189 protein-coding genes, 2 tRNA genes and 2 pseudogenes (2 of these 193 running past the window's edge) are annotated in these 230,686 nt (G+C 64.8%); 54 read left to right on the forward strand and 139 right to left on the reverse strand.

Going from position 1 to position 230,686, the window contains the following annotated elements; genetic code table 11:
* Positions 1 to 801, reverse strand: partial view of a nucleoid-associated protein gene (locus tag B5D13_RS03455; RefSeq protein WP_078686940.1) — the 5' portion only. Its footprint begins 303 nt before the window's first position; only the first 801 of its 1,104 coding nucleotides appear in the window; its start codon is at positions 799 to 801; its stop codon lies beyond the left edge, outside the window.
* A gap of 345 nt (positions 802 to 1,146) precedes the next feature.
* Between B5D13_RS03455 and tatA the strand changes: the two genes are divergently transcribed.
* Positions 1,147 to 1,335, forward strand: a complete 189-nt coding sequence (gene tatA, locus B5D13_RS03460; protein ID WP_078686941.1) for a twin-arginine translocase TatA/TatE family subunit — start codon at positions 1,147 to 1,149, stop codon at positions 1,333 to 1,335.
* On the opposite strand, the gene B5D13_RS03465 is transcribed toward tatA, so the two are convergent.
* Entirely contained in the window at positions 1,332 to 2,240 is a 909-nt protein-coding gene (locus B5D13_RS03465; protein WP_078686942.1) for a LysR family transcriptional regulator, read from the reverse strand. The genes tatA and B5D13_RS03465 overlap by 4 nt on opposite strands.
* Positions 2,241 to 2,345: 105 nt before the next feature.
* Between B5D13_RS03465 and B5D13_RS03470 the strand changes: the two genes are divergently transcribed.
* On the forward strand, positions 2,346 to 2,795 hold the full coding sequence (locus tag B5D13_RS03470) for a protease inhibitor I42 family protein (RefSeq protein ID WP_159443979.1): 450 nt from the start codon (positions 2,346 to 2,348) through the stop codon (positions 2,793 to 2,795).
* 287 nt (positions 2,796 to 3,082) lie between these two features.
* On the forward strand, positions 3,083 to 3,412 hold the full coding sequence (locus tag B5D13_RS03475) for a hypothetical protein (protein WP_143327743.1): 330 nt from the start codon (positions 3,083 to 3,085) through the stop codon (positions 3,410 to 3,412).
* Positions 3,413 to 3,528: 116 nt separating this feature from the next.
* On the opposite strand, the gene B5D13_RS08825 is transcribed toward B5D13_RS03475, so the two are convergent.
* From B5D13_RS08825 to B5D13_RS03495, 5 genes are all read right to left on the reverse strand, one after another.
* Positions 3,529 to 3,657 (reverse strand): hypothetical protein, encoded by a 129-nt coding sequence (locus B5D13_RS08825; RefSeq protein ID WP_255375258.1) that lies wholly within the window; start codon positions 3,655 to 3,657, stop codon positions 3,529 to 3,531.
* A 175-nt stretch (positions 3,658 to 3,832) separates the two neighbouring features.
* The gene (locus tag B5D13_RS03480; protein ID WP_078686945.1) at positions 3,833 to 6,043 is read right to left on the reverse strand and encodes an ATP-dependent helicase; all 2,211 of its coding nucleotides are present in this window, start codon (positions 6,041 to 6,043) and stop codon (positions 3,833 to 3,835) included.
* A gap of 116 nt (positions 6,044 to 6,159) precedes the next feature.
* Positions 6,160 to 6,837 carry a GNAT family N-acetyltransferase gene (locus B5D13_RS03485; RefSeq protein WP_234970667.1) on the reverse strand — a complete coding sequence of 226 codons (678 nt, stop codon included), beginning with the start codon at positions 6,835 to 6,837 and terminating at the stop codon, positions 6,160 to 6,162.
* A gap of 170 nt (positions 6,838 to 7,007) precedes the next feature.
* Positions 7,008 to 8,399, reverse strand: a complete 1,392-nt coding sequence (locus B5D13_RS03490) for an ATP-binding cassette domain-containing protein (RefSeq protein ID WP_159443980.1) — start codon at positions 8,397 to 8,399, stop codon at positions 7,008 to 7,010.
* A gap of 1 nt (position 8,400) precedes the next feature.
* Positions 8,401 to 9,465, reverse strand: a complete 1,065-nt coding sequence (locus B5D13_RS03495) for an ABC transporter substrate-binding protein (RefSeq protein ID WP_234970670.1) — start codon at positions 9,463 to 9,465, stop codon at positions 8,401 to 8,403.
* Between the two features lie 818 nt (positions 9,466 to 10,283).
* Between B5D13_RS03495 and B5D13_RS03500 the strand changes: the two genes are divergently transcribed.
* Together B5D13_RS03500 and thpR are read left to right on the forward strand one after the other, a co-directional pair.
* Positions 10,284 to 11,765: a DUF1846 domain-containing protein gene (locus B5D13_RS03500; protein WP_078686947.1), complete on the forward strand. Its 1,482-nt coding sequence runs from the start codon at positions 10,284 to 10,286 to the stop codon at positions 11,763 to 11,765.
* A gap of 32 nt (positions 11,766 to 11,797) precedes the next feature.
* Positions 11,798 to 12,469, forward strand: a complete 672-nt coding sequence (gene thpR, locus B5D13_RS03505; protein WP_078686948.1) for an RNA 2',3'-cyclic phosphodiesterase — start codon at positions 11,798 to 11,800, stop codon at positions 12,467 to 12,469.
* On the opposite strand, the gene B5D13_RS03510 is transcribed toward thpR, so the two are convergent.
* From B5D13_RS03510 to B5D13_RS03535, 6 genes are all read right to left on the reverse strand, one after another.
* Positions 12,439 to 12,975, reverse strand: coding sequence for a hypothetical protein (locus tag B5D13_RS03510; protein ID WP_078686949.1), 537 nt, complete (start codon positions 12,973 to 12,975; stop codon positions 12,439 to 12,441). The two genes, thpR and B5D13_RS03510, sit on opposite strands and share 31 nt — an antisense overlap.
* Positions 12,976 to 13,025: 50 nt before the next feature.
* The gene (locus B5D13_RS03515) at positions 13,026 to 13,871 is read right to left on the reverse strand and encodes a DegV family protein (RefSeq protein WP_078686950.1); all 846 of its coding nucleotides are present in this window, start codon (positions 13,869 to 13,871) and stop codon (positions 13,026 to 13,028) included.
* Positions 13,872 to 13,940: 69 nt separating this feature from the next.
* Complete coding sequence (locus B5D13_RS03520) at positions 13,941 to 14,372, reverse strand: MarR family winged helix-turn-helix transcriptional regulator (protein ID WP_078686951.1); 432 nt, start codon at positions 14,370 to 14,372, stop codon at positions 13,941 to 13,943.
* A gap of 227 nt (positions 14,373 to 14,599) precedes the next feature.
* Positions 14,600 to 15,169 carry an isopentenyl-diphosphate Delta-isomerase gene (gene idi, locus B5D13_RS03525; protein WP_078686952.1) on the reverse strand — a complete coding sequence of 190 codons (570 nt, stop codon included), beginning with the start codon at positions 15,167 to 15,169 and terminating at the stop codon, positions 14,600 to 14,602.
* A gap of 61 nt (positions 15,170 to 15,230) precedes the next feature.
* Positions 15,231 to 17,606 carry a ferrous iron transport protein B gene (gene feoB, locus B5D13_RS03530; protein ID WP_234970671.1) on the reverse strand — a complete coding sequence of 792 codons (2,376 nt, stop codon included), beginning with the start codon at positions 17,604 to 17,606 and terminating at the stop codon, positions 15,231 to 15,233.
* A gap of 133 nt (positions 17,607 to 17,739) precedes the next feature.
* Positions 17,740 to 18,780 carry a GGDEF domain-containing protein gene (locus B5D13_RS03535; protein ID WP_159443981.1) on the reverse strand — a complete coding sequence of 347 codons (1,041 nt, stop codon included), beginning with the start codon at positions 18,778 to 18,780 and terminating at the stop codon, positions 17,740 to 17,742.
* 272 nt (positions 18,781 to 19,052) lie between these two features.
* Here B5D13_RS03535 and B5D13_RS03540 point away from each other — a divergent pair, with 272 nt between their 5' ends.
* Positions 19,053 to 20,528, forward strand: a complete 1,476-nt coding sequence (locus B5D13_RS03540) for a L,D-transpeptidase (protein ID WP_143327744.1) — start codon at positions 19,053 to 19,055, stop codon at positions 20,526 to 20,528.
* 114 nt (positions 20,529 to 20,642) lie between these two features.
* Here B5D13_RS03540 and B5D13_RS03545 read toward each other — a convergent pair whose 3' ends face one another.
* The 5 genes from B5D13_RS03545 to B5D13_RS03565 all read right to left on the reverse strand — a co-directional run bounded on the left by B5D13_RS03545 (position 20,643) and on the right by B5D13_RS03565 (position 25,763).
* A complete protein-coding gene (locus B5D13_RS03545; RefSeq protein WP_078686955.1) occupies positions 20,643 to 21,068 on the reverse strand; it encodes an amino acid-binding protein in 426 nt (141 codons plus the stop codon).
* Between the two features lie 4 nt (positions 21,069 to 21,072).
* Entirely contained in the window at positions 21,073 to 22,371 is a 1,299-nt protein-coding gene (locus tag B5D13_RS03550) for a phenylacetate--CoA ligase family protein (RefSeq protein WP_078686956.1), read from the reverse strand.
* Between the two features lie 192 nt (positions 22,372 to 22,563).
* Positions 22,564 to 23,565 (reverse strand): inorganic phosphate transporter, encoded by a 1,002-nt coding sequence (locus B5D13_RS03555; RefSeq protein ID WP_078686957.1) that lies wholly within the window; start codon positions 23,563 to 23,565, stop codon positions 22,564 to 22,566.
* Complete coding sequence (locus B5D13_RS03560; RefSeq protein ID WP_078686958.1) at positions 23,558 to 24,181, reverse strand: DUF47 domain-containing protein; 624 nt, start codon at positions 24,179 to 24,181, stop codon at positions 23,558 to 23,560. The genes B5D13_RS03555 and B5D13_RS03560 overlap by 8 nt, the downstream gene beginning before the upstream one ends.
* Positions 24,182 to 24,473: 292 nt before the next feature.
* Positions 24,474 to 25,763, reverse strand: coding sequence for a CPBP family intramembrane glutamic endopeptidase (locus B5D13_RS03565; RefSeq protein ID WP_159443982.1), 1,290 nt, complete (start codon positions 25,761 to 25,763; stop codon positions 24,474 to 24,476).
* Between the two features lie 276 nt (positions 25,764 to 26,039).
* Here B5D13_RS03565 and asnA point away from each other — a divergent pair, with 276 nt between their 5' ends.
* Positions 26,040 to 27,041: an aspartate--ammonia ligase gene (gene asnA, locus B5D13_RS03570; protein WP_078686960.1), complete on the forward strand. Its 1,002-nt coding sequence runs from the start codon at positions 26,040 to 26,042 to the stop codon at positions 27,039 to 27,041.
* Between the two features lie 141 nt (positions 27,042 to 27,182).
* Here the strand turns inward: asnA and B5D13_RS03575 are convergent, their stop codons facing one another.
* Positions 27,183 to 28,508 (reverse strand): M18 family aminopeptidase, encoded by a 1,326-nt coding sequence (locus B5D13_RS03575; protein ID WP_078686961.1) that lies wholly within the window; start codon positions 28,506 to 28,508, stop codon positions 27,183 to 27,185.
* A 373-nt stretch (positions 28,509 to 28,881) separates the two neighbouring features.
* Between B5D13_RS03575 and B5D13_RS03580 the strand changes: the two genes are divergently transcribed.
* From B5D13_RS03580 to B5D13_RS03595, 4 genes are all read left to right on the forward strand, one after another.
* Positions 28,882 to 29,136, forward strand: a complete 255-nt coding sequence (locus B5D13_RS03580) for an HPr family phosphocarrier protein (protein WP_078686962.1) — start codon at positions 28,882 to 28,884, stop codon at positions 29,134 to 29,136.
* Positions 29,137 to 29,267: 131 nt separating this feature from the next.
* Positions 29,268 to 30,701, forward strand: coding sequence for a nucleoside hydrolase-like domain-containing protein (locus B5D13_RS03585; protein WP_159443983.1), 1,434 nt, complete (start codon positions 29,268 to 29,270; stop codon positions 30,699 to 30,701).
* Between the two features lie 62 nt (positions 30,702 to 30,763).
* Entirely contained in the window at positions 30,764 to 33,622 is a 2,859-nt protein-coding gene (locus tag B5D13_RS03590) for an alpha-L-rhamnosidase (RefSeq protein ID WP_143327745.1), read from the forward strand.
* 99 nt (positions 33,623 to 33,721) lie between these two features.
* Positions 33,722 to 33,994, forward strand: a complete 273-nt coding sequence (locus B5D13_RS03595) for a type II toxin-antitoxin system RelB/DinJ family antitoxin (protein WP_078686965.1) — start codon at positions 33,722 to 33,724, stop codon at positions 33,992 to 33,994.
* A gap of 43 nt (positions 33,995 to 34,037) precedes the next feature.
* Here the strand turns inward: B5D13_RS03595 and B5D13_RS03600 are convergent, their stop codons facing one another.
* The 6 genes from B5D13_RS03600 to B5D13_RS03625 form a co-directional block, all read right to left on the reverse strand.
* Entirely contained in the window at positions 34,038 to 35,645 is a 1,608-nt protein-coding gene (locus B5D13_RS03600) for a glycoside hydrolase family 140 protein (RefSeq protein ID WP_078686966.1), read from the reverse strand.
* 116 nt (positions 35,646 to 35,761) lie between these two features.
* A complete protein-coding gene (locus tag B5D13_RS03605) occupies positions 35,762 to 37,189 on the reverse strand; it encodes a PTS transporter subunit EIIC (RefSeq protein ID WP_078686967.1) in 1,428 nt (475 codons plus the stop codon).
* 272 nt (positions 37,190 to 37,461) lie between these two features.
* On the reverse strand, positions 37,462 to 38,967 hold the full coding sequence (locus B5D13_RS03610) for an FGGY-family carbohydrate kinase (protein ID WP_078686968.1): 1,506 nt from the start codon (positions 38,965 to 38,967) through the stop codon (positions 37,462 to 37,464).
* Between the two features lies 1 nt (position 38,968).
* Positions 38,969 to 39,916: a transketolase family protein gene (locus tag B5D13_RS03615; RefSeq protein WP_078686969.1), complete on the reverse strand. Its 948-nt coding sequence runs from the start codon at positions 39,914 to 39,916 to the stop codon at positions 38,969 to 38,971.
* The gene (locus tag B5D13_RS03620; protein WP_078686970.1) at positions 39,909 to 40,748 is read right to left on the reverse strand and encodes a transketolase; all 840 of its coding nucleotides are present in this window, start codon (positions 40,746 to 40,748) and stop codon (positions 39,909 to 39,911) included. Before B5D13_RS03620 ends, B5D13_RS03615 begins: the two co-directional genes overlap by 8 nt.
* Before the next feature lie 3 nt (positions 40,749 to 40,751).
* Complete coding sequence (locus tag B5D13_RS03625) at positions 40,752 to 42,167, reverse strand: L-fucose/L-arabinose isomerase family protein (protein WP_078686971.1); 1,416 nt, start codon at positions 42,165 to 42,167, stop codon at positions 40,752 to 40,754.
* Positions 42,168 to 42,373: 206 nt separating this feature from the next.
* Here B5D13_RS03625 and B5D13_RS03630 point away from each other — a divergent pair, with 206 nt between their 5' ends.
* From B5D13_RS03630 to B5D13_RS03640, 3 genes are read left to right on the forward strand one after another with little or no spacing between them, the layout of a single operon-like run.
* Positions 42,374 to 43,399: a LacI family DNA-binding transcriptional regulator gene (locus B5D13_RS03630; RefSeq protein ID WP_078686972.1), complete on the forward strand. Its 1,026-nt coding sequence runs from the start codon at positions 42,374 to 42,376 to the stop codon at positions 43,397 to 43,399.
* A 55-nt stretch (positions 43,400 to 43,454) separates the two neighbouring features.
* Complete coding sequence (locus B5D13_RS03635; protein WP_078686973.1) at positions 43,455 to 43,973, forward strand: PTS sugar transporter subunit IIA; 519 nt, start codon at positions 43,455 to 43,457, stop codon at positions 43,971 to 43,973.
* A 22-nt stretch (positions 43,974 to 43,995) separates the two neighbouring features.
* Positions 43,996 to 45,432: a glycoside hydrolase family 1 protein gene (locus B5D13_RS03640; protein WP_078686974.1), complete on the forward strand. Its 1,437-nt coding sequence runs from the start codon at positions 43,996 to 43,998 to the stop codon at positions 45,430 to 45,432.
* 205 nt (positions 45,433 to 45,637) lie between these two features.
* Here the strand turns inward: B5D13_RS03640 and B5D13_RS03645 are convergent, their stop codons facing one another.
* Entirely contained in the window at positions 45,638 to 46,963 is a 1,326-nt protein-coding gene (locus tag B5D13_RS03645) for a carboxylesterase family protein (RefSeq protein ID WP_078686975.1), read from the reverse strand.
* Between the two features lie 254 nt (positions 46,964 to 47,217).
* On the opposite strand from B5D13_RS03645, the gene B5D13_RS03650 reads away from it, so the two are divergent.
* On the forward strand, positions 47,218 to 48,183 hold the full coding sequence (locus tag B5D13_RS03650) for a 3'-5' exonuclease (RefSeq protein WP_078686976.1): 966 nt from the start codon (positions 47,218 to 47,220) through the stop codon (positions 48,181 to 48,183).
* A gap of 2 nt (positions 48,184 to 48,185) precedes the next feature.
* On the opposite strand, the gene B5D13_RS03655 is transcribed toward B5D13_RS03650, so the two are convergent.
* The 3 genes from B5D13_RS03655 to B5D13_RS03665 form a co-directional block, all read right to left on the reverse strand.
* The gene (locus tag B5D13_RS03655; protein WP_078686977.1) at positions 48,186 to 49,418 is read right to left on the reverse strand and encodes a glycoside hydrolase family 3 protein; all 1,233 of its coding nucleotides are present in this window, start codon (positions 49,416 to 49,418) and stop codon (positions 48,186 to 48,188) included.
* Positions 49,419 to 49,489: 71 nt separating this feature from the next.
* Positions 49,490 to 51,469 (reverse strand): molecular chaperone HtpG, encoded by a 1,980-nt coding sequence (gene htpG, locus B5D13_RS03660; protein ID WP_078686978.1) that lies wholly within the window; start codon positions 51,467 to 51,469, stop codon positions 49,490 to 49,492.
* A gap of 194 nt (positions 51,470 to 51,663) precedes the next feature.
* Entirely contained in the window at positions 51,664 to 52,536 is an 873-nt protein-coding gene (locus B5D13_RS03665; protein WP_159443984.1) for an exonuclease domain-containing protein, read from the reverse strand.
* A gap of 235 nt (positions 52,537 to 52,771) precedes the next feature.
* Between B5D13_RS03665 and B5D13_RS03670 the strand changes: the two genes are divergently transcribed.
* Positions 52,772 to 53,179 carry a pyridoxamine 5'-phosphate oxidase family protein gene (locus B5D13_RS03670; protein ID WP_200802603.1) on the forward strand — a complete coding sequence of 136 codons (408 nt, stop codon included), beginning with the start codon at positions 52,772 to 52,774 and terminating at the stop codon, positions 53,177 to 53,179.
* An 81-nt stretch (positions 53,180 to 53,260) separates the two neighbouring features.
* Here B5D13_RS03670 and B5D13_RS03675 read toward each other — a convergent pair whose 3' ends face one another.
* Entirely contained in the window at positions 53,261 to 53,974 is a 714-nt protein-coding gene (locus tag B5D13_RS03675; protein WP_200802604.1) for a class I SAM-dependent methyltransferase, read from the reverse strand.
* Between the two features lie 226 nt (positions 53,975 to 54,200).
* Here B5D13_RS03675 and B5D13_RS03680 point away from each other — a divergent pair, with 226 nt between their 5' ends.
* A complete protein-coding gene (locus B5D13_RS03680) occupies positions 54,201 to 54,887 on the forward strand; it encodes a hypothetical protein (RefSeq protein ID WP_078686980.1) in 687 nt (228 codons plus the stop codon).
* Between the two features lie 91 nt (positions 54,888 to 54,978).
* Here the strand turns inward: B5D13_RS03680 and B5D13_RS03685 are convergent, their stop codons facing one another.
* From B5D13_RS03685 to B5D13_RS03720, 8 genes are all read right to left on the reverse strand, one after another.
* Complete coding sequence (locus tag B5D13_RS03685; RefSeq protein ID WP_078686981.1) at positions 54,979 to 55,884, reverse strand: SPFH domain-containing protein; 906 nt, start codon at positions 55,882 to 55,884, stop codon at positions 54,979 to 54,981.
* Between the two features lie 158 nt (positions 55,885 to 56,042).
* On the reverse strand, positions 56,043 to 57,017 hold the full coding sequence (locus B5D13_RS03690) for a Gfo/Idh/MocA family protein (protein WP_078686982.1): 975 nt from the start codon (positions 57,015 to 57,017) through the stop codon (positions 56,043 to 56,045).
* Between the two features lie 182 nt (positions 57,018 to 57,199).
* On the reverse strand, positions 57,200 to 58,387 hold the full coding sequence (locus tag B5D13_RS03695) for an ABC transporter ATP-binding protein (RefSeq protein WP_078686983.1): 1,188 nt from the start codon (positions 58,385 to 58,387) through the stop codon (positions 57,200 to 57,202).
* Between the two features lie 2 nt (positions 58,388 to 58,389).
* On the reverse strand, positions 58,390 to 59,877 hold the full coding sequence (gene malQ, locus B5D13_RS03700; protein ID WP_078686984.1) for a 4-alpha-glucanotransferase: 1,488 nt from the start codon (positions 59,875 to 59,877) through the stop codon (positions 58,390 to 58,392).
* A 2-nt stretch (positions 59,878 to 59,879) separates the two neighbouring features.
* The gene (locus B5D13_RS03705; RefSeq protein ID WP_078686985.1) at positions 59,880 to 60,743 is read right to left on the reverse strand and encodes a carbohydrate ABC transporter permease; all 864 of its coding nucleotides are present in this window, start codon (positions 60,741 to 60,743) and stop codon (positions 59,880 to 59,882) included.
* Entirely contained in the window at positions 60,743 to 61,645 is a 903-nt protein-coding gene (locus tag B5D13_RS03710) for a carbohydrate ABC transporter permease (RefSeq protein WP_078686986.1), read from the reverse strand. The genes B5D13_RS03705 and B5D13_RS03710 overlap by 1 nt, the downstream gene beginning before the upstream one ends.
* Positions 61,646 to 61,771: 126 nt before the next feature.
* The gene (locus tag B5D13_RS03715) at positions 61,772 to 63,088 is read right to left on the reverse strand and encodes an ABC transporter substrate-binding protein (RefSeq protein ID WP_078686987.1); all 1,317 of its coding nucleotides are present in this window, start codon (positions 63,086 to 63,088) and stop codon (positions 61,772 to 61,774) included.
* Between the two features lie 44 nt (positions 63,089 to 63,132).
* A complete protein-coding gene (locus B5D13_RS03720) occupies positions 63,133 to 64,143 on the reverse strand; it encodes a LacI family DNA-binding transcriptional regulator (RefSeq protein WP_078686988.1) in 1,011 nt (336 codons plus the stop codon).
* Positions 64,144 to 64,420: 277 nt separating this feature from the next.
* On the opposite strand from B5D13_RS03720, the gene B5D13_RS03725 reads away from it, so the two are divergent.
* Complete coding sequence (locus B5D13_RS03725) at positions 64,421 to 65,710, forward strand: alpha-amylase family glycosyl hydrolase (RefSeq protein ID WP_078686989.1); 1,290 nt, start codon at positions 64,421 to 64,423, stop codon at positions 65,708 to 65,710.
* On the opposite strand, the gene B5D13_RS03730 is transcribed toward B5D13_RS03725, so the two are convergent.
* The gene (locus B5D13_RS03730) at positions 65,688 to 66,656 is read right to left on the reverse strand and encodes a helix-turn-helix transcriptional regulator (protein WP_234970673.1); all 969 of its coding nucleotides are present in this window, start codon (positions 66,654 to 66,656) and stop codon (positions 65,688 to 65,690) included. The two genes, B5D13_RS03725 and B5D13_RS03730, sit on opposite strands and share 23 nt — an antisense overlap.
* A gap of 175 nt (positions 66,657 to 66,831) precedes the next feature.
* Between B5D13_RS03730 and B5D13_RS03735 the strand changes: the two genes are divergently transcribed.
* Both B5D13_RS03735 and B5D13_RS03740 read left to right on the forward strand, forming a co-directional pair.
* Positions 66,832 to 69,126, forward strand: a complete 2,295-nt coding sequence (locus B5D13_RS03735; RefSeq protein ID WP_078686990.1) for a glycogen/starch/alpha-glucan phosphorylase — start codon at positions 66,832 to 66,834, stop codon at positions 69,124 to 69,126.
* A 251-nt stretch (positions 69,127 to 69,377) separates the two neighbouring features.
* Positions 69,378 to 69,887: a YbhB/YbcL family Raf kinase inhibitor-like protein gene (locus B5D13_RS03740; RefSeq protein ID WP_078686991.1), complete on the forward strand. Its 510-nt coding sequence runs from the start codon at positions 69,378 to 69,380 to the stop codon at positions 69,885 to 69,887.
* Between the two features lie 1,016 nt (positions 69,888 to 70,903).
* On the opposite strand, the gene B5D13_RS03750 is transcribed toward B5D13_RS03740, so the two are convergent.
* The 8 genes from B5D13_RS03750 to B5D13_RS03785 form a co-directional block, all read right to left on the reverse strand.
* A complete protein-coding gene (locus tag B5D13_RS03750; protein WP_078686993.1) occupies positions 70,904 to 72,376 on the reverse strand; it encodes an ABC transporter ATP-binding protein in 1,473 nt (490 codons plus the stop codon).
* Positions 72,373 to 73,092, reverse strand: coding sequence for an energy-coupling factor transporter transmembrane component T (locus B5D13_RS03755; protein WP_180363871.1), 720 nt, complete (start codon positions 73,090 to 73,092; stop codon positions 72,373 to 72,375). Before B5D13_RS03755 ends, B5D13_RS03750 begins: the two co-directional genes overlap by 4 nt.
* Before the next feature lie 31 nt (positions 73,093 to 73,123).
* Positions 73,124 to 73,741, reverse strand: a complete 618-nt coding sequence (locus B5D13_RS03760; RefSeq protein ID WP_078686995.1) for an MptD family putative ECF transporter S component — start codon at positions 73,739 to 73,741, stop codon at positions 73,124 to 73,126.
* Between the two features lie 259 nt (positions 73,742 to 74,000).
* Entirely contained in the window at positions 74,001 to 74,747 is a 747-nt protein-coding gene (locus tag B5D13_RS08735) for a MarR family winged helix-turn-helix transcriptional regulator (protein ID WP_200802605.1), read from the reverse strand.
* 180 nt (positions 74,748 to 74,927) lie between these two features.
* A complete protein-coding gene (locus B5D13_RS03770; RefSeq protein ID WP_078686996.1) occupies positions 74,928 to 75,596 on the reverse strand; it encodes a queuosine precursor transporter in 669 nt (222 codons plus the stop codon).
* A 108-nt stretch (positions 75,597 to 75,704) separates the two neighbouring features.
* The gene (gene queC / locus B5D13_RS03775; protein ID WP_078686997.1) at positions 75,705 to 76,403 is read right to left on the reverse strand and encodes a 7-cyano-7-deazaguanine synthase QueC; all 699 of its coding nucleotides are present in this window, start codon (positions 76,401 to 76,403) and stop codon (positions 75,705 to 75,707) included.
* Positions 76,403 to 76,891, reverse strand: a complete 489-nt coding sequence (gene queF / locus B5D13_RS03780; protein WP_078686998.1) for a preQ(1) synthase — start codon at positions 76,889 to 76,891, stop codon at positions 76,403 to 76,405. The genes queC and queF overlap by 1 nt, the downstream gene beginning before the upstream one ends.
* A 122-nt stretch (positions 76,892 to 77,013) precedes the next feature.
* Positions 77,014 to 77,526: a KDGP aldolase gene (locus B5D13_RS03785; RefSeq protein WP_234970675.1), complete on the reverse strand. Its 513-nt coding sequence runs from the start codon at positions 77,524 to 77,526 to the stop codon at positions 77,014 to 77,016.
* Here B5D13_RS03785 and xerC point away from each other — a divergent pair, their 5' ends adjacent.
* Positions 77,527 to 78,627 (forward strand): site-specific integrase, encoded by a 1,101-nt coding sequence (gene xerC / locus B5D13_RS03790; RefSeq protein ID WP_143786724.1) that lies wholly within the window; start codon positions 77,527 to 77,529, stop codon positions 78,625 to 78,627. It begins immediately after the preceding gene.
* Positions 78,628 to 78,640: 13 nt separating this feature from the next.
* Here the strand turns inward: xerC and B5D13_RS03795 are convergent.
* Positions 78,641 to 78,717, reverse strand: a tRNA-Met gene (locus B5D13_RS03795).
* A 371-nt stretch (positions 78,718 to 79,088) separates the two neighbouring features.
* Here B5D13_RS03795 and B5D13_RS03800 point away from each other — a divergent pair.
* The 5 genes from B5D13_RS03800 (at position 79,089) to B5D13_RS03820 (ending at position 86,562) form a co-directional block, all read left to right on the forward strand.
* Entirely contained in the window at positions 79,089 to 81,221 is a 2,133-nt protein-coding gene (locus B5D13_RS03800; RefSeq protein ID WP_078687001.1) for a HelD family protein, read from the forward strand.
* Positions 81,222 to 81,392: 171 nt separating this feature from the next.
* Positions 81,393 to 82,379 (forward strand): LacI family DNA-binding transcriptional regulator, encoded by a 987-nt coding sequence (locus B5D13_RS03805; protein WP_078687002.1) that lies wholly within the window; start codon positions 81,393 to 81,395, stop codon positions 82,377 to 82,379.
* Between the two features lie 371 nt (positions 82,380 to 82,750).
* Complete coding sequence (locus B5D13_RS03810; RefSeq protein ID WP_078687003.1) at positions 82,751 to 84,172, forward strand: PTS transporter subunit EIIC; 1,422 nt, start codon at positions 82,751 to 82,753, stop codon at positions 84,170 to 84,172.
* Positions 84,173 to 84,353: 181 nt separating this feature from the next.
* Positions 84,354 to 85,772 carry a glycoside hydrolase family 32 protein gene (locus B5D13_RS03815; RefSeq protein ID WP_078687004.1) on the forward strand — a complete coding sequence of 473 codons (1,419 nt, stop codon included), beginning with the start codon at positions 84,354 to 84,356 and terminating at the stop codon, positions 85,770 to 85,772.
* Between the two features lie 169 nt (positions 85,773 to 85,941).
* Positions 85,942 to 86,562: a glycerol-3-phosphate acyltransferase gene (locus B5D13_RS03820; protein WP_078687005.1), complete on the forward strand. Its 621-nt coding sequence runs from the start codon at positions 85,942 to 85,944 to the stop codon at positions 86,560 to 86,562.
* A 56-nt stretch (positions 86,563 to 86,618) separates the two neighbouring features.
* Here B5D13_RS03820 and B5D13_RS03825 read toward each other — a convergent pair whose 3' ends face one another.
* From B5D13_RS03825 to B5D13_RS03840, 4 genes are all read right to left on the reverse strand, one after another.
* Entirely contained in the window at positions 86,619 to 87,152 is a 534-nt protein-coding gene (locus tag B5D13_RS03825; RefSeq protein ID WP_078687173.1) for a hypothetical protein, read from the reverse strand.
* Positions 87,153 to 87,370: 218 nt separating this feature from the next.
* Positions 87,371 to 88,624, reverse strand: a complete 1,254-nt coding sequence (gene pepT, locus B5D13_RS03830) for a peptidase T (RefSeq protein WP_078687006.1) — start codon at positions 88,622 to 88,624, stop codon at positions 87,371 to 87,373.
* A gap of 177 nt (positions 88,625 to 88,801) precedes the next feature.
* Positions 88,802 to 93,571, reverse strand: coding sequence for a 2-hydroxyacyl-CoA dehydratase (locus B5D13_RS03835; RefSeq protein WP_078687007.1), 4,770 nt, complete (start codon positions 93,569 to 93,571; stop codon positions 88,802 to 88,804).
* Positions 93,564 to 94,280, reverse strand: coding sequence for a TetR/AcrR family transcriptional regulator (locus tag B5D13_RS03840; RefSeq protein WP_078687008.1), 717 nt, complete (start codon positions 94,278 to 94,280; stop codon positions 93,564 to 93,566). Before B5D13_RS03840 ends, B5D13_RS03835 begins: the two co-directional genes overlap by 8 nt.
* A 360-nt stretch (positions 94,281 to 94,640) precedes the next feature.
* Here B5D13_RS03840 and B5D13_RS03845 point away from each other — a divergent pair, with 360 nt between their 5' ends.
* Both B5D13_RS03845 and B5D13_RS03850 read left to right on the forward strand, forming a co-directional pair.
* Complete coding sequence (locus tag B5D13_RS03845) at positions 94,641 to 95,504, forward strand: ABC transporter substrate-binding protein (RefSeq protein ID WP_078687009.1); 864 nt, start codon at positions 94,641 to 94,643, stop codon at positions 95,502 to 95,504.
* A gap of 99 nt (positions 95,505 to 95,603) precedes the next feature.
* A complete protein-coding gene (locus tag B5D13_RS03850; RefSeq protein WP_078687010.1) occupies positions 95,604 to 96,449 on the forward strand; it encodes an ABC transporter substrate-binding protein in 846 nt (281 codons plus the stop codon).
* A 162-nt stretch (positions 96,450 to 96,611) separates the two neighbouring features.
* Here B5D13_RS03850 and B5D13_RS03855 read toward each other — a convergent pair whose 3' ends face one another.
* Both B5D13_RS03855 and B5D13_RS03860 read right to left on the reverse strand, forming a co-directional pair.
* Positions 96,612 to 97,334, reverse strand: coding sequence for a DUF554 domain-containing protein (locus B5D13_RS03855; protein ID WP_234970676.1), 723 nt, complete (start codon positions 97,332 to 97,334; stop codon positions 96,612 to 96,614).
* A 254-nt stretch (positions 97,335 to 97,588) separates the two neighbouring features.
* Positions 97,589 to 100,843: a DEAD/DEAH box helicase gene (locus tag B5D13_RS03860; protein WP_078687012.1), complete on the reverse strand. Its 3,255-nt coding sequence runs from the start codon at positions 100,841 to 100,843 to the stop codon at positions 97,589 to 97,591.
* Positions 100,844 to 101,251: 408 nt separating this feature from the next.
* Here B5D13_RS03860 and B5D13_RS03865 point away from each other — a divergent pair, with 408 nt between their 5' ends.
* Together B5D13_RS03865 and B5D13_RS03870 are read left to right on the forward strand one after the other, a co-directional pair.
* Positions 101,252 to 101,944 carry an iron-sulfur cluster assembly scaffold protein gene (locus B5D13_RS03865; protein ID WP_078687013.1) on the forward strand — a complete coding sequence of 231 codons (693 nt, stop codon included), beginning with the start codon at positions 101,252 to 101,254 and terminating at the stop codon, positions 101,942 to 101,944.
* A gap of 19 nt (positions 101,945 to 101,963) precedes the next feature.
* Entirely contained in the window at positions 101,964 to 102,980 is a 1,017-nt protein-coding gene (locus B5D13_RS03870) for a GGGtGRT protein (protein WP_078687014.1), read from the forward strand.
* 171 nt (positions 102,981 to 103,151) lie between these two features.
* Here the strand turns inward: B5D13_RS03870 and B5D13_RS03875 are convergent, their stop codons facing one another.
* The gene (locus B5D13_RS03875) at positions 103,152 to 103,919 is read right to left on the reverse strand and encodes a MurR/RpiR family transcriptional regulator (protein WP_159443985.1); all 768 of its coding nucleotides are present in this window, start codon (positions 103,917 to 103,919) and stop codon (positions 103,152 to 103,154) included.
* A 210-nt stretch (positions 103,920 to 104,129) separates the two neighbouring features.
* Between B5D13_RS03875 and B5D13_RS03880 the strand changes: the two genes are divergently transcribed.
* The 6 genes from B5D13_RS03880 to B5D13_RS03905 all read left to right on the forward strand — a co-directional run bounded on the left by B5D13_RS03880 (position 104,130) and on the right by B5D13_RS03905 (position 113,470).
* Positions 104,130 to 105,455: a 6-phospho-alpha-glucosidase gene (locus B5D13_RS03880; protein ID WP_078687016.1), complete on the forward strand. Its 1,326-nt coding sequence runs from the start codon at positions 104,130 to 104,132 to the stop codon at positions 105,453 to 105,455.
* 63 nt (positions 105,456 to 105,518) lie between these two features.
* Positions 105,519 to 107,090, forward strand: a complete 1,572-nt coding sequence (locus B5D13_RS03885) for a PTS transporter subunit EIIC (RefSeq protein WP_078687017.1) — start codon at positions 105,519 to 105,521, stop codon at positions 107,088 to 107,090.
* Between the two features lie 9 nt (positions 107,091 to 107,099).
* Positions 107,100 to 107,615, forward strand: coding sequence for a PTS sugar transporter subunit IIA (locus B5D13_RS03890; protein WP_078687018.1), 516 nt, complete (start codon positions 107,100 to 107,102; stop codon positions 107,613 to 107,615).
* Positions 107,616 to 107,857: 242 nt separating this feature from the next.
* Positions 107,858 to 109,768: a fructose-1,6-bisphosphatase gene (locus B5D13_RS03895; RefSeq protein WP_078687019.1), complete on the forward strand. Its 1,911-nt coding sequence runs from the start codon at positions 107,858 to 107,860 to the stop codon at positions 109,766 to 109,768.
* A gap of 120 nt (positions 109,769 to 109,888) precedes the next feature.
* A complete protein-coding gene (locus B5D13_RS03900) occupies positions 109,889 to 111,943 on the forward strand; it encodes a YgiQ family radical SAM protein (protein ID WP_234970678.1) in 2,055 nt (684 codons plus the stop codon).
* Positions 111,944 to 111,946: 3 nt separating this feature from the next.
* Entirely contained in the window at positions 111,947 to 113,470 is a 1,524-nt protein-coding gene (locus tag B5D13_RS03905; RefSeq protein ID WP_078687021.1) for a hypothetical protein, read from the forward strand.
* A 42-nt stretch (positions 113,471 to 113,512) separates the two neighbouring features.
* On the opposite strand, the gene B5D13_RS03910 is transcribed toward B5D13_RS03905, so the two are convergent.
* The 4 genes from B5D13_RS03910 to B5D13_RS03925 form a co-directional block, all read right to left on the reverse strand.
* Positions 113,513 to 115,486: an EAL domain-containing protein gene (locus B5D13_RS03910; RefSeq protein ID WP_143327746.1), complete on the reverse strand. Its 1,974-nt coding sequence runs from the start codon at positions 115,484 to 115,486 to the stop codon at positions 113,513 to 113,515.
* A gap of 197 nt (positions 115,487 to 115,683) precedes the next feature.
* Positions 115,684 to 116,526, reverse strand: coding sequence for an HAD family hydrolase (locus B5D13_RS03915; protein WP_078687023.1), 843 nt, complete (start codon positions 116,524 to 116,526; stop codon positions 115,684 to 115,686).
* 140 nt (positions 116,527 to 116,666) lie between these two features.
* Positions 116,667 to 117,896, reverse strand: a complete 1,230-nt coding sequence (locus tag B5D13_RS03920) for an iron-containing alcohol dehydrogenase (protein WP_078687024.1) — start codon at positions 117,894 to 117,896, stop codon at positions 116,667 to 116,669.
* A gap of 135 nt (positions 117,897 to 118,031) precedes the next feature.
* Complete coding sequence (locus B5D13_RS03925; protein WP_143327747.1) at positions 118,032 to 118,883, reverse strand: class I SAM-dependent methyltransferase; 852 nt, start codon at positions 118,881 to 118,883, stop codon at positions 118,032 to 118,034.
* Between the two features lie 117 nt (positions 118,884 to 119,000).
* Here B5D13_RS03925 and B5D13_RS03930 point away from each other — a divergent pair, with 117 nt between their 5' ends.
* On the forward strand, positions 119,001 to 120,842 hold the full coding sequence (locus B5D13_RS03930; RefSeq protein ID WP_078687026.1) for an elongator complex protein 3: 1,842 nt from the start codon (positions 119,001 to 119,003) through the stop codon (positions 120,840 to 120,842).
* A gap of 93 nt (positions 120,843 to 120,935) precedes the next feature.
* Here the strand turns inward: B5D13_RS03930 and B5D13_RS03935 are convergent, their stop codons facing one another.
* From B5D13_RS03935 to B5D13_RS03960, 6 genes are all read right to left on the reverse strand, one after another.
* Positions 120,936 to 121,919 carry an AEC family transporter gene (locus B5D13_RS03935; RefSeq protein ID WP_078687027.1) on the reverse strand — a complete coding sequence of 328 codons (984 nt, stop codon included), beginning with the start codon at positions 121,917 to 121,919 and terminating at the stop codon, positions 120,936 to 120,938.
* A gap of 225 nt (positions 121,920 to 122,144) precedes the next feature.
* Positions 122,145 to 122,771, reverse strand: a complete 627-nt coding sequence (locus B5D13_RS03940) for a uracil-DNA glycosylase family protein (RefSeq protein ID WP_078687028.1) — start codon at positions 122,769 to 122,771, stop codon at positions 122,145 to 122,147.
* Positions 122,772 to 122,905: 134 nt separating this feature from the next.
* Positions 122,906 to 123,277, reverse strand: coding sequence for a P-II family nitrogen regulator (locus tag B5D13_RS03945; RefSeq protein WP_078687029.1), 372 nt, complete (start codon positions 123,275 to 123,277; stop codon positions 122,906 to 122,908).
* A 69-nt stretch (positions 123,278 to 123,346) separates the two neighbouring features.
* On the reverse strand, positions 123,347 to 124,585 hold the full coding sequence (locus tag B5D13_RS03950; protein WP_078687030.1) for an ammonium transporter: 1,239 nt from the start codon (positions 124,583 to 124,585) through the stop codon (positions 123,347 to 123,349).
* Positions 124,586 to 124,924: 339 nt separating this feature from the next.
* Positions 124,925 to 126,205, reverse strand: coding sequence for a DNA (cytosine-5-)-methyltransferase (gene dcm, locus B5D13_RS03955; protein ID WP_078687031.1), 1,281 nt, complete (start codon positions 126,203 to 126,205; stop codon positions 124,925 to 124,927).
* A gap of 118 nt (positions 126,206 to 126,323) precedes the next feature.
* On the reverse strand, positions 126,324 to 127,655 hold the full coding sequence (locus B5D13_RS03960) for a Sau3AI family type II restriction endonuclease (protein WP_078687032.1): 1,332 nt from the start codon (positions 127,653 to 127,655) through the stop codon (positions 126,324 to 126,326).
* A 244-nt stretch (positions 127,656 to 127,899) separates the two neighbouring features.
* Between B5D13_RS03960 and B5D13_RS03965 the strand changes: the two genes are divergently transcribed.
* Together B5D13_RS03965 and B5D13_RS03970 are read left to right on the forward strand one after the other, a co-directional pair.
* Entirely contained in the window at positions 127,900 to 129,027 is a 1,128-nt protein-coding gene (locus B5D13_RS03965; RefSeq protein ID WP_078687033.1) for a GGDEF domain-containing protein, read from the forward strand.
* A gap of 9 nt (positions 129,028 to 129,036) precedes the next feature.
* Positions 129,037 to 129,834 carry a Nif3-like dinuclear metal center hexameric protein gene (locus tag B5D13_RS03970; RefSeq protein WP_078687034.1) on the forward strand — a complete coding sequence of 266 codons (798 nt, stop codon included), beginning with the start codon at positions 129,037 to 129,039 and terminating at the stop codon, positions 129,832 to 129,834.
* 144 nt (positions 129,835 to 129,978) lie between these two features.
* On the opposite strand, the gene B5D13_RS03975 is transcribed toward B5D13_RS03970, so the two are convergent.
* Complete coding sequence (locus B5D13_RS03975) at positions 129,979 to 130,377, reverse strand: hypothetical protein (RefSeq protein WP_078687035.1); 399 nt, start codon at positions 130,375 to 130,377, stop codon at positions 129,979 to 129,981.
* Between the two features lie 424 nt (positions 130,378 to 130,801).
* On the opposite strand from B5D13_RS03975, the gene B5D13_RS03980 reads away from it, so the two are divergent.
* The 4 genes and pseudogenes from B5D13_RS03980 (at position 130,802) to B5D13_RS03990 (ending at position 133,041) form a co-directional block, all read left to right on the forward strand.
* Entirely contained in the window at positions 130,802 to 131,587 is a 786-nt protein-coding gene (locus B5D13_RS03980; RefSeq protein WP_078687036.1) for a class I SAM-dependent methyltransferase, read from the forward strand.
* 113 nt (positions 131,588 to 131,700) lie between these two features.
* Entirely contained in the window at positions 131,701 to 132,210 is a 510-nt protein-coding gene (locus B5D13_RS03985; protein WP_078687037.1) for a flavodoxin family protein, read from the forward strand.
* A gap of 219 nt (positions 132,211 to 132,429) precedes the next feature.
* Positions 132,430 to 132,495 (forward strand): annotated as a pseudogene (locus tag B5D13_RS08890) (zinc-ribbon domain-containing protein); the annotation flags it as partial.
* Between the two features lie 63 nt (positions 132,496 to 132,558).
* A complete protein-coding gene (locus B5D13_RS03990) occupies positions 132,559 to 133,041 on the forward strand; it encodes a hypothetical protein (RefSeq protein ID WP_078687038.1) in 483 nt (160 codons plus the stop codon).
* A 33-nt stretch (positions 133,042 to 133,074) separates the two neighbouring features.
* Here the strand turns inward: B5D13_RS03990 and B5D13_RS03995 are convergent.
* A pseudogene (locus B5D13_RS03995) lies at positions 133,075 to 133,860 on the reverse strand (amidohydrolase); the annotation flags it as partial.
* Positions 133,861 to 134,029: 169 nt separating this feature from the next.
* On the opposite strand from B5D13_RS03995, the gene B5D13_RS04000 reads away from it, so the two are divergent.
* Positions 134,030 to 134,479, forward strand: a complete 450-nt coding sequence (locus B5D13_RS04000) for a helix-turn-helix transcriptional regulator (RefSeq protein WP_078687040.1) — start codon at positions 134,030 to 134,032, stop codon at positions 134,477 to 134,479.
* Positions 134,480 to 134,612: 133 nt separating this feature from the next.
* Here B5D13_RS04000 and B5D13_RS04005 read toward each other — a convergent pair whose 3' ends face one another.
* The 6 genes from B5D13_RS04005 to B5D13_RS04030 all read right to left on the reverse strand — a co-directional run bounded on the left by B5D13_RS04005 (position 134,613) and on the right by B5D13_RS04030 (position 139,363).
* Positions 134,613 to 135,602 (reverse strand): ribokinase, encoded by a 990-nt coding sequence (locus B5D13_RS04005; protein ID WP_078687041.1) that lies wholly within the window; start codon positions 135,600 to 135,602, stop codon positions 134,613 to 134,615.
* Between the two features lie 166 nt (positions 135,603 to 135,768).
* A complete protein-coding gene (locus tag B5D13_RS04010; RefSeq protein ID WP_200802607.1) occupies positions 135,769 to 136,656 on the reverse strand; it encodes a PTS system mannose/fructose/sorbose family transporter subunit IID in 888 nt (295 codons plus the stop codon).
* A complete protein-coding gene (locus B5D13_RS04015) occupies positions 136,653 to 137,474 on the reverse strand; it encodes a PTS mannose/fructose/sorbose/N-acetylgalactosamine transporter subunit IIC (RefSeq protein WP_078687042.1) in 822 nt (273 codons plus the stop codon). Before B5D13_RS04015 ends, B5D13_RS04010 begins: the two co-directional genes overlap by 4 nt.
* A 42-nt stretch (positions 137,475 to 137,516) precedes the next feature.
* Entirely contained in the window at positions 137,517 to 138,008 is a 492-nt protein-coding gene (locus tag B5D13_RS04020) for a PTS sugar transporter subunit IIB (protein WP_078687043.1), read from the reverse strand.
* A 22-nt stretch (positions 138,009 to 138,030) separates the two neighbouring features.
* Positions 138,031 to 138,486 (reverse strand): PTS sugar transporter subunit IIA, encoded by a 456-nt coding sequence (locus B5D13_RS04025; RefSeq protein ID WP_159443986.1) that lies wholly within the window; start codon positions 138,484 to 138,486, stop codon positions 138,031 to 138,033.
* 19 nt (positions 138,487 to 138,505) lie between these two features.
* Positions 138,506 to 139,363 (reverse strand): class II fructose-bisphosphate aldolase, encoded by an 858-nt coding sequence (locus B5D13_RS04030; protein ID WP_078687045.1) that lies wholly within the window; start codon positions 139,361 to 139,363, stop codon positions 138,506 to 138,508.
* A 322-nt stretch (positions 139,364 to 139,685) separates the two neighbouring features.
* On the opposite strand from B5D13_RS04030, the gene B5D13_RS04035 reads away from it, so the two are divergent.
* A complete protein-coding gene (locus B5D13_RS04035) occupies positions 139,686 to 140,543 on the forward strand; it encodes a MurR/RpiR family transcriptional regulator (RefSeq protein WP_078687046.1) in 858 nt (285 codons plus the stop codon).
* Positions 140,544 to 140,653: 110 nt separating this feature from the next.
* On the opposite strand, the gene B5D13_RS04040 is transcribed toward B5D13_RS04035, so the two are convergent.
* The 10 genes from B5D13_RS04040 to B5D13_RS04090 all read right to left on the reverse strand — a co-directional run bounded on the left by B5D13_RS04040 (position 140,654) and on the right by B5D13_RS04090 (position 152,614).
* Positions 140,654 to 141,394: an SIS domain-containing protein gene (locus tag B5D13_RS04040; protein WP_078687047.1), complete on the reverse strand. Its 741-nt coding sequence runs from the start codon at positions 141,392 to 141,394 to the stop codon at positions 140,654 to 140,656.
* 95 nt (positions 141,395 to 141,489) lie between these two features.
* Positions 141,490 to 142,764, reverse strand: coding sequence for a PTS ascorbate transporter subunit IIC (locus B5D13_RS04045; protein ID WP_078687048.1), 1,275 nt, complete (start codon positions 142,762 to 142,764; stop codon positions 141,490 to 141,492).
* Positions 142,765 to 142,816: 52 nt separating this feature from the next.
* Positions 142,817 to 143,104 carry a PTS sugar transporter subunit IIB gene (locus tag B5D13_RS04050; protein ID WP_078687049.1) on the reverse strand — a complete coding sequence of 96 codons (288 nt, stop codon included), beginning with the start codon at positions 143,102 to 143,104 and terminating at the stop codon, positions 142,817 to 142,819.
* Positions 143,101 to 143,577, reverse strand: a complete 477-nt coding sequence (locus B5D13_RS04055; RefSeq protein WP_078687050.1) for a PTS sugar transporter subunit IIA — start codon at positions 143,575 to 143,577, stop codon at positions 143,101 to 143,103. Before B5D13_RS04055 ends, B5D13_RS04050 begins: the two co-directional genes overlap by 4 nt.
* A gap of 12 nt (positions 143,578 to 143,589) precedes the next feature.
* Positions 143,590 to 145,290: a BglG family transcription antiterminator gene (locus B5D13_RS04060; RefSeq protein WP_159443987.1), complete on the reverse strand. Its 1,701-nt coding sequence runs from the start codon at positions 145,288 to 145,290 to the stop codon at positions 143,590 to 143,592.
* Positions 145,291 to 146,402: 1,112 nt separating this feature from the next.
* Entirely contained in the window at positions 146,403 to 146,738 is a 336-nt protein-coding gene (locus tag B5D13_RS04070; RefSeq protein WP_078687053.1) for a nucleotide pyrophosphohydrolase, read from the reverse strand.
* Positions 146,739 to 146,786: 48 nt separating this feature from the next.
* Entirely contained in the window at positions 146,787 to 148,862 is a 2,076-nt protein-coding gene (locus B5D13_RS04075) for a DUF2075 domain-containing protein (RefSeq protein WP_078687054.1), read from the reverse strand.
* Between the two features lie 136 nt (positions 148,863 to 148,998).
* Positions 148,999 to 150,405 (reverse strand): sensor domain-containing diguanylate cyclase, encoded by a 1,407-nt coding sequence (locus B5D13_RS04080; protein WP_159443988.1) that lies wholly within the window; start codon positions 150,403 to 150,405, stop codon positions 148,999 to 149,001.
* A gap of 191 nt (positions 150,406 to 150,596) precedes the next feature.
* A complete protein-coding gene (locus B5D13_RS04085) occupies positions 150,597 to 151,385 on the reverse strand; it encodes a dimethylarginine dimethylaminohydrolase family protein (protein WP_078687056.1) in 789 nt (262 codons plus the stop codon).
* A gap of 185 nt (positions 151,386 to 151,570) precedes the next feature.
* On the reverse strand, positions 151,571 to 152,614 hold the full coding sequence (locus tag B5D13_RS04090; protein ID WP_078687057.1) for a Gfo/Idh/MocA family protein: 1,044 nt from the start codon (positions 152,612 to 152,614) through the stop codon (positions 151,571 to 151,573).
* Positions 152,615 to 152,805: 191 nt separating this feature from the next.
* On the opposite strand from B5D13_RS04090, the gene B5D13_RS04095 reads away from it, so the two are divergent.
* Positions 152,806 to 154,479: an HD-GYP domain-containing protein gene (locus B5D13_RS04095; protein ID WP_078687058.1), complete on the forward strand. Its 1,674-nt coding sequence runs from the start codon at positions 152,806 to 152,808 to the stop codon at positions 154,477 to 154,479.
* Between the two features lie 40 nt (positions 154,480 to 154,519).
* On the opposite strand, the gene B5D13_RS04100 is transcribed toward B5D13_RS04095, so the two are convergent.
* The gene (locus tag B5D13_RS04100; RefSeq protein WP_078687059.1) at positions 154,520 to 155,428 is read right to left on the reverse strand and encodes a ketopantoate reductase family protein; all 909 of its coding nucleotides are present in this window, start codon (positions 155,426 to 155,428) and stop codon (positions 154,520 to 154,522) included.
* Between the two features lie 365 nt (positions 155,429 to 155,793).
* Here B5D13_RS04100 and B5D13_RS04105 point away from each other — a divergent pair, with 365 nt between their 5' ends.
* Positions 155,794 to 156,954 carry an FprA family A-type flavoprotein gene (locus tag B5D13_RS04105; protein ID WP_078687060.1) on the forward strand — a complete coding sequence of 387 codons (1,161 nt, stop codon included), beginning with the start codon at positions 155,794 to 155,796 and terminating at the stop codon, positions 156,952 to 156,954.
* 192 nt (positions 156,955 to 157,146) lie between these two features.
* Here B5D13_RS04105 and B5D13_RS04110 read toward each other — a convergent pair whose 3' ends face one another.
* The 5 genes from B5D13_RS04110 to B5D13_RS04130 form a co-directional block, all read right to left on the reverse strand.
* On the reverse strand, positions 157,147 to 158,052 hold the full coding sequence (locus B5D13_RS04110; protein ID WP_078687061.1) for a carbon-nitrogen hydrolase family protein: 906 nt from the start codon (positions 158,050 to 158,052) through the stop codon (positions 157,147 to 157,149).
* A gap of 234 nt (positions 158,053 to 158,286) precedes the next feature.
* Positions 158,287 to 159,366 carry a MupG family TIM beta-alpha barrel fold protein gene (locus B5D13_RS04115; protein WP_078687062.1) on the reverse strand — a complete coding sequence of 360 codons (1,080 nt, stop codon included), beginning with the start codon at positions 159,364 to 159,366 and terminating at the stop codon, positions 158,287 to 158,289.
* A gap of 129 nt (positions 159,367 to 159,495) precedes the next feature.
* On the reverse strand, positions 159,496 to 160,977 hold the full coding sequence (locus tag B5D13_RS04120) for a PTS transporter subunit EIIC (RefSeq protein WP_078687063.1): 1,482 nt from the start codon (positions 160,975 to 160,977) through the stop codon (positions 159,496 to 159,498).
* Positions 160,978 to 161,216: 239 nt separating this feature from the next.
* Positions 161,217 to 162,116 (reverse strand): N-acetylmuramic acid 6-phosphate etherase, encoded by a 900-nt coding sequence (murQ, locus tag B5D13_RS04125; RefSeq protein ID WP_078687175.1) that lies wholly within the window; start codon positions 162,114 to 162,116, stop codon positions 161,217 to 161,219.
* A gap of 3 nt (positions 162,117 to 162,119) precedes the next feature.
* Positions 162,120 to 163,037 (reverse strand): MurR/RpiR family transcriptional regulator, encoded by a 918-nt coding sequence (locus B5D13_RS04130; protein ID WP_078687064.1) that lies wholly within the window; start codon positions 163,035 to 163,037, stop codon positions 162,120 to 162,122.
* Positions 163,038 to 163,445: 408 nt separating this feature from the next.
* Between B5D13_RS04130 and B5D13_RS04135 the strand changes: the two genes are divergently transcribed.
* Both B5D13_RS04135 and B5D13_RS04140 read left to right on the forward strand, forming a co-directional pair.
* Entirely contained in the window at positions 163,446 to 164,744 is a 1,299-nt protein-coding gene (locus B5D13_RS04135; RefSeq protein ID WP_200802608.1) for an aspartate aminotransferase family protein, read from the forward strand.
* A gap of 103 nt (positions 164,745 to 164,847) precedes the next feature.
* Positions 164,848 to 165,867 (forward strand): C-terminal binding protein, encoded by a 1,020-nt coding sequence (locus B5D13_RS04140; protein ID WP_078687065.1) that lies wholly within the window; start codon positions 164,848 to 164,850, stop codon positions 165,865 to 165,867.
* A gap of 271 nt (positions 165,868 to 166,138) precedes the next feature.
* Here B5D13_RS04140 and B5D13_RS04145 read toward each other — a convergent pair.
* From B5D13_RS04145 to B5D13_RS04185, 9 genes are all read right to left on the reverse strand, one after another.
* Positions 166,139 to 166,214, reverse strand: a tRNA-Gly gene (locus B5D13_RS04145).
* A 165-nt stretch (positions 166,215 to 166,379) separates the two neighbouring features.
* Entirely contained in the window at positions 166,380 to 167,984 is a 1,605-nt protein-coding gene (locus tag B5D13_RS04150; protein WP_078687066.1) for a putative ABC transporter permease subunit, read from the reverse strand.
* A 3-nt stretch (positions 167,985 to 167,987) separates the two neighbouring features.
* A complete protein-coding gene (locus B5D13_RS04155; protein ID WP_078687067.1) occupies positions 167,988 to 168,701 on the reverse strand; it encodes an ABC transporter ATP-binding protein in 714 nt (237 codons plus the stop codon).
* 269 nt (positions 168,702 to 168,970) lie between these two features.
* The gene (locus B5D13_RS04160) at positions 168,971 to 169,594 is read right to left on the reverse strand and encodes a TetR/AcrR family transcriptional regulator (protein WP_159443989.1); all 624 of its coding nucleotides are present in this window, start codon (positions 169,592 to 169,594) and stop codon (positions 168,971 to 168,973) included.
* Positions 169,595 to 169,836: 242 nt separating this feature from the next.
* Positions 169,837 to 170,886: a selenide, water dikinase SelD gene (gene selD / locus B5D13_RS04165; RefSeq protein WP_078687069.1), complete on the reverse strand. Its 1,050-nt coding sequence runs from the start codon at positions 170,884 to 170,886 to the stop codon at positions 169,837 to 169,839.
* A gap of 64 nt (positions 170,887 to 170,950) precedes the next feature.
* Positions 170,951 to 171,187 carry a putative Se/S carrier protein gene (locus tag B5D13_RS04170; RefSeq protein ID WP_078687070.1) on the reverse strand — a complete coding sequence of 79 codons (237 nt, stop codon included), beginning with the start codon at positions 171,185 to 171,187 and terminating at the stop codon, positions 170,951 to 170,953.
* Positions 171,177 to 172,385 carry an aminotransferase class V-fold PLP-dependent enzyme gene (locus B5D13_RS04175; protein ID WP_078687071.1) on the reverse strand — a complete coding sequence of 403 codons (1,209 nt, stop codon included), beginning with the start codon at positions 172,383 to 172,385 and terminating at the stop codon, positions 171,177 to 171,179. Before B5D13_RS04175 ends, B5D13_RS04170 begins: the two co-directional genes overlap by 11 nt.
* Positions 172,386 to 172,428: 43 nt before the next feature.
* Positions 172,429 to 173,043: a sulfurtransferase-like selenium metabolism protein YedF gene (gene yedF, locus B5D13_RS04180; RefSeq protein ID WP_078687072.1), complete on the reverse strand. Its 615-nt coding sequence runs from the start codon at positions 173,041 to 173,043 to the stop codon at positions 172,429 to 172,431.
* Between the two features lie 177 nt (positions 173,044 to 173,220).
* Entirely contained in the window at positions 173,221 to 174,510 is a 1,290-nt protein-coding gene (locus B5D13_RS04185; RefSeq protein ID WP_078687073.1) for a double-cubane-cluster-containing anaerobic reductase, read from the reverse strand.
* 147 nt (positions 174,511 to 174,657) lie between these two features.
* Between B5D13_RS04185 and B5D13_RS04190 the strand changes: the two genes are divergently transcribed.
* Positions 174,658 to 175,437 (forward strand): acyl-CoA dehydratase activase, encoded by a 780-nt coding sequence (locus tag B5D13_RS04190; RefSeq protein ID WP_234970681.1) that lies wholly within the window; start codon positions 174,658 to 174,660, stop codon positions 175,435 to 175,437.
* Between the two features lie 35 nt (positions 175,438 to 175,472).
* Here the strand turns inward: B5D13_RS04190 and B5D13_RS04195 are convergent, their stop codons facing one another.
* From B5D13_RS04195 to yqeB, 10 genes are all read right to left on the reverse strand, one after another.
* Complete coding sequence (locus B5D13_RS04195; protein WP_078687074.1) at positions 175,473 to 176,042, reverse strand: MogA/MoaB family molybdenum cofactor biosynthesis protein; 570 nt, start codon at positions 176,040 to 176,042, stop codon at positions 175,473 to 175,475.
* Positions 176,043 to 176,076: 34 nt separating this feature from the next.
* Entirely contained in the window at positions 176,077 to 177,120 is a 1,044-nt protein-coding gene (locus B5D13_RS04200; RefSeq protein WP_078687075.1) for a molybdopterin-binding protein, read from the reverse strand.
* Positions 177,121 to 177,187: 67 nt separating this feature from the next.
* Positions 177,188 to 177,652, reverse strand: a complete 465-nt coding sequence (locus B5D13_RS04205; RefSeq protein ID WP_078687076.1) for an MOSC domain-containing protein — start codon at positions 177,650 to 177,652, stop codon at positions 177,188 to 177,190.
* Between the two features lie 2 nt (positions 177,653 to 177,654).
* Entirely contained in the window at positions 177,655 to 178,131 is a 477-nt protein-coding gene (moaC, locus tag B5D13_RS04210) for a cyclic pyranopterin monophosphate synthase MoaC (protein ID WP_180363873.1), read from the reverse strand.
* 2 nt (positions 178,132 to 178,133) lie between these two features.
* Positions 178,134 to 179,081, reverse strand: a complete 948-nt coding sequence (moaA, locus tag B5D13_RS04215; protein WP_078687078.1) for a GTP 3',8-cyclase MoaA — start codon at positions 179,079 to 179,081, stop codon at positions 178,134 to 178,136.
* Positions 179,078 to 180,208, reverse strand: coding sequence for a sulfate/molybdate ABC transporter ATP-binding protein (locus tag B5D13_RS04220; RefSeq protein ID WP_078687079.1), 1,131 nt, complete (start codon positions 180,206 to 180,208; stop codon positions 179,078 to 179,080). Before B5D13_RS04220 ends, moaA begins: the two co-directional genes overlap by 4 nt.
* Positions 180,208 to 180,903 carry a molybdate ABC transporter permease subunit gene (gene modB / locus B5D13_RS04225; RefSeq protein ID WP_078687080.1) on the reverse strand — a complete coding sequence of 232 codons (696 nt, stop codon included), beginning with the start codon at positions 180,901 to 180,903 and terminating at the stop codon, positions 180,208 to 180,210. Before modB ends, B5D13_RS04220 begins: the two co-directional genes overlap by 1 nt.
* A 19-nt stretch (positions 180,904 to 180,922) precedes the next feature.
* Positions 180,923 to 181,807, reverse strand: a complete 885-nt coding sequence (gene modA, locus B5D13_RS04230) for a molybdate ABC transporter substrate-binding protein (RefSeq protein ID WP_078687081.1) — start codon at positions 181,805 to 181,807, stop codon at positions 180,923 to 180,925.
* Between the two features lie 279 nt (positions 181,808 to 182,086).
* Positions 182,087 to 183,157 (reverse strand): XdhC family protein, encoded by a 1,071-nt coding sequence (locus tag B5D13_RS04235; RefSeq protein ID WP_078687082.1) that lies wholly within the window; start codon positions 183,155 to 183,157, stop codon positions 182,087 to 182,089.
* A 57-nt stretch (positions 183,158 to 183,214) separates the two neighbouring features.
* The gene (gene yqeB / locus B5D13_RS04240) at positions 183,215 to 184,060 is read right to left on the reverse strand and encodes a selenium-dependent molybdenum cofactor biosynthesis protein YqeB (protein WP_078687083.1); all 846 of its coding nucleotides are present in this window, start codon (positions 184,058 to 184,060) and stop codon (positions 183,215 to 183,217) included.
* 360 nt (positions 184,061 to 184,420) lie between these two features.
* Between yqeB and yqeC the strand changes: the two genes are divergently transcribed.
* Positions 184,421 to 185,134: a selenium cofactor biosynthesis protein YqeC gene (gene yqeC / locus B5D13_RS04245; RefSeq protein WP_078687084.1), complete on the forward strand. Its 714-nt coding sequence runs from the start codon at positions 184,421 to 184,423 to the stop codon at positions 185,132 to 185,134.
* A 9-nt stretch (positions 185,135 to 185,143) separates the two neighbouring features.
* Here yqeC and B5D13_RS04250 read toward each other — a convergent pair whose 3' ends face one another.
* From B5D13_RS04250 to dpaL, 13 genes are all read right to left on the reverse strand, one after another.
* Positions 185,144 to 185,809 carry a hypothetical protein gene (locus B5D13_RS04250; protein ID WP_078687085.1) on the reverse strand — a complete coding sequence of 222 codons (666 nt, stop codon included), beginning with the start codon at positions 185,807 to 185,809 and terminating at the stop codon, positions 185,144 to 185,146.
* Positions 185,810 to 185,912: 103 nt separating this feature from the next.
* Positions 185,913 to 188,477, reverse strand: a complete 2,565-nt coding sequence (gene xdh, locus B5D13_RS04255; protein ID WP_078687086.1) for a selenium-dependent xanthine dehydrogenase — start codon at positions 188,475 to 188,477, stop codon at positions 185,913 to 185,915.
* Between the two features lie 78 nt (positions 188,478 to 188,555).
* Positions 188,556 to 189,374, reverse strand: a complete 819-nt coding sequence (locus B5D13_RS04260; RefSeq protein ID WP_078687087.1) for an FAD binding domain-containing protein — start codon at positions 189,372 to 189,374, stop codon at positions 188,556 to 188,558.
* Entirely contained in the window at positions 189,368 to 189,841 is a 474-nt protein-coding gene (locus tag B5D13_RS04265) for a (2Fe-2S)-binding protein (protein ID WP_078687088.1), read from the reverse strand. The genes B5D13_RS04260 and B5D13_RS04265 overlap by 7 nt, the downstream gene beginning before the upstream one ends.
* A complete protein-coding gene (locus tag B5D13_RS04270) occupies positions 189,842 to 191,968 on the reverse strand; it encodes a xanthine dehydrogenase family protein molybdopterin-binding subunit (protein ID WP_090991431.1) in 2,127 nt (708 codons plus the stop codon).
* 20 nt (positions 191,969 to 191,988) lie between these two features.
* Positions 191,989 to 192,597, reverse strand: a complete 609-nt coding sequence (locus tag B5D13_RS04275) for a nucleotidyltransferase family protein (RefSeq protein ID WP_078687089.1) — start codon at positions 192,595 to 192,597, stop codon at positions 191,989 to 191,991.
* A gap of 362 nt (positions 192,598 to 192,959) precedes the next feature.
* On the reverse strand, positions 192,960 to 193,913 hold the full coding sequence (locus B5D13_RS04280; RefSeq protein ID WP_078687090.1) for an NTP transferase domain-containing protein: 954 nt from the start codon (positions 193,911 to 193,913) through the stop codon (positions 192,960 to 192,962).
* Positions 193,914 to 194,009: 96 nt separating this feature from the next.
* A complete protein-coding gene (locus B5D13_RS04285; protein WP_078687091.1) occupies positions 194,010 to 194,390 on the reverse strand; it encodes a RidA family protein in 381 nt (126 codons plus the stop codon).
* A 58-nt stretch (positions 194,391 to 194,448) separates the two neighbouring features.
* Positions 194,449 to 195,855: a dihydropyrimidinase gene (gene hydA / locus B5D13_RS04290; RefSeq protein ID WP_078687092.1), complete on the reverse strand. Its 1,407-nt coding sequence runs from the start codon at positions 195,853 to 195,855 to the stop codon at positions 194,449 to 194,451.
* 61 nt (positions 195,856 to 195,916) lie between these two features.
* Complete coding sequence (locus B5D13_RS04295; RefSeq protein ID WP_078687093.1) at positions 195,917 to 196,855, reverse strand: NTP transferase domain-containing protein; 939 nt, start codon at positions 196,853 to 196,855, stop codon at positions 195,917 to 195,919.
* Between the two features lie 87 nt (positions 196,856 to 196,942).
* The gene (ygeW, locus tag B5D13_RS04300) at positions 196,943 to 198,145 is read right to left on the reverse strand and encodes a knotted carbamoyltransferase YgeW (RefSeq protein WP_078687094.1); all 1,203 of its coding nucleotides are present in this window, start codon (positions 198,143 to 198,145) and stop codon (positions 196,943 to 196,945) included.
* A 91-nt stretch (positions 198,146 to 198,236) separates the two neighbouring features.
* Positions 198,237 to 199,619, reverse strand: a complete 1,383-nt coding sequence (locus B5D13_RS04305) for a YgeY family selenium metabolism-linked hydrolase (RefSeq protein ID WP_078687095.1) — start codon at positions 199,617 to 199,619, stop codon at positions 198,237 to 198,239.
* A gap of 393 nt (positions 199,620 to 200,012) precedes the next feature.
* Complete coding sequence (gene dpaL / locus B5D13_RS04310) at positions 200,013 to 201,239, reverse strand: diaminopropionate ammonia-lyase (RefSeq protein ID WP_078687096.1); 1,227 nt, start codon at positions 201,237 to 201,239, stop codon at positions 200,013 to 200,015.
* Positions 201,240 to 201,529: 290 nt separating this feature from the next.
* Here dpaL and B5D13_RS04315 point away from each other — a divergent pair, with 290 nt between their 5' ends.
* Complete coding sequence (locus B5D13_RS04315) at positions 201,530 to 202,036, forward strand: hypothetical protein (protein ID WP_078687097.1); 507 nt, start codon at positions 201,530 to 201,532, stop codon at positions 202,034 to 202,036.
* 754 nt (positions 202,037 to 202,790) lie between these two features.
* On the opposite strand, the gene xdhC is transcribed toward B5D13_RS04315, so the two are convergent.
* The 13 genes from xdhC to ssnA all read right to left on the reverse strand — a co-directional run bounded on the left by xdhC (position 202,791) and on the right by ssnA (position 223,188).
* Entirely contained in the window at positions 202,791 to 203,294 is a 504-nt protein-coding gene (xdhC, locus tag B5D13_RS04320) for a xanthine dehydrogenase subunit XdhC (RefSeq protein WP_078687098.1), read from the reverse strand.
* A complete protein-coding gene (xdhB, locus tag B5D13_RS04325; RefSeq protein WP_078687099.1) occupies positions 203,294 to 204,175 on the reverse strand; it encodes a xanthine dehydrogenase subunit XdhB in 882 nt (293 codons plus the stop codon). The genes xdhC and xdhB overlap by 1 nt, the downstream gene beginning before the upstream one ends.
* Positions 204,175 to 206,517: a xanthine dehydrogenase subunit XdhA gene (gene xdhA / locus B5D13_RS04330; protein ID WP_078687100.1), complete on the reverse strand. Its 2,343-nt coding sequence runs from the start codon at positions 206,515 to 206,517 to the stop codon at positions 204,175 to 204,177. The genes xdhB and xdhA overlap by 1 nt, the downstream gene beginning before the upstream one ends.
* A gap of 338 nt (positions 206,518 to 206,855) precedes the next feature.
* On the reverse strand, positions 206,856 to 208,253 hold the full coding sequence (locus B5D13_RS04335; protein WP_078687101.1) for an amidohydrolase family protein: 1,398 nt from the start codon (positions 208,251 to 208,253) through the stop codon (positions 206,856 to 206,858).
* Positions 208,254 to 208,342: 89 nt separating this feature from the next.
* Positions 208,343 to 209,779, reverse strand: a complete 1,437-nt coding sequence (locus B5D13_RS04340) for an NCS2 family permease (RefSeq protein WP_078687102.1) — start codon at positions 209,777 to 209,779, stop codon at positions 208,343 to 208,345.
* Positions 209,780 to 210,418: 639 nt separating this feature from the next.
* Positions 210,419 to 211,516 (reverse strand): BMP family lipoprotein, encoded by a 1,098-nt coding sequence (locus B5D13_RS04345; RefSeq protein WP_078687103.1) that lies wholly within the window; start codon positions 211,514 to 211,516, stop codon positions 210,419 to 210,421.
* 148 nt (positions 211,517 to 211,664) lie between these two features.
* Positions 211,665 to 212,600, reverse strand: a complete 936-nt coding sequence (locus tag B5D13_RS04350; RefSeq protein ID WP_078687104.1) for an ABC transporter permease — start codon at positions 212,598 to 212,600, stop codon at positions 211,665 to 211,667.
* Positions 212,600 to 213,691 carry an ABC transporter permease gene (locus tag B5D13_RS04355; protein ID WP_078687105.1) on the reverse strand — a complete coding sequence of 364 codons (1,092 nt, stop codon included), beginning with the start codon at positions 213,689 to 213,691 and terminating at the stop codon, positions 212,600 to 212,602. Before B5D13_RS04355 ends, B5D13_RS04350 begins: the two co-directional genes overlap by 1 nt.
* A gap of 12 nt (positions 213,692 to 213,703) precedes the next feature.
* On the reverse strand, positions 213,704 to 215,215 hold the full coding sequence (locus B5D13_RS04360) for an ABC transporter ATP-binding protein (RefSeq protein ID WP_078687106.1): 1,512 nt from the start codon (positions 215,213 to 215,215) through the stop codon (positions 213,704 to 213,706).
* A 124-nt stretch (positions 215,216 to 215,339) separates the two neighbouring features.
* Positions 215,340 to 218,126 carry a selenium-dependent xanthine dehydrogenase gene (gene xdh, locus B5D13_RS04365; protein WP_078687107.1) on the reverse strand — a complete coding sequence of 929 codons (2,787 nt, stop codon included), beginning with the start codon at positions 218,124 to 218,126 and terminating at the stop codon, positions 215,340 to 215,342.
* Positions 218,127 to 218,142: 16 nt separating this feature from the next.
* A complete protein-coding gene (locus B5D13_RS04370) occupies positions 218,143 to 218,676 on the reverse strand; it encodes a 4Fe-4S binding protein (protein WP_159443990.1) in 534 nt (177 codons plus the stop codon).
* Positions 218,677 to 218,766: 90 nt separating this feature from the next.
* Positions 218,767 to 221,775, reverse strand: a complete 3,009-nt coding sequence (gene ygfK / locus B5D13_RS04375) for a putative selenate reductase subunit YgfK (protein WP_078687109.1) — start codon at positions 221,773 to 221,775, stop codon at positions 218,767 to 218,769.
* A 57-nt stretch (positions 221,776 to 221,832) separates the two neighbouring features.
* On the reverse strand, positions 221,833 to 223,188 hold the full coding sequence (ssnA, locus tag B5D13_RS04380) for a putative aminohydrolase SsnA (RefSeq protein WP_078687110.1): 1,356 nt from the start codon (positions 223,186 to 223,188) through the stop codon (positions 221,833 to 221,835).
* A gap of 768 nt (positions 223,189 to 223,956) precedes the next feature.
* Here ssnA and B5D13_RS04385 point away from each other — a divergent pair.
* Together B5D13_RS04385 and B5D13_RS04390 are read left to right on the forward strand one after the other, a co-directional pair.
* Positions 223,957 to 224,622, forward strand: a complete 666-nt coding sequence (locus B5D13_RS04385; protein ID WP_078687111.1) for a helix-turn-helix transcriptional regulator — start codon at positions 223,957 to 223,959, stop codon at positions 224,620 to 224,622.
* 1 nt (position 224,623) lies between these two features.
* A complete protein-coding gene (locus B5D13_RS04390) occupies positions 224,624 to 225,835 on the forward strand; it encodes a M20 family metallopeptidase (RefSeq protein WP_078687112.1) in 1,212 nt (403 codons plus the stop codon).
* 255 nt (positions 225,836 to 226,090) lie between these two features.
* On the opposite strand, the gene nagA is transcribed toward B5D13_RS04390, so the two are convergent.
* From nagA to B5D13_RS04415, 5 genes are all read right to left on the reverse strand, one after another.
* Positions 226,091 to 227,284 (reverse strand): N-acetylglucosamine-6-phosphate deacetylase, encoded by a 1,194-nt coding sequence (gene nagA, locus B5D13_RS04395; protein ID WP_078687113.1) that lies wholly within the window; start codon positions 227,282 to 227,284, stop codon positions 226,091 to 226,093.
* Positions 227,285 to 227,295: 11 nt separating this feature from the next.
* Positions 227,296 to 228,462: an AgaS family sugar isomerase gene (locus B5D13_RS04400; RefSeq protein WP_078687114.1), complete on the reverse strand. Its 1,167-nt coding sequence runs from the start codon at positions 228,460 to 228,462 to the stop codon at positions 227,296 to 227,298.
* A gap of 35 nt (positions 228,463 to 228,497) precedes the next feature.
* Positions 228,498 to 229,226 carry a GntR family transcriptional regulator gene (locus tag B5D13_RS04405; protein ID WP_078687115.1) on the reverse strand — a complete coding sequence of 243 codons (729 nt, stop codon included), beginning with the start codon at positions 229,224 to 229,226 and terminating at the stop codon, positions 228,498 to 228,500.
* Positions 229,227 to 229,402: 176 nt separating this feature from the next.
* A complete protein-coding gene (locus B5D13_RS04410) occupies positions 229,403 to 230,473 on the reverse strand; it encodes a PTS system mannose/fructose/sorbose family transporter subunit IID (protein ID WP_078687116.1) in 1,071 nt (356 codons plus the stop codon).
* On the reverse strand, positions 230,463 to 230,686 hold the final stretch of the coding sequence (locus B5D13_RS04415) for a PTS mannose/fructose/sorbose/N-acetylgalactosamine transporter subunit IIC (RefSeq protein ID WP_078687117.1). Its footprint extends 577 nt past the window's final position; 224 of the gene's 801 nt are visible here — the last part of the coding sequence; its start codon lies off the right edge, out of view; its stop codon occupies positions 230,463 to 230,465. Before B5D13_RS04415 ends, B5D13_RS04410 begins: the two co-directional genes overlap by 11 nt.

Below are 230,686 nucleotides of genomic sequence, written 5' to 3' on the forward strand. Positions count from 1 at the left end.
ACTGGAGCGGACGACTGCCTTTGCCTGGGCCACGGCCTCCGTGACGTTGGCGCCGTACTCCTCGGCGACGTCGGCCACGATCTTCTCGACCGCCTCGACGACCTCCTTGCTGGACGCCTGGACGGAGCACTGGAGCAGGCCGTCGGGGATGACCATGCGCTCCTGGGAGCCGACCGTGCGGACCTTGTCGTGGAAGTCGATGGAGAAGTCGGACAGGTCGACGACGACGTAGCTGTCGACCTTCTGGGTCGGGTTGGGAAGCGTGGAGTCATGCCTGAGGATGCCGTTGGAGGGAGCCCCGACGGCGTCGGAACCGAGCTCGTGGACGAAGGCCTGACGACGCGGCAGCAGGACGGCCGCAAAGAACTCTTGCGAGAGGTCCTCGAACCCATCCTCGCCCTCGTTTGCGGCCTCGACCATGGCCTCCGCCACGGCGCCGTTTCCGGCCTCCTCGGCGCGGACCTTCATGTCCTTGGTGTCGGTGAAGTCGCACACCAGCAGGTCGCACTCCTCCAGGTCGTCGCAGCGGCGCAGCTCCTCCCACAGGTACTGCGCGACCTGCTGGGAGATCTCGACGAAGTCGATCTGCCCGCCTACGTAGCCGTGGAGCGCGTCGGCGAACCCGCTGCCCTCCGAGAACTGGCCGTGCTTGTTCTCGACGCTCGAGCTGATCTTGCGCATATGCCTCTGGACGTACGACTTGATGGCGCGCTCGGATACGTCGAGCTCGCGCTGCGAGAAGGAATAACTTCCGCTCTCGAAGTCGAAGGCGTGCAGAATGGCATGACTGATTCGCATCATGGGAGACTCACCGTCAATCCTTTGGCGCGCAGGGCGCCCGTCCGTACGTGCTTGCGTGGCGCCCGCGCAGGCGAGCGCTCGAAAAGTCTACCGCACCCAGGGGCCCAAGGAGGGCCAAGGAGTGCGCGCTCCACATGTTGAGGGCATGTCGCGAAGCGGACGCCGGGCGGCGCCGAACTTCGACCTGACACCGACGACGACCTGCCGTGATTCAAGCGTTGAATACGCGCCCAGAGAGATATGTATTTAACATGTCCGCAGGTGCGAACTAGGATTTGCCACATGCCCGGCGTGGCTGGGCACTCCGTCCGGGCGCCATGCGCCACAGCAAAAAAGGAGAGCAACATGATAGCCGGACTCGGCGTACCAGAGATGATCGTCATTCTGTTTGTGGCCCTGCTGATCTTTGGGCCCCAGAACCTTCCCAAGCTCGGAAGCGCCCTTGGAAAGACCGTGAAGAACATCCGCGAGGGCATGGAGGAGGAGGGCGAGAAGGACACGGCCCCAAAGTCCTCGCAAGAGAGCGAGGACTAGTCCTCACCCGTCGGCTCGCCGCCGCCCGCCCCCTGCGCGTCGGCCTCGAACAGCTCGACGAATCGCTCCACCAGCGGCGAGACGTAGCGTCCGCGGCGCCACACCACGGCCATGCGCGTGACGAGCTTCTCGCAGTCGACGACCTTGACCGAGGCGCGCTCGACGCGCGTGGTGGAGAGGAACGACTCCGGAACCAGCCCTATGCCCATGCCCCTCGACGCCCACACGCAGGTCGTGCGGGCGTCATCGCTTACGCAGGAGGGGGTCAGCCGCAGCCCCCTCTCTTCCATCAGCTCTGAGATAACCTTCTCGAAGCGGCGGTAGATAGCCAGTGGCTTGCCCGAGAGGTCCTCGAGCGCCACACGCTTGGGGTCGCGTCCGCAGCTCATCTGCTCGGGAATAATCGCGACCATGTTCTCGGGCTTGGCGTAGCGGCACTCGAGGTCGCCGACAAGAAACGGCGTGCGCACCACGCCCACGTCGACCACACCGCGCTCGAGCATGTCGAGCACCTCGTAGGTGTTCCCCTCGCGCAGCTCGAAGCTCACGTCGGGGTAGTCCTCGGCGAAGCTGCGCATGCTCGGCGTGGGGAACAGCCCTCCGGACGACGAGATGATGCCGATGGAGAGCGTGCCACGCGAGCCCTTGCCGAAGCTCTTCACCTCGCGCGTGGCGGAAGTGGTCGCGTCGATGATCTGCGCGGCCCTGATGTAGAGCAGCTTTCCCGCGTCGGTGAGCTCCGCCATGCGGGGCCCGCGGTTCACGAGCCGGACCCCCAGCTCCTTCTCGAGCTGCTGGAGCTCGTAGGAAAGCGGCGGCTGGGTGATGTGAAGGCGCTTCGCGGCAGCGGTCAGCTGGTGCTCCTCGGCGATGGCCATAAAGTACTCGAGTTGTTTCAGGTTCATGAGGCCCCTCCACGACGCCGACGTGCCATGCGACGCAACTATAATGGGAACTTGCTGCCGCTGCCGGCAGCCTGACGTCTGTCTTTATACCCGAGGGAGAAGAACGTGAGAAGCCTCCATGCCGACATAACACTTTCCCGCCGCGCCTTCGTCGCTATTCCCGGCACCATCGCCCTTGCGGGTCTCGTGGGCTGCGCGGGCGGATCCCAGAAGCCCACCTCAGGCAAGAACGTCCAGATAACACTTCCCAACGGCGCCGGGACCGGATACAACTGGATGTGCGAGACGGACAACTCCATCCTGGAGCTCATAACGCAGGAGACCGTCGACAAGTCCGACAAGGACGTGGACGGAGGGAGCCTCGAGGACACCTTCCACTTCTCGACCGTGAAGAAGGGCAACGTCACGGTCAAGTTCACCTTGGCCCGTGCCTGGCAGGAAGACGCCGTGCGCAAGACCTGCTCGTACAGCTTCACGGTGGACGAGAACAAGAACGCCACGCTAACGGGCTACGAGGGTCCCGACGACTGCAAGGACCGTGCCACCATCTCGTAGCGTCCCACGGGCCGTGCGGCTCACGCAAGGCCACATCCGCACAGGCGCAAGACCGCACCTGGGCCCCGGCTGTCGTCGGGGCCCAGGTTTAGTATGCACTTCTCCCCAAGTGATATCGCATATTATTTGATAAGTTTTGGATATTGGAACGACAACCCATCCGCTTACCGATGTATCAATTCCGTTTGCAAGCGCATGAGATCCCCAACCTCGCCATTTTTCTCGTGGCCTGTAAGCAAGGTGCTAAAGTAGACATGAAACAACTGATGCCTATGTCTGGATGCGGAATGAGGATTCTATATTATGAGGGGTCTGAGGATGACCCAAATATCCAATTTATAGACGCTTCGCTTGAGGGGCTGGGTGAGAGCGCCCACATCGAGGTCAACAGTGAGCGCGTAGAGCTGAGCGAGGTCGAGAGCGTCGGAATCTCCTCTCTCGCGGACATGCGCTCCGTCGCCAGGGTTGCGCTGACCAGCGGAAGAACCATTTGGCTGTACGTTCCGCGCGTGTTCCCCGGCGGCATCGCGGACGTCATGATCAACAACATCCCCGCCACCGAGCGCGTCGTGAGGCAGCTGGACGAGCTCGCTGGGTCGAGGGACGGGGCCGAGTAGGCCGACCCCGGACGCGTCCGCGTGGACGCCACAAGAGGCCGCGCGCCGGCACCGGAGCGCGGCGGCCGTCACGGCAGGCCCGAAGCTCAGTCCTCGGGCATATGGCGAAAGTCGTCCTAGTGGCTGAAGGCTGCGACGACGAACGCGAGGCCACTGGCAAGCCAGAGGGCGAGCACCAGGAGGGCGGCACGATAGAGCCAGGGAGCCCTCGTGGCACGCTTAGAAACGCTGTGGGGTGCTGGCATGCGAATACCTGCTTCGTTTTAGGCGCGTGTGGATACGTACAAACATGCGTATAGATAATTTAACATATCGCACGGCATGTCACCAGCTCGGACGCGAGCGGCAAGCGCTCAGGAGCAAGCGGTAGCCCCAAGCGCAAGGCCAGCGTACCAGACAGGCGTGCCAGGCTAGCGCCCCCTACTCCACCCGCTCGAGCGGTACGCGGAAGGTGATGGTCCGCATGGTCCCCATGTCGTCGAACTTGACGAGGTAGGCGCGGCGTCCCTCGTCGACCTCGCGCACGCTCCCGACCCCGAAGACGCGGTGCCGGATGCGCTCCCCCACCTTGAAGCGCGGAGCCGACCTCAGACGTTCTGCGGCGGCGATTTTGCTGTCAGAGAGCCTGTAGTAGTCGCGTGCCTCAGCCACGAGCGAGTCGGGCAGTGGCTCGTCGAACTCCACGAGGCCTGGCTTCAGGTCGAGCATGAAGCGCGACGGATAGCGGGGTATCCCCTCCTGCGCGGCACCCTCGGCGTCCACTAGGTAGAGCCCCTTGCAGGCGCGCGTCATCGCGACGAAAGCGAGCCTTCGCTCCTCCTCCATCCCCTCTCGCGAGCGCACCTTGCGCGAGGGAAAGACACCCTCGTTGAGCGCCGCCACGAAAACGTGGGGAAACTCGAGCCCCTTGGCGGCATGCACGGTCATGAGCCTGACCTTGTCGCGCTCCATCCCCTGGTCGATGTTGGAGAAGAGCGCGACGTGCGTCAGGTAGCGCTCGAGTGTGGCCTCCTCGCCGCAGCTGGTCTCGTACTCGTATATGGACTGGCGAAGTTCGGCCAGGTTGTCGAGCCTCTCCTGACTGCCCTCGGTCCTGAGCGCGAGCTCGTAGCCGCTCTCGTCCAGAAGGCGTGCCAGGAGCTCGGAGACCGTCCTGTGGCTGGCGTCGGCCGAGTACCTGTCGACCATCTGGACGAACTCGCGCGCGGACGTGCCCCTGAAGAAGGGGTCGTCCAGGCTTCGCCGCAGCGCCTCGAGCAGGCTGATGCGCTGCCCCGCCGCGAACTCGCGCAGAAACCTCATGCGCTGCTCGCCGACGTTTCGCTTGGGGCGGTTCACGATGCGCATGAACGAGAGGTCGTCGCGGTAGCAGACCACGCGCAGGTAGCTGAGGGCATCCTTCACCTCGCTGCGTTCGAAGAACTGCACGCCAGAGTAGATGACGTAGGGAATCTTCCTCTTGACGAGAGCCTCCTCTATCGCGCGGGTCACGTAGTGCGCACGATAGAGGATGGTGATGTCGCGATAGTCGACGGGGTTTCTTCCCTCCTCGAGGCTTCCCGCGTGGAGCTCCGCTATCCGCTCGGCGATCCAGGCGGCCTCGTCGGCGGAGCTGTGGGCGTGGTGCCCCCTCACCGCAAGGCCGGACGGAGTAACGGTGCTCAGGGTCTTCCTGTAGCGGATGGTGTTCTTCGAGATGAGGTCGTTGGCCACCGAGACGATCTGCGGCGTCGATCGGTAGTTGCGCTTCAGCTCGATGGTCTTGCAAGGAGAGAACCTGTCGGCAAACTCGAGCAGAAAGCGGATGTCTGCGCCGCGCCAGGTATAGATGGTCTGGTCGGGGTCGCCCACGACGAACAGGTTGCGGTGGTGTGCCTGGAGGACCTCCATCAGCTCGTACTGCAAGGGGTCGATGTCCTGGAACTCGTCGACCATGATGTACTCTAGGCGGCCCTGCCACTTGCCGCGCACCTCCGCGTTGCTCGCGAACACGTGCAGAGTGAAGACGATGAGGTCGTTGTAGTCCAGCCCGAAGCACTTCTTCTGCTGGTAGAGGTAGCCGTAGAACAGGATGTCCTCGACCTTGGTCGCCGAGAGGTAGCGCTCGTGGAGCTCGTCGGCGCTGGGTCCGACCATCAGTCTGAAGTAGTCGCGCTCGCTCACGCACTTGCGCATCTCGAACATGTCGCGTGCGCGGGAGAAGGTCATGTCGCGCAGGCTGAGACCGCGCTCCTCGTAGATGATGCGCAGCATGGCGTCGATGTCCGAGTTGTCGAGCACCAGAAAGTTCTTGGGGTAGCCAACGGCGTACGAGTCCTCCTGCAGGACGCTCACGCAGAAGCCGTGGAAGGTGTTGACGTATCCGGTGTCGTCGTCGCCCGTGAGTCGATGTATGCGCTGGCGCATCTCGTTGGCGGCCTTGTTGGTGAAGGTGACGCACAGGATGTTGCCGGGAAAGATGCCAAGCTCGTTCACGAGGTAGGCGAAGCGGTGGCTCAGGGTTCGCGTCTTGCCCGTCCCGGCGCCAGCGATCACGCGCACGTAGCCCTCGGTGGTCGTGACCGCCTCGAGCTGCTCGGCGTTGAGCCCGCGAAGTGCGTCCTCGCCCATGGGCCCCAAGTCCTTCTCCATAGCAAACCCCCTGCAAACTAGAACACGCGTTCTATTTTGCAGGGGGATATCGATTTGGTCAAGTGCCCGACGGCGACGTTCGCCGGGGCCGCACTGGAAGGCATCGGGGAGAAGGGCTACAGCCTTCGCCCGTACAGGTAGATCGACCCCTTGTCGCTCTTGCGCGAGGGACCCTCCTTCTTCTGGATGAGGTCGAGGCCGCGGTGCTCGACGAAGTCAAAGTTGGGGACGTCGGAGATCATAGTGAAGAAGCCATGGGCGCCGTGCTCGCAGAAGTTCATGACGGCGGCCTCGAACAGCCTGCTTCCGATGCCCTTTCCCTGATCGGCCGGGTTGACCACCAGAAGGTTGAGCTCGGCCTCGGCGTTGGAGTAGCCGCGAGAGATGAAGACGTCGGCCGTGGTGTACATGCGCAGGCGGCGGAAGAGCATCTCCTCCACGTCGGGCCCGCCCAGCTTCGCGCGCTTGCGGGCGGCCTCCATGAGCCTGGCATAGGTCTCGTCCATGCTGTGGTCGTGGATGATGGATCCGTCCTTGGCAAAGCCGCCCAGACAGGCACCCACGACGTGCAGGCCGCGGACCGCGACCATGGCGAACTGGGAGCGCTTGAGCGAGCCGGCGGTCATGACGCGGCCGAAGGTGATGCGGTCGAAGTAGCCCTCGACGTTGGGGACCCATATGCGTGCGCAGATCTTCGCCACGTCGTCGAAGTCCGCGTCCTGGTACGGACGAAACGTTATGGCGGGGTCGACCTCATACTCATTTGCAGCAATCTGCATAATCTGGTCCGTCATTGTCACATCCCTGATTCGTTTACAATACTGGGACACTTTAACGCATAAAGTCACATAGCCACGGCAACAATTGGGCACGCAGCAGCATGTGGCCCCCTATGGTGCATCGAACGATCCAAGCACACCAAATCGCCACGTCCTCACGCGACCGCCGACGCTGGCCGACGGCCCTAGGCGACGTGCTCGGACGAGGGACCTCCGAGGCTGAACTCGCGCGCCCCCAGACGCTCGACGTCCAGGCGATCGTGCGTCGCGACCACGAGCGTGCGGCCGCGGCGGTGCTCGAGCAGGAACGAGACCGCGCGCAGGTGGCTGGCCTCGTCGAGCGCGGAGAACGGCTCGTCCAGGAGGAGCGCGTCCCCCTCTGCCGCAACGGCACGCGCGAGCTCGACCCGGCGACGCTCCCCTCCCGAGAGCCTGCGGACCGGGACGTCCAGGCACTTCTCGTCCAAAAGATCGCGGAGAAGGGCGCGCGCACGGGGTCGCAGGCGGGCACCTCCCATGACGAGCGCGACGTTGTCGACGGCACTCATGTCCTCTATGAGCCGAGCCTCCTGGAAGACCACGCAAGGCGCCTGCGCGGGAAGGACCTCGCCCGCAACAGGCGGCAAGAGGCCCGCGAGCGTGTGGAGGAGCGTCGTCTTTCCGGCGCCGGACTCGTCGCAACACGCCAGGGCACGTCCATCGGCGAGCCCGAGCGAGAGGTGGGCGCGAACGACAGACCGGCCGTGGCCGAGGCTCACGTCCGAAAGGGCAAGGTGCGCGGGCCCCTTGGGAGCCGGGCGGGCGGACGCGAGGTGAGGCGCCAGGAGGGTTGTCCAGCGACCGGAGCGCTCGAGCAGGAAGACGAAGGCGGCCCCGCAGGCCCAGGAGCACGCGACGATGACTGCCGTCCAGGCAAGGAGGTCGGCAGTCTCGAGCGTGACCTTCGCCTGGTAGATGCGCTCGCCGATCGATCCCACGGGACTTCCGATGAGCTCCGCCGCCACGGCAGCCTTCCAGGCCATGCCGCAGACGTTTCTGCTGACGCCCACCAGCGCGGGCAGCACCTCGGGCCACGTATGGGCCAGAAAGCGCGTCCTCCTTGGCACGTCAAACGAGCGAAGCATCTCCCCCACCTTGGCGTCAACACTGTCCAGGGCCTCGAGGTATGCGTGGTAGATGGCCGGAAACACGGCCAGAAACACGGCTATGCCGGAGACGCCCCGAGAGCCGACCCGCATCAGCAGCAGCACGATCACGCAGACGATCGGCACGCTCCGAAGCACCGAGACCGCGGGGCCAACGAGCGCGCGAGCGAGATCGCTCTCGTGGGCCAGGCAGGCGAGGCCTATGGCCAGTGCAAATCCGGCGACGAATCCGCAGGCGATGCGCGAGAGCGAGAACCAGACGACGCCAGGCGTGGCCGAGTCGGTCAGGAGCAATAAGAGGCGCGCGAGAGCCTCTGCAGGACCCGCCAGCAAAATGGCGTTTCCGACAGCTATGCTGGCAAGCTGCCACGCGGCTAGCCAGAAGAGCACGGCGACCGCGCAGCGCAGGGCGGATGAAGCTCGCTCAGACAACCTACTCACCCAGATAGTAGAAGTCGTCCGCGGGCATGTGCCCGCCGACAGAAGTGGGGTCGGCATCGAACAGGACCTGCAGGTAGCCCTCGAGGGCGTCCTTCATCTGGGTTCCGGTCAGGCACACCACGTTGCAACCGGGAATGGCCTTCTTGGCAATGGGCTCCTTCGCGACGATTCCCGCCTTCACCACGAGCTTCGCGGCGGCTTCGGGGTCGTCGTTCACGGCGTCGACCGAGGCGGCATGCCTCTGGAGGAAGTCTCTCACCACCTCGGGGTGGTCCTTCGCGAAGTCGGAACGCACGACCGTGACGCCCATGACGAACTGGCTCCCGTCGTCCACGTAGCGCTTCCAGACGTCAGTCAGGCTCACGACGGACGAGACAACGGGATTCTTGGCGATGGTGGCCGTGGCGAAGGGCTCGGGCAGGATGCCGACAGCGTTGGCATCGTTCGCCAACACGGCCGCGACCTCCTCGTGCTCGCTCTTCCACTCGACGCTCACCTTGTCCGAGATGCCGGCCTTGCCCAAGAGGTAGTTCAGGGTGTACTCGGGACTCGCGCCCTTGCCCGAGACGTACACGGTCTTGCCCGCAAGTGCCTCGAAGTCCGTGACGGAGGCGTCTCCCGTCACGACGGACAGCACGCCAAGAGTGTTGACGTCGATCGTCTGGACGCCGCCCTTCGTCTTGTTGTAGAGCACCGCGGCCGCGTTGGAGGGAACGAGTGCGATGTCGACCGATCCCGAGATGACCTGGGGCAGGACCTCGTCCGGAGAGGCCGAAATTGCGTACTGGTAGCTAACACCATCCCCTGCGGAGCTATCCGACTTCTCGTCGTCCTGCGAGGAGTCCGCCTCGGGAATGCCGGAGGTCTGGTCCATCATCGACACCAGCCCGATAGTCGTGGGCCCCTTGAGGGACGCGACACGCACGGTGACGTCCTCCGGCTCCGCCGAAGGTGCGGGGTCGCTCGAGACGGGCGAGCAGGCGGCAAGTGCAAACGCCCCTCCCAACCCAAGGCCTGCGGCAAAAAGTTGACGGCGAGTGAGGTTCATCGTGCTCATGTGGTGCGTCCTCCCATTCGTGCTACGGCATTGCAATTCAAAAATTCAGTCAATGGTACCAGTGTCCGAGGCCTTCGTTCCGCACATCGGCCAACGTGCAGCAAACGGCCGTCCCCGCGGCACAAAAAACGGGCGGCCCGAAGGCCGCCCGTGCCGGGTAACTCGTTATGTACCCTTTGGACTCTCCCCCTTAAGTCGGGTAGTCCTCGCGTGAGGTAGAACCCATCCTATAGATACGGAGAACAAAAACGGCGCCTTATCGATTGGCGCCCACGGTCCGCTGTGGCATGTCACCGGTACTTCCATCTGTCTTCTCGGAGACTTGTACGGCGCTTGTGCCGCTTACCTGGCCTCTAGGTCTATGGCCTGCGGGAGTAGACGGGACTCGCGATGCCTGCCACAGCGGACTTGGTAGCTGAATCTATGCGGTTCTAAAGGTTTGCCCTGAGAAGAACCAGTGCTTCTTCTGTTGACTCAATCCTACCCGATTGCGTCCGGCTATTGCACGCAAATGTACACGAGATAGTAGTCCTTTGAGTAAGCGGTATATATGTGAGCGCAAACGGCACAATTTGATTTAATACATTCGACTTTTCGATATCGTACTAGCCTCACATTTGAAACCAGACGGCGCGAGGGGGCGACGCGAGCGAGCCACACGCGAGCAGAGCACGGGCTCGAGCGCGAGGGAACGCAGGTCAAACCCCATGTCACTTTATAAAAGTCCCATGTGAATACCGCCAGAAGGCATTCCCAAAGCATTGCCGGCCAAGGTACCATCTGTACATATTTTGCAACCATCGTCAGCCGGAGGACCCATGCAGATTGGCTTCGACAACGACAAGTACATCGAGATGCAGGCAAGGCACATCCGCGAGCGCATCGCGCAGTTCGGCGGAAAGCTCTACCTGGAGTTTGGCGGCAAGCTCTTCGACGACTACCACGCGAGCCGAGTCCTGCCCGGGTTCGCCCCCGACTCCAAGGCCCGCATGCTCGAGCAGCTGGCCTGCGACGCCGAGGTCGTCTTCGCCATCAACGCAAACGACATCGAGCAGGGCAAGCGCCGCTCGGACATCGGCATCACCTACGGCGAGGACGTCCTTCGCCTGATGGACGTCTTCCGCGGCATGGGCCTCGCCATCGGTGGTGTCGTCATCACCCGCTTTGCGGGCCAGCCCAAGGCGGTCGCGTACGAGAGCCGCCTTTCCCAGATGGGCATCAGCGTCTACCGCCACTACCCCATCGCGGGCTATCCGACGGCCGTCGACCTGATCGTCTCGGACGAGGGATTCGGCAAGAACGACTACGTCAAGACCAAGAAGTCCCTTGTCGTCGTGACGGCACCGGGCCCCGGCTCGGGCAAGCTCGCCGTCTGCCTGTCGCAGCTCTTCAACGAGCACAAGCACGGCGTCAAGGCGGGCTACGCCAAGTTCGAGACCTTCCCGGTGTGGAACCTCCCCCTCAAGCACCCAGTCAACGTCGCCTACGAGGCGGCGACCGCCGACCTGGACGACAACAACATCATCGACCCCTACCATCTGGAGGCCCACGGCGAAGTCACGGTCAACTACAACCGCGACGTCGAGACCTTCCCCGTCCTGAAGGCCATGATGGAGAGCATCCTGGGCGAGAGCCCCTACCAGTCCCCCACCGACATGGGCGTCAACATGGTCGGCAACTGCATCTGCGACGACGAGGTCTGCCAGGAGGCCAGCAAGAACGAGATCATTCGCCGCTACTTTCAGGCCGCCGAGAAGATCGAGCGCGGCGGGCAGTGCGAGGGCGAGCTCGCGAAGATCGGCCTTCTCATGCGCGAGGTCGGAGTGGACGAGAACTACAACCCCGCGCATGCGGCCGCCCTCCTCAAGGAGGAGGCGTCCGGCCTGCCCGCCGGTGCCATGATGCTCCCGGACGGGTCGATCGTCACCGGCAAGACCACCGAGCTGCTCGGCGCGGCCTCGTCGCTCCTGCTCAACGCACTCAAGCGCGTGGCCGGCGTCGCGGACGAGACCTACGTCGTCTCCGACGAGGCCCTCTCGCCCATCGGCCACCTCAAGACCTCGTACCTGCGCAGCCGCAACCCACGCCTGCACTCCGACGAGACCCTGCTGGCGCTCTCCATCAGCTCCGCCACCAACCCCCTGGCCCAGAGGGTCATCGCCGCCACCAAGGAGCTCAGGGGCTGCGACGCGTACTTCTCGGTCATCATCTCGCGCACCGACGAGGCCGTCTACAAGAAGCTCGGCATCAACGTGTGCTGCGAGCCCAAGTTCGAGCGCGGAAGCTTCTACCACAGGTAGGCCCCACGACACCCAGGCGGAATCGAGGTCCCATGAGGGAGCCGAACCACCCAGAGACCGCAGAGTCCCTGCGCCGCAGGCTCTTCGTGGCGCTGACCCTTGACGAGTCGACGCGCGACGAGCTCGAACGCGTGCAGGGGCTCCTTTTGCCCGACCTTGCGCACCCCCACCTGACGTCGCGGCACAACCTGCACCTGACGCTTGTCTTCCTGGGCGAGCAGACACTCCGGCAGGAGGCGGACGCGACGAGGGCAATGCGCGCGGCCACGCGGGCGTTCGCGGACGCCGGAGGGACGAGCTTCCGGCTGAGCCTGGGCGACCTGGGTTGCTTCGAGAGGCGCAGCCGCTCCGTGGTCTGGATGGGTCTCAGGCGCACGGGCAGCGCACGGGCGGGCTACGGAAGCCTCATGAAGCTTCAGGCTCTACTTGAGGCTGAGCTTGTTCTGACAGGACTCAAGACCGAAAGACGCCCGTTCAGACCCCACATCACGCTGGCACGAGGCTGTCGTGTGGCGCCGGGGACGGGCGAGAAGAGCATGGAGGACCTTCTCCTTAGGAGGAGCCGCGAGTTCGGCCTTGCCGCAGAGGTGGGCGCGGACGAGAAGTGCCCGTCGTTTGGCGTAGACGGGATCTCGCTCATGTGGAGCCACCATCCGGCGGGCGGCGCCCTCGCCTACTCCGAGCTGTCGCGCTGCTCGCTGTAGCCGCCCAGCATGGTGTAGTCGGCGGACGCCGCAGCGAGCCGACCGACCGAATTCCAGAAGCGCTGCCCCTCTGGGGCATGCTCCTCGTCCCCCTCGACGGGAACGTGCAAGGCGGCCGTGGCGATGACGCGCTCGCGCCGCGCGGACTCGAGTTCGGGGTCCGCTTGGCCGGCGATGCCCTGGAGGACGCCCTCCTGGGCAAGAATGGCATGCGCCGCGAGGGAGAGCTCGTCTTGTGCGCGCAGGACGGATGCGGCCGCCTCCCGGGCGCTCTCGTGCTCACCGAGGGTCGAGCCCTCGGCGCGCTGGACCTTGGTCTCGCGGCGGCGGAGCTCGTCGGCGTTGGCCTCGACCGGCATTACGGGAGCACCGGTCGCCGCGGCTGCCACCAGGGCGCCTGCGGCGACGGCACCGCCAAGGCGAAGCCCCGCCTCGCCGGCCGCCTGTGCCGGCGTTTCGGCGGGTGCCTTCGCCCGAGGTTCCTCTGTGCCGCTGCGCTCAGCCATATCCTGAGGATAGCAGGAACGGCAGGGGCCTCGCGACTTCTGGGTCCACCCTACTTGTGGAAATAGGCCAGCGCAATCGCGCCGGGGCCCACGTGTGTGCCGATGGCGGCACCCACGCTCACGCACAGGAGGGCGTCGGTGTAGTCCTCCCAGAGGTAGCGGCTGTCCTCGACGTACTTGTCGAGCAGCTTGGTCGACAGTCCGGTGTATCCCAGGGACAGGGGCATGTCGAAGTCGATGCCGCCGCTTTTCTCGACCGCTTGGTTGAGCAGGTTCTTGCCGTTCTTGGACCCGCGGGCCTTGCCCAGGATCGCGACGGCACCGTCGTCGATGGTGATGACGGGCTTGATGGAGAGCATTGCGCCCACGGCGCCGGCCGCCGACGAGATGCGGCCGCCCTTGCGTAGGTACTCGAGCGTGTCGAGAAGCGCGACCAGGCAGATGTCGCCCTTGCGGCGATCGAGCTCCTCGGCGATCTGGGCGGCGGACTTGCCCTCGTCGACGAGGCGCAGGGCAAGCTCGACCAGGCAGCGCTCGCCGACCGTCGCGTTGAGGCTGTCGACCACGTGCACATTGCCCCTCGCGGCGTCTGCCGCCATGCAGGCGCTCTGGTAGGTTCCGGAGAGCTTGGACGAGATCGTGATGACGACAACCTCGTCGCCCGCACCCTGGGCTTCCTCGATGGCCTGCGAGAACTCATAGGGCGTTGCCTGGCCCGTCGTGGGCAGGCCGTCGCTCTCGATGAGCATCTCGTAGAAGCGGTCGTGGTCGAGGTCCACGCCATCGAGGTAGACCTTGCTTCCGAAGGTGATGGAAAGCGGCACGACCGTGAGGTTTGCGGGACACTCCTCGGGCGTGATGTCCGACGCGGAGTCGGTGATGATGCGAACTGACATGCTTGCTCTTCTCCTCTGGCTGATCGTTGGGGCCGCACGGCGAGCGATGGCCGCGGGCGGCATCGGAATCTAGATGTGAGACAGGTTCTTGTTGATGATCGAAAGGGCAAAGTACATGGCGTCGCGCGTCTCGAGGTCGAGACCCTTGCCGGCGCTCTTGACGACGTTGCCCAGGAAGTCGTCGCACTCTTGGATGACCTGGTCGCCCTTGTCGGTCAGCAGGATGGGCTTTCCGCCGCGCGCGCCACCGACGGGATCGACGGTCACGAAGCCGCCCGAGCTGAGACGCGAGATCGAGCGCGAGACGACCGCGCGGTCGACGCTCATCATGCGCGCGAGCTGGGCCGAGGTGACGCCCGCGGGCTCCTTCTGGAGGTAGTAGAGGGCGATGCCGTCGGTGCCGTGGAGGCCGTAGCGACGCATCTCGTCGGTCTTGATGCGGGTGACCTCCTTGTTGATGGCCGAGATCAGTCCCACGAAGTTCTCGAAGCGCTGGCTCATACGATGATTCTCCAAGGTGAGTCGGGCACGCGCGGATGCGTGCGGTCGCCAAGAAACGGGAATCAGTGTACGGCAATATGTTGACGTGTCAACACTGAGATGAAAAATACTGGCGATTTGTCAACTTGAATTCGAGCAGCGGACGCGATTGCTTCGTGTGCGAGGGAAAACAGGCGTTTTTCGGCGGCCCCGTATGCCGACGGGAGGGCGCCACGCGGGACCGCCCCCTACGCTCGGCTCCCCCACAGCCAGCGCGCGACCATGGGACACGCCGTGACGAACCACGCGGTGTAGCGCCTGGGATGCAGGCGAAGGTCCTCGAGGACCTCGTCGAGCAAGACCCAGGCGACGGACTCGGCCTCGTGGGGGTCGGGCCTGACCGGGCCGTCGTAGCGCCCCACGAACACGTGGTCGTACTCGTACTCGACAAGGTGGTTGGGGAGAGCCGCCCGGTACACGAAGGAGCCGACCTCAGCGCACTCGGCCCCGCTGACGCCGAGCTCCTGCTGCAGGCGTCTGGCCACCGCTGCGCCGAGCTCCTCGCCTGCACGCGGGTGGGAGCACACCGAGTTGGTGAGAAGCCCGCCCGAGTGGTACTTCTCGCGCGCGCGGCGCTGAAGCAGGACCTCGACCCCGAGCTCCCCGCTCCGTACGAGGAACACCGAGAACGCGCGATGCAGGAGGCCCTCCTCGTGCACCGCAAGCTTGGGCATGGTGCCGACCTCGCGGTCGAGCATGTCGACGAGGACGAGCGAGTCCTCCTCCTGATTTGACAGCAGCTCAGCGAGCGATGCCATGGGGCCTCCCAACAGCCGATCAAACGACGCGGTCTCGATTGTACCTGGGAAGGGGCCCGCGTCAGCCAAGGCCCAGCAGGACCCCGGCCACGTGGACGAGAAGGGCGACGACATACGCCACGACGCACTGGAACGCCACGATGCCCACCGCCCACCTGCCGCTGAGCTCGCGCCTGATGGCTGCGATGGCAGCGACGCAGGGCGTGTACAGGAGGCAGAAGACCATGAGCGTGAAGGCGCCCAGCGGGGTCAGGACGGCCAGCAGCTCTGCCGTGGTGCCGAAGAGCACCGTGAGCATGGCGACCACGACCTCCTTGGCCATGAAGCCCGCGATGAGCGCCGTGGCGATGCGCCAGTCCCCAAAGCCAAGGGGCGAGAACAACGGGGCAAGCCCGGAGGCGACGAGGGCGAGGATCGAGTCGCCGGCGGAGTCGACCAGCTGGAGCGAGGGGCTGAAGCTCTTGAGGAACCAGACGGCCACGGCGGCCACGAAGACCACGGTGAAGGCCCGGGTCAGGAAGTCCTTGGTCTTCTCCCACACGAGCATGAGGACGGACTTGGCGCTGGGCAGGCGATAGTTGGGAAGCTCCATCACGAAGGGCACGGCCTCGGACCTGTCAACGGACTTGTGGACGACGAGCGCGACCAGGACGCCCACGAGGATTCCCAGGAGGTAGAGGGCGCACATGACGAGCCCGCCGCACCCCGGGAAGAAGGTCGCGACGAAGTAGCCGTAGATGGTGATCTTGGTCGAGCAGCTCATGAAGGGCGTGAGGGCGATGGTCAGCTTGCGGTCGCGCTCGGAGGGCAGGGTGCGCGCGCTCATGACCGCGGGAACGGTGCAGCCGAAGCCCACGAGCATGGGGACGATGGAGCGACCTGACAGGCCGATCTTGCGCAGGAGCTTGTCCATCACGAAAGCGACGCGCGCCATGTAGCCTGTGTCCTCCAAAAGCGACAGGAAGAAGAACATGGTGACGATGATCGGCGCGATGGGAAGCACCGTGCCGACGGCGTTGAGGACGCCGTCGACGATAAGGGAGTGTACCACGGGGTTGGCACCAACCGCCGTGAGCCCCTCGTCCGACGCCACCGTGAAGAGGTCGACGCCGCTGGATACCAGGCCCTGGAGGAACGCGCCGATGACGTTGAAGGTCAGCAGGAACACGCCGAGCATGATGAGGGCGAACGTCGGAATGGCCGTCCACTTGCCCGTGAGAACCCTGTCGACCGCGCGGCTGCGCTCGCGCTCGCGACTCTCGCGCGGCTTCACCACGGTAGCGGCGACGATACGCTTGATGAACGAGAAACGCATGTCGGCGATGGCCGCTGAGCGGTCAAGGCCGCGCTCCTCCTCCATCTGGGAGACGATGTGCTCGACCATCTCGAGCTCGTTGGCGTCAAGCTCGAGGGCGGCCGAGACACGCTCGTCTCCCTCGATGAGCTTGGTCGCCGCAAAGCGCGTGGGGATGCCCGCGCGCTGGGCGTGGTCCTCGATCAGGTGCATGGTGGCGTGCAGGCAGCGGTGGACCGCCCCGCCGTTGTCGTCGGGAGCGCAGAAGTCCTGGCGAGCGGGAGCCTCGCGGTAACGTGCGACGTGCATCGCGTGCTCGACGAGCTCGGCGACGCCCTCGTTCTGGACGGCCGAGATGGGAACGACCGGGATTCCCAGGATGTCCTCGAGGGCATTGACGTCGATGGTCCCGCCGTTGCCCTGGACCTCGTCCATCATGTTGAGGGCGAGCACCATGGGAACGCCCAGCTCCATGAGTTGCATCGTCAGATAGAGGTTTCGCTCGATGTTGGTGGCGTCGACGATGTTGATGATGCCGTGGGGGTGCTCCTCCAGGATGAACTCGCGGCTCACAATCTCTTCGGGGCTGTAGGGAGACAGCGAGTAGATTCCCGGCAGGTCGGTCACGTCGGTGTCGGGATGGCCCTTGATGGGACCGCTCTTGCGGTCGACCGTGACGCCCGGGAAGTTGCCGACGTGCTGGCTGGCGCCGGTAAGGTCGTTGAAGAGCGTGGTCTTTCCGCAGTTCTGGTTGCCGGCAAGCGCGAAGGTGAGCACTTCTCCCTTGGGAACGGGGTTGGAGTGGTCGCTGGTGCGCGCGTCTGCGGCCGCCTGCGGCGAGTCCGTCTCGCCGAGACCAGGGTGGTGGGTGACGCGCTGCGAGGGCGCGTCAGGATAGGCGTGGCGGCCGACCGCGGGCCTGGTGGCAATCTTCTGCGCGTCGGCGACGCGCAGGGTCAGCTGGTAACCATGCACGCGAAACTCCATGGGGTCACCCATGGGCGCGTATTTCTCAAGCGTGATGTGGGCGCCGGGGATGACGCCCATGTCCAAGAAGTGCTGGCGAAGCGCGCCGTCGCCACCCACCCGGGCGACCTCTACGGTCTCGCCGATCTCAGCCTGCGCAAGTGTCATGTCCGCCATGCGATTCTCGGTTTCTCTAACGGGGTCTCGCCCCATGGCTAGTGTCGGGTCTCAATAATCGCGCCGAGAAGGGCTCGCCGTTGCGGGATGGCAGGAAAAAACCATCACCGCACATCGGGCGCGGGGCACGCCCTCAGGCGTCGTCCTCGCCGGTGTAGCACGAGGAGACGATGCGGCTCTTGCCGGCACCCTTTGCCTCGTACAGGCGTGCGTCGGCCGCGCGCAGGAAGTCGCGGAGGTCCTCCGCGGACGAGCAGAGGCCATAGACGTAACCCATGCTGCATGTGACGCGTGCCCCCTCGCAGTCCCCGCTTTGGGCGCAGAACTCTTCCAGGACGCGGTGGGCGCGCTCGTCGAAGTCGCCCGAGTCGATCTTCGAGATGACGAGGAACTCGTCGCCGCCGTAGCGGTAGCAGCAGGAGTCACCAAAGTGCAGGCGCATGAGGTCGGCAAGCGCCACCAGGAGGTGGTCTCCCGACTCATGTCCCGAGGTGTCGTTCACGCGCTTGAACTCGTCGATGTCGGCAAGCATCACGCAGATTTCGAAACCCTCGTAGCCCTCGAAGTCCCTGCGCAGCGAGTAGCGGTTCAAGAGGCCCGTGAGCGCGTCGCGCCTCGAGGTCATCTCGAGCTTGCGGTTAAGCATTCCGAGCTCGTCGTTGGCTATGCGAAGCTGCTTCTCGGTGCTGAAGAACTGCAGCGTGGTCATGTAGCGGATCATGGAGGCGATTGAGACGCAGGTGCCAAGAATGGCCATGCTGCTGACGCGCACCTCGTCAAAGACCCCGGTTTCCGCGAAGTGAATGCAGCTCGAATAGATAAACGCAATGGAGGGGACCGCGAGGACGGGAGGGACGAGGAATATGCAGTAGGCCCAGACGGTCATTGCGATCAGCACCATGAAGTGATCGCCCTCGCCCGTCCTCACGATGGAGAAGAAGATGCCGTACATGACGCTCGCGCTGATGTAGAGCGCAAGCGCGGCGGTGCAGAGACCCAGGCGCTTGCGCGTCTGGCGATAGTAGACGGACGCGACGATGAGGGCGATGCCCGTGACGGACGTCAGGAGGTAGATGGTATGCCCCTCGAGCGGAAAGAACAGGGCGCCGACAACCGAAGCCACCGTGGTAAAGATGGCCATGAGGGCGCCCACGCCCAGGTTTTGCTCGGACATCCCGCGCGCGACGTACTCCTCGCGCCTTCCCAAGCCAAGGTACAACGCGATTTTTCGAGCCTGACTGGAATCCAATTCCCGACCCATCGAAAGTGACCGACAGTTTCATTAAGTATAAATGTTCTAAGGGACATTAATTCCATTCCGCTCCTCTGGTTAACGAATACGCAGCAAGAGCATGCCGTAGTGACACTTTGGATAATCTGTGATGTAGAATCTTGCCTTAGGCACAAAGCCACAGCGAGCAAACACCATGCACATCGGAGAAGACATTGTCACAAACGCAGCAGATGGACCGAATCGCCACCGCAGCCCTCACCCCCGAAACCGACAAGACCGGCGCGGGCAAGCCCGATCCCAGGGGTGACGCCCAGGCCACGAAGCGCCCCAAGGGGAAGGCCCCGCGCATCTATCTGGCCGTCGCCGCGGCGCTCATTGCCGTCTGGGGCATGGGATGCGCGTACTTCTCGTCGCACTTCGTGCCCGGAACGACCGTCAACGGGCGCGACGTCTCGAACATGTCGGTAGAGGACCTCGCGAAGGCCGTCGACGGGGACGCGACGACGTGGAAGGCCAGCGTCTCGGGGGACGGCATGAGCCTCGAGCTCAGTGCCACGGACATCGGCCTGAAGGCCGACGGCGACACGCTGGCGCAGGACGCCCTCGAGGCCACCGACGCGCGCGCCTGGCCCATCAACCTGATAAGCCACCAGCAGATTCGCACGGAAAGCGGCATGAGCGTGGACGACGGGAAGCTGCTGGAAGCCATCGCGGCCGCGGTCGACGTGCACAACGCGGATGCGACCGGGCCAATTAACGCCACGGGTGCCTACAACGGAGACACCAGGCAGTTCGAGGTCGTGGAGCAGAAACTGGGAACCGCGGTGGACGCCGAGCGTACGGCGAGCAAGGTCGCGGCTGAGGCGAAGGCGCTCTCCCCCTCCGTCACGCTGGGAAACGACGAGCTGGTGCAACCGACCGTAAGCGCAGACAGCCCGGAGCTCGCCAGCGCCATCGAGAAGGCAAACGCCATGCTTGCCGTCGAGATTCCGCTGACCAAGGACGGCACCGAGGTCGCGCGCGTCACGAGGGACAGCTCTAGCTCGTGGATCTGCATCGGCGAGGACCTCTCCGTCAGCGTCAGCCAGGAGTCCGTCGCACAGTGGGCCAACGACTCGCTCGCCGCCGAGGTGGCGAAGTCGGACGAGGTGAACGACTACGCGCTCGACGCCGCCGGCATCGCGCAGTCCGTTGCCGCAGGCATAAGGGACCTCAAGTCGGACTCCATCGAGATTCCCCTGGCCATCGTGAACTCGCGCCCTCCCGAGTCCGAGGGGCACGAGACGCGCGGACGCCACATCGACGTGAACCTCACCACCCAGTACGCGCGCTTCTACGACAGCGACGGCACGGTCATCTGGCGCAGCTACCTGGTGTCAGGCAAGGTCAGCGAGGGCAGGTCAACGCCCACCGGAACCTACCGGATCAACGCGAAGCGCCAGAACGAGACACTCGTCGGCGCAGACGAGGACGGGGACGGCGAGCCAGACTACCGCAGCCACGTCACGTACTGGATGCCCTTCATCGGCAACGCCGTGGGCCTCCACGACGCGAGCTGGCGCAGCAAGTTCGGCGGCACGATCTACGTCTACGGCGGAAGCCACGGCTGCGTCAACCTGCCGACGGACGCGGCCGCCCAGCTCTACTCGCTGGTCAAGGTCGGCGACACCGTGTACGTGCACAAGTAGGACGCGCCTCGCGCAAAGCGACAAGCGGTAACGACGAAGACGGGGTCACCGGATGCGCCCAAGAGCGCCCGGTGGCCCCGCGTCCTTTCGTTTGGGAACGCCCGGGAGAAGTGCCTACACCTCGGATTGCGCGAGCACCCTGAAGCCGGCCTCCTCGAGCTTCTGGACCGCCCTGTCGGCCTCGGAGGAGACCTTGACCTTGAGGATGTCCACGGCCCGATCGCCCTTGGTCGAGAAGCAGTAGCCGTACTCGACGGGAATGTCGAGGTCGTCGAGTACGCCCAGGAGGTCGGCGAGACCGCCGGGGCGGTTCGCCACCTCGATGGCAGCAACCTTCGTGACCATGGCGCGCCAGCCCTTCTCTTGCAGCTCGTCGCGCGCGCGGGCAGGGTCGTCGCAGATGATGCGCACCACGCCGTACTCTGCGGTGTCGGCGATGGTGAGCGCCTTCATGTTCACGTCGGCATCGGCGAGCGCGCGGCACAGCTTTGCCAGGCGCCCCTCGGTGTTTTCCAGAAACACGGTCAGCTGGTCAATCATGTGGCTACCCCCTCAGATCGATGACGCGCTTCGCCTTGCCCTCGGAGCGCGAGATGCTCATGGGCTCGACAAGCCTCACGCGGACGCCCACGGAGAGTGCCGTCTTGAGCCTGGCCTGGATGGACTTCTGAAGCTGGTCGATAGCGCCGGTTGAGTCGAAGTCGAACCTGGGGTCGACCTCGGCCTTGAGCGTTACGACGTCGAGCGAGTTGCTGGTGGTGAGCTCGATCTGGTACCAGCTGGACACCTGGTCGAACTCGCGCATGACGTTCTCGATCTGGCTCGGGAACACGTTGACGCCGCGGATGATCAGCATGTCGTCGGTGCGGCCATGGAGCCGGTCGATGCGGCGGTGGGTCCTTCCGCAGGCGCAGGTGCCCGGAACAATGCGCGTGATGTCGCGCGTGCGATAGCGCACGACCGGACTGGCCTCGCGGTCGAGCGTGGTGACCACGAGCTCGCCCCACTCCCCGTCGGGAAGGGGCTCTCCGGTCTCGGGGTCGACGATCTCGCAGTAGAAGTGGTCCTCGGCAATGTGGAGGCCATCCTGCTCGAGGCACTCGACCGCGACGCCAGGCCCCATGGTCTCCGTGAGGCCGTAGACGTCGAGCACCTTGTAGCCGAACTTCTGCTCGAGCTGCGCCCTGAAGCCGTCCGAGAACGCCTCGGCGCCGTGAATGCCGACCTTGAGGTTGAAGTCCCGCACGGGGTCGAGCCCCATGGCGATGGCGGTGTCGGCGATGTGCATGGCATAGCTGGGCGTGCAGCACAGGATGGTGGAGCCCATCTCGCGCAGGACGCGTATCTGGCGCTCCGTGTTGCCCGCGCTGATGGGAATCGTGGTCGCCCCCGAGGCCAGCGATCCGTAGTGGGCGCCCAGGCCACCCGTGAAGAGGCCGTAGCCGTAGCAAATCTGGCAGACGTCGCCCCTGCCGCAGCCCGCGTAGCTGATGCCGCGCGCGAAGCAGTCTCCCCAGAAGTCGAGGTCGTGGTCAGTGTAGGCGCCCACCGTGGCCACGCCGGTGGTGCCGGAGGACATGTGGATCTCCCTCACGTCCTCCATCGGGACGGCGAGCATCCCATAGGGATAGTTGTCCCTCAGGTCCTGCTTCGTGACGAAGGGAGCCTTCCTAAGGTCATCAAGCGACTTGACCCCATAGGGGTCGAAGCCGGCCTCATCAAAGCTCCTCTTGTAGAACGGAACGTTCTCGTAGCAGCAGATGACTGTCTTCTTGATGCCCTCGAGCTGAAGCGCCGCAATCTGGTCGCGTCCCATCGTAAGGACGTCGTCTTTCCTTGCCATGGACCACCCCTTTCGCGAGGTCCGAGCCTCGCACGAATCGTGGGGCCATGGTAACAACCAAAGCGTTTCGACACAGTTACCGCCTCAAAGGTGGCGGCGAACGGTCGGCACAAGAAAGGCCCCGCGGCATTGCCGCGGGGCCAGGGTCGCAAGGGAGCGGAACAGGGAGGACTTCTCGCCCTCGTCGCAAGACTAGGCCATGCCCAGGACGCGACCGATGAAGAAGGCGCTCAGGCCACCCAGCAGGATGGTGATCGGCAGCGTGATGAACCAGGCCGCAATGATCTTGCGCGCCGCGCCCCAGCGAACGGAGCTGCGACGGCGGGCGGAGCCTGCGCCCATGATAGAGGTAGTGACGACCTGCGTCGTCGAGACGGGAGCGCCGAGCGCGGTCATGAGCTCGATGGCGACGGTCGAGGAGGTCTGCGCGACGAAGCCGATGACCGGGGTCAGCTTGGTGACGCCGTCTCCGACGGTACGCATGATGCGCTGGCCGCCGATAGAGGTTCCGATGGCCATGGTGACGGCGCAGGTGATCTTGACCCACAGGGGAACGCCGAGCGCTGGGTCAGCCAGGCCGGCCGAGACGAGCGCGAGCGTGATGATGCCCATGGTCTTCTGTGCGTCGTTGTTGCCATGGCTGTAGGCCATGAACGCGGACGAGACGATCTCGAGCTTGTGGAAGAGGCCGTTGGCCTTGTGGGGCGTCCAGTTGGCGAAGAGCTCGAACACGAGCTTCATGATCAGGAAGCCCAAGGCCATGCCGATGAGCGGCGAGGTGAACAGGGGGATGACGACCTTGCCCACGACGCCGTCCCAGATAACGTGCTGCGTGGTGCCGGTGTGCACGATCGTCGCGCCGATGAGGCTGCCGATGAGCGCGTGCGACGAGGAGCTGGGGATAGAGCGCCACCAGGTGAAGAAGTCCCAGACGATAGCGCCGATGAGAGCCGCCAGGATGACGTAGAGGTCAAGCTGGATGTCCACGAGGCCCTTCGAGATGGTGAGGGCAACCTTCTCGCTGGTGAGCGCGCCGACGAAGTTCATGACGGCGGACATGGCGATTGCCGTCCTGACGGGAAGCGCCTTGGTGTAGACCGTCGTGGCGATGGCGTTTGCCGTGTCGTGGAAGCCGTTGATGAACTCGAAGACGAGGGCGGCGACCAGAACACAGACGAGAAGTGCGCTAACCATTTTTCACGATGACATTCCGGATGTCGTTGGCGACATCCTTGCAGGCGTCGAGGGTGTCCTCGATCTTGTCGAGAAGCGACTTCCACTTGACGACCTCGATGGTGTCGCCGTGCTCACGAAAGAGCCTCGCGAGGGCGTCGCGGTAGACGATGTCGCCCTCGTCCTCGACGTCGTTGGCGGCCTTGGTGTGCTTCAGGATCGAGGCGTCCTTCTTGAAGTCAGGGAACTTCTCAAACGCGATGTCCAGGTGCTTGGTCGCGTTGACGATCAGACGGGCCATGTCGACCGCCTCGGGTCGGATGGCGTCGATGTCGTAGAGCTTGAAGCGGGCGGCAACGTTCTCGAGGCCGTCGACAATCTCGTCCATCTGAAGTGCGAGCGCCGAGATGTCCTCTCGGTCGAACGGCGTGATGAAGGAAGAGTTGAGAGTGGTCATGATCTTCCCGACCTCTTCGTCCCCCTTGGTCTCGTACTCCTTGACCTCGGGAATCAGGTCGGCCTTTTCGGAGTAGTTCTCGACGATGTCGAGGAACAGCTCTGCGGCTGAAACGGTAAGCTCGCTGAACTCCTTGAACTGGGTGAAGAAGATGTCTTCCTTACGCTTTACTCGACTCATATGCCATGCCCTTCCAAAGCATCTATGGCCATAGTTGAACAACAGAGGTCGGCAAAGGCCTGTTTAAGCTACGTTAAAGCCGCCACGCCCATGTTAGCAGTTTGTTAAGACGCAGCCACAAGCAGTTTTACCGTTCGCAGAATACCACGAATAAACGGGCGAGAAGTGCATTCCTTCTCGCCCGTTCTCCTACTTTTATCTGCGATTCTTCGACGGTTTGAGCGTGCCGTCAACAACCTGCGCCCATCGGCTCCGCAAGGGCTCCGTCGCGGGCGTGCGGCCGTCGAGAACCCTAGCGTGCCCACCCCAGAGGAGGCGTGGGGAGGCCGGAGCTTGCGGCGTCCGGATGCGCCTGGGGCGGCACGGGCGGCTGCGGGCGCACGAACGCCACGGGCGCGGGTGCCTGCGTCGCGGCGACCCGAGTCGGATTGGGGACATACCCCTCCGGGGGAACGGGCATGACGCGCATGGGCTGGCCAACAGGCGCGACAGGAGCCTGATGTGCCGGATGGGCAGACGAGACCTGCTGGGGCTGCGCCGGCCAGGCCTGCCGCGCCGCCGGAGCCTGCTGTGCAGCCCAAGTCTGCTGGCCCTGGTACGCCTCGAGGGACTTGTAGTAGGCGACCCACTGGTCAAAGTAGGACCTGGCCACCGCGCGGTCCGCAGAGCGCGCGTCGACGACGGCGCGATAGGCGACCTCGAGCTCCCTGGCGGGAAGGGCCCCCTCGCCGTAGAGGCCGCCCCTGCGGGGAAGCGGCATGATGATCAGCGCGCGCAGCGCCTTGATGAACGAGGGGAGGTAGAGCAGGACGAGCACGACGTACATGCCGATCATCAGCGCGCCGTCCTCGCCCGACGAGACATAGTTGGTGTCCTGCTCGACGCCGAACAGAACGTACGGGCCGAACATGACCAGGAAGTCGTCAAGCCCGTGGAAGAAGGCCGCGCCGGAAAGGCGGTTGCTCTCCAGGATGGCGGCGCTCAGACAGACGCTGTACATGCCCGTCTGGGCCATCTTCAGGAGCGCCTGCGCGAGCTGGGAGGCGCTCGAGAAGTCAAGGGCGCCCCACGAGATGTGAAGCGAGCCGAAGAACACGGCGGTCGCGAGGACCGAGCCCATGAACCCCGCGCGCGTCCTGCCGAACGCGCTCAGGAGCCCGCCCAGGGCGATGCCGCGGCAGTAGGACTCCTCGTAGAAGCCGATGCCGAGGCACAGCATGGTATACAGCGCGAGCTTCGAGAGCCAGTAGGGCGAGACCTCCGTACCTGACGAGACGTACTCGAAGATCGAGAGCGCGCCCATGACCAGGGAGACGACCATGATGGGGCCGGTGTACTTCCACACGCGGGCGAAGTCGCCCCTCTCGTAGTCGAGCATGTGCGTCCCGCCCAGGAGGCACAGGGCCCCGACCGACATGGAGGCGACAATGAGCTCTACCAGGAGGCTGAGCGAGTCGCTGTCGTTGGCGTAGTCGACGAGCGGAAAGATCACGAGGCTCGGAAGGACGTAGAGGGCGGCCAGCGCTACTACGGCGCCCACGAGCTTGCCGACGCCCGAGCGTTCGGTGGTGCCAGAAACCATGTAACTCCTCCATCGGACAGGGCCTCGCGGGCGAGGCGCCAACCATTTCCGGCCAATTGTAACAGCAAGTGACAGATTGACGTGGTCGCCAAATGGCGCCTGGCAACCGACCGATAGCATCTACCTCGGCAGATTTCGATACACGCTCTTCTCCCCTGCCTAAACGTTGCGGCTATGTAAGGTGGGGGTAAACAACGACAGGCAAGGGGCGAGCCACCGGCAAAGGTGGGATATGCTGCGCTTGTCCTGTAGTACCGACAGAAGAGGAGTGGGAACATGATCAGTATCCCCGACGGGTACGTATCGCAGCTCGATACGTATGACACTCAGCGCGCCATCGAGCGCATCAAACACATCTTCCTTGCAAAGCTTTGCGCCGCACTGCACCTTGTGCGTGTGACGGCCCCGCTTGCAGTCGACCCCGCTACAGGAATCAATGACAATCTCAATGGCGTCGAGCGTCCCGTCGGCTTCGACGTCCCTGCGATTGGCAAGGATGCCGAAGTAGTTCACTCGCTCGCCAAGTGGAAGCGCCTCGCTCTCAAGCGCTACGACTTCAAGGTAGGCAAGGGCATCGTCACCGACATGAACGCAATCCGTCGTGACGAGGAGCTCGATAACCTGCACTCCATCTACGTGGACCAGTGGGACTGGGAGAAGGTCATCTCGCTGGAGGACCGCAAGATCGAGTACCTGCAGGATACCGTCCGTCGCATCGTGACCGCCATCTGCGGCACCCTCGACGAGCTCAAGTGGACCTATCCGCAGCTCGACGTCGACCTTGACCGCGACGTGACCTTCATCACCACGCAGGAGCTCGAGGACCTCTATCCCGAGCTTGCCCCGAAGGAGCGCGAGAACCGCTTCGTCGCCGACCACCACACGACGTTCATCATGGGCGTCGGCGCCCCGCTTGCCAGCGGCGAGCCCCACGACGGCCGTGCTCCCGACTATGACGATTGGGGCCTCAACGGCGACCTGCTGTTCTGGAACGAGACCCTCGGCTGCGCCTTCGAGGTGAGCTCCATGGGCATCCGCGTCAGCCCCGAGTCGCTCGACAAGCAGCTCACCATGGCCGGCTGCGACGACCGTCGCGAGCTCCCCTTCCACAAGGCCCTGCTCGCCGGCGAGCTCCCCTACACCATCGGCGGCGGCATCGGCCAGAGCCGCGTCTGCATGCTGCTGCTCGCAAAGGCCCACATCGGCGAGGTCCAGGCATCCCTCTGGGACGAGGAGACCACCGAGGCCTGCGAGAAGGCCGGCATCATGCTCCTCTAGTTCCCGACGGGAACGCGAGGCGGCAGGAACAAGCGCTCGCAGACATGAGGGGTGGTGCATCGTTGATGCACCACCCCTTTTCTTGTGCGTCTAGGAGTCAGGCACCGGGCCCACCCTGTGGCGACGGGCCCACGCGGCCGCCTAGATCCGAGCAGACTCGAATCCGTCGATCAGCAGGTTGGTCGAGAAGAACGCGGCAAGCGCGTTGATGGCGTAGGCCGTGTCGAGCGCGCCCGCCGTCTCGAAGCTCGAGTGCATGGCGAGCTGAGCCAGCCCCATGTCCACGGCATGGACGCTCACCTGGGTGTTCGAGAGGTTGCCGAGCGTGGAGCCACCCGCGGAGTCGCTGCGGTTGGCGAAGGTCTGGACGGGGACGCCGGCATCGGTGCACACGGCCGAGAAGAGCGCGCGACTGAAGGCGTCGGTCGTGTACTTCTGGTTGGCAGCCTCCTTGATGACGACTCCCCCGTTGAGCACCGAGCAGTTGATGTCATCGGTCTTCTCGCCGTGGTTGGGGTGGACCGCATGGGCGTTGTCACAGCTAACCAGGAACGAGCCCGCGACCGCGCGGTAGTAGTCCTGCACGTCCTTACCCAGGGATAGGTTCAGGCGCACCAGCGCGTCATGCAGGAACGTGGACATGGCGCCCTGCTTGGTGTTCGAGCCGACCTCCTCGTTGTCGAAGCACGCGAAGACGTTGACAGCATGCTCGTTGCGGGCCGCGAGGAAGCCCTTGAGCGACGAGAACGCGCACTGGAGGTCGTCGAGCTTGGGGGCGGAAACGAACTCGTCCTCCCAGCCCCAGACGCGGCCCTCCTGGCGGTTGACCAGGAAGAGGTCCTTGGCGATGACCTGCTCGGGCTCGACGCCGAGCTCCTGGGCGACCATGGCGTCGAAGGCGCCGCGCTTGAGCCTCCCCGCCGAGAACAGCGGGCACAGGTCAACCTGGCGGTTGAGCTCGATGCCCTTGTTGACGTCGCGGTTCATGTGGATGGAGACGTTGGGGATGACGAGGATGTCGCGGTCGATGTAGAGCAGGCGGCTCTGGATGCGCGAGCCCTCGCGCACCAGGACGCGGCCGGCCACGCTCAGCGGGCGGTCGAGCCAGGTGTTGTCAATCATGCCGCCGTAGCCCTCGACGTCCAGGCGAAGGTACTCGCCGGGTCCCTCGAGCTCGGGCACGCTCTTGACCTTGTACGTGGGAGAGTCCGAGTGCGACGCGGCAATCTGGAAGTGGTAGTCGTCGAGCTCGGTGCCGACGGTAAAGGCGACGATGCTCGAGCCGTTTCGCACGGTGTAGTACGAGCCGCCACGCTCGACGCTCCAGGGCTCGCCCTCGGGCAGGAAGGCGAAGCCCTTCTCGTCCAGGTACGCGCGAACGGTAGCAATCGTATGGAACATGCTGGGGCTCCTGCCGATGAAGTCGACAAGCTCCCGCGAGGCCTCAACGCCCACGGTTTCTGACATGTGGTATCTCCCGACGTTCGGATTCCATTGGTGTGGCCGCCGCGACGCAGCGGCGCCCCCAAGAGTGTAGCGCCGGGGCGCGTCGGACCCCGCCCCATCAGCAAACGCACGCAGACCTCACCCTTTCCGCTTGGAGCGCAGGACCGGCGGCAGGTGCTCGCTCGGGCAAGCGCCCACGGGGAGAAGTGCGCGCCATGCGGCCCGCCGACGCGTCGGCGGGCGCGGTGCCACGTTGCTAAATAATCCTAAATGGATTTACTAGACCGGGTTCTCGCACGTATAACCAGTCGTCTGACGCGGCGCGTCGAAGATACTGTTAGGCAAGACACCAACCGGGGCGGAGCGTCCCGAAACATACGCGAGGGAGACAACGATGAAGACGATCACCCATGTGCTGAAAGACCCCAGCGGGCTTCACGCGCGCATCGCATCGACGATCACGGCCGAGGCCAACAGGTGGAAGAGCAACGTGACCATCGTCACGCGTGGCGTCCGCTCCAACGCGACGGACATGATGGGCCTCATGCTGCTCGACGTCCGGGAGGGCGAGAGGATCGAGATCGTGGTCGAGGGAGAGGACGAGGACCAGGCCGCCAAGGCGTTCGAGGGGCTCGTCATTGGGCTGTAGAGCAGGCCAAACCCAACGCCCATACGAGGTGGGCATTTACTAGACGAAGGTTTAGTAAATTTCGAACTCGCAGCTAAACGCCCACGCCGGACCGACAATGGTGAAAAACGCGACGGCGATTGGATATGCCCATGAACAGCAAGAAGGCACGCGCCATCTTCACCAACGATGGCGAATGCGACGACATGAACTCCTTTGTCCACCTGCTTCTCTACGCGAACGACATCGACATCGAGGGGCTCGTGGCGTCGAGCTCGATCTTCCACTACGCGGGCGACCCCGAGCAGGGCATCGAGCCCAAGCGATGGGCCGACCCGAAGTGGATGCTCGAGGACATCGACGCCTACGAGAGGGTCTACCCCAACCTCGTGGCGCATGACCCCAGCTACCCCACGCCGGAATACCTCCGGAGCGTGACCGCGGTCGGCAACGTCAAGACGATCGGCGAGATGTCGGAGGACACCAAGGGCTCCGAGCTCATCAGGAAGGCACTCCTGACCAGCGACCCCAGACCCCTGTGGCTCCTGGCCGGAGGCGGCACGAACACCATCGCCCGCGCCCTCAAGCACATCGAACTTGACTTCCGCGGAACCGACCAGTGGGACAGTGTCTATCGCCAGGTCTGTCAAAAGGGCATCATCTTCATGGTCGTCACGCAGGACGACACCTACCGCGACTACATCTGCCGCACCTGGCCTGACCTGCGCATGCTGCACTGCACGTCGATCCAGGGCATTGCCTTCATGTTCGACGAGACCGTAATCCCGCCCGCCGACCTGAGGATGTTCCGGGGCAGCTGGATCAAGCCCAACCTGCTGGAGAAGGGGCCGCTGCTCGCGCGCTACCACACCTGGGGCGACGGCCACGTCTACCCCGGCGAGGAGGACCGCTCGCAGTTCGGCTCGAACGCCGAGCTCATGGGCGGCAACTGGTGGGGCAAGCAGCCGCGCAACCGCTACGACATGATCTCGGAGGGCGACTCGCCGTCGTTCTTGTACCTGATCGACAAGGGCCTGCGCAGCCTGGAGGACCCGACCTTCGGCGGCTGGGGCGGACGCTTCGTCCGCAACGCCGAAAACGAGTTCAACCCCGATGCCGACTACTGGCAAAACGCCACCGACGCGGCGCAGGGCCCCACCAAGGGAGACGCCCTGCAGCTCACGCGCTGGATCGGCGACTGGATGAACGACTTCGCCTCGCGCGCGACCTGGTGCACGACGCCGGACGAGAAGAGCGTGAACCACGCCCCCGAGGTCAGCGTGGAGGAGGGCGTCGACGTGGTCGCAGCCCCCGGTCAGGAGGTCACGCTGCACGCTCTCGCGACCGACCCCGACGGCGACGAGGTGTGCGTCACCTGGACGCGCTACGCCGATGCCGACGGATACGAGGGAGAGCTCGTCCTCGACGTCGAACGACGGGAGGACGGCGCGTGCGTCAGCCTCACCGTCCCCGCAGACGCCAAGCCCGGCGACACCATCCACCTCGTCGCCCGCGCGTCCGACGAGCCGAGCAGGGAGACCTACATGGTCAACTACCGCCGCGTCATCATCACCGTGGGCGCGTAGGAACAAAGAAGACGACCGGCGCCCCGCTCATGCGGGGCGCCTTTCTTGAGAGGCAGGCATGCATGAGAGTCCGCTCCTGCAGGGTGAACCACATGGACGAGCCCCTGGGCTTCTACCTGGGAGAGGCGACCTTCTCGTGGGTCGTCGACGACGAGGGCTGGGTCGCACGGGGCCGCATCGAGTCGCGGCTCGTCGTGCGCTCGGAGGCGGGCGCCGTCTGCGACACCGGCTGGGCCGAGCTTGACTGCGCCGCCACGAGGCCGGGGCTCGCTCTTCTCCCCCGCACGCGTTACACCTGGCAGGTCAGCGTGCGCGACGAGGCGGGACATGTTGCCGAGGGCGGGGAGCACTCCTTCGAGACCGGCAAGATGGGCGAGCCGTGGCAGGCCGCGTGGCTCTGCTGCGACGAGGCCGACGGACGCCACCCGACGCTCGCGCGCACCATCACGACGCGGCCGGGCGCGCCCCTCGCGGCGGCGCGCGCCTACGTGTGCGGCCTTGGCCTCTACGAGGTCGAGGTCGACGGGCGACTCGCCTCGACCGAGCACCTCGCGCCCGGCACCTGCGCCTACGACAAGTGGCTCCAGGTAGCGACGATCGACCTGACCGGCGCGCTTGCGGCGCCCGGCGAGCACGACCTCCGCGTCACGCTGGGCGACGGCTGGTACAAGGGGCGCTTCGGGTTCATTCCCACCAGGGGCGGCTACTACGGCGACGACTGGTCGCTCATCGCGGAGGTCCACCTGACCTACGCCGACGGCACGCACGAGGTCGTCGCGACCGACGAGTCGTGGCAGGTCGGCCGCTCTAACGTCACGTTCTCGAACATCTACGACGGCGAGCGCGTCGACGCGACCCTGCCGGCCGTCGCGCCCGAGCCGGCGCGACCGCTCGATCCCGAGGAGGCCGCGGCGCGCACCGCGAGGCTCTGCGACCGGCTCTCCCCCGTCGTCTCAGAGCATGAGCTCTTCTCGCCCACGCTGATCGAGACGCCGGCGGGCGAGAAGGTCCTCGACCTCGGGCAGAACATCGCCGGCGGCTTCAGGATGCGCGTGCACGAGCCGGCTGGAGCGACCGTGCGCCTGCAGTTCGGCGAGGTGCTGCAGGAGGGCAACTTCTACCACGACAACCTGCGGAGCGCCGAGGCAGCCTACACCTTCGTGAGCGACGGCGAGCCGCACGTGCTGCGGCCGCGCTTCACCTACTATGGCTACCGCTACGTCAAGGTCGAGGGCGTGCGCAACCTCAGGCCCTCCGACTTCGAGGGCGTCGCGTGGTACAGCGACATCGACACGGGCGCCGGCCGCATGCGCACGGCAAACCCGCTCGTGAACCGGCTCGTGGAGAACACGCGCTGGGGCATGCGCGACAACTTCGTCGACACGCCGACCGACTGCCCGCAGCGCGACGAGCGCATGGGCTGGACCGGCGACGCGCAGATCTTCAGCCCAACGGCCTGCTACCTGGGCAAGCCCTACGCGTTCTTCCACAAGTACCTGCACGACATGGCGCTCGAGCAGCGCGCCCTGGGCGGAGCCATGCCCATGGTGGTGCCGAGCTTTGGCGTCGTGGGCGCGGGCTCGGTCTGGGGCGACGCGACCGTGGTCATCCCCTGGAACCTCTACCTGTTCTCGGGAGACGACGCGGTGCTGCGCGAGCACTGGGGCGCCATGCGAGCGTGGATGGACCACGTGGCCGCGCTCGACGGCGACGACCACGGCTGGCCCAGCGCCGCCGCGCACCTGGGCGACTGGCTCGCGCTCGACTCGCGCCCCGGTAAGGACGAGCGCTTCGGCGCCACCGACGAGGGCTTCGTCGCCTACGTCGCCTACTTGCAGAGCGCCCGCATCATGGCGCGGGCGGCCGCGGTGCTCGGCGAGGGTGCTGACAAGGCGCGGTTCGAGGCGCTGGCCGAGGCTCTTCTCAGCTGGATCCGCAGCGAGTACTTCTCGCCCAACGGCCGCTGCTGCATCGATACGCAGACGGCCCACGCCCTCACGATCGTGCACGGCCTTGCCGACGCGCGCCGCGCCGGGCGCGCCCTCCACGACCTCGTTCAGGCCATGGGAGGCCAGCTCACCTGCGGGTTCGTGGGAACACCCGTCATCTGCGAGGCCCTCTGCCGCACCGGCTACGAGCGCGACGCCTACCAACTGCTGCTGCGCGAGCGCCAGCCCGGCTGGCTCAACCCCGTCATCCAGGGCGCCACGACCATCTGGGAGCGCTGGGACTCCCTCGACGAGGACGGCCGCATCACCGGCACGAGCATGAACAGCCTCAACCACTACGCCTACGGCTCGATCTGCGCCTGGCTCTTCGGCTGGGCCGCCGGCCTGCGCCCCGACGCCGCAGCCCCCGGCTTCGCGCTCGCCACCGTTGCACCGCACGTAGACTGGCGCCTGGGCGAGCTCGAGGCGACCTACGAGTCGGCCCACGGAACCTGGCGCGTCGCCTGGTCCGTCTCGGGCGAGAGGAGCGTTCACCTCGAGCTTGTGGTCCCCCTTGGCTGCACCGCGCGCGTGAGGCTGCCGCACGCCCCCGGGGGCGCAGCCCGCACGCTTGCGGCAAGCGGCGGCGTGACCGTGGAGGTGACCACAGGCGACGCGGCCGGCGAAGCCGTCGTGGAGCTTCCGCACGGCTCTTACGCCGTCGACTACGAGGCCACAATCGCCCTGCGCCACGCACTGTCGCTCGACTCGCCCCTTGCGGACGTGCTCGAAAGCAGCGCCGCCGTCGCCGCGATCGAGGGCATCGTGCCCCACCTCCACCTGACCATAACGCCGATGGAACTCCACGCAACACCCCTGCGCGACCTGCCATGGCAGGACCTCTGCCACCGTCCGCTCTCGGCCGAGCAGCAAAGGGCGATCGAGGCGGCGCTCGAGGGCCTCTCCGACAGGCGCTACGGCGAAGAGGACTAGGGCCGTCGCAGGCGAATCCTCGCAATAATCGACCTGAGAGCGAATAGATCGGTTTCCTTGCAATACATGAGATGTACTCTGCATTACAAGGAGGTTGTCATGGGCACCATTACCACAAGCATCAGGACGGACGCAGCACTCAAGCGCGAGGCAGATCGGCTTTTTGCCGACCTCGGCATGAACTTCTCTACCGCCGTCAACACGTTTCTCCGCCAGGCCGTACGCGAGCAGGGCCTTCCCTTCAAGCCCTCTCGCAATGTCCCCAATGCGGATACGCGTGCGGCGATGATCGAAGCAGACCACATTGCCACAGACCCCAACGCCCACGGCTATCACAGCGCCGACGAGCTCTTTGAAGACCTGGACGCATAGCGACCTGTTTGACGAGTAGGCGCCCGGGGCCCACCCGCTAGCCCTATCCCCTCGCGCGGGCCACGAGCGCCCAGTCCTCCATGTCGGGCCTCTCGGGCAGCTCGAGCACGCCGTCGACCGCCTCGAGCGAGAAGGGCTCGCCGTAGCGCCCCTCGCGCGGGTCGAACCAGCGTGCCTCCCAGGCCCCCGGCTCGACGCCCTCCACAGACAGACGCTTGCGCACGTTCGACGCATAGTAGGCCACCACCTCTCGGCCGTCGGGGGCGACCGTCACCAGGGGACGGTGCCTGCCCAGAAGCGCCGACCCACCGGAGCCGTAGGGCCGCATCCGCCACCAGCCCACGTCCTCGCACAGGCGCCGCAGATGACCCATCTGCTCGGCGCCCGGCGCGTCGATCGCCTCGTCCCAGGTCACGCCAAAGCGATTGAAGACCTGCGCCACCATGCGGGCCATGGGGTCGGCGGGCAGGCCCTTCTCCCAGGCGTTGTCCCAGATGCCCTGCGCCCCGTAGGTGTAGCCGGCGCAGCCGCACTGGATCGCCATGTACGCCACGCGGCGCACCATGGCCGCGTCGACCTTGCGCGGCCCCATCTCCTCGAGCGACGAGCACAGCTCGTAGAGGGCCTCGCCCTCCACCAGCGGCTTGCCCTCATGGCGCGCCAGCCACGCGCGGTAGTCGCCCTCGGCCACCACGTAGTCGCCGTGGCCTGCCTGGTTGAGCGCGAAGTCGAACCACGGCTCGTCGAAGTAGTAGTCGGCAAAGGGGCGCTCGTTGGTGTAGTGCGCGGTGGCGAGCTGCCCGTAGCCGTCGCGGCGCTCGATCTCGAGGGCGACCTCGCGCCACCCCGCGATCAGCTCGTCGCGCGCGGCGTCGTCGTAGCCGGCCACCTCGCCGGCGAGAGTCCACACCACGGGAAGCGCCCCGTAGCGCGCGACCACGTAGCGCGCCAGCTCGCACATGTTGTCCACGGTCGTGAGGCCGCGCCCCAGGTTGAACCCCCACGCGATGCCGAGCGCGTTCACGAGGCCGGCGTCGGCCACGTAGGCCATGCGCCGGTCGAGCTCGTCCGCAAAGAACTCCACGTTGGGCACCGGGCCGCGCGCCCCGTCGAGCTCCCGCCAGAAGCGCCCCTCGCCGGCCAGGTCCGCGCGCAGGTTGGTCTGGTACACGGTGAAGCCCTGCGCCACGCGCCGGTCCACCATGCCGCGAAACTGGCTCGCCATGCCCGGATGGCTCGACTCGTCCCAGCGCTCGCCCCACGCGAACTCCCAATGGGTGTCGCCCAGCCAGAAGAACGGCGTCCCGTCCGCGTGCTCGAAGTGGCGACCGCCGGCGCCCACGCGCAGGAACCCATGGCGAAAGACGCCCAGCTCACCCTCGTACGCCGCCGAGAAGAGCCTGCCCTCGCGCCCACGCAGGCCCGAGTCCGCGGGCGCCTCGACCTCCCAGCGCCAGATGCCGTCGGCGGTGGGCGCGAAGCTCACGCGATAGGTTGCCCCGCCGTCCCAGTAGGCCTCTCGCACGACGCGCGCGCCGCCCTCGTGCTCGAAGGTCACGCTGATGCGGCAGTCCCTCACGGGGTCGGGGTAGGCGTGCGCGGCCTCGAGGTCGATGGTCGTCGCGCGCCAGGTCACGGCTCTCTGGCACATGGGTGGCTCCTCTCGTCGATGTGATAGAGAAAAAGGGGCGGTCGAGGTCTCCCCCGGCCGCCCATGCAGTGTAGGCACTGCTGGATGCATGTCCAAGCCGCTTGACGTGGCAGGAACTACTTGTTGTCGAGCTCGGCGAGCTCCTCCTTGCTGAAGCCGAAGAGGAAGGTGACGATCGTCGAGACGATCATGGCCACGACCATGCCGATGATGGCGTTGATGGTGTTGCCCATGCCGCCCTGCATGTAGCCGAGGAAGATCAGGAAGTTGGTCGCCATGGCGCCCGGGTAGAGGGTGACGCCGAGGACGTAGGAGACCAGCGCGCCGGCGGCGCCGCCGCAGATCATGCCGAGCATGGTGCGACGGAAGCGGAGCACGGTGCCGAAGAGCGCGGGCTCGGTGACGCCGCCCACCAGGGCGGAGACGACGTAGCCGGCAGCCATGCCCTTCTCCTGCTTGTTGCGGATGCGCAGGAAGGCGCCGAGCGCGCAGCCCCAGACGGCGGTCATGGCGCAGTTGGTGGAGACGAAGAGGAACGGGTCGTAGCCGACCTGGAGGATCTGGACCTGGGCGAGCATGATGACGGGCATGTGCATGCCGGCCACAACGAACAGCTGCCAGAAGGCGCCGAGGAGGGCCATGGCGATGCCGGTGCCGAAGAGGCCGAGGCTCTGAAGGCCGAAGAGGAGCTGCGCGATGCCCTGGCCGAGGAGGTTACCGAGCGGCGCGAGCACGACGAGCATGATGGGGACGACGATGATCATCGTGAAGAACGGCGCGAAGAGCGTGGAGAGGACGTCGGGGACGTGCTTCCTCATAAACATCTCGACCACGGCGAGCACCGGGATCGTGAGGATGATCGGCAGGACGCTCTGCGAGTAGTTGGCCGCGGCGATCTGGATGCCATAGACGCTGATCTGGGCACCGTCGGCGGCTGCAGACACGATCGAGGGCGCCACGAGGATGCCGCCGCAGAGCATGCCGAGAAGCGGGCTGCACTTGAGCTTCTTGGCGGCGCAGTAGCCGAGGTAGATCGGCAGGAAGTAGAAGCCGGCCTCGTAGAGCGTCGTATTGAAGAACGTGTAGGTGGGGTCGGTGTCGGAGACGAGGTGGAAGACCTCCGGCCCGAGCAGGACGGCGAAGGTGCGGAAGAGGCCCGCGGCCATGACGACCGGGATCAGCTGCACCATGGAGCCCGATAGGTAGTCGAGGATCGCGTTGCCGACCTTGGCGGGCGTCAGCTTCTCCTTGGGCAGATCCTCGTCGAGGTTCTCGTCGATAGAGCCCGCGCCCGAGACGCCCAGGGCGACGATCGCGTCGTAGACCTTGGGCACGTTCTGGCCGATGATGACCTGAAGCTGCTCGCCGGCCCAGTTGATGCCCAGGACGCCGGTGATCTTCTTGATCGAGTCGCCGTCGACCTTCTCCTTGTCGGAGATCGTGAGGCGCAGTCGAGTCATACAGTGGGTCGCAGACGCGATGTTCTGGTCGCCACCGACGAACTCGAGCACCTCCTTGGCGATCTTCTCGTTATCCACTGCCATGCCTTCCTCCTTGTTGTCCAGAACACTTATATACGAATCTGTCTTGTGGTGCCTCTCAAGGCGTCATGCCCGGTGCCTTGTCTTGCTGAGAAGAGAATAGAATCGTCACATTTGGAAAACCGTGCGATGGGGGTTTAATAAATCCTTAAGTCCCGTCTAGTTTCGAGTCCTTCTCCGGATGCCGGAACACCGCTCACGAGCAGGCATTCCGACACGCTTGCGTCCACGCGGGCGCCCACGCGGCGGTTTAGTCGCGTAAAGCGCGGCCATCGCTAGGCGCGAGACGACCGAACCCGCGAGAGCGCGTCGTGCCAGCCGTCCAGGCGCCGGGAGCGCTCCGCGTCGCCCATCTCGCGCGAGTAGGACCCGTGCGAGACGCGCTTGTAGATCGCGTTGCCCTCGTACAGGCCGCACGAGAGGCCGGCCACGTAGGCGGCGCCTGCCGCGGAGAGCTCCTCCAGGCTCGACGTGACGACCGTAAGGTCCGCGGCGTCCGCCTGCAGCTGCATGAGGTAGCGGTTCCTGGTGACGCCGCCGTCAGCCCGAAGCTCCCCTATCGCAAGCCCCGAGTCCTCGCGCAACGCCTCGATGACGTCGGCGATCTGGTACGGGATGCACTCGGCGCAGGCCTTGACCATCTCGGCGCGTCCCGTGGTGCGCGTGACGCCCGTTAGCATGCCGGTGGCGTCAGCGTCCCACCAGGGTGCGCCGAGGCCCGTGAACGCCGGCACGAAGTACGCGCGGTCGTCCGGGTTGGCGCGCGCGATGACGCCCTCGACCTCGCCCGGGTCCGAGATGAGCTCCATGTCGTCCTTCAGCCAGCTGATCACGGCTCCCGTGTAGTTGAGGTTCCCCTCGAGCACGTAGGAGCGCGTACCGCCGACCTCCCAGGCGATCGAGGAGACCAGCCCGTGCGAGCTCTCGCGCGGGCTCTCCCCCACCTGCATCATGACCGACGAGCCGGTGCCGTAGGTCGCCTTGAGGTCGCCGGGCGCGAGGCAGTTCTGCGCCGCGAGCGCGGCCTGCGAGTCGCCCAGGATGCCGCAGACGGGCACGGCCTGTGAGAAGAGCCCGCCCATGGTCGTGTGGCCGAACACGGAATCCGAGGGCCTGACCTCGGGCAGGCAGTCGATGGGCACACCGAACAGGTCGCAGAGCTCCTGGCTCCAACGGGCGTCCCCCAGGTCGAGCAGCTGCGTGCGACAGGCGTTCGAGGGCTCCGTCGCGAAGGCGTGCTCCTCGGTGAGCTTGAACGTGAGCCACGAGTCGATGGTGCCCAGGCAGAGCGTGCCGCGCTCGAGTGACGCGGCGACCTTGGGCTCGTTTTCAAGGAGCCAGGCGAGCTTGGGTGCCGAGAAGTACGGCGAGAGCGCGAGCCCGGAGAGCTCCCTCACGCGCTCGGCCATGCCGGCGTGCCGTGCGGCGAGCTCCTCCAAAAGGCCCTTGGCGCGGCCGCACTGCCAGACGACTGCGTCGGCAAGAGGCTCGCGCGTCTCGCGGTCCCAGGCGAGGCAGGTCTCGCGCTGGTTGGAGATGCCCACGGCGACGACCTCGCCCGAGACCACCCCAGCACGCTTGCACGCGTCGCGGGCGACCGCGAGCACGTTGGTCATGATCTCCTCGCCATCATGGCTGACCCAGCCCTGCTCGTTCACAATCTGGGTGTGCGGACGTGCGCACTTCTCGACCGCGTTTCCCTCGGCGTCGAAGAGGACGGCCTTAGTGCCCTGCGTGGACTGGTCGATCGCGAGGACGAGGGAGCGCTTGGCGGTGCCCATGCTAGTCGACCGCCTTCTGGAGCAGCTCGAGCGCGGAGGCGGCGATGCCGTCGGCGTCGAGGCCGTAGTGTGCGAAGACCTCCTTGGAGGTGCCCGTCACGACCGGGGCGTCCGGGAGCGCGAGATTCCTCACGAGGCGGGGGCAGGACTCGCCCACGATCTGGGCGACCTGGGAGCCGAGGCCGCCGAAGGGGCTGTGCTCCTCGACCGTGAGGACGACCTTGCAGCGGGCGGCCGCGTCGCGCACGGCGTCCGCGTCGATAGGCTTGACGCAGTACATGTCGAGCACCGTGGCGGAGACGCCCTTGTCCTCGAGGGACTTGGCGGCCGCGAGCGCCGGGGCGACCATCTCGCCGCAGGCGATGATGGCGACGTCGTCGCCCTCGGCGAGGGTGGTCGCCTTGCCCATCTCGAAGGGGCAGCCGTCGGCCGCGTAGACATCCTCGACGGGGTTGCGGCCCACGCGGACGTAGGCGGGCTTCTCGTCGGCAAGGAGTGCGTCGATGAGGCACGCGGTCTGGAAGCGGTCGCTCGGCAGGTAGACGCGCATGTTGGGGATCGCGCTCATGGCGGCGATGTCCTGCGCGGAGTGGTGGCTCATGCCGAGGGCGCCGTAGGAGACGCCGCCGGAGATGCCGATGAGGGTGACGTTGGTGTCGGAGTAGGCGCAGTCGACCTTGGCCTGCTCATAGGAGCGGGTGGTGACGAAGGAGGCGGGGCTGGCCGCGAAAACCTTCTTGCCGCACGAGGCGAGGCCGGCGGCGATGCCCACGAGGTCCTGCTCGGCGATGCCAACCTCGACGGACTGCTCGGGGAAGGTCTCGAAGAAGGGCGTGAGCGACGCCGAGCCGCGCGAGTCGGAGCAGAGGACGACGATGTCGCGGTCGAACTGTGCCCTCTCGAGCAGGACGTCGCAGATCGCCTTGCGGTTTGCGATGGTGTTAGGCATTGCGCTCAGCCTCCTTGTGGGCCGCGAAGTCGGCCGAGATCTGCTTGTACTCCTCGTCGTTGGGGAGGTGGTGGTGCCAGGACGCCTTGTTCTCCATGAGGGAGGAGCCGAGGCCCTTGGTGGTGTTGAGGATGATGACCGTGGGCTTGCCCGAGGTCTGCTCGGCGAGGGTCAGCGCGGAGTCGATGGCGCGGACGTCGTTGCCGGGGATGGAGATGACGTTCCAGCCGAAGGCGGCCCAGCGCTCCTCCTGCGAGTCCTGCGCCATGACGTCCTCGGTGCCGCCGGAGATCTGCAGGCGGTTGCGGTCGACGAGGGCGCAGAGGTTGTCGAGCTTGTAGTTGGCCGCGCTCATCGCGCCCTCCCAAACGGAGCCCTCGGCGAGCTCGCCGTCGCCCATGATGGCGTAGGTGCGGTAGCTCCTGGAGTCCATGCGGGCGGCGAGCGCCATGCCCACCGCGACGGGGAGGCCGTGGCCGAGCGAGCCGGAGTTCATCTCGATGCCGGCGAGCTTGTTGTTGGGGTGGCCGATGTAGGGGCTGCCGAACTTGGAGAAGCGGTCGCGCACGTCCTCGTAGTCGAGGAAGCCCTGCTCGCAGAGGACCGCGTAGTAGGCCTCCATGGCGTGGCCCTTCGACAGCACGAAGCGGTCGCGGTCGGGGTCGTCGACCTTCTCGGGGGACACGTTGAGGTGGTTCTTGTACAGGACCATCAGCGCGTCGATGACGGACATGTCGCCTCCGATGTGGCCGCCGCCACCCGCCATAATGATGTCGACGCAGCGCTGGCGAAGGTCCCAGCGCAGGGACTCGAGCTCCTCAATGCTAGTCATTCTCTACTCTCCCCTCAGGTATGCCTTGACGTCTTCCTCGATCGGGTCGTAGAGGTCGGGCTGGATGCCCAGGTACTTGCAGGCCTCGTACAGCACGGGGACGACGCTGGCGTGGATTGCCGCGCAGTGGTGGATGTAGGGCCCCTCGACGACCTTGGCCTCGAGGCGCTTGATGTTGTCGACCTTGATCCAGAGGTAGGTGCCCATTCCCTTGGGACCCTCGATGCCCTCGGCGCCTCCGAGCAGGAGCGAGTAGTCGCCGTTGTCGCCGTCGAAGCGGGCGATGGTGACGTCGCCGTGCTTGGCCTCGGCCGAGACCGCGCCGTTGTGGTCGAAGGCCAGGGGCACGCAGATCTTGGGTCGCTGGCAGGCGACGCTGCAGGGCCACGGCCCGCAGTGCTGGAGCAGCTCGCCGTTGGGCTCGTCCGGGTGACGGATGGTCCAGTCGGCGAACATGGCGCGCTTCTCGCCCATCGTCGCGGCCTCGACCATGAGGGTCGTGATGGCGCCGTGGACGTCGGTCTCGCAGATGATCGGCGTACCCTCCTCGTTGAGGATGGAGTTGGCGGCGCAGGGCATAATGCCGAGCTCGCTCTGGAGCTCGTTCCAGCACTGGATGACGCCGGCGGTGCAGTGGTACTTCTTGAGCATACGGCGGATGGAGACGGCCATGGCGGCGACGGTCTTGACCTGCTCGCGGGTGCAGTCGATGTCGTAGCGCTCCTCGATCCAGGCGAGCTGGCGCTCGACGTCGGAGGTGCCGTCACCGGAGGCCTCGGCCTTCGCGTCGGCGACGCCGCGCGTCAGCTCGGGCAGCGGCACGGGGACGCACTCGATGTTGAAGCGCTCGAGCAGCTCGCCCTCGTTGAACATGGTGGAGTAGAACTCGTAGGGCCTGGGGCCGATCTGCAGGATGCGGGCTGCGCGTAAGGTCTTGACGACGTTGCAGACCGCGATGAAGTCGCGCAGGCCGCGCTCGAAGACGGGGTCGTCGACGCGGCAGTTGGTCATGTAGGTGAAGGGCACCTGGAAGCGGCGCAGGACCTTGCCGGTCGCGAACAGGCCGCACTGGGTGTCGCGCAGGCGGGTGCCGTCGGGCTCGGGGCGCTCGTCGAGCGGGCCCCAGAGCAGGACCGGCTTGCCGAGGTCCTTGGCGAGGCGTGCGCAGATGAACTCGGTGCCGAAGTTGCAGTGCGGCAGGAAGAGGCCGTCGACGCCCGCGGCGCGGAACTTCTCGAGCGCCTTGACGCGGTCGTCCTCGTCGAAGAGGAGGCCCTCCTCGTTGATGTCGTCGATGTCGACGAACTCGATGCCGAGCTCGACGAGCTTGTCGGCGATGATCTTGCGGTACTTGCGCGCGTCGGGCGCCGAGAAGATGCTGCGGCGCGTGGGCGCATAGCCGATCTTGATGGTGTCCATCCCTCTCTCCTAACTAAACTTTCCGACCTGCGATTCCGTTCGTTTAACGGCTGTTCGCAGACTTTGTTTTGCCTGTCTACGTTGCGTTTCCGATAATAGGAAGAGAGCAGGGCCCGACCGTCGCCAATCGGATTTACTAAATCTTTCGAACTAAATCGAACGGCGTTTTACAGTCGGGCTAGAACACGAGGGAAAGGATTGGGCTCATGAAGGTGACGGCACGCGACGTGGCACGCGAGGCAGGGGTCTCCCCCGCCACCGTCTCGCTCGTCTTCAGGAACAAGCCCGGCGTCGGGCGCGAGACCCGCAACCGAGTCATGAAGTGCGCACAGCGCCTTGGGTTCGAGTACGACGCACCCGACCAGATGCGCTCGACGAGCACGATTCTCTTGATCGTTTACAAGCGCCACGGCGAGGTCGTCGGCGACACGCCGTTCTTCGAGACGCTCATCAAGGGCGTCTCAGACGCGACCTACAAGCACGGCTACCACCGCCTCTCGGTCTCGTACTTCTACGCGCACGAGAACGAGCGGGAGCAGATCAAGGCGCTGCGTTCGGTCAAGTGCGCGGGCATCATCCTACTCGCCACCGAGGCCCTGGCGCCCGACATCTCCCAGTTCGAGCGTCTGGGGGTGCCCGTCGTCCTTCTCGACAGCTGGTTCCCGACCAAGCGCCTCGACTCCGTCGTCATCGACAACACGCGCGCGGCCTGGGAGGCCGTCCGCTACCTCTCCGCCCGCGGCCACCGCTCGATCGGCTACCTGCACGCAGGCGTCTCGATCCGCAACTTCCTCGAGCGCCAGGAGGGCTTCTACTCCGCCGTGCGCTCGATGGAGGTCGAGGACAACGCGCCCATGCACGTGGTACGCGTCGGCGCGAGCACCGAGAGCGCCTACGACGGCATGAACGCCTACCTCGACACCAACCCCGAGCTCTGCACGGCCTACTTCGCCGACAACGACATCATCGCGGTCGGCTGCATGCGCGCCCTGCAGGAGCACGGCATCCGCATCCCCGAGGACGTCTCGATCATCGGCTTCGACGACACCATCCACTGCACCATGGTCACCCCGCACCTCTCGACCATGGGCGTGTCGAAGGAGGCCATGGGCGAGCTCGCCGTGAAGCGCCTGGTTGACCGCATCAAGGGCGACATGCTGGGCGAGGTCATCCGCGTCGCGGTGCTGCCGACCATCGTCGAGCGCGAGAGCGTCTGCACCCTAGCCGAGTAACCACCGGGGCCGCGCTGCGCCCGGCGAAGCATACGAGAGAAGGAGACAGGAGAACATGGGATTCATCAGCAACCTGCTTGAGCGCAGCAAGGCCCCCGAGCGCCCGGCCGCGCTCGACGTCGAGCCCGGCGAGAACATCGTGCTCGCGCCCGTCAGCGGCCGCGTCGAGGGAGTCGAGACGCTGCCCGACCCGGTGTTCGCGGGCGAGGTCATGGGGCGCACTCTGGCCATCTGGCCGAGCGAGGGCAGGCTCTTCTCGCCCGTTTCGGGCACCGTGGTGAGCGCCATGCCGCACGCCGTGGGCATCGCGGGCGACGACGGCGTCGAGGTCCTCATCCACGTGGGCATCGACACCGTCGAGATGGCCGGCGACGGCTTCACTCTGTTCGCGGGCAAGGGCGACCACGTGCGCGCCGGCGAGCCCCTCATGTGCTTCGACCGCGAGAAGATCCAGGCGGCCGGCCACCACGACGTCATCATGACGATCGTGACCAACTCCGACGAGTACCCCGAGGCCGCCGTAGTCGCCACCGACACCGTGACGGCGGGCTCCGCGGGCATCAAGACCAAGTAGACGGACGAAAGGGACACGACAGATGGGATTTCCCAAGGGATTCTATTGGGGCGGCGCGACGGCCGCCAACCAGTACGAGGGCGCATGGAACGTGGACGGCAAGGGCGACAGCCTGCCCGACCACATGAGGGGCGGCAGCTTCGAGACGCCGCGCCAAATCGACGCCACACTTGACGCCGGTGCGCTCTACCCGAGCCACGAGGCCACCGACTTCTACCACCACTATGAGGAGGACATCGCGCTCTTCGCCGAGATGGGCTGGAACATCTTCCGCATGTCGATCAACTGGACGCGCATCTTCCCGACCGGCGAGGAGACCGAGCCCAACGAGGAGGGCCTCGCGTTCTACGAGCGCGTGTTCGACTGCTGCCTCGCGCACGGCATCACGCCGCTCGTGACCATCTCGCACTACGAGCTGCCCTACCACCTCGTCGAGAAGTACAACGGCTGGGCGAGCAGCGAGCTCATCGACCTCTACTTCCGCTATGGCAAGTCCCTTCTCGACCGCTTCAGTGGCAAGGTCAAGCACTGGCTGACGTTCAACGAGATCAACGTGGCGGGCGCACCCTTCGGCGCGGCGCTGTCGCTGGGCACCGTGCAGGGCTACACCGGCACGATGGCCGACCTGCCCAATGACATCAACCTGCGCATGAACGCCCTGCACAACCAGCTGGTGGCATCGGCGAAGCTCGTCAAGTACGCCCACGAGGCGCACCCCGGCACCATGATGGGCAACATGGACTGCTTCATCCTGAGCTACCCCGAGACTTGCGACCCCGCCGACCAGTGGGCCAACCTCGAGGGCATGCGCTACTTCAACTGGTACTCCTCCGACGTCCAGGCGCGTGGCGCGTACCCCTCGTGGGCGAGGCGCATGTGGGCCGAGCGCGGCATCGAGATCGAGATGCAGCCCGGCGACGAGGAGCTGCTGCGCGAGGGCACGATCGACTTCTACACGCTCTCGTACTACATGAGCAACGTCGTGGGCACGCACGGCACGCTTGAGGAGTCGGCCGGCAACATGACCCAGGGCGGCAAGAACCCGTACCTCGAGAGCTCCGAGTGGGGCTGGCAGATCGACCCGACGGGCCTGCGCATCGCCCTCAACGAGATCTGGGACCGCTACCAGCTGCCGATCATGGTGGTCGAGAACGGCTTCGGCGCGAAGGACGAGGTCGAGGCCGACGGCTCGATCCACGACGACTACCGCATCAGCTACCTGCGCAAGCACGTGGCCGCCATGCGCGAGGCCGTCGACGACGGCGTGGGGCTCATCGGCTACACCTGGTGGGGCCCGATCGACGTCGTGAGCGCCGGCACCGGCGAGATGCGCAAGCGCTACGGCTTCATCTACGTCGACAAGCACGACGACGGCACGGGCACGCTGGCCCGCAGCCGCAAGGACAGCTTCTTCTACTACCAGAAGGTCATCGCGAGCAACGGCGAGGACCTGGACTAGCGCTGCCGAGAAGAGCATGCGCCCTTGCTGGGGGCCGGCCCGCGTGGTTGGCCCCCTTTTCATATGACGGCGCGGTGCGGGGCACGGCGGCACGCTCCTCTCGCCCGGTCGACATAGGAGTCGGCGGCGCCACCGGGAGGAAGGTGACGCCGCCAAGGAGTGGAGGGCGATGTTGCGAGCGCGGTCGCGCCAGGGGCCGGGGTCGCTACTGCGACTTTCGCTGGAGGCCGCACCACTGCCAGACGGTGACGGGGCGGCCGTCGACCATGACGCGCGAGCCGTCGAGGTCGGTCTTGGGGTAGTCGTCGTAGAGCGGGACCCAGACCATGTGTCCCATGTGGCGCAGGTGGCAGCCGTCGTCGTCGGTGTAGCGGCCGGAGAGGTCCTCGACGTGGTCGTAGTAGGTGAGGTGGACGTCAGTCGCGCCGGCGGCCTTGAGGCGGTGGTAGATGGGAAGGGCCGTCTGCGTGGGATCGACGATCTCGTCGTCGTCGCTGTGGACGAACCAGATGTGCTGGCCCTTGAGGCGGTCGAGGTACTCGTCGGTGACGTTGCGGCTGTAGAACGGCGAGCACGCGGGCACGGCCGCGGCGTAGAAGTCCGGGTAGTCGATGATCTGGCGCATGGTCATGAAGCCGCCGTTGGAGTCGCCGCCGACGTAGATGCGGTCGGGGTCGATGTCGTGCGAGGCCACCACCGCGTCGACGCAGGCCTTGACCGCCTTGGTGTAGATGGAAACGTTCGTCTGGGCGATGGGCGTCACGCCGTCGTCCATCCAGTACGTGGGACAGGTCGGCGCCAGCACGTAGGCGGCCCCGCCCATGACGTCCTGCACGTGCTCGGACGAGAGGCCCGTGACCTTGTTGCCGCAGATGGTGACGAACGGGTCGTCGCCACCCTCCCCCGCGCCGTGAAGCCACACGATGAGCGGGAGCTTCTGGGGAAGCGGCTCCTTGGCGCCGAAGGGCGAGGCCGTGCGACGCGCGTTGACCTTCTGCACGTCGGGCGAGAAGAGCGCGTAGTGCATGTCGATGCCGTCGAAGGTGCCGAAGCCGGTGGTATCCCAGCCTTCGAGCTCGGGGAAGATGTCGCCCGCGCACTCGTCGAACACGAGACCGACGACCTTCTCGCCGGGCTCGCTTCCCGGCAGGGCCTTGAGCTGCGTGATGCGGTAGTTGGCAATCCTGCGCTTGGTGCCCATCACGTTGCCGTCGAAGCGCTTGGAGAGGCGCTCCTCGATCAGGTCGAAGGCCACGTGCGAACCCCTGTCCGCGGGCCTTCCCGCCTCGTCGCACACGTAGGCGGCCTCGACGGTGGGATATCCCTTGGAGGGTCGGGCCACCGGGTCGCCGTGATGCTCCCTCGAGAGGGCGACCTCGCCGGTCTCGGGGTCGATGCGCTCCACGTAGACCCCGAAGCTCGCGTCGTCGACGTCGTTCGCGCCGACCTCGACGGGCAGGTCGACGATGACCTTCCTGATCCACGCACCCATGTCTCCCGCAACGCTCAGCGTCTTGTATGTCGCGCCCATGCATGCCTCCGTATCCGCGCGCCTTGGCGGCGCCCGCTCGATGTGACCCTTTAGGAACAGCCCCTACACTACGGGAAGGAAAGCCCTTCTCAAGCGTCTGCTTAAGTTAAGACTGCATTTTAGTAAACGTCGTAGTGACACGTGCGGGATGTTCGGCGCAGTATCGCGTGCGCGGGGTGCGAGCCACCGGAAGTGCCCTAAACTGTTGTCCCTAAGACAACACCGGCCTTACGGCCGCACACGATAGGACCAGCATGAACCTCGCACAGGCACTCGAACACGCAAACGCCCTCGCCTTCCCCGGCTTCCTCATGGATGACGGCGCGCTCACCGACGAGCGCAGGAAGAACGAAGAGGCCATCACCGCGCTTCTGGACGCCTGGTGGAGCGCGCCAGCGGGACAGGAGCCCTTCTCGTTCGGCATCATCCAGAACCTCGCAGACCAGAACCGCATCATCTGCGACAAGTACGGCGCCAGCCGCCTGCGTGACACCAACGGCTCGAACCTCGCCCGCAAGCTCTCCGACGAGGACCTCATCCGCTCCGTGGCGACCATGCAGCACCGCAGCATGGATGAGGTCGCCGCGACCGCTGGCCCCATGGTGCAAGACCTCGGCATCGCCTACACCGAGGCGCCCGTCTCGGGAACCATCATGGGCATCGACATCGAGACCACCGACCGCTACCCCGACCGCGGCTACATCATCAACCTGGGCATGGAGTTCATGGACCTCACCCCCAAGGCAAAGCCGCACGACGGCCACACGGCCTACTTCGGCATTCCCGCCCAGTACGAGCAGGAGGGCGTGCCCCTGTCCGACATCCACCAGATCACCTGGTCGGACCTCAAGGGCAAGCGGCCCTTCCGCGAGGCCAAGCGCGAGCAGGAGGCGCTTCTCACCGCGTTCAAGGCGTTCCCCATCATGGCGCACAACGCCGCGTTCGAGGACTCCTGGCTCTGCATGCACCTCAACGGCTACGCAGAGGCGCGCAAGTCCGGCCAGATCGTGATTATCGACTCACGTGACATCTGCCGCCGCTGCGACCCCGAGTACAAGACCCTGCCTCACGACTCCCGACCGGCGGCGCTCGAGAGCTGGGCCAAGAGGCGCGGCGTCCTGGGAGCCGACGAGGCCGAGCGCCACTTGGGCCTTGACGACGTCGACCTCATGTTCAAGACGGTACAGGCCGAGTTCAAGGAGAGGAACATGTTCCTCTAGGGTCAGGCATCCTCCGATACCAGAGAGAACCGCAGCTTGAGGGCGATTATGCGGCGCACGGACTCGTCCAGGCGCTCCTGCGAGAGCTCGCCCGAGTCAAGAGCGTCGAGCACGCCCCGGTAGGCCTCGTCGAAGTCGACAGGGGTCAGGATGAGGTCACATCCCGCCGCCAGCGCGGCTACGCCCTGGCAGTCCTTCCTGACCCACGTCGCAACGGCACCCATGTCGAGCGAGTCGGTAATGACGACGCCCTCGTATCCCATCTGGGACCTCAGGAGGCCCTGCACCATGACCGAAGAGAGCGATGCGGGCGTCTTGTCCCCCACGACCGCGGGACAACTGAGGTGGCCCACCATCACCATGGGAACGTCGCTCTCGATGGCGGCGGCGAACGGCCTCAGCTCGAGCGCCTTGAGCTCGTCGAGGTCCTTGCCCAAGGAGATCATCTGCTCGTGAGAGTCGCCCTGGGCGTTGCCAATGCCGGGAAAGTGCTTGGCGCAGCAGCAGATGCCACCCTCGCAGAAGGCCTCGATCTGCGCCGAGGCCATCGCCGACACCACGTCCGGGTCCGACCCGAAGGAGCGTAGCGCCATGCTCGAGTTCGCCGGGTCACTCACCACGTCACACACCGGGGCGAAGTCGACCCCGAAGCCGTAGCCGCCCAGGTAGGCGGCAATCGTGGCCGCCGCGTCGCGCGCGCGGGCGGGATCTCCCGTCTGCCCGACGTCGCTCATGTTGCCGACGTTGGCGATGTCGAAGGCCGGGTTCGAGGCAACGCGTGAGACCGTGCCTCCCTCCTCGTCCACGGCAACGAGCGGCACCAGACCGGCGGCAGCCTCGCGCCCCAGGGACTTGAGGCGCGCGACCAGCTCCTCGGTCTGTGCGGGATCGACAAGGTTCGAGGCCGAGAGAATCAGGCCTCCCACGGGATGGGCGCCCAGTGCCTCGCGCGTCGCGTCGCCGGCGGAGGTCTGCGTGCCCACGCCCGTGAGCGCCTCGGGATGGACCACGAACAGCTGCGCGACCTTCTGCTCGCGCGAGAGAGAAGAGAGGAGCCGCCCGACCTTCTGGTCGAGAGGCTCCCCCACCTCGCCGCCCTCACGGGCGTCCTCGGCGTCATTCGCATTCTGTCCGCAGGCGCTCAGACCGCAGGTCGCGGCCGTGGACGCAGCAAGCGCGGATGCCGCCACGAAGCTCCTGCGGGATAGTGACCATGACGTGGCGCTGTACTGCATGACCTGCCTCCTGACGGACGCGGCGGCCCGTCCGGCCGCCACGACCACCAGTCTAGCAAACGATCTTCGCCCTACATGAGCTCGCTGACCTCGCGCGCGAACTCGACGGGGTCGTCAATCGGCATGCCCTCGACCAGCAGCGCCTGGTTGTAGAGGATGTCGCCGTAGAGCTTGAGGCGGTTCTCGTCGCCCGCGTCCTTGGCGGCGACGAGCTTGCCGAAGACGGGGTGAGCGGCGTTGAGCTCGAGCACGCGCTGGGCCTTGGGAGCCTTGCCGGCATCGGGACCCTGCTCGAGGACGCGCTCCATCTCGAGCGAGACGGGGCCCTCGGACGAGATGCGGGCGGGCGCGTCGCCCAGCTGGGCGGCAACCTTGACGCTGGAGACCTTGTCGCCCAGGTCCTTGGCCATCTGCTCGAAGAGGTCCTTGTTCTTCTCGCTGGCCTCCTCGGCCTCCTTCTTCTCCTCGTCGGTCGCGAGGTCGAGGTCCGCGGCGCTCACGTTGGCGAACTCGACGTCACGGGCGTCGGTGCCCTTGTTCTCGGAGTCGCCGGCGACGGCGTCCACGTGGTAGCTGCGCATGAACTGGAACATGAACTCGTCCACGTCCTGTGTGCACAGCAGGACGTCGTAGCCGTGGTCGAGCGCGGTCTTGACGATGGGCATCTTCGAGAGGCGCTCGCGGTCGTCGCCGGCGGCGTAGTAGACCTTGTCCTGGCCGTCTGCCATGGCGGCGGCGTACTCCTTGAGCGTCACCATCTTCTGCTTGCGCGCGGACCAGAAGAGAAGCAGGTCGGCAAGGTCAGACGCCTTCGAGCCGTAGCTGCTGTAGATGCCGAACTTGAGGCCGCGACCGAAGTTGTCAAAGAACTTCTCGTATGCCTCGCGGTCGTTGTCGCGCATGGACTCGAGCTCGGAGTGGATCTTCTTCTCGACGCGACGGGCGATGGCACGCAGCTGGGAGTTCTGCTGCAGGGTCTCGCGGCTGATGTTGAGGGTCACGTCGGGGCTGTCAACGATGCCGCGGACGAAGTTGTAGTAGTCGGGCAGGAGGTCTGCGCACCTCTCCTGGATCAGGACGTTGGAGGTGTAGAGCGCCAGGCCCTTCTCGTAGTCCTTGCTGTAGAGGTCGAACGGGGCCTCGGACGGGATGAAGAGCAGCGCGTCATAGCTCAGCGCGCCCTCGGCGTGGAACGAGACCGTGCGCGCGGGGTCGCTCCACTCGTGGAAGGTCGACTTGTAGAACTCGTTGTAGTCCTTCTGCTCGACGTCGGAGGAGCGCTTCTTCCAGATCGGGGTCATCGAGTTGATGGTCTCGAGTTCCTCGTAGCTCTCGTACTGGGGCTTGTAGTCGTCGCCGGCATCCTCGGGCTTGGGCAGCTCGCGGGACTTCTGGACCATCATCTGGACCGGGTAGCGCACGTAGTTGGAGTACTGCTTGACCAGCTCGCGGAGCTTCCACTCGCTCAGGTACTGGTCGGTGTCGTCCTCGTCGGTCGACGGACGCAGATACAGGGTGATGACGGTGCCGTGGGCACCCTCGCCGGAGAGGTCCTCGGGCAGCTGGTCGGCAGCAACCTCCTCGATGGTGTAGCCCTTCACGCCGTCAGACTCCCAAGCGTGGGCGACGTCCTCGCCATAGGCGCGGCTGACGACGCGCACCTTGTCGGCGACCATGAAGCTGGAGTAGAAGCCGACGCCGAACTGGCCGATGATGTCGACGTCCTCGCCCTGGTGGTCGGAGTTCTCCTCCTTGAACTGCTCAGATCCGGAGTGCGCGATGGTGCCCAGGTTCTTGTCGAGCTCGGCCTCGGTCATGCCGATGCCGTTGTCGCTCACGCTGATGGTGCGGGCGTCCTTGTCAAACGCCAGGCGCACGGCCAGCTCACCCTCAACGTTGACGTCCTTCTGGGTGAGGCTCTCGAACGAGAGCTTGTCCAGCGCGTCGGACGCGTTGGAGATGAGCTCCCTCAGGAAGATCTCCTTGTTGGTGTAGATCGAGTTGATCATGAGGTCGAGGAGCTTCTTGCTCTCGGTCTTGAACTGCTTCATGCCGCACTACTTCCCTTCAACAGCGATTCCAAGTACGCGCAGCCCCTGGCATGGGCGGCGCGAGGCGTATACGCAATGACAAATACCCCACTTGGAAAATCGTATACAGAGGAGAAGATAAAATCTATGTCACTTGCACTTAGGTCTGCAACGCGCGAGCGTCGGGCACGCGGTCGCGAGGCGCGGGCTGCGACCTAGCGCGGCAGGACGGGAGGACGACGCAGATCCTCGGGGGCAAGCCCGATCATCTTGAGGAAGGCCGCGCCGCTGACGATGGCGGTGCCGTACTGGCGCGCCTTGCGGACCTTCGCGCTCTCGCGGCCCTCGAGGTCAACCAGGAGGGTCACGCGCTTGGTCACGCCGTTGTGCAGCTTGCCGCCGTGCTCGAGGGCCAATATCTCGCAGTCGCGCTTGGGAAACTCGAAGGTGTTGCCCGTGAAGCAGAGCAGCTGCCCGTCGAGCTCGTGGGCTATGGGCTCGGCCGAGAGGTCGCGCGCGTCGACGGAGCGCGAGGCCGCGTCGCGGATGATTGCCTGGTAGCAGTCGCTGGTGGCGCGGGCGTCGGCCCACGCGCGGTGCGCCTCCTCGTTCTGGATGCCGTAGTACGCGCAGATGGCGTTGAGGTTTGAGGGCCGTCCCACGAGCCTTCGGTAGAGCACCATGGTGTCATGCGAGCCGTTCTGGGTCACGCGCGGCATGCCCAGGCGCTCGGCCGCGCGGTCCATGAACGGGTTGTCGAACGAGACGATGTTCTGCCCCACGAGAGGAAGCTCGCCCACGAAGTCCAGAAACGCCGCGTACACCTCGGCTTCCGTCGGGGCGCCCACGAGCATCTGGTCCGAGATGTGGTTGACGGCGTAGGCGCCCGGGGATACGCACATGCCCTCGGGCAGCGCCACGAAGCTCGAGAAGACCTCGTCCTCGTAGCCGTCGATCACGCGGACCGCGCCGACCTCGATGATGCGGCAGTCCGAGCCGAGCCCCGTGGTCTCGAGGTCATAGCAGACGTACGAGCGTGGAAGCGAGCGCGCGTTGACGGTCTCGTACCGTCGGATGCTGTAGGGCATGGGACTCCTCCTGTCGTCTTCTGGGCACATTCTGCCACAAGGGGCCGACATAAAAGGAGTGCGCCCGTGCGGGGTGTTGGCACGGGCGCAAGCGATGCTAGTTTACGGCGCGCCTCAACGACGGAATCGGACAATTCCTTTAGGCGGCAGAACATACCCCTTACGCGGTAACGTGACGCGGCGAGTGGCAGACCCCTATAATGCAACAGGAACCACGACCCGAAGGGACATTAATATGGCAACCATCGAAGACGTATACGACTTCCTCAAGAACGAGTCCCCCACCTACTTCCTGGCAACCGCCGACGGCTCGCAGCCGCGCGTGCGTCCCTTTGGCACGGTCGACCTGTTTGAGGGGCACCTGTACATCCAGACCGGCAAGTCCAAGGACGTCTACAAGCAGATCCTCGCGAACCCCAAGGTCGAGCTCTGCGCCTGGAAGGGCCCCAAGTGGCTGCGCGTCTCGGGCGAGCTCGTGCCCGACGACCGCGTAGCGGCCAAGCGCCACATGCTCGACGCCTACCCCAGCCTGCGCGACATGTACGACGAGAACGACGAGAACACCATCGTCCTGTACTTCAAGGACGCGTGTGCGACTTTCAGCACGTTCGGCCCCGAGCCGAACGAGGTCGCAAGGTTCTAGCCTCGCGATCCACGGACGCGAACGGACGACGGGGCATGCGAGGGGGTGCTTCCCCAAGAGGCGCGACCGTCCTGGCCCGCGCTAGGCGACGCCCTCCACGCAGATCCAGTCGGTCCCGGGCCTCACGTGCACAGTGACGTCGGAGAACCCGGCGGCCACGAACAGGTCGCGATACTCCTGAGGCGTCAGCACGGTAAGGTGGTACTTCTCGATGTTGTCGAGCACCTGGCGGGACAGGCCCTCCTTGCGGTAGACGTCCGCGACCAGCATGAAGCTTCCCTCCCGCTTGAGCACGCGGCGCACCTCGCGGAGGCTCTCGAGGGGGTCAGGCCAGAAATAGAAGCTCTCGACGGTCGTGATGAGGTCGAAGCTCGCGTCGTCGAATGGCAGGTCCTCGACGGAGGCCTGGACCACGCGCATGCTGCCCGCCTCGATCATGTCCGCGTTGAGGCGGCGGGACTCCTCGCAGGAGACCTCGCTGTAGTCGACGCCCACGACGACCCCGCTGCCCGGCCCCATCCTGTCGAGGATGCGGCGCATGGTGGCGCCACCGCCGCAGCCGATGTCCAGGGCGGTCGCGCTCGAGTCGAAGTCGAGGTAGTCAAGGGCCCAGTTGGTCACGTCCGCATGGCTCCTGTTCATGCGCTGGAGCATCATCGAGCCGCTCTCCCCCGTAGGGCGGGCGGGGTTGCCCTCGTCGGTAACGCGACGTTCCTCGGCGGTGCGAAGCGCGTCGAGCTCGGCGGATCCCGCCCGCTTGCGGGCCTCGGGTTCCTGTGAAGTCATCTGGGTCATGCCACTCCTTTCAGGGTAGACAACGTGATTCTATACGACGCGCCATCCCAAGTCGCCAGCATTCGCAGGGAAGGCGCGAAGCCGCCGAGGTCTACGACGGAACCCGCGTCGCCTTGCAGGCAGCCCTCCGCGACGGCCTCGCGCCAGACTGGCGCCCCAGTTTTGAGAGCAACCCACAAGGTCACCGTGCAAGAATCACCTCTCCGCAACGACGAAGGGAGCAGAGATGATTCTGTACAAGAGCGAGCAGCGAGTGCTGGGCAGGAGCGACTGCCTGCAAATTCTTTCGCAAGCCGAGAAGGACCATCCCGACGCCTTCGAGCGTGCTCGTGACCACTTCGTGGCCTTCGTCGACCCCGCGGCGTACTACAAGCCCTACCCCACCGTCGCGGAGATAAACGCCGTGAACTCCGCCTTCACCGAATGGGTTCTGTTCGACTTCGACTTCGCGCAGGCCACAGCCGCTGAGCGCGCGGGCGAGCCTCTCCCGGAGGCGCCCCAGACGCTCGTCGAGGCGTACGCGCAGGGCGACGCCACGGTGAAGGAGCTGGCCAGGACGCAGTTCTTCTCGACGTTCTGGGTCATCGCCCAAGACCCCAAGCGCAAGCTGAGCGTCATGAGGGAGACGCGGACCTGCCGCGACTTCGAGGTCTCGTGCGACCTGATCTCGACGAGGCGCAACTGGACCTCGGGGACGGTCAACGCCCGCATCGCCAGCGTGGGAGGGCGCTGGGTCTCGTGCGGGCGCTGCCTCTCGCACGACAGCGCCCCCTCCGAGCCGCAGCCGGCGTGCATGACGCAGACCGATCCCGAGCGCGAAAGCTCGCGCTTCATCGAGCTCGTGCGGGAGCTCGAGGGCGTGAACGGCCGCTTCGTGGCAACGGCGCGCGCAGAGTCCTTCTGGCCCGCTTAACGCGCGGCACGAAAGGGCCCGGCGGCCGCCGCGGGGCGTACCGTCGGGCCTGGGACCCTGCCTATGTCAGCGTGTCCGCCTAGGGACGCCCCTACAGGTTGCCCGCATTCACCACGGGCTGAGCCTCGGACTCGCCGCAGAGGACGACCATGAGGTTGGTCACGAACTGCGCCCTGCGCTCGTTGTCGAGCTCGACGACGCTCTCCTCAGACAGCCTCTCGATGGCCATGTCGACCATGGAGACGGCGCCCTCGACAATCTTCTTGCGCGCGGCGATGACGGCCTCGGCCTGCTGGCGGCGCAGCATGGCCTGGGCGATCTCGGGCGCGTAGGCAAGGTGCGTCAGGCGGGCGTCGTCGACGGCGACGCCCGCGGGGGCGAAGCGGATGCTCAGCTCCTCCTTGAGTGCAGCGGAGACCTCCTCGATGTTGCTCCTCAGCGTGATGGATTCGGCGTTCTCGTCGTCGTCCTCCATGTGGTCGTAGGCGTACACGCTGGCGACGTGGCGAAGGGCCGTCTCGGTCTGCATCGCAACGAAGCTCTCGTAGTCGTCGACGTCGAACAGGGCCTTGGCGGTGTCCTGGACGCGCCAGACCACGACGGTCGCGATCTCGATGGGGTTGCCCATCTTGTCGTTTACCTTGAGGGGCTCGCCGTTGAGCGTGCGGGCGCGCGTCGAGACCTTGGAGCTCCCGTTTGCGCCCAGGCTCTTGGCGTAGAACGGGTTGGCCCAGCGCAAGCCCTCGTCACGCACGGTGCCCACGTACTCGCCAAACAGGACGCAGGCGCGCGCCTGACCAGGCTGCAGCGTGAAGAAGCCGTTCGACACCAGGAAGGACGCGACGAGGAACACCAGGAATATCAGGAGGTAGAGGAAGTCGTCCCCGTCCGAGGCGATGAACCTGAGGAAGCTCACCACCGTCGCAAGGAACAGGACGACGTTCGCGAAGAGCATGAGCCATCCGCTCTCGCTGTCGAGGTGCCTTTCATTACTCATATCAAATCACTCCTTTTGGCCGGCTCCCGAACCGCCTCGTGCGGAGGGGCGACCGGCTTAGGTCAGACAAGGATTCTAGCGAAGCGGTAATCCGCGCGCCATATGACTTTTGTCACAGAAGCCTTCCGGGCTCCCGCACGCCCACCGGCTCGCCCGCGTTAGTCGGCGGGAAAGACGATACCGGCCGACTGGCGCGCCCTGGTCTGCACCCTGCTGACCGCAAGCGAGAGCTCAAGAGCCTCGCGCGAGCGAGAAAGGCCCGCATTCCCGGCCGCGTAGTCTTCTGCGAATTCGAGGAACTCCGACTCCCACTGGATCTGGGGGTTGCGGTCGACGGTCTCCTCGCGGCCGTCGTTGAGGCACAGCGTCACGGGGCCCACCTGGCTGGGAGGCGTCCGGAGGCTCAGGTAGCCGTCGTCGCCCTGGATGGTCTGGACGAGCGGGGCGGCGCTGTCCTTCGCGCAGGCGCAGACCGCCTTGAAATCACCGTAGTCGAGCAGCGCAACGCCCGAGGTGTCTATCCCCCGCTGGACGTTGGCTTCGTAGCGAACGCCAGATGGCTCGCCGAACAGCCCTACGGCAAACGCGAGGCAGTACAGTCCCAGGTCCATCAGCGCACCGCCGGACTTCTTCGGGTCGAAGACGGGAAGCACTTCTCCCCTGCGGAAGGCGTCGTAGCGGCTGGAGTACTGGCTGTAGTTCAGGAGGGCCAGGCGCACGCTGCCGATGCGTGGGAGCAGCTCGCGCAGCGCCTTGAAGTTGGGCTGGTGGTAGACGGTGGTCGCCTCCCACAGGAAGAGCCCGCGCTCGCGGGCCTCGCGGGCGAGGTCCTCGGCCTCCCGGGCGTTGGACGCGAGAGGCTTCTCGACGATGACGCTCTTGCCAGCGCGCAGGCAGCGAAGGACGTGCTCGTGGTGAAGGTGGTTGGGCGTGGCCACGTAGACGACCTCGGCGCAGGTCAGCGCGAGCATCCGTCCGAGGTCGACGTGCGGCTCTCCCCCGAGCTCCTGGGTGACCGCCTGCGCCTTTTGGAGGGACGTGCCCGCGACGTCGGACACCTCCCATCCCCACGAGGCCAGGTGCGGCCCGACCATGCGGACGATCATTCCCGTTCCTACGACGGCGACCTTCATGGGGACTCCTCTCGACTGGGCTGCGTGGTGATCATGCGACGATTATCCCATGGCCGGCGGCGCGACAAAGCAAGAAGGACACGGAAGAGCGGCCCCGGCGGCAACTGGAATGAATTCGCCGCCGGGGCCGTGGATGCCTCGCGCCGAGCTGCGGCACGAGGCGAAGAAAGAGGGGGCTCTCTCTAGAACTCCAGGTTTGTTCCGCTTTGCTTGTCGAAGAGGTGAATGGCGTTGCCGGAGAACGCGTAGTTGACGGACTCGCCCACGTTGTGGCGATGCGCGACGGTGGGATCGGTCGCGTCCATGGTGTTGACCACGGCGACGACGTCCTGTCCGAGCGAGGACATGTGCAGGTGCACCGAGGAGCCCATCATCTCGGACACGTCGACGGTACCGGTGAGCGAGGGCATGTCGGGCGTGGCGAGCGTGATGTGCTCGGGACGCACGCCCAGGGTAACCTTCTGGGAGCCGACGCCCTTGGCCCTGAGATTGCCCTGCTTCTCCTCGCTGGGCGCGACCTCGAAGCCACCGAGCCTGACGACATAGGAGTCGCCCGTGCGGACCAGGTCCGCGTCGAAGAAGTTCATCTGCGGGACGCCGATAAAGCCTGCGACGAAGAGGTTCGCGGGGTGGTCGAACACCTCGTGCGGGGTGCCGATCTGCTGGGCAATGCCGTCCTTCATGATGACGATGCGGTCGCCCAGGGTCATGGCCTCGGTCTGGTCGTGTGTGACGTAGATGAAGGTGGTGTCGATCTTCTGGCGCAGCTTGATGATCTCGGCGCGCATCTGGTTGCGCAGCTTGGCGTCGAGGTTCGAGAGCGGCTCGTCCATCAGCAGGACCTTGGGCTCGCGGACGATGGCGCGGCCGATGGCGACGCGCTGGCGCTGGCCGCCCGAGAGCGCCTTGGGCTTGCGATCGAGGTACTCGGTGATGCCCAGGGTCTCCGCCGCCTCGCGCACCTTGCGGTCGATCTCGTCCTTGGGGAGCTTGCGCAGCTTGAGTGGGAACGCCATGTTCTCGTAGACGGACATGTGGGGATAGAGGGCATAGCTCTGGAAGACCATGGCAATGTCGCGGTCCTTGGGGGCGATGTCGTTCACGACCTTGCCGCCAATGGCGATCTCGCCCGCCGTGATGTCCTCCAGGCCGGCGATCATGCGCAGCGTGGTCGACTTGCCGCAGCCGGAAGGTCCGACCAGCACGATGAACTCGCGGTCGGCGACGTCCAGGTTGAAGTCCTTGACGACCAGGACGCCCTCGTCGGTGACGTTCGCGGGCCTTTCGGCCTTGGCGCCCCTGCCCTTGCGGCTCTTGCGCTCGTTGTTCGGATAGACCTTCTTGATGTGCTTGAAGCTCACCTCTGCCATGGCTAGCTCGCGCTCCTTCCATACATGCGAGTCATCGAGGCAATGCGCTCGCTGAGCTCTGACGTTATCTGACCCGGCAGCAGTCTCCACTGCCAGTTTCCCCCAAGCGTGCCGGGGGTGTTGGTTCTGGCCTCGGTGCCAAGACCGAGGTAGTCCTGCATCTGCGCGACGAAGAGCGTGGCGACGCTCGACATGCCGCCCCTCACAAAGCCCCAGACAAAGCCCTCTTCGGCGTTGAGCCCCAGATACCTCTGGGCACGCTCGACGTCGGCGGGGTCGGCCTCCTCCCTCCAGCCCATGAGCGTCTGGTTGTCGTGCGTGCCGACATAGCAGGTGCTGTTGCGCTCGTAGCTGTGGGGAAGAAAGAGGCTCTGGTCGCGCGAGTCGAAGGCGAACTCGAGCACCTTCATGCCGGGGAAGCCGGAGTCCTCCAGAAGTCGCTCGACCTCGGGCGTGTGGTAACCCAGGTCCTCGGCGATGAACTCGACCTTGGGAAACGCCCTCTTGAGCGTCCCGACCAGGCCCATTCCGGGCCCCTTCACCCAACGGCCCCCGCGCGCCGTCTTCTGGCCGTAGGGCACGGCGTAGTACGACTCGAAGCCGCGGAAGTGGTCGATGCGGATCACGTCGTAGAGCCTGGAGGCACCTTCGATGCGACGCTTCCACCAGCCGTAGCCGTCGGCCTCCATCGCGTCGTAGTCGTACAGCGGGTTGCCCCAGAGTTGCCCGTCGGCGCTGAAGCTGTCGGGCGGCACGCCCGCGACCTCCACGGGGATGTTCTTCCGGTCGAGCTGGAACCACTGGGGCTCGGCCCAGACGTCGGAGGAGTCAAGCGCCACGTAGATGGGAAGGTCGCCGATGATGCCGACGCCCTTCTCGCCCGCGTAGGAGCGCAGCGCCTCCCACTGGCGGAAAAACAGGTACTGGACGTACACGTTGAAGTCCACCTGGTCGGCGAGCTTCGCGCGGTAGCCCGCGACGGCCTCGGGCTCGCGCATGCGGATGGCCTCGTCGGGCCACTCGAGCCACGAGACCATGCCGAAGTGGCGCTTGATGGCCATGAACAGGGCGTAGTCCTCGAGCCACGACACGTTCTTCGAGCGGAAGCGCGTCACGTCCCCCCGGTCACGCTCGAAGCCGCGCTCGAAGGCAAGCCTCAGGACGGAGGCGCGGCTCTTGTAGAGAAGGGCGTAGTCGACGCTGCTGGGGTCGTCTCCCCAGTCGGGGGTGTCTGCCTCCTGCCGGGTCAGCAGGCCGTCCTCCACGAGCATGTCAAGGTCGATGAGGTAGGGGTTTCCCGCGAAGGCCGAGGGGCTCTGGTAGGGGGAGTCGCCGAAGCTCGTGGGGCCAACCGGAAGCAGCTGCCACCAGGCCTGGTGTGCGTCGGACAGGAAGTCCACGAAGTCGTAGGCGGCCCGACCCAGGGTGCCGATGCCGTGGGGAGACGGCAGGGCGTAGATTGGCAGGATGATTGCGCTGGATCTTCTCATCTCTACCCCTTAACTGCGCCGGCGGCGACACCCTTGATGATGTGCTTTTGGCAGGCCAGATAGAAGATGATGACAGGGATGATGCTCATCAGGATGAGCGCCATGGTCGCCCCGAGGTCGACGGTGCCGTACGAGCCCTTGAGGTACTGGATGTGGATGGGGATGGTGCGGTACTCGTTGATGTCGAGCACGAGGTACGGCAGGAGGTAGTCATTCCAGACCCACATGATCTCGAGGATGCCGACGGAGATGAGCGTGGGCTTGAGCATGGGAAGCACGACGCAGAAGAAGGTGCGGACGGGCCCGCAGCCGTCGATTGCGGCAGCCTCCTCTATCTCGAGGGGGATGGACTTCACGAAGCCCACGAACATGAAGATTGCGAGCCCGGCGCCGAATCCAAGGTACACGATGGGAATCGTCCACGGGGTGTTGAGGTCGAGCGTGTCGGCGGTCTTCGAGAGCGTGAACATGACCATCTGGAAGGGCACAACCATCGAGAACACGCAGAGGAAGTAGACGACCTTGCAGAACTTGGAGTTCACGCGGGCGATGTACCACGCCGCCATGGAGCAGCACAGCAGAATCAGGAAGGTCGAGGAGACCGTGATGATGACGCTGTAGAGGGCGGACTTCCAGAACGGGTAGTTGCCGAAGGTCATGCCGTTGACAAAGTTGTCCCAGCCGGCGAAGCTCTCGCTCGTGGGGAGCGCGAAAGTGTCGGTCTTGACGAAGGTGTTCAGCTTGAACGAGTTGATGACGACCGCGACGACCGGCAGGACGTAGATGACGCAGATGACGGCCAGCACGACGGACATGATGGTCTTGCGACGCTTCTCGGAGGCGAGCGTCTCTTCCTTGGTTGCCATTACTGCTGCACCTCCCTCTTGCGGGTGTAGGCGAGCTGCGCAAGGCCGAGACCGGCGACGAGGATGAAGAACAGGACCGCCTTGGCCTGGGCGACGCCGCGCACGGCCGCACCCGTGGTGTAGAACGTGTTGTAGATGTTGAGGGCGAGCATCTCGGTCGTGTTGATGGTGCTGCCGTTGGGCTGGATGATGTAGGGCAGGCCTCCCGTAAGCGCCAGGTTCTGGTCAAACAGCTTGAAGCCGTTGGTGAGCGAGAGGAACGTGCAGATGGTAATCGAGGGCATGACGTTCGGGATGATCACCTTGAACAGGACCTGCCACTTGTTCGCGCCGTCGATCTTGGCGGCCTCGATCATGTCCTCGGGCACGGCCTGGAGGCCGGCGATGTAGATGATCATCATGTAGCCGATCTGCTGCCAGCACATAAGGATGATCAGGCCCCAGAAGCCGAGCGTGGTGTCAAGCAGAATCGAGGTGCTGTAGGCCTGGAGGATGCCGTCAAAGATCATCGACCAGATGTATCCCAGGACGATGCCGCCGATGAGGTTCGGCATGAAGAACACGGTGCGGAAGATATGCGAGCCCTTGATGTTCTGGGTGAGGACGTAGGCGACGGAGAACGCGATCACGTTGATAAGGACCAGGCTGACGATCGTGGTGGCCGCCGTGTACCAGAACGAGTGGGCGAAGCTTGCATCTGAGAGGGCCGCGACGTAGTTGTCGAGCCCGACGAACGTGGCCTTGGAGACCAGCTTGAAGTTGCAGAACGAGAGATAGATTCCCTGGATGAAGGGCCAGACGAAGCCGATGCAGAACGCCACGAAGACCGGGCAGATGAACAGGCCCGCCCATCTGCGGATGGAGTTCTGCCGGATGCTGCCTCCCTTTGCTTTCTTACTCATGGTTGCCCCTAACGAGCCTTTTGAAAGGAGGCCGGGAGGGCGGACGCCCACCCGGCCTCTCCTGCGTGCGAAGGTACTGCAAAAGTGCGAGGTAGTACGAATGGTTTGAAAGGAAGCCGGCGCGCGCTACTCGCTGGACTTGCCGTAGTTCTGGGCCCAGCCGTCGACAAAGGCCGTCTTGAAGGCATCCCAGTTCGCGTCAGAGGGATCGGCGGTGTAGGAGTTGAGGGCGGAGACCAGGGCGGCGCGGTAGGTGTTGACGTTGGGCTGGTAGTTGGTGGCCCAATCCATCGTGTAGCAGCCGTTCTTCTCGTACTCCGCGGCGTCGTTCAGGTACGGGTTCGAGCCCTCGGGTGCGTCGTTGAAGGGAAGGATGCCGAGCTCGTCGACCATGGTCTTGGAGGCCTCGGGGTCGGTGACGAGCCAGAGCGCGAAGTCCAGGGTCGCCTGCTTGTCCTCGTCGGAGGCATTGTCGTTGACGGCCCAGCAGTTCTCGGTGCCGCAGTTGAGGCCGGCCTTCTCCTCGCCGTCGACGCCGCAGTAGTACGGGATGCAGGAGGTCTTGGAGACGCCGTCCTTCACGTCGGCGTAGCCGAAGGAGCCCGAGAAGATGAACGCGGCCTTGCCGGTGGAGAACTCAGTGACGGGGTCGTGGCCGCCGGTCGCGAGCGTGTTGGGAGCGACGGTGCTGTTGTTGATAGCGAGGTCGAGCAGGTTCTTGTACTGCGGCAGGAACTCGCCGGTGATGGTCTTGGGGCACTCGTCCCAGGCGCTGCCGGACTTCTTCTCCTCATAGAAGTACTCAAGGTTGGCAAGGTGGCCGGTGACGCGCCAGGAGGAAGCGTCGTCGAGGTCGGTCGCGACGAAGGCGTCGAAGCCGAGCTCGGAGGCGCGGCTGTGGATGTCCTCGACAACGGACTTGAGGGACGCGAAGTCCTTGATGTCGTCCTTGCTGTGGCCGGCCTTCTCGAGCAGCTCGTCGTTCACGCAGATGCCATAGCACTCGTAGCAGTAGCCTGCCGCGACGACCTTGTCTCCGTCCTTCAGGTTGTACTCGTCGGTGCTCTGGGCCTTGACGAGGTCGGTGTCCTTGAGGTCCATGGCGTAGCTGCCCCACTCCTTCACGGCAGCCTTGTTGCCGATGACGAACAGCGTCGGGGCGGCATCCTTGTCCATCTCGGAGGTGAGCGTCTGCTCGTAGGTGCCCGAGGCGGCGGTGACGACCTTCACCTTGACGTCGGGGTACTTCTCGGTGTACTTCTTGCCGAGCTCCTGGGCGGCCTCGTCCAGCTCAGGCTTGAAGTTGAGCCAGTAAACGCTGCCCTTGCGAGAGTCGCCAGAAGAAGCCTGGCTGCCAGAGCCGCCGCTGCATGCGGTGAGACCGGCAATGGCGGCCGCAGAGGCGGCGCCACCGAGGAAAGACCTACGCGTAATTGCCTTCATAATCAAAACCTCTTCTCTTTCTTCGCTTACCTTCAGCGAAACCGCTACCTACTCCCTACGGTCCCTCCGACACGCAGGGTAGTTTCCAACCTGAGGTGCTCGTTTTGGGCACCGTCGTTCAAGACGCCCATCAGCACCTGAACCGCAGTCTTTCCGAAGGTCTGCTGCGGCTGGCAGAGCGTGGTGAGCGTTGGAACCGTGTAGAGAGAAGACTCGATGCCGTCGATGGCGATGACCGAGACGTCCTCGGGCACGCGGCGGCCAAGGTCAGAGATGGCCTTCATCGCGGCAACGGCCATGGAGTCGGAGATCGAGAAGATCGCGCTCACGTCCGGACGCCTGCCCAGGAGCGCGAGGGTCTCATCGTAGGCGGAGGACATGGAGAACCCGCCCGTCTGGACCACAAGGTCGCAGTCGACGGGGACGCCCGCATCCTTGAGGGCGGCGCAGTAGCCGCTGTAGCGCAGCGCGCCGACGGAGTTGGAGTCGACGGAGTCCAGCAGGATGGCAATCTTGCGGTGCCCGTGCTCCAAAAGGAACTCGGTTGCCTTGAGGGCCTCCGCCGCGTCGTCGATGGAAACCGACGAGAAGGACGACTCGTCCAGGTCGCCGAACTGGTTGTCGAAGGTGCAGCAGACGAAGGGGACGCCGATGCTGGCGATCTCGTCTTGTGTGTAGTCGAAGCGACCGCCCAGGAAGATGATGCCCTTGAGGCGCTTGGAGCGCACGAACTCCGCCGCGGCCGATATCTCGTTGTCGCGGTCGGAGATGAGCTCGGAGATCAGGGTGCAGTCGTGCTTGTCAGCCTCCTCGTCCATCGCGTTGATGATGGGGGTGAAGAAGGGGTTGCCGCTGCCGCGGATGACGACGCCGATGGCGTTCATGGGGGCGGCAACGAGGTCGCGGGCGCTCTTGTTGGGAACGTAATGCAGGGTCGCGATGGCCTCCTGGACCCTGGCGCGAACCTGCTTGCTCACGTCCGGGTGGTTGTTGAGGACGCGGGAGACCGTGCTGACGGAAACGCCACAGTAGCGAGCGACATCCTTGATGGTCATCCCGTCTCCCCTTTCGTTATTGAAATTGGCTATAGCGGCGAAAACGATTCCGGAAACGTTACTGGAAACGTTTCCGGCTTCCCGCTGACATCGTTATAGCCCGCCTCGGAATCGTCTGGAAACGTTTCCGAGACTTTTTGCTGTGAGCGAAGCGAATTTGGCCGCGAGCGGTATCTTGCCGACGGGATGCGTTGCCAAGGTGCTCGGCTATGCGATAAAACCGCCGCGGACACCACCCCGCACGCTGGGGCACGCCAACCGTCAAGAAAGGACTGTCATGCCGCATACGTGCAGAGATACAATATCGAGCCAGGTCATCTACTCTGTCTTCGTGCGAAACCACACGCAGGAGGGAACCTTCCGCGCACTCGAGGGCGACCTTGGGCGCATACGCTCGCTCGGCGCCGACTGGGTCTGGCTCATGCCGATCCACCCCATCGGAGAGGTGAGCCGGAAGGGGACGCTTGGCAGCCCGTACGCCATTCGCGACTACCGCGCCGTCAACCCCGAGTACGGCGACCTCGACGACCTCAGGCACCTCGTGAACGCGATTCATCAGGCTGGAATGCGCTGCATGATAGACGTTGTCTATAACCACACCAGCCCCGATTCTGTCCTCTTCGAGGAGCACCCGGGCTTCTTCTGGCACACCGCCACGGGCAAGCCGGGCAACCACGTGGGCGACTGGACCGACATAATCGACCTCGACTACAACGTCGGTGCCCTGTGGGACTACCAAGTCGAGACGCTCTGCTCGTGGGCCCGCATCGTCGACGGCTTCCGCTGCGACGTCGCCTCGTTCGTGCCCGTCGACTTCTGGAGGCGCGCCCGCGCGGAGGTCGAGCGCGTCCACCCCGGCTTCGTCTGGCTGGCCGAAACCGTGCATCGCTCGTTCGCCCAGGCCGCGCGTGCCCGGGGCATGTACTGCGCGCGCGACAGCGAGATGTTCGACGCCTTCGACATCGAGTACTCCTACGACGTTCAGGAGGCCTTCGACGACTACCTGGACGGCAAGGCGACCCTCGCGCACATTCTTGACCTCTTGGACTACCAGGACTTCGTCTTCCCCGAGGGCGCGAACAAGATGCGCTACCTCGAGAACCACGACCTGCCGCGCATCGCCTCGCGCCTTGGCGGCCACTCGCTGGGCAACCTGACGGCGCTCGCCTTTGTGCTGAAGGGCACGACCCTGCTCTACGCCGGACAAGAGCTCTGCGCGACCCACCAGCCCAGCCTCTTCGACAAGGACCCGATCGACTGGGAAGCGAAAGACGACATCTCAGGCCTGCTCGCGCTTCTCGCCCGCATAAAGCACGAGACGCTCGCGGGCCTCGAGACGCAGACGCTTTCGGCCGAGAAGGACGTGGCCGTCGTGGGTCGCGGCCGCGTCGGGGACCAGCATCCCTCGGTGGTGGCGGTCCTCTCGCTCACGGGCGAGGCGGCGGAGGTCAAGGTCAGCCTTCCCGACGGACGCTACCGCGACCTGGTCTCGGGAGGGCGAGCCGAGGTAAGTGACGGCGTCGTGCGCAGCGCGGGCGAGCCGCTCATCCTCCAGGCGCAGCCTTAGGCGCGGGTTCGGCCGCGGCCGCCGCCCACCTCTTGCGGTAGGCGAGCGGCGCGCAGCCGTAGGCGGCCCTGAAGCTGCGGGTGAAGTACGGCACGCTGTCGAACCCGCAGCCCTCGGCCACCGCCGAGATCGGCTCGGATGTGCGGCGCAACATGGCCTCGGCCTCCGACAGGCGGTATGCCCTGAGGTAGCTCACGAAGGTCTGGCCCGTCTCGCGACGGAAGACCCGCATGAAGTGCGCGGCGCTGTAGCCGGCGAGCCCCGCCGCTTCGCGCACGCTGATGGGCTTGTCAAAATGGAGCTTGACCTCGCGCAGCACCGGCTTCAGGCGCTCGGCCACCGCGTTGGGCGCAACAGCGGCGCCACGCTCCGCGTGCGCGTAGAGCGCACGAAAGAACAGGTAGACGCTCCCCTTGACCGCAAGGGTGTAGCCCGGCCCGCGCTCGGCGGATGCGGCATCGGCCGCGTCCAGGGCACGGGCCGCCTCGTCGTGCAGGGCGCCGCCGGGCCTGAGCACGCAGTCGAACGAGAGCGTCCCCTCGCGCAGGGGCACCAGGACGTTGTCGCGGCACCAGTCGTCCTCCATGCGCGAGTCGAAGGCCTCCAGCGAGAAGATGATGTTCTCGTACTCCATGCGCTCGCCGGGGACGCCCTCGATCGCGTGGACGCGCCCGGGGCACACCACCACGATGGTCCCGGCCCCCACCTCATGGCGCTCGAAGTCCAGCGAGACCACGCCGCGGCCCGCCTTGACGTAGATGACCTCCATCTGGTCGTGCCAGTGCTCGGGCACGCGGTCGAAGTCGAGGGGGATAGTGCAGAGGTAGGTGACGTAGGCGAAGCCGGGGCGCTCGTGCAGCTTGCGTTCGCGAAAGCGCTCGTAGTCGGTCCCGGCGGCAAGCCTGGCGGACCTCGCGGGACCCTCGATCGCGGCGGATTCGGCCACGTGCGGCCTCCCCTTCCGGGCGAGCGGACGACGCGAACGCCGCGCACTTCTCCCCTTTTTCTGCTTGTAGCTGCGAAATGATAGCTTAGTGCAAATTCTTGCTGCTATCTGGCAGCATAATAGCGCTTCGACGCAACTATAGTGCCATTAGTTCCGACGAGCGAAAGGAAGAACCATGGCAGATGCAGTAACCCAGACGCGGGACGCCGGCACGGGCATCGCGCGCTACGCGGGCAAGCCCATCGCGAACTGCACGAACCTCGAGCTGTTCAACGCGCTGCTGCGCATGGTGCGCGACGCTGCCCAGGCGCGAGGAACGAACCAGGGCAAGAAGCGCCTGTACTACGTCTCGGCGGAGTTCCTCATTGGCAAGCTGCTCAGCAACAACCTTATCAACCTGGGCCTCTACGAGCAGGTTCGCGCAGAGCTCGCGGCGGCGGGGCGCAGCCTGGCGGAGCTCGAGGAGCTCGAGAGCGAGCCCTCCCTGGGCAACGGTGGCCTGGGCCGTCTGGCCGCATGCTTCCTGGACTCGTGCGCAACGCTCGGCCTTCCCGCCGACGGGATCGGCCTTGCCTACCACTGCGGCCTGTTCAGGCAGAGCTTCCTGGGCAACAAGCAGTGCGAGACGCCCGATGGCTGGCTTACCTGGGGTCAGGAGAGCTGGATGAGAAGGGCATCGCTCCACCAGACCGTGAGCTTCGGCGACTTCGACGTCACCAGCACCCTGTACGACATCGACGTCACCGGCTACGGCAGCAAGTGCGCGCGCCTTCGCCTGTTCGACGTCGACAGTGCGGACGAGCGCCTGATCAAGGACGGCATCGCCTTCGACAAGAGGCGCGTCGCCCAGGGCCTGACCCTCTTCCTCTACCCCGACGACTCCGACGACGAAGGCCGCATCCTGCGCGTCTACCAGGAGTACTTCATGTGCAGCAACGCGGCCCAGCTGATTCTGGCCGAGTGCGAGGAGCGCGGCAGCAACCTGCGCGACCTGGCCGATTACGCGGCGGTCCAGATCAACGACACGCATCCCTCGATGATCATCCCCGAGCTCATCAGGCTCCTGGTCCAGAGGGGCATCGCGTTCGACGAGGCCAGAGGCATCGTACGCGACGTCTGCGCCTACACCAACCACACCATCCTGGCAGAGGCCCTCGAGTGCTGGCCCAAGTCCTTCCTGCAGAGGGTGGCGCCGCAGATCGTTCCGATCATCGAGCGCCTCGACGCGGACGTGCGCAAGTCCTGCAAGGAGCCCTTCGTGCAGATCGTGGACGAGCACGACAACGTGCACATGGCCAACATGGACATCCACCTGTCGCACTCCACCAACGGCGTCGCGGCCCTGCACACCAAGATCCTCGAGGACGTCGAGCTCGCACCCTTCCGCAGGCTCTACCCCGAGCGTTTCAACAACAAGACCAACGGCATCACCTTCCGTCGCTGGTGCATCGCCTGCAACCCCGAGCTCGCGGCGCTTGTCGACAGGACCATCGGCGACGGCTGGAGGCACGACGCCACGCAGCTGGAGCGCCTCCTCGAGCACGAGGACGACGCCCTCCTGGGCGAGCTTGCGGCCATCAAGCGCCGCAACAAGGAGCGCTTCGCGACGTGGATCGAGCGGCACCAGGGCGCCAAGGTCGACCCCGAATCCGTCTTCGACGTGCAGTCCAAGCGACTGCACGAGTACAAGCGCCAGCAGCTCAACCTGCTCTGGGCCATTGACGCCTACCTGGGCATCAAGGCCGGCAAGCTCCCCCGCCGCAAGGTGACGGTCATCTTCGGCGCCAAGGCCGCGCCCGCCTACACCATCGCGAAGGACGTCATCCACGCCATACTCTGCCTGAGCCAGGTCGTCGCGGCCGACCCCGTCGCCAACAAGTGGCTGCAGATCGTCATGATCGAGAACTACAACGTGACCGCGGCCGAGAGGCTCATCCCCGCAGCCGACATCTCGGAGCAGATCTCGCTCGCCTCGAAGGAGGCCTCGGGCACGGGCAACATGAAGTTCATGCTCAACGGCGCGCTCACGCTCGGCACCATGGACGGCGCGAACGTCGAGATCGCAGGCCTCGTCGGCGCGGGCAACATCTTCACCTTCGGCGAGAGCTCCGACGAGGTCATCGCCCGCTACCAGCGCGGAGACTACGACCCGATGTCCTACTACCAGGACGACGAGCGCATCAAGGCCGCGGTCGACTTCCTGCTGAGCCACGACATGCTCGCGGCCGGCGACGGCCACAGTCTGGACCGCCTGGCCCACGAGCTGATGTGCAAGGACTGGTTCATGACGTTCCCGGACTTCGACGCCTACCTCGCCGAAAAGGACCGCATGCTCGAGGCGGCGGAGGACGAGGCTACTTGGCAGTCCAAGTGCCTCGTCAACATCGCGAAGGCCGGGTTCTTCTCGTCCGACAGGACCATTGCCGAGTACAACCGTGACATCTGGCATCTGACTCCCGACGCAGACTAGCACGATCGGCGTCACTGCACCCCCGCCGATCCCCCTAGTCGACTCCCCTTAGGTGGCGCCGCCCTCATCCGCCCAGACGGCGCCACCGCCCCACATGCAGAGGCGCCTCGCCTTCAGGCGGGGCGCCTCGTTTACATATCGGCTGAAGCGCGGTCGGCTGCCGTGGGATATCCTCTAGGACAGACAACCGATGCGGCGAAGCGCAGGGTAAAGGGACTCCGCGGGCATGCCGCACAACCGAGGGAGGACCCATGGACATCCAGATGCAGCTCGAAGACGGTTACCTTTCCGAGCGCTACGCCAAGCGCAGCGACGTGATGGACCGCGAGGGCTGGGCCTGCCGCAGATCGTTCCCGTTCGCAGTCACCGGCATCCCCGAGGGCACGAGGGCCCTAGGCATCCTCTACATGGACTGGGACTCCATTCCCGTGTGTGGCTTCCCCTGGATCCACTGGTGCGCCGTCGCGACGCCCGCGCACGCGGACTTCGACGGCACCTGGGAGGCGCCCGACGACCTGAGCCGCGGCTGCGCCGCCCGCATCGAGCAGGGCTACAACTCTGCCTGCAAGTCCGAGCCGGAGATCGGTGTTGGCTACGTGGGCCCATGCCCGCCCGACGCGGACCACGGATATACCCTGACAATCTTCGCGCTCGACGAGGACCCGCAGCTGGGCGAGCCGTTCTGGGCCAGCGAGCTGGTCGACCTCGCCCGCGAGCACGCGCTCGAGGAAGTCAGTCTTACCATGATGGCCTCCTGCTAGAGACGTAGAAGATTGAGTGCGAGCCGCCGGCGGCATCAGTCACATCGGCAGAGGCCAGGACATCCCGGCTGGGGATGAAAGCGATCCAAGAGCCGTCATCAAGCACGTACCACGTCAGGGGACGAGCCTCGCGCACATTAGAGGTCCCTTTTGTCACGGACTCGTTCCCGTATGCCACGTCGACCCCATAGAGTTGCGTCATCGCCTCCCCACAGGCAGGCAGCCGATTCCGAGAGGAGCAATTCCCGACGGCTGCGACAAGAACGCTTGAGGAAGTGGATCCTCCAGAAACGCGAAGGCTGGTTCGTACGCCAGATTCGACGATGAGGCAAATGGCATCGGAAAGAAAAAAGGAGAAGTAGCAAGAGCGTTGCAAGAACGGCCATGCGTGGCATGGGAAGCGAGCCATCTGCGAAGATGTGTCTTTTCATCAGCAACCTCAACCCCACGCCAATTCCCCAGAGCGAATACTCCTGAAGAGGTGCGGGCCTTTAATAAACCGTGAGCGCGGGGTTCAACCGTTTCGCCACGATGGTCGAAAGAATAGGCAAACTGACTGGCGGGAAACTACTTGCGGCGAAGCCTCCTCAAGACAAGAGCAACGTAGACCAGGAGAAGAGCGGATGCGGAAGCGCCGAGGGTCAAAACGGTAGAGGATGAATAATCGCCAGCCACATTTGGCTCTTCCGGTAACGCAATGCTGTCATCCACAGCGTTATCAACGGACGACACCAAAGTGGCGGAATCCACATCGTCCGCCTCAGCAATTGCTCGGACCGGAACTCCCGCGAGAATCAAGGACATCGAAACCGCCAACGAAGTCACCTTTGTAAACGTTCTTCCCAGAACGCCATCGTGCCTAGCGTCAAGTCCCATGGCCAACCCTTTCCCTTCGCAGCAATCCATATTGCATGCGGCTATTCGCAGCCTTCTTTGCCATGAGCTATATAAAACAAGGAAAGAAGTCACAGGAAAGAGTCGTTGTCACTATTTGAGAGTGTTATAGTTACATATATTCACTTCCAGCACATACCAAAGAACGCATCGAGCCGTCTTCGGCCCGCGGCATCGATGGCGTAGGTCTCCCTGACCGCGCCGCGCTCCATGCGCATGACATGGGAGCAGCACGCCTGCACAAAGTCGCGGTCGTGCGTCACCACGAAGACGCTCGCGCGGTCCTCGAGCGAGCGGATCAGGCGGGCCGTCGCCAGCATGTTGCGCAGGTCCTGCCCGCTCGTTGGCTCGTCGAACACCAGGATGTCCTTTCCGGCCAGAAGTGCCGAGGCGATGGCGACGCGCTGCCTCTGGCCGCCCGAGAGGCTCAGGGGATGGCGCTCCTCCAGTCCGCGCAGCCCCAGCTCGCCCAGGATGCGGCTCACGTCCGCTTCGCGCGAGGGGTCCATGCCCAGGCGGACCTCCTCCTCCACGCTCTCGCAGAACAGTTGGTGGTTAACGTCCTGCATAACGAGGTAGCAGCGCTTGAGCAGCTGGCGGGGACGCAGTCGCTCACCGCCAAGGAGCACTTCTCCGCCAAAGCGGCGCATGAGCCCGCAGAGGCAGGCCGAGAAGGTCGACTTTCCCGCCCCGTTCTCGCCAATCACGGCAACAACCCGCCGTGCCGGGAGGCTCAGGTAGGGCACATCGAGGGCTGGGCACGCATGGCCATAGGAGTACCTGAAGTTCCGCAGCTCGAGCACATCGCTTCCGGCCGTGGGCGAAGGGCACGGCCGCTCGCTCCCGTCGAGGGCGTCAGGCGAAAGCGGCCTCAGCCCGTGTGCGATCCTGAAGCCATCACCCAACGCGACGAAGTCATCCATCGGGCCGTCCCATGCTATGCGCCCGCCGTCCACGACAACCACGCGGTCGCAGACGTCCCGAAGCCACGCGAGCCTGTGCTCGGCCACCACGACGGACCGGCCCATCTGGCGCCAGCGCTCAATCACCTGGCGGAGCATGCCTATGGTCGGCGGGTCGAAGTTCGAACTCGGCTCGTCGAGCACGAAGACCCTGGGCCCCATTGCGTCCACCGACGCGCAGGCCACCCTCTGCTTCTGGCCGCCGGAGAGCCCGAAGATGCTCTTGCCCATGATGTCGCCAAGCGCCATCTGGCGAGCGGTCCGCTCGACGCGGCGTCTGACCTCGTCGGCGGGCATGCCCATGTTCTCGCAGCCGAACGCCACCTCGCTTTCCACGTCCACGCAGAAGAACTGGCTGCGCGGGTTCTGGAAGACGTTCCCCACCACGCGGCCCGTCTGGCAGAGGGGTGCAATAAGGACGTCGGATCCATCGACCGCAACGCTGCCTTGGACCGTGGCCTGGTCGAAGTGCGTGGCCAGCCCATTTATCAGGCGCGTGAGCGTGGTCTTGCCAGCTCCGGAGGCACCGCAGACCAGAACGGCCTGGCCATCGGGGATGGTCAGGCTGATGCCCTTGAGAACGGGGCTCGCGGCCCCCTTGTACGTAAGCGTAACGTTGTCGAAGACGATCACTTGAGCGCTCCCAGGAGCTCTGCGGCAGTCAGGACATAGGGTGTCGCGCACATCAGGAGCACCGCGGCGTCAAAGGCCCCGAAACCGATCTGGCACACGTTGGTCCTCTTGGCCTCGCCTCCCAGGCCACGCGTCAGGGCCGCGGCGGAAAGCTCTTCTCCGATGCGGGCCGTGCACACGAGCAGAGGGACGAGGCGGTATTCCACGATGCGCGAGGGCCTGCCGCCGCCCAGGGCGACGCCCCTCATGCGCATCGCGGCGCTTATAGAACGGCGTTCGTCGGCGATGGTGGGAAACATGCGGAACATGACCGAGAGCGGAATCACGATCTTGTCGGTGACGTGCACGCGGCGCATGGCCGCGCAGAACTCGCTGACGCGCGTCGTGGACGTGAGGTAGGCTGCCGCGAAGGCGCTGGGCACCAGGCGCGCCGCGATGCCCCCAAACATGAGGGCGAAGAAGTAGGGCGCCCCGTCCAGGACGGGGACGAGGGCGAAGAGCGTCACACAGGCCAGCAGGTAGGCCAGGGCGTAGGCCACCACGCGGCGCCAGTTGCGCTGACTCAGCATGAGTACAAGCACGATAAGCGCCATACCGTGCTGCACGACGGGCTCGGGAGAGGCGCCCCCGAGCAGGAAGACGCTAAGCGTGAGCATCACGGCCATCTTCGTCCGGGGGTCAAGCGAGAGGGCGCGGGGCTCGCTCCGCTCGGCCATGGCGCCCCCTGCCGCCGCGCACGTCGCCATGTTACAGAATCCCGGCCTTCTGGAAGTGCCTCCTGAGCACGGACCTGCCAATCAGGCCACCGACCAGGCCGGAGACGAAGCACGCGACGGCCTCGGCAGGAATCAGCCAGCCCTGGAGAAAGGGCCTGATGGCCTCGACGTAGCCCTGGCCGATCTTCTGGCCGGTGGAGCTCAGGTAGCTGGGATCCAGGAAGAACGGCAGGTAGTTGCCGACGATGAACACGCTGAGGACTGCGTAGGCCAGAACGGCTGCGACGGAGCTCCTGTAGCCGCCGGCGCGCCACACGAGCTCGGCTGCGATGCCAGTGGCGACGCTCACCAGGGGCGTGTAGAAGCCCATGCCGGTCAGCCACATGAAGAGGCCGGCGAGCACGTTGAAGATCAAGATCATGCCGGGTTTCTTGGCCCTCGTCATGAACATCATGAACGGGATGCCGCAGATCAGGGGACACAGGACGCTCAGCAGGAACATGACGATGGGAATGTAGCCGAATATGCCGACCACGGTCATCGCGACGCAGTAGAGCGCGGCGTAGATGCCGATGTTGATGAGGTCGCGACCACCCAACCTGCCGCCAGTCGCGGGAGCGGACCCCGTGGTCATCTGAGAGCCAACCATTGCTTCACCTTTCGACTTCGCCCAATGCGGACCATTTTGTTAGCTTTGGTGAACAATAAGCATGGCCCGGCAGGCGGTCAAGCAGAGCAGCGAATAAGTCAAGAAACGCGCAACGCCCGACAAACAAACTTTGCCTAGCGTAGCGCCCGCGCAAGGGAGAAGGGCAACCGCCCCAAGGCCGCCGCCCTTCTCGCATGCGCTCTGTGAATCTCGCTTGGAGGCAGAGGCCACGCGCCTCCCGCCCTAAGCCGTCTGGCGACTAGTCGTCGCGGCGACGGTTGCCGCCGCGAAAGCCGCCGCGGTCGTCGCGGCCGCCACGGAACCCGCGGCCGCCACGGTCACGGTCGTCTCGCCCGCCACGGTCCTCGCGGAAGCCCCTGCCGCCGCGGTCGTCGCGCCCGCCACGGAACCCGCGGCCGCCACGGTCACGGTCGTCGCGGCCGCCACGGAACCCGCGGCCACCACGGTCGCGGTCGTCTCGGCCGCCACGGAACCCGCGGCCACCGCGGTCGTCACGGCCACCGCGGTCGAAGCCCTTCTTCTGGAACTTCTTGGCCTTGCGCTCCTCCTCGCGCTCGCGCCAGTCGGCGCCGATCTCGCCGGTGAGCGACGTCTCGATGCGCTCGAGCAGCCCCATCAGGGCATCGACGTCCTCGTCGCCGAAGCCGTCCAGCGCCACATCGGAGAGCTCCTTGGCCTCGGCTTGGTAGTCGCGGCCCTTCTCGGTCAGCGTGACGGACTTGGGGCCCTCTCCCTCGGCCGCGGAGAGCTCGACCAGGCCGGAGGCGACCATGGACTCGAGCGTCGTGCCCATGGCCTCGCTGTCGACGCCCAGGACCATGCCCATCTCGCGCGTGGAGATGCCGTCCTTGATGCGCAGCATCGCCAGGATGCGGCCGACGTTCGCGTCAGCCGCGGCCTCCTGCTCGCGGCGCATGTGGCGGGCGATGCCCACCATGTGGTTGACGACGCCGATCTTCTCGACGACTTCCCTCTTGCTTGCCATGTGCACTCCTGTCTCTGCAGCCGAAGCCCGACCGACTCAATCGCCGCCACCTGCGGCCCGAACGGTCTTGCCCCCGACTCGAATACCCTGTCTTGATAGCTGCGCAAGTATGTCATGCGCGCGTGTAGAAGCTGTCGGCTATCCGCACGTGCGCAATATGACCATCATTGCGCGCGGGCGCTACAGCCCCTTGGCCCACCCGATCACGCGGCGGGTGACCAGCGGGTAGCAGACGCACTCGACGGCGACCTTCACGACGGAGGCCACGACGATCATCTGGAAGATGACGTCCCAGGGCAGCACGCCGGCAAACGCCATGAGCGAGAAGACCGTCATGTCCAGGGTCTCGCCCACCACCGTGGACGCGATGCAGCGAAGTGCCAGCCTGCCCTCGCCGTCGCGCACGTGCATGAGCTCCATCACCTTGGCGTTGGAGAGGCTGCCCACGACGTAGGCCGTGAAGCTTGCCACCAGGATGCGTGGGGTCGAGCCGAGCACCGTCTGGAAGGCGTCCTGGGCCGTGAAGGTCGCGAACTGGGGCGCGGCGAGCGTGAGGGTGAAGAAGGCCACGCACAGCAGGTCGCACAGAAACGCGATGATCGTGGCCCGGCGCGCCTCGCGGTAGCCGTACACCTCGGCCAGCACGTCCGAGACGATGTAGTCGATGGGGATGGTGAAGCTCCCGCAGGTGATAGCGAAGCCCAGGATGTCGGTCTGCTTGTTGGTGATGATGTTGGACGCGACGAGCGAGGCAACCGAGAGCGCGGTGAGCGTCTGCAGAAGGTGGAAGCGCCTGCCGACGGCCTTACCGTCGTCGGCGATGCCGTTGGCATCAGTCTGGTTGTTCATGCATTTCTCCTAGTTTTGTTTGGTTGAGGCTGGTTCTCTAGGACAGCCGTCTTGCTGGTATATCCGCTCGAAAGTCGGCGGGCGCGAGGCGAGCGGACAGTCGGCGCGCTAGACGCGGTAGGGCACGGGGTCCTCGACGCCGTTTGCCGCAAAGGCCGCCTTGCGGTCCAGGCAGGTGCCGCACTCGCCGCACTGGACGTCTCCGCCCTCGTAGCAGCTCCAGGTGAGCTCGTAGGGAACGCCCAGTCTGAGGCCCCACTTGACGACGCCCGCCTTGGTGAGCTCGACAAAGGGCGCCCTCACGTGCACGAGCCCGCCGGTCCCCGCCTCGATGGCCTCGTACATGGCGTCGGTGAAGCGCTTGGTGCAGTCGGGATAGGCGTCGCCGGCCGCATCGTCGGCGTGGGCACCCAGGTACAGCTCGACCTCCTGGCCGGGATACTCCGACAGCGCCGCGGCCGCGACGGACGAGAGCAGAAGGCCGTTGCGGAAGGGCACGTAGGTGTCGACCATGCCGCCGTGCTTCTCGTCCTTCTGACGCGCGTAGCTGCCGTGCCGAATCTCGCCGTTGCCCTCGAGCAGCGTGCAGTTGGAGCCATCGAAGATGCGCGATGCCTCGAGGTCGATGACGCGGTGCCTCACGCCGTAGTACTGGGCTATCTTCTGCGCGCAGACGAGCTCCTTCTTGTGCTTCTGCCCGTACCACGCGCTCACGGTGGTGACGTTCTGAGCGCCGTACTTGTCGACGGCGATGCCGACGCAGGTGGTCGAGTCGACGCCGCCGCTGCTCAGGATGACGGCCCTCATTACTCGTGGCCCCCAAGCTGCTCGAACTGACGGCGCGTGACCAGGTCACCGTAGCCGAACTCGGGGTTCGCCCAGTTGGCGAACGGCAGGATCGAGATGCCGCCGCGCGGGCGGAACTTGCCGAACACCTCGATGTAGCGGGGCTCCATCAGCCTGACGAGGTCATCCATAATGATGTTGACGACGTCCTCGTGGAAGTCGCCGTGGTTGCGGAAGCTGAACAGGTACAGCTTGAGCGACTTGCTCTCGACCATGCGGACGTTGGGGATGTAGTTGATGTAGATGGTGCCGAAGTCGGGCTGGCCCGTCTTGGGGCACAGCGTGGTGAACTCCGGGCACTCGAAGGTGACCATGTAGTCGCGGTCCTGGTGCTTGTTGACGAAGGTCTCCAGCACCTCGGGCGCATAGTCGTCGCGATACGTGGTGTTCTGGTTCCCCAGCAGCGTGACACCGTCGAGCTCGGTCTCGCTTCTTCCTGCCTCAGACATGGAGGTCCCTCCTCAAACAAAAAATTAACAGAAGAAAGCATACCGCCTAATAGAGGCACGTGCGAAGCTTCGCAATAGAACCACGATGCGAGAAGTTCGTGCCGTCGCGACTGCAGGCTCACCTAGACCGGAATGGAGTCCGAGTCGACGGTCTGATAGACGCTCAGGTCGCCCGGGAACTTGGTCTCGACATACTCGAAGGGCCGGCCGTCGTCGAGGTAGCCCACCTGCACGACCTCGAGCAGGGGTGTCCCCTCCTCCACCGAAAGGACCTCGCAGTCCTCCTTGGTCGCGCTGCCGGCACGAATCGTCTTGTGGTACGAATCGGGGCTCACATCGTAGTTCTCCTCGATCCAGTCGTGAATCGAGGACTCGGCCGCATCCAGGCAGATCTTCAGGATGGCATCGAAATTCTCGAGGGTGATGCCACCCGTGGGCTCGAGGATGAACTCGTTGCGTGCGCAGGCCTCGGCAACCGACCTCAGCTCATCTTCGACCTTGAGGCCTCCCATGGGGAAGAACTTAAGCGAGTTTCCGCCCATCTCCTTCACGATGGCGATGCAGGTGTCGACGGGAACCAGGGCGGGCTCGGCACAGCCCTTCCGCTCACGGAGGACCGCAACCGTCTGCGCCACGTGGAGCGCCATCTGGGCAACGTGCCCGTCAAGGACATCACCATCCAGATGGTCGAGCAGACCTACGCCGCCATCCGCAAGGAGACCGGCCTTTCCGGCACGTCGATGAACCAGATCCACACCCTGCTCAAGAACGTCTTCGAGAAGGGCATCGACTACGACTACATCTACCGGAACCCCTGCACGCGCGTCACGGCGCCACGCCGCGACAAGCCCAACCGCCGAGCCCTCACCGCAGAGGAGGACACCACGCTGCTCACCGCCGTGGACGAGTCCGAGGCGGAAGCCTTCAAGTCGCTCGAAGAGAAGGAGGCCCGCCGTGCGTACCGCGAGAAGCTCGGCATCGCGAAGGAGTGCCGCTTCATGCGCGGGCTGCACGACATCAGCTGCATCATGGCCGTTCGCATCGGCCTGGCCACGGACCAGCGCAGGGGCGAGGTGTTCGCGCTCACGTGGGGAGACGTCGACCTCGACGAGGACACCACCCACGTCGGGCACAACGTCACCTACCAGGACGTTGTCAAGACCCCGAAGACCGACTCGGGAGTCCGCACCATCGCAATCGACCCCACGACCGTCGAGCACCTCAGCATGTGGAAGGACCGCCAGGCGGAGGAGCTCGCCAAGATCTGCGTCAAGCAGACCGACGAGACGCCGGTGTGCTGCTCGAGCACGGGCGGCCGCATCCGCATCGACAACTTCAGCCACTGGTGGGGGATCTGGCGCAAGGAACACGGCTTCGACGGGCTCAGGTTCCACGAGCTCCGGCACACACAGGCCACATTGCTCCTCGCCAACGGCGTCGACGTCAAGACCGTCCAGACCAGGCTCGGCCACGCCAGCGCAAGCATCACGCTCGACTGGTACGCCCACGCCATCCCGCAGAACGACCACGCGGCGGCAACGATGCTCGGCAACCTGCTCAACAGCAAGCAAGAGGAAGACGAACCGAAAGACCCGCAGGAAAACGCTGCTCAGACCCAAGAAGAATCATTCCGGTTGCTCCCTCACGAGAACCTTCCCAAAGTCACGGCAAAGTCACGGCAGAAGGCTCGAAGGGGGCATACGAAAACAGGCCAGCTCGTCCAATTAGTGAGCTGACCTGCGTTAATGTTGGTCGCGGGGGCTGGATTTGAACCAACGACCTCCGGGTTATGAGCCCGGCGAGCTACCAGACTGCTCCACCCCGCAATGTCTGGGCGCACCCTGTGCGCAAGGAAGTAATATAGCGGCATGTCCAACATGAGTCAACGCAAAGATTGCCAGTTGTGAATTCTTCTTCACAATGCCAGTTGGATGCCGCGATCGCGGAACCAGGCACTTCTCGGCTGACTACGCCTCATCCACCGTTGAGCGCGCCGATGCCTCCGTTGCCGTCCCGGTCACCCCCCTCTTGGGCTTCTCTCGGACTGCACTAGCCCCCCCCTGCCCCTCCCACCTTCCCTTATTTGGTGAACCGGCTCTCGCTGTTCCCAACCGTCCCATTTCTGGGCATAGTTAAGGGCAGACAGACACTGGGCGCGGCGGATGCGCGGCGGCCGACGAACAACCATGGGAGCGAAATGGCAGCAGACAGCGACGACCCCACCTTCATCGAGGAACAGAGACACCTGAGCGAGATCTACGCTCAGCTACGCGACATCTACGACGAGCTGACCGAAGAGATCGAGGTCAAGCACAAGAGCGCCGCTCAGGACCTGAGGGACCTCTCGGAGGAGGTCCGCATCGACTTTGGCGGCGCGGACGAGACGATGGAGACCCTCGCGGCCATCGAGACTCTCAACTCCGTCATCGACACCTACAACCAACACCACGACTTTGCCGTCGAGAAGCTGGGCCGCGTCATTATGCTGATGGGCCAGCCCTACTTTGCCAAGGTGCGCCTGAAGATGCGCCCCGGTCGCCCCGCACGCGACGTCTACATTGGCTCGGCGGGCATCACCGACAAGAACAAGATTCCCCTGATCGTCGACTGGCGCAACCCCGTGGCCGAGACCTACTACAACCAGGAGATGGGCCCGACCTCCTACACCGTGGACGGGCGCGTGCGCACCGTCAACCTTGAGCTGCGCCGCCAGTACGACATCGTGCGCGACAAGCTGAACGCCTACTTCGACACGACCATCGCCATCGAGGACTCGCTGCTGCTCAACGCCCTCAAGCGCCACCACACCGAGAAGCTCCAGGCCATCACCGCGACCATCCAGAAGGAGCAGAACCAGGTCGTGCGCCACGAGGACGTGCCCGTGATGCTGGTCAACGGCATCGCGGGGTCGGGCAAGACCTCGGTCCTTTTGCAGCGAATCGCCTTCCTCTTCTACCGCAACCGCGAGACGCTCAGCCCCGAGCAGGTCTACCTCTTCACCCCCAACCAGGTGTTCCAGAAGTACATCGACACGGTCCTGCCCACGCTGGGCGAGTCGAACCCGCAGACCTTCACCTGGAAGGAGTTCCTGGCGGGCCTGGGCCTGGGCGACCGCGGGACCGGCGCCGAGGAAGACCCGGCGGTTCTCGACGAGCTGGACGCGGCCTTCGGCGACGTGCAGGTCAAGATGGAGGACCTCCGCGACATCCGCGTGGGCGAGACCGCGCTCATCAAGGCCTCGCAGATCAAGAGCGCATTGGAGAAGTTCTCGCAGTTCCCCGTCGGGCCCCGCCTCATGGCGCTGGTGCGCGACGAGCTGCACGACCGCCTGGACAGGCGCATTGCCCAGATGGCCCACGGCGAGGAGGTACTCGAGGAGGTGCTCGCGCTCGACGTGGACGAGCAGATGGAGCTCTTCGGCGAGGTGGCCAGCCCCTCCAACGACGACGATGCCTTCCGTTACGCCAAGAAGCTGCTCAAGAGCCGCTACAATTGCGCCCACGAGGACATCGAGAACCTGACGTGGCTGCGCCTTGACCGCATAGGCTGCCGCATGACCGGGAGGAAGGCCATCAGCGCGGCCGAGTGGCTCTACCTGAAGCTTCTGGTGACCGGCCATGGCGCCGACGACGCCCGCTTCGTCATGATCGACGAGGTACAGGACTACACGCTCACGCAGCTGACGGTTCTGGCCAAGTACTTCCCCCGCGCCCACTTCCTGCTTTTGGGCGACTCGCACCAGGCCATCCACGAGGGGACGGCTACCTTCGAACAGATTCGCGAGCTGTTCGCGCGCACCCACGGCAACGTGGAGGAATGCCGCCTGATGACCAGCTACCGCTCGAGCCCCGAGATCACCAGGCTGTTCGCGAGCCTGCTGCCCGAGGAGGAGCGCATCAACCTGAGCTCGGTGCACCGCCCCGGCATCGCCCCGCGCGTCGTCGAGGTGGCCGACGGCGAGACCAACACCCAGGCCTGGCTCGACGAGCTCCGCTCGGCCATCGACGCCGCGGCCCAGGACGAGGGCCTCACCGCGGTGGTCGCCGCGGACAAGCGCCGCGTGAGCTGGCTCTCGAAGCGGCTGGGGGAGCGCGTCGTCACCGTCAGGAACGGCAAGAAGCTGCCGGCCGAAGGCGTGGTCCTGATGGACCTCCCGCTGGCGAAGGGTCTCGAGTTCGACCACGTGATCGTCCCGGACGCACAGGAGACCGTCTACCCTGACACGCCGCTCGCGCGCCGCAGGCTCTACACCGCGATATCGCGCGCCATGCACAAGGTGGACCTCATCTCGCAGGGAGGCATTTCTCCCCTGCTTGCAGACTGGAAGTAGCGGCCACCGCATACGCGGGCCGTCGTCCGTTCGGGCGGCGGCCCTTTCTTTTCCGACGCGAAGCTTGCTATTGTGGAACCGATTTCACAACGAACGGCATCTGGCGGCGGTGGCGGTCACGCCCAACGGCAGACGCCTCACGCACGATTACGCACGATTGGGAGCTTCGACATGGACATCAACGAGATTGCCCGCATGGCCGGCGTTTCTCGCGCGACGGTTTCGCGCTACCTCAACGACGGCTACGTGTCGGAGGAGAAGCGCCACATGATCAAGAAGGTCATCGACGAGACCGGCTACGTCCCCTCTCAGCGTGCCCAGACCCTGCGCACCGGCAAGACCAAGCTCGTGGGCGTGATCATCCCCAAGATCAGCTCCGACTCGGTCAGTCGCATGGTGCAGGGCATGACCAAGCTCTTCCGCGAGAACGGCTACCAGATCATCCTGGCCAACACCGACAACGACGCGAAGGCCGAGGTCGACTACATCAAGCTGTTCTCGGGCCGCAACAAGGTGGACGGCATCATCCTGATAGCCACGGTCTTCTCGGCGGCGCACATTCGCGCGCTCGAGGCATGCAGCATACCCACGGTGGTGCTCGGGCAGAAGCTCGAGGGGCAGTCGTGCGTCTTCCAGGACGACTTCCACGCGCTGTACGAGATCACGCTTTCGGCGCTCCAGCACGGCAGCAAGCCGGCGTTCCTGGGCGTGCGCGAGGACGACGTGTCCGCCGGCCACCAGAGGCACGAGGGCTTCATGGCGGCCTGCAAGGAGCTGGACATTAGGATCCCCCAGAAGAACGTCATCCTGGGCGGCAAGTTCAGCGTCGACGCGGGCTACAACATGACTGAGGAGCTCATCGAGTCGGGCGCCGACGTGGACACCATCGTCTGCGCGACCGACAACATCGCCTTCGGCGCGATCACCTGCCTGCGCGAGTACGGACGGCGCGTCCCGGAGGACGTCCAGGTGACCGGCGTCGGCGACGGCACGCTCTCGCAGGTGGTCAGCCCCACGCTCACCACCGTCCACCACTACTACCGCGAATCCGGCCTGGAGGCGGCAAAGATCCTGGTTGACGCCATGAACGGCGGCACCACCATCGCGCGCGAGGTGCGCATGGGCTACGAGGTCCGCAGGAGGCGCTCGACCCGCTAGGCGGCGCACGGACGCACGCGCACTCGGCACTCGGTATCGCCGGGGGCCCTTTTGCGCCGCGTGCCGCATGGCGTCGGGCACTGGCCGACGCCGCAGAATCCCCCATGGCCGCAGCTCGGTCGGCGAAACCTCCCGGCATCGAAGGCGACATCTGTCGGATACCGTTCGCCGTCCTATTCATACCGTTTGCCGCGAGCATAGTAAGGAAGTCGCGATTCTCCATATACGGGGAGTATTTCTATTGTTGTGAGAACGATTTCACATCGTTTCACACTTGTTTATAATGCGTTTGTTAGTTTTGTTCTGTGTTTGTTTGTGAGAACGATTTCATTCTGCCTACGTTCTCACTGCCATCCGAAAAAGGGGGAAACATGGCACTAGACCACAAGCAGGCGGCTGAGGAGATCCTCAAGGCCGTCGGCGGCAAGGAGAACATCGTGTCCGCAGCCCACTGCGCCACGCGTCTCCGCCTTGTCATCGCCGACGACAGCAAGGTCGACAAGGACGCCGTCGACAACGCCACGGGCGCCAAGGGCAACTTCTCTGCCTCGGGCCAGCTCCAAGTCATCTACGGCACCGGCACCGTCGACAAGGTGTACGACGAGTTCGTCAAGATCGCCGGCGTCGAGGCCGCGACCAAGGACGAGGTCAAGCAGGCGGCTGCCGCCAAGGGCAACGCCTTCCAGCGTGCCATCAAGGTCCTGGCAGACGTCTTCGTCCCCATCATCCCGGCAATCGTCGCCTCCGGTATGCTCATGGGCATCATGGGCGCCCTCAGCTTCATGGGCACGCCCGTCGCAGACGGCGGCGCAGGCTTCTTCGCCCTTGACCAGACGACCGTCTGGTGGCGCATTGCCGCGCTGATCAACGCCTGCGCGCTCGCCAACCTCCAGATTCTCCTGGGCTTCTCGGCGGCCAAGGTCTTCGGCGGCAACCCCTACCTGGGTGCATCGCTCGGCGCGCTCCTGATCAGCGGTGACTTCATCAACGCCTACAGCGCCTCCGCCGCGATCGCCGACGGCTCCATGATCACCCTCCCGGTCATCCCGGGCGTCTACAGCATCGACTGGATCGGCTACCAGGGCCACGTCATCCCCATCCTCGTAGGCGTCTGGATCCTCTGCTTCTTCGAGAAGCGCCTCCACAAGATCGTCCCCGAGATGCTCGACCTGTTCCTCACTCCCCTTCTGTCCGTCTCGCTCGCTGCCTACATCACGATCCTGTTCATCGGCCCGGTCTTCGTCTGGCTCGAGAACAGCATCCTCAGCGTGCTCATGTTCCTGCTCACCGTGCCCCTGGGCCTTGGCTACATCGCAATCGGCCTGATCTACTCGCCTTCCGTCGTCACCGGCCTGCACCAGATGTACACCGCCATCGACGTCTCGATGCTCGCCCAGTACGGCGTCACCTACTGGCTGCCCATCGCCAGCGCCGCGAACATCGCCCAGGGCGGCGCCTGCCTCGCGGTCGCGCTCAAGACCAAGAGCGACAAGACCAAGGCGCTCGCGGTTCCCGCCGGCATCTCCTGCCTGCTGGGCATCACCGAGCCCGCAATCTTCGGCGTCAACCTGCCTAACCTCAAGCCCTTCGCCTGCGGCATGGCCGGCTCCGCCTGCGGCGCCCTGATGTGCTTCATCTTCCACCTCGCCGCCAGCGGCACCGGCGTCACGGGCATCTTCGGCATCCTGCTCTGCATTGCCCAGCCCGTCCAGTACGCCATCATGTTCGCCGTCGCCTTCGGCGTGGCATTCGGCCTCTCCATGGTCCTCTACAAGGACAAGGTCGCCGAATAAGGCTTCACCCCGAAACGCCAGGGGAGCGGCCGCGGTCGCTCCCCCCTTTCGCGTTTCGCGCGCCCATCGGCTCACCAGCGCAGGCGCTGGGCGCACGCAACGCGAAGGCTTCGCGGGAGCGCACGGGCGGCTCGCAGCCCTCCGCGAGATTCGAGATCACCAACACAGGAAGCAGGTAAACATGACCGACAAGACGTGGCGCATGGGCTTTCACCTTATGCCTCCCTCCGGCTGGATCAACGACCCCAACGGTCTGTGCCAGTTCAGGGGCGTCTACCACGCCTTCTTCCAGTACAGCCCCGACTGGCCCAACGGCGGAGAGCGCTGTTGGGGACACGCCACGAGCACCAACCTCGTGAGCTGGGACTACCACGACGTCGCGATCCACCAGGACACCCCCGAGGACGCCAACGGCGCCTACTCGGGCTCGACCTTCGTCGAGCGCGGCGCGGCGGCGGACGGCGGCGACCGCATGCGCATCTACTACACGGGCAACGTGAAGCACCCGGGCGACTACGACTACATCAACGAGGGTCGCGGCGCGAACGAGATCACCGTCACCAGCGACGACGGCATGCACTTCTCGCCCAAGCAGGTGCTGCTCAGGAATGCCGACTACCCCGCCTACTGCTCGTGCCACGTGCGCGACCCCAAGCTGTGGGAGCAGCGCGGCGAGCTCCACATGGCCCTGGGCGCGCGCGACCGCGACAGTCACGGCCTGGCGCTCATCTACAGCTCCACCGATGGCATCGACTGGCGGCTTCGAACCGCCATCCGCCCCACAGATGACTTCGGCTTCATGTGGGAGTGCCCCGACGTGATCCGCCTGGTTGAGGGTGCAGACGGCCAGAGGCACGAGTTCCTGGGCTTCTGCCCGCAAGGGATGCCCGCGAAGGACGACGACGGCAGGGGCACCTCATGGGCCGGTTACCTGCCGCTCTCCGGCACCGCCATCGACGCCACGACGGCCGACCCCGCGCTCTGGCGCGAGTGGGACGGCGGCTTTGACTTCTATGCGCCCCAGACCTTCGTCGACGACGCAGGCCGCACTCTGCTGATTGCCTGGGTCGGCATGCCCGACGAGGACTTTATGGGCCAGCCGGAGCAGCTCGACTGGATCCACAGCCTGAGCGTCCCGCGCACGCTGGAGGTGGACCCCAAGGATCCCACCCGCATCATGCAGTGGCCCGTGGGCGAGGTCGACGCGCTGCGCCAGGAGGCCACCGAGGCCCAGGACGGGCAGCTCTCGCTCCCCTGTCACCGCGCGGACATAGAGGTCGAGGGCGTGCAGGGCGACTTCGCCCTCACGCTGGACGGAGCACTCGCCATCAGTGGCAGCGGGGACAGCGTCACGCTGTCGCTCGACGCGGCGACCGGCTGTGGCCGCGGCGCCCGCTCGATCGCCTGCGGCGGCATCGAGTCGCTGCGCGTGCTGGTTGACGAGTCCATCGTCGAGGTGTTCGTCAACGGCGGCCGCGCGACCTTCACCACGCGCTGGTTCCCCACGGCCGACAAGCTCGATGTGAGGCTCGAGGGCTCGTGCGCCTCGGCCCGCGCGTGGACCATGGCGAAGGCGGGTACAGACCCGTACGAGGGTTAGGCCTCACTGCCCGCCGGCCCGGCTCCTTGCATCCAGCTGGACCGGCGGACGCGAGATATGAGACCATGTGTCTCGACCAAGGCTGGGTCCGGCGCGCTCGCGTCGGACCCTTCTTGCGAAGGAGGGCGCGCCGCCTTGCCGGGTGAAGCGCCATGGGAGGAACGGAACTATGCTCATCGCCTGCCTGCTCGTCGGATACCTGCTGGGAAGCTTTCTGACCGCCGAGGTCGTCTGCCGCGTCGTCGCGCACCGAAGCGCGTTCGAGGTCGGCGAGGGCAACCCCGGCATGGCCAGCGTCGGCCGCGAGCTGGGCGCCAAGGCGGGAGCCTGCGTGCTTGCGGGAGACATCCTCAAGACCGTGGCCGCCTGGGCCGCGGCGCAGCTGCTGTGTCCCGCAGACGCGCAGGTGGCCGGGCTGCTCGCGACGCTGGGCGCGACCGTGGGCCACAACCACCCCTTCTGGCACCGCTTCCGCGGCGGCAAGGGCGTGGCGACCACCTGCTCGGCCATCATCCTGGCCTCTCCCGCCCTGGGAGTCGCGGCAAGCCTCGCGGGCCTGGCGGTCGTGGTCCTCTCGGGCTACCTCTGCTGGGGCGCCTTGGCCATACCCGTGGCGTTCACGCTGCTGACGCTCGCGACCGGAGCCGCACCCGCGGTCGTGGTGGCGTCTGCGATACTCGCGGCGCTCATGGCAAAGGCGCACGCCAACGCCATGAGCGAGGCCCTGGCGGGCACGCGCCGCAGGGCCAGCATATCGACTAAGTTTTGGGACAGGGTCAGGCGCCGCTAGTTGCTGCCACATGCGGGCGGCAGCGGGGTCGGGCGAGGTCGTCGCTGGCGGCGGGGCTAGTTCTCGAGCACCTCGAAGCGGTTGATGCGCATGAGGATCTGCTCGACGTCAAGGGTTCCCAGGATGGTGACGGGCTTCTTCTCGCCCACGTAGAACACCCTGACACTCTGGTAGCCCGCGGCGTTGCTGGGGCGAGCCCACTCCATGCGCAGGATGTTCTCGTAGCGGATGGTGCGCTCGGGACCCACGAACGGCGTGATCGTCATGTAGTCCTCGTAGGTGATCACGCGGTAGCGGCACATGGCCGCCCACAGCAGGAACGTCACAAGGACGAAGGTGCAGAAGAACGCCAGCACCACGACGGGATTGGCGCTGTAGACTCCCAGCTCGCACAGCCACGAGAGCAGAAGTCCCAGAAGCGACATGAAGACAATCACAAGAAGCAGCGCGCGGGTGAGCGCGATGGACACCAGGTAGGTGTCGTGGTGGCGATGGTGGCGCTCCGACATGCCCGTTCCCATCGAGAACTGCATGAACAGGGCAAGCAGGGGCACCATCGTCGTCACCGCGGCCAGGATGTTGTGGAGCATGTCGGCGTCACCTCCCCAGAGGAGCTCGTCGCCGCAGGGGCGAACCATATAAAAGCTTGGCTGATTTGAATATAGGGTACCGCGCACGGCCGGCCCGGAGCCCTGCAGCCCCCGCGCGCGGGGGCCATGCATCCGCAAGCGAGAAGGGCCTGCGGCCAAGGGTTGATTTTGCTACGCGAGCGGTAGCAGATTGGCCGGTCGCCGGCACGGCAGCCTCCCTACGCGACGGCGAACTTGGCCACGAGCCTCACCAGCATTTCGACGGTCAGCTCCATGCTGCGCACGGGAATGAACTCGCGTACGCTGTGGGCGTTGTAGCCGCCGGTCGCCAGGTTGGGGCAGGGCAGGCCGCGCAGCGAGAGCTGGGAGCCGTCGGTGCCGCCGCGGACCGCGATAACGAACGGCTCGATGCCCGCCTCGCGATTCGCCTCGAGCGCGCGGTCAATCAGGAAGGGGCAGTCGTCGAAGGCCTCGACCATGTTGCGGTACTGCTCACGCAGCTCGACCTCGACGGTCCCCTCGCCGTAGCGAGCGTTGAGGAACGCGGCGATGTCGCGCAGCACCTGCTGGCGCGCCTCGAATTTGGCGGAGTCGTGGTCGCGGACGATGTAGCACAGCTCCACCTCGGACGCCGAGCCCTTGATCGAGATGGGGTGGTAGAAGCCCTCGCGGCCCTCGGTGTGCTCCGGGCGCTCGAAGGCCGGCACAAGGCTCTGGAACTCGCCGGCGACGGTGATGGCGTTGACCATGATGTCCTTCGCGGTGCCCGGGTGGACCATCACGCCGCGCACGCGGACCTTGGCCTCGGCCGCGTTGAAGGTCTCGTAGCAGAACTCGCCCAGGGCCTCGCCGTCAACGGTGTAGCACCAGGTGGCGCCGAACTCCTTCAGGTCCAGGAGCGACGCGCCGTGGCCGATTTCCTCGTCGGGCACGAAGGCAATCTTGAGCGCGGGATGGGGCAGACTGGGGTCGTCCCTCAGACGCTTGACGAGGGCGCAGATCTCGGCCACGCCGGCCTTGTCGTCAGCCGAGAGGAGCGTGCTGCCGTCGCTGCAGATGATGTCCTGGCCCTCGAGCTTCTTCAGGTCGGGAACCTGCTCGGGCGTGGTCGCGACGGTCACGCCGTCCACGACGCCAGCCACCAGGTCACCGCCCTCGTAGTGGACGATGTGCGGCTTCACGCCGGATGCGGGCGCGTCGACGACGGAGTCCAGATGCGCGCAGAGGCCCAGTGCGGGAAGTCCCTCGGCCCCCTCGGAGGCCGCGACGCTCGCGGTGACGTAAGCGTGCTCGTCGACGCGGACGTCGTCGCAGCCCAGGACGCGAAGCTCTTCTCCAAGGTAGGCGGCCATCTTGTGCTGCTCGGGCGTGGAGGGAGTCTGGTCCTCGTTGTCGGGGTTGGACTGGGAGTCAATCTGGACGTAGCGCATGAAGCGCTCGACGACGTCGGAAAGCTCGGCGTTTTCAGCCATGCGGTGCTCCTTTCGGACGGTTGCCCGTCCTCGCGTGATTTCTAGCGAACGATGGTAGCACGCAGCCGGCGCCGCACGGGCGCTTATGCCGAATGCACAGACAACGCAAGCGGGGTCGCCGCCCGAAGGCAACGACCCCACGCAATGGCACTCACATGGCTTGCGCCTGCCTGGCGACTACCTCACGCCGGCCTTGCGCTTGGCCTCCTCGATGGCGTCCAGCTGCTCGGCAGACAGGTGGATCCTGCCCTCGCCGCGGCCGACCGTGACGCCGCCGTCCTCGTCGACCAGCGTGCCATAGGCGGCGTAGCCGCCCGAGACGGACGCGCCCTCGTTCACGACGTGGTCGTCGAGCTCTCCCTTGCGGCGCAGGTGCGCGCCGCGCGCGGTGGAGGAAAACGACGGCCTCTGCAGGTCATCGCCCTTGAGCGTGAAGGACCCTCCCCTCTTGTAGTTCTCCTTGGCAACCGAGATCATTAGCTTGATGCGATTGAGCTGGTTGACCTCCGAGGCGCCGGGGTCGTAGTCGACGGCGACGATGTTGCTCTCGGGGTGCATCTGGCGCAGGCGCTTGATGACCGACTTGCCCACGACGTGGTTGGGCAGGCAAGCGAACGGCGACGCGCAGACGATGTTGGGCGTGCCGCTCTCGATTAGCTCAACCATCTCGGCAGTCAGCAGCCAGCCCTCTCCCATGGTGTTGCACAGCGACAGGATGCTCTCGGCCTTCTTGCCCAGGTCCATGATGCCGCCGTAGGGCTCAAAGCGATCGGACTTCCTGAGCATCTTGTTGATGGGCTCTCGCATGCCTTCAATCAGCTTGATGCCGGCGGCGTGCGTCAGGCGGCTCGAGGCCTTGGTGCCCAGCTCGTCCTTCATGTTAATCTGGTTGGAGGTGCCGAAGAGGAAGAAGTCCACCAGACCGGGGACGTCGGCCTCGCAGCCCTCGCCCTCGATGACCTTGACGACCTCATTGTTGGCCGTCGGGTGGAACTTGACCAGGATCTCGCCGACGACGCCGACGCGCGGCTTGGTGCGGTCGGCCTCGAGCGGCAGCTGGTCGAAGCGGCGGACGGTATCCTCGCACAGCTCGTAGAACGACCTGCGGCTGGCGCGCGGGATCAGCGTCTTGGCGCGGCTCATGAGACTGTCGTACAGCCGGTCCGCCGAGCCCTTCTCGGCCTCGTAGGGACGCACGCGGTACAGGCACTTCATGATGAGGTCGCCGTACAGAAGCGCGTAGATCGCGCGCTTGACGAGCTTGGGCTGCAGGATGTTGAAGCCGGGGTTGTCCTCGTCCAGGCCGCCGGCGACCGACAGCGAGATGACGGGCACGTTCTCGTGGCCGGAGTCCTTCAGGGCCTTGCGGATGAGCGCGATGTAGTTGGTCGCGCGGCAGCCGCCACCGGTTTGCGAGATCAGGACCGCGGTTCGGCTCAGGTCGTACTTACCCGAAAGGATGGCCTCCATGATCTGGCCGGTGACCAGAATCGACGGGTAGCAGATGTCGTTGTTCACGTACTTCAGGCCCGTGTCGACCGCGGCGTGGTCGACGGAGGGCAGCAGCACCACATTGTAGCCCGAGGACTTCAGGAGCGCCTCGACGATCTCGAAGTGGATGGGGCTCATCTGCGGCGCGAGGATGGTGTAGCCCTCGGCCTGCATCTCCTTGGTGTAGCGCACCTTCTTGAAGGCAGCGCTGGCGGCCTCACGGTAGACAGGCACGCGGCGGCTCAGATCGGTGCGGCGGGCCTTCTCGAGCGAGCCGTCAGCCATGCGCACGTCGACCGGGATAGCCTCGACGGCGGTGCCCGCGGCGGTCTTGCGCTCGAGCTCGGCGCGCTCCTCCTTGAGAGCGGCCATCAGCGAGCGCACGCGGATGCGGGCGGCGCCAAGGTTGGACACCTCGTCGATCTTGAGGACGGTGTAGATCTTGCCGGACCCCTCGAGGATCTCCTGCACCTGGTCGGTGGTGAGAGCGTCCAGGCCACAGCCGAAGGACTGGAGCTGGATCAGGTCGAGGTCATTGCGGGCCGCGACGAAGCGGGCCGCGCGGTACAGGCGGCTGTGGTACATCCACTGGTCGACCACGCGGATGGGGCGCTCGGGCCCCATCTTGTGGGCGACGGAGTCCTCGGTCAGGACCGCGAAGCCGAACCCCTGCAGCATCTCGGGAATGGCGTGGTTGATCTCGCCGTCGTTGTGGTACGGGCGGCCTGCGAGCACGATGCCGTGGGCGTCGTTGTCCTCAATCCACTCCAGAACCTCGTCGCCCTTGCGGTGCATCTGGTCCTTGAACGCGAGGTCCTCCTCCCAGGCGGCGTTAACGGCGGCGTCAACCTCGGCGCGGGTGATGTCGCTTCCTGTGAAGCGTCCCTTGCCGTTTGCGGCGTCAGCCTTGCGCTGCACCTGGACGAGCTCGTACAGGCGGCGCTTGAGCTCACTCTTCTTGTCGTACGGGATGAAGGGGTCCATGTACTCGACGGCAGGATCGCTCAGCTCGTCGACGTTGAGGCCCAGCGCCTGAGGGTAGCTCATGACGATCGGGCAGTTGTAGTGGTTGCCCGCCGTCTTGTCCTCCTGGCGCTCCCAGCGGATGCAGGGCATCCAGATGAAGTCGGGGTCCTTCTCCAGAAGGTTCATGATGTGGCCGTGGCTGAGCTTGGCCGGGTAGCAGACGGACTCGGAGGGCATCGACTCGGTGCCGGCCTCGTAGGTCTTGCGCGTGGTGGGGTCGCTCAGCACGACCGAGAAGCCCAGCTTGGTGAAGAACGTGTGCCAGAAGGGGTAGTTCTCGTACATGTTGAGGGCGCGAGGGATGCCCACGGTGCCGCGCGGAGCGCTGTCCGCGGGAAGGCTCTCGCGGTCGAACAGCAGCTTGTTCTTGAAGGCGAACAGGTTCGGGGCCTTGGACTGCTGGCTCTTGGGCTTGCCCGAGCCCTTCTCGCAGCGGTTGCCCGTGACGAAGCGGCGGCCGTTGCCGAAGGAATTGATGGTGAGCAGGCAGTTGTTGGAGCAGCGACCGCAGTGGGCGTTGGTGTGCTTCACCTGCAGGTTGTCGATCTGCTCGCGTGAGAGCAGCTCCGAGGTGCCTGCCGCGCCCGCGCGGTCGCGGGCCAGGAGCGCCGCGCCGTAGGCACCCATGACGCCGGCGATGTCGGGGCGGATGACCTCGCGGCCGGTCAAGAGCTCGAAGGCGCGCAGGGTGGCGTCGCTCATGAAGGTGCCGCCCTGGACGACCACGTACCTGCCGATCTCGTCGTAGTCACGCAGCTTGATGACCTTGAAGAGCGCGTTCTTGATGACGGAGTAGGAAAGGCCCGCGGCGACGTCGCCGATGGTCGCGCCCTCCTTCTGCGCCTGCTTGACGCGGGAGTTCATGAAGACGGTGCAGCGGCTGCCCAGGTCGACGGGCCTCTCGCCGCCCACGGCCGCGCGGGCGAACTCGCGAACGTCCATGCCCATCGAGTCCGCAAAGTTCGCAATGAACGAGCCGCAGCCCGACGAGCACGCCTCGTTGAGGCTGATGTGCTCGATGATGCCGTTCTTGACCTGCAGGCACTTCATGTCCTGGCCGCCGATGTCCAGGATGAAGTTGACGTCGGGCACGAAGGCCTTGGCGCCACGCAGGTGCGCGACGGTCTCAATCTCGCCGGAGTCCGCACCGAGGGCCTCGATCAGGATGCCCTCGCCGTAGCCGGTGGTCGTGACGTGGCCGATCACGCAGTCGTCGCTCAGGTGGTCGTAGATGTCGTCCATGATCTTGCGGGCGGTGCCCAGGACGTCGCCGTTGTTGTTGTCGTACCAGGTGTAGAGAAGTTCGCCCTCCTCGCCCACGACGGCGGCCTTCATCGTGGTGGAGCCTGCGTCGAGGCCGATGAACACGCGGCCGTGGTAGCCATCGAGCGTGCCCTTGGGAACGACCTCCTTGTCGTGGCGCTCCTTGAAGGCGGCATAGTCCGCCTCGGTGGCGAACAGCGGGTCGAGGCGCTCGACCTCGGAGCCCTGGGTGTCGCCCAGGTTCTTGAGGTCCTCGATGACCTCCGAGAAGGTCACGTACTTATTGGACTCGCCGGCAAGCGCTGCGCCCGTCGCGACGAACAGATGGGCGTTCTGCGGGATGACGCGGTGCTCCTCGTCCAGGTTGAGGGTCAGGTAGAAGCGGTGGCGCAGCTCCGAGAGGTACTGAAGCGGGCCGCCCAGGAAGGCGACGTAGCCGCGGATGGGGTGGCCGCAGGCGAGGCCCGAGATGGTCTGGTTGGCAACCGCCTGGAAGATGGAGGCGGCCACGTCCTCGCGCGCCGCGCCCTCGTTGAGCAGCGGCTGGACGTCAGACTTGGCGAACACGCCGCAGCGCGACGCTATGGGATAGATGTGCTGCGCGCCCTTGGCCAGCTCGTTGAGGCCGGAGGCGTCGGTCTCCATAAGCGAGGCCATCTGGTCGATGAACGCACCGGTGCCGCCGGCGCAGGTGCCGTTCATGCGCTGCTCGATGCCATTGTCGAAGTAGATGATCTTGGCGTCCTCGCCGCCCAGCTCGATGGCGCAGTCGGTCTGCGGGATGAGCGCCTCGACCGCGTGCTTGGACGCGATGACCTCCTGCACGAACTCCACGTCGAGCCACTGGGCCAGCAGCATGCCGCCGGAGCCTGTGATGGAGACGCGCATGGGGGCGTCGCCCAGCACGGCGCGGGCCTTCTCGAACACCTGCGCGGCCGTGGCCTTGACGTCGGTGTGGTGGCGCTCGTAGTTGGCGTAGACCAGGTTGTCGCTGTCGTCGATAACGGCGAGCTTGACCGTGGTGGAGCCGACGTCGATGCCCAGGCGCAGGTTCGCATGGGTCAGGTCGATGCGCCTCTTGGGCCTCAGCTCGGCCTCGAACTGCTCGAGCTCGATCGGCTGCTTGCTCTCGACCTGGGCCTTCGTGGAGTCAGAGTGGTTAGTCATCAAGGATCCCCTTCATCTTGAGTGCCGCGACCGCGATGGTCGGGATGTTGAACTCGATGGTCTTGCCGTAGAGGTCGCCGGGGCGGACGAACATGAGCGCCGTCATGACGCGGGCCATGACCTCGACGTTCTCGCGCATGCCACTGGTGAGCCAGCGCACGAGCACGCCGACCTCGGCGGATATCGCATAGGTGAGGTAGTAGTCGAAGAACGCCCCCACGGCCAGCGAGTCGATGCCCTCGGAGGCGCGGCTCTCGACCGTCTCACGCACCATCTGCTCGAGGCGCTTGGCGAACGCGGGGTCGCCGCCGTTTCCCAGAAGCGCCGCAAGGTAGCTGCCGCGCTTCTTGAAGTAGTTGAGCAGCTCGATGGAGCCGGGGCAGGGCTCGAAGCGCCCGATGGACTCCTGGAGGTCGTCCAGATGGGTCGCCGCGATCTTCTCGACCAGCCCGCGCGCCTCGCAGATCGTCTCGTGCTCGATGGCGAAGACTAGGTCGGGAATGTCGCGGAAGTGCGAGTAGAACGTGCGACGGGTGACGCCGGCCCGGTCGCTCACGGCGGTCACCGTGACCTGCGAGAGGTCGCCGATCTCCTCGATCTCGCGCGCCAGGGCGTCGCGCAGGGCACGCCGGGTGCGCGTCGTGCGCCTGTCGGGCGCCGACGCGGCCGCGTCCGGAAGCGGCGAGCCGCCTTGCATGGGCCATTGCATCTTGTGGTGCTCCGTTCCTTCACAGGCTGTGCAGTTTTACACAGCCTGTGAAGTATTGCACAGGGTGAGAAGGAACGCTGCCCCGCTCGGACGACTTCCACAGACGAACCATGATGGCGGACATGGCCCCACAACATGCAGAATCACTCTTTTGTTATGCGTAACGGTGCTGTTTTGAAACATCGACTTTCGGTATGTTTGCATTTCTCATACCTGTTTATAACGCCTTTGTTACGGCTTTGCGATTGATTGCGCGGGACGCGCACGGCGGGCGCAAACTTTCCTGCAACGCACGGAGCAACCCCCGGGCGCAGGCAGGCGACCGAACGGCCGCGAAAGCAAATAGGGACGGAGACCCACATGGCTGACATCACACGCAAGAACCACCCGCTCGACGCCCACGTCTCGCGACGAAACTTTGTCGCCCTCTGCGGAGCGGGAGCAGCCGGACTGGGCCTCGCCGCATGCGGCGCGCAGCCGTCCGGTGACGGGTCCGCAGACTCCGCCAAGAGCGAGAGCGGCTACACCCTCGTCGAGGAGGGCAAGCTCATCGGCGTCTCCGACATGGCCTATCCCCCGCTGGAGTCCATTCCCGACGGCGGCAGCGAGCCCGAAGGTTTCGAGATCGACATGATGGACGCCCTCGCAAAGAAGCTCGGCCTCCAGATGAAGTGGCTGCCAGCGACTAAGTTCGACACGATAATCCCGCTGATCAAGCAGGGCGGGAAGGCCGACGTGGGCGTCTCGGCGTTCACGATCACCGACGAGCGCAGGCAGGAGATCGACTTCACCGACTCCTACCTCGACTCCAACCAGGGCCTGGTGGCCCCCAAGGCCGCCGGCGAGCTGAGCGAGGAGAAGCTCAACGTCGCGGGCACCCAGATTGCGGTCCAGTCCGGCACTACCGGCGAGGCCTGGGTGAAGGAGAACCTCCCCGAGGCCACCTGCGTGCCCCTGGACGACGCCATCCAGGCGATGACCGGCGTCCAGACGGGGCTCTACGCGGCCTGCGTAGCGGACCTGCCCGTCATGTCCTACTTGTGCAAGGAGTCCTACACCGACCTGCAGGTCGCCATCGAGATCCCCACGGGCGAGCAGTACGGCATCGTAGTGAGCAAGGACAACCAGCAGCTGACCAAGGACCTCGACAAGGCCATCGCCGAGATGCAGAGCGACGGCACCATGGACGAGCTCCAGCAAAAGTGGTTCGGCACCACGCTCTAGCGCAGGGCCGCCCCAGGCACCGGCGCGTCCGGCGCCGACAGCCAAACAGCCAATCAACTACCAGAGCCCGCCGCGCGCGGGGTTGGGAGAAACAGCAACATGAACTCGAACGCACTTTCCCGCAGGAACTTCGTCCAGCTCGTCGGCCTCGGCCTCGCCGGCATGGGGGCCGCCGGCCTGGCGGGCTGCGCCGGCCAGAGCGCCCCGGCGGACTCGTCCGCCAAGGACGACGACGGCTTCAAGCTGGTCGAAGACGGCAAGCTCACGCTCGTCTCCAACTTCTACTTCCCGCCCTTCGTCTCGATGAACGAGAAGACCGGTGACTACGAGGGCTTCGACGTCGACCTCTACAAGGCCATCTGCGAGAAGCTCTCGCTCGAGCCCAACATCCTGCCGACGGTTCAGTTCGACACCATCATCCCGACCATCAAACAGGGCGGCAAGGCCGACGTCTCGCTGGGCGCGATCACCATCACCGACGCCCGCGAGCAGGAGATCGACTTCAGCGACCCATACCTCGACTCCAACCAGTCCATCGTCGTGCGCAAGGACGCGACCGCGACGACCGCCGAGCAGCTCAACGCCGACGGCATGCAGATTGCCGTCCAGGGCGGCACCTCCGGCGAGGAGTGGGCGAAGGAGAACCTTCCCAAGGCGACCATCGTCCCTCTGGACGACATCATCCAGGCGCTGACCGGCGTACAGTCCAACCTGTACGCGGCCTGCATCACCGACCTGCCCGTCTCGAGCTACGAGATCAAGATCGCCTACAGCGACCTCATGATTCCCGAAGGCGGCGAGATTCCCACCGGCGAGCAGTACGGCGTCGTCATCAGCAAGGACCAGCCCGGCCTTACCAAGGCAATCAACAAGGCCCTCGCCGACATCCAGAGCGACGGCACCATGGACTCCCTGCAGCAGAAGTGGTTCGGCCAGACCCTCTAGCGCAGACGCCCCGGCGGCGCCAGCGGCTCGGCAGCGCCGCCCGCAGGCGACCATAGGCACAAGCAACGCCCCGGGCCCGTCCAGATGGACGGGCCCGGGGTGCCTTGGTTGCAGAGGCCTTCAATTGCGGAGAAGCGCCCCCTCTCGGCATCACGACCTTCGCTACAGCAGGCCGAGCGCCGTCATCACGGGAACGAGCGCGATGGGCATGAAGGCCGCAGGCAGCATGTTGGCGACCTTGAGGTCGGTCAGCTTCAGCAGGTTCAGACCGACAGCGAGCAGCAGGAGCGAGCCGGTGACGGCAATCTCGGTGATGACCGCCTGGGTCAGGAGACCGCCGAGCGCTGCCGCAAGGAGGCTGAGCACGCCCTGGTAGACGAAGACGCTCACTGCGACAAAGGGCACGCCGATGCCCATGGTGGCCGCGAAGGGGATGCAGACGACGAGGTCGATCAGGCCCTTGGCGATCAGGGTGGCGTGGTCGAGCTGGATGCCGGACTGCAGCGAGCCCACGATGCCCATGGCGCCGGTGCAGCAGAACAGCGTCGCGTTGACGAAGCCCTGCGAGAAGCTGCCCAGGCGCTTGCTGCCCGCGAACGCCGCGTTCAGGCGGCGCTGTGCCCAGTCGCCCAGGCGGTTGACGGCGCCGTCGAGGTCGATGAGGTAGCCGACGAGGCTTCCCAGCGCGACGGCCAGGGTGACCACGACGATGCTGCCGCCCGAGGCCATGCCCTGCACGCCGACGAGCACGACGCAGAGGCCCTGCCCCTTCAGGAGGAAGTCTCCCAGGTCGTCGGAAACGTGACTCTTGAACACGAGGCCAATCAGGCCGCCGACGGCAGCCTCCACGGCGTTGATGAGGGCACCAAGCAGAACCACGGGCACTTCTCCCCTTCTGAATATTGGATAGGATGTCGCCTGCAGACGAGATAGCTGTACGGAGACTGTCTGAGGATACGCCCCGGGCGGCCCCGCGGGGAGGGCGGCGGGACACTTCACCGTCAGAACAGACGGGCGGGCGGCCCGCGTGGGGCCGGCCGCCGAGAGCGGCTCGCGTCGCCCCGACCAGTCACCGGGACCAGTAGCCCAGATCAGTCGCCGGGACCAGCTGCCGGGACTGGCCGCAGGGGTCGCTCGGGCTAGTCGCCCAGAAGCTCGATGAGGTCCTCCTTGCGAAGCGAGCCCAGCGAGCTGCCGCCGCCCTCGCCGACCACCTGCTCGGCCAGGTCGGACTTGGCCTCCTGCAGCGCCAGGATGCGGTCCTCGATGGTGTCGCGGGCGATGACCTTGTAGACCGTAACGTCCTTGGTCTGGCCGATGCGGTGGGCGCGGTCGGTCGCCTGGTTTTGCGCGGCCGCGTTCCACCAGGGGTCCGCGTGCACGACGACGTTCGCGCCCGTCAGGTTGAGGCCGGTGCCCCCCGCCTTGAGCGAGATCAGGAACACGGGCGTGTCGTCCTTGTTGAAAGCGTTGACCAGCTTTATGCGGCGCTTCTTGGGCGTGGCGCCGGTGAGGACGTAGTAGCTCACGCGACTCTCGTCGAGCTTCCGCGCAATGACGTCCAGGTAGCTCGTGAACTGCGAGAAGACAAGCATCTTCTGCTGCGCGTCGACCGACGCCGAGACGAGGTCCATGATCGCGTCGAGCTTCGCGGAGCCGCCCTCGTAGTCCTCGTAGACCAGGGCGGGGTCGCAGCAGATCTGCCTGAGCCTCATGAGCTCGGCGAGGATCTCCATGCGGTCCTTGCCGAACACGTTGTCGCGGCTCTTGGACAGCGCCACGCGAAGCGCCTGCTCGTGGGCGTGGTAGAGCTTGCGCTGCTCGCCATCGAGCTCCGCGTAGACCACCTGTTCCAGCTTGTCGGGGAGGTCGGTCAGGACCTCGTCCTTGCGGCGGCGCAGCACGAAGGGCGCGACGGTCTCGGAAAGAAGGCGGGCCGCGCTCTCGTCGCCGTCCAGGATGGGCTGCTCGTAGCGCTCGCGGAAGCGGTCATAGGAGGCCAGGAAGCCAGGCATGAGGTAGTCGAAGATGCTCCAGAGCTCGCTCACACGGTTCTCGATGGGCGTGCCCGTGAGCGCAAAGCGGTTCCTGGCGGGGACCAGCTTCACGGTCCTCGCGATGAGGGTGTCGCGATTCTTTATGTACTGCGCCTCGTCGAGCACCTCGCACCAGAAGTCCATCTTCGAGTAGTCCTCGATGTCGCGGCGCAGAAGCTCGTAGGAGGTGATGTAGACGTCGTACCAGTTTTCCTGCCGCAGCTCGGCGCGCTCCTCGGCGCCGCCGGCCACCAGGGCCACGTTCAGCGAGGGCGCGAACTTCTTGATCTCGGAGCGCCAGTTGTAGACCAGGGACGCAGGGCAGACGATGAGCGCAGGCCCCTCCTCCCTTCGGGCCAGCAGCAGCGAGATCATCTGCAGCGACTTGCCCAGGCCCATCTCGTCGGCCAAGATGCCGCCGAAGCCCATGTCACAAAGGGCGCTCAGCCACTGGAAGCCCGCCTTCTGGTATGGGCGCAGGATAGGCGCGACGGATGCGGGCGGCTCGTAGACCGAGGGGTCCACCGCATGGAAGTTATCGATGTAGGTCGAGAAGGACAGGTCCTTCTGGGCGTCCGGGACCATCGAGTCGAGGATGAACGCCTTGTAGGAGGGGATCTCGACCGAGCCGCGGGCAAGGTCCTCGGAGGTGAGACCCAGCTCGTCGGCCAGCTCGACAGCCTCGCTCAGGTCGACACGCGAGAGGTCGACGAAGGAGCCGTCCGCAAGGCGGTGGAAGCGACGGTGCTGGCGGTAGCTGTCCAGCAGCGCGTAGAGCTCGTTGAGCGGGAGGTCCTCCGCCGAGACCGTGAGGTTGATGAGCTTGGCGCGCACCGAGAGGCCCATGGTGATGCGGGGCGTGGCGGTGGCGGCGAGGCGGTCGTAGGACTCGGTCGTGATGACCGTACCCACCTTCCGAAGCTCGGCCATGCCCTCGAAGACGAAGCGCGCCATGGCGTCGGGGTCGTCGTCGGGAATGCGCGCTACGGAGCTCGTGGCGCCCAGCGTGAAGAAGCGGCCCACGAGAGCGCGGGCGTCAGCCTCGCCCACGACGTCGCGACCGGACTCGATGCTCTCCCCCACCTCGCGTCGGGCGATGTGGTAGCTTGACTCGCCATAGATTGCCAGCACGTCGCAGGTGATTCCCCCGCGCGCGTGGCCGATGCGGAACTCGAGCTCAAGGGGGTCGGGGCGCAGGTCGTCAAGCTCGTCGGGAACATGCACCTTGAAAGTGCGCTCGAGCGAGGGCAGCACGGCCTCCGCGAAGCGGGGCGCGTCGCCGCGAGAGAGCATGAGGTGGCTTGCCACGTTGCCGTAGACGTTGGTCATGAAGTTCGCCACGTCATTCAGGCGGGACGTGCAGCGGAAGAGCCTGTCGTCCTGCACGGCGTAGAGAAGGCCATCGGACGTGAAGAAGTCGGCCTCGCCCTCGCGGACGATCTCGAAGGCGCCGTCGTCTTTCGTCTCGAAGCCGATGCCCACGTCGGGGTCGCCCTGGCAGACGGTCACGGCGCGCTTTCGCACGACCGCGCCGGAGGGGCTCATGCCGTCGATGATGACCCGGCGCCCCATCATGAAGTCCACCAGCTCGTCGATCTCGGGCCCGGTGAGGCGCATCTGGCGCCCGATCTTGACCTTGCCGCTGCCCGGCCCGCCGTTGCGGCCGTGGCCGCCGGAGCGCTCGGCCGCAAACGCGCGGCGGTTCTGAACCGCGCGCAGGACGAACGAGGCGATCTTGGCGCTGGTGGGCTCGAACATGTCGAGAGTGTGGGTAAAGGCGAGGCAGGTGCCATACGTGTGGTAGCTCCCCCTGGCCAGGTGGTCGGCGAACTCGCTCACGCTGGTGATGACGTAGGACCCCGAGGCCCCGATGATGCGCAGCCGCAGGCAGACGTCGCCCTCGCAGTACAGCGTGGGCTCAAGCACGATGCTGCCCGAGGCCGGCTTCTTGCGCGGCACCCTGAGCCGCGGCTTGCGAACGCTGGACTCGATGTAGGAGCTCAGGGCCGACGAGGTGTAGACCTGGTCGACGTGGCCAAAGCCCTCATAGTCATGGGCGTGCTCGTTGAAGTCGAGCACCAGGGCGACGCAATGCTTGCACGCCCCCTTGAAGCGTCCGGACCAGGAGCAGTTGCAGGTGCACTCGACCACCGAGTCGGCCGACTCGTCGAGTACGACGCACGCCTCGTAGTGGTCCTGGTCGTCGACGGAGCCGTCGACGTTCGCGGTCAGGACCGTGTTGCCGCCCTCGTAGGCGCAGGTGCGGTGCCATATTGCTCCCCGCCGTTCGGCAAGGGTCTCGGCGCGGTTCAAAACTGAGTTGCGAGTCACGCGCGCAAGAGCTTCCCTAGAGATCACCGAAGCTGCCTCCAAACGATAAACATACATGTTGTGCAGGCAATTCATGCGTCACCCACACAGAGGGGAAAGACCTGGGCAAGACGTCCGGACCCTTCCCTCACATAACTTGTGCATCTGTCTAGACTAGCGCGTTTTGGGGTGTCGGCCGGTCTCTTTTTGATTGAGCGGCCAGGGCCGCAAGCCGCGACGCGGGGGGCGCTTCTCGGCGGCGCTCTCTATGCAAATGACTACATAGCGTTGTCCATTTACGCGCGGGAATGTCTTTTTTGCCCCATCTGAGCCGTCAACCGTCGATTTGCTGCCGTCTGGAATAAAATATTCTCCGTCTGCCATAAGGTCAGACAACACCGGACAGATGCGCTCGGGGAAGGGCCCAGGGCGCTTTATGTGGTGGAGAGGAGAACCATGCAGTATTCCGCAGAAGTGGAGAAGATGTGCCCCGTCACCAAGGGCGCATACCACGGACCTGCACCCATCCCCGAGGAGGGCAAGTGGGTTCAGGCGAAGCAGATCAGCGACATTGCCGGCTACACGCACGGCATTGGCTGGTGCGCACCCCAGCAGGGCGCCTGCAAGCTCAGCCTCAACGTTAAGGAAGGTGTCATCGAGGAGGCCCTGGTCGAGACCATCGGCTGCTCCGGCATGACGCACTCCGCAGCAATGGCCGCAGAGATCCTCCCGGGAAAGACCATCCTCGAGGCTCTGAACACCGACCTTGTCTGCGACGCCATCAACGTTGCAATGCGCGAGCTCTTCCTGCAGATCGTCTACGGCCGCACGCAGACCGCCTTCTCTGAGGACGGCCTCCCCGTCGGCGCTGGCCTCGACGACCTCGGCAAGGGCCTCCGCTCCATGGTGGGCACCACCTACGGCACCAAGGCCAAGGGTGCTCGTTACCTCGAGCTGGCTCAGGGCTACGTCACGCACCTCGCCCTCAACGAGAACAACGAGATCATCGGCTTCGAGTTCCTCAACCTCGGCAAGTTCACCGATGCCATCAAGTCTGGCACCGATGCCAAGCAGGCCGTCGAGGACGCTATGGGTCGCTATGGCCAGTGGGACAACCCCGCCAAGGTCATCGATCCCCGCGAAGAGTAGAGAAAGGAGCTGAGCATACATGGCAGTTACGTTCGAAGGCTATGAGCGTCGCATCGATAAGATCAACGAGACGCTGGCAAAGTACGGCATCGCTGACCTCGAGGAAGCCCTCAAGCTCTGCACCGACAAGGGTTTCAACCCGTATGACATCACCGAGGATGTCCAGTCCATCGCGTTCGAAAACGCCAAGTGGGCTTACACGCTCGGCTGCGCTATTGCTCTGAAGAAGGCCGAGAAGGGCGAGGTCACCAACGCCTCCGAGGCAGCCGCCGCCATCGGCGAGGGCCTGCAGGCCTTCTGCGTCCCCGGCTCCGTGGCCGAGGACCGCAAGGTCGGTCTCGGCCACGGCAACCTGGGCGCAATGCTGCTCGGCGAGGACACCGAGTGCTTCGCGTTCCTGGCTGGCCACGAGTCCTTCGCAGCCGCTGAGGGTGCCATCGGCATCGCCAACAACGCCAACAAGGCCCGCAAGAAGCCGCTGCGCGTCATCCTCAACGGCCTCGGCAAGGATGCGGCCCAGATCATCGCCCGCATCAACGGCTTCACCTACGTCCAGACCCAGTTCGACTACTTCACGGGCGAGCTGAAGGTCGTCAAGACGATCCCGTACTCCGATGGTCCCCGCGCCAAGGTCAACTGCTACGGCGCCGACGACGTCCGCGAGGGCGTTGCCATCATGTGGCACGAGAACGTTGACATCTCCATCACCGGCAACTCCACGAACCCGACCCGCTTCCAGCACCCCGTTGCGGGCACCTACTTCAAGGAGCGCACGCTGGCTGGCAAGAAGTACTTCTCCGTCGCCTCTGGTGGCGGCACCGGCCGTACGCTGCACCCGGACAACATGGCTGCCGGCCCCGCCTCTTACGGCATGACCGACACCATGGGCCGCATGCATTCCAGCGCCCAGTTCGCCGGCTCCTCCTCCGTCCCCGCGCACGTCGACATGATGGGCCTGATTGGCATGGGCAACAACCCCATGGTCGGCTGTACCGTCGCCTGCGCCGTCGCTGTCGAGGGCGCCATCAAGGCCTAGGTTCGCATCGAACCCTGAGCCCCCTTGGACTCACGAGACCCGTCACCTTGGTGGCGGGTCTTTTTCTGTTACGGCCCCTCGCGAGGCGAGAATAGTACGGCGCCGACCGAACTGCGACGGCACACCGGTCGCCTCTTTCTGCGCGCAGCCCCAGCCGCGCGAGCCCCTGCCCTACTCGCCCGCAGCCTCCACGGCGGACGCACGCTTAGAGCACAGCTGGAAGTAGCGTTCGAAGACCGTCTCCATCACGTAGTAGAAGCAGAGCCTGCTGGTCAGGTCCATGCTGTCGTAGACGATGTGCTTGTCCATGGCGTAGAGCGCAATGTCAGCCTGCTTGGCAAGCTTGTTCTTCGAGAGTCCCGTCAGCGTGATGAGGGTCGCGCCGTGGGACTTTGCGATGGCGGCCGCCTCGACCGACAGCCTGGTCTGTCCGGTCACGCTCACCACGAACACCACGTTGGGAGCCTCCGCGCGCTTGGCGGCATGACGCATCACGTGGCGTTCGGTGTAGACGACCGAGTCCTTACCCATAATCGTGAGGCGCCGGCTCATGTCCTCGCACGGAAGCGCCGAGAGTCCCGACGCGAAGAAGTCCACGCGCCGCGCACCGTCCAGGGCGTGCACCACCTGGTCCACGACCTCGTCGTTGAGCAGCTCGTGGGTGCGGATGATCTGCTCGTCCAGACTCGTGCGCTCCATGACAAAGCCAGCCTCCTGAAGGGAGAGCAGGTACGAGGTCTTGAGGTCGTTGAACCCCTTGTATCCCAGCTTGTGCGCCAGGCGCGTGATGGTGTTGGGCGCGACGTAGAAGTGGTCCGCGAGAGAGCGGGCCGTCAGCTCTCCCACACCCTCCTTGCTCGCAATAACGTAGCGGAGAATGTCCGCATCCAGGTCGTTGAGCTTTTCGGCGTTCTCCGCGACGGCCTCATAGAATTCCACGAGCGCTCCAGTCATCCGATGTGTATGGATACACAGACCTGTGTCACAACTCAAAAAGTGTATCGCCGAGCCGAATGGCTATGCAACCCGCACTTTTCTTGCACCCATACGGTAAAACGGATTGCGTCGCGGCGAGACGAAATCCCGGGAGCGTCAACACTGCCGCATTGCTGAAAGCAAATGGCTCCAAACCAAGGAAAGTGGTTTTCGATGAAGGACAAGCTCAACATCGTTATCGTCGGCGGCGGCTCCACCTGGTGCCCCGGCATCCTCAAGTCGCTCACCAAGCACCAGGACATCTTCCCGCTCAACCGCGTAATCATGTTCGACACGGACGCAGAGCGCCAGGCCGTGATCGGCGAGTTCGGCAAGATCCTGTTCCGCGAGGAGGCCCCCGAGGTCGAGTTCGACTACACAACCGACAAGGACGTGGCATACGAGGATGTCGACTTCGTTCTGTGCCAGATTCGTACCGGCGGCTACGACATGCGCTCCAAGGACGAGAAGATCCCCCTGCACATGGGCCTCATCGGTCAGGAGACCGTCGGTGCCGGCGGCATGGCCTATGGCATCCGTTCAATGACCGACATGATCGAGATCGTTAAGGACGTCCGTGCCCACAGCCCCAAAGCCTGGATCATCAACTACACCAACCCCGCAGCGCTCGTGGCCTACGGCCTGCAGAAGGCCTTCCCAAAGGAGGACCACATCCTCAACATCTGCGATCAGCCCGTCAATCTGCTGCGCTCCTATGGTCGTCTGCTGGGCCGCGACTCAAGCGAGTTCGAGCCCGTCTACTTCGGCCTGAACCATTTCGGCTGGTTCACGCACCTCTACGACAAGGACGGCGTCGACCTCGTCCCGACCATCAAGAAGTTCGTTAAGGAGAACGGCTTCAAGCCGGTCGACGCCGAGCAGCGCGACCAGTCCTGGCTCGACACCTACGCGATGGTCGCCGACATGCTCCAGGACTTCCCCGACTACCTGCCCAACACCTACCTGCAGTACTACCTCTATCCCAAGTACAAGCTCGCTCACCTCGACCCCGACTACACCCGCAGCGACGAGGTCATCAACGGGCGCGAGAAGCGCGTCTTCGCCGAGTGTCGCCGCGTCGCCGAGGTCGGCACCGCCAAGGACTCCTCGGTAGTCCAGAATGACGCGCACGGCGACATGATCGTCGAGGTCTCCTCGGCCATCTACCGCAACACGCGCCAGACCTTCATCGTCATGGTCAAGAACGACGGCATCGTCAAGGACTTCCCGGACGACGCGATGGTCGAGGTCGCGGCAAGCGTCGGCGTAAACGGCCCCCAACCCTACGCCGTCGGCGAGATCGGCACCTTCTACCACGGCCTAATGGTCAACCAGTACTCCTACGAGCGCCTTGCGATCGAGGCCTACTTCGAGCACTCCTACGAGAAGGCGCTCCAGGCCCTCACGCTCAACCGCCTCGTCAACGACGCCAAGGACGCCCGCGCCATCCTCGACAAGCTCATCGAGGCCAACAAGGACTACTGGCCCGAGCTCAGCTAGTCGCCCACGTGCGGAAGGCACGGCAAACCTAAGATTCAGTGGAGAGTAGTGAGAGGAATCAAGATGAATAAAGAAGAGGTGCTTGGAAAGTTCCAGCGCTTGGGCAAAGTCCTCATGACGCCCGTGCTCATCCTGCCTATCGCTGGCATCCTCGTTGGCCTGGGCAACGCGTTCACGAGCAAGTCGCTTATCGCCGTGGCACCCTGGCTCGGTACCATCGTGCCGACCATGATCTTCACGCTCTGCAAGGTCGCAGGCAACGTGGTCATGGGCAACATCCCCGCAATCTTCGCGATCTGCGTCGCCTACGGCTTCGCGAAATCCGAAAAGGCCACAGCCGCGCTCTGCGGCTTCCTGGGCTACATGACGATGAACACCGTCATGGGAACCTTCCTGACCACCACGGGCGTCATCGACCCCGCGAACCTCGCCACCGGCCAATCCTCCATCCTGGGCGTGAGCACGCTCGACACCGGCGTCATCGGCGGCCTCGCAGTCGGCGCGCTCGTCGCCTGGCTGCACAACCGCTACTACAAGATCGAGCTTCCGCCCGTGCTGTCCATCTTTAACGGCACCCGTTTCATCCCCGCGGTCACGCTCCTCTTCTGCACCGTGCTCGGCCTTCTGATGTCCTTCATCTTCCCGCCCATCCAAGGCGCCCTGGGCATGCTGAGCGAGTTCATCCGCAGCACCGGCGCGCTGGGTAGCTTCGTCTACGGCGCGGCCGAGAGGCTCCTGCTCCCCTTCGGCCTGCACCACTTCGTGTACCTGCCCTTCATGTTCACCAGCCTGGGCGGCACTGCCACCATCGACGGTATGGACCTGACAGGCGCGGTGAACATCTACAACGCCATCCTCAACTCCAGCAGCACGCCCTTTGACATCGAGGTCAGCCGCTTCGTCATGAACGGCAAGGTCATCTTCGCGATGTTCGGCCTCACAGGCGCGGCACTCGCCTTCTACCGCACCGCTCTGCCCGAGAACAAGAAGAAGGTCGGCGCGCTCATGATTGCCGTCGTCATCCCCTGCTTCTTCATGGGCATCACCGAGCCGATCGAGTACTCGTTCCTGTTCATCGCCCCCGTCCTCTACGTCTTCCACGCAGTCATGGCAGGCCTCGCCTACGCCCTCACCTACCTGTTGAACTTCAACGTCGCCGGTTCCGCGGCATTCGGCGGCCCGTTCCTCTCGCTGGTGTTCAACGGCATCCTGGGCGCTGGCAAGGGCTCCAACTGGCAGGTCATCCTGATCCTGGGCCCCGCCTACTTTGCAGCCTACTACTTCGCCTTCAAGGCCATCATCCTCAAGAAGGGCCTCAAGACGCCGGGCCGCGAAGACGCCTCCGACGAGGACGACGCTCCCCAGGCGACCGTAAGCAGCACCGAGATCAGCAAGGTCATCCCGCAGATCATCCAGGCCGTCGGCGGCGCGCAGAACATCAAGAGCGCCGACGCCTGCTTCACCCGCCTGCGCCTGCAGCTGAACGACATGGACAAGGTTGCAGACGACGGCGTATTCACCCGCGACCTGGGCGCCAACGGCATCGTCCACGTGAGCGGCGGCGTACAGATCGTCTACGGCAACAAGGCCTCGCTCTACGCCACGCAGATGCGCGAAGCCCTCGAGCAGGAGTAGTGACCGGCCATGTTCATCAGGAACCCCTTCTCTCGCTCGCGGCTAGTCACCACCAAGACTGACGGCAAGGCTCCCACAGGCGTCAGCATCGTCAGTCCCGCGACCGGCGAGGCAGAGCCCTTGGAGAAGTGCTCGGACGAGGTGTTCGGCAAGGGCATGATGGGCCCCGGCGCCCTCATCATCCCCAGCGAGGGCAAGATCTTCTCGCCCGTCGACGGCAAGATCGAGGTGCTCTTCGACACGCTCCACGCCTTCGGCTTCAAGACCCCCGAAGGATGCGAGGTCATGCTGCACGTGGGCATCGACACCGTCGAGCTCGGCGGCGCCCCGTTCGTGGCCCACGTCGCCCAGGGCGACACCGTCCGCAAGGGCGACCTGCTGCTCGACATGGACCTCTCGGCCATCGAGGCCGCGGGCAAGAGCAGCGAGACGCTCGTAATCGTGACCGACGCGCACGGCAAGCAGGTCAGCCTCACCAACAACGGCTCCGTGCAGGCGGGCGACCCCATCCTGAGCGTCGCGTAGCCGCACGCGCCCAACAGTCCCCCACCCCCCTGCGAGGCCCCGCTCCGGCGGGGCCTTTCGCTTTCGCAGAAGTGCCACGCCCACAGGCCCGCCACAACTCGGGCCGTGCGGGGCCCGCCGCCGTGGCGTCGGGCCCCCTAGTCGAAACACACGGCCCCTCCATACACGCCCCGCATAGAATGTGCTCGCCAATGCATACGAATCGGCGCACCAACGCAGCGCAGTCACAGCAAGGAGCATGAATGGGTGTAATGTCGGGCAACTTCACCGAGGACCTCCGGTTCAGCAAGCTGCTAGCACGCGAGTTTTCCAACAGGCAGTCCGCCATCAGCGAGATCATCAACCTCGAGACCATCCTCACCCTTCCCCGCGGCACCGAGCACTTCGTGAGCGACATCCACGGCGAGCACGAGGCGTTCATACACATCCTCAACAACTGCTCCGGCGTCATCCGAGAGCAGATTCGCGTCATCTTTGACGGCGAGCTGGACGACCATGGACAGGAGGAGCTGCGTACCCTGGTCTACTACCCGCGCGAGAAGCTCGAGCGCATCCACGCGCACGGCCTCGCGACCGACGAGTGGTACCAGGTGAACCTGTACAACCTGGTGCGCCTGGCGCGCTGGATCGCCGGCAAGTACACGCGCTCCAAGGTGCGCAAGTCGATGCCACGCGAGTACGCCTACATACTGGACGAGCTCATGCACGCCACCCGCGACGAGGAGAAGGTCCGCCACGAGTACCACCAGTCGATCCTCCGCTCCATCGTGGGCACGGGCGCGCAGGACGACTTCGTCGAGGCGCTGGCCACACTCATCAAGCGCCTGGCCGTCGACCGCCTGCACGTGGTGGGCGACATCTACGACCGCGGCCCGCACGCGGACCGCATCATCCACGACCTCAAGAACCACCCCTCCGTCGACATCCAGTGGGGCAACCACGACATCGCCTGGATGGGAGCCGCCTGCGGGTCTCTGGCCTGCATCTGCTCCATCGTGCGCACCTGCGTGCGCTACGACACGCTGGACATCCTCGAGAGCGCCTACGGCATCTCCCTGCGCAAGCTGGCGCTGTTCGCAGACGCCACCTACCGCCACGACGACGCCGTCGCACCCATGGAGAAGGCCATCGACGTCATCCTCTTCAAGGTCGAGGGCCAGACCTTCCGCCGCCATCCCGACTGGCGTCTCTCGAGCCACAGGCTGCTGCTCGACAAGATGGACCTCGCCCGCGGCGTCGTGAACGTCAACGAAACCGAGTGGCCGCTTTCGACCACCGACTTCCCCACTGTCGACCCGAAGGACCCCTTCGCGCTCTCGCCCGAAGAGGAAGAGCTGCTCCACGGCATCGCGCAGGCCTTCGGCGAGAGCGGCCGCCTGCGCCGCCACATCTCGTTCTTCTACGAGCGCGGCTCGCTCTACCTGGTCCGCGACGGCAACCTGCTGTTCCACGGCTGCATCCCCATGGCGAAGGACGGGTCCTTCTCGCGCGTGATGTGCAACGGCGAGCTGCTGAGCGGCCGGGCCTACATGGACTTCTGCGACCACGTGGCGCGCCGTGCCTGGTCCCAGGGCGACCAGGACGCCCTCGACTGGATGTACTACCTGTGGTGCGGCGCGCACTCGCCGCTCTCGGGCCGCGTGGTCAAGACCTTCGAGCGCGCCTTCGTGCCCGACAAGGCCGCATGGGAGGAGCCGCGCAACCCCTACTACGAGCTCAGCAACGACGAGCGGGTCTGCGAGCGAATACTGGCGGAGTTCGGGCTGGCGGGGCCAACCTGCCGCATCATCAACGGCCACACGCCGGTAAAGGCGTCCTCGGGCGAGAGCCCCGTACGCGCGAACGGCCGCAAGCTCGTGATTGACGGCGGCTTCTGCAAGGCCTACCACAAGAAGACGGGCATCGCCGGCTACACGCTGGTCTCGGGCTCGCACGACATGCGCATCAAGGCGCACCGCCCCTTCGACGGCATCGATTCCGCCCTGGACGACAACGCCGACATCATGAGCGAGAGCGACGTCATCTGCCGCTACGACCACCAGGTGCTCGTCGCCGAGACCGACCGCGGCGACGACATCCGCGAGCGCATCGAGGACCTCTCGCACCTGGTGGCGGCCTACCGCGAGGGACTGATCGTCGAGAAGTACGACTAGCCCTTCTCGGGCGCCCCCCTTGCGGGCGTCTGGCACGGAGCCACCACCGGCAACCCGTATAATCGGGAAGAAACGCCACGGCCGTACATGCACGTCGCGCGGCCACACCAAAGGAGCGACATGAGCTTTCTTCCCGTCAGCAAGCAGGACATGGCCGAGCGCGGCTGGGACCAGTGCGACTTCGTCTACGTGTGCGGAGACGCCTACGTGGACCACAGCTCGTTCGGCATGGCCATCATCACGCGCACGCTCGAGGCGCACGGCTACAAGGTCGGCGTCATCTGCCAGCCAGACTGGAAGGACCCCCAGAGCGTCAGGGTGCTGGGCGAGCCGCGCCTGGGCTTCATGGTCTCGAGCGGCAACATGGACTCGATGGTCAACCACTACACCGTCGCCAAGCGCCGCCGCAGCAAGGACTTCTACTCCCCCGGCGGCGTCATGGGCCTGCGCCCCGACCACGCCACCGTGGTCTACTCGAACCTCATCCGCAGCCAGTACAAGCACGCGCCCATCATCCTGGGCGGCATCGAGGCGTCGCTCAGGCGCCTGGCCCACTACGACTACTGGTCGAACGACCTCAAGCGCTCCATCCTGCTCGACTCCGGCGCCGACCTGCTGATCTTCGGCATGGGCGAGAAGAGCGTGGTCGAGGTTGCCGACGCGCTCGACTCGGGCCTGCCCGTCAGCCAGCTGACATGGATCCACGGCACCGCATACAAGACGCGCAACCTGGCGGACCTCGACGACCCCGTCATCCTCCCCACCTGGGAGGAGCTGCGCGCAGACAAGCTCAACTATGCCCGCAGCTTCGGCATCCAGAGCAAGAACCTCGACCCCTTCAGCGCGCACACGCTGGTCGAGGGCTATCCCCACGACGTCTACGTGGTGCAGAACCCACCCAGCATGCCGCTCACCACGCAGGAGATGGACGAGACCTACGAGCTCCCCTACGAGCGCACCTACCACCCCATGTACGAGGGCAGGGGCGGCATCCCCGCCATCAAGGAGGTCAAGTTCTCCATCGCCAACAACCGTGGCTGCCTGGGGCAGTGCAGCTTCTGCGCGCTCAACTTCCACCAGGGCCGCATCATCCAGGCTCGCAGCCACGAGTCGATCCTGGCCGAGGCGCGCCTGATGACCAAGGACCCGGACTTCAAGGGCTACATCAACGACATCGCCGGCCCCACGGCGAACTTCCGCATACCTGCCTGCCAGAAGCAGCTCAAGGCGGGCGCCTGTGTGAATCGCCGCTGCCTGAGTCCAAAGCCTTGCCCCAACCTGCGCGTGACCCATAAGGACCTTGTCAAGCTCCTGCGAGAGCTGCGCGCCATCCCCGGCATCAAGAAGGTCTTCATCCGCAGCGGCATCCGCTTCGACTACGCCATGCTCGACCCCGACCGCAGCTTCATCGAGGAGATCGCCAAGTACCACACCTCGGGCCAGCTGCGCCTTGCGCCCGAGCACATCTCGGACGCCGTGCTCGAGGTCATGGGCAAGCCCAGCAACGATTCCTACCAGGCCTTCTGCAAGGAGTTCTACCGCATCAGCAAGCAGGCCGGAAAGGAGCAGTACGTTCTGCCCTACCTGATGAGCAGTCACCCGGGCTCCACCATGAAGGAGGCCGTCAAGCTTGCCGAGTTCTGCCGCGACCTGGGCTACAACCCCGAGCAGGTGTCCGACTTCTACCCCACGCCCTCGACGGTCTCGACCTGCATCTACTACACGGGCGTCGACCCGCGCACCATGCAGAAGGTCTACTGCCCCACCAACCCGCACGAGAAGGCCATGCAGCGCGCGCTGATCCAGTATCGCAACCCCAAGAACTACGACCTGGTGGTCGAGGCGCTCCACCGCGCGCACCGCGAGGACCTCATCGGCTACGGGCCCAAGTGCCTGGTCCGTCCCGACGGCCCGCACGGCCCGAGGCACGAGGGCGCCAAGGGCAAGGGCCCCAAGCGAGACGCCAAGGGACAGAAGGGCACGCCGGGCGAGAAGGGCAAGGCCCCCCAGCGCAAGCGCGGCAAGAGCGGCAGGCCCGCCAGGGGCGTGGGAGCGTCCCACGGCACCGGAACCAACCCCAAGCAGGGAATCTACGCGGCGCGCGGCAGGCACCACGGAAAGAAGGCGCGCGGAGCCGGCAACGGCCGCGCCGGCAGGCCCCAAGGCGGAAGGTAAGACGTGGCCACGGCACCCAATCCCATCGAGGCGCTCGCCCGGGCGTCCGCCAGCCAGACCAAGATCCGCTACGTCCGCTACCACGGCACGTACGCGCGACCCTGCCCAGCCCCAGCCAAGGCGGACGGCTCGCCGCAGGCTGATTTCACAAGCACGCGGCCAGCTGACGCCACGGACGCGCGACAGCTGGCCATCCTGCGCCACATAGAGCTCCCGCGCATCAGGGAGCGTCTCTGGCACGGAGAGTCCATCCTTCTGGCCACGACCTCGCAGGAGCAGGCCCGGGCGGCGCTGCGCATTGTGCGCGAGGCGCTTGAGGGAGAAGAAATCGACACCGCACTCGAGGGCGCCAACGTGATCCTGCACCGTCCGCAGTACGACGCCTACGACGCCATCTATCTGCTGCCGGCCAACCTGGGTCCGCAGGCTGGCGCGGGCGCGTTCGCGCTGGGCGGCATCGTCGTCAAGGGCGAGGTCTGTCTCGTCGCGTCGGCGGACGACCCGCAGGCCCAGGCTCTTCTGGCCACGGTTCCCGCAGAACGCCTGGGCGTGGAGGACTCGACGCTCCTCTCGATCTTCGACGACGTGCACGAGGGCGTCACCACCCTCGAGGGCGAGCCGGTCCCCACCTTCCACCGCCGCGTCGGCCGCACCCTGCGCGAGCTGGACAAGAGCGGCAGCATCCCGCGCCTGTGGTTCAAGAAGAACGTCACGCTCTCGCAGCTCGCCGACCAGGACGACGCGGGCCTGGGCAGGCTCGCGCGCCAGTGGGACGTGCCCAGCAACGCGTGCTTCGACTTCGCGGTGTTCGACCGCGTCAGCCGCAGGCTCTGCGCGCTGATCGACGTCCGGGCGCCGGGAGCGGCGAGTGACGCCCCGCAGGTCCGGACCAAGGCGCGCTTCGTGCGCGAGGCGCTGGGCGCCGCTGCGGTGACGCTCACGCAGCCCGAAGAGCCCACACACGCGGACGAGGGTGCGAACCCGGATGCCTCGACTTTCTCGTACGTCACCATCCCCACAGACGGCAGCACCTTCCTCGAGACCAAGGAGCTGCGGCTCAAGGCCATGTCGATGAGCCTTGCCGGCAGCCGCTACCTACCCGATGGCACCAAGCTGCCCGTCAGCCTGGCCCACGTGCTGCTGAGCGCCTTCAGGGCGCAGCGCTCGGACGACGAGCGGCGCCTCTACGTAAGCGAGGACGTGCTCAGGGCAGCACGCGACGCGGGACTGAGCATCTGGCCCAAACCCAAGCCAAAAGACGAGGCCAAGGCCGCCAAGGCCAAGCGAAAGGCCGCCGACGCCGGCGGCGCGACGGCAAGGGACGCAGGCAAGAAGGGCGCGCCCCCCAGGGGCGGCAAGCAGGATGGCACAAGGCAGGACAGCGCCAGGCTCGGCCACGACGGCAAGCAGCCACATGGCAGCGGGCGTGCCGTCGCGCGGAAGCAGAAGGTCAAGCCCGGCTACAAGGCGAAGGCTAAGCGCAAGGCAAGGCGTACGCAGCACGGCCGCGAGGGCGGCAGGCGCTAAGCGAGATCCGCGGCAGGCGCTAAGCGAGATCCGCGGCAGGCACTAGGCGGAATCCGGGGCGGGCGCGGGGCTCGTGCCAACAGGCGCGGGGCCCTCATCCATGGTCCGCTTGAGGTAGTCCGTGAACTCGCGCACGGGCAGCGCCGGCGAGAAGTAGAACCCCTGCTCGTACTCGACGCCCATGTTGAGCACGTCCGAGGCCATGTGCATGGTCTCGACGCCCTCGACCACGACGTCGAAGCCCATGTGCTCGAGCATGTCTATCTGGAAGCGCAGGACCTGGCTCTCGCCCTTGAAGAAGGCGCGGGTGGTCTCGGCGTCGAGCTTGACCTCCGATATGGGCAGGGTCGAAAGGCGAACGATGTTGCTGGTCCCCGAGCCGAAGTCGTCCAGGGCGAACGTCGCGCCCTCGCCTATCAGGCGCAGCATCTGGCTGCGCAGGAGGGTCAGGTCGTCCATGGCGGACTCGGTGATCTCGAAGCAGAAGTCCGAAAGCAAGACGTTGCGACGGGCCGCCTCCTGGATTAGCTCCTCGGCCAGGTTCTCGCTCATACACTGCGCGGGAGAGAGGTTGACGTTGATGCGCTCGATGCCCAGGGCCCGCAGGTCATGCGTAGAGGCAAACAGGCAGGCACCCGCGAACACCTGACGCCCCAGCTCGCGAATGCTGCCGTTCCTTTCGGCCACGGCGACGAAATCCGACGGGGGAACGCTGCCCATCTCGGGATCGTTCAGGCGGGCGAGGGCCTCCGCCCCCGTGATCTGGCGGTCGTGCACGGAGTAGATGGGCTGGAAGAAGACCTCGATGCGCCTCTCGCGCAATGCGCTCATGACCGCGCCCTCGACGGCAGCCTCGCGAATGAGCGCCTCGAGGTAGGAGTCGTTGATCGTGAAGAGGTCCTCTCCCCTGAGTTCGGCCTCCATCAGGGCGCGCACCAGGCACTCGCGAACGACGACGATGTTCGTCTTGTCGACCGAAAGGGGCAGGTATGCCATGGCGACAGTGAAGTCGACCTCGGTCGAGGTGTCCAGCCAGGGCCTGCGGAAGCGCTGACGGATCTCGGACGACAACCTCCTCGCGTCCATCTCGCCGCCCTCGCACAGGAGCAGGAAGCGGCCCGAGCCGATGTAGAACCCATAGTACTGGGGGAACTGGTGGCGAAGCCAGTCGCCGATCAGGACGATGCCACGGTCGACCTGCGGGACGCCGTAGATTCGCTTGGCGACGGCATAGTTGCGCAACTGGATGCCAAAGACCGAGAAACGCTCCGCTCGTATCTGGCAGTTGGACACCATCTCGTCGAAGGCGCCGTAGTTGAACAGCGGGACCTTGGGATGGTGGAAGAGGTCAGGGTTCTGAGCGGTCAGGTAGATGACCAGGATTGCCAGCAGGCTAAAGAAGCTCGTCACCAGCGTGTGGGAGAACAGCCCGCGCATGAGGATGGCCGCGACCAGGATGGCGTCGCAGACGTACAGGCTGATGACCAGTCTGAGCTGGGAGCGACGCTGGCAGGTGACCAGCACGAAGAGGAGCGCACCTATGTAGAACCACGTCGACCAGTAGATGCTGGGGTAGAGCCAGGTGTTGTGGTAGCCCTCCCCCGGGTCAAAGTGGAAGATGAGGCCGAACCACGGCGTGGTGACGACCAGCGCCACCATGATCAGGATGGGGACGCAGAGCGCGTTGATGACGCGTATGCCCAGCACGCGCTCTGCGTGGAGCGCCTCGACCGCATAGTAGAAAATCGCCCAGCCCCTGAGCAGGAAGCCCAGGAAGTACAGGATGTTGACCACGTACATGAGCCACAGGGGGAACTGCTCCCATATCTCGTTCATCTCGCACGAGACGATGTCGGATATGGTCATGGCCAGGTTGGCCGCAAGGACCGCGGCGAACGCCCACGACTGCCTGCCGGGAAGGTTGCGACGAGACAGGTAGTAGCCCATCAGAATAATCTGGACCGGGATAGTGGCCAACGCAAAGTCGTAGTTGTACCCGCTGAGCCAATGGAACACCGCAACCACCACGCCCTCTGCCAAAGTGACGTACGCATGCCCGCAAAATATAGAGAGTTGCACCAACAGTTTGGCATAGGGCGACAATATCGTCACCGACGCGGTGACAATTGGCACGATGTGGCAGGCGAGCGCAACAAAGTCACGCTCGCAAGGACTAGCCGGGCAAGAAGAGGTTGGGAAGTGCCAGGATCCGGCTAGCGCATGAACGAGGGCGTCTGGCCGCTTTGGGCGCAGCGGGCGATCTCCTCGAGCGCCTGGGCGACGGCATCGTCGGCACAGGCGCCGATGTGCCAGCGCGCGGTCGCGGCGGCCTCGGGCGTGGCGTTGGCGACGGCCACGGAGTTGGGCACTTCTCGCATGATGGCAAGATCGTTCTCGGCGTCGCCGAAGAACACGATCTCGTCGGCGCAAACGTCGAGCTCGGTCATGAGGTCGGTGAGCGAGGAGCCCTTGTTGACGCCGCTCGGCAGGATGTCCACCCAGTGCGGGACCGGCTGGACGAAGTCGAACTCGGGACAGAGCTCGGCACCCTTGGCCATGACCTCCTCGACGTCGGCCTGGGTGCCGGCGCAGCCGAAGGTGGCGCCGATGATCTCGAAGTCGGGCACGGCGTCGCAGGCGTGCGCCTCGAACGAGAGGTCGTCGCCCCAGAGCTCGGCAAAGCGCTGGCGGATGCCCATGCACCAGACGGGGTTCTGGGGTGCGCTCTTAAGCGGGTAGGCGCCCACAAAGCAGTCGTCGCGCGTGAGGACGTAGTCGACGAAGCGCTGGAGCGCGGCGTTGTCGATCAGGTGCACGCGGCGCATGTCGCCGTCGACCATGACCTTCTTGCCGTTGGAGAGGATGCCCGTCCGGAAGCAGGAGTCGTCGCCGTCGAAGAACCTGAGCAGCTCGAAGTAGTCGCGCCCGGTGGCGGGGCCGAACTGGACGCCTGCCGCGCGGACGGCCGCGATGGCCTTGCGGGCGCGGGCAGAGACGTGCCCCGCGCCAAAGGAGACGAGGGTGTTGTCCATGTCGGTCAGTACGAGCTTGATCATGCGTCGCCTTTCTGGTTGCGATGACGGGCCACGGGTTTACCTGGGAATGGTACCGCGCGAGAACCCGCGGGCACGCAGCACCGTCGCCACCTGCGCCCTAAGCACACAACCCGCGACCGCCACAAGCTTCGGACTACGGGCTACGCGCCCGGCAGCAGGCGCTCGAGCACCTCGACCATCTGCTCGTGACCCCATATGACGGGCACGGGATACCAGGGAGTCGCCTCCTCGAGGGCGCGGTCGGCCAGAAGGTCGAAGTCGGTCGGGTCGAGCCGCTCGATGTGCGCGGGAATGCCCAGGCGTTCGTTGAGGGAGCGGATGCCCTCGATCAGGCGCGCGGCGTTCTGGTCGTCAGGCAGGTTGGGGTCGCCCACGCCCGCCGCGTGCGACAGCTGTGCCAGGCGCGCGTGCGCCGCGCTGCCGTAGGCCTCGAGCACCACGGGCATCACGCTTGCGATGGCGCGACCGTGGGGAATGTCGTAGAGCGCGCCGATGCCATGGGCAAGGGCGTGCACGTAGCCCACGAACGCGTTTGTGAGGGCAAGCCCCCCGCCGTACGAGGCGGTCAGCATGCACTCGCGCGCCTCGAGGTCGGACGGGTCGTCCATCACGCGGGGAAGGTTCGAGAAGACCAGGCCCACGGCCTCGAGGGCGGCCTCGGAGGCGACGGGCGGGCAGAAGCGGTTGACGTATGCCTCGACGGCGTGGGAGAGCGCGTCCATGCCGCTATAGGCCGTGACCTCGGGCGGAAGTCCCAGCGTGAGCTGGGCGTCCAGCACCGCCAGGCGGGGCACGAGCCTCGAGTCGCTTATGGGGTACTTGCAGTCGCGCCCGTCGACCACGTCGGTTATGACCGCGGCGGCCGTGACCTCGGAGCCGGTCCCGGCCGTGGTGGGGACGGCGACCAGGGGCGGAAGCATGCCGTGGACGCGCATGACGCCGCGCATCTGGGGAATCGTGAGACCGGGGTTGGCGACGCGCATGCCGATGGCCTTGGCGCAGTCGATGGCCGAGCCGCCACCGAGGGCGACGATGCCGTTGCAGCAGCCCTCCTGGTAGGATGCAAGGCCCTTCTCGACGCACGCGACCGTGGGGTCGGGCTTGACGTCGGAATAGACGGATGCCGCAATGCCGCTGACCTTGAGCGCGCGCTGCAGGGGCTCGATGGTGCCGCGGCGCACCATGCCGGAGGACGTGACGATCAGGACGCTCGTCACGCCCATGCGCGAAAGGGCCTGCGGCAGGCACAGGAGCGAGCCGGGGCCGATGATCCGCCGCTGCTCCCTGAAGCCCGCTCGCAGCGCAAGGGAGGTCCCGAGGTTGAGGGCGCGAGTGCCCATCCTTCGCGAAATGGCAGACAGAGCGCCCATGCCAGATCCTCCTTGCACGCGTCAGCAGAAGATGCGGACACCAAAATCCCGCGTGTCACGCAATGACAATAGTGTAATCAATTAGCGGGGCAATTATTCGGAGAGTGGCGCCTATCTTGCAGTCAAAAGTTCCGCCTACGATCTTCGGAACACAAGGTAGCGGTTGAGCGAGGAGGTCCTTCCGTCAGACGAGAAGTTCCCCAACAGGCGGGCGGAATCCCCCACCGCGCCCGCGAGCCGCTCAACCTCCGCATCGCCGAAGCTGTGGCAGTAGCGCCAGGCGCCCGGAAGCCGCTGCCAGCCCAGGAGGTAGTCGCCCGGACCAAGGTCCTGCGCGTCCAGCCCAAGGGCGTCGAGCGCCTGGGCGGTCGTCGCGCGCGCACGCTCGGCCAGGCCGGGCTCGCTCATGAAGCGCCAGAGCGAGACGCAACAAAGACCCCCGGGGTGCGTCGCGGCCACGAGGCCCTGCAGGAGCCGCTGCCGCGCGGCCTCCCCGGGCACGTGGTGAAGGAAGCCGAAGGAGACCACCAGGTCGAAGCCGCGCCCGAGCTCGGGACCGAGCCCCGCCGTCGCAAGGCGCGTGGGAAGGTCTCCGTCCAGGAGTGCCTCCACCACGTCGACCTTGTGGGTCGCCACGGCCACGCGCCCCGAAGGCACGGCGTCAGGGGCCGTCGCCATGAGGTCCTCGCAGTTGTCGACGGCGTGGTAGTCAATGCGCCGCCGTGGGAGCGCTCGTGCCAGGAAGGTCGCAAAGCGCAGGTTGCCTGCGGCAAGGTCGAGCACGCGCAGGGAGGCGCCGCCCGCATCCCACGGGGCGGCCCGGTCGCCCACCAGATGCGACAGGCAGCGGTCCCACCCCGGCCAGCGATTGTGTCGGGTAGCGGAAAACGAGCTCGCCTGCAGGCGGTAGAACTCGCTGTTCAGCCGGCTCATGCGGCGCGCGACGTCGTCGGCCATGTCGTCCATGTCAGGTCTTCTGGTATCCATAGCAGCATTCTAAGCCCAGCCGGCAGCGGACGGCACATGGCGGAAAAGTGGCGAGGGCGCATGCGCGCGCTTCTGGGCCACGCGCGCCCCCACGTCGCGCCCCTATAATGGCTTCCTATGGAAGAACTCTTGCTAGACATACTCGGGCGGCTGCGCGCGCTGCCGCAGGGGCAGGACGCGCTGGGGCACGAGGCGCTCGAGGCCGTGGTCCGCAGGCACAACCGCGGCATCCGTGACAACGCCAAGCACCTCTCGAAGAGACGGATACTCCCCTTCTACCTGCACGTTCGACAGAACGACCCCGACCGCTGGGCCAGCTGGAGCATCGACGAGGAGCTCGAGCGGCGCCTGCTCAAGACGTTGCGCATGAAGCCCCGACGCACGGCCTCGGGCGTCGCGACCATCACGGTCATCACCCGCCCGCAGCCCTGCTCGAGCGACTGCGTCTACTGCCCGTGCGACCTGCGCATGCCCAAGAGCTACCTTTCGAACGAGCCGGCGTGCCAGCGCGCCGAGCGCTCGTTCTTCGACCCGTACCTGCAGGTGACAGCCCGCCTGCGCGCGCTCGACCAGATGGGCCACGCAATCGACAAGATCGAGCTCATCGTGCTGGGCGGCACCTGGAGCGACTACCCACGTGCCTACCAAATCTGGTTCGTTCGCGAGCTCTTCCGCGCGCTCAACGACTGGCCGAACGTGGACCAGGACCGCCACGAGCGCTGGAGGCTCTACCACGACCTGGGCATATCAAGTGACCAGGAAGACCTTGCCGCCTTCGTCGCGGGCGAGCAGGCCAAGGTGGACGCCGGACAGAGCAGCTACAACGAGTCGTTCAGGCGGCTCTACTCCCAGAGCGAGCCCCACCAGAGGGCCGGCGACGCCATGGCCGCAACGCTGGACGAGCTCTACGCCGAGCACGCGCGCAACGAGCGCGCGGCGCACCGCGTGGTGGGCCTGGTCATCGAGACGCGTCCCGACACCGTGACCCCGCAGGCGCTCGAGCTCTTCCGCCAGCTGGGCTGCACCAAGATCCAGATAGGCATCCAGTCAACACGGCAGGAGATTCTGGACGCAAACCAGAGAGCAACGACAATCGCGCAGGTCAAGCGCGCGTTCTCGCTCATCCGCCTGTACGGCTTCAAGATCCACTCGCACCTGATGGTGAACCTCGTGGGCGCCACGCCCCAGGAGGACAAGCGCGACTTCCAGACCTTCGTGCAAGACGCCGGGTTTCTGCCCGACGAGATCAAGCTCTACCCTTGCGCCCTTGTCGCAGGCACGCGCCTGGTCGGTCTCTACCGGACGGGCGCGTGGCGACCCTACGACGAGGACGAGCTGCTGGACGTGCTGGTAAGCGACACCATGGCCACCCCGCCCTACATCCGCATCAGCCGCATGATCCGCGACATCGGGGCCGACGACATCCTGGCGGGCAACAAGAAGACCAACCTGCGCCAGATGGTCGAGGGCAAGATCGAGCGCGCGGGGCTGGCCGGCAAGGTGCAAGACATCCGCTTCAGGGAGATCAACCAACGCAACATCAGGGCCGACGACCTCACGATGGACGACTACCCGTACGAGACGGCAACCACGCGGGAGCACTTCCTGCAGTGGGTCACGCCACAGGGGCGCATCGCGGGCTTCCTGAGGCTCTCGCTCCCCAAGTGGGAGGCCATCCAGGACGGCCAGACCGACGTCGCCGCGGACGAGCTTCCCACCGGAGCTGGCGAGGCCATGATCCGAGAAGTGCACGTCTACGGGATTGCCGCCCACCTGGGCAAGTCGGACGTCGCGGCGCAGCACCGCGGCCTGGGACGCGCGCTCGTCAGCCGGGCCGTCGACATTGCGCGCGAGGCGGGCTACGCCCGGCTCAACGTGATCAGCTCCGTCGGCACGCGCGAGTACTACCGCCACCTGGGATTTGCGGACGCGGGACTCTACCAGAGCGTCGAGCTCTAGGCGCTTCTCCGCCGCGCGGGACTTACGGACGTCCTGCCGGGCTCGTCACGCCAGGGCCTGCGAGCATTCGTCAAGCACGCCCAGTGGTCGGACCTACCCCACCAGGCCAAGCGAGCTCACCAGCCACAGCCAGAGCGTCAGGGTGACGGCGCAGCCAAACGTGGTCATCATGACGGCGGTCGAGGTGAGGGTGCCATCGTGCCCCATGTTCTTCGCCATGATGTAGCAGCTCACCGTGCTGGCGGAGCCCAGCATCACCAGCAGCGCCACCAGCTGCTGGTCGCGGAAGCCCATCAGGATGGCAAGCGGCAGGAAGATGGCCACCAGAACGACCAGCTTGATGGCCGTCGCCACGCCGGCGAGCCTCAGGTCTCCCCTGGCGTCCTCGATGCTGAACGAGGCACCCATGGCCATGAGTCCCAGCGGGGTCGCGAGCACGGCCACGTTCTTGAGGGTGCTGGCCGCGATGTCGGGCATCGGCAGGCGCAGGACCGACCAGGCGAGGCCCGCCACGACGCCGATGATGATGGGGTTCTTGGCGATTCCGACCAGGGACTTCCTCACCAGGTCGGCGGTCTGGTCGGCACCCGTGCCCTCGGTGCCGCCCTCGTCGGTCCCCTCGGCGGTCAGCGTCAGCACGGCGACGGCCGCGACGTTGTACAGGGGCACGCTGCCCAGAATCATGAGCGCGCCCATGCTGGTGCTCGCCGAGCCGTAGATGTTCTGGATGAACGCCAGGCCCAGGATTGCCGCAGAGCTGCGGTAGCTCACCTGGATGAACTCTCCGCGACGTGGGCGCTCCGGCACCAGAGCGAGGCTCAGGAGCACGATTGCCGCGATGCTCAGAGTGGTCGCGACCAGGCAGAACAGCACGTAGCGACCGTCCCACGCGTCGGCGAAGTCCTGGGTCGCGAGGTCTCTGAACAGGAGCGCGGGCAGCGCCACCTTGAAGACGAACGCGTTCAGGTACGCGGTGAACCTCTGGTCCATGAGGCCCAGCCTGCGGAACAGCAGGCCGCACAGCATGGTCAGGAAGATGGGCAGGGTTGCGTTGACGCTAAAGAGAAAGCTCTCCAAGGGACACCCCCAGCGAGGTTGCGGTCAAGGGGACGGCGTGCGGGCACGCGCCGCCATGACCCGATTGTCTCCCCCGGCGCGCGGCCCGGCCGCCGCGCGCGCGAAACATACCCAAAAACGTAACGTCGGCACAGTTGGGACGCGGGCCAGGTACCGGGAGCGACCGGGGGACGACCCGGCAGGCCGCGCACTTCTCGCCCGCACGAGCGCGCAACCACCGGCGCGCTACCCCTCCAGGGCCGAGCGCACCGCCGCCTGCAACTCGGGCACGACCTCCGCCTCGAACCACGGGTTCTTCCGCATCCAGATCCGGTTGCGCGGCGAGGGGTGCACCAGGGGGAAGTACGCGGGGCCAAACGAGCGCCAGCCGCGCACCACGTCCGTGAGCGCCACGGAACCCTTGAGTCCCAGGTACCTGTGGACGGCGTAGCTGCCCACGAGCACGGTCAGCCGAACGTGCGGCATCATGCCCAGAAGCACCGGATGCCACTTCTGCGCGAAGCCCCTGCGCGGCGGCAGGTCCCCGGACTTTCCCGAGCCGGGAAAGTAGAAGTCCATGGGCACAATGGCGACCTTGCGCGCGTCGTAGAACGTTTCGCGGTCGACGCCCAGCCACGAGCGCAGGCGGTCGCCCGACTTGTCGTTCCACGGGACGCCGCTGTCCTGCGCGATGCGCCCGGGCGCCTGCCCTATCACCACCACGCGGGCCTCGGCGCTCGCCGAGTACAGCGGGTCGATTCCCCGCTCGGTGTAGGCGGCGTTCTGCGCGTCGGCCCTGATCGCCTCGAACACGGCGCCGAAGTCGCCGCCAAAGGCGTCCGCGCCCTCCTGACCAATGTCTGGCACTGCCATCGCAACCTCCCGTCGAACCCCTGCAGCCAGATACAGTCTGACCCAACGGGAGGCGCAGTCCGTTGCAGCCGCAACAGAGCCTAAGATCGCGACGGCGCGAGGGGTCGGGAAGCGCCCGCCCCCCTCGGCCGGCGCTAGTCCTTCGCGGGCGTGGGCGCACCGGGCTGGATGGCCATGAAGCCCTCCTCGCCCGTGCGGATGCGGATGGCGCGGTCGAGCTCGTAGCAGAAGATCTTGCCGTCGCCCACCTCGCCGGTCCAGGCGGCCTCGCGGATCACGTTGATGACCTTCTGGGCCCAGTTGGGCGTCGAGACCACGATCTCGAACTTCACCTTGGGCAGCATCGTCATGGCAGACACGCTGCCGCGCACCTTGTGCGTGTAGCCCATCTGGGTCCCGCAGCCCATCACCTGTGACACGGTGATGCCGCGCACCTCGATCCCAAAGAGGGCCTCCTTGACGTCCTCGAGCTTCTCCTCGCGGACGATTGCCTCGATCTTGAACATGTCAGCCTCCCAACAGGCCGCGCGACCGGACACCCGTGCCAGCCGCGCGACGGTCGCATACCAGCAATCCTAGTCGTCCAGTCCGTTGAACGAGGGGTAGGCGCGCTCGCCGTGCTGCGAGATGTCCAGGCCCACGCGCTCGTCACGCTCGCTCACGCGCAGCGGGACGACCAGGCTCACGACCTTGGCCACGACCAACGTTCCCGCCACGGCGATTGCGATGGTGATCAGGATGCTGGCGGCCTGCGCCGCGAAGAGCTCCCACTGGCCAAACGCGAGGCCGTCCCAGCGCACGGCGGGATTCACCTGGGACGTGGCGAACACGCCCGTCATCACACCACCAAAGATGCCACCGATGCCGTGGCAGCCAAAGGCGTCCAGCGCGTCGTCGTAGCCAAAGTGCTTCTTGATGCGAGACACCGCGAAGAAGCAGAGGGGGCTCGCGAGGAAGCCAATCACCAGGGCCGCCCACAGGGGCACGAAGCCACAGCCCGGGGTGATGGCCACCAGACCGATGACCAGGCCCGTGCTGGCGCCGACCAGCGTCGGCTTGCCGTCGTGAAGCACGTCCATCAGCAGCCACGAGAGCTCGGCCGTGGCAGAGCTGACGGCCGTCGTCGCAAACGCGTGGCCCGCGAGCTCGTTGGCCGCAAGCGCGCTTCCCGCGTTGAAACCGAACCAGCCAAAGAGCAGCAACGCCACGCCGATGGCGACCAGCGGGATGTTGTGCACGCGATAGCTCGCCTCGTCGTAGCCCTGACGACGACCCAGGAGCAGGCACAGCACGAGGGCAGACACGCCGGAGGTGATGTGGACCACGTTGCCGCCCGCGAAGTCGACCGACCCCATCTGGGCCAGAAGACCGCCACCCCACACCATGTGCGCCACGGGGTAGTACACCACCAGGGTCCAGAGCACCACGAACAGGAACAGCGCCTTGAAGTTCATGCGACCCGCGATGGCACCGGCAATCAGGGCCGGCGTGATGACCGCGAACATCATCTGGAACAGCGCGTAAACCATCAGCGGGATGCTGGGCGCGTAGCCGTTCGTCGCGTCCTCGACTCCAATCATGAACGGGTACTGCATGCTGCCGATGACGCCGGCCACGTCAGTCCCGAAGCTCAGCGAGAAGCCCAGCACGAACCACATCACAATGGCCACGCCAATGCAGAAGAACGACGTCATGATGTTGTTGACGACGTTCTTGCGGCGACCCAGGCCGCCATAGAAGAAGGCAAGGCCTGGCGTCATGAACAGCACAAAGGCCGCGCACAGCAAAACAAAGCCAGTATCGGCAGCATTCATCTTAGTACCCCTTCGTCGTAAGCGAACGGGTACATGATTCAACGCTCCGGTTGCCCGTTTGCATCGCGGTCGTTGCAACCACGTTGCCAAGCGTTTCTACCAAGTCAACCGAACGTTACCGTTGCCTTCCAGACGCGATGCCACGCCGTCACATCACCACGTAAACCGATGGGGAGAAGTGCGTATGCTCCGAGCACGATTCCTTCCCTCCCCCGGTTCACGTATTCGGTACCAGTTAGCGGAGGCCCCATGACCCCCACGGGGAACAAAAGAGCGGCGGACGCGCATCGCTCGCATCCGCCGCCCGCTCAAAGAGAGCCATCAACAAATAAGCAAGGGTTAATCGAGATCCTTCGCCAGCTCGCATCCAATCCTATGCGGGATACCGACGACCAGGGCGTTGCCCATGCAGAACGCTCGATGCCCATCAGTCATGCCAACATTCGTCCAGCCCTTAGGGAAGCCCTGCAGCTGGTCAAGCTCATCAGGGACGAGTCTTCTCATACGCCCGTCTTCCGTCTTGATGATGTGCTTAAAACGGGAGGGGCCAGACCCACCCTCGCCCGTCAGGATGGTCCTGGACGGGTTCTCGAGCAGGTCAGGATAGGCCATTGAGCCCTCAGAGTAGAAGTACGTGAAGCCCGTCTTCTTGTTCACTCTCTCTTCTCGCTTCGACCCCTTGAGGTACTCCCACTTGGGCAGTTGCTCATCCGGCACGTAGAAGGACTCCGGCACCTCTGAAGCCGGGACAATCACGTCTCCCAAGCACCCCAGGCGACCGTCGTAGACTTCCTCAACATCGCAAGTCAGCACTTTTCCGTCAGCCATCACGCCACGGTTGCGGAAGGGCGAGCGCTTCGAACGTTCCTCGTTGAAGTGAAGCGTCGCGTCATACGGGTCAGCAGGAATGCTAACCGTGCCGATTTCCTCGGTCTTTGCAATTGGGAACGCTCGTGCGATAACGCCATCGAAGAGCCTTACCCGCTGATTCCAGGAGGCGTTGCGCTCCGCGAAGATGTAAACGCGCTTGCGCCTCTGGGGGAAGCCGTACTCACCGGAATTGATGACCTGCCACTCGACAGAGTAACCAAGCGAGGACAAGCAGCTGAGGATGATCGAAAAATCGCGACCGCGCTGCGACGCAGGAGACTTCAGGAGCCTGTCAACGTTCTCGAACAGGCAATAGCGCGCGTTCTCGGACGACTTAGATATCTGAATCTGGAGGAATCTGTAGATGTCCCACCAAAGAACGCCTTTCTTTCCCTCGATGCCACCGGCTTGGCTAAGGGGCCTCGCCACGCTGTAGTCCTGGCAGGGGAACCCACCCACGACCATGTCGACGGAAGGAACGTCCCTCTCGCCTGCGTCGACTTCGTCAAGCACCTTATGGATGTCTTCATTGACGACGGAGCCCTCGCCAAAGCGGGTCTCGTAGCATCGGGCCGCAAACTGGCGCGCGTTTGATCCAGGCGGCTCCCACTGGTTTGCCCATACCGTCTTATAAGGTCCCGCGGCGGGCAGGCTCATGCCGGAACCGTTTGGGTCGGTGTAGCCGTCAAGGCCAAGACGGAAGCCACCGACGCCCGCAAAGAGCTCGGCAATCTTAATCTCTTCGGACACGTTTCTCCAATCGCTGCTGTGTCCCAAAACTTGTGAGATCAATAATAACCGATCGACCGGACAAGATCAATCTTGCAAGGCGGCATGGATAAATGCCAAGCAGATGAAAGACGAGTAGCTACCGTCCAAGCGCTTTGGCAATCTCGTCGGCGATGTAGTTAGCATTAAGCCAGAAACTCTTCTTTGGAACTGGCTTGCCATGGGGCTGTGGGCAGGTGTCTTTGCTGTCCCTACCGTGCGTCTTTACAAAGCAGCACCTGTTTTCGGTCGACCTGACCGAGACGATAGCAAGTCCTTCTCTCACGTTTTCCCGCATTTGGTCATAGCAGGCTTTGGCTTCATCGAGGTCGTCATCGGACATCTGCCAGAAGCAGATGTCCGAGAGGCGATATGCACCGTCCTGGTCCTCCCTATAGAGAACGAAAAGGTACATGTTCTGGAGATACGAGTAGAAATCAGAATCCTCGAATTCTCTCTCTTCAAGGTCATAGTAGTTGAATGCCCGAAAGGAAAGGGGCTCCTTAGGCTTGCCGTTCTTCTTAAGACGTATCGTCTTTGGCTCGATTCCTGCTTTAACGAACTCTGCAATCTGTTCGTTTTCGCCAATGCCAAGAATGCGCTTTGTGATTCTCGCACACCTGTCCTTCGAGCAAGATACGCCCATCTTCTTGGCAAGCTCAGCCTCAGTGAGTCCGAAGAACGGTTCGAAGCGTCTGCGCACGAGCTCAAGAAGACCGATAGAGCCCTCATCGGCAGAGCGCCCGATAGCTTTCGCATTTTCAAGAAGGTGATTTTGGACGGACGTCATGTACGAGGCCTTAAACGCCCAAGCTCTTGGCTTCGCGCAGGCTGACGAGAAGGGCTGGGAGCGGCGGACTTTAGAATTCGCTGATTTGGTACAAGCCTCAAGGTAGACGGTATCGGAGCCAGAGATGTCCTCGGCATGGCCGGACCGTACCTTGTTCACAACCGTTTCCCAATCGGCCTTGATCTGTGGGACATCCTCGGGAGGGATTGACCAGACGTCGGCAAGGACAACCTTATAGTCGAGCAAATCAACGTCCTTCTCCCACAGATACGAGATGAGAAGGATGTTGTCAATCTTCTCCATGAGATGACTCGTCTCAAACGTCTCGTTGACGACGCTCATGTAGTCAATCATGCTCAGAACGAGCCGCTCTTTGGCAACTAAGCCACCCTTGGTCGTCCGTTTCAGGGGCGTGCACTTGAGCTCAAGCCCCGCCTCGGAGAAGTCGGGAGCAGAATCGGAGTTCGGAGCATAGTGGAAGTAGTACTCCTCCACAGCGTTGCCAAACGCCCCTTTCCTCCTATGGGGATCATCGAGCTTGGACGCATTGGTCTTCTCACGAAGGCTGTGCCCCACGAGCTTGTGAGCGTATTCGACAATTGAATGAACATCCTTCTCGTCGTATTCCTCGTGTCGCGCCAAGGCGCCCTCCCTTCACGAGCGGCTTTCCAAATCCGAGACAGACACTACCACTTGAAAGTTGCCAAACGAGGGCAATTGAAACCCGAACTCAAGACCCTTCCGCCGCTACTGTCAAACCAACGCTACTGCCAAAAACCTCGCCGCGAGACGAAATGGAACGCCGCTCAACACTGATGACGAAGCCCGCAGCCTATACTTTGTGTACACTTCAAACCCCTGTTGTGCGAGCTTCCAGAGGAGCAACATGAGCCCCGTCGACTTCATGTACTTCTACGTAAAGGACTTCTTCATCCTGCTCTTCCTCGAGCTGGTCATGCTCGTGCTGTTCACAACCAACCCCCGCATCGGATCGAGGCGAGACCGCATCCACGTCCTCAGCCTCATGGCGATATGCCTAGCGCTCTCCGTCGCACGAGAGGTGGACACGATCTTCTCGGACGTCAGCCTGTACCCCTACACCAACATGCCGCGCGCCATCGGCACCTACCTCACCTACGTGCTGGGCGTGGCGTCACTCCTGCTGTTCTTCGAGCTCGCCCTGCCAGACACGCGCAAGGTCCTGCTATTGGCAATCCCCCTCGCGCTGATGGCCATCCTGTACCTGACCATCATCATCTTCCCCACCGCAGAGAACCCCCTCGTCGTCGGCTTCGGGACGGACAACGTCTTCAGGCGAGGTCCTCTGGGCTTCACGTCACACACCCTGAGCGTAATCTACACGCTGGGCCTGATGGGAGTCATCATTCGCAGCGCAGGTTCGGCCAGGCGCGTGGACACCCTGGTCATCGTATCGTGCGGAATCGGCGTCATGTACGCGTTGGCCATCGAGACGCTGGACATCGCGACCAACGTCCTGTACCCCACCATCCTGATCAGCACGGTCGTCTGGGTCCTGTACTCGTTCATGAAGACGGCGCGCCACGACACGCTCACGAAGCTGATGAACCGCCTGACCTTCCTGGACGACGAGATGCGCGAGAACGGCAGCGTCTGTGCGGTGATCTCCATCGACATGAACGGCCTCAAGCAGATCAACGACGCCAAGGGACACATCGCGGGCGACGACGGGCTGCGCGCCATCGGAAGCGTCTTGGAAAGGTTCTCGAACGCCGACTGCCGCATGTACCGAACCGGAGGCGACGAGTTCACCGCCCTGTGCCGCAAGATGGACGAAGGCGCCGTTAGGAGAATATGCGACGGCGTTCGCGACGGCGTCATGCAGAAGGGTTACTCGGTATCGATAGGCTATGCCATGCGAACACCGGGCATGAGCGTGGAGGACGCCTACAAGGCGGCCGACGCCGCGATGTACGAGAGCAAGCGCGCGTACTACCAGCGTGAGGGAAACGATCGCAGGAAGCACCGCGCATAGGAGGGGCGCATGGCTTCCGCTGACACGCGAGACGAAATCCTGAGGCACTTGGACGAAGCGACGCGCAAGCTAAGCCCAAGCTCGACCAACACGTTCACCACGGCGGACATCATCCGCAGGGCGGGGGAGCTCGGTGCCAACCTGATCGTCTCGCACGAGGCCCTGTTCTGGAACCACGGCGACCGCCAGGACGTCATCGCTCACAACAAGACCTACTTCGCCAAGAAGGCGCTGCTGGACGAGTGGGGCGGCACCGTCTGGCGCTGTCACGACTACATCCACTCCAAGGTCCCCATCGACGAAGGAGGGCGCTACGTCGACGGCATCTTCTACGGCTTCGCCTGGAAGCTCGGCTGGCTGGACTACCGCTGCGAAGACGTACCCATGTCCCTGGACTTCAAGATCCCCCAGACGAGCGGCCGCAAGCTCGCCCAGCACATCGTCAGGAGCCTGGGGCTCAATGGCACCCGCCTGATCGGCGACCACGACGCGCGCGTGAGCCGCATCCACGTCCCCATGCACGTGACGGGCGACGCCGCCAGCGACACGCGCGAGATCTCGTACGCCGACGCCAACGACGTCGACGCACTGGTGACCATGGAGTTCGTCGACTTCACCACCAGCGAGTACATACGCGACGCAGGTATGCTGGGGCAGAACAAGTGTGCCATCACCGTCGGCCACTTCAACCTTGAGGAACCCGGAATGGAGTACATGACCCACTGGGTCCACGAGGCGCTGGGCAACGACGAGCTGCCCGTGTCCTTCGCTCCCATGCACGACACGTACCAGTACGTCTGCGCATAGGCACAAGTCGCCGCACCACGCGCCTCGGAAAACACGTCCGCCCCGGCCAAAGGGAAACCGGGGCGGACTATCTTTAGGGCACGGTCGCGCGAGGCGACTGTTTCGCATGCATCAATCTACGTGCCCGCAAGACGGCAAATGAGACTAAGCGGTCCGCGCGTCGCTGGCAGAGCGCGCGTTGCTAGCGGTCAGCGTGTTGCCAGCAGACTCCGCGTCGCTGACGGTCTCCCACTCGCAGATGACATCGTCCCACGCGTAGATGGTGTCGCTATGCTCGCCGCGCCCGTTTCGCACGCAGCGCAGGCATTCGACGCCGGGATCCTCCTCTTCCGAGTACTCGACCACGAGGAACGTGAGCCACGCGTCGGCCGAAGAGGTGGGGATGTTTACGTCGACCTGAACGGCCGTCACGACATCCTCCGGGTCATACGGGACGTTCACGAGGTTGTACTCGCAGTCCTCCCAGTCGCGAGCGTCAGGAATCTGCTTGGCCACAAAGTCCCTTATCGTCTCCTCGACCAGACTTTCGTAACGCCACCTCATAGCCATGCCTCCTTGAAGAAGTGTCCAACCGATTTGTCGCCCCGTACTATAGGCCTCCCGGGCGAGCCCGCAACGCACAAGTCGCAATCTGGCCAATTACAAAGTATTTGATACCGCTCGTCTTAATACACGCTTTTGCGATATAGAGAAGTGCAAGCTAATTGCTAGTTTTCTGCTAGCCAGACACATGCACTTCTCTACTAATGCATGAAAGTTATCTGATAGATAAGTGCCAGGAATCGGTCAGCTAAGTGTCAGACACAATCGACCGTGCGCAAGCCAGGCGCGAGCTTGACAACTGGGAGGGGCATCGGTCGCCGGGTCCATTTGTTCGCGAACCAGTAATTCCCAAGAACAAGTTGTGCTGAAAGGGATAGAGTTAGCCTACGTTAACTGTTATGGGACACGAGAGCGGAGCAACCCAATGGACCTGAAGTTTGGCGACATTCAAGAGACCGCGCTGATAACGCTCGCGGTTCGCGCGAGCGAGACCAGCCGACCCAAGCCGCGCATTCGCGACGAGAAAGCGAAAGAGATCATCGAGACCCTAGGCGTCGACGTCAGCAAATACGACCCCTTCATGTCCCACGAGGGGGTCGTCGCGCGCACACTCATGTTCGCCGAGGCCCTGCGCAAGCTGATCGCACAATACCCCGACGCGCTCTGCATCAACCTTGGCTGCGGCTTCGATGACAAGTTCTCCCAGGTAGACAACGGTAAGATCGAGTGGTACGACGTCGACCTTCCCGACCAGATTGCCGTGCGACGCAAAGTCTACGACGATCGCCCCCGCTGCACCATGATGAACGGCAACGCGCTGAGCGGCGAGTGGACTGCCGGCCTGCCGAAGGACCACTCGACCACCATCGTCGTAATGGAAGGCGTGCTCGAGTATTTCACCAAGGGGCAGACCGCGACGTGCCTTCACATGCTCTGCGATTCGTTCGAGCACGGCTACCTGGTCGCCGAGATGAACTCGATGTTCATCGTAAAGCACTCCAAGCAGCATGACGCCATCAAGAACACCAACGCGACCTTCAAGTGGGGCACCGAGAGCGGAGCCGAATTCGTCGAGCTCGAGCCGCGCCTTACCCTGCTCTCCGAGCACAGCTACAACGAGGAGATGCGCAAGTACACCTTCCTCGCCAAGGTCTTCGCGGCAACCGTGGGCAAGAAGAACAACAACCGCCTGGCCGTCTTCAGCTGGTAGCCCGTGCGGGGACGGTCGCCCCGCACGGGGCGCCGTCCTCCACACGCACCGTGGACCAATTGAGCCGGAAGGGTTAGCCTCTTGGCAAGGAACCCGCGACCGGAAGGAAAGCCATGCCACGAGAGAGCAGCAAGACCCTGGTCGTGTACTTCTCGCTCGAGGGAAACACCCGCCTTGTAGCTAACGAGCTGAAGAAGAGGATCGGCGCCGACCTGCTTGAGCTGAGGCCGGCCAAGGCCTACCCCACCGGTGGGTTCACCAAGTTCCTCTGGGGCGGAAAGAGCGTGCTCATGAAGGAGACGCCTGAGCTCGAGCCGTTTTACTTGGACCTTTCGCCCTACGACACCGTCGTGCTGGGAACGCCGATATGGGCAAGCTCGATCGCTCCGCCGCTCAGAACCTTCCTGCAAGACGCCGCCAGATCGCTCGCGAGCAAGCGCGTGGTCGCGTTCGCCTGCTGCGCCGGAGGAGACCCCGGCAAGGCCATCGAGCAGATACAGGAGCTGGCGAACACGAAGGTTCGCGCGACCGCCGTCTTCGTCGACCCGAAGAAGGGCCGCGACGAGAACTGGAACGCCAAGCTGGGCGTGCTTGCGGGGGCCATTCAGGCACGCCTGAGCTAGAGACCACACAACCGCCAGAGAGCATGCGCCCACAGACGAAAGGGCGGGACGACATCTGTAGAGCGCGTATATTCGAAGGGGCATCTGCGCCCTTGCGCGTCGCACGAAGATGAGCGCGAGAGGGGCACGGGCCAGTCGTCATCTAGCTACGCCGCTCGGTACCGTGAGTCAGCAACGCATCACCTGGTCGTTTCGTTCCCCGTCGACAGGAGGCGTCAGATGATCTGTCCAGCTTGTGGTCAAGAGATTCCCGAGAGCAGCAGCTACTGCCTGCACTGCGGAGCGCCCGTGCTCGCCACCCGGTCGCGTCACCGCTGCCCCATGTCTCGCATTCCCCGCAGGCAACGAATGGCCCTGCTGGGCGTCGCGGGGATCGCCGTGCTCGCGGCTGGCATGGGGACGGCATGTGCAATGCGGCGACATTGCCAAAACAAGGCCACTGGGCAGCGCAAACGCGAGAGCCTGAAGAATGTGCAGGAAAACCTGGCAAACTCGCTTTCGCGAATCGAGATTCCACAGCTAGAGAGTCTGCCGATTTCCGACGTATCGACGGTTTCGGCCATCATCCCCGAAGGCCTCGCCCTGTTGAACATGCCGGATACGCCAGGTCTTTCTGACCTGTCGGGCATGCCGGGGACGCTTCCCTCGTTGGTCGAGCTTCATGCGTTGGCGCACGAGCTCGAGGCAGCCGCCCGCTCGCGCGCAACAGCCGCCGCGCGCGGCGCCGCGAAGAGGGCCCTCCGGTCATCGTTCGACAGGAAGGTCCGGCGCGTCCGGCGCCTGCGCGACGCGCTAGTCGTCCTCGCGCAGGCGGTACGCGAGGACGACTAGCGTTTTGCCTCGCAAACGAGGGGCGAGACCGGGCTACTGGATGGGAAGGGCGGCAACGGTCTTATCGCCGCCCTCGTAGACCACCCTGCCACCCGAGATCGTGTACAGGACACCCGTGTTGGCGACCTGTCTCACATCGACCTCTGTCAGGTTCTGGCCGAGCACCACCATATCCGCAAGCTTGTCCTTCTCGATAGACCCAATCTTGTCCTCCATGAAGAGGGCCTTGGCGCCGTTGGTCGTGTAGAACTTGATCATGTCCATTACGCTGACGGCCTCGTTGGGGTTGCGCAGCGTCTTGGGATCGTTCTCGCCCTCGTCGAAGGGCGACTGCTGCGTGGCGCCTGCCTGGATTCCAGTAAGGGGACGAACCTCGAGCGTGATGGGATAGTCGACCGACCCTGTCATCACGATGCCCGCATCGAGCATGGTCTTGACGCGGTACTCCTTGGCAAAGCGCTCGGGGCCGAAGTTGGCCTCCTCCATGTACGAGAAGAACGGGTCGTAGTAGAACCACATGGGCTGCATGGCTCCGATGACCTCGAGGTCGGCCATGCGCTGGATGTCCTCGTCCCTCATGAGCGTGGCGTGGGCAATCTGGTGGCGGGCGTCACGCTTGCCGTTCTCCTTCTGGGCGTACTCGAAGGCGTCGAGCAACATGTGCACCGCCTCGTCGCCCATGGCGTGGAGCTCGACCTGGTAGCCAGCCTTGTCGGCGATGGCAACGACCTTGTTCAGGGTCTCCTGGTCGGTGTAGGCGGGACCGCAGTAGCCCGCGCCCATCCCCGCGGCCTCCGTATAGGGCTCAGAGAGCGCCGCCGTCGCGCCCCTCGGCTTCGACTCAGGGAAGGTCGGCTTCTACCTGGTTCGAGACGCGTTCTTCATCACATGCTTCGCGCGCCTGGGAGCCTCGGCACTGGGGCGCGAAGACGACCAGCTGGCGCAAAAGGCCCGAGGGCGGTTCCCGCTCATCGCGTTCGCGCTCGTGATGGCAATTTGCATGCTGCTGGCCGACGCGACGTCGCTCGACCCCGTCTACCAGATGCTGTATGGGGGGACCGAAAGCGAGGCAGGACACGTCCTTCTCTACTACGTGGTCAAGCGAAACGTGTTCGAGATTGTCCTTATCTGCGTCTGCACGACGGCGGCCGTCCGCAACGCGAGTGAAATCCTTGCGCTCAGGTTCTCGCAGGCCCAGCCGACGCACGACGAGGAGCGGGGGTCGGAGCTGAGACTGGCCAGGTTCTCGGAGCGCCACGCCCTCTCGAAGCGCGAACAGGACATCCTCCCCGAGCTTCTGCGTGGGGACAGCTACCAGAAAATCGCCAGCGAGCTCTTCATTTCCGTAGGCACGGTCAAGTCGCATGCCAGCCACATCTATGCCAAGACGCGAACCGGCGGGCGCAAGCGGCTGATCCAGGCATACTGGCAGGAATAGCTGGGCAAGAGGACCTCACGCGCATCCTGTGGCCCCGCAAAAGGGAAGTCTTCGCGAGGCACATCGAGCGGCTGCCCCCTCGGTCACCCAAATCGCTCCAGATAAGCTCTTTGGTCACCGCCGACAGGAGCGGTTAGCCCAGCAGCCCTTGCCTGAGAGCGTCAACAACCTGATCCGCCGTACCGTATGACGCCTGCGCGCCATGGCCCAGCGCGGCGAAGGCCGATACGCACGAGCCAAGCTCGGCCGCCTCGCGAAGCGAATAGCCAGAGGCAAGGCCCGCGAGGACCGCACCCATGAAGGCGTCCCCACAGCCCGTGGTGTCACACGCCCTGACCTCGAAGGACTCGACGCGTCTGGCGCAGTCCTCGCCCAAGACCATGGACCCGCGAGGCCCGGTCGTCACAAGTGCCTCGGAAAAGCCCATATCAAGAAGGGCGTCTTGCGCTTCCGCCCATGGCCCGCCCTCGGGCAGGCCCGTCAGCTGCGCGAGCTCGTGCTCGTTCACGAGCAGCACGTCGACGCTCTGCGCGAGGTCACGAGAGGGCGGCTCGGAGCAGGGCGAGTAGTTCAGAAGGACCTGCGCCCCAGCCTCGTGGCACCGTGCGGCCGCAACCCTCACCGAGTTTAGAGGGGTCTCCAGGCAGAGCCCCACGACGTCGCAGTCCAAGAGTTCCTCAGCAGCCCTGACGAACGCCGCGTCCAGAAGGTCGTTTGCACCCGGCGCGTACGCGATGGCGTTCTCGCCTGCCGCGTCCACGGCAATCAGGGTCGTCCCGGTGGGACGGCCCGCCCGAGCGACGCCGGTGACATCCACGCCAGCTCGTCCAAGCCGTTCGAGCAGGAAGCTCCCGTTGTCGTCTTTCCCAACAAGGCCGAACATCGAGACGCTCGCCCCCAGAAGCGCCGCGCACGCCGCCTGGTTGGACGACTTTCCGCCCGGAAGCAGCCGCACCTCTCCCCCGCGGACGGTCTCCCCGGGAGCTGGCAGATGCGGGACGTCGATGGTGTAGTCCGCATTCATCGAGCCGATCACCCCAATGCGCCGCTCCTTCTCGATGCCACGGAGAAGTGCCTCCACGCGGGCTCGACGCTCCTCCAGCTTTGGGTTCTCAGTGCTCATATCTGCCTCCAAACTCGACCGCGCGGGTTGCGCGCGTCGTTCGCACGTGGTCCATGAAAAGGGTGCGGGACAGACCTGGTCCGTCCCGCACCGGAGGAAAGGGGCCTTTGGGCAATTCGACGATGGGCAGCCGGCCTCTGGTCAACCGCCGCAAGCCAAGCGACGGCTAGCCGACGGCCACGATGCCCGTCATGCCAAAGATGAGGCCAAGCGCCATGATGCCCAAGATGAGCCAGACGACGTTGACCTTCTTCTGCAGGAGCCAGGTGCAGAAGAGCGTGAGAGAAATGGGAACGAGGCCCTTGAAGATCGCGTCCAGGTAGGTCTGCACGCCCACGGGGTCCGCGTTGGGGACCGGGATGGTGAGGGCACAGTTGAAGCCGATGAACTTGGCGGACATGGCTCCGATCATGACGAGGCCCAGGATGCTCGCGGCCTTCATGATGACGCTCATGATCCCCGTGCTGTACGCCTTCGAGAGGAAGGACGTTCCCAGCTTGTAGCCCAGGACCGTCATCCACCAGCGGCAGAGCATGGAGGGGATGTTGTAGATCAGCAGGAACAGGATGGGTCCGAGCGGGGAGCCCGTCGCCGCGACGGAAATGCCGACGGCGGCCGCGATGACGCGGAGCACGCCCCAGAACACGGCGTCGCCGATGCCGGAGAGCGGGCCCATGAGCGAGGCCTTGACCGCCTGGATGGACGAGACGTCGAAGTCGTCGGACTCGCTGTTCTCCTTCTCCATGGCCGCGACGAGGCCCATGACGAAGGTCGAGACGTTCTCGGTCATGTTGAACCAGGTGGTGTGGCGGACCATGGCATCGGTGCGGTCCTTCTGGTCCTTGTAGAAGCGGCGGAAGGCAGGCATCAGCGAGTAGATGAAGCCATCCGAGCCGGCCTCGGCCTCGCCCGCCCACAGGCAGTAGACCGTGAACGACCTCCAGTAAATGCTGTGGAGCATCTTCCTGTCTTCGGGCGACAGGTCCTTGGCACTGACGTTGACCTTAACGTCGTCGCCCTGGGACGCCCTCGTCCCCATCAGTTCGTCACTCATGCGAAGAACGCCTCCTCGTCGCTCGACCGCGAATCTTGGGCGGCCGCGGCCGCAGCCGGTGCGGACGTCGTCTGTTTCTTGAGGTCAAGCATCTCCTTGTCGCGCAGGGCGACCACGACAACGATCACGAAGGCGAACGCCGCGACGCCGACCATGTCGAGGCCGATGTAGGAGATCAAGATGAAGCCGAGTAGGAAGTAGACGGCAAGCTTCTTGTCCCACAGCATCTTGAGGAGCATGGCCATTCCGACGGCAGGCAGAAGATTGCCCGACGCCGAGAATCCCGCGATGACCGTGTTGGGGATGTTGTTGATCATCTGGCTCACCGGCTCGGCGCCGACCAGCACGCCGAGGAAGGTGGGCAGACAGCAGATGCCGTACTTGATGGCCCAACCCAGGAAGTGGACGAGCTTGATGTTGCTCTCCTTGCCGGACGCGGCCGCCTTGTCGATGAGCGGAGCCGCGAGGCTCGAGAGCGAGAGGTGAATGAACTCGTACAGAAGGCCGGCGAGAAGACCGATGGGGACCGCCAGCGCGATTGCCACGCCCTGATCCATCTTCATGACCGACACGAACACGACCGCAAGGGTGGTGGCCGTGACGGGCTCGGCCGTGACGGCACCGCCGACGTTGACGGCGCCCATGAAGATCGCCTCGAGCGCCGCACCGACCATGACGCCCGTGGGGATGTCCCCGAAGATGACGCCGGCCACGAGGCCCGCGACCAGGGGTCGCTCGGACATGCACTGTCCGAACAGATAGTTGCTGCCTATGCTGATGAACGCCGCAAGCATGGCAAGCAAAGCCGTACCAAGCATGTGTCCTCCAAACGATTGTTGACAATGGCCAGGCGCGAGCGCCTAGGCAAGCTGGTAGAGTGCCTCGGCCACATCGGAGCGCGCGTCGTTGGGCGTCACCTGATGGAACACCGGCACCCCGCAGTCGCAGAGCTCGCGGGCCGCGGCGACCTCGGCTTCGGTAAGCTCCACCGAGGTAAGGACGCTGGTCTTCTCGCCTGCGACGAAGCGCCCGACGTTGGCGACGTTGACCTCTCCGATGACTCCCGGGCAGGCCCTCACGACGGCCAGGGCATCCGCCACGCAATCGACCAGCATGAAGATGGGCATGTCCTTCCCACGCGGGTCGATCGCGATGCGGATGGCATCGTCGACCGACTTGATCAGGAGCCGCTGCGACGAGGGGCACGCCATCTTGAGCGTCGCCGAGACCATGCCACTCGTGGCCGCCTTGTCGTTGGCGACGACGATGCCCTTGGTGCCCAGCGCCTTCGACCACATGAGGGCCACCTGTCCGTGGATGAGCCTGTCATCCACCCTTAGCTGCTTGATCATCTTTCCTCCTCTCCCTTTCGTGCTATGCGAAGAAGTCGTCGTCCGCAGACGAGCCCTTCCCTTTCTCCGAAGTTGCGTCCGCGCCTGAGCCTGGGACCGGCGCCTCGACGCGCTTGAGCTGGCCCGCCGCCGTCTGGCAGATGCCGTCGACCGTCTGGGGCGTAAGCGCGTCGGGCGTGAGCAGACACTCCAGCACGACCGCGAGGTTGGTCCCGGTCACGTGAGTGACGCCGCTTCTGGCCAGGTCCTCCTGAACGACCCTCTGGAAGACGCTGCCCCCGAGGATGTCGGTGAAGACGATGGCCTCATCGTCGGGGGCGCAGCCTTCCAGGAAGCTCCGCACCTCCTGCGTGTAGTCGCTCTCGTCCAGGTAGGAGTCGACTGCCGTGATGGCGCTGGAGTCACCCGTCAACACGTCGACCGAGCTCTTGATGCCCGATGCCATGCGGCCGTGCGACACGATCAGAAACTTGCGCATTGCTCCTCCCCCCGCAGGCCTACAGGCTGTAGTGGTTGGGATTGAGCAGTTGGAGCTTCTTGGCAACGAAGTCATGGGCATCCTCGCGCATGCAGGAGCCCTGGCTGATGCCGTCGCCGTCGTACACGTCACCCGCCTCCATGTGACGCTGGGTCGAGTGGTAGATGGCACGGAAGTACTCCGTGGCGATGTTGAACTTGCTCATGCCCAAGTTGACGGCCTCCTGCATCTGGTCGTCGGGGATGCCGGAGCAGCCGTGCATGACGAGCGGGATGCTGACCGCGGCACGCAGCTCCTTGATGCGGTCGAAGTCGAGGTTGGGCTCGGTGCAGTACGGGCCGTGTGCGTTGCCTACCGCGACGGCCAGCGACCCGCAGCCCGTGCGCTCGACGAACTCGGCGGCCTGGGCGGGATCGGTGTAGTGGTCGGAGTTGGTGATGTCGTCCACGCTCGAGCCCTCGCCTACGTGCCCGAGCTCCGCCTCGACGTCCACGTCGAAGACCTTGCCTATGTTGACCACGTCGCGCGTCAGGCTGACGTTCTCCTCGTACGGGAGCGACGAGCCGTCGACCATGACCGAGGGGAAGCCGTCACGGATGCCGCCGACGGCGATGTCATAGCCCTTGGAGTGATCGAGGTGCACTGCGACGGGCACGCTCGCCTTGCGCGCATACTGGCAGGCGGCGAAGGCCATCACGTTGACGGGCATGTAGTCCGCAAAGCCCGGGAAGTACTGGACGATGATGGGAAGCCGCTCGCGCTCGGCGGCCTCGATGGCAAAGCGCACGGTCTCCGGGTTGACCGAGTTGATGGCCGGCACGCCATAGTGGTGCTCGGTTGCATGCTGAAGAAGATCCTTAACCTTAACAAGGGGCATTGGTGCAACCTTTCGCTTGGGGCACCCAATAGCTGGATGTCGCGTTCCTCAGGACGCACTCGATACTAAAACGTTTTTCGTATTACGGATTGGTTTTGCAATTTCGTTTCATAGGCGGTAGGTTTTTCTCCATGAGTGGATGGTCGGAATTTCATTCCAATGCATGAACAATAGCATCGTTCCAGTTATTTCACTATATTGACCACTCGTCGAGCGAGACCAAGATGCGTAAACAAATTTCACTGGTACTGCTATATTCGAAATATCAAATTTCAGCTGTCACTCAATCGCGACAGCAACGACCAGGACGGGCGGAGCCAAGATGAAGCAACGGGTCAGCGCCGTAGACGCAATTCTCTCCTCGTACGAGGGACTGTCCGCATCCGAGAAGCGAATCGCGGACTACATCATCAACCATAGGCACGAGGTCTCCTCCCTCAACGCATACGAGATCGCGCTGAAGTCGGACACGTCCCGAGCGACCATGTCTCGCTTCGTGAGGTCGCTGGGCTACGAGAGCTTCGCGCAGCTGCGAATCGCCCTCGCCCACGAGGAGCGAGCCGGAGACGACGGGTTCGAAAACGAGGGCGGCATCAACTCCGACGACATCGCGGGATCGCTCCAATACATCCTCAACGTCAAACTGGAGGAGCTCAAGAGCACCGCCTCGATGCTGGGCAGCAAGCCGCTCGCCAACGCGATAAAGGCGATCAGGTACGCCGACCTAACCATGTTCGCCGCCGTGGGCAACACCATCCCGGCCGCCCAGAACGCGGCCTACAAGCTCTGGCAGGCCGGTTACCGCAGTGCCGCGCCAACGTCGACCGACGGCAGCCTGCAGCTGTCGCTTCAACTCACCAGCAAGGACTGCCTCGTCGTCCTGTCGTCGTCCGGCTACTCCAAGAGGCTCATCCCCGTCCTGGACAACGCCAACGACGCAGGCGCGACAATCGTGGCCATCACGGAGAATACCGAGTCTGACATCGCCAAGCGCGCAGACATAGTCCTTCGCGTCGCAAACCGGGACAAGATGCTGTCTGACCTGCACTTCTCGCAGAGCTCGATCAACTTCGTGATCGAGACGCTCTTTCTGTTCCTGTCCCACGAGTCCGAGGACGTGAGCGAAAAGAACAAGCTGTTCTGGAAGACCGCCGGTCGCGACCGCGAGCCAGAGGCATAGTCTCGGACGCGGACGAGGCTCGCGCAACAATTTTATTCGCAAATAAGACCGAGCGGTGTGCCCGAAACACACCGCTCGGCTTCCTTTGCGCGGCAGCACTCTCCCGACAATCAGAATCGGTAGTGCATCTGTCCCTGATACCGCTCGTGAAGGAGGGCGTTCTTCTCGTCTCCCCCATCAACGTTGGCGCTGTAGAACACGGGTGGAATGTCGAGGCCCCTCCGAACGAGCTCGTTTGCCACCTCGGCGTAGATTGCGTTGAGCATCATCGCGCCCACGACCGTCGACGTCGGACCGGCCTTGACCCCCGCACCCACCACCTCGACGCAGGCGTCGCCACGCTCCCCGTGGTTATCCAGCACGATGTCACACAGCTCGAAGAGCCTCTTGCCCGAGGGATGGCGCGACGTGACCGACTTGGAGTACGCAAGGTTGGTGATGCCCACCACGGTGCAGCCAGCATCCCTGCCCGCAAGCGCAACCTCGATGGTCACGGGGTTCCTGCCAGAGACGGAATGGACTATCAGCACGTCCCCCTCGCCAAGCGGATAGGCCGACGCGATGGCAGCGCCGTACCCAACGCAGCGTTCCATCTTGCTCGTAAGGGTGATCGGCTCGCGGTTGACGAGCACCTCGTCTCCCCACATCGGAGTGATGGGCATGAGGCCGCCAGCGCGATAGAACGACTCCTGCGAGAGAATCCCGGCGTGCGAGGCACCAAAAATGAAGATGCTCTTACCGTCGAGAATTGCGGACGCCATAACGTCAACGCACTCCTCCATCGCAGGGGTCTCCGTGGCCTCAACCTCTTCGATGAGCTCTTTGACGTGCCCTATGTACTCGAAGCGCATGGTCTGGCCTTTCCCTCTCGGGACGCGGAATATCCGCGCCCCGAGTACGTTTCAGCATGGTTTAAATCTGAGAGTCGCTACATGAGCCTGGCGTTTTACAGGAGCCCCGCAATCAGACCCTCCACGATTCCCCAAAGAGAGAAGTCCTGGCCGCCATAGACGAGCATCCAGGTCTGGATCGTGTTGTTGAAGAAGTACGCACCCAGGCCGACGAGGAAGACCATGACGATGCCGTTGACGATGCACGCGATGATCGTCCCTCGCACACCGCCGTATGCGTTCGCGATGATGGCGGCACAGCCGTTCTCGAAGAAGCACGTTGTCACCAGCGGGATGACGACGGTCGGGAACAGGCCCGGGGTAATCAGGATGCAAATGGTCGACGAGATCATAGCGGTGATGAAGCCGATGATCAGGGAGTTGGGACCGTAACCGAAGATCACGGGGCAGTCGAGGGCCGGGATGGCGCCCGGGACGACCTTCTCGGCGATGCCCTTGAATGCGGGGACAATCTCCGCGATGAGCATACGGACGCCCATGAGCATGACCGTCATGCCAACGCCGAAGTAAATCGCATGGGTCACCAGATAGGTGAAGAAGCCCGTGTTGAGCGAGGAGTACTCCCACACCTCGCCAGGGTCAAAGCCGTTTGCGATGAGGATGAAGTAGAGCACGACGTAGACCACCGCAATGGTGATCGAGCCAGTAATCGAAACCTCACGGAGGAAGCCGAGCGACTTCGGAACCTTAAGGTCCTCGCAGCTGTGCTCAGGATCGCCGACGAGCTTCGCGACACCGGCGCTAATAAGCGAGAGCGTGGTCGTGGGGTGTCCGATGGTGAAGTCGTCCTTCCCCGTCACCTTCTTCACGAGTGGGTGCATAAGGTTGGGAGCCACAATCATGTACAAAGCGGTAAACACCGCCGCCAGGCCGATGAGAGTTGCTCCGGAAAGCCCGGCGTTAACGCCTGCCGCAATGAAGACGAAGGGGAACCAGTAGAGCATGTGGCCCGTCAGGAAGACGCTCTTCCACTTGGTAAGGCGTGCGAAGACCAGATTGATGGCAAAGGCCACGAGCATGACGATGCCGATCTCGGTTCCGTACTGCGCACCGATGTCCACCGTCGCCGGAGGCTGAGCGGCCGCAGGAAGCAGCATGGAGAACGCCGTCGATACGCCGTCGATTGCGTTACCCGTGATGAGGCCAGTACCGGTATTCAGAACTACAAAGCCGATTGCCGTCGTAAGCGTTCCACGAACGACCTCCGAAACCGGCTTCTTCTGGAGGATGAGGCCGACCATAGCGATAAGCGCGATGAAGATCATGCCCTGCCCGAAAATCTCGTTGATGACAAAGTTTAGGACCGCCATGTGCAATCTCCTTTCTCAGCTTGCTTGGGACCACGTCGATTCGACCGGGCAGTTACTGGACGGACTCGATGTAGGAGAGAATCTTCTCCCTTACCTCGTCGTTGTCCATAAAGTTGTCGATAATGACCACAGGGACCTCTGCCCTGCCCTCGATGCGATCGCCCAGCTCGCGAGAGATGAAGATCACGTCGCAGGGGTTCGAGAGGCAGGTCCCGACGTCGCCGGTAAAGGTTCGCGCCGAAAGCCCCTCGGCCTTCAGGATGTCATCCACGGCCATGCGAAGCATGAGAGAGGACCCGCAGCCGAATCCGCACACGCACTGAATCCTTGGCTCCTTCATTTGCCATGCACCTCCTCTCCCGAATGGTCTTCGACCGAGCAGCTGTTAATGAACTCGTAGAGTTCATCGGGGTTATCGCAAGCAAGAATCCCGTCCATCGCACCGGGCGACATGAGGAAGCGGGCCATCTTCTGCAGCTCGGCTATGTGCGAGGTCTTATCCACGCACGCCAGGCAGATGACGATACGAACAGGGTCGTTGTCGCAGCCAAACGAGACGCCCCAATCAAGGGTTACGAGCGAGGCCGAAGTCCTCTTGACGGAAGGACTTGGGGCAGAATGCGCAAGCGCCAGACCCGGTGCGATAACGATGTAGGGACCAAGCGTCAAGACACCCTCGATCATCTCGTCGACATAGGCCGGCAGAATGTCGCCCGTCTCCTCGAGCAACCGTCCCGCGCAACGTATCGCATCCTTCCAGTCGTCTGCGGCTACGGACGTCGCAAGGTGGCTACGCTCAATCAGCTCGCTCATCTCTCACTCCCATCAACACAAGGCAAGAATCTCATCCACGTCGACGTCTGACTCCTCAAGCCTTCGTCTGTTCGTCTCCTTGGAGAGGATCTTGGCAATAGATATCAACGCCTTCGACTCGGAGCTCTTGACCCCGATGACGACCACGTCTCTCACCGGCTTGGCGTTCTCGTCGCCAAAGATAACGGGACTCCTAAGGTGCAGAAGAGCCGTGCAGTCCTCGTTGATGCCATCATTGGTTCCTGCATGGACGTATGCCGTTCCCGGCGTCATGACCATGTACGTCCCATACTCCTTGACGGCGCGAACCATCCTCTGGACATACCTCTGCTCAAGCGAGCCCCTCGAGACCAAGGGGCGTGCGGCCTTTCCGATGGCCGCCTCCCAGCCGCTCGAGGAAGAGGCAATCTGGACGTCATCCGCACTGATGAAGTCACCAAGGGTCACGCGCCGGTCACACCCCATACCCATGTGCCTGGCAAGGAAGTTTCTGCACATCTTCGTGTACGTCAGTTGGAACAGCACCGACTTGATCAGGCTGATGTCGCGACTTTGAAGAAGGGGACTCACGCGAATGGTCTGCACGTCTCCCACGATGGAGTCGTTCGTCGAGATGACCAGGTCGACGCCGTTGGCGTCGAGGTACCGCTCCGCCTCGTCATGCGACAGTGGCCCCACGAACTCGCATTCGGGCACGAACTGCCTCATGCGACTGCTCAGGATCGCGCTCGTCGTGGTTCCAAATGAGCAGGCAAGGAGGACCTTAACCTTGCCCTCGATGCCCATGCTTGACTCAAAGATACTCGCAACATACATGGCGATATATGCACACTCGTTCTCGTCGAACTCGATTCCATGCAGCCTTCCATAGGCGTTCATCTGACGATTCGTGAAGTCAAACACCAGCGGAATACACAGCTTGATCTGGTCAAGCATCTTGTTCTCGATGGGAATGTGGTTCTTGATTCGGTACAGCGCCACGTCGAGGTGAGCTCGCAGCCCCCTTGAGATCCTTTCGTAATCCATGGAGCCTGCCCCATGGGCGAGGTTGAGTCTCTCCAGCAGGTAGTCTGCCGCATCCGCCGCAGCAACGCTGCTCGAAATGCGCGTACCAGGGTTGACCTTCTCGGCGCCGAGAAGGGTCCATATCAGGCAAAGCTTGTCCGACATGTCTGCCTCATAGCCAGATAGGGCCGTCACATAGAGCCCGAAGTTCGCGTCGCGCGTGACGTCGAGCACGTCCTGTGGGATGGGCTCGAGGGAAAGGCTGTGACCTTGAACGCAGCGCATGATGCAGAATCCCAGCTGTAACTCAAGCAAGCGAACGTTAGAAAAGTGAACGTCCAGCGTCTCGGAGACCTCGTCGATCAGTTCCCTCGCCTTGGCATCGCAAGATTCGAGGCCACATGCCAGCCTCTCGCAGGCGGCCATGCCAAGGGAACTCGAATTGAGCATCTTTACAAACGCCTGGCGAATGGTTGCCTCCGCAGCCCTGGCAGCCAGTCCCTTGCCCTTCTCACGATCAACCTCAACGTCAAGCTCTCCCAGCAAGCGCTCGACACCAGGGAAGTCACGAATAACCGTCTGGCGACTGGTCCCGCATAGCTCGGCAAGCTGGTCATAGGTACTTGTCCCAAGCAACAGCATGCGTGCCGCAAGGAACGGGACTCTTTGGCCCGAAGCCATCTCGTTCATCTCGGGCGATGAAAGCAAAGCTTTCCTTTGCGCCGCAGTGGCCACGACGCCCAGACCCTGACCGGCGGCTTCGCTCAGCCCAAGTCCGTACCTCGTCAACACGTCCTGAACGGTAGTGAGGTCTCCCCTAATGGTCCGTTCGCTTGTCTCAAAAGACGCGGCGAGCCTCGAGACACTCAAACACTCGCCGTCAAGCAAGCGCCTTACGATTACCGCCTGTCTTTCGTTGAGCACCGTCATTCCAACCGCCTTTCGAAACAGCAACAACGTATGGTCCAGCCACAACGACAGCAATGTTCACGAGCTTCCGCATTTATGCGACAAGTGACTCTTGCCCTGTGAGAGCTCAAGAATTCCGATGCGCAGGGATAATCACGCCTCGGACAACGCGCAGGTTACGAAGCTTTTTCAACTTGACTGGAGTCTTCAACGAAGCGCAAATGTTCGCTTTGGGCGGCACTTTTGAGATGCACATTTCCGCCTACCGGATGCAATGGCACGACAAGTGGCCAAGGGCGGCCGCCAATCAAAAGGTCCAATTGTCGACTTCGAGATTAATGCCCGGCCAGACTAGTATGGCTCTCGCAAATGTGCACCCAAACAATCGCACCACGGCTGGAGGAGAGATGAACTGTCGCGAATGCGGGAATGAACTGCTAGCGGAAGCGTATTCTGCATTCATTGCGATGCGTCAGTATCGCAACCACATCAAGAGCACGAGTCGCAAGACGAAGAAGCAGAAGAGTCCTCTCCCACCGCCCAGATACACGATTGATCTCACCCCATCGCAGCAGAGCGCCCTCAAAAAGGTCGCAAGCTATCTCGGATAAACGGCTTTCTCGTATTCCTGATTAATCAAACAGCTCTCATTCGAAGGCTTTTCGAAAGAGGATGAGACGTTTGCGGCAGACCACTGCGGAACAGACTGGAACGAGCAAGCGAGAAAGAAAGCACAACACTACCACGTTGTTCTCGCACAGCGAACTCGTCAAGCAGTTTGAGTTCGAGGCTTCTCTCACGACCAAGTCGGACAGGCAGTAAGCTACGTCGGACTCTAGTAAACGATACGGATGGCTTGAGGGTCCCACGACCATCTGGCAGTGGGGCCCTCGTTTCACACACGGAATTCCCTACAGCTCCGTGTACTTCTTGGAGCTGCCGCGAGCCTTGTCCACGGGATACTTGCGAGCGTTCTTCTGAATCTTGTCATGCATCAGCTGCACGGGGTCCATGCCCAAGCGGTCCGCCAGCAGCAGGCAGTAGATCATCACGTCGGCAAGCTCTTCTCCGATGGATGCCTCCTTGTCCTTGCACTCGAGGTCGGTGCCCGACCACTGGAAGGTCTCCAGGAGCTCCGACGCCTCGAGGCTCACCGATATGGCAAGGTCCTTGGGGTTGTGGAACTGTCGCCAATCCCTATCGTCTCGAAAGGCCGCCACTTCGGCCTGGACGTCCTCAAATCTCATCGTTCGCTGTCCTTCCGTGGAGAGAACTGCGCGCATTTCGCAGCACCGCTACGTCTCCGTCAAGGCGGCCCTTGTGCCCTCCGTCGCCATCTTCTTCAGGTGATTTCGCAGTCCCTCGTCAACCGCGAAGATATACAGGCCGTGGACGCCTCGCTTCAGAAGCACGTTGAGCTCGTTTCTGAGGTTTTCCTCGGGACGGTCGCTGCCATCAATGGCCTTACTGTTCTTGCTCTTGTTCTTGTTGAAGACCACCTTGCCGTCGCGATACTCGACAGACGGGCCGACGATCACGCCAGCAAAGTTCAGGTCGAAGCCCTGGATGGTATAGGTCGACCCGCACTCCCCCAGCGTGTGGTCCTGCTCGGCCCAAGACTTTCCGCGAACGTCCTCTCCCGGTTCGTGCTTCAGCTGATAGTTCCATGGCATACTGAAGAGCCTGCCCTGGGCGCGCAGCTCCTCCCTGCGCTCATCGAGCAAGGGATCCTCGTCAGCAGAGACCCAGCCGACACCCTCCTGGACGATCTCGACGTTCCACGTCTCGCCCTCGGCCGGGGCCTTCCCGTCCTTGTACTCCCAGTCATATGTCGCCAGCACGCGGGAAAGCCCGTGATCCGTGTCGTCCACCATACGACCAGAGGAGTCAAACGTTATTGCCTTGTCCTCGACAGCTCGCTGGAGCTCGAAGGGCGAGTCGAACACCTTGATTTCGTAAGGCTGGTGCCCGTCCGCAGGAGAATCCTTCGGGATGGGCCCGATGCCCCGCCCCGCCGCAAAGTCGTCAATCCACGCGACGATCTCCTCGCACGCGTCGATTCGGTATTGCTGCTCAAGCATGATGTTGGTGACCCGGCAGCCTGCAGGCCCAATTTGCACCGTGCGCTTGAGTCCGACCGTCTTTCCCCCGTCAAAGCGCTCTTTGGGAAAGAGAAGGTCGCGCATCTCCCGCCCGATCTCCTGCTCCTTCCTGAGCACCTGGTTGGGATCATAGACCGCAACGACTACCCGGGCACGACGCATCACGTCGATCAGCATGTTCCTCGACCCGCGGTAACTCTGGTTTCCAGCTGTCAGCAGCAGGTGTGCCTCGTCGATGAGCGCAACGTCCACGGGATCCGCGGGAAAGTCCTGCCTGTCGAGCCCCTTGCCATGGCCCGGCTCGGAATGCTTGTTGATGAATTCGGTGGGCTTCATGACCACCACGCCGCTCTTGCCCTGCAGGCCGAGCCTAAGCATGATCGAGTTGTAGACGGTCACCTGCTCGTTGTGGTTGACAAGCAGGACCGCGGAGCCCTTCTCACGCGCAGACGACTCGTCTTCCTCATAGTCACGAGCACCAAGCTCGGCAAACTCGTTCTGGAGCCGATAGAAGAGGTGACTCAAAAGGACGGTCTTGCCCGTTCCCGCGACCCCCTCGACCAGAATGAGCGCCCCGCCGGGCTGGGCGTCCGACCCAAGCGCAGCCTTGACCTGCTCCAGGATGGTCCCCTCGGCCTCGCGCTGCTCTGGCCCCAGGCAGTGGAACGGCGACGCCTTGAAGATCGCCGAGTCGCGAATGATCGACTCCGCAGGGAACAGCTCTGGGTCGTCCCCGTTCAGCTTACGCCAAATCTGGGACGTGAGCCTGGGCAGCTCCTTGCGAGTGTAGTAGTCATCCTGCGGGTTGCCACGAGAGTTGACCAGGCTGACCCGCTGGGCCCCGGAGGCCAGGATGTAGCTCATGAAGGTGTTCTCGAGGTCGAGCGTGAGCGACTTGTTGAAGTGGCTGTGGGCGATGACGTACATGGACGCATCGTCCGCATGGTTGATGACCCGCCACTTCCGACGGTTGCTCTCGGTCTTGTAGCTAGTCTCGTCCGAATAGTGCTCGACGGTGCGCCGCTCGATGGAGTTGGTCTCGCCAACGTAGACAACGAGTTCCTCGGCCTGGCTCCCATGGCCACCACGACCTCGCACGGCGTCCTTAGCGCGAATGATGTAGACGGTCGGGTACCGCTTGAGGTGGCGGCGGTCGCGACCATCAAGCTCGTGGCCCGCCACGTCCTCGCTCACCTCGTCGACCAGCTGGCCGACGACTCCCTCGTCATTTCGGTAGGCGACCTTGATAACAACCGGCGTCTCGGCCACGCGCGTCTCAACTCCCCTGCTCGGACAAATGGTCTCAGCTCGTGCGCCCCGCCCGCCGACCCCCTCGCCGGCACACGAACTCAATCGTATACGTTACCGCCTATGGGACAAGAGGTGCAGCGGTGCCGACAGTCACCTAGCCGTCAAGTTCCGGGTTATAGACGCAGCACTGCTCGGGCGAGCGCTTTGCGCGATAGAGCGCGCGGTCCGCGCAGGAAAGCAGGTCGCGGTCGTAGCCATGCTCGCCAAACGCCACGCCGGCGCTGACGGAAACCACAGGGATGCCGTTATCGCGGATGCTCAGGAGCTGATTGATTGCGTCGACGCGCCTCAGGAGCTTACCTTGAAAGGAGGACGGGCAGTCGCGAAGTATGACGGCGAACTCGTCGCCGCCCAAGCGGATCACCTTGTCGCCCGAGCGCATGCTCGACACGAGGGCACGGGCGACCGCACGCAGGACGTCGTCCCCCACGCCATGGCCGAAGCGGTCGTTTATTCCCTTGAATTTGTCGACGTCGAGCAGCACGACCGCAAGCGGGTCGGAGCAGGAGCGTAGCTCAACCATCAGCGAATCGAGCGCAGAGCGGTTGAGCAGGCCCGTGAGGGCGTCGTGCTCGGCCCTATACGAGGCGAGCTCCAGGCTTCGCTTCGCCTCGTCGATGTCCTCGATCGAGAAGAGCACCTTTGCCGGCAGCCCCCGCTCGTCGCGCTCGACGACGATGACGCGCGCCATGACCCAGCCGACCTCGCCCGTCAGGTACTGCATGGAAACATCGTCCCTGTCGCACAGCGTCCGACGTAGGTTGTCGATGTCCAAAAAGGCATGCACCTGCTTGAGGTACATGGGATCGACCGTCCCGTCGATGGCAAGGGGAATCTCGGACAGAGGCCCGACGCGAGACTTGGCGCGCCACGAATGAAGGCCGTTCTCCACCTCGTGGTAGAGGCCAGCCTCGAAATCCCAGAGGTACATGCCCACGTAAACGGACCTGAGGGCCGCGACCATCCGCTGCTCGAGTCCCTCGCGCCTATCTATGTGGTTCGCAACGTAGAGCGCGACCGTCCGGAGCACAACGTAGTCACCATCCAGCAAGGAGGGATTGTCGACGGTCAGGTAGCCCGCCAGGCGCTTACCCGTCCAGAGCGGCGCGATCAGGAGACTCTCGAGGCCCCAGACCTCCAGCAGGCGGCACTTCTGGGGAGACTCCTTGCCAGAGTGGCACGCCCCCCTGCTGATGAGCGAGACGCAGTCGTCGGCCATGGTCTCGGACCAGGCCGAGAAGTCCACCGCTCGCATGCCGTCAAGCTCGTCGAGCTGGCTGGGGACGCCCTCTCGGCACCACTCGCACGCGTCCTCCACAGAACCGCTTGCACGATCGAACTCGAAAACGTATGCGCGGTCACCGCCGTAGTGCTCGCCCAGAGCGGCCAGAATCTCTTGAATGGCATCGTCGGTATCGAATCCGTGGCTCAGCGCATCCAGGCAGCGCTGCAGCGAGTCTTTGATCCGCGAGTCGCTGGACTTGGCAGAAACGTCTTCCATACAGCCTCCCTGTAAAGAGTCGGCCGACCTCATACAGAAGGATATCCCCCGCCCGTCCTCAGCTGCACCGAGGCCCGGGCGCCAATCCATCGAGCGCAACAACACATCCGCCTGCGGCCATCGCACGTGGCCGCCATCCGGCTGCGGCTGCTCCGCCGGATGCCGCGAGCAAGCGCGGGCGAGGCGCTTCTCTACCAGCGAAGTGACAGGCAGGTGATGCTGCCGTCAATCTTGCGGTACTCGCTCATGTCAACGGTGGCGACGTCGTAGCCCCACTCCTCGAGCTGCGCCTGCACGCGCGGGTAGCCGGCGGCCATGATGACCTTGTCGTTGATGCGGACGCAGTCTGCGCCGTAGGCCTCCTCGTCGGGAACCTCGAAGACGTTCCTGAACTGGCCGCGGCGGTACGCCGGCGCGGCCTTGAACTCGCCGGAGACCAGCAGGTTGCCGTCCTCGACGTAGGTGCCGCCGGTCTTGAGGTGCAGGATGTGCTCGACGGGTACCTGCTCGGCGGTGTAGCCCCACTCAGCCAGGAAGCCGGCGAACTGGCGGAAGCCCTCGTCGTTGGTGCGCGACGAGCGCCCCACGTAGTAGTGGTCGTCCACCATCATGACGTCGCCACCCTCGAGCGTGGCCGGCGCGCTCAGCCGCTTGATCTGGTCGGGCGAGAAGAATTCCCTCAGCGTCGGCAGCATGAGCTCCGCCTCCGCGCGGCGGCTGTCGGTCGCAGGAATGTCCACCACGACGCCCTTGGGCGTGATGACGCAGGTGTCCTCGACGAAGACGCTGTCCGGATAGCCCTCGAGCGCGGGGAGCACCGTCACCTCGACGCCCGCGCCCTCTAGGGCCGCAACGTAGTCGTCGTGCTGCTCGAGCGCCAGCTCGTAGTCAGGCTTGCCCAGCTGGGGGTTGGTGGTGATGCCCTCTATCAGACGCCTGCACGGGCGGCGGACGATCGCGTGCGAGAAGTTGCTGGCCATGGGTCTTCCTTCCTCTGCCATGCCTGCCGAGGAGCCCGTCCCCGGCGTCGGTTTGATGTGCGAAGCATACGACTCGCCCGGCGCCAGGCCCGCCGCGCAGGCGCGGGAGTTACGAATTCGATACGCAGCACCATCCGTCCGGCGGACGTCACGTCGCCGCGTACGGCATCGCCCGCAGCAAAGCGCTATCGGGCACGGGGAAAGCCCGCACGCACGGCATCCAGGATCTGGGCGCAGCGCACGGACGCACCGTGCGGCATGACCGGCGACTCGGCAGTGCCCGTGCGCACCATCCGGTTGAAGTGCTCGAGCTCGCCGAAGAAGTCGTCCACCACGTAGGGCGCGTCGATGCGCCGTGGCTCCTCCCCCGCGACCAGGACCGTGGCGGCCTGGGGGCGGTGCAGGTCCTCCACCACGATGCGGCCGCGCTCTCCCACGATCTCGCAGCGGCGCGGCTTGGCCCTGTCCATGGCGCACTCGAGCAACGCGGGAACGCCACCCAGCTTGAGTCGAGCGCCCACGTAGGCGTCGACGGTCGCGCCGCCATCGTCGCAGCCCCGGGCGGGAACGGTGGCGACGTCGACGGACTCGAGCGCGATCGCTCCGGGAAGAAGTGCCTCCAGCCACGAGGCGCAGTATATCCCGCAGTCCAGAAGCGTCCCTCCCTGCACGGAATCGAAGATGTAGCTGCTATTTGAGTCGCGGAAGTGCTGCAGCGCGTCGTTGCACAGGCTCGCCTCGACCGAGCGCACCCTGCCGACGACGCCGACCGAGACCTCCCGCATGACCTCTCGCGCCGCGGGAGTGAAGCGCGCCTTCATGGCCTCCATGAAGGGCACCCCGGCCTCGCGCGCGGCGGCCGTGATACGCCGGGCGTCCTCGGAGCTCAGGGCCAGGGGCTTCTCGCACAGCACGGGCTTTCCGGCAGAGAGGGCCCTCAGGCACCACTCAAGGTGCATGCCGTGGGGAAGCGCAAGGTAGACCGCATCGACCCTGGAGTCGGCCAGCAGCTCGTCGTGGCTTCCGTAGCCACGGGCGCCCGCAGCCCCAACCTGGTCCAAGAGCACGTCGGCCCGCTCCTTGGTCCGACGGCTCGCGGCCACCAGGACGCTGTCCTCGGACGCCGCGACGCTCGCGGCAAAGCGACGGGCGATCCCGCCCGCGCCCAGGATGCCCCAGCGAACCGGCGCGAGGCACCTCCCCCTTGGCATTTCCTGCGTCTTTGGCATGGCCGCCCCCTTCTGTCAGGCCACCCGTGCGAACAAGTCTCTCTGTCGCATGGTACCCCAGGGCGTTCGGCAGAAAAACCTGCTACGGAAACGCGATAGTCAGACTATCATTATTTGGCCGATTACGGTAACATTTTTACGAACGGGGTCTTTTGTCAAACCCCTCAAGGCGGGAGTCGGGTAAGACAGAAATGGACACGCTCAAGCGCTATTGGCGCGACCTACATGAGTCAATCTACGTCGGCGTCGCCGAGCGGGTCATCTGCAACGTCACGGCCGTCGTCGCAGTCGTGATCACCCTGTTCGCCCTCGTGTCGGTCATCCTCAACGTCGTCACAGGCAGACGCGAGATGATGCTCAGCGGTGTGATCTTCACCTTCTGCGGGGCCATAGCGACCTGGCTGAGCGCCATCAAGAGGAGCCGCTTCGCCGCATCCTTGCTCATCCTGGTCACTTGCGCCCTCGGATTCACCTACTACGCCATCCAAGGCTCCAACAACGGATTCGCCATTCTCTGGGTCATGCTGCTTCCCCTGGGAACCATGTACTTCTGCGACGTCATCGTGGGAGTCTACGCGTCGCTCCTGTTCGAGCTCCTGTTCGTCGTCCTGTTCTGGTCGCCACTCAGCGCGTACGTGTCCTCCAACTACACGACGACCTTCGTCACGCACTTCCCGATCCTGTTCCTGCTCAACGTGATCATGAGCGCCTGCGCCATGATCGAGTACCACCTGAGCGCCCTGGGCCGCCTGCGCATCGCCAACGGCCTGCACGACGAGGTGGAGCGCCTGACCCGCAAGGACCGCGAGCGCCTGCGGCAGATGGAGCTCATGAGCGAGGAAGCTGTCCAGACGCTGGCGACCGTGGTCGATGCCAAGGACCGCTACACGCAGGGCCACTCCCACCGCGTCGCGGAATACTCGGTGCTTCTCGCCCGCGAGCTGGGCCTTCCCGAAGACGAGGTCAATGTGCTGCGCCTCGAGGCGCTCCTGCACGACGTGGGCAAAATCGGCATCCCCGACACCATCCTCAACAAGCCCGGCAGCCTGACCGAGATCGAGTACGGCATCATCCAGTCCCACACCGAGCAGGGCGCCGACATCCTGTCGCACGCCAGCACCATCCCAGGAGCCAAAGACGTCGCTCTGAGCCACCACGAGCGCTACGACGGGAAGGGCTACCCCCATCGCCTTAGCGGAGAAGAGATTCCGCCGCACGCCCGGCTCGTCTGCGTGTGCGACGCCTACGACGCCATGCGCTCGGACCGCATCTACCGAGACGCCATCCCCATCAAGACGGTGCGCGAGCGCATGGTCGAGGGCCGCGGCGCGCAGTTCGACCCCACCTACCTGGACGCCTTCATCCGGCTCCTGGACGGCGGCGCGCTTGCGGCCGTCGAGTCGAAGCAGGTCGTGGAATCACCCCTCTACAGCGACGAGAGCCCGGACTCGCTCAGGATGGTCGACGAGTTCCTCTCGCACGTGGTCGCCACCGACAAGCGCAACGCCTACAGCATCTCGCGCGACGAGTTTGCCGAGCTCTGCGCCTGCATGCGCACCATCAGCAGGTGCCAGGGGCGCGAGCTGACGCCCATCATGGTGAGCCTGAGGCCGCGCGAGGGAGCCAGCGTGAACATCAATCGCGAGAAGAACGCGGTCAACGCGATGGAGCTCGCCATCCGCAAGACGGCGGACACCGAGGTCATCTGTGCTACCTGCTCGCAGACCCAGACCATCGCCCTCTTCCCCAGGACCGAGGGGCAAGGCGACGTGAAGGTCCTCATGGAGCATGTCTTCTCGAACTTCTACAAGATCTTCGACGGCAGCGAGTTCGAGCTCGACTACGAGGTCTTCGAGGCGGAGTAGCGCACGGGCAGGCCCCTGCCAGCGGACGGCCAGTAGCGCCCTAGTAGGCAGCCTCTATCTGACGCATGCGCTCCAACAGCCAGCGGTTGGCGGGCACCAGGATGCCATGGCGCTCGGCGCGGCGAATCACCTCTCCGGCAAACTCGTCCACCTCGCTGGGCACGCGGTTGATGCGGTCCTGTCCCATCGAGGGCGTCGATCCCTGGTCAAGCCCGAGCTCAAGCTCGATGGACACGTTTATGACGTGGTCGTCCAGCTCCACGCCCTCGGCGCGGGCGAGCGCGACGACCTCACGCATGGCGGCGACGAGCATGCGGAAGGGCTCTGCCGCCTGGTCTCCCAGGATGCCTCCGTAGGGAAGGCCATATGCGGCACAGCATTGGTTGATGCCCACGTTGAGCACGAACTTCTCCCACATGGTGCGCCTGATGTCGTTCTCCGCCACAAGCGGGATTCCAGCACGGCCCATGAGCTCGCGCGCACGCTCGAACGTGGCGGCCGGGGTCCGCTCGAAGCGGCCTACGTGCAGGGCGCCGGGCTTGGTGTAGCTCAGGTCGCAGCCATAGCGCGCGGCGTCCATCCCCCTCGCCACGCAGGGGACGACGCGCTCCCAGCCAAAGCGCCCGGCGATGACCTCCTCGCTGCGCACTCCGTTGAGGACCGACACGATGGGCGTGTCGTCGCGAAGGAGCGGGCCCATCAGGTCGAGCGCCGCGGAGAGCCCGGTCGCCTTCGTCGCGACGATGACGAGGTCGGCCTTGCCCGCCCGCTCGGGAGTGGCGTCGGCAAAGTCTCGCGGCTGCCCGTTGACGGTATAGGCGTCCTTTGCGTGGCGCGCCAGGCGGGCCGCGTCCATAACGAACACCACGGCGTCCCGCCCGAGCTCCGAGCAGACCGCGTCCGCATACAGAAGGCCCAGTGCCCCCTTGCCGACGATTGCGATGCGCATGCTGGACTCCCCCCGCGGCGCAAGCGCGCCGCCCTCGACTCATCGGCACAAGCCTACGCCACGTACCGCGACTGACGCCAGAGTGCACGCCCAAGCGTTGCCAAGGCGAAATCTGCCTGCCAGACGCAGGCCGTCAGCCGCACGCAAGCCGTGTACCAGCGCGAGCGGAACGCCCGGACCAGAGGCCTCGCCGCACAGCCGTCTGTCGCAAAGCTGACGGATAGAGAAAACCGTGAGTTCGCGAGTAGTACCCTTAAGGGCACGGGCTCACGGGAGGGCAGCCCAAGCCCCTCTCGCACGTCCAAGCAACAGCCTCGCGCGCAGCCGCGCGCGACACAACCCATTCGGACGAGAGGGGCTCTACCATGCAGATTGCAGACGGCATTCACTACATTGGCGTAAACGACCACGACATCGACCTGTTCGAGGGGCAGTTCGTCGTGCCCGACGGCATGGCATACAACTCGTATGCCATCGTCGACCAGAAGATCGCCGTTATGGACAGCGTCGACCAGCACTTCGGTCAGGAGTGGATCCAGAATCTTGAGGCGGCGCTCGACGGCCGCGAGCCGGACTACCTCATCGTCCAGCACATGGAGCCTGACCACAGCGCGAACGTCTCGCTGTTCATGGAGCGCTACCCCCAGGCAACGGTCGTCGCGAGCGTCAGCGCCTTCAACATGATGGCCAACTACTTCGGCACCAAGTACGAGGGCCGCAACATGGTCATCAAGGAGGGCAGCACGCTCAGCCTGGGCACGCACGAGCTCAGCTTCGTAGCGGCGCCCCTGGTCCACTGGCCCGAGGTCATGTTCACCTACGACGCGACGGCGAAGGTGCTCTTCTCGGCCGACGCCTTCGGCAAGTTCGGCGCGCTCGACGTGGAGCAGGACTGGGACTGCGAGGCCAGGCGCTACTACTTCGGCATCGTCGGCAAGTTTGGCAAGAACGTCCAGGCGGTGCTCAAGAAGGTGGCGGCCCTGGACATCCAGACCATCTGCCCGCTGCACGGTCCCGTGCTCTCGGGCGACCTCACGCACTACCTGAGCCAGTACGACACCTGGTCCAGCTACGGCGTCGAGACGCCGGGCGTCGTAATCGCCTACACGAGCGTCTACGGGCACACCAGGCAGACGGTCGAGGAGCTCGCCGCAGCGCTCAGCAAGAAGGGCGCGCAGCGCGTGGTCGTGACCGACCTCGCCCGCGACGACCAGGCCGAGGCCCTGGAGGACGCCTTCCGTCACAGCGTGCTGGTGCTTGCGACCACCACCTACAACGGCGGCTTCTTCCCCACCATGCACGAGTTCGTGAGCCACCTTGTGGACCACAACTTCCAGAGGCGCACCGTCGCCTTCGTCCAGAACGGCTCGTGGATGCCGGCCGCCGCGAAGGGCATGCGCGCCCTGTTGGAGCAGTGCGCCGGTATCGACTTCGCTCAGAACGTCGTGACCGTCAAGGGCTCCCTCGACGACGAGTCGCGCGCGCAGATCGACGCCCTCGCCGACGAGCTGGTTGCCAAGATCTAGCCACCCCGGACCCGGACGCGGCCGAATGGCAGGCAAGGGGCGCCAGCATGCGGGCCGATGGAGGCGCGACCCGACCAAACGCAAGAATAAAGAGGACGGCGCGGCAGTCCCGGATGGGAGCGCCACGCCGTCCTCCCCCGCTGAGGGATGCGGGTTATCCTAGAGGCAAGCTGGGGGCGAGAAGGGGTTCGCTTACTTGCCGTAGGACTCGTCTGAGCAGATCTCCTCGAACCACTTCTTGTAGAGATCCGGTCGCCAGTCGGTTCCACCGACGGAGGGGTTGTGCTTGTAGAGGAACCTCGTCGCGAGCGAGAGGTCGATTGTGGCGGTGTACATGGCCTCCTCGTCGGAGCCGGGCGCGACGAACGGGCCACCCGCGTAGTAGTGATAGTCCCAGGTGCCCTTGCCCGGGCCGAGGACGGAGCTTCCGCCCCAGAACCAGTTGTCCTTGTCGAGGCCGGCCAGGTTCGCGCTCGCGATGAAGATGCCCTCGCGGATGACCTGCGCGTGGATGGTGTCGTCCATCAGGTGCTCGCCGTGGGCGTGGCACACGGCCGTGGGGTTGAGGTAGAGCCTGCAGCCCTTGGCGACATAGTAGTCCATCAGCTCTGGGAAGCAGTAGGTGTCGTAGCAGATGGCGATGCCCACCGGACCCCACGGGGTGTCCAGGATGAAGGGCTTGTCGCCGCGCGTCGCCCAGTTGGGCTCGGGAGCCGGCAGGTGAATCTTATGGTAGGAGCCCACGAGGCCCTCGGGCGAGAAGACCGCGAGGCCGTTGTAGACGACGTCGGACTTCTCATCGTCGCGGATGGGCATGCCGAAGACCACGTAGAGGCCGAGCTCCTTGGCCTTTGCGGCGACGATCTCGCTGGTGGGGCCAGGCACGGTCTCGGCGAGCTTGTGCTGCATCTTCTCCGCGACGGGAACGTCGGGCTCGTCATCGTAGCTGGTCAGGGCCATCTCGGGAAGGAGCAGGAGGTCAGAGCCCTTCTTGGCAGCAGCCTCCATGTAGCCCAGGATGCGGTTGAGGTTGCGCTCCTTGTCGCCCCATTCGGCGTGGAACGCAACGGTCGATATGGTGATGATGTCCTTGTACATAACTACCCCTTCCGTCGTACGTCAGAACGTGACTACAGGTATAGGGGTCTGGCATTGCGCGAGGGTTAGGCCACCGTTTCGCCAAGCTCGCAGCGTCGTAAAGCGCATCTCTCGCCTGCGTTGCGGCCAATCGACGCAAACGTTACAAAAAAGGGAGGCCCGACCGTTCGAGGTCGGACCTCCCAAAGGCCACGCAGCGCAAGGCAAGCGAGGCGAGAGAGGGGGTGCGAGGCGCTAGGACTCGCGGCAAAGCCTGAAGCCAGCGCCGTCGCGCACGAACTGAAGCAGGGGCACGTGCTCCTTGGCGACGCGACCCGCGACCACGTCGCGCGGGTCGAGCGGAAATGGCTTGCGCGCGATGGAGACCTCGCCCGCATAGCGCCCGTAGGCCCTGGAGCTCACAATGACGTCACCGGCCTCGCACTCGCGCGCATGGACCCCCGAGGCCTCCCATGCGCGGCGTGCGGGAGGCGTGGGCACATCGTCCCAGAGCCTCGACTCCTGCGAGCGCACGATCCACGGAGACGAGTCGGGGCGGTCGTGCTGCACGCGCCCGTACAGGTAGCCGAAGTCGTCCTCGAGCTCGGCCGCGAGGTCGATGCAGCCGCCGGCAAGCTGGCGCATACGCTCCCACATGGCGTCAGACGCGTCGGGGTCTCCCACCAGCACCACGTCGCTCTGGGCCGAGAAGAGCTCCAGCATGTCGCGGAAGAGCGCCTCTCCCCTGTCGCCGCGATGCGCCTCGACGGTTGGCAGCCCCTCCTCCAGAGGACCGCGCAGCTGGGCGTCGCCCGGCACGAAGGACATAACCGTGAATCCGAGTGCCTTGAGGCGGGCGTTGGTGCGGCTGACGTCCTCGAGCGCAAGGCCGGTCAGGCGCTTGGGATAGAAGTTGTGGCAGGCGGCAAAGCGGGTAAAGTCCGCTCCGGCCTCGCGCCAGTCGCGAATGTCCTTCCCGCTGATGGTCGACGCGTTGAACACCACGTGGAACTGGTGCGAGAGCTCGACGGTCTGTCTTGCGTCGAAGCCGAAGTCCAGACGGACGTACTCGATGCCCAGCTCGTGCAGCTCGTCGAAGTCCGCGCAGCCCAGCTTCTGGAGCGTCACGGGCGAGACGTCGGCAATCAGCGCGATGCCGGCCTCCCTGCACAGGGCGATCATGCGGAGCGCCTCCGTGCGGTAGTCGACTCCGGTCTCCTCGGGAATGTGGAGAGAGGTGAACGCGAAGCGCACCCCGGCCTTGGCGGCCTTGGCGACCACACGCGCGTTCGCTTCATATCCATTGGAGAAGTACAGGGAGATTCCCGTGTTCATGCTGCCTCCTGAGGCTCAATCAAATGAGGCCCCGACGCGGGGGATGCGACGGGGCCACGGGTCTAACTGTGCACTATGGCACAACGGGGAAACAGGGATGCATCTGCCGCCCGAGCGGCGATGCGAGAACTACTCGCCGAAGACGTCGCTGATGCGGTCCTCGTCGACACCGAAGAAGTAGGTGAAGGCGAAGCCGGCGGCGTAGGCGGCAAGCATGGCGATGACGTACTGAACCTGCGTGCCGGGAACGACGATCAGCAGGCCGAAGAGGCCGGAGACGCCCTGAGAGACGGTGCCAAGGTGGAAGAGCCACGCGAGCACGCCGCCGACGCCGGAGCCCAGGCAGGCGGTGACGAAGGGCTTGCCCAGAGGCAGGGTGACGGCGTACATGAGGGGCTCGCCGACGCCCAGGATGCCAACGGGGATGGAGTCACGCAGGAACGTCTTGACGCGAGCGTTCTTGGTCTTGACCAGGAGCGCCAGGCCAGCACCGACCTGGCCGCCACCAGCCATCATCAGGATGGGCAGCAGGTAGTTGACGCCCTGGGTGGGGCCGGCCGGGTCGTTGAGCATGGCGTGGATCGGCGTAAGGGCCTGGTGCAGGCCGACGGAGACCAGCGGCAGGAACGTGGAGGACAGCAGGTACGCACCGAAGACGCCCAGCGTGTCGTAGAAGAATTGCAGCACGAAGAAGATGCCCTGGGTCAGGAAGGCGCCGAGGGGCTGCAGCGCGATGACTGCGACGACGGAGCCGACGCCGACGGTCAGAAGCGGGGTGAAGAAGGTGTCCAGCGTGCTAGGCATGACCTTGTGCAGGCGCTTCTCGAGGAACGCGAAGAACGCGCCGCAGATGAGAGCACCGAGCAGGCCGCCGGCAGCCGCGTTGTAGGTGGTGGACATCGACACGGCGATCGCGCCGTTAGCGAACGCGGGGACCGGAAGCGCCACGGGCAGCTGCACGAGGGGCGTCGCGTCGGTGGCGGAGACCGCCATCAGGGGCATAGAGGCGTTTGCGATGGAGAGCGCGCCGGCCATGGCACCCAGGACGCCGGAGCCGCCGAACTCCTTGCAGGAGTTCATGCCGACGAGCAGCGGCAGGTACAGGAAGAGGGCCCAGCCCATGGTGCGGATGCACTGGTACCACCACACGCCCGCGAAGGCGTCCGCGGTGGTGACGTTGATGACGTTGCTGAGGCCGTTGATCAGGCCCGCGGCGATGATGCCCGGCAGAAGCGGGACGAAGATGTTGCCGATCTTCTTGAGGAAGCGTTGGACCGGCTTGTCGTGCTTGGCCTTTTGGACGGCCTTGTTGTCGGCAGCGGCCTGACGGACGTCGTCGGAAGCGTCACCCGGCTTGATGCCCGTGAGCTTGGCGAACTCGTCAAGAACCTTGTTGACGGTGCCGGGTCCGAAGACGACCTCGAAACGGTCACCATCCTCGACGACGGCCATGACGCCGTCGACGGCCTTGAGCGCATCCTGGTCGACCTTGGTGGCGTCGGCCACCTTGATGCGCAGGCGCGTCATGCACGCCATGTTACTGCAGACGTTGTCTGCACCACCCATGGCGGCCAGAACGTCGCGAGCGGTTGCTGCGAAATCCTTTCCCATCTTTCCTCCTCAACGTGTTTCCTATGGACGCCAGCCACAACTGGTATTGGGCACTGGTGCGACTGGGTAGTGCCTTTTGGAGTCCTCTGGGACTGTAATCCTCAAAAGGTAACCAATATTACTATGGAGCGAGAAGAGCACCCCTTGGTGAGCAATGCGTTTCTCGTCCGCCACCTCCGCGTCAACGTTCGGTTACACGCCGACGCGCGACGCGAGCGTGCGAGCGGTGGGGTGCGAGGCTACGCGCCGGCAACCGCTCCCCTGACCTTGCCGCCAGATGCCTCGAGACGCTCGCGCGCCTGCTCGGCGCTCACGCCGGCGAGCAGCATGACGATCGCAACCTTCGCCGAGCCGTCTGACTTCTCGAGCGCGCAGACGGCCTCGTCGCGCGAGCAGCCGGTGGCCTCAATCACGATGTTCTGGGCACGCACGTGGAGCTTGTCGTTGGTCTGCTGCACGTCAACCATCAGGTTCTGGTACGCCTTGCCCACACCCACCATGGCGCCGGTCGAGATCATGTTGAGCACCATCTTCTGGGCGGTGCCCGCCTTGAGGCGCGTGGAGCCGGTGAGCACCTCAGGGCCGCAGTCCAGCTCGATGGCCAGCTGGGCCTCGCGTGCGATAGCCGAGCCTCGGTTGCAGGCGATGGCCACCGTCTTGCAGCCGAGCTCCCTCGCGTGGCGCAGGCCGCCCACGACGTAGGGGGTCCTTCCGCTCGCCGCGATGCCAATGGCAAGGTCGCGAGACTCGAGGCCGAGTTCGTCCAGCTCGCGAGCGCAGAGCTCGGTGCTGTCTTCGGCGCCCTCCACGGCGCGCACGAAGGCCTTCTCGCCGCCGGCAATCAGGCCCACGACGCGCTCGGGCTCCACACCGAAGGTCGGCGGGCACTCCACGGCGTCGAGAACGCCCAGGCGACCCGACGTGCCGGCGCCGAAGTAGATGATCCTTCCGCCCGCGCGGAGGGACTCGATGGCCCACTCCACCGCCCGAGCGATGTGGTCAAGCTCTTCTCCCACAGCCTCCTGGACGTGCGCGTCCTCCGCGTTCATGACGCCTACCAGCTCGCGCGGAGTCATCATGTCCAGGTTCGTGGTCCGAGGATTCATCTCCTCGGTAGACAGCCTCGAAAGGTCAATCACCACTCATTCCCCCTTGCTTGCATGCTTATCGCTCCCGTGCCGGATGCCCGGGTCAAGCTCGTTTCCGTCCTCGTCCGCCCCGGCCTTCTTGATCCAGTTGGACGAGAGGCGCTCGACGCTCTTCTTGTAGTTGCGGCAGACGTAGGTAGTGAAGAGCACGTCCACCACGTTGAGCTGCGCGATGCGCGATGACATGGCACCGCTGCGCACCAAGAGCTCGGTTGCCGCGACGCCCAGGACGACATCGGAGAGGTCGACGAGCGGCGAGGCGAACGACCCGCGCGTGATCGAGACCACCTTGGCACCGTTGTTGCGCGCGACGCGCGCGCAGTGCAGGACGTCCTCGGTCATGCCGGAGTAGCTCACGACGATGGCAAGGTCCTGCGACCCCAGGTTGTTCGCGTAGAGCAGCTGCGAGTGCAGGTCGTCGCAAACCTCGCACGGGATGTCGAGCCTCAGCAGCTTGAGCTGCAGGTCGTGGGCGACCAGAAGCGACGCGCCGACGCCGAACAGCGCAATGCGGCGCGCACGGCGGATGAGGTCGACGGTCTTGTCGACCGCCTCGACCTCCAGGCCGTCGCGCGTCAGCTCGAGCGTCGACACGTTGCGCGAGGTCACCTTGTCGATGATGTCCTGCGTCGCGTCGCCCGTGATGACGCCGTCGGCCACGACGTCGCGACTCTTCTCGGCAAGTGCGCGATCGTACACCAGGCTGCGCTGGAAGTCCGGGTAGCCCGAGAACCCCAGCTTGCGCACAAGGCGCACGACGGTAGACGGCGAGGTGTAGGTAAGCTCAGCCAGACGGTGCGTCGAGATTCCCACCGCGTCATCGGGACGCTCCAGCAGGAACTCTATGATATCCAGCTCGGAGGAGCTCGCCAGCGGGCGATACTCCTCTAGGTGGACGCGAAATCCTCGCATAGAACTTCCTCCTTCGTCGTTGGGACTATGCTACGCCGCAGTCGTGTTTTTTAGAATTGTTGACAGTCGCGTTTCACACCGTGACACAATAGCACCCCCGATTCGCACGCCCGCAGACAGCAACAAACCGTTCACGGCGCAGACATGCCATTGTCGTTTCATGTTTTCACCCAAGACATGACACGCGTCTGTCTTGCTTTGACGGAATCGTGCATCAGTAAGAAACACGAGTTCAACAGCATCGCAACCCAGCTCTGACCGGGTGGTGTCGGGGCCGAGACGGACGGGAAACCGGCCGCCCCTATCGTTTCTCGTAGCCCTTGAGGCCGCCCTCGGCGCGCGAGATCCTCCGCCGCCGAGGGCGCGACTCAGCCGAATACCTGACACCACGGTGCGAGAGGAGCAGCCATGCCCGAAAAAGACGACGTCATGCGATTCGAGGATTACCAGAGATACCTGAGCCCGGCACTCGCCAAGGCGACGGACCTCGTGATTGACCACGGCGACGGCCCGTACATGTGGGACGTCACGGGCCAGAAATACCTCGACTTCGTGAGTGGCATCGCCGTCAACGCCCTCGGGCACGGCAACCAGGCGGTGCGCGACGCCATCCACGAGCAGGTCGACCGCCTGATCAACGGCAGCTTCAACATGGTCAACTTCCCCTCGACCCTGCGGCTTGCCGAGCGCCTCGCCGAAATCGCCCCCGGTGAGCTCGGATGCACCATGTTCGCGAACGGCGGAGCCGAGGCGACCGATGCGTCGCTCAAGCTCGCCCGCGCCTACACGCAACGCCCCGCAATCATCGCGTTCGAGGGGTCCTTCCACGGCCGCACCATGGGCGCCATGAGCGTCACCGGGTCGTCGGCCATGTACCGTCAGAGCTACCAGCCCTGCATGCCCGGTGTGTACTTCTCGCCCTACCCGCAGAAGGACCTTTGCCCCAAGGAGTACGACGAGGAGCAGCGCAGCGCCTTCTGTCTGGAACAACTCGACAAGATCTTCAGCTACCTCGTGTCGCCCGCAGAGGTCGCGGCCATCCTCATGGAGCCCATCCAGGGCGAGGGCGGCTACTTCGTCCCGCCCGCGAGCTTCGTGCGCGGCGTCCGAGAGCGCTGCGACAAGTACGGCATCATGCTGATCTTCGACGAGATCCAGGCCGGCTACGGCCGCAGCGGCAAGATGTTCGCAGGCCAGAACTTCGACGTCACGCCCGACATCATGAACCTGGGCAAGGCCATCGCCGGCGGCCTCCCCATGAGCGCGACCGTCTCGACCGAGAAGATCATGAGCAAGTGGCTCCCGGGCATGCACGGTGGCACCTTCGGCGGCAACCCGGTCTGCGCCGCCGCGGCCAACGCGGTCCTCGACGAGTTCGAGCGCCAGGACATCCTCGCAAACGTCAAGACCGTGGGCGGCTACCTCGGTACCAAACTCGACGAGCTGCGTGAGGCCCATCCCGTCATCGGCGACGCACGCGGCATCGGGCTCATGCGTGCAATCGAGTTCGACCACGAGGATGGCTCCCCCGCACCCGAGGTCTGGGGCGAGGTCAAGGCCAAGGCGCTCGAGCATCACATGATCACCCTCAACTGCGGCGTCCACCACAACGGCATGCGCTTCGCGACCCCGCTCAACGTCACGCGCGAGGTGATCGACGAGGGCCTCGCCATTCTGGACCAGTCCATGCGCGAGCTGGGCTACTAGGCATACCCAGTCAGCACGCCCTCCGCAGCGCCGAGGTCCACGACACGCCAAAGCCCCCCGAGCACATCAGAGAAAGGCCGTCTTTCGAGCAAAGGAGCAGAACATGTCCCATCGCATGCATCGAATCGCCTACCTCAGAAGCGCCGTGCCCCTCGACGGCGACCGAGAGCTTCTGGCCAAGCGCGAAATAGACGACGTCGAGCTCTTCGGTGCCCCCACCGACTCCGACGGCATCCCGCTGCCCGGCTCGCTCCAGGACGCCGACGGCATCGTGAGCGAATGGGGACGTGTGGACGCCGCGACCTTTGCCGCAAATCCTCAGCTCAAGGCTGTGGGCATCATGGCCATCGGCTACGACTTCATCGATGCCGAGGCGGCGGAGAGGCAAGGCTGCTGGGTCACGAACGTGCCAGGCTACTGCACCTACGACGTGGCGCTCCACACGCTCGGACTCATCGTAGACCTCTATAAGAAAATCAGCTGGTTTGACCGGCAGACGCGCTCCGGAACCTGGGACGACATGGCAGGCTACGACGCGGAGAGGCCCCGCGGCAAACGCGCCGGCCTGGTCTTCTTCGGCTCGATCGCGCAGGCCCTCGTACCCATGCTCCAGTCGATAGGCATGGAGGTTGCCGTGTGGGCCCCCACGAAGAGCGTCAGCCAGATAGCGTCGCTTGGATGCGAGAAGGTCGACACCGTGGAGGAGCTCTTCTCGACCAGCGACGTCGTCAGCCTCCACTGCCCCCTGGTCAAGAAGACGCAGGGCCTCATCAGGAAGGAGACCCTGCGCCTTATGAAGCCCACGGCGTTTCTGGTAAACACCTCGCGAGGCGGCTGTGTTGTGGAGGAGGACCTGGCATGGGCCCTGCGCAACCACGTCATCCGAGCGGCCGCCATCGACGTGATCCAAGACGAGGTCAGCGGCACGAGCCCTCTCATCGGCCTGGACAACTGCATCGTCACGCCGCATGCGGCCTACCACAGCGCCGACTCCTACGCCGAGATGCGAGAGCGTGCGCTCATGAACGTGGTCGCAGGCGTCCATGGCAGACGGCCCGCAGACCCGGTCAACGAACCGGTCGGCCGCGCGGATACCCGCGCGGCCTGGCCCGTCTCCGCGTAGGTCGCCGTAATCGCTCGGAAGCAGCTCCGGTCACCCGAATCGGCCGCAAGCAGCTCTTCCCTCCACGTTCGCCCTGTAATACGAGCCCAGAGAGCTGCCGCGAGCCGGTTTGGGTGACCAAGGAACTTATCTGGAGCGTTTTGGGTGACCGAAGGGGCAATCACTCGGCAAGGATCGCGCATCGGGAGGCGCACCCGAGCCCCGTCCCGACGCGCCAGGCCATCCCAGCCACAAAAAAAGAGCCGACCCGAAGGTCGGCTCTGAACTCCCATGGAGCGGGCTACGGGGTTCGAACCCGCGACCTCCACCTTGGCAAGGTGGCGCGCTACCAACTGCGCCAAGCCCGCGACGCAAGGAAACACTATACGCGACGACACGCCCCTCGGGCAAGGACATTTTTGTCAACTCGGAAAAAAGTCTTCCCAGAGCTTCCGCGCTTCCGCATTTCCAAAGCTAGAACCTAAGGGAGAAGAACTTTGGACATTTTGCGGCGACGCGCCTTCCCGGCAAGTCTACCCAGCGTAGCTCAGGGCCTTCGCAGCTCGCGGCATGAGCCAGTGCTTCATCGCCAGGGAAACTACGACCAAGACCGCAATCATGATGTCGAGGGTTATCTCAGTGCCAAGCCGCGGGCTCGCGAAGATGCCGACCGCAACAATCGCCGCACTCAAAATCCAGCCTCCGAACAGCGCAACCGCGACGGACACGCCGGACTTGATGACGGCCACCTCCTCGGTCCAGTTAAGGTTGAGGTGCGAGATGTCAAGAATCAGCGCTGCGTCGGTCATGACGCATGCGAACAGGATGACGAACGCAAGCATCATCACAATCTGATTCGCGGGAATCCCGAACACGATTCCCAAGATGATCGTGGTAGGCATGATGGCAGCCACGTTCAGAAGCACGGCCATGCGCTCCTTGGCCAGCAGCACCTCGCGCATGTCTACGGGAAGCGTCTGCACGATCCAGAGGTTCTTGCCCTCAAGCGAGACGGAGGGAGCGGCGATGTCGTCTGTCGAGACCAGCATGCAGATGAATCCGGCAACCACGACGGGAAGGACCGTCATGACGGGCGCGTCAGCCGGGGCTTCAGCCATAAACGCCTGCACATCGGCCGCCTTCACCAGGGCGAAGATGGCGCCGGCGGGCATCAAGATGAGTCCCAGCGCGCAGTTGAGCATCCACGTAGGGTTGGCCCCAAAGCGCACGAACTCGCGCTTGAGCAGGGCCGTCCCGGAGTCGGTGCTTGCGAACGTGTAGCTCTTGCTCGCGGTGCGACCCACGTGAGCGTTCTGCAGAACGAGCTTCCCGTAGTTTCTCGAGAGCACCCACAGGCACACGGCAGTCAGTGCGACTCCAACGGCAACGACTGTCGCGAACGCGCCGAAGTCTCCCTGGGCGGCCCTGCCCATCAGTGACACGTAGCGAAACCACTGCTGCATGAACGAGGCGACCTCCCCGGCATTCTGCCCAAGGTTCTCAAGCTTCTCGACTGCCCAGAAGTAGATGACGTAGTACAGCGCGATGCCCGTAAGGCTCACGACCATAGTGACCAAGCTGTGGCCCTTCGCCTTGGACGCGATCTTGGCCACAACCCAGCCCAAGACGCACGAGAGCACCGAAACCACCAACGCGATAACAAAGGTCATGAGGATGGGGCAGAGCACGCTCGCAGCGCTCAGCGGAACGAGAGTCCAGTATCCGATGACAGCGGGAATCCAGACCCAGGCGCTGTAGAGCAGACTCATCACGTAAACGCCGATGAAGCGAGCGAACAGGAGCTTCAGCGACGAGATGGGAAGCGACATCAGGAACTCGTTGTCCTTGGGCAAATACAGGCTCGAGAACGTGTTGAACACGCTGCCGAACAGTCCCATCGTCATTGCGACCAGCGCCATGACCGAAAGAAGCAGCCAGTCCAGGCCGAGCTCAACCATGGCGGATCCGAGTCCGATCGTTGTGTTCAGGAACAACACCCCCAGGCCAGCGAACAGGGCCATCAGGAGCGCGACGAAGCTCAGAAGCCCCCATCCCGAGCGGCGCCTGCCGGTCTTCGGGTTGATGATTAATGACTTGAACAGCTCCAGGAGCTGCTTGCGAATAAGCACCCTCAGCATGGCTTACGCCTCGCTCTCTACAAGCTCAAGAAAGACTTCCTCAAGGCTCTCATCGCCCTTGACCTCGTCCATGGTGCCCGACCTGAGCAGCCTGCCCGCCTTTATAATCGCGATCTTGTCGCAGATCTTCTCGGCGACGTCAAGCACGTGGGTGGAGAAGAGAATGGCCCCTCCCTTGTCGCAGTGCTCGCGCATCATGTCCTTAAGCAGCTTGGAGGCCAGGGGGTCTAACCCGACAAACGGCTCGTCCATGAGGATCAGCTTCGGACTGTGAGCCCACGCGCCAATAATCGCGAGCTTTTGCTTCATGCCATGCGAATAGGTGGCAATGGGCTGGCCCAGCTCGGAGGTCAGCTCGAACTTGTCTGCCAGCGGGCGGATGATCGCCTCCCTCGTGGCGGAGTCGACGCCGAAGACGTCGGCCAGGAAGTTGAGGTACTTCGCGCCAGTCATGTAGTCATACAGGTCGGGGTTGTCGGGGATGTAGGCCAGCTCCCTCTTGCATGCGACGGGTTCGTCCTTGACGGAGTGGCCGTCGATGGCGATTTTGCCACGGTCGAAGGCCATGATGCCGACGGCGCACTTGATCGTGGTGGTCTTGCCCGCACCGTTGTGGCCGACAAAGCCATAGACCTCGCCCGGGGCAATGCGCAAGGACAGATCGTCCACGGCAGTCTTGTCGTCGAAGGTCTTGGTCAGGTGCTCAATCTTGAGCATGTCACACACTTCCTTTCGTATCGCCCCGTCACCCAGGGGCAGAAGACGCTTACGCCAGGCGAGACGCCCGGCGGTAGAACCTATGCCGCACATGGTGCGAGAGTTGCGCGTGAGTATCTAGCTATGAGTTTGCCTGTGGGTAATAACACGCTTGCAGGTGGTTGCGCGCAGATGAGGGCCAGCAAAAGGCAAGGGTATCGGGCGGACGAGAAGTACGTGGAACGCAGCGTTGCCAGACGGCCTTGCGCTTCGCCGTGGCCAGGTTGGCGTCAATGTCGCTCGAGCGCAGCCAGCACCTCTGCCTTGTCATAGTCTCCGTGCGGCAGGCGTGACTCGGTACGATAGGCGCGCACCAGCGACTGGTTGACCTCCGAGAGTATGTCGCAGATCTGCTCGTCAGAGTACGGGCAGTCATCCACGACGATGAGCGTGCCCAGGCTGAACACGACGAGCCAGAGGTCACGCAGGCAGTCCTTGGCCGTGTCCTCGTCCATGCCCGTACCGTCAAAGAGCACGTCCAGGGCAAGGTCGCGCGCGACCTCGAAGGCCTCGCTGGCGCTGCCGCCCTCGCGCTCGTGGCCGCTCAGGAAGAGCAGGCGGAACAGCTGCGGCTCCTGGCGGGCAAAGCGGATGTACTGGAGACCCAGCCCCAGAAACGGAACGGGGCTCTTCAGCCCCTCCTTGATGAACTCGCCAAAGACCTCCTTGGACCTCGCGAACACCTCGGACTTCAGGCCTTCCATGGAATCGAAGTACGAGAAGATCGGACGCGTGGACATGCCCATGCGCGTGGCGAGCTCGCGCGCCGTCAGCGCGCGGAACCCCCTCTGGCGTACCAGGTCGAGGGCAGCTTCCACAATCTGCTCCCTGGTAAAGCGCGGCTTCGGTGGCATGTTCGTCCTCCCCTCCTCTATGTCACCCGTTACATAACTGGTGTTGCGTAACATTTGTTATGTAACGTATGTTATTCTATGCTCTTAACATTGTCAACAGAAATCCAGGAGCCATGCCATCCTCGCGAGTCCAGGCGCTACCATGCCTGAGCAGGCATTTCGCGGACACAACAAGGCCCGCCTCGCCAGGTCTGGCAAGACGGGCCGACTCTTTCCAAAGCGTCTTCCAAGTCGCGACGCGCCTACGACAGCGTGATGCGCGGTCCGCCCAGGGGACGTACGACCTCGCCCACGACGTCCGCGAACGGAACGCGGCCGTCCGCTTGAAGGTCGGCCACCAGGGCATCGGCGTCGCCGGGCGCGACGGCAATCATGAGGCCGCCGGAGGTCTCCGGGCAAAAGAGCACGTCCTGCAACTCGCGCGAGACGCTTCCGACCGCGACCTCGGCCTCGGCAAAGTGACGGTTGCGGTACATGCCCGCAGGCAAGATGCCCAGCTGCGCCCATTCGAGGACGTGCGGCAGCAGCTCAACCGCACCCGTCTCGAGCATGATGGCGACATCTGCGCCCTGCGCCATCTCTAGGAGATGACCCAACATGCCGAAGCCCGTGACGTCGGTCGCGGCATGGACGTCGTGCTCGACCATGACGTCTCGGGCCCAGCGGTTGAGGGTCATCATGAGTCCCTCGGCACGGGTCACGTCCTCCCGATTCGCAAGGTCGCCCTTGGCGGCGGTCACCGTCTCGCCAATGCCCAGGGGCTTGGTGTAGACAAGCAGGTCCCCCGGACGAGCGCCGGAGTTGGTGAGCATGCGGGTGGGATTGACGAAACCCGTCACGGCAAGGCCGTACTTGGGCTCGGGATCGTAGATGGAATGGCCCCCGACGATGCTGGCACCCGCCTCGAAGACCTTCTCGTAGCCGCCGCGCAGGATCTCGTGGACCACCTCGGAGGGCATGTCCTCGGGCACGGCCATGACGTTGAGCGCCACCTTGGGCTCGCCGCCCATGGCGTACACGTCGGAAAGCGCGTTGGTCGCTGCGATGGCCCCGTAGGTGTATGGGTCGTCGGCGATGGGCGGGAAGAAGTCGACGGTCTGGACGAGCGCGAGGTCGTCGGTCACGCGGTAGACCGCCGCGTCGTCGCTGCGGTCGAAGCCCACCAGAAGGTTGGGGTCCTTGCGCACGTCGAGGTCGCTCAGGAGCGCGGCCAGCTGGCCCGCCCCCACCTTCGCGCCGCAGCCGGCGCACTCGGCCAGCTTGGTCAGCTTCACGTCGTCGTGGGCACCCATCGCGCTCACCCAAACCTTTCCGGGGCTACGTCCGCCCCCAACGTCAATCGCACCAAGGCGATGCTCAGAGTTCCAGATCGTACACGCCGGCGAACGAGAAGCGTCCAGGGGCGAGCTCCTCGAACGCCTCCCGCTCCTCGGGTGGCATGGACCACGCGAGCCCGCAGTCAGCGCGGATGGCGGTGGGCGTCGGGATGATTCTTCCGAGCACGCCGGCCTCCCTGCAGCAGCGCTCGCACTCGAGCGCCTCGTGCGTCGAGTCGAACGCGGCGACCGCGCGGCGCCTCAGCCTACGCGCCATGGGCCTCGTCCCCCTCGTCGGACTCGTCCTCCGAAGCCAGCTCCCCCAGCGCGCGCAGTGCCAGGTCGACTTCGTCGGCCGTGGTGTGGTAGCCAAACGAGAAGCGAACGGCCCCCGTGTCCTGCGTCCCGAGTGCGCGGTGCATCCTGGGCGCGCAGTGGCCGCCGGCACGCACGGCAATGTCGTAGTCCTCGTCCAGCGCCGCAGCGAGCGAGGCGGAGTCCCATCCCTCGAGGTTGACGGAGACGACGGGCGCATGGTCACGCCCGCAGTCGGAGCCGTCCAGCAGGGCCAGGTCCGACGGGAAGCTGCCATAGACGCGCACAGCGGGAATCGAGCGACAGCCCCCGACGAACCGGCGCACGAGCGCGAGGTCGTGGGCGTGAATGTCATGGAGGCCCTCGGACCACACGAAGTCGGCCGCGGCGGAAAGCCCCGCGATCCCGTGACCGTTGAGCGTACCGGCCTCAAGGCGCTCCGGGAATGCCTCGGGCATGCCCTCCTCGAAGGACAGCACGCCCGTACCGCCAGACAGGAGCGGCTCCACGTCGGCGCCGGGCGCCACCAGCAGGCCACCGGTCCCCTGCGGCCCCATCAGGGCCTTGTGCCCCGTGAAGGCCAGCAGGTCGATGCCCAGCTCGTCCATGCTGATGGGACGTGCCCCGGCGGTCTGCGACGCGTCGAGAAGGACGAGCGCGCCGGCGTCGTGGGCCGCCTCAACGAAGCGGCGGACGTCGGCCACGTTGCCCGTCAGGTTCGAGGCGTGGGTGCATGCCACCAGACGCGTTCCGGGCGTCACGAGCCTGTCCAAGGCGTCGTAGTCAAGCCGGCCGCAGGCGTCGGCGGGGACAAAGTCGACCCGTACGGATGAGCGCTCGGCAAGGTAGTGGAGCGGACGCAGGATGGAGTTGTGGTCCCAGTCCGTCGCCACCACATGGTCGCCCGCACGGACGACGCCCGCGATGGCCATGTTCAGGGCCATGGTGGCGTTCTGGGCGAAGACGACGCGCTCGGGATGCGAGAACCCCAGCACGCGCGCCACGCGCTCGCGGGCCAGCATGACCGTGCGCGCAGCGTCGAGCTCGCCGCGGGCGGCACCGCGCCCCGTGCTCCCCAGGGAGCGCAGGGCGGAGGTGACGGCGTCCACGACGCAGTCAGGATGCCAGTATGAGGTCGCCGCGCAGTTGAGGTACGTCATGCTCTTCTCACCTAGATACTCGCCTGAACTTGGGTGGCCAAGCCTAGAGGACGCTCACGCCGGGATTGCTCGAGAGGATCTGCGCGATGGCGTAGAGGTTGGTGACGCCACCGACCGCGAGCTTCTCGCGCAGGCCGTAGAAGTCGAGGCAGGTGCCGCAGGTCAGGATTTCAGTGCCGCGGGCCTCGAGTTCCTTGATGTCCTCGAGCGACTCGGAGCCCTCGCAGGTGAGCGACGCGCCGCCGTTGTAGAAGAGCATCGTCTTGGGCACGCTCTCCTGGTGGGCCAGGGCGTAGATGAGCCCCTTCATGAGGATGTGGCCCAGCTCGGCATCGCCGCGGCCCATGGCGTCGGAGTCGACCGCGATGACGGCCGCGGTGGTCGCGGGAAGCTCGCAGTAGGCGGACGCCTCCTCCTCGGCTGAAGCGGTGGAGGCGGTGGCGTTCTCGCCGGGGGTGAACGTAAGGACGGACTCGTCGCCACTCTTCTGGACCTCGAGGTCGATGCCCTTGCCCTGCGCGAGGCGGGTGAGGTTGCCCAGCGCGACGGAGTCGTTGACGGTGACCTTGAGGGACTCGCCGGCGGGTAGCTTGGCCAGGGCCTCGAGGGTCATGACGACGGGCTTGGGGCAGGTAACGTTGCGTGCGTCGATCTCCATTGGTGATGCCTTTCCCTTGTGCGAGGCGCCGCCGCCGGGTGGGTGCCCAGGCGACGGACGCCAGCAGGTCGTTTCTCTGCATTCGATTGTATATCTCGCCAAACTTTCTGTTTGGCGTAAGGCCCAACGGCTCCCGCCGCAAGCTCGGCCGCAGCGGGATCGTGCGCGAGCCCCGTGCTACAGCATCTCGAGGAAGGCCTCGATGCGGGTCTTGAGCTGGCCCTCGTCGTCGGCGGAATAGCCCGTCGATATGTGCATGTAGGGAATTCCCGCGTCGCGCGCCGCGAGCTCCATCCCCGTCGCCTCCATATCGTACAGCGTACAGAACTGCAGCGAGCAGTCGATGATGCCGTCGGCGTTAAGCTCGCGGGCCATCCTCAGGACGTCCTCCTTGCGGCCGTCGTTGGGGGTGAAGATGGCGCACTGGATGTTGAGGTAGCGGTCGGCGATGTCGTTGAGCATGTCATCAATGGTCGCGCCGTCCTCGGGAACGAGGTCCTTGTAGTAGCGGCTGCCGGTGCAGCACTCCTCGCCGACCACGACGGCGCCGCTCTTCTCGATGATGTTGAAGAGCTTCCAGTTGGGCACCGCCATCGGCGTGCCGGTGTAGAGGATGCGCTTGGCACCCTTGGGGGCCACGCCCTCCCCCGCCTCGACGCGGGCCTCGCACTCCTGGGCCATGTCGTTGATGGCGCCGGTCAGGCGCACGGAGTCGTCCATGAACGCCGCCTGTATGGTGAGCAGACAGTCAAGGCCGCTGATGGGAACGGGGTCGGCGGCACGGGTCTGGTCTAGGCGCTTGAGGGCGAGGCGCTTCTGGTTGGCGAGCTTGATGGCCGCACGCAGGGACTCCTCGGTGATCTTCTGGCCGGTGAGCTCCTCGATGCGCCCCGCCAGGCGCTTGACCTCGTTGCGCCACTGCTGGCGCGTGTCCTCGTTGCGGACGTGGGGAACGTCCATCACGAAGGTGTCCTTGAGCTTGCCGAACTCCTCGTAGGCCTTCTTCTTGCCGTCGCAGGTGTTCTCGCCCACGACGAGGTCGGCGGTCTCGATGTAGGGGCAGACGCTCGCGAGCTTGAAGCCCATGAAGCCCTTGATCAGCGGGCAGGTGTTGCGCGGAACGAGCTTCTCGGCCTCCTCGGGCGCCCACTCGGCGCCGGCACAGAGCCCGACCTCGACCGCGCCCGCGGCGCTGATGATCTCTTCGGGAACGTAGAGGCAAAACGAGCCCACGACCTTCTTGGGATCGCCGGCCTCGCGGCCCTCCACGAGCTCGCGAATGCGGCCCGAGTGGATGTTGCTCGCCACGAAGTCGAGGTACGAGGTCGACTTGGGGCGGTTTCCCTGCGTGAGGAACATGTCCCCATACATCTGCCCGACGGCCGCAAGGAGGCCGTCGTGCGCCTCGACGTCCATGCCGAGGCTCCCCCACATCTCGCGATAGTCGTACTCTTCCTGACCTGCCATCATGGCTCCTCTCCGTTGCGTCATGACGTTCTGCATTATTCTTGCGAAAATATAACGATTAGCTGCATTGATACAGCAATGCAGAAACTATACTAATTCGTTGTAAGTGTAACTAACTACTAATTAGGTAACCGGAGGCAACGCCCTATGAGCGGTACGCAGACAGGCGAGAAGGACGCAGGCATCGGGGCCGTAGGAATCGACGTGGGCTCAACCGCCACCAAAGCCGCGGTGGTGCAGTGGGGAGAAGTGACCCACACCCTGGTCGTGCCGACGGGCTTCTCGGGCGTGGACGCGGCATGGCGCGTGCGCAAGGAGCTCGCCGCGCAAGGCGTGCCCGTAGACGAGCTCCCCGTGGTGGCGACGGGATACGGCCGCGTCTCGGTGCCCTTCGCAATCAAGACCCTGACCGAGATCACCTGCCATGGCCGCGGGGCCGCATGGCTGTTCGCTCCCGACGGCACCGTGATCGACATCGGCGGCCAGGACACCAAGGTCATCGAGCTGAGGGCAGGGCGCGTGTGCGACTTCGCCATGAACGACAAGTGCTCCGCGGGGACGGGCAAGTTCCTCGAGGTCATGGCAACGCGCATGGGCGTCGCCATGGACGAGCTGTTCGAGCTCGCAGCCCAGGGCGAGGGCGCCCAGATATCGAGCGTCTGCACGGTCTTCGCGGAGTCAGAGGTGATCTCGATGATCGGCCGCGGCGAGCCGAGGCAGAACATCGCCCACGGCGTGGTCGAGTCCGTCGTGGCGCGCGTGGTGTCGCTCGCCGGCAAACGCGCGGGCGGAAGCTGCTTCCTGACGGGCGGCCTCTGTGGCGAGCCCTACCTGGTCGAGCGTCTCTCGCAGCGCCTGGGCACACAGGTCGCCACCTGCAAGCAGGCGCGATTCGCCGGGGCCATCGGCGCGGCCCTGCTCGCCTAGCGGGGCGGCAGGGCCGAGGCCCGGCAGCAGCCTCGCTAGGCTCTGCCGCAGTCGGCGGGGCCGTCCCTCAGGATGCGCAGCCCGTGCGCGACGGGGCCCACGACGGCCGAGAGGTTCTCGAGCGCCGCCTTGGGGCTCCCCGGCAGGTTGATGATGAGCGTGGAGCCACAGATACCGCAGGCCTCGCGCGAGAGGCAGCCCAGCGGCGTGATCTCCATCGAGGCGGCGCGCATGGCCTCGGGGATGCCCGGCACCATGCGCTCGCAGACGGCCATGGTCGCCTCGGGAGTGACGTCGCGGGGCGAGAAGCCCGTGCCCCCCGTGGTCAGGACCAGGGCACAGTCGCGGCCGACGGCCTCCTGGAGCGCCCACTCAATCTGGTCGCGCTCGTCGGGCACGACGCTCAGGCGCCGGACCTCGTAGCCCTGGCCCTCGAGGTACTCCACGAGTGCAGGACCGCTCGCGTCCTCGCGCTCGCCGCTCGAGCAGCGGTCGCTCACGGTGATGACCTCGGCCACCCTCACGGGCGCGTCGTGGGCATCCGATGCGTGATGCGCGTGGTGGGCGTGGATCGCGCCCTTCTCGACGATCTTGTCCTTATCCATGGAATCGCCCTCCAACTCGTTGCCTCCCGATGCGCTACTTCCCGAAGGGGCAGACCGGATAGGTGCAGGTGGGGCAGCCCAGGCACATGCCGCCCTCTCCCAGGACCTGGAAGTCGCGCTTGGTCAGCTCGACGCCCGCGACGATGCGGGGCAGGACCAGGTCGAGCACGGTCGCCTTGTTGTACATCGCGCAGCCGGGGACGCCCAGCACGGGAACCTGCTTGCCGTCGCGCCCGTCCAGGTAGCCCAGGAGCATCATGGCACCGGGCAGCACCGGGGCGCCGTAGGTGACGATGCGGGCGCCGGCGCGCTTGATGGAGCCGGGCGTGTTGTCGTCAGGGTCGACGCTCATGCCGCCCGTGCAGAGCACGAGGTCGACGTCGCGCTCGACGGCGTCGTGGATGGCCGCAACTATGTCGTCCATCTCGTCGCCGGGCTTCGCCTTGACCACGGTCTCAACTCCGAAGCTCTCGAGCTTGGCCCGCATGACGGGAGTGAAGCGGTCATCGATCAGGCCCTGCTTGACCTCGGAGCCCGTCGCGACGATCGCGGCGGTCTTGAGGACGTAGGGCTTGACGCACATGAGGGGCTCGTCGGCCGCGGCTGCCTCGGCGGCCTTGAGGACCTCCTCCTTCACCACCAGCGGGATGACGCGGGTTCCGGCAAGCTTGTCGCCCCTCCTCACGCCGAAGTTGCCCTTTCTGGTGGCGACCATGACCTCGTCGAAGGAGTTGACGGCGATCAGGCGCTCGCTGTCGAGCATGAAGACGCCGTCGCAGGCGGCCTCGATCATGATCTTTCCCTCGCTGGGCTCGCCGGCAACGGCGGTGCCCTCGCCCAGGCAGAGCGCGGCAAGGCGATGGGCGGCCTCATCCTCGTGCAGCATGCCGGGGGTCATCTCCCACACGTAGAGATTGACCTTGCCCATGCCCAGAAGCACCGGCACGTCCTCCTGGGTCACCACGTGGCCCTTCCTGAAGCGCGGGCCCTTGTAGCGCTTCTCGCCCTCGGGAATGATCTGCGTCATGTCGTGGCAGAGCACGTGGCCCACTGCGTCGACGGTCTTGATTAGCTTCATCTCAACTCCAATGGCTTGGGCGCGACCGCGCCCGGTTGTCGCTTGGCTCAGCCCCTCCGCGGAAGGGCTATGCCTCCTGCTGCGGGACGACCCTCACGACATCGCCCGCACGCACCTCTCCGTCGCGGACGACCACGCAGAAGATGCCCTCGGTGGGCATGACGCACATGCCCGTGATACGTCTGATCTCGCAGTCGTTGTGGCAGGTCTTGCCAATCTGCGTGACGACTAGGCGTGCGCTTCCCGCGTCGAGTGTGGTGCCGACGGGAAGCCCCTTGAGGTCCATACCCCTGACCAGGATGTTCTCGGCAAAGTCGCCCGCGTTGAGCTCGAGCCCGCGCTCGCGCATAGTGTCCACGGCCTCGTCGGGCAGAAGGCTCACCTGGCGGTGCCACCTGCCGGCATGTGCATCGCCCTCGATGCCCAAGCCCACGCGCAGGCGAAGCGCCTCGACCGGCTTCTTGCGGGTGCCCTTCTTGGTGCTGACGCAGGTGGCGACGACGCTCCCCTGCCCTGTGACGTCCTTCTCCATCGCTACCTCTCCTCGTCTCTCACGAAGTGCCCGCTCTTGCCGCCGTCCTTCTCGGCGAGGCAGACCCTCTGGATCACCATGTCGCGCTGGACGGCCTTGGCCATGTCGTAGATCGTCAGGCACGCGACCGAACAGGCCGTGAGCGCCTCCATCTCGACGCCCGTCTCGCCCTTGCAGCGGCAGGTCGACTCGACCGCTATGCCGTCGTCCTCCCAGGCGAAGCGGATGTCCACACCCGTCAGCTGGATGGGATGGCACATGGGAACGAGCTCCCAGGTGCGCTTGGCCGCCATGATGCCGGCCACCTGGGCGACGGCAAGCACGTCGCCCTTCTTGATGCCGCCCGTGCGGATGAGCCCGAGCGTCTGGGACGTCATGCACACCTTGCCCGTCGCGCGCGCCATGCGCTGCGTCTGGTCCTTGGCCGAGACGTCCACCATACGTGCACGCCCCTGCTCGTTGAAGTGGGTGAGCTCCATGCTCATCCTCCTATCCTGCTCATGCCGCGGGCCGAGTCGCTCGCGTGCGTCTGGTCAATGTTGGAGCGCCGGGGCTTGTGCATGATCGCCTGGCGCAGCGCCTGCTCGAGCGCCTCGCCGTGCAGCCCGCGCAGGGGGATCTCCTCCGCGGAGTGCAGGCAGGGCTTGAGCCTTCCCTCGGCCGAGAGGCGGATGCGGTCGCAGCCGGCGCAGAACTTGTGCGACACCGGGCGGATGAGCCCGACCGTCCCCTTCCAGCCCGGCACGCGGTAGAGCTCCGCGACGCCCTGGGTGCCCGCGGGCACGGCGCCCGGCAGCTGCAGGAGCACCTCATCGGCCGGCACGAAGCGCGAGCGGGGCCAGGCCGCGCACTCCCCCATGCGCATGAGCTCGATGAACCTCACGCTCATGGGGCGGTCCTTGGCGAGCGACGCCAGCGGGAGAATGCCCGCGTCGTTCACGCCGCCCATCAGCACGCAGTCGACCTTCGTATCGGCAAATCCCGCGCGCTCGAGCGCGGCGAGCCCGGCAAGCGCGTCCTCAAGCCTCCCAACGCGCGTGATCTTGCGGTAGAGCACGGGATCCAGGGTGTCGAGGCTCACGTTGACGCGCGTGAGACCCGCCTCCCTGAGGGGCGCGGCCAGAGGCGCCAGCAGCGTCCCGTTGGTGGTCATGTCCACCTCTTCGATGCCCGGGACGGCCGCGATCATGCGAACCAGCTCGACGACGTCCTGCCGCACCAGGGGCTCGCCGCCGGTAAGGCGCACCTTGCGCACGCCCAGCCGCGCAGAGGCGGCCACGACCTCGGTGAGCTCCTCGAAGCTCATGAGGTCATCATGGTCGAGCATGGGCACGCCGCAGCCGGGCATGCAGTAGACGCAGCGGCAGTTGCACCTGTCCGTCACCGAGACGCGCAGGTACCGGATGTTCCTTCCGTATCCGTCAATCATGGTGCCGGAACCTCCTTCATCGCTTCGGCCCGAGCGTCGTCCGTCAGGGGCATCACGTCGGCGGGGGCCACGGCGAGGCAGACGCGACCGTCCGCCCCAAGCCCCTCCCTGACCGAGCGCCACTCCCCCTTCTGCAGCTCCCAGCGAAGGCTTCCGCCCCCGGGAGTCCTCACCATGACAATCGTCGAGAACGTGCTCTCGATCACGCGCTCGACGGCGCCGGCGATGAGGTTCTTCTCGCCCGCCCGCTCCGCAGTCAAGGAGGACGTGGCCACGCCCTCGGGACAGTGCCTCAGGTAGTGGGCCCTGATGCCCGCGTGCGTGGCATTCCGCACGGGAAGCGTCGTGCGCAGGGTCACGCCCCAGTCCTCGCAGCGCAGAAGCCCCTCGCCGCGGGGGGCCGCGCGCGAGACGTTTTTGCAGCCCGAGATGAGCGCCGCGGCGAGCGTCCGGGGAGCCTCAAAGAGCTCGCGGATGCCGATGCGCGGCTCCCCGCGGCCGTCCGAGATGACGCAGACCGTGTCGCAGAGGCGGTAGACCTCGTCACGGTTGTGCGAGACGAGCACGACCTCGCCGCCGAACGCCCCCAGCGTGTCCGCGAGCTCCATCTCGAGCTGCCAGCGCAGGTAGCCGTCGAGGGCCGAGAACGGCTCGTCGAGCAGGATGACGTCCGGCCGGCTGACCAGGATGCGGGCCATGGCGCAGCGCTGTTGCTGACCGCCGGAGAGCTCGGCAGGGCGATGTCCCTCGAGCCCCTCGAGGCGCATGCGGCGGATTGCGTCACGCGCCGCGGCCTCACGCTGGTCGCGCGGAAGCGCGTGGGCCGCGGCGAGGACGTTCTTCCAGACGGACATGTTTGGGAACAACGCGTAGTTCTGAAACAGGTAGCCCACGTGGCGCTCCTGCGGCGGAAGGTCGACGCGCGCGCTCGAGTCGAACAGGACGCGGCCGTCCAGCACGATGCGTCCGCTGTCGGGGCGCTCGACCCCCGCGATGCACTTGAGGGTCATCGACTTGCCGCAGCCCGAGGGTCCCAGCAGGGCCAACACGCCCGCGTCCTGGGTGTCGAAGGAGACCTCGAGGGCGAAGTCGCCCAGGCGTTTGCGAATGTCTACGCTCAGCGACATCAGCCCACGCTCCTTCGACGAACGCGCGGGGCGGCGCCCTCGCGCTGGCGTGCCTCGAACATATTCATCGCGATCAGGACCACGGCCGAGATCGCAAGGTTGACCAGCACCCACTGTAGGGCGAGCGCATCGTCACCCGTGCGCCACAGCTGGTAGACCGTCGTGGAGACCGTGGCTGTGCTGCCAGGCGTGTAGCCGGCGATCATCGAGGTGGCTCCGTACTCGCCCAGCGCGCGAGCGAAGGCCAGGACCGAGCCGGCCACGATGCCCTGGCGGCAGCACGGCAGCTTGACGCGCCAGAACACCCAGGCGTCGGACCTGCCCAGGGTGCGAGCGGCGTCCGCCAGGGTCTGGTCGAACGACTCGAAGGCCCCGCGCGCGGTGCGGTACATCAGCGGGAAGCTGACCACGACCGTCGCGAAGACCGCCGCGTACCACACCATTGTGAGCTTGATGGAGAAGGTCTCCATGAACCACAGACCCAAGGGGCGTCGTGGGCCCAGCATCAAGAGGAGCAGGTAGCCCACGACCGTGGGCGGCAGCACCAGCGGCAGGGTGAGGACGACGTCGAGGACGGCCCTCACCCCGCGCGGCGCGCGTGCCACGAGGTTGGCGAGCCAGATGCCCGCAAGGAACACGACAACCGTCGAGGCGGCCGCTATGCGAAGCGAGTTGAGGAGCGGATACCAATCCATGGGAGGCGTGACCTCAGCGCTATGCGTTGGCAAGCGGGGTGAAGCCGACCTCCTCGAAGCACGAGCTCGCATCGGAGGTCTTGAGGAACTCGAGGAAGCTCTTGGCGAGCTCGGGCTGCTTGGAGCCCTTGAGCACGGCCACCGGGTAGACCACGCGGCCGCACATCTCCTCGGTTGCCTCGTCGACCATGTCGAGCTTCGCGGAGGTGGCGTCGGTCTTGTAGATGACGCCGCAGTCGACGGCGGCCTCGCTCACCTGCGTGGTGACCTCCTTCACGTTCGTGCCGTAGGTGATGCAGCCGGCACTTGCGAGTTCAGCCTCGTCGAGCTTGTAGTACGCGAGGATCTTCTGGGTGTACTGGCCCACGGGAACGTCGGAGTTGCCCATGCCCAGCAGGAGCTCATGGGAGCCGAGCATCTTGGCCATGTTGTCGAAGTTCTGGACGCCCTTGGGGTTGGCGTTCGGGACGCAGAGCGTGACCTTGTTCTCGAGGATGTCGAAGCGCGTGTCATGGTCGACGAAGTCGAGGCCCTCGTCGTTGTCCTTGGTCGCCTTCGCGTCCAGCTGGTTCATCTGGAGCTGTCCGGCCGAGATGAAGACGTCGCAGTCCGCGCCCTCCTGAATCTGGGTCTTGAGGGTGCCCGAGGAATCGAAGTTGAACGTGACGTCGACGTTCGCATTCTGCTGTTTGAAGATGTCGGCCGCCTTGGTGAGCGACTCGGTCATCGAGGCTGCGGCGAAGACGGTGAGCGTACCGCCCTCCTGGGACTTCGCGGAGCCCTCGTCCTCGACCTTCTGGTCGCCCTTGGTGCCGCCGCAGGCCATGAGGCCCAGCGAGCTTGCCGCCACTCCCATCGCGCCCACGAACGTGCGTCTGGTGCAGGAACTCTTCTGCTCTGACATGACCCGTCTCCTTTGCGATTGTGATGCCTATGGTGTTGGGCTTAGTCCCCTGGCTGTAGCCAGCTCGAACAACCGTCCCTACGTGCCTGGGGAAGCGGCCATCGCCCTATGCGAAGCCCCCTGTCGGGTCGAGTCATCGGGGGCGTTGCGTAATGCAGAATATAACGTGCTCTGACAATTTTTTTGGCAGACTAACAAATTTGCGTGCCAGAGTTCGGCAAACGGTAAAAACTTGGTAACGAAGTCGCGGCCTCGTATTGGAACGATATGACCACGCGGCTAGCAGGCGGTGTGCGAGGCCTGGTGCGGCCTGACGGGACGCAGCTCGGCGCGGGCGCGAATCATCTCAGCCGCAATGGAGATGGCAATCTCGGGAGGCGTGACGGCCAGGATGTCATCACCAATGGGAAGGTGGACCGAGTCGAGCCACTCCTTCGACACGCCGCGCTCGGCAAGCGTCTTGCGGGCGAGCCCCGCCTTCCGTCGGCTGCCGATGCAGCCGACGTAGGCAGGCCGGATGGGAGCAAGCTGCTCGAGGACGTCGATGTCCCAGGCGTGGCCATGCGTGGTCACGACCGCGTAGTCGCGCGTGTGGATATCGACGTAGTCCGCGATGCGCCTGAGGTCGGCGTGTATGACCTTCTCGGCATGCGGGAAGTCCTTCGGAACCGCGACGCCGGCGCGGTCGTCCAGGATGACGACGCGAAAGCCCACGCTCGCGAGCACGGGCGTGAGTGCGCGGCCCACGTGGCCGCCGCCGAAGACGTAGCAGACGGGATCTGCCCCGACCGGCTCGGCAAAGCGATGGCCCGCCTCGTCCCAGGCGACGTCCTCGCCCAGCAGGGACCCGAAGTCATCGGCGGCACCGTCCGCCGGGCACGAATCGCCCGCAAGCATGACCTCGGGCGTACCCACGACGGGTCCGGACGTGACGTCGCCGACAGGCCAACGCTCGAGCAGCCATGCGGTGCCCTCGCTGCCCAGGACGTCCGCCAGACGGCGCAGGAGCCCTTCTCGTCCGGCGTCCCAGCAAGAGATTCCCACCAGGGCGTCGCCACCGCAGGCCATGTCCGTCTTGGCGTGCGTCATCCACTCGAGGGAATCGGGCTCCTCCCCGGCCAGCACGCGGCGGCAGCGCTCCTGCGCCATGAGCTCGATCTGCCCGCCGCCAACGGTGCCCAGCCAGCTGCCGTCCTCGATCAGCGCCATGCGGGCGCTCGCGCCGCGCGGCATCGAGCCGTGCGTCGCCAGGATGGTTGCCAGGGCAAAGCGACGACCCGCCTCAAGCTCGCCCAGAAGGCGGGTGACGAAGGCACGGTCGCGCATGGTCTCGTGGGAGTCGGTAAGCATGTGAATCCTCTCTATTGGTGTCGCGGCCGCCATCGGCACGCCACGGTTCGTCGCAGGCTAGCGGGAACGTGCGACGTCGGCATCGCCCTCGAGGCGCCGCGAGAAGCGCAGGATGGCCTCGAGCACGCCGCCGCCGATGGAGTGGGCCTTGTCCGAGACGGTGAAGCAGTGGCCCACCTTGCCGCGCGGGTCGATGTCGCCGGACTTCATGTTCTTCGTAACGTGGCAGCCCCTCTGCAAGAGGCCGCGCAGCACGCCGTCGATGGTCGCGTAGAGCGGCTCTCCGGCGACCGTGGCGACAAGGTCGCCCTTCTTGACCACGTCGCCGATCTTTGCGACGGGCTCGAACAGGCCGTCGGCGGGCGCGCGCAGCACGCGCTCGGTCGAGAAGCCGCCAATGTTGCCGGGGACTCCGGTGTTGGGGATGGCCGAGCCGTCCAGAATCACGCGACCCAGGTAGTGGCCGCGCTTGGTCTCGACAACCGCGTCGCAGTCGGCGCTGGAGCTCGTCCCCGCGTGGAAGCCCGGGCCCACGCCGATGACGATGGGTGCCATGTCCTTGGTGGTGCCCAGGTTGACCTTGGCGAGAATGGCGTCGACCACGACCTCGGGACGGAGCCGTGAAATGCAGGAACCCTCGGGGTCGACAAGCACGGCGATGTCCTTCTTGCCATTTGCATCCCCACGAGCCACGCGAAGGGCCTCGTCCGCGCCGCGGCAGAGCACGCCCCGGACGCCCTCGACCGTGGCCTCGCCCAGGCGCACGGCCTCGCTGAAGCACACGGTGCGCCTGACGGAGGTGGGCTCCGCGACGTCGGTCATGACGATGTCGGCCCCGGCACTGTGGAGGCGCACGGCGATGCCAGAGGCCAGATCGCCCGCGCCACGAATCACGATCAGCATGTGATGTCCTTCTCCCCCAACAGACAGGTGCCGCCACGTCGCGCAGACGCGGTGGCGGCCTTGGAAACGGCTATGTGATCACATTCTAGGCAAGGACCATCGTTAAGGGGACGACATCTCAAGCGCTGCGATCGTTCCGCAGGAGTCGGCCAGTACGTTTTTCCCACCGGCAGCCGGTCGGATGCGGCATGGCGCCCCGACCCTCGCCACCGGCTGCCTGTCACCGATAACAGTCCGCGGATTCGGTGCGCCATTGTATAACTATTCCAGCTCCCAAAGGGGGTCTCGCGCGCGGACAGCCCGCAGGGCTCGGCCAGCGGGGACTGCCCGGAGACACATCGACGGAGGAGGGTCGGCGACATGCAGATTTGCGATGCGCTCGGGGTCGGACGCGGCATCACCTCGGTCATCGGAGCGGGCGGCAAGTCGACGCTGCTCCAGGTGCTTGTGCAAGAGCTCTCCGGAAGCCGCGTCCTCACCACGACGACCCGCATGCTCCCCATCGCGGGCATCGAGCTCCTGCTCGACCCCAGCGAGGAGGCGCTCCGGCACGCGTTGGCCGCACGGGGCGCCGTCTGCGTGGGCTCTCCCACCAGCGAGGCATTCGGGGGCGTCACCAAGCTCGCCGCCCCCGGCCTCCCCCTCCAGACGATCGCAGGACTGGCCGACCACGTCTTGGTGGAGGCGGACGGGTCAAGACGCCTCCCCCTCAAGGCGCACGCGGACCACGAGCCCGTCGTTCCCGACGGAAGCCAAAGGACGATCCTGATCCTGGGGGCCTCGGGACTCGGAAGGCCGGCGGGTGAGGTCGTGCACCGCGCGGGACCGTTCTGCGCGCTCGCCCACTGTGGCGAGAAGGACATGGCCACTCCGCAGCGAGTCGCCCGCGCCCTGGCGGCGGAGCGCGCGGTCGGAAGGGCACGGGCCGACGTCATCGTCGTCAACCAAGTGGACGAAGCGCACGGCGAGCGCGCCACGCTGGCCCGCGAGCTTGCCGCGGAGCTGCGCGCGCTCGGGGACCAGACGCCCCTGTACGCCGGGTCGATTCTGCACAGACGACTGGAGCGCCTCTAGCGCAGCCGCCTACGAGACGAAGAAGTGCGCATAGAGCGAGGTGTCGTTGAGCGAGGCGACCATGCGCACCGCCTTGAGCAGCTCGGGGTCGCCCGCGGCGAGCGGCTCTAGGACCCCCTCGAGGCAGAAGGCGTGCAGCATGCAGGGCAGGTCCGAGCGAAGCTTCTTGACCAGGCTGAAGGCGTCACGCACCTGCGCGCAGAGGTCATCCGCGGGGTCAAGCGGCAGGAACATGCCGCGCACGGCGAGATTTCGCGACTGGCGCACCAGGCGTGCAAGGCCCTCGCCATCCGTTCCGTCGAAGCCCTCGGCGCCCTCGGGCGAGAAGCCCGTGCGAACGCGCAGGGCGACGTTCTCCAGATGGCCCCGCGCAAGGCGCGGCCCCGCGAGCTCGTCGATCCTTTCGAGGTCGCCAGCATCGCATGCCAGGTAGCGGCAGCGACCGAACGCCGCCTCGAGCTCCTTTTGCGGTGCACGGGCCAAGAGGAACACGTCGCGGTGGTCGACCTCTCCATGGCAGCCGTCGACTGCCGCAAGGCGCCCCGCAAGGACGCCGCTCTCGCTGCGCGCCAGAAGGCCGCTCGGGAGCGCCTCGTCGGACGCAACGAGGGGCCGGGCGCCCGTCTGCCGCCGCGCGAGCCACGCGGCAGCCTCGGCATAGCGGTCAGCTCTCACGCTATCCTCCATTGTTCCGGCGGGCCCCGCGACGTCACCGCGGGGCCCGCGCTCGTTCGTTCTTCCGATCCGCCGGACATCGGGCAGGCCGGGGCTGATGGCGCTAGTTCTTGCGATACGGCGTGTGGGCTATCGGCAGGCTCTGGCGGAACTCGCCGTCAAGGCGATAGTACGCGCCCGCGCAGGCCGGTGCCGTGGGAATCATGCACAGCTCGCCGCAGCCCTTGGCGCCCAGCGAGAACGGCAGCCTGTCCTTCTTGTCCGGCTTGCACAGGATGACCTCGAGCTCCGGCGCGTCAGTCGCGCGAATGAAGCCGATGGTGCCGAACTTGCTCTTCGGCAGGCCGTCCACGCACTCGAACTTCTCGGTCACGCCGTAGCCGATGCCCATGACCATGCCGCCCTCGATCTGCCCCTCGACGGACTGGACGTTGACGGGCATGCCGACGTCGAAGGCCGAGACCGCCTTCTTGATGCGGCGCGTCTCCTCGTCGAGGATGATCAGCTGGGTTCCATAGGAGTAGCTCACGTGGCTGATGGGGTTGTCCTTGATTGCGCCCAGGGGGTCGGTCTTCGCGGAGTACTCGCCGAAGAACTCCTGTCCCTCGAGGTCGGCCACGGTCTTCCCGCCCTCGAGCGCGCACTTGAGCTTCTCGCCCACGCGACGCGCGGCCTCGCCGGTGACGACGGTCTGACGCGAGGCGGTCGAGGTGCCCGAGTCGGGCGTGCGGATGGTGTCGGGGTCCTCGTAGACGAACAGTGCCGGGTCGAGGTGCGTGACGTGGCAAATCTCGGTCAGCACCATCTGGCCGATGCCCTGCCCCATGCATGCCGCGGAGGTGCGGATGTGGATCTTGCCCTGCTCGACGCTGAGCAGCACGCGGCCGATGTCCATCTTGCCCATGCCCGTGCCTGAGTTCTTGAAGCCGCAGGCGATGCCGACGCAGGGGTTCGCGTAGTACTCGTCGCGCACGGCGTCGAGCGTCGCCTCGAAGTTGGTGTCGGGCCCTGCGATCTGGCCGTTGGGCAGGCGGTCGCCCGGCTTGATGCAGTTGCGGCGGCGGATCTCCCACGGGTCGATGCCCACCATCTCGGCGAGGAGGTTGATGTTCATCTCGGTCGCGAAGCAGCTCTGCGCCGCCCCGAAGCCGCGGAAGGCTCCGGACACCACGTTGTTGGTGTAGACCGACATGCCAAAGATGTCGAGATTCTGGTAGTTGTAGGGGCCGGCCGCATGGGTGCAGGCGCGCTCGAGGACGGGGCCGCCCAGAGACGCATAGGCGCCCGTATCGGCAATGATGACGCCCTTCATGGCGGTGAGCTTGCCGTTCTCGTCACACGCGGTGGTGAACTCCATCTCCATGGGATGGCGCTTGACGTGGTAGTCGAGCGACTCCTGGCGCGTGTACTTCACCTTGACCGGGCGCTTGAGCACCCAGGCCATGAGCGCTGCGTAGGGCTGGACCGACATGTCCTCCTTACCGCCGAAGCCGCCACCGACCAACGGCTGGTGGCAGTGGACCTTCTTGGGGTCGAGCTGCAGCATCTTGGCGCACTCGCGACGCACGTCGTAGATGGACTGGCAGGTCGAATAGATAAGAAGCCCGTCGCCCTCGGGCATGGCAAGGCAGCTCTCCGGTTCCATGAAGCCGTGCTCCTGCCATCCCGTCTTGTACTTGCGCGTGACGACGTACTTGGAGTTGCGGATGGCCTCGTCGGCATTGCCGCGCTTGAGGCTCGCGCGGCTCATCACGTTGCCGTCCTCGTGGATCATCGGGGCGTCGCCGCGGAGTGCGTCAAAGGGGTTGGTGACGGCGGGAAGCTCGGTGTAGTCAACCTCGACCAGCTTGACGAGCTCATCGAGGGCGTCCTTGTTCTCGGACGCGACGACGGCGATGACGTTGCCGACGTACTTGGTGACGTCGCCCTCGCCCATCATGACGTCCCAGTCCTGCTTGATGTGGCCGATGACGTTGCAGGGAACGTCCTTCTTGGTCAGCACGCGCAGGCAGTCATGGTGCGCCTCGGCGCGGCTCACGTCGACCCTCTCGATACGTGCGCGCGGGTACTTCGAGAAAACGCACTTTGCAAAGACCATGCCCTCGGGACGCAGGTCGTCGACGAACTTGCCGGTGCCGTTGACCTTGCTCACGGCGTCGATGCGCTTGGCGTGCTGGTCCATCTCGAGCGTCTTGGGCGCGGGCGGAATCTCCTTGTGCTCGCGGAAGAACTCGGCCGCCATGAGGATGGCGTTCTCGATCTTGGCATAGCCGGTGCAGCGGCAGAGGTTGCCGCGGATGGCCTTCTTGACGTCCTCGCGCGTCGGGTTGAGGTCGACGTCGAGCAGGCTCTTGGCCGAGATGATCATGCCGGGGATGCAGAAGCCGCACTGGACGGCGCCCGCCTCGGCAAAGCAGTGCTCGTAGACGCGCATCTCGTCGGCGGGTATGCCCTCGACGGTAACGACGTGCTTGCCCTCGAGCCTGCTGAGCCTCGCGGTGCAGGCCTTGGTCTTCTTGCCGTCCACCAGCACCGTGCACGTGCCGCAGACGCCCTCGCTGCAGCCGTCCTTTGCCGCCGTCAGGCCCAGGTCCTCGCGCAGGAAGCTCAGCAGTTGCTTGTCCTCCTCGCAGCTGTATTCCTTACCGTTAACGAACAACGTGTGCATGAGTTAACTCCTTCGGGATGAAGAGGGACGCCCCTTCCGGAGCGTCCCCGAAGAACGCTTGCTCAGGGGTGCTCCGGCCTAGATGCCCTTGCTGGCCAGGAAGTCGCCCAGAAGGTTCAGGCAGACGTCCTTGCGATACTCGGCGCTGACGCGGCCGCGGGTGAGCTGCATGCGCTCGGCATAGGACGCGATGACCTTCTCACTTGCACCCCTTGCCTCCTCGACGGTCCTGCCCACAAGCTGCGCCTCGAGGTCGGGATAGCGCAGAACCGTCCCAGAGACCGCACCGAATGCGCAGGTGAAGCGCGTGATGACGCCATCCTCGACGCTCAGCAGACCACCAAAGGAGACACGAGAGATCGCCAGGGCCTGGCGCCCGCCCACCTTGTGGTAGTAGTAGTCGTCGATGCCCAGCTTGGGCAGCAGGACCTCGAGGATGAGCTCGTCAGGGGCGAGGTCGAGCTCCTTGCGGCCCTTGTAGAACTGTTCGACGGGTATGACGCGCTCGCCACGCACGCTGGCCACGCAAATCTTGGCGCCCGTCGCGTACTCGACCAGGACGGAGTCGGCCTTGGCCGAGCCGTTGCCCAGGTTCCCGCCGAAGGTTCCAGCGTTGCGGATGGCCGGAGCCGCGATGCGCGAGACGGCCTCCTTCATGAACTGGGGAACCAGCGGGCTCGCGAGCGCCTCCGTGAAGGTGACGGCAGCACCGATGCGCACGTACTCGTCATCCTCGCTGATGTTGCGAAGCTCGGGAAGCTTGCCAACGAACAGGTAGGTCTGGTTGGGCTTGTCCTGCACCATGAGGTCGGTACCACCAGCGTAGGGGACGACGTCGTGCTTGCTGAGCAGGTCGAGTGCCTCGTCCAGGTTCTGGGGATAGAATCCGTTTACCATAGTCCGTTGCCCTCCTTTGCAGCGGCCAGCACTGCGTTGACGATGGCGTTATAGCCCGTGCAGCGGCACAGGTTGCCCGACATGCCCTCGCGAACCTCGTCCTCGGTGGGATGCGGGTTCTGCGCGAGAACCGATTCGGCCGCCATGACCATGCCCGGGGTGCAGAAGCCGCACTGGACGGCCGAGAACTGCGCGAACACCTTGTCGAGCACCTTGTAGCGCTCGGTTGTGCGAAAGCCCTCGAGCGTGACGATGTCGCTGCCCTGGGTCGCGCCCATGGCAACGCAGCAGGAGTTGATCAGCTTGCCGTCCATGAGGACGGAGCACGCGCCACACTCGCCCTCCTTGCAGCCGCACTTGACGGATTTGCAGTCAAACGTGTCGCGGAGCACGTCCAGCAGACGGTCCGTGGCAGAGCCGCCGTACGAGACGGGCCTGCCGTTCAGGGTGAAAGAAATATCGCTCATTTACGCATCCTCCTCAGCAAGAGCCTTGATGGTGTCCTCGGCGGTGAACGGCGCGTGCTCGAGGCTCACCTTGCCGCCCAGAGCCTGCTCGATCGCCTCGACGTAGGCGCCCGGCGCTCCGACCAGGGGCACCTCGCCGGCGCCCTTGGCGCCGTAGGGCCCATCGGGGAACTCGCGGACGTGCAGCTGCACGTTGAGGTTCGGCACGTCGACGGTGGTCGGGATCAGGTAGTCCGAGAACGTGTTGTTGCGGATGCGGCCCTTGTCGTCGTAGTTCATGTGCTCGATCGACGCATAGCCGATGCCCTGCAGGAAGCCGCCCTCCATCTGGCCCATGACAATGTTGTAGTCAATCGGGGTTCCGACGTCGAAGGAAGCGTAGGCGCCCAGAATCTTGGCCTGGCCGGTGAGTGTGTCGACCTCGACCTCGATGGCCTGCGCGCCCCATGCGTAGTCCGGGTAGGCGTCGCCCTGGAACTTGTCGAGGTAGAACGGAATCATGAAGTCGGGCTCCTTGAAGCGCTCCTCGACGATCTGGTCCTTCCCGTCCTCCCACTCGTTGCGCAGCTTGATGGCGGCGCGGCGCAGGAGCTCGCCGACGACCATGAGGGACCTGGACGCGACGGTCGGGCCGGAGTCGGGCACGCGGGAGGTGTCCGGGTGGTCGTAGAAGACCTTCTCGAGGGGAAGGTTGAGCTCGTGCGCGACGATCTTGGGGAAGGTGGTGCGCAGGCCCTGGCCGATCTCACCGTTGGAGGCGAGGACCTCGACCGTGCCGTCCTTGTACTTGTGCAGGCGCGCGACGGCCTTGATCATGTCGCGCTCGCCCGAGCCGGTGAAACCGGCACCGTGGAAGTGCCACGAGAAGCCGATGCCGCGACGGAAACGCCCGGTCTGGGGCTTGCTGTACTCCTTGTGCTTGCGCAGCAGGTCGCTTGCCTGGTCGACCTCGGCGAGCATCTCGGGCAGGGGCACGTCGAAGTGGTACAGGCCAGACGTCGAGGTGGCGTCGCCCTTCTTGACGAGGTTCTGGCGCTTGAACTCGATGCTGTCCACGCCGAGGTCGCGGGCGATGTGGTCCATCAGCATCTCGACCGCGAAGTAGGTCTGCGGCGCGCCGAAGCCGCGGTAGGCGCCGGTCGGCGTCGTGTTGGTCTTGAGCGCGCGGCCGTGCACGTGGAGGTTGGGGACGTTGTAGACGCCGTTTGCGCAGATGATGCCGCGCTGCAGGACGACGGCAGACAGCGTCGTGTAGGCGCCGCCGTTGAACTTGACGTCGATGTCCATGGCCGTGACCTTGCCGTCCTTTACGGCCGCCTTGTAGTGGCACAGCGACGGGTGGCGCTTGGAGGTGAACTCGAGATCCTCGCGGCGGCTGAAGACTACGCGGACGGGCTTCTGGCACTTGTGGGCTGCAACGGCCACCTGGCATGCCAGGATGGAGGGGAAGGCCTCCTTGCCGCCGAAGCCACCGCCGGTGACATCCTGGTGGATGTGGACGTCGGCAGGCCCGCAGTTCAGGACGCGCATGACGGCACCGTGCACGTAGTAGGCGCACTGCATGGAGCCGTGCACGAACATGCGGCCGCCCTCCTCGGGAACGGCCATCATGCCCTGCGTCTCCAAGTAGGCCTGCTCCTGGTAGCCGGTCTGGAACTCCTCGTCGTAGACCTTGTCGGCCCCGGCGAATGCGGCGTCGAGGTCGCCCTTGCCGTACTCGTAGTTGAAGAAGACCTCGTCAGCCTTCCTCAGATCCAGCATCGGCTCGAGCTCCTCGTAGTCGACCTCGATGCGGTCGACGATGTCCTGGCAGACGCCCTCGTCAGGGCCGCAGACCATGCCGATGGGCTCGCCGACGTACTCGACCGTCTCGCGCGCGAAGACCGGCGTGTCGTCCATGACGATGTTGACGTTGTTGTCGCCCGGCACGTCCGTACGGTCGACGTACGTGTAGCCCTCGGGAAGCTCGGGCAGCCTCACGCCCAGCACCTTGGCGCGGGCGTACTTCGAGCGAAGAAGCTTTCCGAACAGGCAGCCGTGCATGTCGACGTCGCCGACGTACACGGAGCGCCCCGACATCTTGGGCTCGTGGTCCTTCTTCGTGACCGAACGTGAAATGTTATGCAACTCAGGTCCCTCCTTCGTTCCTATTGGTAGAGCCGTACGCAGTCCCTGTATTGCTCAAAGGTGTCCAGATCGCACCAACAGCCCCGGTCGTCGACGGGCACCGTAACGACCGCGTCCTCGTGCAGACGCCAGAACCCGCGCAGTCCATCCGGACCCGCGTAGTCCCTGATGGCCGCCACGAAGCGCGCGTCGATCAGGGGCGGATGCTTGCGGTAGCCCCCAAGCGTCGGAAAGACGATCGCGGGGCGGTCCCAGGGCATCGCGCAGCGCAGCAAGAAGAACGTCTGTCTGTCCACGACGGGCATGTCGCCCGGCAGCAGAAAGAAAGCCTCGCAGTCGGGCAGGCTCGCGAGCCCCAGCTTGATGGAGTGGAGCATGTCCGTCGTGGCGAATTCGCGGTTGTAGACCAGACGCAGCTCGGAGTCGGAGTAGCGCCTCCTCAGAAGCCTCTCGACCTCCGCACCGCGAAAGCCAAGCACCACGACGACGTCGGACGCGCCGCCCTCCAGCAGAGAGTCAACCGTGTTCTCGATCACGGTCCTCCCGCGCAGCGGCATGAGCGGCTTGTAGCTCCCCATGCGCGACGAGAGGCCCGCGGCAAGCACGAGGCCACTGATGCGTCCCCTCATGATTCCCTCCCCTCGCAGCTGATCCGGAGCGCCTCGCAAGGGCACGCCAGAGTGGCGGAGGTAGTCCCCACACGCACGGGACCACAGCGCACCACATTGGCATACGCCCGGCGTATTAGCGTTATTTGAACTAATGGATAACGCCTAATTCAATTTTGCTAACCATTTGTTTTGCTCTCAAATACTTTGTGAGAAGTACATGCCGAGCGGCGTGCGAGGGCGCCTGGACGCCGAGATAGACAAGCCGCCCGTGAGCGCGGCATAAAAAACCGCCCCGCAAGATGCGGGGCGGCGTTGAGATCCGTTGCTCGTTAGTGCCTGCAGCTCGTCGCCGTCTGCGACCGCGAGTCGCGCGTCCGTCGCTATTGGCCGGACGGCCCTTCAGGGGCACGCGCAAAGACGGCGTCGCCGAACAGCTCGTCGAAGCGCCGCTGCGCGAAGCCGTGGATCTCCTCCTCGTACCTTTGAAACGCATAGGCAAGGCCCAGGCCCTGCTCGGTGAGGGTCGTCTTTCCGCCGCGGCTGCCGCCGTGGCGGCGTACGACAACGTCGAAGCCGACCTCGTCCTCGAGCTTGTTCACCATGTCCCAGGCCTTCTGGGGCGAAAGCCCGCAGCGCAGGCAGGCCTGGCGGACGGAGTGAAGGTCCTCGATCAGGAAGAGCAGGAGCTTGAGGCGCGAGTTCATGAAGGGCGTCTCCTTGCCGACGCTCACCTGCACGGAGGGAGCAAGCAGCGACGCGTTATGCGTGCGCAGCTGGGCCTGCAGCTGCTCCTCGTCGTGCACGCTCAACAGCACGCCGGCGTCATCCACCGGCACCCTGACGCGGTCGAGGCCCGAGGCGCCGATGGCACCCCTAAGCCCTTCTCCCCCGTTGTAGGCGAGGATCTTGGAAATGGACTGCGAGCTCACGACGATGGGGTGGCCGCCACGACCCTCGAAGGTCGGAACGGCCACCTCCGCGTTGGCGTCCAGCAGCGTGCGCAGCGCCTGCGCCGAGAACATCGGCGCGTTGACCGGCGTGAAGACCACCTGCTCGCACTTGTCCCGCAGATACCCCAGGCCAAGGCGCACCGACGAGAAGAGCTCGGGACGCTCGCACTCCTCGTTGCGCAGGAAGATGACGCCCAGCGAGGCTACCTGATGGATGACCTCGAGCTCCTCGGCACCCGTCACGATCACGATGGGAAAGACGCCGGCTTGCTGCAGCGTCAGGATGATGCGGCGGACGTTGGTGATGGACCCGAGCTTGAACAGGGGCTCCGCGTCCCGCTTGCTCGCTGCGGCAATTACCGCGCCGACCTTTCCAAAGCGCATGGACCCGCTCCTCCCTGGCCTGGCGACGAGGCAGCCAGACGTCCATCATTCACAGGTCTCCAATACAAGCACACGGAAGCCGGCACGGCAAGGCCCCTAGCGGCGGGCGACGGCCTTGATCTCGACCTTGGCGCCCTTGGGGAGCGCGACGACCTGGAAGGCGGCGCGGGCGGGGTAGGGCTCCTCGAAGAACTCGGCGTAGACCTCGTTCATCGGGCCGAACTCGTTGATGTCGGTCAGAAGGACGGTGGTCTCGACGACGTCGGCCATGGAGGAGCCGGCAGCCTCGAGGATGTTCTTGACGTTGGTGAGGCTCTGGCGCGTCTGGCTCTTGATGTCGTCGCCGGCAAACTCGCCGGTCGTGGGATCGACGGGCAGCTGGCCCGAGACGTTAATGGAGCCTGCGGACTCGACCGCCGCAGAGTAAGGTCCGACCGCTGCGGGTGCCTTGTCGGTGACGATTGCCTTCTTGCTCATGCTCGAACTCCTTCTTCTCTCTTCGGCCGCACGGGCGGCCACGTTGTGGATGGGCGTGCTACGCCCTGCGGGCAACGTAGCGTCCGGGCTGGACGCCCGTCGGATCGCCGTCTTGGGCGGCAAGCACGCCGTTCACGAAGACCAGGCGCGCACGTCCGTGCACGTCGAAGCCCTCGTAGGTGGTGTAGTCAACGGCCTGGTGCTGGTTGGCCTGGCTGATGGTCCAGCGCTGGCCGGGGTCCCACACGCAGACGTCCGCGTCGGAGCCCGCCGCAAGCGCGCCCTTCTGCGGGTACATGCCGAACACCTTGGCCTGGCCCTCGCTCAGCAGGCGCAGGAAGTCCATGGCCCCCAGCCTGCCCTCGAAGGTCGTCATGATCAGGGCGGGACGGTGCTCGACGCCGGGCCCGCCGTTGGGGATGCGCGTGAAGTCGTCGCGACCGCGGTCCTTCTGGCCGTGGAGGTTGAACGAGCAGTGGTCGGTCGAGATCTGGTCGACCTCACCGGCCAGCACGGCCTCGCGCAGCGCGGCGACGTCGTCGGGCTTGCGCAGGGGCGGGCTCATGACGTACTTTGCCCCGGCAAAGCCGTCCTCGCCCTTCTCGAGGTAGCGACTGTCGTCCAGCAGCAGGTACTGCGGACAGGTCTCCAGCATGACGCGGACGCCCCTCCTGCGGGCGGCGCGCACCTGCTCGAGGCCGAGTCTGGTGGAGCAGTGCACCACGTTCACGCGGGCGCCCGTGAGCTCGGCAAGGTACATGAGGCGGCTGATGGCCTCGGCCTCGGCCTCGGCGGGACGCGAGAGCGCGTGTCCCTCGGGCCCGGTGATGCCGGCCTGGACCATGCGCCGCTGCAGCTCGTTGACGAGCGTTCCGTTCTCGCAGTGCACACAGAGGATTCCGTCGAAGGGCTTGATGGCCTCGAGCAGCTCCATGGTCTGGGCATCGTCCAGGCGCAGGTGATCGTAGGCGAAGTAGGACTTGAACGAGGTGATGCCGGCACTACGCATGTCGGCAACCTCCTCGCGGGTGTGCTCGTTCCAGTCGGCGATGGCCATGTGGAACGCGTAGTTCGCGGTGCAGGTGCCGTCGGCGCGGCGGTGCCACTCGTCGAGGGCCTCGCGCAGCGTCATGCCCTTGTCCTGCGTGGCATAGTCCACGATCGTGGTCGTGCCGCCGCAGACAGCCGCGCGCGTGCCGGTCTCGAAGCTGTCGGCCGTCCAGTCCATGCCGGTCCAGCACTGCATGTGCGTGTGGGCGTCGATGAAGCCCGGAAAGACCCAGCAGCCCTCGACGTCGAAGGTCTGCACGCCCTCGGGCAGCTCGGCGAGTCCCCCGGGAACGACCGAAGCGATCTTGTCGCCCTCGATGACGAGGTCGCCGCGAACCACGCCGTCCGGCGTGACGAGGCTTCCGCCCCGCAGGACCTTGGTCGGGGCTCCCTCGCCCTCCGCCTTTACTGACATAGCCATCATCTCCGTTGAAAGTCGATGTGTCTTGGCCGCTGCGTGCCGAGGGACAGGCCAGCTAGCCCTCCCGCAGAGAGAGGATCTGCTCCAGGCGGCAGGAGTCCTCCCTCGTGTCGATGTCCTCGAGCTCGCTGGCGTCTTGCGCCTGGACGAGACTGATCAGGCCGGACAGGTCGGGACTGCGACGAAGCAGCTCGAGACCGCCCACGTCCCCCACGAGCGACGCCAGGCTCCCGAAGAGCCATGCGGGAAAAATCACCGGACTCGCGGCCTGGTCGCCAAAGGCCAGGCGGACGATACGGTGGGGATCACGGGCGAACTCGAACGCCAGGGCACGCATGCTCTCGGGGCGCACCAGTGGCTGGTCGCCCTGAGCGAACATGCAGCCCAGGGCCTTACCCGCCGCCTCGATCCCGACCCTGACGCTGTCGCTCTGGAGCCGCCCGGGATTAATGCGGCACTTGACGCCCAGCCGCTCGCAGAGGCCGATCACGTCGGACGACCCCGTCACCACGATCACGTCGAACAGGTCCCTCGGGATCGAGGCGAGCGTGCGCTCGAGCACGGGCCTGCCGCCCAGGTCGCTCAGGAGCTTCTGCCCACCAAAGCGGGTTCCCAGGCCCGACGCCATGACCACGCAGCCGAGCCGGGGAGTCTTCCCCGTACCTGCGAAGGCCGCGCCAAACAGGTCATCGGTCGTCTCCCTCACCGAGGCGGACCAGAGCTCGTAGCGGTCGAGAAGGTCTTGGCACTCCCGGGTGAGGACGGAGCCTCCGCCCCCCTCGCCGCCGGTACTGCGCATCGTGAGGGTGACCCCGAGCCGCTCCTCGGCGTGCTTCACGAGATGGGTCGCCTTGGAGTAGCTCATGCCCATCGCCTTGGCCGCGGAAAGAAGGCTCCCCGTCCGCTCCACCAGCCTCAGGAGCGTCGCGGGCCCGGGCCCGAAGACCTTGTCCTTCTCGTCCGTCGTGATGTAGGGGCTGATGGTGGGCCTCAAGGTCTCTCCCTCGCTCGCGGCTTCCAGACGCCAAGGCCGTGCACCGCGGGGGGCGCACGGCCGCAACAGCGTCGCGTAACTAGGATATTACGCCTCGAGCCAGCGGCTGGTCCCGCGCTCCTCGAGCGACTTGAGCATGGCGACGGGGTCCTTCGCCTTCTGCAGGAAGATCATTGCGGCGACGGCATAGGGCTTGTAGCTGGCCTCCTTGTACAGGCCGTCGCGATGGTGGTCGAAGACCTCGCTCGCAACCTCGCCGTGCTCGCAGGAGACGCCCTCGATGTCCGCGGGCAGCGGGTGCATGTAGATGGTGTCCATGCCGTTGGCGGTCTTCTGCATGAGCTCGGGCGTGCAGTGCCAGTCCATGTGGGTCGCGTTCTGGGCAAGGAGCTCCTGCTCGAGCTTGTCGATGCCCTCGGCGTCGCCGGCGGCGTAGAGCTTGGTGCGCTTCTCCATGGCGGCATACGGCGCCCAGCTCTTGGGAATGACGATGTCTGCGCCCTCGAAGGCCTCCTCCATCGTGCTGACCTTCTTGAAGGTGGAGCCGGACTCCTTGGCGTACTCCCCGGCCTGCTTGACGAGCTCGGGCATCAGGTCGTAGCCCTCGGGGTGTGCCAGGGTGACGTCCATACCGAAGCGGGTGAGCAGCATGATAAGGGACTGCGGGCAGGACAGCGGTTTGCCGTAGGAGGGGCTGTAGGCCCAGGTGACGGCGACCTTCTTGCCCCTGAGGTTGTCAAGCCCGCCAAACTCGTTGATCAGGTAGAGCAGGTCGGCCGAGGACTGCGTGGGGTGGTCGGAGTCAGACTGCAGCGAGACGAGCGTGGGACGGTGGTCGAGGATGCCCTCGCGATAGGAATCCTGTACGGACTCGGAGACCTCCTTCATGTAGGCGTCGCCCTCGCCGATAAACTTGTCGTCGCGGATGCCGATGACGTCGGCCATGAAGCTGATCATCGTGGCGGTCTCGCGGACGGTCTCGCCGTGTGCGACCTGGGACTTGGACTCGTCCAGGTCCTGCTGCTGCAGGCCCAGCATGTTGGTGCCGGAGGCGAAGCTGAAGCGCGTGCGCGTCGAGTTGTCGCGGAAGTTGGAGACCGCGAGGCCGGAGTCGAAGATGCGCGTCGAGATGTTGCGCTCGCGCAGGTTGCGCAGGGCGTCGGCGACAAGGTAGAGAGCGCGGAGCTCGTCGGTGGTCTTGTCCCAGGTGTGCAGGAAGTCGTTGTTGTACATGTTGGAGCAGTCGAGCTTGGAGAGCTGCTCAAGATAGCTCTGGAACTTGGAGTCCATGGGATTCCTTCCTTTCGAAGGCGCCTCGCGGCGTCTGCCTCTCTTACCGCACGGCCGGCACGCCCCTCGACGCGCCGGCCGCGAGGCTGGTTTACTTGATGTCGTTGCCCGTGAGGGTCGCACGGAACTCGGTGGCGTCGCCGGTCGCGGCGCTGGGGTCGTACAGGTTCAGCGCTGCGACGTAGAGCGCGGCGCAGGTGCTGAGGTCCTGCTTGTAGGTCACCTCGTTGGGGGCATGCGCCTGGGACTCGGCGCCAGGCCCGAAGCCGACGCAGGGGATGCCGTAGCGTCCCTGGATGGACACGCAGTTAGTGGAGAAGGTCCACTTGTCGCAGAGCGGGCGGCCGGCGCGCTTGTCCATGGACTTCTCGCAGCCGATGCGCTCGTCGCCGAAGAGCGCCTTGTGGGCGTCGACGAGGGCCTTGACGTGGGGAGCACTCTCCTTGTTGATCCAGGTCGGGAAGTAGGCCTCGGTCTCGTAGACCTCGCCGGTCCAGCTGGGACGGTCGTACATGTACATGGAGACCTTGACGTCGTCGCCGTACTTCTTGACGGAGGGGAGGTTGCGAACCTCCTCGAGGCAGGACTCGTAGGTCTCGCCGGCAGTCATGCGGCGGTCGATCGAGATGGCGCAGGAGTCCGCGACGGCGCAGCGACTGGGGCTGGTGTAGAACACCTGGCTGACGGTGCAGGTGCCGCGGCCCAGGAAGCGCGCGTCCTCGAAGTGCTCGGGGTTGTACTTGGGGTCGAGCATCTTGACGAGGCCCTTGACTTCGGTGGACTCGTCGCAGCCGTTGTTGTTGAGGGATCGGACGTCGGCGATGATGTCGGCCATCTTGTAGATGGCGTTGTCGCCGCGGTCGGGAGCGGAGCCGTGGCAGGAGACGCCGTGAACGTCGACGCGAATCTCCATGCGGCCGCGGTGGCCGCGGTAGATGCCGCCGTCGGTGGGCTCGGTGGAGATGACGAACTCGGGCTTGATGCCGTCCTTGTTATAGATGTACTGCCAGCACATGCCGTCGCAGTCCTCTTCCTGGACGGAGCCGACGACCATGACCTTGTAGCCCTCGGGGATGAGGTCCATGTCCTTCATAATCTTGGCAGCGTAGGTGGCGGAGGCGAGGCCGCCCTCCTGGTCGGAGCCGCCGCGGCCGCCGATCAGCTGGTCGTCCTCGAAGCCCTCGTAGGGATCGAAGTCCCAGTTATCGCGGTTGCCGATGCCGACGGTGTCGATGTGGGAGTCGATGGCGATGATCTTCTCGCCCTTGCCGATGAAGCCCATGACGTTGCCCAGGCCGTCGACCTTGACCTCGTCGAAGCCAAGCTTCTCCATCTCGGCCTTGATACAGGCAACGACCTCGCCCTCCTCGCAAGACTCGCTGGGGTGGGAGATCATGGCGCGAAGGAACGCGGTCATGTCCGCGTTGTAGGCCTTGGCGGCCTCCTTGATCTTGCCGTAGTCGAGCTCCTTCATGGGTCCTCCTGTTCCCGTCCGCAACACCGGCGGCAGGCAATGCCGCCATGACTCTGAATCAATTAAACTTTTTTTGATTCAGTCAAACATTTTGTTTGGCATATTCATTTAAGCATGATGTATAGCCGAATCAAGCGATATTGCCTAACTTTTTGTTTTTGCGCCAAACGGTCGTAGCAAACGGGCGGACGGTTTGTAACAATTCATGTTCTGAGCATCATAAATGCAAGCAAAATGCCGCCGCACGAGACCATATTGGTCCCAGGCGGCGGCACGGGGCAAGGGGTGTGAGTTTCTCGCCTTCTGACTCTTTGTTAGGTACGCCAAAACGGTCGCGAAGACCGCCATGCAGCACCCCCCCTCCTCGACGTTTTGGGGAATGCCGTCGGACGACTACTCCTGGACGTCGGAGCTCTTCCAGGCACCGTCCCAGACGACCTCGCGATAGCGGACGGGGTCGGTGTCGCCCTCGGTCGAGAACATGAGGACCTTGGAGTCGCGGCCGAGCTCGAGCGCGTCGCGCAGCTCCGCGTAGTCGGGGTCGGACATGATGGTGCTGATCACGCCCATGCCGACCGCGCCGGACTCGCCTGACGTGACCGCGGGGTCGCCCTTGACGGGCACCGCGAGCATGCGCATGCCCCTTGCAGAGACCCAGTCGGGGCAGGACAGGAACGCCGTCGCGTGGTTGCGCAGGATGTCCCAACCGATGGTGTTAGGCTCTCCGCAGGCGAGCCCTGCCATGATGGTGATGAGGTCTCCCCCGACGATGCGCGGGTCGCCGTCGCCGGCAAGTGCACCCTTATACAGGCAGTCAGCGGCGCCGGCCTCCATAATCACGAACTTGGGCGGGTTCGAGGGGAAGAGGTTGGTGAAGAAGCCGACCACGGCACTCGCAAGGCTGCCGACGCCCGCCTGGACGAAGACGTGGGTCGGGCGGTTGACCTCGAGCTGGCGCAGCTGCTCAGCTGCCTCGGCGGCCATGGTGCCGTAGCCCTGCATGATCCAGCTGGGGATCTCGGTGTAGCCGTCCCAGGCGGTGTCCTGGACGATGACGCCATGCTCCGTCTCGTCGGCCTCCTTTGCAGCAAGGCGCACGCAGTCGTCGTAGTTGAGCTCCTCGATGGTGACCTCGGCGCCTTCCTTCGCGATGTTGTCGAAGCGGGTCTTGGTCGAGCCCTTGGGCATGTGGACGACGGCCTTCTGGCCCAGCTTGTTGGCAGCCCAGGCGACGCCGCGGCCGTGGTTGCCGTCGGTCGCGGTGAAGAACGTGGCCTGGCCGAAGTCCTTCTTGAGCTGGTCGGACGTCAGGTAGTCATAGGTCATCTGGCTGACGTCCCTACCGGTCTGCTGCGCGATGTAGCGCGCCATGGCGAAGGAGCCACCAAGCACCTTGAAGGCATTGAGGCCAAAGCGGTATGACTCGTCCTTCACGAACAGGCCGCCCAGGCCGAGACGCTCGCCCATGCCCTCGAGGTCCGCCAGCGGTGTGATGCCGTACTGGGGGAAGCTCTTGTGGAACGCGCGCGCCTTCGCGACGTTCTCGAGAGACATGATGGGAAGGTTCTCGTCCTCGTTCTTGGGCATGCTGTTCATGACCCACTTGATCTTTGGCTCCATGCGACGCTCCTCTCTCGCCGGTAGGCAAAACCGGCACCAGCAGAATGCGTGAATTCGCTTCACATGTCAGAATAATATTCTGTTTGCCTAACTTACTGTTTGCTCATTTCATGGTCACCGCAAACGGTCACTATTCCTGCGCAGGCGGGAGGCGGCCAGACGCCACCAAGGTGCGCGGACAAGACGACTCGCGGTATCATCTAGGCATAGAAACAGCAGGTCCAGGCACGTCAGACATCCTACTCCGATGACGGAACAAGGCAGGCGCGCATCAGAGAATGGAATTCGACATGGAACAAAACCCGGACAAGGTACCCCCGGCGACGACTGAGCTCATTAGTGCGAAGGAGGCCCACGGGCTTTCCGAAGCCGCGACCAAGGGCAAGCCGCAGGCAGAGGCCGACACGCTCTCGGCAAGCGCCCTGCGCTGGGCCATCCGCAATGCCGAGGGACAGACGGCAAGTCGGATCCGCACCTACGCAAAGTACGGTAAGACGTCGCTCCACCTGAAGTTCGCCCCGGCGGAGGACGACGGAGCAGGCGAGGGCAACTCGTTCTACAGCGATCTCAAGGCAAACAGCAACGTGCCCGTAGCGGACGCCATTTCAGACATCATCCACGGAAGGCCGCAGGAGCTCATATCCCCCATCCAGGAGATGCGCCTGCTCAACGAATACAACGCCAAGGTCGTCGCGTTCCTTCGCAAGCTGCGCCGACTGGGCTACGACGTCCAGGCCGGCGAGGAGGTCGCCGCCCAGGGCGCGCACGACAACAGCACAATCAAGATTAGCTGGTAGGGTCAAGACAGCCCAAGCGCGGCACGCGCGTGCGCGAATCGTCGCAATCGGTGTGTTTCGGCGGCGATTTACAGGGACCCGTGACTCGCAAATTATGGTGCTCGGTGTATCACCGCAGGTAGTCGTGCGCGTCGCTTTTCGCAGTAATCGTAGAACGGTGTGTTTGGGCAATTATTTGCAGCCGGGGGCGCTTTTTTCGCAAATTGGGCCGAACGGTGTGGGCGAAACACACCGATAGGTCCCATTTGCGCAGCCTCAATTCGCGAATCCTGCGGTTTTGCGAAAAGAGAACTTCGCGAGGCACACCGAACGCGATGATTCGCGTTTTCAGAGCCCTTTTCGCTGCAAGTGGGCCCCGGAAACACACCGTTCGCCCTTTTTTGCGAAGGTCAGAGCTTCCGCCAGCCGATTTGGGTGACCAAGAGCTTACGCGAAGCGATTTGGGCAACCTCGGGACTTCCACCGAGCGATTCGGGTGAGCGCAAGTCGTTCCCGCTAACCATCAGTCACGAAAATAGCCGCCCCCGTCAAACGACAAGAACGGCTAACGACGGAAACGGCCACTTTCCAACCAATACTAGTTAACTAGGAGCGGCCAAACCCGTCTTACACACGGTGATTACCGTGTACTACCGCGCCAGACAGAAAACAATCTGGCAGAAGAACCAAGGCTGGCGGTCACGACCCCATTAACGTCCCGCGCATCCAAAAGAAAACGCCCTCGCTTCGATACTCGAGGCGAGGGCGTCAAGTGCTACTTTTCCTCGACTCCCTGGCCAACCTTCCCGTCCAGGACGTTGACCGCCTTCTCCACGGCGTCGACGATGTTCTGGTATCCGGTGCAGCGGCAAAGGTGGCCGGACAGCTGCTTGCGGATCTCGTCGCGCGTGTAGGTCTTGCCGGAGCGCTCCATCTCGACCGCGCTCATGATGATGCCCGGGATGCAGAAGCCGCACTGGACAGCAAACTCGTCCACGAACGCCTGCTGCATGGGGTCGAGCGTGCCGTCGGCCGCCTGAAGGCCCTCGACGGTCAGGATCTCCTTGCCCTGGGCCCAGTCGGTCAGGTAGAGGCAGGAGTCGGTTGCCACGCCGTCGATCAGGACCGTGCAGGCACCGCACTCGCCCACCTCGCAGCCACGCTTGACGCTCGTCATGTGCAGCCGGTCGCGAAGGGTATCAAGCAGCGACTCGCGCGGGTCATAGCCAACCTGAACCGGCTTGCCGTTGAGTGTGCAAGATAGAATCCTCATGTCCATTAGATATCAGCTCCTCCCTTGCGAGCCGCGTAGGTCAGCGAGCGCTTCGACATCTCCTTGATCAGCTGGAGACGGAACTCCTTGGACGCACGCCAGGAGTCACGCGGGTTGGTGTCCTGCTGGGCGAGTTTGCCAATCTTCTCGACGGCTTCCTCGACGGCGAGGCCGCGGACGGCATCCTCGGCGTTGCGCGCACGAATGGGGGTCGGGGCGGCGACGCCGAAGGCAAGGCGGATGTCGTCGATGCACTTCTTGTCGTCTGAGAGCTTGACAAGGCAGCAGCAGCCCATCGTGGCGATCTCGAGGGCGCGGCGCTTGCCGTACTTGAAGTAGTGACCGGTCCACCCCTCGTAGTGGTCGCGCGGGATGCGGATCTTCACCAGCACCTCGTCGCGCTCGCGCACCGAGCGGCCGGGGCCCGTGTACCACTCCTCGATGGGAATGGTCCTCATGCCGCGCACCGAGCGGACGTCCAGGAGGGCTCCGTAGGCGTAGAGCGTGGAGGCCGTGTCGGCGGAGGTGGCTGCGTTGCAGATGTTTCCGCCGATGGTTCCCGAGACGCGAAGCTGGGGACCACCCGGCGTGTCGCAGGCATCGCAGAGCGTCTGTACCGTCGACTGGGCGACGGGGCTCGTGGTCACGTGGTTGAACCAGGTGATGGGACCAATCTCGACGGTTCCGTCGGCGGCCAGGCTGACGCCGTCGAGCTCGTCGTTCAGGCCGTGGATGGAGACGAGGTGCGCGCCGGCAAACTTGCCCTCGCGGCACTTGACGAGCACGTCAGTGCCACCAGCGATGACCATGGACTGGGGGTCCTCCGCAAGAGCGCGGCAGGCATCTTCGACGCTCGTTGCCTCGTAGAGCGATTCGATGTCGTACATCAGATAAGTCCCTCCCTCTTGAAGCCCTCGAATAGACGCTGGGGCGTCATGGGCATCTCGTAGAACTTGACTCCCGTGGCGTTCAGGATGGCGTCGCGAATGGCAGGCGCGGGACTGATGATGGGGGTCTCGCCCACCGCCTTGTTGCCATAGGGGCCCATGGGGTCCTGGGTCTCGACGTTCTCGGCGATCAGGTCGGGCACGTCCATCATCGTTGGGATCTTGTAGTCGAGCAGGGTCGCATTGCGCACGCGGCCGCTCTTGGGGTCGACGAGAAGTTCCTCAGACAGGCCGAATCCGATGCCCTGCGCCATGCCACCGTGAATCTGCTGCTCGACGAGCTTGGGGTTGATGAGTCTGCCGTCGTCCTGGATCGAGACGATCTTGTCGATCGTGACCTGGCCCAGGGGAATGTCGACCGTCAGGTCGCAGAACGTGCAGCCGGTCGCAATTGCGTTCTGGTGGACGGTGGCCTGGCCGCGCGTCGAGAGCTGATCGGTCTTGTGGATGTTGTAGTAGGCCTCGAGAGCTAGATCCGCAAGGCCGCAGAGCCTGTTGTCCCCTCCGTCGTAGATGGCGTGGTTCCTCAGGTCGAGCTCGCCCTGCGCGTCGGGATAGAGGCGCTCGGCCAGCTCGAGGATGCGCTTGCGCATCTTGGTGCCGGCGTCCTTGCACGCGGTGCCCGAGACGAAGGTCTGGCGCGAAGCGTACGCGCCGGGGTCATACGGAGCGACATCGGTGTCCTGGAAGCTCACGATGTGGATGTCCTCGGTGTCCACGCCGATGGCCTCGGCGGCCATCTGGCAGAAGACCGTGTCGGCACCCTGGCCAATCTCGGTCGCACCCATCTGGAGCTGGAACGTGCCGTCCTGGTTGAGTGTGATCTGGGCGTTGGAGGTCTCGAGGGCGAAGGGCGCGACGGCCGTCTTGTAGACCATGAACGCGACGCCGACGCCGTGGCGGATGGGGCCTGCCTGGTTGGCGTACTCCCTGCGCTTGTTGTCCCAGTCGATGATCTCCTTGCCGCGCTCGACGCAGGCGCGCAGACCGTCGGTGCGATACGAGATCGTGTTCGAGGGGCTGAACTCGTCGACGTAGCCGGGGGCGATGGCATTCTTCAGGCGGAACTCGACGCCGTCCCATCCCATGTCATGTGCGATGTCGCCCATGAGGCACTCGGCCGTCCAGACGCCCTCGGGCACGCCGTAGGCGCGCATGGCTCCCGTGTGCGGACCGTTGGTGTGGATGGTCCAGGCCTCGCAGCGCACCGCGTCCTCGCAGGTGTGGTAGAGCCAGCGGAAGCTGTTCACGGAGTTGAGGACCAGGGCATGGCCGTGGTGGATGTAGCCACCGGTGTTGGACCAGCCCTTGATTGAGCGGGCGTGCAGGCGCATGTCATCACCGACGCTCGCCTCGACCTCGAAGTTCTTGGGCTGGCGCCCCGAGGTGTCCCAGAAGCACTCCTCGCGCGAGAGCTCGAGCTTGACGCAGCGACCACCCACCTGATGGCAGAGCCATGCGTTGAGCGGCTCGAAATGGATATCCTGCTTGGTGCCGAATCCACCGCCGATGTAGGGCTTGATCACGCGGACGCTGCCCCAGGGAATGCCGAGGGCCTGGCCGATGATGCGACGGCAGATGTGCGGGATCTGTGTCGACGAGACGCAGACGATCTTGCCGCCCTCCTCGTAGCAGTACGAGACACAAACCTCGATGTGCGCCTGGCTCTGCTCACCAGTGAAGGTCTTAATGGCGAAGTGGTGGTACTTGGGGTCGAGAAGTGCGTCCTCGACGCTCTCGTAGCCCATCTCCCCGAGCTTCTCCTTTGGGGTCACGGCAAGGGTGTGCGCGACGACGTTGTCGGGCTTGCCCTCCTGGACGGGCACCTCGGTGCCCTTCATGGACTCGCGCGCGTCGTAGACGACGGGGTACTCCTCGTACTCGACGTGGATCAGGCGCAGCGCGCGCTCGGCAGCAACGTTGTCCTCGGCCACGACGGCTGCGATGTTGTCTCCGTAAATGCGCACGCGGTCGTCCAGCAGCCTGCGGTCGGCGATGTCGCGCTTGGCCGCCGCGGAGTCCGCATACCAGGGGTGGCCTGCGACCGGATAGGCGAAGTCGGGCACGTCGAAGCAGGTGAACACACCAACGACGCCGGGAACCTTCTTCGCCTCGTCGGTGTCGATCGAGACGACGCGGCCGTTTCCAATGGTGGAGTGGAGTATCTTTGCCACCAGGCAGGGCTTGGGGCAGAGGTCATCGGTAAACATCGCGCGGCCCGTGACCTTGTCGTACGCGTCGACGCGCTTTACGGACCTACCGACCTCCTTATAGCTCTCCATCTCTCGCTCCTCTCCTACAAAAGGTTGTTATGCCTAAAAAAAGGTTAGCCGCGACACAGGGCATGGCGCGGGCTTTGTGGTGAGCGGACCCATAGGACGGGCGGCCGCATCAACCAATGATAACTTTTTGTAGGCCTGAACAGGCGTTATACAAGCAAAAGTCCAACGCATCCCTACGTTTGTTCCAAAAAGAGCGGCACATGTGGGCACCACGCCTGACGGGGCGCGCGAGCACAGGCAAGACACAGAAAAAAGCGACGCCCGCCTCACTGGGACGGACGCCGCCTCGATTGTGAACTTCACCGTCCGGAACATCAGTCCGGACGTCTTGCCAACGTCTAGGCGCTCTTGGCGCTCGAGACCGTGGTGTTGGCCGCCGCCGAGGTCAGAACCGCAGCCGGGGCCTTGGAGCCCACAAGCCTGTCGTCACGGACGACGAGCCTGCCCGCCACGTACTTCTCGACCATGCGACCACCCTCCTCGGCGAGGTACATGTACCTCTCGACGCGCTCGGAGGGATCGCACTCGAGCGTGGTGCGAATCTGGGAGTCGTCCAGCACGAGGATGTCGGCCTCGTAGCCCTCTTCGAAGGAGCCGACCTTGCCGAAGAACGAGCCGCCGCCGACCGTCGCGACGTAGAAGGCCTCGGCGGTGGAGAGGGGCTTGAGGTTCTGGTCGACCAGGCGCCAGCGCAGCTTGGAGCAGCCAACGAGGTCCGCGACCGCGCGGAACATCGAGAGCGAGGCGCCGCCGGCGACGTCGGTGCCCAGGCCGACGTTCATGCCCTCGACCAGGTAGCGGCGGATGGGCGCGATGCCCGAGGAGAGCTGCATGTTGGACTGCGGGCAGGTCGCGACGAAGACGCCATGCTTCTTCATGATGGCGATCTCCTCGTCGGTCGAGTAGTTGCAGTGTGCCATGACCACGTGGCCCTCGCCGTCCATCTGGCCGGCGTGCTCATAGGTCTGACCGTAGCAGCTGGACCAGGGGGCAAGCCCGTGGACCCAGTCGATCTCGGAGAGGTTCTCGGAGAGGTGCGACTGCAGCGGCAGTCCCCTCTCCTGCTTGAGCCTGCCCAGCCCCTCCATCAGCTCGTCGGTGCAGGTGGGCGTGAAGCGCGGGGTGAGGATGGGCTTGGTGTTGACGTAGCCCTTGGACTCGACCTCGTCCAGCCAGCGAACCGTGTCTGCAAGCGAGGCCTGCGCGTCCTTCTCGCAGAGGTAGTCGGGACTGTTGCGGTCCATGTTGACCTTGCCGACGAAGGTCTTGAGGCCCGTCGCCTCGAGCTTGTCCATGAGGAGCTCGGTGGGCTCGACGTGGAGGGTGCCGAAGACGACCGCGCGCGTGGTGGGCGAGTGCAGCATGTCGTCGGCGAAGATGGAGTACGCGCGGTCGGCGTAGGAGAGGTCGGCGTACTTCTTCTCCTCGGGGAAGGTGTGGGTGTTGAGCCACTCGAGCAGCTCGAGGTCCATGCCCAGGCCACGGAAGGCGTACTGGGGCGCGTGGACGTGGATGTCGGTCATGCCGGGGATCACGAGCCTGCCCGTGCGGTCGCGGACATCGATTCCCTCGTACTCGGCCGGAAGCTCCTGGAAGACGCCCTTGCACACGCCGTCGACCACCACCAGGTAGCCGTCCTTGGCCCACTGGAGGTTGGACGCATGGCGCGACCAGACGATGTCGCCGCGGATGGCGAAGGTCTCCTGACTGGCTGCGACAGAGCTCTCTTTCGACATACGTGCCACCTTTCGTTTGCGCGGGCGCGGCACGCGGCCGCGCCCGACTGGTTTGCATACAACTGGTGAAACTGGCGCTGGGTGCCTGGCTATATGAAGAAGTACTTGCAGCAGAACAGGACGAACAGGACCCACATGACGCCCGAGATCTTCTTGCGGTTCTCGGCCCCGGTAACCGCGTTGACGGCCACGTAGGAGATGATACCCAGCGAGATGCCCTCAGCGATGGAGTACATGAACGGCATCGCGATGATCGCGACGAAGGCGGGGATGGCCTCGGCCACGGAGCCCCACTCAATCTGGGTGACGGCGCCAAACATCATGAAACCGACGATGACCAGGGCGGGCGAGGTCGCGAAGGACGGAATCGCCAGGAAGATTGGCGAGAGGAACAGGGAGAGAAGGAAGAGCACGGCGCAGGTGAGGCCCGTGAGTCCCGTGCGGCCGCCCTGCGAGATGCCCGCGGTGCACTCGACGGCGGTCGCCGTGGAGGAGGTGCCGAGCATGCCGGCGAACGTCGTCGCGAGGGACTCGGCCAGCAGCGCTCCCTTGACGTTGGGAAGCTTGCCCTCCTCGTCGAGCAGGTCGGCCTTGGCGGCGGAGCCGATCAGGGTGCCGATGGTGTCGAAGAGGTTGGTGAACAGGAACGCGAAGACGACGGACATGAAGCCGACGGACAGAATGTTCGAGAAGTCAATCTGGAACGCGATCGGCGCGATCGAGGGAACCGTCAGTCCCTGCGAGAAGTCAGGCAGCAGGCTGTAGAAGCCGGCCTCGGCGTTGGGGACGTAGAGGCCCGTGAACTGGCAGACGATGCCCAGGCCCCATGTGATGAGGATGCCCAGTAGGATGTTGCCGCACACGTTCTTGCAGACCAGGATGGCCGTCACGATGATGCCGATAAGGGAGAGAAGGGCGCAGATGCCCGCGGTCGAGAAGGTCCCCTCCGCAAGCGAGCTGTGGAACGAGAACATGGTGACGAGCGTCGACTCGCTGGGGATGACCAGGCCGGAGCCCTTGAGGCCGATGATGGTGATGAAGAGTCCGACGCCGGAGGTGATGGCGAACTTCAGGTTCATCGGGATCGCGTTGAAGATCGCCTCTCGCACGTTGGTCAGCGAGAGTATGACGAAGATGATGCCCTCGACGAAGATCGCACCGAGCGCCGTCTGCCAGGAGTAGCCCATGCCCAGGCAGACCGTGTAGGCAAAGTAGGCGTTGATGCCCATGCCGGGACAGAGGATGAACGGGTAGTTGGTGAGAAGGGCCATCATCAGCGTGCCGATGGTCGAGATGAGGACCGTCGCCGTGAACAGGGCGTCCTGGGGCATGCCCGTGGCGGCGAGGACGCTGGGGTTGACCGCGAGGATGTAGGCGGCAGTGACGAAGGTCGTCACGCCCGCCAGAATCTCGGTCTTTACGTTGGTGCCACGCTCCGAGAGGTGGAAGATCCTGTCGAGGGCACCCTTACCGTCGCCGGTACCACGCTCCGAGTGGTGGAAGACCCCATGCAAAGCATTTTCCATACAGCACATCACTCCTAAGACGAATGCCAACAGTCACGCCCGCGCAACCAAATCCCTCTCCGCGCGAGACAGTTACACGCTCAGCTGTCGATCTTGAAGGCCGCCTTGGGCTAAGGCAGAAGCATGGGCCAAGCCTGGCCCGCCTGCCGCCGGCGATCATAAAAAAGTAAGATATATCATCAGGGGTCGTCCAAGAGGGGATCGCCCCGACTTCGACCCTGGGCGACAGACTGAGGACGGGCAGTCCCCCACCCAAGGCGGCGCGTCCTTCTCCCCAACGCTCTCCCAAGTGGTGCCATAAAACTTGTTTTTTTAGCTAAATATTTTTTTGTTAGCTAGATGGTATCGGGACTCATTCGGAATGGTCGCGTCTCTCTGGCGGACGGTATGTCCTCACCCGTAAGCGCACGACTCGATCGTTTATGCTGTACCATTGCGTTTTTGCAGGTAATCCCATAACGAACAACAGCGAATCCAATCTGTCGCAACGCTCGCCCCCCCCATGTGACGCAGGGAGGCGACGCCGGCTGGGCCGCACGGTCCCCAGACAGCAAGCAAACAAAAAGGCAGGGCAGGGTCTCCCCTGTCCTGCCTCGCGCCTATTGGCACCATGCCGTCTCTGCGGCGAAGAGCTCAGCTCTAGAGGCTCTTCTTGATCTGGTCGACGTCGTCGTCCGAGATGAAGTCGCCGGACTTGATCTGGTCAACGTACTCCTTGATCTTGTCCTGGACATCCTGCGAGACCTTGTCGGAGAACTTGCCGAGCGAGATGCCGCCGTTGTCCATGTTGCCGATAATGGCCTTGCCGTCGCCGAAGGAGCCAGCCTCGATCTCGTCCATCGCCTGGCCGATCATCCAGTCGGTGACGGTGGAGGTGATGACGGTCGGCTGATCATCGCCAGCGATGTCGATGGGCTGGGCGATGTCGAAGTGCGTGTCGGCGCCGGCGCTCTCGAGGGCCTTGCGCGAGCCGTTGTCGACCGCGGAGGCGTCGCCCCACATGACGTCGACGTTCTCGGAGTTGATCCACTGCTCGGTCAGCTTGGTGCCCAGCGAGGCGTCCGTGAAGCCGGCCTCGAAGTTGTACTGGCCCTTGATGGAGGGGTCGATCTTCTGCGCGGCGGCCAGGAACGCGGAGTACTTGGTGAGGGTGGAGGGAAGCTTCATGCCGCCGATGAAGCCGATGCTCTTGGTCTTGGTCATGAGGCCCGCGACCACGCCGGCGAGGGCGCCGGTCTGCTTGAAGTCAGGAAGGACGGTCTCAACGGGAGCGAGAGTCTCGTAGTCGGCCATCTCGGTCGTGGGGTCCGTGTTGGTGACGAGGAAGTGGACCTTGGGGTGGCTGGCGGCAGCGTCCGAGACGACCTCCATCCAGTCGGAGGCGAACTGGTTCCCGTTGCCGATGATGAGGTCGACGTCCTGGTCGACGTAGGACTGGGCGGCCGTCGCGGCGTCGGCGTCAGCGGTGTTCTCCTTGGGCTCGAGGAGCGTCCACTTGTCGTGGGACTCGAGCGCCCTCTTTAGGGACTCGTAGTGGCCCTGGTCCCAGCCACCGTCGGTGATGGTGCCGCTCATGATCATGGCGACCTTGTAGCCCTCGGATCCGGAGTCGCCGGAGCCGGAGTCAGACGACCCGGAGCCGCCGCACGCGGACAGCATGAGGGCGCCCACGCCACCAAAGCCCAGGCCCAGGGCCTGACGCCTGCTCACCATAACGGTCTTGTTCTCGTTGCTCATAAACACGCCTTTCCTTCCCTTGCCTTGGAGAAGGGCCTCGCCCTCTCCCTTGCCAAACCAACTACCTTCGCACACGGCCCCGGTCTCCCGACGCCGGAAATGCCAAACTGCCGGGAGGCGCAGACGCGCCCCCCGGCAGAACAAAACGCTACCGCTGCTCGCGGAAGTACGGCTGACCGTTCGCCTTCGGCCCGGCATGCTTCGAGCCGAAGATGATCAGGGCGACAATCGTGAAGATATACGGAATCATCTTGAAGAACATGACGGGAGCCGCCTGGAACTGTGCCTGGAGGGCAACGTTCAGGCCGTCGAAGAAGCCGAACAGCAGGCTCGCCGCCAGGACGCCCACGGCAGTCCAACGGCCGAAGATGACCGTGGCCAGCGCGATGAAGCCGCGTCCCATGACGATGCCATCGGTGTAGATGGGCGTGTAGCACAGCGTGAGGAACGCGCCACCGGCGGCCGCAAGCGCACCGCACACGATGCACGCCACGTACTTGGTGCGTACGACGTTAATGCCGAGGGTCTCGGCGGCGTGGGGGTTCTCGCCAACGGAGCGGAACGAGAGGCCCACACGGAAGTGGTGGAAGAAGTACCTCACGACCGGAACCAGGATGAAGGCCAGATAGGCCAGAAGCGTCTGGTTGAAGAGTGCGTCTCCCAGGAAGGGTATCTGCGAGAGCCCGGGAATGGCCAGCGAGGCCATCTGCTCGCCCGTCGCGTTGGCGGGGTTGGAGCCAACGAAGAGGTTGTAGCCGAACAGGGCGATCGCAGGAGCGAGCACGTTGATGGCCATTCCCGTGACCACCTGATCCGCGCAGAGCGTGACCGTGCAGAACGCATAGATCATGTTGACCAGCACGCCGGCGAGCATGCCAACCAGAACACCTAGCCAGATGTTGCCGCTCATCTTGGCGACGGCGAAGCCCACGAAGGCTCCGACGGCCATGATTCCCTCGAGGCCGATGTTGACCAGGCCCGCGCGCTCGGAGAAGACCTCGCCCAGCGCGGCGAGGAGGATGGGCACGGCGCCCATGGTCATCGCCTTGAGAATGGTGGGCAGTGCAGTGATGAAGCCGTCCATTAGGCGTTCACCTCGGCTTTCTTGACCTTGGCATTCTGCCTTGCGGCGAAGAACGCGCGAATCTTGGGGAGCTTGACCGCAGCCATGCCAGCAACCGCGAAGATGATGATGAGTCCGCGGACGATCTCGACGATGGCGGTGGGGACACCAATGACGCTCTGCATCATGGTTCCGCCGGTGGAGAGCACGCCGAAGAGAAGCGCGACGAAGATCGCGGCGATCGGGTTGAGCTGTGCGATGAGCGCGATCGCGACGCCGTCGAAGCCGAAGCCCGAGCCGAAGCCGTCGGCAAGGCGGAACGGTGTCCTGCCAAGGAGCTCGATCGCGCCGCCGAGGCCGGCGATGGCGCCCGAGATGATGAAGGCCAGGAGCACCAGGCGCTTCACGGGGAAGCCGTTGACCTTTGAGGCGACCGGGTTCATGCCCACGGCGCGGATCTTGAAGCCGAAGGACGTGCGGAAGATGAGGTACCAGATGAACACGCCCAGAAGAATCGCCACGAGGACGCCCACGTGGGCGTTGGCAATCTGGGGCAGGCGCGCGGACTGCGGAATCGCGAGCGTCTTGGGCAGGCCGCTGTCAGAGTAGAGGTTCTTGAACACGTACTCCATGAAGTAGAGGGCCACGTAGTTGAGCATGATCGTGGTGATCATCTCGTTGAGGCCGCGGGTGATCTTCATGATGCCCGGAAGAAGACCCCAGATGCCGCCGACGACCATGCCGACAATGAGCCCAAGGGCGAGACCCACGGGACCCTGCAGGCCGAGTCCGAACATGACGGTCGCCGTCGCGCAGCCGCCCATGATGAACTGGCCCTCGCCGCCCAGGTTGAACACGCCGCACTTGTAGGCGAACACGGCGCAGAGGCCGGTGAAGACAAGCGGGCAGGCGCGCTCGAGGGTCTTGGCGATCTTCGCGGGGTCACCCAGAGACCCCCTGAGCATTGCCGCGTATCCCTGGATGGGATCTTTGCCCAATACCGCAATGATGATTGCGCCGACGATGAGGGCGAGCAGCACCGAGACGATGGGCGTGAGAATCATCAGCCTCTTCTCGCTGCGCTCTTCGGCGCTCAGTTCCTTCTTTGCCACGATGGCCCCCTCCTACTTTCCTGCCATTGCGAGCGAGATCTCCTTGATGGGAGGGTTCGCACCCGAATAGGTTCCCATTACCTGGCCCTCGAACAGCACCACGATTCGATCGGAGAGCTTGAGCACCTCGTCGAAGTCGGCGGAAATCAGAAGGACCGCACAGCCAGCGTCACGCTGGGCGACAATCTGGTTGTGGATGAACTCGGTCGCGCCGATGTCAAGGCCACGCGTCGGGTAGACCGCGACGAGCAGCTTGGGCTCGCCCTCGAGCTCACGGGCGAGGATAACCTTCTGCTGATTGCCGCCCGAGAGGCTGCGCGCCGTCTGCTCGACGGAGGTGCAGCGGATGTCGTTCTCCTCGCGCAGCTTGTTGGCGTAGTCGTGAATCTCGCCCATCTTGAGCCACTTGCCGTGGCCCGCCGAGAACTTGTCGCTGGTCGTCTGCTTGAGCACCAGGTTCTCGGCGACCGTCATGTCACCGACGAGACCCATCTTGTTGCGGTCCTCGGGAATGTTGCCCAAGCCCGCCTTAATGAAGGAACGGGGCGAGAAGAGCGCGATCTCCTTGCCGTCAGGCCCGTACACCTCACCGGACTCGGGCTTGACCAGGCCGGTAACGACCTCGGCGAGCGGCGTCTGGCCGTTGCCGTCGATGCCCGCGACGCCCAGGATCTCGCCCTTGTGGATGGCGAGCGAGACGTCCTTCAGACCGCCATGCTTGACCTCGGGGCGATACGAGACGCCCTTGAGCTCGAACGCAACCTCGCCGGCATCCTCGACCTTGGGATAGGTGCTCTCCTGGAACTTCTGGCCGATCATGAGATCGGCGAGCTCCTGCTCGGTGACGTTAGCCACGTCGACGGTCTCGATGGACTCGCCGCGGCGCAGGACCGTCACGCGGTCGGAGATGCGCATGACCTCGCGCATCTTGTGCGAGATGAAGATGATCGACTTGCCCTCGCTGGTGAGCGAGTGCATGATCTCGAAGAGGCCCTCGACTTCGAGGTCGGTCAGGACGGCCGTGGGCTCGTCCAGAATCAGGAGCTCGGCGCCCCTGAACAGGACCTTCATGATCTCAACGCGCTGCTGCATGCCGATGGACATGTTGGCGACCTTCTCGTCGAGGTCAATCTCGAGGCCATAGCGGTCCATGAGCCCCTCTATGGTCTTGCGGTCGTCGCCCTCGCGGAGCAGCGGGGTGTCGTGGCGCTTGTCGCCCAGGATGATGTTCTCGAGGCCCGTCATGGCATCGATCAACATAAAGTGTTGGTGCACCATGCCGATGCCGTTCTCGACCGCGACGCCGGGACTCGTAATCTGGACCTCCCGCCCGTGCATGAAGATCTTTCCCTCGGTGGGCTGATAGAGTCCGACGAGGACGTTCATGAGCGTCGACTTGCCCGCACCATTCTCGCCCAGCAGGGTGTGTACCTCGCCCTCCCGGACGTCAAACGTGACGTCTTTGTTCGCATAGAACGAACCGAAGCACTTGCTGATGTTCTCCATTCTCAGCAATTCGGCCATGCTTGCCGCCTTTCGCCAACAGGGTCTCATGTTTGCGCGCGGGTCCTCCCACGCAATTCTGTAACGTTTTGATTCTCGCAGCCTTTCGTTAACTTCTGTTTACGACCTCCTTGACACTTTTAAATTATCGCGAATACGGAGTGTCACGCAGGGGCAACGACTCACGCACAAAGCCATCGAGGCGATGGTAGGCGTTCTGCACCGCAGGCGCGGTACCGATCGTCGCGATCTCGCCTATGCCCTTGCCACCGTACGCCACGGGAAGGAGATGGTCCTTCTCGACGTAGATCGCATGGATCTGGGGAATGTCAGTCGAGCGCAGAAGCCCGAGCGTACCGTACTTTGCCTGAGGGACGCAGTCCTTGAGCGGGAAGTCCTCCGTAAGCGCATAGCCCATGCCCATGAGCACGCCGCCCTCGATCTGGCCCTGGATGGCGATGGGGTTGACCACCTTGCCGGCGTCGTGGGCCGCGTGGATCTCGCGAATCCTCCCGCGGTCGGGGCCGTCCGGCTCGAGCACGACCACCGTGGAGCTGAATCCGTAGCAGATGTGGCTCTTGGGGTTGGGCAGGTCGGCACCCAGCTTGTCGGTCGGCTCGAAGTACTCGTAGCCGAACTCGCAGCCCTCGAGCGCGCGCAGGGCCGCGACGGGGTCCTTCGGGTGCACGCCATGGCCCGCAATCAGGGCGCTTCCGTCGGCGTAGCCCACCCCGTCGTAAGGGGTGCCGTCACCGTACTCGATGGCCTTGCCATCGCCGCGGGCAAAGACGCGCTGCGCGGGGACGCCGTTTCCCGCCTCGACGGAGAGCATGGCGTCGCGCAGCAGGAAGGCCACTCCGCGCACGGCCTCGCCGGTCACGACGGTCTGGCGCGAGCCGCTGGTCGTGCCGGAGTCGGGGGCGTTCTCGGTCGAGCACTCGCCGTTGGCTATCGCGTAGCGCGGAAGGCCCGTGGCCTCTGCGACGTCCTGAAGGAAGACGGTGTTGCAGCCCTGGCCGATGTCGGAGGTGGCGCTGTAGACCACCGCACGGCCGTCCTCGACGCGGATGTTGGCGCGACCTGCGTCGGGCAGGCCCACGCCGACGCCAGCGTTCTTCATGGCGCAGGCTATGCCGCAATGGCTGCTGTTCTTTTCGAACACGTCCTTTACGGCGAGCAGGGTCTCCTTGAGGGCGGTCGAGCAGTCCGCGATCTGGCCGTTAGGCAGGACCTTGCCGGGCTCGATGGCGTTGCGCCAGCGGATCTCCCAGGGGCTGATGCCCACCTTGTCGGCCAGAAGGTCGATGCAGCCCTCGAGCGCGAACTCGCTCTGGCACACGCCGAAGCCGCGGAACGCGCCCGCGGGCGGGTTGTTGGTGTAGTAGCCGAAGCCACGGATGTCGGTGTTCTGGTAGGTGTAGGGGCCGACCGCATGCGTGCAGGCGCGCTCCAGGACGGGCCCGCACAGGCTGGCATAGGCGCCCGTGTCGAAGTTGATTTCGCAGTCCAGGCCGGTAATGATGCCGTCCTCGTCGCACGCCAGCGTGAAGGTCGCGTCCATGGCGTGGCGTTTGGGATGGAAGAGGATCGACTCCTGGCGCGTGAACTTGCACTTCACCGTGCGCCCGAAGTGCAGGGCCGCCAGCGCTGCAAGGTGTTGGGTCGAAACGTCCTCCTTGCCGCCGAAGCCCCCGCCGACCAGCATGGTCTCGACCACGACTCGCTCGGGCTCCTGGTCCCAGCCCAGCATGTGGGCGACCTCCTTGCGCGTGTCGTAGGCGCCCTGGTCGGTGGACTGAATCTTGACGCCGCCCTTGTACGGGAACGCGACGGCGCACTCGGGCTCCAGGAAGGCGTGCTCGGTGAAGGGAGTCTCGAAGTGCTGCGTCACCACATAGGGCGAGTTGGCGATGGCCTCCTTCGCGTTGCCGCGCGTGACGTGACGACTCTGGCAGACGTTGTCCTCCAATATCACGTGGTTGCCGAAGGCGTTGAAGCTCTCGTGCACCTGCGGGGCGCCCTCCGCCCTGGCCTCCTCGATGTTGCGGACGGGCTCGAGCTCCTCGTAGGAGATCCTGACGAGCTTCTTGGCCTTGGCGAGCACGGACTCGCTCTCGGCCACCACCAGGCAGATGGCGTCGCCAACGCAGCGCGTAATGTCGCCCTCTGCGATCATGACGTCCCAGTCCTGAATGAGGTGGCCCACCTGGTTGACGGGCACGTCCTTGGCGGTCAGCACGCCCAGCACGCCCGGCAGCGCCTCGGCCTTCGAGGCGTCGATGGACAGCACGCGCGCTCGCGGGTACTTGGAGCGCACCGCCGAGGCGAAGGCCATGTCGGGGTAGTTCTCCCTCGTCAGGTCGTCCGGGTAGACGCCCTGGCCCAGCACCTTGCGGCGCACGTCGACGCGGAAGGCCCTCTGGCCCACACCATAGTTCTCGCCGCGCTCGAGGTCGGGCTCGATGTTGCGTTCCCCGCGCAGAATCGCCGCGGCGAGCATGATGCCCTCGATGATCTTCTTGTAGCCGGTGCAGCGGCAGACGTTGCCGCGGATGGCGTACTTGACCTCCTCCTCGGAGGGGTCCGGGTTCTGGCGCACGAGAGCCGCGCCGCTCATGACCATGCCGGGGATGCAGAAGCCGCACTGGACCGCGCCGACGGAGCCGAAGGCGTAGACGAAGGCCTCCCTCTCGTCCTCGCTCAGGCCCTCGATCGTGAGCACCTGCCTGCCCTGGGCAAGCTTGGTGGTCATGACGCAGCCCTTGGTGGCGATGCCGTCGATCACGACGGTGCAGGTTCCGCAGGCGCCCTCGGAGCAGCCGTCCTTGACGGAGGTCAGTCCCAGGTCGTCGCGCAGGTAGCGGAGAAGAGACTTGTTCTCCGTGGTTGTGTGCTCTTCTCCGTTGACGAAGAAGCTGTAGCTTGCTGACATGTCCCTCACTCCCCTCCTAGTCCGCGGCGACGATTCCGTTTACGTCGTGAATGACGCCCATCGGGCACTTGGCGGCACACATGCCGCACGACAGGCACTTCTGGTAGTCGATCTTCGCGAGGAAGGCGTCTATGTGGATGGCGTCGGCCGGGCAGACGCGCTCGCAGGTCTTGCATCCCACGCAAACGCTGTCGCACTTCTTCATGGCAGGAACGACCTTCTCGTGGTTCGAGCACTTGACCCACATGAAGTCGTCGGCCGGCATCAGCGTGATGATGGTCTGCGGGCATGAGTGCACGCAGGCGCCGCAACCCGTGCAGCGCTCGCGGTCGACGTGGGCCACGCGGTTCTCGTCCACGTGGATGGCTCCCTCGGGGCAGACCTTCTCGCAGGTGCCGCCGCCCAGGCACGAGAAGTGGCACTCGCGCACGCCCAGCGGGTGCTCGCCCGCTATGGCGTCGCAGTCGTGCGGGAGGGTGTTCGGATCTATGTCATCCCTGAATGCGCTGTCGCCTTGGCAGTGGACAACAGCCACGAATCTTCGGGCCATGCTCTTCTCCTCTAAACGCATCGCGGGAGCGGTTCCCGCGCAGTGCCCGGGGAAGCCCCGAGGAGCTTCCCCGGAAAACTCAGACGATCCTTACCTCTCGAACAGGTAGGGATGCTCGTCGCGCGTCGCGACGATGGTCAGGCGGACCGCCTTGGGGAGGCCGCAGGCGGGATTGTCCACGTCGTAGGTGGCGACCTCTCCGTTCAGGCGCACGAGGTACTCACTGCCCTCGACCTCGCCCACCGGCAGGAAGCCGGAGTTGTGCGAGGAGTCGAAGTCCTCTCTGGTCCAGAACAGCGTGAGCTTGTCGCGGAAGGGCCTGCCGCCCTCGTAGGGGCAGAACACGGCGCAGTTGCCGCACTCGTTGCACATGCCGTCGACGTGCACCACCTGGCGCTGGCGCAGGCCGGGCACGCGGACCGCGACGTTGGCGCGGTTGGGGCAGACCTCGCAGCAGGTCTCGCAGGCCGTGGCGCAGCCGAGGCAGCGCGACTTGACCAGGCTCTCGACCTCCTGGGTGAGCGTGGCGCGCCCGGCGAGCGGGCGATCGTAGTCGGCCTCGATGTTGCTCGCGGAGCAGAAGTCGAAGTCGTATCCGCACAGCGCCTCGGTGACGGTCGCGGCGTCGGCGATGGCCTTCACCACCGTGGCGGGGCCACGGCGGCAATCGCCGACCGCGTAGACGTGGGCGACGCTGGTCTGGAGCGTGTCGTCGACCTCGGGCAGGCCCCTCTGGTCGAGCAACACGCCGGAGGCCTTGTAGACGGAGGGCTCTACGCGCTCCCCCACCGCGGCGATGACGGAGGTCGCGACGACCTCGCGGGTCTCGCCCGTGGGCTCGGGCCTGCGGCGGCCGGACGCGTCAGGCTCGCCCAGCCTCATGACATCGCATGTCAGCGTGGTGCCCTCAAGCGCCTTGGGCGAGAGGAGCTCCAGGAACTCGACCCCGTCCTCAAGCGCGAGCGCGAGCTCCTCCTCGTCGGCGGGCATGTTGCGACGGTCGCGGCGGTAGACCAGGCGCACGTTCTTGACGCCCGGCACGCGCTTGGCGGCGCGGGCCACGTCCATGGCGGTGTTGCCGGCGCCGACCACGGCCACGTCGGTGCCCAGCATGCAAGAGGCGGGATCCGCCTTGAACTGCTGCAGGAACTCAAGGGCATCGAGCATCTGAGCACCCTCGATCACGGGGTGGCCGGGCGCCCATGCGCCGATGGCCACTACCACGTCGGTGAAGCCCTTCTCCAGGAGGTCCTGTGCGCTCCTGACGTCTGTGCCGAGCTCGAACTTGGCGCCGTAGGCGCGGCAGAGCTCGATGTCGTTCGCGATGGACTCGGCTGCGATGCGGAAGTCGGGAATCACGTTGGCGACCACGCCGCCGAGCGTCTTCTGGCGCTCGAACACGGTCACGTCGACGCCAGCGCGCGAGAGGAACGAGGCCACGGAGAGCCCGGCCGGGCCGCCTCCGATGACGGCAACCTTCTTGCCCTCGACCGCGGGTGCGGCCTCGAGCTCGGGCAGGACCTCGGCGAGGCCCCTGCGTGCGGCCTCGAGCTTGAACTCGCGGATGTGCACATGTTCCTCGTAGTAGTTGCGCATGCAGCTGATGCCGCAGGTGTGCGGGCAGATGGTTCCGGTGATGAAGGGCAGCGCGTTGCGCTGGAGGACGATGCTGAGCGCGTCGGCGAAGCGGCCCTCCTCGACGGCCCTGAGGTAACCGGGAATGTCCTGGTGGATGGGGCAGTCGTGGCGGCAGGGCGCAGTGAAGCAGTCCATCAGGGGGAGCCTCTGGTCGATGTGGCGGGAAGGCACGGGCTTGATGGGCTTCTTGTAGCGGGCGTTCTGGTGCATGTCCTCGACGAGCGCGTCGACCGCAGCCACGCGCACGCCGTCAAAGCGGTAGCAGTCTTGCTGCGCGAAGGCGTAGGCGATCTGCGAGAAGCGCTCGTAGCCACCCGGCTTGAGCACCGTGGTCGCCATGGTCACGGGCCAGATGCCTGCGTCGACCAGGCCGCGGATGTTGAGGGCGTCGGCACCGCCGGACCACGAGATGCGGAGCTTGCCGTCGAACTCGTGGCTGATGCGCTGGGCAAGCGTGAGCGTGAGCGCATAGAGCGAGCGGCCGGACATGTACATTTCCTCGCTCGGGAGCTCACCGCGGGTCACGTCGACCGGGAAGGTGTTGGTGAGCTTGACGCCGAACTCGAGCCCACGCTCCCGGCAGAGGGCCGCCAGGCGCTGGAACATAGGGACCGCGTCAGCCCACTGCAGGTCCTCGTCGAAGTGGTGGCGGTCGAAGACGATGTAGGAGAAGCCCAGGGAGTCGAGCAGGCCGCGGGCGGTCTCATAGCCCAATAGGGTCGGGTTGCACTTGATGTAGGTGTTGAGGCCCTTCTCGCAGATGAGGTGCGTGGCGATGCGCTCGATCTCGTCGGGCGGACAGCCGTGCAGCGTCGACTCGGTGATGGACTCCGAGACGTGCGGGGTGATAGAGTCGACGAATGTCTCGTCGACGTTGTCGAAGCGGTCGAGGTTGGCCTTCGCCCACGCGATGGCCTCGTTGAACGCCACCGTGCCAGAGGCGTCCTTCAGGTCGTTGATGAAGCCGTCGACCTTAGGGGTCTTGATGCCCTCCAGGTCGTAGCCGACCGACATGTTGAAGACGAAGCCGTCGGGGTCGCCCAGGCCAAGCTCGCGGGCGAGCAGCTTGCAGGCCACCCAGGCGTGTATGTACTCGTCGCGGGCGTCGGCCACGGTCAGCTCGGTCGACCACTCGCAGTTGTAGCCCTCGTCGCCCGCAAGGATGCAGGGCTTGTTGACGCAGGCGGCAAGCTCTTCTCCGTCCATCTTCTGGACGGTCTTGAGCTCGAAGAAGCGCGCGCCGGCCACGTAGGAGGCCACGAGGTTCTGGGCCAGCTGCGTGTTGGGGCCCGCAGCAGGGCCGAAGGGCGTCTCGAGGCGCCCGTTGAAGATGGGGCGGGCGCTGCCGGGGTCGCGCCGGGGCATGCGGGAAATGCCGAAGATGGTTCCCCTGGTGTGGTACTCGCTCAGGATCCAGTCCATGAGCTGGTCAAAGGGCATGGGATGCATAACGTCGCTCATCGCGATATTCCTCTCGTGGTTAGCTGGTGCGGATGACGTGGGAGTCGTCCCGGGCGGCTAGTACGCGCAGCCGTTGAGGTCTCCCCAGAGCTTCTTGGCCTCCTGCATGACGAAGGCGTCGATGCGCTCCCTGTCGCAGCCCACCAGCTCGCGGTCGCGATAGACCACGCGACCGTTGACGATGGTGGTGCGGCAGTCGTGGCCCTCGACCCCAAAGAGGATGTGGCCGTCGATGTTGTCCGCCCCGAGAGGCGTGGGCGCGGGATAGTCGAACACGGCGATGTCGGCGGCCGCACCTGCCTTGAGGACGCCCAGGGGCTTGCCGTCCGACTTGGTGGAGAAGTACATGTTCGCCACCTCGGCGTTGTTCCTGAACAGCATGTCCATCGCCTCGCCCCAGGCAACGTTGGGAAGCGTCGCGTTCAGGCGCTGCAGGGGCACGAAGGCCTTGAGGGACTGCAGCATGTCGTGGGTGTAGGCATCCGTTCCCATGGTGACAGTAATGCCATGCTTGAAGAACTCGAGCACGGGCGCCGTACCCACGGCGTTGTTGGCGTTGGACTGGGGGTTGTTCACGATCTTGGTGTGGGTGTTCGCGACCAGCTCCATGTCTGCGGGGGTAATGTGTATGCAGTGGCCGAGCATGGTCTTCTCGCCCAGGATACCGTGGTCGAGCAGGCGATGGATGGAGGTGCAGCCGTGCTTCTGGGCCGAGTCGTAGACGTCGTTGGTGCCCTCGCACACGTGGATGTGGAAGCCCGTGAGGCCGTCGTTGGCCTGGACCATCTTGTCGAGCGCCTCGTCGGGCAGGGTGAAGAGGGCGTGGCCGCCGAACATGGCGGCGATCATGTCGGAGTCCTCCTGGGCGGCCCAGCGTGCGAAGTCGGCGTTCTCCTTTATGGACTCGTCGAGCTTCTGCGCACCGTCGCGGTCGGAGACCTCGTAGCAGAGGCACGCGCGCATGCCCATCTCTTTCGCGACGTCCTTGATGGCGAAGAGCGAGCCGGGGATCTGGAAGAAGCTCGCGTGGTGGTCGAACAGGGTGGTCACGCCGTTGCGGAACGACTCCATCATCGTGACGTAGGCGCAGGCGCGCGTTCCGTCGAGAGAGAGGTGCCGGTCGATGTTCCACCACTGCTGCTCGAGGTTCTCGAGGAAGTTGGTGGGATTGCACCCCTTGATGGCGAGGCCGCGGGCCAGGCCGGAGTAGATGTGAGTGTGGCAGTTGATGAGGCCGGGCATGATGAGGCCGCCGCGGGCGTCGACGAACTCCGCCTTGGCGTACTTCTGCCGCATCGCGGCGAGCTCGCCCACCTCGACGATGGTGGTCCCCTCTACCACCACGGCGCCGTCCTCGACGAACGGGGTCGCCTGGTCGCGCGTCACGACGCGGCCGTTGCCTACAAGTAGCATAGGTGTCCTCTCCCTCGCTACGCGCCGCAGATCAGCTACGGCAAATCAAGTAATAGGCCCGACCCTCTCTTGACGGGCCTCCCGGCGAGTACCGCCTTGCGGCGGCTGCGGACGCCGGTTCCGCAGCGACTCGCGCCTCTGCCGCGCGTGGGCAGACCCACGCCGCGCGCTGCGCGAAAAGTCAACCAAAGCGAAACGGAACGCACTTGAAAAACGCCCCAGAAACGAACTACACCCCCTGGGCCAGGACATGCGGTGTAGCGCTCTGAATTTTCTTTTTCTTACCTAACTTTTATTCTGTTGTTTATGAAATATATGCCGAGAAGCCACCTGCGAGGCAATGCGTCGGACCCTCCCTCGGCGTACGGCCCGATTTGCCGCCAGACGGTAGAGACGGCTCCGCACGTATGCTCGAAGCTAAGACAATCGCAGGAAAAAAGGGTTATTTACGCTCGCGTATAACGCTCTCCGCCCAAAGCGGAGGGGTACTCGACGCCCTGCGGGAAAATGCCGCTCACCAAGAATGCGCCGCCGTAGGTCCCCTAAAAAAGAGTTAGGTAGCTGGCAAAGGTAATATGTCAGACAAGCAAAAAATTTGTAATAACGAATGCTTCCGACTGTTTACGCAGCATACTTCTGCTTGATTGGCACAAGCACTTCTCGCCCGCCAAAAAGACGTCGGCCTGGGTCGCTCGCCCGCCCTCGCGACTTGGCGGACCGCCATTGGACAATCGCCGTCACGAACTCACATTCGAAGGAGACTTCGCCATGGAGAATAGAGAGCTCGACCTCCTGAGCAGGCTCGCCAAGGGAATCGCCAAAGAATTCGGCAGCAAGTGCGAGGTCGTGGTCCACGACCTGGAGTCGAAGGACCCCAACAGCACCATCGTGGCCATCGAGAACGGCGAGGTCTCCGGCAGGAAGCTAGGGGACGGCCCCTCGAACGTGGTCCTCAAGGCGCTCAACTCGGACCCCGAGCAGCTGCACGACAAGCTCGCGTACCTCACCAAGACCGAGGATGGGAAGGTCCTGAGGTCGTCGACGATCTTCTATCGCAACGAGGCGGGGAAGCCCATCGCCGTTCTGGGCATCAACTATGACACCTCGCTGCTCTGGGCGATCCAAGACGCGCTGCACGACTTCAACAACCACGAGGACGAGGAGCCCGTCGCCGCGACCGCGACCATCCCGCACAACGTGACCGACCTTCTGGACGAGCTCATTGACGAGTCCATGCGCATCACGGGCAAGCCCGTGGCGCTGATGACCAAGGAGGACAAGGTCAAGGCGATCGGCTACCTGAACGACGCCGGCGCCTTCCTGATCACCAAGAGCGGCCAGAAGGTCTGCAACTACTTCGGCATCTCGAAGTACACGCTCTACAGCTACATGGACGAGGCAAAGAGCGCGCGCGAGGGCGAAGTCAAGGAATAGCATGGAGCTAGACCAAGAGGCAATCGAGCTCACCCGGGAGCTCGTTCGGATAGACTCCTCCGACCCAGGCGCCTACGAGGGCGAGATACAAGAGTTCATTCGCGCATGGCTGCTCGAGCGCATCGAGCGGCTGCGACCCGAGCTCGCCGGAAGGGCGGAGGTGTCGCTCGAGCAGATCGAGCCGCTTGCGGGCCGCAAGTGCCTTCGCGCGCGAATCGTCCCCGCAGCCAAGGGGGAGGCACTTCTCCCCGAGCTCGTGCTCTTGAGCCACATGGACACCGTGACGCTGGGAGAGGGCTGGTCCAAGGACACGCCCGCGCTGGGCGCGGTTGTTCGCGACGGCCGCCTGTGGGGCCGCGGTTCCTGCGACATGAAGGGCGGCATGGCCTGCGCGATGCTGGCGTTTGACGACGCGCTGGGCGCAGTCGCGAACGACCTGGCTCCCCGAAGGGCCCTGAGCTTCGTCGCGACCTGCGACGAGGAGGACTTCATGCGCGGCAGCGACGCCGCAATTCGCGCGGGCTGGCTTGACGGCTCGCAGTGGGTGCTGGACACGGAGCCCACCGACGGCTACGTCCGCATGGCGCACAAGGGCCGGACTTGGTTCGAGATGGGCTTCTCGGGCGTGACCGCACACGCGAGCACGCCGTGGATGGGGGCCGATGCCGTTGCTGCGACGGCCTGTGCCATCGACGCCATCAGGCGCGAGGTCGGGGAACTACCCGAAGACGATGAGCTGGGAAAGACCACCGTCACGTTTGGCCAGGTACAGGGAGGATATCGCCCGTACGTCGTGCCTGACTCATGCACGACCTGGATAGACATGCGCCTGGCGCCGCCCTGCACCCCACGCGACGCGCAGGACATTGTCGAGCATGCCATCGCCCTGGCCGAGGGCGAGGTTCCCGGCACGCACGGATCGCTGAAGGTCACGGGAGACAGGCCGGCGATTCCCTCGCACGCCGACTCTCCCCTGCTTGCAAAGATGCGCGCGGCGACGCTGGAGGTCTGCGGAAGCGCCGCAGAGACGAAGACGTTCACCGGCTACACCGACTCCGCGGTCGTGGCTGGGACCTGCGAAAACCCGAACTGCGCATCGTATGGCCCGGGAAGCCTGGAGGTCGCGCACAAGCCGAACGAGTTCGTGCCGCTGGAGGACCTCGCGCGCGTAAGGTCGGTCTTCCGCCGATTGGTGCTCGACTGCCTGGAATAGCGACACACGGCATGGCGAACGATTGCCCCTCGGTCACCCAAATCGCTCCAGATACGCTCTTTGGTCACCCAAATCGGCTCGCGGCAGCTCTTTGGGCCCGGTTTTGCTGGGCAAACGTGGAGGGAAGAGCTTCTTGCGGGCGATTCGGGTGACCGCAGGGCTTCCGGCGGCCGATTCAGGTGGCCTGCCGCGCCGAACAAGAGGCGCCGGGCCCGAAACCGGACCCGGCGCCTCGCTCGGCTGTTATTGCTCCCCCTACTCGACCAGACGGCCGCCAAGGTAGGTGGCTTCGAGGCCAAGCCCCTCGTTCAGGACGACGTAGTCGGCGGGGCGGCCACAGACGATTGCGCCGCAACGGTCGGCGATGCCGGCGGAGCGGGCCGCGACCTCGGTCGCCATGCGGATGGCTTGCTCGGCAGAGGCAATCTGCCAATCGTAGAGGTTCTTGACCCCCTGGGCCAGAGTGAGGACCGAGCCCGCGATGCTGCTCATGTCGGACAGGTAGCAGAGCCCGTCCTTCAGTACCACGTCCATGCCACCGCTGGTGTAGGAGCCGTCCTCGAGCCCACCGCAGGCGAGGCAGTCGGTAATGGGCACCACGTGCTCCCAGCCCTTGGCGCGCACGAGCGCCTTCATGGCCGGTGCCGATACGTGCTTGCCGTCGCAGATCAGCTCTGCGTAGGTGTCGTTGCTCACCATGGCGCAGCCAACGACACCCGGCTCGCGGTGGTGCAGGCCGCGCATGCCGTTGAATGTGTGCACGAAGCAGCTCGCTCCCGCATCGACCGCGGCGGAGGCCTCCTCGTAGGTTGCGTCGCTGTGCCCGATGCAGGACACGACACCACGCTCGACCAGTCCGGCCACGTATTCCTTGGAGCCATCGCGCTCGGGAGCCAGCGCGCTCTTGCGAATGATCCCGCCCGCAAGCTCCTGCCAGCGGTCGAACACCTCAAGCGACGGGTCAATCAGGTACGCGGGGTTCTGTGCGCCCACGTGCTTCTGGGTGAAGAACGGCCCCTCCAGATAGATGCCCTGGATGCGCGCGGCGGCACCCGTCTGCCCCTGCGCGGCCTCGGCAATCGAGGCGCAGGCCCGGCCGATGCGCTCCACGTCGTCGGTGAAAGTCGTCGGCAGCCACGAGGTGGTGCCGCGGCGGGCCAGCTCCAGACCAGCCTCACCGAGGCCATCGGGGTCGAGGTCCGTGGCCGCGTGGCCAAAGAAGCCGTGGATGTGCGTGTCGACGAAGCCAGGCGCGATCCAGCAGCCGCTCTCGTCGACCAGGTCCATGCCCTTGGGAATGTCGGGCGTCCACAGGCCGAAGCGGCCCTCGTAGACGGTCAGGTAGCCACCGTCGCAGACGCGACCCGGCAGGACGAAGTGATCAGCGCGGATGGCGTAGGTCGCGCGCGTGACATCGACGCCGCCCGCAGCGCTTGCGTTGCTTGCCATGGGCACCCCTCCTATGCCTGAAACGGGTGAATCGTGACGCCCTTGACCACGCGGTTTACCGTGCCCGTGGGCGACGGCGTGTCAGGCGTGTTGCCAACCTTGATGGAGGTGTTGAGTGAGACCGTCTGCGCAAGGAGCACGAACGGCAGCGCGAGGTAGGCCTCGGGGAGAAGTGCCCCGCCAAGCGTAATCGACTCCCCGCCGAACATGAGGTCGGCCTTCTGCTGGACGGCGACCACGTGCTGCGCGATGCCATCGGCCGCAATCTCGTCGAGGATGTCGACGTCGTACTGGCGCGTGTAGGGGTCGTTCGAGACGAAGACGAACACCAGCGTACGATCGTTCACAAATGACTTGGGTCCGTGGCGGTAGCCCATGGAGCTGTCATACGAGGTCGCGATCAGGCCATGCGTGAGCTCCAGAATCTTGAGCTGGGCCTCCTTGGTCAGCGCATTGAGCGAGCCAGAGCCCAGGTAGGTGATGCGGTCGAAGTCACTAGCGAGAAGGGCCTTGACCTCATCCTCGCGGGCGATGACGTCGCGGCCAAGTTCGGCCGCGGTCGAGACCCACGCGCCCTTCTCGTCGCGGGAGGAGGTGTCGAAGATGAGTGCGGCCAGGAGCTCCATGCAAGAGAACGAGCCGGTCATGGCGAAGCCCTGGTCATTGGCGCGCGGGATGAGGATGGTCAGCGCGTCGTCGCGGTCGGCGGACTCGACGGCCAGGCGCCCCTCGGGAGCGCAGGTGATGTTGAGGAAGCGGATGTCCTTGCACACCTGGCCGGCGCGCTCGACGGCGGCCAGCGACTCGGGGCTGTTGCCACTGCGGGCGAACGAGACCAAGAGCGTCGGGTCGTCGGCGCGCAGGTAGTCCTCGGGCGCGGCGACAATGTCGGTCGAAGCGAGCGAGAGGAACACGAACGCGTCGTTGTCACCCTTGCGACGAAGGTACGGGACGAGCGTGTTGCCCACGTACTCGGACGTGCCCGCCCCCGTGAAGACGACGCGGGTGCGACGGTCGCCGCCCAGCTTGCGGGCCGCCTCGACAAACTCGTCTATGACCTTGCGGTTCTTGTCGTAGATGCCGAGCGTGTCCTCCCAAAGGTCTGGCTGCTGCTTGATCTCGTGGGTAGTGATATGGGCACCCTGGGACTTAAGAGTCTCCTCGTCCGCCTCGAACATGTGCCAACTCCTTTCCTCAGCCAGACGCCGCGCGCCTAGCCTCTGTGATGCGAAACCTTGTATATGAACTGATCGGCGCGTGCGACGCTGTGCGTGTACTCGATGATCAGGTTCTTCTCGTCGTAAGTGGTCCTTACCAGCTTCAGGACGGGCGCACCCTCCTGGATCCCCAGGAGCTCGGCCTCCTCGCGCCTGGCAAGGCTCGCGCGAAACTCCTCGTCGGCCACCTTGATGACGTCGCGGTAGTCGTTCTCGATGATCTCGTAGAGGGGCCTCTCGTCCAGGTCCGCTCGGGTAAGCCCGACGAACTGGCTCACGGGCAGGTAGGTCCGCTCGAGCATCATGGGAATGTCGTCGGCTATGCGCAGGCGGCGAATCCGGTAGACACGCTCGCCCAGGCGAACGCCCAGGTGCTCGGCCACGTGCTTGGGAGCCTCGACAATCTCGAACTTCAGCGTCTCAGTGCGCGGGGTGCGTCCCATCTCGCGCATCTGGTCGGTGAAGCTGTAGGCGCCCAGCAGGTTGGTCGGCTCCTCGTGCGCTTCGGCCACGAAGGTGCCCTTGCCGTGCCTCCTGACAACGAGCCCCATGCTCTCCAGCTGGGCCAGCGCCAGGCGTACGGTCGTGCGCGAGAGACCATACCTCTCAGAAAGCTCGCGCTCCGAGGGAAGCAGGTCGCCAGCCAAGAGCTCGTTCTCGATCCTGTCCTTAAGCACGTCCACAAGCTGGTCATACAGTGGTTGCTTGCGTGAAGATTTAGCCATTGCAATCTCCTATCGCGACTGGTCTGGTGTCCCAAGTGGTTTGGTTATCGCTACCAGTACTATACCCATGGGGATCTGACGAGAAGCGACGGAAGTCGGGAGGCGTGCGGCATGCGGCACCGCACGCCTCCCCAGGGGGAATCATCTTAGGGCCCAGGCGCGGGCCCCGGATGCCACTAGCCCCAGATGCTGGGCCAGAGCCCGAAGGGACCAGCGCCCAGGATGCCCAGGACGAGCACCAGGGCAATGCCCTTCATGGGAGTGAAGTTCTTCTTGGAGAACAGGTAGTACAGGAGCATGACGATCGCCATTGGGACGAGCTTGGGGCAGATGCTGTCCAGGATGTTCGCGATGTCAATGGTGACCGGGGTCTCGGTGTACTCCATGTACGTGACCTCGCTCATGCCGTTGCCGAGGTCGGTCGCGCCCGCGGTGACGGGGTTGCCGTCGGCATCGGTGGTGGTGAGGTAGTTGCCATCAGCGTCGGTCATGCCCGAGAGCGTGACGCCCTCGTCGTTGGAGCTGATGATGTTGAAGCTGTCGACCTGGTCGTTGCTGACCGTGGCGGTGTGCGCCACGTAGGCCTGCGTCGTGCCGTTGGGGATGACGGCGTTGATCTGGGTGCCGCCCATCGTGACCGTGAGGCAGCCGACGATGAAGACGCCCATGATGGAGGCAGCGCGGGTGAAGGGCTTCATGACGCCCATCAGCGAGTCGATGGCCGAGGAGCCCATCTTGTACGCCCAGTTCATCAGGCCGAAGCGCAGGGCGAACTGGACCAGGTTGAAGATGAGCAGGAACAGGATCGGGCCGAACGCGTTGCCCTGGATGGCCATGTTCGAGCAGATGCCCGCGGTGATGGGCACGAGCGTCATCCAGAAGAGCGCGTCGCCGATGCCACCGAGCGGTCCCATGAGCGAAACGCGGACGGCGCGGATCGTGGGGATGTCCACCTTCTTCTGCTCCATGGACAGGATGATGCCCATGGCGAAGGTCACGAGGAACGGGTGGATGTTGAAGAACTCGAGGTTGTGCTCCATCGACGTGGACAGGTCGTCCTTGTCGGTGTGGATCTTCTCGAGGCCCGGGAGGATGGAGTAGAGCCAGCCGGCGGCCTGCATCCTCTCGTAGTTGAACGACGCCTGCAGGAAGCAGGAGCGCCATGCCATCTTGTTCAGCGTCTTCTGATCAAGGTCAGCAGCCGGCTCAAGGTTCTTGTACGAGGTCTTCTGCTCCTTAGATGCCATCTTCCTCACCTCCGTCAAACTCCGCAACCGCACCCTTCAGCTCCGTCTGCTGCTGGAAGTCCCAGTAAGCGATACCGAAGCCGATGAGGGCCAGGATGAGAAGTGCAGGCGTAGCGAGCACCTCGTTGGTGGAGACGATCAGAGCTAAGCCGAAGCCCAGGAAGTAGAAGCCCCACATGTCGCGGTTCATCATGAACTTGAGCAGGATGGCGA

The organism is Olsenella sp. KH1P3 (assembly GCF_900167315.1).
GTDB classification, from domain to species: Bacteria; Actinomycetota; Coriobacteriia; order Coriobacteriales; family Atopobiaceae; genus Olsenella_J; species Olsenella_J umbonata_A.

Bases quoted from the DNA above. Each gene is read 5' to 3' on its own strand.
- tatA (WP_078686941.1), top strand. From the start codon at position 1,147: ATGATAGCCGGACTCGGCGTACCAGAGATGATCGTCATTCTGTTTGTG.
- B5D13_RS03465 (WP_078686942.1), bottom strand. From the start codon at position 2,240: ATGAACCTGAAACAACTCGAGTACTTTATGGCCATCGCCGAGGAGCAC.
- B5D13_RS03475 (WP_143327743.1), top strand. From the start codon at position 3,083: ATGAGGATTCTATATTATGAGGGGTCTGAGGATGACCCAAATATCCAA.
- B5D13_RS08825 (WP_255375258.1), bottom strand. From the start codon at position 3,657: ATGCCAGCACCCCACAGCGTTTCTAAGCGTGCCACGAGGGCTCCCTGG.
- B5D13_RS03480 (WP_078686945.1), bottom strand. From the start codon at position 6,043: ATGGAGAAGGACTTGGGGCCCATGGGCGAGGACGCACTTCGCGGGCTC.
- B5D13_RS03485 (WP_234970667.1), bottom strand. From the start codon at position 6,837: ATGACGGACCAGATTATGCAGATTGCTGCAAATGAGTATGAGGTCGAC.
- B5D13_RS03495 (WP_234970670.1), bottom strand. From the start codon at position 9,465: ATGAGCACGATGAACCTCACTCGCCGTCAACTTTTTGCCGCAGGCCTT.
- B5D13_RS03500 (WP_078686947.1), top strand. From the start codon at position 10,284: ATGCAGATTGGCTTCGACAACGACAAGTACATCGAGATGCAGGCAAGG.
- thpR (WP_078686948.1), top strand. From the start codon at position 11,798: ATGAGGGAGCCGAACCACCCAGAGACCGCAGAGTCCCTGCGCCGCAGG.
- B5D13_RS03510 (WP_078686949.1), bottom strand. From the start codon at position 12,975: ATGGCTGAGCGCAGCGGCACAGAGGAACCTCGGGCGAAGGCACCCGCC.
- B5D13_RS03515 (WP_078686950.1), bottom strand. From the start codon at position 13,871: ATGTCAGTTCGCATCATCACCGACTCCGCGTCGGACATCACGCCCGAG.
- B5D13_RS03520 (WP_078686951.1), bottom strand. From the start codon at position 14,372: ATGAGCCAGCGCTTCGAGAACTTCGTGGGACTGATCTCGGCCATCAAC.
- idi (WP_078686952.1), bottom strand. From the start codon at position 15,169: ATGGCATCGCTCGCTGAGCTGCTGTCAAATCAGGAGGAGGACTCGCTC.
- feoB (WP_234970671.1), bottom strand. From the start codon at position 17,606: ATGGCGGACATGACACTTGCGCAGGCTGAGATCGGCGAGACCGTAGAG.
- B5D13_RS03535 (WP_159443981.1), bottom strand. From the start codon at position 18,780: ATGTCCGAGCAAAACCTGGGCGTGGGCGCCCTCATGGCCATCTTTACC.
- B5D13_RS03545 (WP_078686955.1), bottom strand. From the start codon at position 21,068: ATGATTGACCAGCTGACCGTGTTTCTGGAAAACACCGAGGGGCGCCTG.
- B5D13_RS03550 (WP_078686956.1), bottom strand. From the start codon at position 22,371: ATGGCAAGGAAAGACGACGTCCTTACGATGGGACGCGACCAGATTGCG.
- B5D13_RS03555 (WP_078686957.1), bottom strand. From the start codon at position 23,565: ATGGTTAGCGCACTTCTCGTCTGTGTTCTGGTCGCCGCCCTCGTCTTC.
- B5D13_RS03560 (WP_078686958.1), bottom strand. From the start codon at position 24,181: ATGAGTCGAGTAAAGCGTAAGGAAGACATCTTCTTCACCCAGTTCAAG.
- B5D13_RS03565 (WP_159443982.1), bottom strand. From the start codon at position 25,763: ATGGTTTCTGGCACCACCGAACGCTCGGGCGTCGGCAAGCTCGTGGGC.
- asnA (WP_078686960.1), top strand. From the start codon at position 26,040: ATGATCAGTATCCCCGACGGGTACGTATCGCAGCTCGATACGTATGAC.
- B5D13_RS03575 (WP_078686961.1), bottom strand. From the start codon at position 28,508: ATGTCAGAAACCGTGGGCGTTGAGGCCTCGCGGGAGCTTGTCGACTTC.
- B5D13_RS03580 (WP_078686962.1), top strand. From the start codon at position 28,882: ATGAAGACGATCACCCATGTGCTGAAAGACCCCAGCGGGCTTCACGCG.
- B5D13_RS03585 (WP_159443983.1), top strand. From the start codon at position 29,268: ATGAACAGCAAGAAGGCACGCGCCATCTTCACCAACGATGGCGAATGC.
- B5D13_RS03590 (WP_143327745.1), top strand. From the start codon at position 30,764: ATGAGAGTCCGCTCCTGCAGGGTGAACCACATGGACGAGCCCCTGGGC.
- B5D13_RS03595 (WP_078686965.1), top strand. From the start codon at position 33,722: ATGGGCACCATTACCACAAGCATCAGGACGGACGCAGCACTCAAGCGC.
- B5D13_RS03600 (WP_078686966.1), bottom strand. From the start codon at position 35,645: ATGTGCCAGAGAGCCGTGACCTGGCGCGCGACGACCATCGACCTCGAG.
- B5D13_RS03605 (WP_078686967.1), bottom strand. From the start codon at position 37,189: ATGGCAGTGGATAACGAGAAGATCGCCAAGGAGGTGCTCGAGTTCGTC.
- B5D13_RS03610 (WP_078686968.1), bottom strand. From the start codon at position 38,967: ATGGGCACCGCCAAGCGCTCCCTCGTCCTCGCGATCGACCAGTCCACG.
- B5D13_RS03615 (WP_078686969.1), bottom strand. From the start codon at position 39,916: ATGCCTAACACCATCGCAAACCGCAAGGCGATCTGCGACGTCCTGCTC.
- B5D13_RS03620 (WP_078686970.1), bottom strand. From the start codon at position 40,748: ATGACTAGCATTGAGGAGCTCGAGTCCCTGCGCTGGGACCTTCGCCAG.
- B5D13_RS03625 (WP_078686971.1), bottom strand. From the start codon at position 42,167: ATGGACACCATCAAGATCGGCTATGCGCCCACGCGCCGCAGCATCTTC.
- B5D13_RS03630 (WP_078686972.1), top strand. From the start codon at position 42,374: ATGAAGGTGACGGCACGCGACGTGGCACGCGAGGCAGGGGTCTCCCCC.
- B5D13_RS03635 (WP_078686973.1), top strand. From the start codon at position 43,455: ATGGGATTCATCAGCAACCTGCTTGAGCGCAGCAAGGCCCCCGAGCGC.
- B5D13_RS03640 (WP_078686974.1), top strand. From the start codon at position 43,996: ATGGGATTTCCCAAGGGATTCTATTGGGGCGGCGCGACGGCCGCCAAC.
- B5D13_RS03645 (WP_078686975.1), bottom strand. From the start codon at position 46,963: ATGGGCGCGACATACAAGACGCTGAGCGTTGCGGGAGACATGGGTGCG.
- B5D13_RS03650 (WP_078686976.1), top strand. From the start codon at position 47,218: ATGAACCTCGCACAGGCACTCGAACACGCAAACGCCCTCGCCTTCCCC.
- B5D13_RS03655 (WP_078686977.1), bottom strand. From the start codon at position 49,418: ATGCAGTACAGCGCCACGTCATGGTCACTATCCCGCAGGAGCTTCGTG.
- htpG (WP_078686978.1), bottom strand. From the start codon at position 51,469: ATGAAGCAGTTCAAGACCGAGAGCAAGAAGCTCCTCGACCTCATGATC.
- B5D13_RS03665 (WP_159443984.1), bottom strand. From the start codon at position 52,536: ATGCCCTACAGCATCCGACGGTACGAGACCGTCAACGCGCGCTCGCTT.
- B5D13_RS03670 (WP_200802603.1), top strand. From the start codon at position 52,772: ATGGCAACCATCGAAGACGTATACGACTTCCTCAAGAACGAGTCCCCC.
- B5D13_RS03675 (WP_200802604.1), bottom strand. From the start codon at position 53,974: ATGACCCAGATGACTTCACAGGAACCCGAGGCCCGCAAGCGGGCGGGA.
- B5D13_RS03680 (WP_078686980.1), top strand. From the start codon at position 54,201: ATGATTCTGTACAAGAGCGAGCAGCGAGTGCTGGGCAGGAGCGACTGC.
- B5D13_RS03685 (WP_078686981.1), bottom strand. From the start codon at position 55,884: ATGAGTAATGAAAGGCACCTCGACAGCGAGAGCGGATGGCTCATGCTC.
- B5D13_RS03690 (WP_078686982.1), bottom strand. From the start codon at position 57,017: ATGAAGGTCGCCGTCGTAGGAACGGGAATGATCGTCCGCATGGTCGGG.
- B5D13_RS03695 (WP_078686983.1), bottom strand. From the start codon at position 58,387: ATGGCAGAGGTGAGCTTCAAGCACATCAAGAAGGTCTATCCGAACAAC.
- malQ (WP_078686984.1), bottom strand. From the start codon at position 59,877: ATGAGAAGATCCAGCGCAATCATCCTGCCAATCTACGCCCTGCCGTCT.
- B5D13_RS03705 (WP_078686985.1), bottom strand. From the start codon at position 60,743: ATGGCAACCAAGGAAGAGACGCTCGCCTCCGAGAAGCGTCGCAAGACC.
- B5D13_RS03710 (WP_078686986.1), bottom strand. From the start codon at position 61,645: ATGAGTAAGAAAGCAAAGGGAGGCAGCATCCGGCAGAACTCCATCCGC.
- B5D13_RS03715 (WP_078686987.1), bottom strand. From the start codon at position 63,088: ATGAAGGCAATTACGCGTAGGTCTTTCCTCGGTGGCGCCGCCTCTGCG.
- B5D13_RS03720 (WP_078686988.1), bottom strand. From the start codon at position 64,143: ATGACCATCAAGGATGTCGCTCGCTACTGTGGCGTTTCCGTCAGCACG.
- B5D13_RS03725 (WP_078686989.1), top strand. From the start codon at position 64,421: ATGCCGCATACGTGCAGAGATACAATATCGAGCCAGGTCATCTACTCT.
- B5D13_RS03735 (WP_078686990.1), top strand. From the start codon at position 66,832: ATGGCAGATGCAGTAACCCAGACGCGGGACGCCGGCACGGGCATCGCG.
- B5D13_RS03740 (WP_078686991.1), top strand. From the start codon at position 69,378: ATGGACATCCAGATGCAGCTCGAAGACGGTTACCTTTCCGAGCGCTAC.
- B5D13_RS03755 (WP_180363871.1), bottom strand. From the start codon at position 73,092: ATGGCCGAGCGGAGCGAGCCCCGCGCCCTCTCGCTTGACCCCCGGACG.
- B5D13_RS03760 (WP_078686995.1), bottom strand. From the start codon at position 73,741: ATGGTTGGCTCTCAGATGACCACGGGGTCCGCTCCCGCGACTGGCGGC.
- B5D13_RS08735 (WP_200802605.1), bottom strand. From the start codon at position 74,747: ATGGCAAGCAAGAGGGAAGTCGTCGAGAAGATCGGCGTCGTCAACCAC.
- B5D13_RS03770 (WP_078686996.1), bottom strand. From the start codon at position 75,596: ATGAACAACCAGACTGATGCCAACGGCATCGCCGACGACGGTAAGGCC.
- queC (WP_078686997.1), bottom strand. From the start codon at position 76,403: ATGAGGGCCGTCATCCTGAGCAGCGGCGGCGTCGACTCGACCACCTGC.
- queF (WP_078686998.1), bottom strand. From the start codon at position 76,891: ATGTCTGAGGCAGGAAGAAGCGAGACCGAGCTCGACGGTGTCACGCTG.
- B5D13_RS03800 (WP_078687001.1), top strand. From the start codon at position 79,089: ATGGCAGCAGACAGCGACGACCCCACCTTCATCGAGGAACAGAGACAC.
- B5D13_RS03805 (WP_078687002.1), top strand. From the start codon at position 81,393: ATGGACATCAACGAGATTGCCCGCATGGCCGGCGTTTCTCGCGCGACG.
- B5D13_RS03810 (WP_078687003.1), top strand. From the start codon at position 82,751: ATGGCACTAGACCACAAGCAGGCGGCTGAGGAGATCCTCAAGGCCGTC.
- B5D13_RS03815 (WP_078687004.1), top strand. From the start codon at position 84,354: ATGACCGACAAGACGTGGCGCATGGGCTTTCACCTTATGCCTCCCTCC.
- B5D13_RS03820 (WP_078687005.1), top strand. From the start codon at position 85,942: ATGCTCATCGCCTGCCTGCTCGTCGGATACCTGCTGGGAAGCTTTCTG.
- B5D13_RS03825 (WP_078687173.1), bottom strand. From the start codon at position 87,152: ATGCTCCACAACATCCTGGCCGCGGTGACGACGATGGTGCCCCTGCTT.
- pepT (WP_078687006.1), bottom strand. From the start codon at position 88,624: ATGGCTGAAAACGCCGAGCTTTCCGACGTCGTCGAGCGCTTCATGCGC.
- B5D13_RS03835 (WP_078687007.1), bottom strand. From the start codon at position 93,571: ATGACTAACCACTCTGACTCCACGAAGGCCCAGGTCGAGAGCAAGCAG.
- B5D13_RS03840 (WP_078687008.1), bottom strand. From the start codon at position 94,280: ATGCAATGGCCCATGCAAGGCGGCTCGCCGCTTCCGGACGCGGCCGCG.
- B5D13_RS03845 (WP_078687009.1), top strand. From the start codon at position 94,641: ATGGCTGACATCACACGCAAGAACCACCCGCTCGACGCCCACGTCTCG.
- B5D13_RS03850 (WP_078687010.1), top strand. From the start codon at position 95,604: ATGAACTCGAACGCACTTTCCCGCAGGAACTTCGTCCAGCTCGTCGGC.
- B5D13_RS03865 (WP_078687013.1), top strand. From the start codon at position 101,252: ATGCAGTATTCCGCAGAAGTGGAGAAGATGTGCCCCGTCACCAAGGGC.
- B5D13_RS03870 (WP_078687014.1), top strand. From the start codon at position 101,964: ATGGCAGTTACGTTCGAAGGCTATGAGCGTCGCATCGATAAGATCAAC.
- B5D13_RS03880 (WP_078687016.1), top strand. From the start codon at position 104,130: ATGAAGGACAAGCTCAACATCGTTATCGTCGGCGGCGGCTCCACCTGG.
- B5D13_RS03885 (WP_078687017.1), top strand. From the start codon at position 105,519: ATGAATAAAGAAGAGGTGCTTGGAAAGTTCCAGCGCTTGGGCAAAGTC.
- B5D13_RS03890 (WP_078687018.1), top strand. From the start codon at position 107,100: ATGTTCATCAGGAACCCCTTCTCTCGCTCGCGGCTAGTCACCACCAAG.
- B5D13_RS03895 (WP_078687019.1), top strand. From the start codon at position 107,858: ATGGGTGTAATGTCGGGCAACTTCACCGAGGACCTCCGGTTCAGCAAG.
- B5D13_RS03900 (WP_234970678.1), top strand. From the start codon at position 109,889: ATGAGCTTTCTTCCCGTCAGCAAGCAGGACATGGCCGAGCGCGGCTGG.
- B5D13_RS03915 (WP_078687023.1), bottom strand. From the start codon at position 116,526: ATGATCAAGCTCGTACTGACCGACATGGACAACACCCTCGTCTCCTTT.
- B5D13_RS03920 (WP_078687024.1), bottom strand. From the start codon at position 117,896: ATGGGCGCTCTGTCTGCCATTTCGCGAAGGATGGGCACTCGCGCCCTC.
- B5D13_RS03925 (WP_143327747.1), bottom strand. From the start codon at position 118,883: ATGGATACCAGAAGACCTGACATGGACGACATGGCCGACGACGTCGCG.
- B5D13_RS03930 (WP_078687026.1), top strand. From the start codon at position 119,001: ATGGAAGAACTCTTGCTAGACATACTCGGGCGGCTGCGCGCGCTGCCG.
- B5D13_RS03940 (WP_078687028.1), bottom strand. From the start codon at position 122,771: ATGGCAGTGCCAGACATTGGTCAGGAGGGCGCGGACGCCTTTGGCGGC.
- B5D13_RS03945 (WP_078687029.1), bottom strand. From the start codon at position 123,277: ATGTTCAAGATCGAGGCAATCGTCCGCGAGGAGAAGCTCGAGGACGTC.
- B5D13_RS03950 (WP_078687030.1), bottom strand. From the start codon at position 124,585: ATGAATGCTGCCGATACTGGCTTTGTTTTGCTGTGCGCGGCCTTTGTG.
- B5D13_RS03965 (WP_078687033.1), top strand. From the start codon at position 127,900: ATGAGCCCCGTCGACTTCATGTACTTCTACGTAAAGGACTTCTTCATC.
- B5D13_RS03970 (WP_078687034.1), top strand. From the start codon at position 129,037: ATGGCTTCCGCTGACACGCGAGACGAAATCCTGAGGCACTTGGACGAA.
- B5D13_RS03975 (WP_078687035.1), bottom strand. From the start codon at position 130,377: ATGAGGTGGCGTTACGAAAGTCTGGTCGAGGAGACGATAAGGGACTTT.
- B5D13_RS03980 (WP_078687036.1), top strand. From the start codon at position 130,802: ATGGACCTGAAGTTTGGCGACATTCAAGAGACCGCGCTGATAACGCTC.
- B5D13_RS03985 (WP_078687037.1), top strand. From the start codon at position 131,701: ATGCCACGAGAGAGCAGCAAGACCCTGGTCGTGTACTTCTCGCTCGAG.
- B5D13_RS03990 (WP_078687038.1), top strand. From the start codon at position 132,559: ATGGCCCTGCTGGGCGTCGCGGGGATCGCCGTGCTCGCGGCTGGCATG.
- B5D13_RS04000 (WP_078687040.1), top strand. From the start codon at position 134,030: ATGGCAATTTGCATGCTGCTGGCCGACGCGACGTCGCTCGACCCCGTC.
- B5D13_RS04005 (WP_078687041.1), bottom strand. From the start codon at position 135,602: ATGAGCACTGAGAACCCAAAGCTGGAGGAGCGTCGAGCCCGCGTGGAG.
- B5D13_RS04010 (WP_200802607.1), bottom strand. From the start codon at position 136,656: ATGAGTGACGAACTGATGGGGACGAGGGCGTCCCAGGGCGACGACGTT.
- B5D13_RS04015 (WP_078687042.1), bottom strand. From the start codon at position 137,474: ATGCTTGGTACGGCTTTGCTTGCCATGCTTGCGGCGTTCATCAGCATA.
- B5D13_RS04020 (WP_078687043.1), bottom strand. From the start codon at position 138,008: ATGATCAAGCAGCTAAGGGTGGATGACAGGCTCATCCACGGACAGGTG.
- B5D13_RS04025 (WP_159443986.1), bottom strand. From the start codon at position 138,486: ATGCGCAAGTTTCTGATCGTGTCGCACGGCCGCATGGCATCGGGCATC.
- B5D13_RS04030 (WP_078687045.1), bottom strand. From the start codon at position 139,363: ATGCCCCTTGTTAAGGTTAAGGATCTTCTTCAGCATGCAACCGAGCAC.
- B5D13_RS04035 (WP_078687046.1), top strand. From the start codon at position 139,686: ATGAAGCAACGGGTCAGCGCCGTAGACGCAATTCTCTCCTCGTACGAG.
- B5D13_RS04040 (WP_078687047.1), bottom strand. From the start codon at position 141,394: ATGCGCTTCGAGTACATAGGGCACGTCAAAGAGCTCATCGAAGAGGTT.
- B5D13_RS04045 (WP_078687048.1), bottom strand. From the start codon at position 142,764: ATGGCGGTCCTAAACTTTGTCATCAACGAGATTTTCGGGCAGGGCATG.
- B5D13_RS04050 (WP_078687049.1), bottom strand. From the start codon at position 143,104: ATGAAGGAGCCAAGGATTCAGTGCGTGTGCGGATTCGGCTGCGGGTCC.
- B5D13_RS04055 (WP_078687050.1), bottom strand. From the start codon at position 143,577: ATGAGCGAGCTGATTGAGCGTAGCCACCTTGCGACGTCCGTAGCCGCA.
- B5D13_RS04070 (WP_078687053.1), bottom strand. From the start codon at position 146,738: ATGAGATTTGAGGACGTCCAGGCCGAAGTGGCGGCCTTTCGAGACGAT.
- B5D13_RS04080 (WP_159443988.1), bottom strand. From the start codon at position 150,405: ATGGAAGACGTTTCTGCCAAGTCCAGCGACTCGCGGATCAAAGACTCG.
- B5D13_RS04085 (WP_078687056.1), bottom strand. From the start codon at position 151,385: ATGGCCAGCAACTTCTCGCACGCGATCGTCCGCCGCCCGTGCAGGCGT.
- B5D13_RS04090 (WP_078687057.1), bottom strand. From the start codon at position 152,614: ATGCCAAAGACGCAGGAAATGCCAAGGGGGAGGTGCCTCGCGCCGGTT.
- B5D13_RS04095 (WP_078687058.1), top strand. From the start codon at position 152,806: ATGGACACGCTCAAGCGCTATTGGCGCGACCTACATGAGTCAATCTAC.
- B5D13_RS04100 (WP_078687059.1), bottom strand. From the start codon at position 155,428: ATGCGCATCGCAATCGTCGGCAAGGGGGCACTGGGCCTTCTGTATGCG.
- B5D13_RS04105 (WP_078687060.1), top strand. From the start codon at position 155,794: ATGCAGATTGCAGACGGCATTCACTACATTGGCGTAAACGACCACGAC.
- B5D13_RS04110 (WP_078687061.1), bottom strand. From the start codon at position 158,052: ATGTACAAGGACATCATCACCATATCGACCGTTGCGTTCCACGCCGAA.
- B5D13_RS04115 (WP_078687062.1), bottom strand. From the start codon at position 159,366: ATGAACACGGGAATCTCCCTGTACTTCTCCAATGGATATGAAGCGAAC.
- B5D13_RS04120 (WP_078687063.1), bottom strand. From the start codon at position 160,977: ATGGGAAAGGATTTCGCAGCAACCGCTCGCGACGTTCTGGCCGCCATG.
- B5D13_RS04130 (WP_078687064.1), bottom strand. From the start codon at position 163,037: ATGCGAGGATTTCGCGTCCACCTAGAGGAGTATCGCCCGCTGGCGAGC.
- B5D13_RS04135 (WP_200802608.1), top strand. From the start codon at position 163,446: ATGCCCGAAAAAGACGACGTCATGCGATTCGAGGATTACCAGAGATAC.
- B5D13_RS04140 (WP_078687065.1), top strand. From the start codon at position 164,848: ATGTCCCATCGCATGCATCGAATCGCCTACCTCAGAAGCGCCGTGCCC.
- B5D13_RS04150 (WP_078687066.1), bottom strand. From the start codon at position 167,984: ATGCTGAGGGTGCTTATTCGCAAGCAGCTCCTGGAGCTGTTCAAGTCA.
- B5D13_RS04155 (WP_078687067.1), bottom strand. From the start codon at position 168,701: ATGCTCAAGATTGAGCACCTGACCAAGACCTTCGACGACAAGACTGCC.
- B5D13_RS04160 (WP_159443989.1), bottom strand. From the start codon at position 169,594: ATGCCACCGAAGCCGCGCTTTACCAGGGAGCAGATTGTGGAAGCTGCC.
- selD (WP_078687069.1), bottom strand. From the start codon at position 170,886: ATGGGTGCCCACGACGACGTGAAGCTGACCAAGCTGGCCGAGTGCGCC.
- B5D13_RS04170 (WP_078687070.1), bottom strand. From the start codon at position 171,187: ATGGCGCGTAGGCTGAGGCGCCGCGCGGTCGCCGCGTTCGACTCGACG.
- B5D13_RS04175 (WP_078687071.1), bottom strand. From the start codon at position 172,385: ATGACGTACCTCAACTGCGCGGCGACCTCATACTGGCATCCTGACTGC.
- yedF (WP_078687072.1), bottom strand. From the start codon at position 173,043: ATGGAGATCGACGCACGCAACGTTACCTGCCCCAAGCCCGTCGTCATG.
- B5D13_RS04185 (WP_078687073.1), bottom strand. From the start codon at position 174,510: ATGGCAGGTCAGGAAGAGTACGACTATCGCGAGATGTGGGGGAGCCTC.
- B5D13_RS04190 (WP_234970681.1), top strand. From the start codon at position 174,658: ATGAGCGGTACGCAGACAGGCGAGAAGGACGCAGGCATCGGGGCCGTA.
- B5D13_RS04195 (WP_078687074.1), bottom strand. From the start codon at position 176,042: ATGGATAAGGACAAGATCGTCGAGAAGGGCGCGATCCACGCCCACCAC.
- B5D13_RS04200 (WP_078687075.1), bottom strand. From the start codon at position 177,120: ATGAAGCTAATCAAGACCGTCGACGCAGTGGGCCACGTGCTCTGCCAC.
- B5D13_RS04205 (WP_078687076.1), bottom strand. From the start codon at position 177,652: ATGGAGAAGGACGTCACAGGGCAGGGGAGCGTCGTCGCCACCTGCGTC.
- moaC (WP_180363873.1), bottom strand. From the start codon at position 178,131: ATGGAGCTCACCCACTTCAACGAGCAGGGGCGTGCACGTATGGTGGAC.
- moaA (WP_078687078.1), bottom strand. From the start codon at position 179,081: ATGATTGACGGATACGGAAGGAACATCCGGTACCTGCGCGTCTCGGTG.
- B5D13_RS04220 (WP_078687079.1), bottom strand. From the start codon at position 180,208: ATGTCGCTGAGCGTAGACATTCGCAAACGCCTGGGCGACTTCGCCCTC.
- modB (WP_078687080.1), bottom strand. From the start codon at position 180,903: ATGGATTGGTATCCGCTCCTCAACTCGCTTCGCATAGCGGCCGCCTCG.
- modA (WP_078687081.1), bottom strand. From the start codon at position 181,807: ATGTCAGAGCAGAAGAGTTCCTGCACCAGACGCACGTTCGTGGGCGCG.
- B5D13_RS04235 (WP_078687082.1), bottom strand. From the start codon at position 183,157: ATGCTTACCGACTCCCACGAGACCATGCGCGACCGTGCCTTCGTCACC.
- yqeB (WP_078687083.1), bottom strand. From the start codon at position 184,060: ATGCTGATCGTGATTCGTGGCGCGGGCGATCTGGCCTCTGGCATCGCC.
- yqeC (WP_078687084.1), top strand. From the start codon at position 184,421: ATGCAGATTTGCGATGCGCTCGGGGTCGGACGCGGCATCACCTCGGTC.
- xdh (WP_078687086.1), bottom strand. From the start codon at position 188,477: ATGCACACGTTGTTCGTTAACGGTAAGGAATACAGCTGCGAGGAGGAC.
- B5D13_RS04260 (WP_078687087.1), bottom strand. From the start codon at position 189,374: ATGGTAAACGGATTCTATCCCCAGAACCTGGACGAGGCACTCGACCTG.
- B5D13_RS04265 (WP_078687088.1), bottom strand. From the start codon at position 189,841: ATGAGCGATATTTCTTTCACCCTGAACGGCAGGCCCGTCTCGTACGGC.
- B5D13_RS04275 (WP_078687089.1), bottom strand. From the start codon at position 192,597: ATGAGGGGACGCATCAGTGGCCTCGTGCTTGCCGCGGGCCTCTCGTCG.
- B5D13_RS04280 (WP_078687090.1), bottom strand. From the start codon at position 193,913: ATGCGCTTTGGAAAGGTCGGCGCGGTAATTGCCGCAGCGAGCAAGCGG.
- B5D13_RS04285 (WP_078687091.1), bottom strand. From the start codon at position 194,390: ATGAGCAAGAAGGCAATCGTCACCGACAAGGCACCCGCAGCGGTCGGA.
- hydA (WP_078687092.1), bottom strand. From the start codon at position 195,855: ATGTCAGTAAAGGCGGAGGGCGAGGGAGCCCCGACCAAGGTCCTGCGG.
- ygeW (WP_078687094.1), bottom strand. From the start codon at position 198,145: ATGGACTCCAAGTTCCAGAGCTATCTTGAGCAGCTCTCCAAGCTCGAC.
- B5D13_RS04305 (WP_078687095.1), bottom strand. From the start codon at position 199,619: ATGAAGGAGCTCGACTACGGCAAGATCAAGGAGGCCGCCAAGGCCTAC.
- dpaL (WP_078687096.1), bottom strand. From the start codon at position 201,239: ATGGAGCCAAAGATCAAGTGGGTCATGAACAGCATGCCCAAGAACGAG.
- B5D13_RS04315 (WP_078687097.1), top strand. From the start codon at position 201,530: ATGGAACAAAACCCGGACAAGGTACCCCCGGCGACGACTGAGCTCATT.
- xdhC (WP_078687098.1), bottom strand. From the start codon at position 203,294: ATGGACATGAGGATTCTATCTTGCACACTCAACGGCAAGCCGGTTCAG.
- xdhB (WP_078687099.1), bottom strand. From the start codon at position 204,175: ATGTACGACATCGAATCGCTCTACGAGGCAACGAGCGTCGAAGATGCC.
- xdhA (WP_078687100.1), bottom strand. From the start codon at position 206,517: ATGGAGAGCTATAAGGAGGTCGGTAGGTCCGTAAAGCGCGTCGACGCG.
- B5D13_RS04335 (WP_078687101.1), bottom strand. From the start codon at position 208,253: ATGTCGAAAGAGAGCTCTGTCGCAGCCAGTCAGGAGACCTTCGCCATC.
- B5D13_RS04340 (WP_078687102.1), bottom strand. From the start codon at position 209,779: ATGGAAAATGCTTTGCATGGGGTCTTCCACCACTCGGAGCGTGGTACC.
- B5D13_RS04345 (WP_078687103.1), bottom strand. From the start codon at position 211,516: ATGAGCAACGAGAACAAGACCGTTATGGTGAGCAGGCGTCAGGCCCTG.
- B5D13_RS04350 (WP_078687104.1), bottom strand. From the start codon at position 212,600: ATGGACGGCTTCATCACTGCACTGCCCACCATTCTCAAGGCGATGACC.
- B5D13_RS04360 (WP_078687106.1), bottom strand. From the start codon at position 215,215: ATGGCCGAATTGCTGAGAATGGAGAACATCAGCAAGTGCTTCGGTTCG.
- xdh (WP_078687107.1), bottom strand. From the start codon at position 218,126: ATGTCAGCAAGCTACAGCTTCTTCGTCAACGGAGAAGAGCACACAACC.
- B5D13_RS04370 (WP_159443990.1), bottom strand. From the start codon at position 218,676: ATGGCCCGAAGATTCGTGGCTGTTGTCCACTGCCAAGGCGACAGCGCA.
- ygfK (WP_078687109.1), bottom strand. From the start codon at position 221,775: ATGAGCGACGTTATGCATCCCATGCCCTTTGACCAGCTCATGGACTGG.
- ssnA (WP_078687110.1), bottom strand. From the start codon at position 223,188: ATGCTACTTGTAGGCAACGGCCGCGTCGTGACGCGCGACCAGGCGACC.
- B5D13_RS04385 (WP_078687111.1), top strand. From the start codon at position 223,957: ATGGAGAATAGAGAGCTCGACCTCCTGAGCAGGCTCGCCAAGGGAATC.
- B5D13_RS04390 (WP_078687112.1), top strand. From the start codon at position 224,624: ATGGAGCTAGACCAAGAGGCAATCGAGCTCACCCGGGAGCTCGTTCGG.
- nagA (WP_078687113.1), bottom strand. From the start codon at position 227,284: ATGGCAAGCAACGCAAGCGCTGCGGGCGGCGTCGATGTCACGCGCGCG.
- B5D13_RS04400 (WP_078687114.1), bottom strand. From the start codon at position 228,462: ATGTTCGAGGCGGACGAGGAGACTCTTAAGTCCCAGGGTGCCCATATC.
- B5D13_RS04405 (WP_078687115.1), bottom strand. From the start codon at position 229,226: ATGGCTAAATCTTCACGCAAGCAACCACTGTATGACCAGCTTGTGGAC.
- B5D13_RS04410 (WP_078687116.1), bottom strand. From the start codon at position 230,473: ATGGCATCTAAGGAGCAGAAGACCTCGTACAAGAACCTTGAGCCGGCT.